The organism is Amycolatopsis sp. FDAARGOS 1241, assembly GCF_016889705.1.
GTDB lineage: Bacteria > Actinomycetota > Actinomycetes > Mycobacteriales > Pseudonocardiaceae > Amycolatopsis.
The window spans coordinates 1,801,199-2,027,272 of the sequence record NZ_CP069526.1; the positions used below are offsets into that span (position 1 = coordinate 1,801,199).

A 226,074-nucleotide genomic window follows, 5' to 3' on the forward strand; every position below is an offset into this window, starting at 1 on the left:
GGCCGGCGCCACCAGGGCGATCGGCCCGCTGATCACCGAACCGTTCGGCTTCCCGGCCAGCGACGCCAACTACAAACGCGCGTTCGTCGACTACACCGGCACCGTCGCGGACCTCAAGCGGTCCGTGCTGTCCCTGACCTAGGAGTAGCCCCACATGATCAGCCTGCACATCAGCGGCGACAATGGATTCAGCGGTGACGTGGAGGTGAAACCCCGCCACTTCCTGCTGTTCGAGCGCGCCACCGGCACGAAGTTCGCCGAGCTGGAGGAGGACGGCGCCTCGATGGAGCTGATCTACAAGCTCGGGCACTTCATGATGAAGCTGCAGCACCCGGACCAGACGCCGAAGAAGATGGCCGAGTTCGAGACGACGTTCGACGTGCTCCCGATCGCTGACGAGGAGCCGGCGGGCCCTACCCCCGCGGGAGCCTGAACCGGATGGTGATCGAGCTGTCGCTCGCCACCGGTATCGCGCCCCGCCACATCGCAGAGCTTGACCTACGGTCGATCGACACGATGGCCTACCTGATCGACCAGCACAACAAGGCCATGAAGAACGGCAAACCCTCGGGGACAGGGGAAGTCCCGAGCCGCTACGGCTCCGCCCAGCTATCCGGATGAGCGCGAGGGAGGTGCACCCCGGTGGAGAAAAAGAAGAGCCTCACCGTGAAGGTGCACATCGACGGTGTGCGCGAGGTGCTGCGCGCGCTGTCGGTGCTGCCGAAGGACGCGCAGAACGCGCTGCGGGACCACTCGTTGGCGCTGGCGCGGAAGCTGGCGCTGAAGGGCGCGGTGGACCTGTCGCTCAACGGCGGCCCGCAGGGGCCGCTGCTGGCCACCACGGTGAAGGCGGTGCGCGACCGGGTGCCGGTGGTCCAGGCAGGCGGCACGCGCCGCCTCGGCCGCCACGCGGCGCCGGCATACGGGATGCTGTTCGGCTCCATCTTCGGCATGAACGGCCGCTCCGGCTGGTACTCGGCGAGCCGCTACGCCGGCTCGGCCGGACGCCAGTACCGGCCGCACCAGGGGCGCGACGCGTACGCGTTCTTCCCGATCATCGAGGGCAGCGCCGAGACGATCTCGCGCGAGTGGCACGCCGCGGTCGATGACGTGGTCCGCAAGTTCGGGGGCGCGTGATGGCCGCCGAGCGCACCATCCGGATCAAGTTCGACGGCTCCAGCGAAGGCCTGGTCGCCGCGGCCGCCGCGGCGCGCGCCGAAATGAAGGCGCTCTCAGACGACGCGAAGAAGCGCAGCAAGGCGCTGAGCGACGTGGGCGCACGCATCGGCGGCATGGCTCGCGGGGTCCTCAGCCTGGCGCAGAATCTGTCGACCGTGGCGACCGCGGCGAACGTGCTGCCCGTGTTGGTCGCCGGGGTGTTCACGCTGGCCGGTGCGCTGCCGCTGGCGGTGGCCGGTGGGTTCGCGCTCGCCGGCGTCATGGCGACGATGAAGCTCGGCGCGGACGGCGCGAAACGCGCGTTCGACAAGCTCACGCCGACGCTGAACACGCTGAAGGCGAACGTCTCCTCAAGCTTCGAGAAGGCGCTGAACCCGGCGGTGCGCAACCTCCAGACGCTGCTGCCGAGGACGACGACGGGGTTCCAGTCGATCGCGACCGCGATCGGTGGCGTGGCCACGAAGGTGACTGCCTACCTCGCCACTGCCAAGGCCACGAGCCAGATCAACACCATCCTCGGCGGCACGTCGCGGGTGGTGCAGAACATCGGCGCGTTCCTCGCCCCGGTGATCGCCGCGTTCCTGCGCATCGGCGCCGTGGCTATGCCGATCCTGGTGCAGCTGACCAGCGGTATCGGCACCGTCGGTGAGAAATTCAACGCGTTCGTGCAGACCGCGGCGAACAACGGCAGCCTGCAGCAGTGGATCCAGGGCGCGCTCGCCGCGTTCCAGCAGATCTTCGGCGTGCTCACCGACCTCGGGTCGATCGTGTCGAGCGTGTTCGGCGCGATCCAGGACGCCGGCGGCAGCTCGTTCGGGTTCATCGGCCCGCTGATCTCGACCGTGCAGCAGTTCCTCGACTCCGCGCAGGGCCACGACACCCTCGTCGGGTTCTTCCAGTCGCTCAATAGCGTGGCCGGCTCGGTCTCGCAGGTGGTCGGTGCGCTGCTCGCCGCGATCGGCCCGGCGATCCCGCCGCTGGCGGCGTCGATCGCCAGCCTGGCGAACACGATCTCGGGCATCCTCGTGCCGGTCATCCAGTTCCTCGCGCCGGTGCTGCAGAACATCGCCAACTTCATCCAGCAGAACACGTCGTGGATCACGCCGCTGGTGATCGCGCTCGGGCTGTGGGCCGCGGCGCAGTGGGCGCTGAACATCGCGATGGACGCCAACCCCATCGGGTTGATCATCCTGGCGATCGGTGCGCTGATCGCGATCGTGGCCACGATCATCACGTATTGGACGCCGATCAAGGACTTCTTCCTCGGCATCTTCAACGCCATCAAGGATGCTGTCGTTGCTGCCGCGAAGTGGATCGGTGATCGTTTCAGCGACGCCTGGAACTTCATCGTGGGCGTCTGGAACGGCGTCATAGCGTGGTTCCAAGCCATCTGGACCGGCATCAAGGCCGGCGTGGGCCTCGCCGTGCAGTTCGTGCGCGACCGCTTCTCCGACGCCTGGAACTTCATCAAGAGCGTCTGGGGGAAGGTTAGTTCGTTCTTCTCCGGCATCTGGTCGGGCATCGGCGACGGGCTGAAGTCTGCGCTGAACGGCGCGATTCGTCTGCTGAACGGCGCGATTCACGGCATTAACAAGATCACCGGCGTGGTCGGCATCCCCGGCATCCCGGACATCCCATACCTGGCGAGGGGCGGCACGGCGCGCGGCGGCCGCCCGTACATCGTCGGCGAGCGCGGCCCCGAGCTGTTCGTGCCCGGCCAGACGGGGCGCGTCGTCTCGCACCAGCAGAGCTTCGGCGGCCCGCAGCAGATCGTGGTGCCCATCCAGATCGGGGACGAGGTCACGCGGGTCGTGCGGTTCGAGATCGACCGCAACACCGGGCAGGTGCGGCGCCTCGCCGGCGCCGGGACAGGGAGCATGAAATGAGCCCGCCCTACAGTTCGTACGCCGCGCTGGCGGCCGAGCAGACCGAAGGCGTCGACTACACCCGCACCGCGATCACCCCGACCGGTGTGTCGTGGGCGGCGATCGCCATCCACGGCGGCGGCATCGAGGCCGGCACGGGAGAGCTGGCCCGGGAGATCGCGGGCACCCGCATGGCGTTCTACGAGTTCGCGGGGATCAAGCCCACCGGCAACAACGACCTGCACATCACGAGCTCACTGTTCGACGAGCCGCAGGCGCTCGCGCTGGTCGGCGCGTCCAGCCGCACCGTCTCCTGCCACGGCATGGCCGGCACCGACGGCGTCGCCGAGACCTACATCGGCGGCCTGGACGGGCAGCTGCGTGACCTGATCCTGGCCAAGCTCACCGCGGCCGGATTCACCGTCACGGTCGCCTCCACCGAGCTCGCCGGATCCGACCCGACGAACATCTGCAACAAGAACAGCCGCAAGGCGGGCGTGCAGCTGGAGATGTCCAACACCCTGCGGGCGTCGTTCTTCCCGGGCGGGGACCTCTCGGCCGCCAACCGCGCCACCGGCGAGCGCACCGCCACGTTCTACGCCTACGCCGCCGCCGTGCAGGCCGCGGTCATCGAGGCGCTGACCTACGACGACACCATCTCCCGGGTGCGGCTGGCCGGCACCGTGCCCGGCGTCAAAGACGTGTTCGCCCGGACCGTGACCGGTGGGTGGGGTGAGTCGACTTCGGGGCACACCTGGACCACCAGCGGCGGCAGCACGGCCGACTTCACGGTGTCGGGCGGCTTCGGCCGGCACGCGCAGCCCTCGGCCAACGTGTCGCGCTGGTCGCTGATCGGCCCGCCGTGCACCGACACCGATTTTGTGATCAGCCTCAGCTCGAACCAGCTGAGCACGGGCGGTTCGCAGTTCCTGCACGTGGCCGCCCGCGCCGCGGACACCAGCAATTGCTACCTCGCGCGGGTCGAGCTCAACACCAGCAACGCGGTGCTGCTGACGCTGCGCAAGCGCGTCGCGGGCGTCGAGACGCTGCTCTCCTCGACGGTCAACACTGGCCTCACCCACACCGCGGGCGCGACCTACACCGTCCGCTTCCAGGTCACCGGCTCCACGCTGGCAGTGAAGCTCTGGACCACCGCCGAGCCGGACGCGTGGACGATCACGCTCACCGACAACTCGGTGACCGCGGCCGGGCAGATCGGGGTTCGGTCGCTGCTGTCGAGCGCGAACACCAACACCAGCCCGACTGCGTCGTATGCGGCGCTGACCTCGGTGGGTGCGGCGACCGTGGAGCGCTCCACCGACGCGATCACCTGGACCACCGTGCGGGGCGGGCTCGCGCTGCCGGGCAACGCGGGGCTGCCGGTGAACGTCGACGACTACGAGTTCGCCGCCGGTGTGGTCAACCACTACCGGGTGCGGGTGTACGCGCCGACCGGCGCGACGCTGTTCACCGAGTCGGACACGATCACACCGGTGCTGGACTCGGCGTGGATCAAGAACCCGCAACGCCCGTCGCTCAACCGCAAGGTCACCGTGGCCGGTATCTCCGACATCACCCGGCCGACGCGCTCGAGCGTCGTCGAGGTGGTCGGGCGGACGCTGCCGGTCGTGATCTCCGACGTGCAGGGCTCCCGCCGGCTCACCCTCACCGTGATGACGCGGACGCTGGCCGAGGCCGCGGACCTCGACCAGGTGTTCGCGTCCGGGCTGCCGGTGTTCCTCCAGGCACCCGAACTCGACGCCGTCGTGCCGACCATGTACGCCAGCGTCGGCGAGGTCACCCTGCGCCGCGGCCAGTCCGTGCGCGCGCCCCGCCGATTCTTCGACCTGCCGCTCACCGAGTGCGCCCCGCCCGCATCCACGGTGTACGGCGGGACCTACACGTGGGACGACGTGCTCGCCGACTACGCCACCTGGAACGACGTGCTGGCCAACGTCGCCACCTGGGACGACCTGGTCAACCAAGTGTCCGATAACGAGGTGGTCGTGCCATGAGGCCCGTTACGGATACGTTCCTCGCGTCGGTGCGCGGCTCGCACCGGATGATCGCCCGCGCCCGGCTCGTCGCGCCCGGCCAGACCGGCACCGAACCCACCGGGCTCGCGATCCCCGGTGTGTCCGACGAGGGTCTGCTGCCGATCAACGGCGGCGACGTGACCACCGACATGACCGCCGATGTGCAGTCCACGCTCGCGCTCACCACGCTCTACCCGTGGCCGGCCGATCCCTTCGCCGCGGGCACCCCGTACGGGCAGGAAATCTACGTCGAGCGCGGCATCGAGTACGGGCTCGGCACCCGCGAGTACGTGGGCCTCGGGTACTTCCGCATCGACTCGGTGAAGCAGGCCAACGCACCGTCGGGCACGATCGAGATCGCCGCGTCCGACCGCATGGCGCAGGTGCGCGACGCCCGCAACGTCTCGCCGCAGGTGTTCGGCGCCGGCAGCTCTGTCGGCGCGTGCATCGATGTCGTGGTGCAGCAGGCGCTGCCGGGCGCGGTCACCGACTACGGCGACTGGGACGCCTACGGCGAGCTGTTCGCGACCGATCACGTGATGGGTGACGACCGGCTGCCGTTCCTGCAGGACCTGCTCGCCGCCTACGGCAAGTACGGCTTCTTCGACTACCGCGGCGTGTACGCCGTGCGCCCGGTGCCGGACCTCACGAAGGTGGCTCCGGTGTGGACGATCGACGCCGGCCGCAACGGCGTGCTCGTCGAGATGCAGCGCACCATCTCCCGTGACGCCGTCTACAACGTCGTCGTAGCGCGCGGCGAGCCCGTCGGCGAGCTGCCGCCCGTGCAGGGCCTCGCCTACGACGCCGACCCGAGCTCACCCACCTACGCGCTCGGCCCGTTCGGCGCGATCCCGACCTACTACAGCTCGTCGTTCATGACCACCGTGGAGCAGTGCACGGCGGCCGCGCTGGCGCAGCTGTCCAAGGCGACCGGGCTGCCCTACTCGGTGTCGCTCGGCTCGGTCCCGAACCCGGCGCTGGAGGGCTGGGACGTGGTCACCGTGTACAACGGCGTCGACCGCTCCGAAACCCACGTGCTCGACCGCATCACCTACGGCCTCACCCCCGACTCGTCGATGGGCATGGACACCCGCAAGCAGACCCTGGCGGTGGCAGCATGATCGCCGGGACGGATGGCGCGCTGCTCGCCGCGCTCATCGCCGAGGCCGGCCAGGGCCCGTCCGGCGCCCGGGACCTGTCCAACTACACCGGGCAGATCGTGGCGTGGGACGAGATCTCCGGCACCAACGTCGTGCACGTCAACGGCGGCGACATCCCGAACATGCGCGTGGTCGCGTCCGGAATCGGGCTGGCCTACGAGGTCGGCGACGTTGTGAACATCACCGCCCGCGGCACGCAGTGGTTCATCAACGGCAAGGTCGGCGCGCCCGGCGCCGGAGCAGGAAACCAGATTGCCTCTGGAGACGTGCCGGCCGACCAGAGCACCTCGTCCACGACCTACACCGACCTGGCCACCTTCGGCCCACAAGTGACCGTCACCATCGGGTCATCGCGGCGAGCCCTGGTCCTGCTGTCGGCCTTCTTCCAACTCGTCTCCAATGACGTGAACTACGCGGGCGGATGGATGGGCTTCACCGTCACGGGCGCGAGCTCGATCGGCGTCAACCGAACCATTCAGGCCCAGATCGCCGCCGCCGGACTCGGCACCTTCGGGAGCCGCGCCATGTTGTTCACCGCTGCCGATGGCCTCAACGCTGGCGTCAACACGTTCACCTGCAAATACCGCGCCGACAACTCGACCTATCCGTGCACGTTCGGCAGCCGGAACATCACCGTCATTCCGTTCTGAGGAGGAACCCGAAATGCCCAACGCCACACCGATTTACGGGTTCCCGTACCCGACCGGCAACGAGCAGCCGAGCGGCCCGCTCGCCATCGAGAGCCTCGCCGAGGCCGTGGAGACGAAGTTCGCGCTGGAGGACCAGGCCGTCGACGGTGGCGAGTGGACCATCGGCGCGGACATGGTCATCAGCCGGCCGACGCTGATCAACAACTGGACGCCGTTCGCCGGATCGGCGCCGCAGGGGATCGCCCACTCGGCCGGAGTGTTCACCGTCACCAAGGGCGGCCCGTGGGCAATCAGCGCCGGGTTCCGCATCCTCACCGGCTCGTCGACCGACCTCTACATCTACATCACCGACGGGACAGGCGCGGTCACGTGGTTCAAGAACAGCACGATCACCTCGCTGAACGTCGGGGTGAGCGGCGTGAAGCGGCTGCCCGCGGGTGGCAGCTTCCGTGTCTACGCCTACGCCGGTGCCGACCGAACCATCCGCCACGAGACCGCGGGCGACCTCGTCACCGGCATCACCGCGTACCGCGTCGGCAACTGACCGTCCACTGTGCACGAAAGGTGAGCCCATGACGATCACCCTGCGCCGCAGCCGGTCGCCATTCCAGGTGGGCGTGCTGCTCGCGCTGTTCCTGCTCTCGGCCGTGTCGGCACTGCTGTTCGACCAGGTCGCCACCACCACCGCCCACGAGCTCGGCCCGCTGCTGGGCCGCAGCATGTACGCCGGTACCGCGCTCGGCGCCGGCGTCGCACTGTCCGGCGTGTGGCTCGACGGCGTGGTCGGGCTGCTGGTCGAACGCGTCGGACTGGTGTCGCTCGCGTTCTGGACCGCCGGCTACGCCGCCGCCGTGCTCGTCAACTTCGGCGTAGCCCGCGGCCTGCAGCTCGGCGGCTACTTCCTGGCGCTCGCGCTGATGTCCGCCGTGCGCGCCTGGCAGATCGGCCGGGAGGCGCGCGAGCTGGCGACGGTGCGGCACCTGACCGGCATCGAAAGACCCGAGGAGGAGGGGGAGCAGTGAAGGACTGGATTCCGCTGATCGTGGCGTTCCTCGGCGCCGGCGGAGTCGGCGCGTTGCTGGACCTGTTCCGCGCCCGCAAGAACGCCCGCAAGATCGCCGCCGAGACCGAGCTGACCGACGCCAACGCCGCAGACAAGCTCACTGGCGTGGCGCTGAAGCTCGTCGAGCCGCTGAACTCGCAGGTGACTGCGCTGCGCGACTCGCTGGAATCCGCGCAGGCCGAGGTTCAGCAGCTGCGGACGCAAGTCGAGCTGCTGACCAAGGAAGTCGCCGCCAAGCAGAACGAAATCGATCGACTGAAGGGGGTGGCGTGACGTGGCGCTCGGCATCGACATTTACCGCAAGTTCCAGACCGTCACGAGCTGGCCCGCCGTGAAGCGCGCCGGCGTGACGTTCGTGTACGTGAAGCTGTCCGACGGCGGCAGCACGCCCGGCGGCGGCCGCGGCGACGCCGAAGTGGCGGGCGCGCGCTCCGTCGGCATTCCCGTCGGCGGCTACCACTTCGTGCAGGCCAATCCCGGGCCGGCCGCGCAGGCGGACATCTTGCTGGGCGAGGTGCGCCGGCTCGACGCCACCGGGTGTGTGCCGATGCTCGACCTCGAGGACAACCCCGCGGGGTCGGGACTGCCGAACATCCCCGACAGCCAGAAAGCCGCGTTCGGCAAGGCGTTCTGCAACCGGGTGGCCGCGCAGGGTTTCCGTCCGGGCGTGTACCTGAACAACGCGCTCGCGAAGCTGCTGCGCCCGGACAACTGGGGAGTGCCCGGTCTCGTGATCTGGATCGCCCGGTACGGCGCCAATCCGGACGCGGCGGCCGGCCGATACGACATCCACCAGTACAGCTCGTCCGGCTCCATCCCCGGCATCACCGCGGCCGGGCTCGACCTGGACGAGAGCTACACCGCGGCGCACCTCGGCGCCCGCGCGACGACCCCCGTAACGGAGGAGGACGAGGACATGAGCAGTGACAGCGGAGAAGCGACCGCCGCCGGACAGTGGGGCAAGCTCCACATCCCAGTGAACGGCGGCCGGTACCTTCGGCTGGCCTCGAGCTACGACCAGCCCATCACGATCGACGGCATTTCGCTCGTGGGCGACACCCCCGGCAAGGCCGGTCGCGACGTGACGACCGTGCAGGCCGGCGGGAAGGTCGACGCGGACCGGCCCGGCCCGTGGGACCTCGCGGGTGCGAGCGCCGACTACGCGAACAAGTCGCACGTGGTCGTCCGCTACCAGTGCGCCGGTCCGGTCAAGGGCTGGGTGAACAACCGTGGCTGAGATCTGGCCGCGGCTCGCCGCGTGGGCGCGCACGGCGCCCACGCGGCTACCGCAAGGCGATCGCAGGGCTGTGGGGTTACCTCACTGTGCCTGCGGTGGTCTGGATCGCCAGCCTCGCGGGCTGGCACCTCGACGCCGACACCGCCGTGCTCGTCATCGGCATCGGCTCGACGCTGCTCGGCACGACCGCCGTCGTCCGCGCGAAGCCCAATGACCCGCAAAAAAGGTCATGAGAATCTCGCGTTTACGCCCTTGTGGCCCTGGCTATTGAAACGGGGCGGGCCCGGCGTCCCGAGGGGGAGGGTGGGCGCCGGGCCCGCGCTAACCACCGTAGGCCAGCCGTCAGCTGGCTACGCGTCCGAGAGTTCTTCCCGGCCACGTTCGGTGAGCGTGTAGCAGTGCGGACGAAGCGGGTCGGTCTTGGGCCATTCGTCGGTGATCCAGCCGCGCTGCCGCATCTTCTCGAGCAGGGGGTACAGGCGTGCGTTGTGCACGCCGACTGCGGCGCGCAGGTCCGCGGCCGAGAAGCGTGCGTCGTGGCCGCCGCTGAGGAATGCCGACGCCAGCTTGTCCATTTCCCGGGCTGTCCGCATGACCAGATGGTAACCGGTGCGTGCGCGCGCCGTCAGTCCTCGCCGTCCGGCGCCGGCGGGTCCGGACGCCACCGGAACCGGCTCGACCGGTAGCCGCCGCCCGGGCGCGTCGGCCCGGTCGGCTGCCGAGGCGGCCCACCGTCCAACGGGCCGAACACCCAGTTGCCTTCCCTGCCTCCGGTGAGGCAACTGCGCGGGTCGCGCGGCCGGTTCGATGGCTCGGTCACTTCTTCGGCCTGTCGTCCGGCGGCGGCGGCTGGATCGGCCGGGGCTGTGGGGTGCGGTTGTCTTCCGTCGGCCGGGTCGTCCGATTGTCCTTGCCGGATACCGGCCGGGTCGGTCCGATCCCGGCGGTGTTGCGTTCCCTCGCCATCTGCTGTCCTCTCTCGGTGTTGTCGACAAATGGGCAGGTGGAACCCGGCCACCGCGCCGGGTCGGGGCACAGCGCGGCGGCCGGAGATCGGGTGGTTCAGATGGGCGGCTGGGCGGTCACTCGTCGTCGTCGATCACGGCACCCGTGTCCGGGTCGGTGTCGACCTCGTCGCCGTCGTCGTTGATCCACCAGCCCATCAGCGACGCGCCCGGTACCAGCAGCCGACGCACCAGTCGGCGTCGGCGTAGCCGGACAGTTCGATGTCGATGCGCGCGTGGCGCTCGGGGTAGATCGGGTCGTACTGGCACCACGGGACCAGCAGGTCCACGGTGTCGTCGGCGAGCTCGCGCTTCGCGTACAGGTGCGAGGTGCGCCGGTTCGCGTCGGTCGGGTCGGCGTGCACCCGCAACGCGAAGTCCGCCGGCCGGAGGGCCAGTGCCGGCGTTGGTCTGTCGGTGATCCGCACTGCCATAGCCGGTCACTCCCGTCGTGTTCTGGCTGCTCAGAGCCATCCCGTAACCTCGTGGAGTGACGCTACGATCACCAGTGAGCAGGTAGAACGGACCGCGAGTACGGGTGCGGTGCGGCCGGAATCGTCCAGACCTGGAGCGAGCGTGAGCGGAACCGCGACAACGCTGACCGGCAGTCAGGGTTCCCGTTCAACGGGCATCGTGACCGGCTACGTCCTCAAGCTGGCACGCCAGTCCGCGGGGCTGACGCAAGAGCGGCTCGCCGAACGTCTCGCGGTGGACGGGAGCACCGTCCAAGGGTGGGAGTCCGGGCGCCGGCCGCTGTCCGCGATGCCAGCGGGGGACTTCGTCCGGCTGTCCGCGCGGCTGCCGCGGCTGGGCGCGCACCCGTCCACCGGCCGGCACCTGCGCGCCGCCGTCGAGGCCGATCTCGTCCTCTCGACCGGCATCGCCGCCGGCGACGCGTGGGTTGACCCTGACGTGCATCCGCTGGCCGCGAGCGTGCACCGCAAGACGCTCACGAACCTGATCACGTGGCCCTTCACCGGGCACCTGCCGCAGGAGCTAACGGTGTTCGCGCCGAAGGTGCCGCGACGGGGACCGGTCGCGCCTGGTCCCACGATGGGCGCCGCCGAGCGGACCCGGTTCTTCGACCACCTGATGACCGTCGCCGAACGCGGCGTGCACACCGACGCCGCGCTGCTGCGTCGACAAGCGGTGTACCTGCTCGGCTTCGACCAGCGCGACCAGGTGGTGGAGTGGCTGCGCGGCGAATGGGCAAGCGCCGGCCGTCGCCCGATCGCAGACGGCGACGTGACCAGCCTGCTCGAAGCCCGATCGGCGTCCGTCGCGCTCGCCTCCACCGGCGACAGCTCCCACCTGCACGACTTCGTCACGCGCACCACCGGGTCGCGCGCCGAGCTCGCGAACCTCAACTACTGGGCGCACTGGATCGGCGAACTGCCAGACGACCAGACCGACGACACCTTCATGGCCGCGGACGACACCAGGGCCTGGGCCGGCGTGCGTCTGTTCCACCACCTGGTGAGCCGCCTTGACCCGGCCTCGCCCCACCTGCCGCTCAATCTCCACACCGTGCACACGCTCGTGGCCAGCCGCCCCGCGCTGCTGACCGAACGCTCCGCTGCCCGCGACGCACTATCCGAGGCGCTGGAGGTGCTCACGTCCGCCGACGTGCTCACGCGCGACGGACGTGACCAGGTCGCCGGCCTTCACTACGCTCTGCGTCTCGCCGACCGATAGGGAGAACACCTCATGCCAGACGAGCCCACCGCTCTCGCCGCGTTCGGCTACGAGCTCGGGTTGCTCAAGCGCATCCGCCGCACGGGGTGGTGGCACGCCGGCGTCCGCGACCCCGAGTCGGTCGCGGAACACAGCATGCGCGCTGCACAGATCGCCGCGCTGCTCGCCGCCGAGGAAGGCGCGAACCCGGAGCGGGCCGCGTTCCTCGCGCTCTGGCACGACACGCAGGAGACCCGCACAGGGGACATCCCGCACACCGCGGCCAAGTACATGAGCAAGCCCAAACCCCGCGAGATCACCGCCGACCAGACAGCCGCCCTGCCGGACGCCTCCCGCACCATGGTCCGGACCGCGGTCGAGGAGTACGAGACCCGGGAGACCCTCGAGGCACAGTGCGCCAAGGACGCAGACAAGCTCGAAATGCTGCTCCAAGCCGTCGAGTACCGCGACATCGGCGTCGAGCGCGTCGCCGGCTGGATCGACTCCGCCCGCAAGGGCCTCACGACCGAGACCGCCCGCCGTATCGCCGAGGCCGCAGCCACCCTGTCCCCGCTGGCCTGGCGCGACCGCTGAGCGCAGTGCAGCGCACGCGAAAGAGCCCCGGCCACCGCGAGGGTGACCGGGGCTCCGTAGCGTTCGGGTGGCTACCGTTGGGGCGCGAACGACGGCGTCCACTGCGCGCCGTCCCACCACTGCATCTGTCCGGCCTGCTGAGGCGACGGGTACCAGCCCGGCGGCGGGGCAACCGGCGGCCCGGCGGGCATCGGCGCAACCTGCGAAGCCTGCTGGACAGCAGCCGCAGCTGCCGCCTGCTGGTAGCGCGTCTGCGCCCGCAACTCCTTCAGCGAGGCCTTCGCGACGCGCTGCTTCTTCGACGAGCCGCGGACGATGCCGCCGGTACTGATCATCAACGTCTTGCGGATGAGCCCCATTACGAACTGTGCCCTTCGTCAGCTGCAGTACAACAAGGCGTTGTCGCCGAAAACGATCGGCCCGTTACAGCCCTCACCGCGCCCACCGCCGCAGGCCGCTCGTGGCCGCGCGCTCGTACTCGGTACAGCCGTAACCCCGCGCCTCGAGGTACGGCCGGTAGAACTCCCACCCGGTCGCCACCGCCACGCAGTCGGCCACCGGCTCGAGCTCGGCGCCGTACGCCCGCTCGGCGCGCGCCATCGTGCCGTACTTCCGGGCCTGCCACACGTGCGCGAGCTCGTGCGCCACGACCGCGGGCAGGTACCGACACGGGATGCCGTCGGAGTACACCACCGCCGTCTCCGTGGCGTACGCGGCCGCACGCTCCGGGCCCTGCGCCTTCATCTGCGCGGGGGTCACGATGGTGAATGACGACGCCTGTTCGCCGAGCTTCGCCATCGTCGCCGCGACGACTGCCAGCCGGTCGCACGTCGGCGCGGCGGCCGGCTGCCCAGCGCTCGACACCGGTGCCGCGAACCCGACCAACGCAGCGAGTGTGAGCACGACCGCGAAGGCGACGGCCGGCCTCAGTGGCTTTGGTAGATTTTTGGAACGCAAGGGAACCTCTCGGAACTTGGTCGGTGCGTCCCACGTACGGCCCATGATCGGTGTTCCAGTGCTGGTCAGAGGCAAAAATGCGGCAGACTATATGTCTGCCGAACGCGCGGAGGGAGACGACGATGGACGAGGTCACGAAGGCCGTCGAGGAGTGCGCGCGGGCGGCCAAGCTGGCCGCGCCGTCGCTGGCCAGAGCCACCGAAGAGGCCGTGGACGCGGCGCTGGTTGGCATGGCGGAGCGGCTCGTCGAGCACCGGGACGAGGTGCTCGAGGCGAACCGTGCCGACGTCGCCAAGGCGCGAGAGGACGGGATGAGTGCCGGTCTGCTCGACCGGCTGACCATCACGCCCGAGCGGCTCGACGGCATGGCCGAGCAGCTGCGGCTGCTGGCCGGCGCGCCGCACCAGGAGCGGACCGTCGAGGTGTCCACGTTGGACGGCGGGCTGCGGCTGGTGGAACGCCGGCGGCCGGTGGGCGTCATCGGTGCGAACTACGAGGCGCGGCCCAACGTGACGGTCGACGTGGCGTCGCAGCTGGTGAAGTCGCGCAACGCCGGGGTGCTGCGCACCGGCTCGGCGGCGCTGGGTTCGGCGCAGCGGCTGCGGGACACGGTCATCGCGCCGGCGCTCGCGGCGGCCGGGATCGACCCGGACGTGGTGCAGCTGGTGCCGCGCGTCGAGCGGGAAGCGGCGTCGGCGCTGGTCCGGCTGCCCGGGCTCGTGCCGCTGGTGATCCTGCGTGGCAGCGGCGACAGCACGCGCGCGCTGGCCACGGAGGCGGCCGTGCACGGCGTGCGGACGCTGGCCCACGCGGACGGTGGCGGTGTGCTGTACGTCGACGCCGCGGCCGACGCGGGCAAGGTGCGCGACCTCGTGTACGCGAGCCTCGACCGGCTGGGCGTGTGCAACCGGCTCAACCTGCTGCTCATCCACGACGAGGTGCACGACACGGTGTGGCCGTCGATCAGCGCGGCGCTGGCCGAGCGGGGCGTCACGCCGTCGCTCGCGCCCCACGAGCACGCCATCGGCTACGAGTGGGCGCTGGACTCGGACCGCGAAGCGACCGTGACGGTCGAGCGTGTGACCGGGCTCGAGCAGGCCGTGGAGATCGCGAACGAGCGCACGTCCGGCCTCGCGGCGGGCATCGCCACCGAGGACGAGACGGCGGCGGGCGCGTTCTTCGACGGCTACACCGGCACGGGCGTGTTCTGGAACGCGCCGACGCGGCTGCTCGATGGCTTCAAGCTGCTCGCCGTACCTGAGACCGGGATCAACCTCGACCGTGTGCCGGGGCCGCGGGGGCCGGTGACGTACACCGACCTGTATGTGCGGCAGTACGCCGTTCAACCAGCATGAGCAGCCGCCCGCACGTCGTCCTCTCGGCGGCCCAGTCGCTCGACGGCTACCTGGACGACGCGAGCACCGCGCGGCTGCTCCTGTCCAATGAGGACGACTTCGCCGAGGTCGACCGGCTACGCGCCGTCGCCGACGCGATCCTCGTGGGCGCGAACACGGTGCGGGCGGACAACCCGCGGCTGCTCGTGCGCTCGCCGGAGCTGCGGGCCGAGCGCGTCGCGGCGGGCCGGCCAGAGCAGCCGACGAAGGTGACCGTGACGAGCAGCGGCAAGCTCGATCCGGCGTCGCGGTTCTTCACGGTCGGCGAAGCGCCGAAGCTCGTCTACGCGCCGCCGGTGGCGGTCGACGGCCTGCGGGAGGTCGCGACGATCGTCGACGCGGGCACGCCGCCGCGGCTCGAGCGCATCCTCGACGACCTCGGCGAACGCGGCATCCGCCGCCTGCTCGTGGAGGGCGGCGGTGCCGTACACACGCAGTTCCTCGACGCAGGCCTCGCCGACGAACTACGCCTCGCCATCGCGCCGGCGCTCGTCGGCGACCCGCGTGCGCCGCGCTTCCTGGGGCCGGGCGCGTTCCCGCGGCCACTGGAGCTGATGGAGGTGCGCCGCCTCGGCGACGTCGCGGTACTGCACTACCGGGCCGCGGCCGAGCCGACCTCGATCGATGTGCTGCGCTTGCGCCAGGCCATCGACCTGGCCGACGAGTGCCCGCCGAGCTCGACCTTCCGCGTCGGCGCCGTCATCGCCGCCCCCGATGGCACGGTGCTCGCCACCGGCTACTCGGGCGAGGGCGAGCCCCACAACCACGCAGAGGAAGCCGCCCTGGCGAAGCTCCGCGCGGACGACCCCCGCCTGGCCACCGCGACGATGTACAGCTCGCTGGAGCCGTGCAGCTCGCGCGCGTCGCACCCGAAGAGCTGCACGCAACTGATCCTCGAAACGACGATCCCGCGCGTCGTCATCGCCTGGCGCGAACCCTCCCTGTTCGTCGAGGCGGAGGGCGTCGAACTCCTCGCCGCGGCGGGCCGCAAGGTCATCGAGGTGCCGGCGCTGGCCTCCGAGGTCCGCCGCGCCAACACCCACCTGCCCGGCATCCGCCCCTGACCACCGTCGTTTCAGCGTGCCGCGAAATCCTGGCGCGGTGGTCCCCCTCGCGCGCTTACGAACGAGCGCCGACCGCACCTCGCGTGGGAGAATGGAATTCGGGGGTTCCCCCTGGGAAGGGATGAATGGTCCCTTCATGCGTTCGGCGAGAAGAAGGCCCGAGCTTCCACCTCGGATGGCATGGCTTCAGAAAGAAGCGGCGCGATTACGGGCGCCTGGCGCGGGTTGGTCTCGCGTTCGGCTCCGTCGTGGCAGGGTGGGCGGTCGGTACGGCGTGGTGAGTTCCGTGTTGCCGCCCGTGCGCGGGCGGTGCCGTGGGCTGCGTTGGTGTCGGCCCGTTGTCGTTTCGCCGGCCCAGCGAGGATTACTCGCCGGCGCGTGAGTACGGCCGATTCGGGGGTGGCAAGGCTTGGCGGGTGATGTGTGATACCGAGCCCGAGCCCCGCGAGACCTGAACGGTCTATTCATGCGTTCGCGCAACGGCTACGACCACGATCGTTTTCCTGAAGCCGACGCATCGGAAAGCCGGTCCCTTCGGCCGGACGCCGGACGGTCCACAGAGGACCGCCCGGCGTTGGGGACCGGAGGGGGCTGGGGTCAGCAGGCGCCGTTGCGTTCCTAAGGGATGTCAAGCCGCTTGGTGGGGTTTAGCGTGGGTGTTGGACGGGCCGGTCGATGGAGCGCTTGGCGACTTCTTGTTTCGCTGGCCCGTCCCCACTCCGGTTGTCCTGTGTGATCGGCGAATGTCTTCCGGAACGGTGTATCGCTGGGCGATGATGTCGCCGGCTTGGATCGCGGTGACGGGTGTGCCGTTGACGTCGCGCAGCTGGTAGGGCGTGTGGTTTTTCCAGCATGATGCGATGCGGGTCAGCAGGGTGGTTGCGATGTGGCAGAGCGCAGAGTTGTGGTGCTTGCCGGCTTCGACCATCAGCCGGTGATACTTCGCGGCCAAGGTGGGGTCGTGGCGGCGCGCCTGGCTGGCGGCCATGAACAATGCTTCGCGGAGCAGGGCGTCGCCGCGTTTGGTCGGGCCGCCGTGGCTGCCGGAGACGCCGGACGCGTTCAGCGACGGAATAAGGCCGCTGAAACCGCGGACTGCTGCCAAGGACGAGAACCGGTTGACGTTGCCGAGCCGTCCGAGAATGACTGCCCCGGTCACGGGTCCGACGCCGGGCGCGGAGGTGATGAGCCCTTCGGGGTCACGTTCGGCGACCAGGACGGCGATACGTTCGTCGACATCTTTGATTTCATCGGTGATCGCCAGCGCGAGGCGGGCTTCGACGGCGATGTCGTCGGCCAGCTCGGCAAAGGCCAGTTCCTCGCCCCACAATTCGGTGGTCGCGGCGGCTGCGGCCAGGACCCTGTCGGCTTCCGGGTCGCCCCAGGCGCCGCGGGAGTGCCGGTAGAAGAATCGGGCCAACCGCGCACGGCCGAGGCGACGGACGGCGTGTGGGTCGGCGTAGCCGGCGGCGAGGAACCGCAGCGGAGTCTTGTTCGCCAGATCGCCGCTGAGGGCGGCATGCCAGTCCGGTCCCAGGATCTCCAGCAGCGCATCGAGCCGGGCGAGGCCGGCGGTGCGGCGCTGGACCAGCGTGGAGTGCAGTTTCGTCGCGCGCCGCAGCGGATCGCCCGGCCCCGTGCCCCGCTCGGGATGGAGTCCTTCGGGGTGCAGCAACGGCAGCCGGGCCAGCAGGACCGAGTCCATCCGGTCGCTCTTGGTGTGTTTGGCGTAGTAGGCGCGCAGATCCGCCGACCGCTCTGCGGACACCAGCACCACCGTCGCGCCCCGTCGGCGAAACCACGCGGCCAACGGAACCCACGCGTTGCGGGTCGGCTCCATCACGACCGTCACCTCCGCAGCCGTGACGCCGTCGGGCAGCCGTGCCCACAACCGATCCAGTTCCTCGCTGCGGGTGCGGAAACGGTGCCCGGACCAGAGCACGCGTCCCTGCTCGTCGGCCATGCTGGCTTGGTGCTGCGCGCGGACCGCGAGGTCGATGCCCATCCGAACGATCAATGCCGGCTCCCTTGCTCGCGTGAATTCGGATCCGGCCGCCGCACCGCCGTGGGAGTCCGAGCCGCACCAGACATTCGCTAACAGGGATCCACATCCGCCTCGATCAGGACATGGTCACCGGGTTCCTAACAGGGCATCTCGAACTCCGGCAGTGGCCCCGCCCGCCAGCATGGTCAACAGGCAAGGAGTCGCGCAGCGCTCCACTCGGTCAAACAACGTTCACAGGCGGGTGCCGGACGACCCCGATCCCTCCCGCCGGCCGACGAGACAGGCTCAACGCCGCACACCCAGCTTGAATGTCGGTCCAGACGCTGTCGGAGCCGCCTGTGCCGGGTTCTTCGCCTTGGGTCCACCACTTCGCGGTGTACTTGTGGCCGTTGTGGGAGACGGAGTTGCCGCCGACGTAGACCGACGTCCTCTGCCACTCCGGGGCGGTGCAGGCGCCCGGCGGGTTGGTCGACGGGGTCGTGGGCTCGGACTGCGGCGGGGTGGCGCCGGCGAAGCGGGTGGTGAACTTGGTGAAGTCCCAGTCGTGCTGGGGGACGTTGGAGCACACCGCGTTGTCGGATGTCGTGGTGCACGCGCGGTCGCGGTTGACGGACCAGTACGTGAAGCGGCCGAGGTGGTGGCCGGTCGCGTAGTCGTAGACGGTCTGGAAGTCGTCGAGGGTGAAGACCTCGCCGTTGTCGGAGTGGCCGTTCATGCCGGAGAAGCCCTCGTGCGAGTACGCGGTGGTGCTGTCCCAGCCGAGGTGGCTCTCCAGCAGGCCGTGGAACGCCTCGAGCGCGGACACCTGCGCCGACGAACCGTTGAAGCCGCCGTCGAAGGGCATGATCGAGAAGTTGTTGGGGGTGAAGCCGATCGACTTCGCCTGGTCGAGCAGCTGCGTGCCGAACCAGCCCGTGCCGGCGGCGGTGCCCGGCATCGTCACGGACACGAACAGGCCCGGGTTGTCGGCCTGCAGCTTCTTCGCGGCGCCGAGTTCGTTCGCGACCGCGGCGGTGTTCTCGTACTCGGGCTCTTCGAGGTCGAAGTCGATGGCCTTGAGGCCGTACTTCGTGACCACCTGCTGGTAAGCGGCGGCCGTCGCGTCGACGGTGCCGCACGTCTGGCCGAGCTTCGTGCCGCCGTAGCCGCCGACGGACACCGAGACGTCGCCGCCGTTGCCGCGGATGCGGTTCACGACGCCGGCGACCGCGGTGTCGGACGAGACGGCCGACTTACCGTCCCACGTCGGGGCGCAGCCGCCGCCGTCGGGGGCGAGGATGAACGCCAGCTGGAACGCCTTCTGCCCGGTCGCGTTCATCACGGTCACCGGGTCGGGCGGGTTGTTGCTCTGCGGCATCAGGTACGGCGCCGACGCGTACCAGTTGTTCCCGAGCGCCGCCGCGGTGACGGGCCTGGCGTCGGCGGTGGCGGCGAGGGTCGCGGCAGCCCCGAGCACGGTGGCGGCGGCGATCCCGACGGCGGCCAGTCTGCTTCGTTGCATCTGTCCTCCAGCTGTCGAGCGGGTGCGCTACAGCATTGGACTAGACCATTTGGTGAGTCAACCGGCGACCCGGCGAACGGCGGGGTGTGACGGGTGAAATGCCGGGATTGCCGCGAGTCCTTCACCCTGGCGGCCCAACGGTGGCGCACCCGAACGGACGCAGACCGCGTGTCGCAGTTGTCCGTTGGCCGACTGGTATGGACCACTGGCCTCGCGGCGAGGCTGTGCTGGCAGTCGCCTCAGCGCAGCCCGTCGAACATCGGCGCCCGGCGGCGCCGACAGCCGTGCGCCGAGAGTTCCGGGTGGCCGAAGGCGATGCGTTCGGACGCGGCCTGATACTCGCGGGCGAGTGCCTCGATGATGGTGTCGCGACGACGCGCTGGTGTCGCGGAGTGCTGGCAAGGTCATGTAGCTGTCCCTGCGCGCGATCGTGTAGCGCCCGGCGCTTGCGGGCGTGGAGGGCTGGACTGGACCGATTCGGCTGTTCCTGCGACCGGGTCGCCGACAGCGTTTGCGTTTCCGGAGTGTTGCCGGACCGGCGTGGTTGTCTCGGCGATCGTGGTGCGCTGGCGGTGCCTGCGATCGGGGAGCGATGCCGGGGCCGCCCCGCGGCCCGCAACGCGTTGTGTCGGTGGTGTCTGCGGTTGCGGGGCAGCGGTCGGGCCGGCAACGGCTACCTCGGCGATCAGGTCGCGTCGGCGGCGTGTGCGCTCACCGCGCGCTGGAACTGACGCGGTCGTAGGGCAGACGGCAGCACGGGCCTCCCGCGGCTACTCGCTTTCCAGGTCGCCTTCCAGGGTCAGGTAGACGTCGCGCAGTTGGGCCATCAGGTCGGGGTCCGGCGATTCCCACAGTCCGCGGTCGGCGGCTTCGGTGAGGCGCTCGATGATCCCCCGCAGCGCCCACGGGTTGGCCTGGCGCAGGAAGTCCTGGTTCTCGGCGTCGAGGACGTAGGACTCGGAGAGCTTTTCGTACATCCAGTCTTCCACCACGCCGGCGGTGGCGTCGAAGCCGAACAGATAATCCACGGTCGCGGCGAGCTCGAAGGCGCCCTTGTAGCCGTGGCGGCGCATGGCGGCAAGCCAGCGCGGGTTGACGACGCGGGCGCGGAAGACCCGCGCGGTCTCTTCGCCCAGGGTGCGGGTGCGGACGGCGTCCGGGGTGGTGCTGTCGCCGATGTAGGAGGCGGGGGCGGAGCCGGTGAGGGCGCGAACGGTGGCGATCATGCCGCCGTGGTACTGGAAGTAGTCGTCGGAGTCGGCGATGTCGTGTTCGCGCGTGTCGGTGTTCTTGGCGGCCACCACGATGCGCCGGTAGGAGTTCTCCATGTCCTCGCGGGCCGGGCGGCCGTCGAGGTCGCGGCCGTAGGCGAAACCGCCCCAGACGGCGTAGACCTCGGCGAGGTCCTTGTCGTCGCGCCAGTTGCCGGAGTCCATCAGCGGTAGCAGGCCGGCGCCGTACGCGCCGGGTTTCGAGCCGAAGATGCGCGTGGTGGCTCGGCGAGAATCGCCGTGCGAGGCCAGATCCGCCGAGACGTGGGCGCGGACGAAGTTCTCCGAAGGCGGCTCGTCCAGCGAAGCCACCAAACGCACGGCGTCGTCCAGCAGCGTGATGACGTGCGGGAACGCGTCGCGGAAGAAGCCGCTGATGCGGACGGTCACGTCGATGCGCGGGCGGCCCAGTTCAGCCAGCGGGATGGCCTCCAGCCCCGTCACACGCCGCGACGCCTCGTCCCACACGGGCTGCACGCCCAGCAGCGCCAGCACTTCCGCCGCGTCGTCGCCGGACGTCCGCATCGCCGACGTGCCCCACACCGAAAGCCCCACCGACGTCGGCCACGAGCCGGTGTCCTCGCGATAGCGGCGCAGCAGCGAGTCGGCCAGCGACTGGCCCGTCTCCCACGCCAGGCGGCTCGGGATGGCCTTCGGGTCGACGGTGTAGAAGTTCCGGCCCGTCGGCAGCACGTTCACCAGGCCACGCAACGGCGAACCGCTCGGCCCGGCCGGAAGGTAGCCACCGTCCAGCGCGTGCAGCACCGCGGAGACCTCGTCGGAGGTCCCGGCCAGCCGCGGCACGATTTCGGTCGCGGCGAAGGTCAGCACCTGCGAAACCGCGGAGTCCGGCGCGTCCAGCACATCGGAAACCACCGCGGGCACCGCCGCGACCGCCCACTCGCGGGACTCCATCGCCTCCACGAGCGTTCGCGCCGTCGTCTCGATCGCGTCCACTTCGGACAACGGTGTGTCCGAATTCTCCTTCAGCCCCAGCGCCGATCGCAGCCCCGGCACCGCGCCCTGCTTGCCGCCCCACATCTGCTGCGCGCGCAGCATGGCCAGCACGAGGCTCACGCGCGCCTCGCCGATGGGCGCCTCGCCCAGGATGTGCAGGCCGTCGCGGATCTGCGCGTCCTTGACCTCGCACAGCCAGCCGTCGATATGGAGCAGGAAGTCGTCGAACTCTGCGTCGTGCGGTCGTTCGGCGACGCCCAGGTCGTGGTCGAGCTTCGCAGCCTGGATCAGCGTCCAGATCTGCGCCCGGATCGCCGGCAGCTTCGCCGGGTCCATCGCCGCGATGTTCGCGTGCTCGTCCATCAGCTGCTCGAGCCGCGCGAGGTCGCCGTAGGACTCGGCGCGCGCCATCGGCGGGATCAGGTGGTCGACGATCGTCGCGTGCGCCCGCCGTTTCGCCTGCGCGCCTTCGCCCGGGTCGTTGATCAGGAACGGGTAGATCAGCGGCAGGTTGCCCAGCACCGCGTCGGGCGCGCACGACGCCGACAGACCGGCTGTCTTGCCCGGCAGCCACTCCAGCGACCCGTGTTTGCCCAGGTGCACCACGGCGTGGGCGCCGAACTCCTCCTCCAGCCAGCGGTACGCGGCGAGGTAGTGGTGGCTCGGCGGCAGGTCGGGGTTGTGGTAGATCGCCACGGGGTTCTCGCCGAAGCCGCGCGGCGGCTGGATCATCAGCACGACGTTGCCCGCCTGCAGCGACGCCAGCACGATGTCGCCCTCAGGATTTGCCGATGTGTCGACATACAGCGACCCCGGCGCCGGCCCCCAGTGTTCTTCCATCGCCGACCGCAGGTCCTCGGGCAGCGCCGCGAACCACGAGGAGTAGCGCGCCGCCGGCACCCGGATCGGGTTGCCGGAGAGCTGCTCCTGCGTGAGCCACTCCGGATCCTGCCCCCCGGCGGCGATCAGCGCGTGGATGAGCGCGTCGCCGTCCGGCTGGTCGGTGCCGGTCGGGTCGACACCGGGGAACGCGTCCGGGCCCAGGTCGTAACCCTCCTCGCGCATGAGCCGCAGCAGCTTGATCGCCGACGCGGGCGTGTCCAGGCCCACGGCGTTGCCGACGCGCGAGTGCTTCGTCGGGTACGCCGAGAGCATCAGCGCGATCCGCCGCTGCGCCGGCGGGGTGTGGCGCAGCCGTGCGTGCGCGAGCGCGATCCCGGCGACCCGCGCCGCCCGCTCGGCGTCCGGCACGTACCGCGGCAGGCCGTCGTCGTCGAACTCCTTGAAGGAGAACGGGACCGTGATGAGGCGCCCGTCGAACTCCGGCACCGCCATCTGGTTGCCCGCGTCGAGCGGCGACAGGCCGTCGTCGCTTCCGGACCAGGTCGCGCGGTCGCTGGTGAGGCACAGCGCCTGCAGGATCGGGATGTCCAGCGCCGCCATCTCGGCGACGTCCCACGCCTCGTCGTCGCCGCCCGCGCCGACCTCCGACGGCCGGGTGCCGCCCGCCGCGAGCACGGTGACCAGCAGCGCGTCGGCCTTGCCGAGCTCCGCCATCAGCTCCGGCTCGCGGTTGCGCAGCGACGCGCAGTGGATCGCCAGCGCGCGCCCGCCCGTGGCCTCGATCGCGTCGGCCAGCGCGTGGACGAAGCCGGTGTTCCCGGACAGGTGGTGCGCGCGGTAGTAGAGGATCCCGACGACCGGTCCGTCCGAGGCAGCGGGAGCGGGCCGCTCCAGCACACCCCACGACGGCAGCTGCGCGGGCGGCTCGAACCCGTCGCCGGTCAGCCGGAGCGTGTCCGACAGGAACCGGTGCAGCTGCGTGAGGTTCTCGGGCCCGCCCTGTGCGAGGTACGCGTGAGCCTGCGCTGCGATGCCCGCCGGCACGGTCGAGAGCTTCATCAGCTCCGCGTCCGGTGTCTGCTCACCACCCAGCACCACCACGTGCGAACCCGACGCGCGCAGCGTGTCCAGACCCTCCTGCCACGTGCGCGGCGTGCCCAGGATGCGGACCACGACGATCGGCGCGTCCGCCAGCAGCGGGGGCAGGTCCGCGAGGTCGAGCCGGGCGGGGTTCGCGAGCCGGTAATCGGCCCCGCTCGCCCTGGCGCTGAGCAGATCGGTGTCCGAAGTGGACAGCAGCAGGATCACGGCGTTCCTCACTCGGGGTGTCCGCGCCCCGGGTCGTCGGTCGCGGCGGCGGGAGTTCCTGGCTCCCCGGATCAGCCCGGGTCACAGTGGCGGGACCGTCCCGGACTCTCACCGGGTTCCTCCGCTTGCCGACGCGTGGTTCGCTCTCACTCTCAACCGCGCGCGGGCCCGCGTCAAGGTGACGCTTCAGACCACCCGCACGGCGACGATCGGCCGCTCGGCCACGCAGTGCACCTGCTGGGCGGTGACGCTCCAGGCGTAGCCGGCGAAACCGCCCGTCTCCCGCGAAGCGTGGAACACCATGTGCCCGTAGCCGGCGCCCTGACCTGCGGGGGAGCGGCTGTCCGGGTATTCGGCCGAGGTGCCGTGCGGGTCGGCGGTGCAGTCGGCGATGGGCACGACGTACGGTTTGTCCCCGTTCGCCGGCCCCGCGGGCACCGGAACGCCACGCACCAGCGCGAGGTGGCCGGTGTTGGTCGGGCGCCGGTGCCCGTAGTCGACGACCACGAGGTCACCCGGCCGCAGGTCGGCGACGGTGTCGACGGGCGTGAAATGCGGCACGCGCCGCCGTTCGAAGACCCACCGGTACGTGCGCGAAGGCGGGCTCACCGAGCGGAAGTGCGTGGTGAAGAACTCGTCGTCGGCCCAGCCGTAGACGTGCTTGAGCAGCTGGGTCTGGAACGACGCGCACTGCGTGTGGTTGCGCCACGGCCGCGTCCAGCCGATCACATCCGGCTCGCCGGCGGCCTTGTACCGGTTGTCCTCCGGCCGCACGTGGTCGATGAGCTCTTCGGCGGCGCGCAAATGGGCGGTCACCTGTCCTTGATACCCGCTCTACGCCGAGCGGTCGCCGATCCGCGGGAAGGGCTCGGTGGAGAACAGCACCTCCACCGAGACTTCGAAGAACCGCGCGATCCGCAACGCGAGGTGCAGGCTGGGGCTGTACTCGCCGCGTTCGAGGTAACCGATCGTCTGGTAGTGCACGCCGAGCGCGTCGGCCAGCTGCCGACGCGAGATCCCGCGCTCGGCGCGCAGCACCGCGATGCGGTTGTAGACGTTCTCGCTCACCGCGGATCACACACGCTGCAGTGCCCTTTCCCGTCGTGCCGCCACCGACGAACCGGATTCCTTGCGCGCCATCCGCCGCAGCAGGACCGGGGCCAGCGCCAATCCGATCACGGCCCACACGACCAGCACGCCGAGGGTCCACCACGGCCGCCACGACTGCCCTACCTCCACCACCACGGCCGAGTCCGGCAGCAGCGCCGAGCGCATGCCGAGCCCGAGCCAGTACATCGGGAACACCTGCGCGATGTCCTGCACCCACACCGGCAGCGCCGTGATCGGGTAGAAGATCCCGGAGATGGCGGCGAGGCCCGTGACCGGGAGCATGACCAGGCCCATCGAGCGCGGTTCGCGGATCAGCGAGCCGATCCCCGCACCCAGCGGCAGGGTCGCGATCAGCCCGAGCGCCAGCACCCAGAGCAGCCGCAGCCATGCCGACAGGTGGCCGGTGGCCAGGCCGGGGAACAGGATCAACGACGGCACCAGCGTCACCAGCAGCGCGCTCACCTGCATGAGGGAGAGCGACACGACCTTGCCGATGAGGTAACCGAGCATGCCGTTGGGCGTGGCCTTGGCGCGCAGCAGCGTGCCGTCCTCGCGGTCGATGACCAGGTTGCCGGCCGCGCCGGAGATGCCGTTGAACACGATCCCGGCGCCGAGCACACTCGGCACGGTCGCCGTGCCGAGCGAGAACGACGTGGCCCGCCAGTCCTCGCCGCCACGCGCTGGGTCGGTGCCGAGCACCGCCACGTCGCCCGCCGAGCGCATCCGGAAGCCTTCGAGGATCTCGATCGTGGTCGTCTTGCCCGCGCCGTTCGGGCCGAGCAGACAGAGCACTTCGCCGCGGTAGGCGGCGAAGCCCACGTCGTGCAGCACGTCGTCGGTGCCGTAGCGCATGCGCAGGCCTTCGACCTCCAACACGACTTCGTCCGGATTTCTCAACCGACCCACCCCCATCGTCAACGTGCGACGAAATGTAGCACACCTACTATATTCGATCGCAAGTCTGCTGAATCCGGCGCCAGCTACAGTGAGCGGCATGTCCAGCCCTGCCCGCGTGCGCGCCGACGCCTGTCCCGGGGTCTTCGCGACGCACGACGCGGCGGACGGGCCGCTCGCGCGCGTCCGGCTGCCTGGTGGGGTCGTGCCGGCCGATCGTCTGCAGGTGCTCGCTTCGTGCGCTGAGGATTTCGGCGACGGCGACGTGCATCTCACCTCGCGCGGCAACGTCCAGCTGCGCGGCGTCACCCGGCCCGGTCTGGCGTCGCGGCTGACCGGCGCCGGGCTGCTGCCCTCGCCGACGCACGAACGCGTGCGCAACGTCCTCGCCTCGCCGCTGAGCGGGGTCCAGGGCGGAGTCGCGGACGTCCGCGGCCTGGCGGGGGAGCTGGACGTGGCCTTGTGCGCGGTGCCGGAGCTGGCCGGGCTGCCCGGCCGGTTCCTGTTCGCGTTCGACGACGGCCGGGGTGACGTCGCGGGTGAAGGCGCGGACGTGTGCTGGCGCGCGGTGACGCCGTCCGTGGGCACGGTGCTGCTCGCCGGCGCCGACACCGGCTGGTCGGTGTCGCGCGACGCCGCGGTGGCCGCGTTGCTCGACGTCGCCGCTGCGTTCGGCCGGCAGCGCGGCTCGGCGTGGCGGATCGCGGAGCTCTCCGATCCGCACGTGGTGCTGCCTGTCGCGCCGCGGACCAAGCCGGTTGAGCGGCCAGTACGCGTGGACGCGACGGTCGGCCGGCTGGGCGAGCACGGCGTGGGGATCGCGCCGCGGTTCGGGCAGCTCTCCGCCGTGCAGCTGCGGGTTCTCGCGGAGCTCGCGCCGTTCGCCGTGGTCACACCGTGGCGGTCGGTCGTGCTGCCCGAGGCCGGGCCGGACGCCGTGCCGCGGTTGCACGACGCGGGCCTGAGCACGGATCCCGCCGCGCTCGAGATCACGGCGTGCATCGGCCGGCCGGGCTGCGCGAAGTCGCTCGCGGACGTGCGGGCCGACGCCGCGGCATTGGCGCCGAGCGGGGTCCGCGCGCACGTCGCCGGGTGTACCCGGCGCTGCGGGCGGCCGGCGGGCGACCACCTCGACGTCGTCGCCGAAGAAGGCGGCTACCGTGTCGGCGGACGTCTCGTTCCGGCGTCCCGCTTGGCGGAGTCCTGGGTGAGGAAGGAAAACCCGTGATCGAGTACTTGGCCGACGGCGCCGAGATCTACCGGCACTCGTTCGCCACGATCCGCGAGGAAGCGGACCTGGCGATCCTGCCGGACGACGTCGCCGGCGTTGCGGTGCGGATGATCCACTCCTGCGGCATGGTCGACCTGGTCGAGGACCTGCGGTACTCCCTCGACGTCGTCGAGGCGGGCCGGGCGGCGCTCGAAGCGGGCGCGCCGGTCCTGTGCGACGCGAAGATGATCGCCAGCGGCATCACGCGCAAGCGGCTGCCCGCGGCCAACGACGTCGTCTGCACCCTCGACGATCCGAGCGTGCCGGGGCTCGCCGAGCGCAGGGGCACCACGCGCTCGGCCGCGGCGCTGGAGCTGTGGCGCGACCGGCTGCCGGGCTCGGTGGTGGCGATCGGCAACGCGCCCACCGCGTTGTTCCGCCTGCTGGAGCTGCTCGAGGAGGGCGTCGGGGCGCCGGCGGCGATCATCGGCGTGCCCGTCGGGTTCGTCGGCGCGGCCGAGTCCAAAGTGGAGCTCGTGAAGCGCTCGCCCGCGCCGTACCTCGTGGTCCAGGGCCGGCGGGGTGGCAGCGCGATGGCCGTGGCGGCCGTCAACGCGATCGCGAGCGCGGTCGAATGAGCGCGGGCAAGCTGTACGGCGTCGGGCTCGGTCCCGGCGACCCGGAACTGATGACGGTGAAAGCCGCGCGGCTGATCGGCGAAGCCGACGTGATTGCTTACCACAGCGCGCGCCACGGCCGCAGCATCGCGCGCTCGGTGGCGGCGCCGCACCTGCGTGAGGGCCAGGTGGAGGAACCGCTGGTCTACCCCGTGACCACGGAAACCACGGACCACCCCGGCGGCTACGAAGGTGCGATCGCCGACTTCTACGAGCTGAGCGCGAAAAAGCTAGCCGAACACCTCGACGCCGGCCGCGACGTGGTCGTGCTGTGCGAAGGCGATCCGTTCTTCTACGGCTCCTACATGTACATGCACGAGCGGCTCGCCGGCCGGTTCGAATCCGAGGTGGTGCCGGGCGTGACGTCGGTGAGCGCCGCGTCGTCCGTGCTCGGGCGGCCGCTGGTGCAGCGCGACGAGGTGCTCACGCTGTTGCCGGGCACGCTGCCCGCGCCGGAACTCGCCCGGCGGTTGGCCGACACGCAGGCGGCGGCCGTGCTGAAGCTGGGCCGGACCTTCGCTTCGGTGCGCGAGGCGTTCGCGGAGGCGGGCAAGCTGGACGACGCGTGGTACGTCGAGCGCGCCACCTGGGGTGAGCAGCGCATCGAGCCCCTGGCCGACGTGGATCCGTCGTCGGTGCCGTACTTTTCACTGGCTCTGCTGCCGAGCCCGGCGTATGCGTCCCGAGTGGACGGTGAGCCCGCGGTCGTGCAGCCCGCCGCGCCGGCTCCGGCCGAGGGGGGTGAGGTCGTGGTCGTCGGCCTCGGCCCGGCCGGCCCGGAGTGGCTGACGCCGGAGGCGTCGGCCGAGCTCGCGGCGGCGGAACACGTCGTGGGCTACGGCCCGTACGTCGCACGGGTGCCGCAACGCGCCGGCCAGCAGCGGCACGCGTCGGGAAACCGGGTGGAAGCCGACCGGGCCGCGGAGGCGCTCGAGCTGGCGGCGGCCGGCGCCCGCGTGGCCGTGGTGTCGTCGGGTGATCCCGGCGTGTTCGCGATGGCGTCGGCGGTGCTGGAGCAGGTCGCCGCCGGACGCGGGGCCGGGGTGCGCGTGCGGATCGTGCCCGGGGTGACGGCCGCGCAGGCAGCCGCGTCCCGCGTCGGTGCACCACTGGGGCACGACTACGCCGTGTTGTCGCTTTCGGATCGCCTGAAGCCGTGGGACATCATCGAACGCCGCCTCGACGCCGCCGGTTCGGCGGATCTCGTGCTGGCGCTGTACAACCCCGCATCACGTACCCGGACGTCCCAGCTCGCCACCGCGCGCGAAGTCCTGTTGCGTCACCGCGCGCCCGGCACGCCCGTGGTGGTGGCCCGGGACGTCGGCGGCCCGGAGGAGCTCATCACGGTGACCACGCTGGGCGAGCTTGAGCCGTCCACTGTGGATATGCGATGCCTGCTCATCGTGGGCTCGTCGAAGACAGTGGTGCAGCGGGGCCCGGGCGGCGCGTCGGTCGTCTGGACGCCGCGCAGCTACGCCTGAGCCTGCCAGCGCTCCACGGCGGTGCGCACGGCTTCCTCGTCTTCGGAGCCGTGCGCGCCGGACGCGCCGGCGGCGCCGACGATCACGCCGCCGTCCGTGACGAGCACACCGCCGGCGCGCGGGACGAAGTCGCCGCCGTACAGGTGCTGGATGGTGTCGACGACCTCGCCGGGCAGGGCGATTTCGCCGGAGGGCTTCAGCATGCGGAGCGCGGTACGGGCCTTGGCGACGGCGACCCGGCTGGTCGCGGGCATGCCGCCGTCGGCGCGGCGCAGCACGATCACCTCGCCGGTGACGTCGACGACGGCCACCGCGAGCGGCGGGAAGCCCCGCTCCTGGCCGACGGCCAGCGCCGTGCTCACCAGCTGGTCCGCATCGGCCAGAGTCAACGGGGGGAAGGCGCGCAGTATCAGACACACCTTCGAGCCTGGCCGCGGCCGGTTCCGCCCGTCCACTGTCCGAACTCGACGGTGTCAACTTGGTGCGCGCTCATCTCGGGTGCCCGGTCGTCCCGGTGCACGGCTCAGCGGGTCGGGTCCTTCCCGTTCGGCTGCGAAGGCCCGGGTCCCGGTGACCACCAGCCCCACACCGTCTTCGAGCCGTGGCGCACGGTCGGCGCGATGCCGTCGGTGTAGGGCTCGACCTGCAGCAGCTGACCCCACGACTGGGTGGGCTGGCCGAGCAGGTAGCTGGGCACCTCGGGCTCGTCCGCGAGCTCCTCGAGCCAGCCGATGGGGCCACCATTGGTGCTGGAGGCCCACTGGGCTTCGTCGGCCAGCGCGCCGGCAGTGATGCGGTAGTCGGGGACCTGCGAGATGCCGTCGTGGGAGGTGACGGGGTTGGCGCAGGGGTACACGAACGATGCGGGCCAGTCGATGTACACGGATTTGCCGGCGAGCTTGTCCGTCAGCGTCGTGAACGACGGGACGCGCGGCGCGGATGCGGCGATCCAGCCGTCCTCCGTGAGGTCGTTGTCGACGATGTCCACGCGCACCGACGTGGCCTGCGGTGGCAGGTCGCGCAAGTTGATGCGGGTGTCGTTCCAGCCGCCGGTGCCCGCGCCGGGCGCGAGGGCGAACTGGCTGCGCACCACACGCACGCCCTCGGGCGTCGTGACGCCGTAGTCGAGGCTGACCGAGGCCGGACGCCGTGGCTGGCCGGCCGTCGAGATCACGATCTGGCCGTCGGCGCGGTTGTCCGACAGCGAGTACCACTGGCTGCGCAGCCGGCCCGCGCGGTTCTGCTCGTAGAAGCTGCTCCACATCGGCACGGTGTCCGGCGTGAACCCGTGCGGCGGCTCGGCGAGCGGGTCGTTGTCGTCGACGGACCGCGTGTGGAAACCGGTCTGGACCTGACCGTTGCCCTGGTCCGCGTCGGGCAGCGGCGACTGCTCCTCCTTCTTCGCCGGCACGGTCCGCTGCTCGGCCTGCGGGTGCAACATGCTCTTGACCGCGTCGGTCTCCACCATCACGTGGTCGGAGAGGTTGCAGCTCTTGCCGAACAGGTGCCCGAAGTTCGCCGCGCCCAGGCTGTAGCTGCCCGACTGGTTGTGGATCGCCAGCGCCATCGTGTAGAACTCACCGGCCGCGGCGAGCCCGCAGACCACCACGAGCGAGAGCGAACCCAGCCGCAGCGACCGGCTCCGGCCCTCCTGCGGCGCGGCGGGTGCGCCGGGCCGGTGCGCGCGGATGTTCTCCACGAACGCGTAGATCCCGGCGATGGCCGCGGCCACCAGCAGGATCGTCGACAGCGGGAGCCCGGCGATCGAGGGCGCCAGCCCGGTCCACGGCACGCCCAGGCGCGAGACGAACCAGTACGTGTTGGGCCCCGTCGCGGCGAGCGCGCCGACCACGAGCAGCCCGGCCAGGAACGCGGCCCGGTTGCGATTCGACCGCAGCACCGTCGAACTCGTCGCCAGCGCGGTCAGCGCGGCCATCGACGCGCCGACGGCGGCGAACGCGCCGAAGTGGTGCGTCCACTTGGTCGGGGTCAGGGCCAGCAGGAGGAAGAACAACGCGGTGGTGCCGATCAGCCGCCGGCTCGGCCCGAGCGCGGCGCCCGGGATGCGGCCGCGCCGCAGCAGCACGACGAGGCACGTGACCGTGCACAGCAGCACGAGCAGCACCGGGAACCGCCGCGGCGCCGAACCGTCGGGCAGGTTCTCGAACAGCAGTTGGTAGCGCACGAGTTCCTGGAACCACGACAGGTTCGGGCCCACCAGCGTCCGGATGCGCGTGGCCTCCTGCACGGTCGCGAACGTCTGGTCCGCGAACACCACGATCAGCACGAGGAATCCGGACGCCGCGATCGGCGCCAGGATCGGCCACCACCCGTCGGCTGAGCGCTGGCGTACGAGCTTGAACAACGGCCGCGCGGCGACCAGGAACGGTGCCACCGCGATGAGGCCCGTCGGCGTCGCCGCGAGCGTGAACGCGGCCGCCGTGAGACCGAGGCACAGCGGCAGCAGCCGCCGCGTCACGAGCGCGCGTTCCACCGCGCAGATCGCGAGCAGCGAACCCAGCGCGGCCACGGGTTCCGGCCGCACGCCGTTGTTGTACGGCATCCACCACACCAGGAACACCGCCGCCGCGGCCCAGCCGGCCGCGCGGCTTCCGCGCACCTGCGTGCCCAGCCTCGGCATGACCTCGCGGGAGATCAGCAGCCAGCTGATCACGCCCAGCAGGTACGACGGCAGCCGGATCCACGGCGGGACCGTGCTGACGTGCGTCATCAGCTCGTACAGGTGGTAGAACCAGCCGAACGGCGCCTCGGCGACGCCGAACCACCGGTGGTAGTTGGTCAGGAACCCCGTGGACTCGGTGACTCTGGCCATCGTGAGGATGTAGCCGTCGTCCGACGTCACGGGCCCGATGAACACCCACGCGCCGAGCGCGAGGATCACCGTCGCGTCGCGGCCGGTCAAGCGCCACCAGCCGACCGGTGCCCAGCGCGGCGCGCGGCGCGCGAAGCCGGAGTCCATGCGCCACACGGCGATCAGGCAGCCGAGGAACGCGAGCGCGCCCAGGACACCGACGCCGAGCTTCAGCGCGGTCGGCGAGGTCTGGTAGCGGGTGTCCGGAACGACGGAGACGCGCAGGCCGGAAATCGGGTCCTTCGCGGAGCTGATCGACGAGTAGATGCCGACCACGCGCGGCCGCACGTCACCGGTCGTGTGGAAGACCGGCGTGCCCGCGACGGCGAGGGTCATCTGCGTCGTGTCCGACTTGAGCGTCACGGTACAGCCGGCCTGCGGCAGCGGCTGCTGCGCGATCTGCTGGCCCTGGCTCGACGCGAGCAGCACCCCGTTGTCCACGTGCAGCAGCAGGCCGACGCCGTTGCCCGCGCGCGGCCCTGTGCGCCCGTCCGGCACGGTACCGAGCAGCAGCGCGGGACCGTTCGTGCGTTCGTCGAGGGAACGGATGGCCGCGCACGGTACTTCGGCTTCGAGGTCCTGCGCCCAGTAACCGGTCAAGGGCGCGTTGACGGACCGGGTGTCGGAGCCGGTCGGCCACACGACCTCCGCGGTGTCCTGCACGACGGGCAGGAACGGATAGGCGAGGGCGCACAGAGCCGAAAGCAACCCCAGCGCTACGGCAATCGGACGCATCCGGGAAAGTTATCCGGTCGGCCGACGGGGCTACGCAGGCCCCTCGCTGCGCGGCGTGAACCGTTCGTGGTGCACGGCTTCGGCCAGCGGTGCGCGGCTGCGCCAGCCGTGCCGTTCGAGGTCGGGGACCTCGGCGAGTTGCGTGACCGGGCCGACGCACAACCACGCGACCGGCCGGATGCCGGCGGGAATGCCGAGCAGGCCGGCGAGGAACGGTTCGCGGTAGAAGCTCACCCAGCCCACCCCGAGGCCCTCGGCCGTCGCGGCGAGCCACAGGTTCTGGATCGCGAGGCACACGGAGTACAGCCCGGCGTCGGCGATCGCGTGCCGGCCCAGCACGGCGGGCGCTCCGCGTCCGGCGTCGTAGGTGACCACGACGCCCAGCGTCGATTCCCGGATGCCCTCGATCTTGATGCGGGAGAACGTGTCGGCGCGCTCGCCGGCGAGCGTGGCGGCGAAGACGTCCCGCTCGGCGCGAACGTGTTCGGCGAAGGCTTCGCGGGTGCCGCGGTCACGCACCAGCACGAAGTCCCACGGCTGGCTCAGGCCCACGCTCGGCGCGGCGTGCGCGGCCTCGAGCACACGCGTCAGCGCGGCGTCCTCGATCGGCTCGCCGGTGAACTCGCCACGCACGTCGCGGCGGCGGTGCAGGATCTCGTAGAACTCGTCGTTCATCGGTGCAGCACCCATTCCACGGCTCCCGCGACGTCGGCCGCTTCCGCGGTGACCGGCCGTGTGGGGCGCCGGACGACGACCACGGGCAGGCCCAGTTCGCGGGCGGCGGTGAGCTTCGCGGCGGTCATCGTGCCGCCGCTGTCCTTGGTGACGAGCACGTCGATGGCGTGCTCGGCCAGCAGCGCGCGCTCTCCGTCCACTTCGTACGGTCCGCGGCTGAGCAGCACCTCGTGGCGCGCCGGCAGTGGCGGCTCGGGCGGATCGACGCAGCGGATGAGGAACCACAGCGCGTCCAGCCCGGCGAAGGCGCCGAGCCCCTGACGGCCGCTGGTGAGCAAGACGCGTTCACCCAGGCCGGGCAGCAGCTCTGCGGCTTCGGTGAGGTCGGCGGCCCAGTGCCAGCGGTCGCCGTCCCCGGCCTGCCAGCCCGGCCGGGCCAGCCGCAGCAGCGGGACCCCGGCCTTTTCGGCGGCGGCGAACGCGTTGGTGCCGATGCGTTCCGCGAACGGGTGCGTCGCGTCGACCACCGCGCGCACGTCGTGCTCGCGCAGCCACGCGGTGAGGCCCTCGATGCCGCCGAAACCGCCAACGCGCACCTCACCGACGGGCAGCCGCGGCCGTGCGACCCGTCCCGCCAGCGACGAAACGACGGCAACGCCGCGGCCGTGCAGTTCGGCCGCGAGCGTCCGCGCCTCGGCGGTGCCGCCGAGGACCAGCACGGTCATCCGCCATAACCCACGGCCGCGCGCCAGCGGTCGAGCGTGCGCATGTTCGCGAGCGTCTCGGCCCAGGTCAGCTCCGGTGCCTGTCGTTGCGCGAGGTGCGTGGCCACGTGGTCGGCTTCGCGCGTGAACACGCTCTGCGTCGCCTCGATCTCGATCACCTCCGGCTCGCCGTTCTCCGGCGTCAGCACGATCTGCGACGCGGCGGGCTGGCGCATCTTCGGCAGCCACGCGGGTTTCGGCACCGACAGCTGCCCGGTGGTGCCGTAGACGCGGATGTGGTCGTCCTGCGTGAGCCGGAAGCCGCACGACAGCTGCGCGATGATGTCGCCGGGCAGCCGCAACAGGCCCATCGCGTACTCGTCGACGCCGCGCTCGCTCAGGCGCGCCATGCCCGTGACCGTGGTCGGCTCCACGACCTCGGTGCCGGTCGCCGCTTGCGCGACGAGCCGGGCGAGCGACGTGCAGTAGCAGCCGACGTCGAGGATCCCGCCGCCGCCGAGCGCCGGGTCGGCCAGGCGCGGGGCGTCGTTGGCGCCGGAGCTGTAGCTGAACGTGACGTCCACGGCCCGGATCTCGCCGATCGCGCCGCACTCGATCAGTTCGACGAGCCGCCGCGTCTGCGGGTGCAGGCGGTACATGAACGCCTCCATCAGGAAGACGTCGTGCCGGCGCGCCGCGTCGATCACCTTCTCCGCTTCGGGCGCGGTGACCGTGAGCGGTTTCTCGCACAGCACGTGCTTGCCCGCCTCCGCGGCCCGGATCGCCCACTCGGCGTGCATCGGGTGCGGGGTGGCGATGTAGACGGCGTCGACGTCCGGGTCGGCCAGGAGATCGGCGTAGGAGCCGTACGCCTTGGGGATGTCGAAGCGGGTGGCGAACTCGCGCGCCCGGTCGGCCGAGCGAGCGGCAACGGCCTCCAGCACGCCGTGCTTGCTGCGTTCGACGCCGGCCGCGAAGTCCGCGGCGATGCTTCCGGCGGCCACCAGGCCCCAGCGTAGTTGCGTCACAATGACTCCGGTTGGCTCGCGCGATCTCGGGTGCTCGAATACAGGAAACTGTCGGGGAATCCTTCGGCCGCCAGCACGCGGCCCACGAAGATGGTGGCCGCGCGCTTCATCCCCGCGGTGCGCGCCTGGGCGGCGATGTCCGCGAGCGTGCCGCGCACCACCGTTTCGCCGGGCTGGCTCGCGAGCGCCACCACTGCCGCCGGGCACTCGGCGCCGTAGGCCGGGATCAGCTCTTCGGTCACGCGCTCGATGTGGTTGATCGCCAGGTGCAGCGCGAGAGTGGTGCCGCTGCGGGCGAAGTTCGCGAGGGTCTCGCCTTCGGGCAGCGCCGTCGACCGGGCCTGCGCCCGCGTGATCACGAGGCTCTGGCCGATGCCCGGCACGGTCAGCTCGCGGCCGAGGACCGCGGCGGACGCGGCGAACGCGGGCACGCCGGGCACGACGTCGTACGGCACACCGGCGGCATCGAGGCGGCGCACGGTTTCCGCCACCGCGCTGTAGAGCGAAGGGTCACCGGAAACCAGGCGCGCGACCTCGTGACCGGCGCGGTGGGCCGCGACGAGGCGCTCGACGATCTCGTCGAGGCTGAGGTTCGCCGTGTCGATGCGCTGCGCGTCCGGCGGGCAGTACGCGAGCAGGTCCGTGGGCGTCATGCTGCCCGGGTAGAGGCACACCGCGCAGCGGGCGAGCAGGTCGCGGCCGCGGACCGTGATGAGGTCCGCCGCGCCCGGGCCGGCGCCGATGAAGTGAACGGTCATCTCGAACTCCAGGACGTGACGGTGCGCGACGGGGTCCACCCGGTGAACCCGCCGAGCGGCCGGGCGTGGTCGACGGCGATCCTCGTCAGCTCACCACCCCGGCTCGCGTAGGCGTTCGCCAGGATCTGTTCCGCTTCCAGGGTCACGCCGTGGGCCACCACGCGCGCGCCGGTGGCGAGGCACGCGTCGAGCAGACCGGAGGCGGTGAGGCCGCCGCCGATGAAGATCGCGTCGGGTTCCGGCAGTTCGGCGAGGACGTCGGGCGCCGGGCCCGTGACCACTCGCAGTTCGGGGACGCCGAGCGTGGCGGCGTTGCGCGTGATGCGCTCGGCGCGCGCCGGGTCGCGTTCGATCGCGACGGCGCGGTTGAGCGGGTGCGCGCGCGACCACTCGATGCCGACGCTGCCCGAGCCCGCCCCGACGTCCCACAGCAGCTCGCCGGGCGCGGGGGCGAGGTGGGCGAGCGCCGAGGCGCGGACGTCGCGTTTGGTGAGCTGGCCGTCGTGCTCGAACGCGTCGTCGGGCAAGCCGGTCAGCGGCAGGCCGGGACCGGCGCAGACCAGGGCGAACACGGTGAGCGGGCCGGGGTCGTGGGTCCAGCCGTCGGCGATGTGCTCATCGGGGGCGCCGAGGTTCTCCAGGCTCGTCAGGGCCGACTCGCCGTAGCCGCCGGCCCGCAGGAGCTCCCGCAGGTCGGCGGCGTGCGCGCCGAGCACGAGGACCTTGCGGTTCGGCGCCAGCACGCGGGCCACCCGGCTGATCGCGCGGCCGACGACGGTCACCACCTCGGTCTCCTCGAACGACCAGCGCAGCCGCGCGCGGGCCAGCGTCACCGACGACAACGCGGGCAAGACTTCGAGGTCGTAGCCGCGGTCGCGCAGCGTCGTGCCGAGGCCCGACAGCAGCGGATCGCCGCTGGCCAGGACACAGATCCGCCGTCCGGCGTGCGCTGCGAGGACGTCGTCGAGCGCGGGCAGCAGCGGGCTCGGCCACGGTTGCGCCCGCACACCCTCCGGCAGCGACGCGAGCTGTCGCGGCGCACCCAGCACGATGTCCGCGCCGAGCACGGCGGCACGGGACCGCTCGGCCAGGCCCGTCCAGCCGTCGGCCCCGATCCCGACCACCAGGAGGCGTGCTTTGCCCTCCGGGGGCACGGTCCCGGACCCCCCGCCGGCCGCGCGCTCGGCCGCACCGGGCGAGGCGTCCCGGGCGAGGGGGTGGGGTGATTTTTCGCGCACGTCCGCCCACGCTAGACGACGCGTTTCCTGTGCGATGATCGGCCGGACGCCGACCACGAGGAGAGCTCTTGAAGCCGTACCCGTTCACCGCCGTCGTCGGGATGCCGGACCTGCGCCTGGCGCTGCTCCTGTCCTCGATCTCACCCGCGGTCGGCGGCGTGCTGGTGCGTGGTGAGAAGGGCACGGCGAAGTCGACGATGGTGCGGGCGCTCGCGGGCCTGCTGCCCGAGCTCGACGTGGTGGACAGCTGCCGCTTCGCGTGTGACCCCGCCGCGCCGGATCCGGCGTGCCCGGACGGTCCGCACGCCGCGGGCGCGCCCGCGCACCGGCGGCCGGCGCGGCTGGTGGAGCTGCCCGTCGGGGCGGCCGAGGACCGGGTCGTCGGGTCGCTGAACCTGGAGAAGGCGCTGGCCGAGGGCGTCACGGACTACCAGCCGGGCCTGCTCGCCGCCGCGAACCGCGGGCTGCTCTACGTCGACGAGGTCAACCTGCTGCACGATCACCTCGTGGACACGCTGCTGGACGCCGCCGCGATGGGCCGCGCGACGGTGGAGCGCGAGGGCGTGTCCGTGTCGCACGCCGCGCGGTTCGTGCTGATCGGCACCATGAACCCCGAGGAAGGCGAGCTGCGGCCGCAGCTGCTGGACCGGTTCGGGCTGACCGTCGAGGTCGCCTCCAGCCGTGAACCCGAGCAGCGCGTCGAGGTCGTCCGGCGGCGGCTTGCCTACGAGGCGGATCCCGACGGGTTCGCGGCGACCTACGCGGCCGAAGACGCCCGGCTGGCCGCGGACATCGAAGCGGCGCAACGGCTTCTGCCCTCGGTGAAGCTGCCCGACGACGCGCTGCGCCAGATCGCCGAGGTGTGCGCGTCGTTCGAAGTCGACGGCATGCGGGCCGACATCGTCACGGCGCGCGCGGCCGTCGCGCACGCCGCGTGGGCCGGGCGTTCGGAAGTGATCACCGACGACGTCCGCGTGGCCGCGCGGCTCGCGTTGCCGCACCGGCGGCGGCGCAACCCCTTCGACGCACCGGGCATTTCCGAGGACCAGCTGGAACAGGCGTTGCAGGACGCGCAGCCACCCGAGGACCCGGACCCCGAGGACGACGGTCCCGGTTCGGGTTCGCAACCGCCCGCCGCCGAAGGCGAGCAGCCGCCGGCGGGCGACCAGCCGGGCACGCCCCAGCCGCGGCCGGGCGATGGAAGCGGTTCCGGGGAGCAGCACACCGTCGGCTCCGGGGACACGTTCCGGGCGCGGGTGTTCCGCGTCAAGGGCACCGGTGAAGGCGAACGCGGCCGCCGGTCGCGGGCCCGCACCGACACCGGCCGCACGATCGGCGTACAGCCGCCGAGCGTGCGCGAAGGCCGTCCGCACCTCGTCGCGACGATGCGTGCGGCCGCACCGCACCAGCGGTCCCGCGGCCGCAGCGGACCCGGGCTGCTCGTGCGGCCGCAGGACCTGCGGTTCGCGTTGCGCGAAGGCCGCGAAGGCAACCTCGTGCTGTTCTGCGTCGACGCGTCGGGCTCCATGGGCGCGCGGGCGCGGATGCGCGAGGTGAAGACGGCGGTGCTCTCGCTCCTGCTGGACGCCTACCAACGGCGCGACAAGGTCGGGCTCGTGACTTTCCGTGGTGACTCGGCGGAGCTCGCGCTGCCGCCGACCATCAGCGTCGAAGCCGCCGCCGCGCGGCTGGAGGGCCTGCCCACCGGCGGCCGCACGCCGCTCGCGGAAGGGCTGCTGGAAGCCGCGCGCGTGCTGCGCGTCGAGGCGATCCGCGATCCACGCCGCCGGCCGCTGCTGGTGCTCGTCACGGACGGACGCGCCACGAGCGGAGCGGATGCCGTCGCGCGATCGCACGCCGCGGCGGCCCTGCTGAGCGGCGTGACCACCGTTGTGATGGACTGCGAAAGCGGCCGGATGCGCCTGGGCCTGGCGGCGGAGCTGGCCGGACACCTCGGCGCGGACCACGTGCCGCTCGCCGAGGTCGCGGCCGAGACCCTCGCCGCCGCGGTTCGTGATCGCACCACCGGGAGGGCTGCCTGATGCCGCAGGGGAAACCGGCCGTCGTCCCGCAGGACGGGCTCACCACGCGCCAGCGCCGCAACCGCCCGCTGCTCGCCGTGCACACCGGTGAGATGAAGGGCAAGTCGACTGCCGCGTTCGGCATGGCCCTGCGCGCCTGGAACCAGGGCTGGTCGATCGGCGTGTTCCAGTTCGTGAAGTCGGCGAAGTGGCGCGTCGGCGAGGAAGCCGCTTTCCGCGCCCTCGGCGAACTGCACGACGAGACGGGCCAGGGCGGGCCTGTCGAGTGGCACAAGATGGGCGAGGGCTGGAGCTGGACGCGCAAGTCCGGTACCGAGGAGGACCACGCCGCCAACGCGCGCGAGGGCTGGGCCGAGATCAAACGCCGGCTCGCCGCCGAAACGCACGACTTCTACGTGCTCGACGAATTCTCCTACCTGCTCAAGTGGGGCTGGCTCGAGGTCGGCGACGTGGTGTCCACTCTGGTCTCCCGGCCGGGGCACCAGCACGTCGTGATCACCGGCCGGTATGCGCCGCCGGAGCTCGTCGAGGCCGCCGATCTGGTGGCCGAGATGACGAAGGTGAAGCACCCGATGGACGCGGGGCAGAAGGGGCAGCGGGGGATCGAGTGGTAGCGCGCGTGGTCATCGCCGCGCCCGGCTCGGGGCACGGCAAGACCACCATCGCCGCCGGACTCATGGCAGCGCTGCGCGCGGCCGGGCACACGGTGTCCGGGCACAAGGTCGGGCCCGACTTCATCGACCCGTCCTACCACGCGCTCGCGACCGGGCGACCCGCACGCAACCTCGACCCGTTCCTGCAGGGTGAGGACCGGCTCGTGCCCTTGCTGCGCCACGGTTGCGCAGGGGCCGACGTCGCCGTGATCGAAGGCGTGATGGGCCTGTTCGACGGTGCGCTCGGCACCGAGGGCTACGCGTCGACCGCGCACGTCGCCCGGGTGCTCGAGGCGCCGGTGGTGCTCGTCGTGGACGCTTCGGCCGCCTCGCGCAGCGTCGCGGCGACCGTGCTCGGGTTCGCGAACTACGACCCGCGCGTGCGGCTGGCGGGCGTGATAATCAACAAGCTGGGCTCGCAACGGCACGAGGACGAGATCGCGACGGCGCTGGAAGCCACGGGCGTGCCGCTGCTGGGAGCGTTGCGGCGCAACGAGAACGTGCACGCGCCGAGCCGGCACCTCGGGCTCGTGCCGGCCGCGGAGCGGGCCGCGGACTCGCAGCGGGTGCTGCCGGAGCTGGCGTCGTGGGTCGCCGGTGGGGTGGATCTGGAAGCGGTGGTGCGCGTCGCGCGGGCCGCGCCGCCGTTGTCGGGTCCGGTGTGGACACCCGACGGGACCTGGGAGGGGCCGCGGGCGGTCGTGGCCGCCGCGGCCGGGCCGGCGTTCACGTTCCGGTACACCGAGAACCTGGAGCTGCTGGCTTCGCACGGCGTGGACGTCGTGGACGTGGACCCGCTGCGCGACGAAGCGCTGCCCGAGGGCTGTGCCGGGCTGTACTTCGGCGGGGGGTTCCCCGAGGTGCACGCGGCGGAACTGGCGGCGAACGAGCCGTTGCTCGCGGCGGTGTCCGCGGCCGCGGGCCGGGGGATGCCCGTGAGCGCGGAGTGCGCCGGACTGCTGTACCTGTGCCGCGAGCTGGACGGGCAGCCGATGGCGGGGGTCGTCGACGCGACGGCGGTGATGACCAAACGCGGCAAACTCGGGTACCGCACGGCGGTTTCCTCGGCCGACAACGTGCTCGCGACCGCCGGCCGGCGCGTGACCGGGCACGAGTTCCACCGCACGGAGCTCACGCCCGCGGCCGGTCCGGCGCCCGCGTGGGGCTGGGACCGGACGGTGGACGGGTTCGCGTCGGCGTCGCTGCACGCGTCGTACTTGCACGTGCACTGGGCCGGGCACCCCGTGCTCGCCGAGCGGTTCGCGGCGCACGTGCGGGCCTTCGCGCCGCGCGGAAAGGGGGTCCGGCCCGCGGACGAGGTGGTGTCCCGTGGCTGACTACGACCTGCACCACCACGGCGACCGCGAGGTCGGGCCGGGGCTGGTCGACCTCGCCGTGAACGTCCGGCTCCCGCGCCCGCCCGAGTGGCTGCGGCGGGAGCTGGTGTCCGCTGTGGACAGTCTGGCCGCGTACCCGTCACCGGCCTCCGCGCAGTCGGCGGTCGCGGCGCGGCACGGCCGGCCGGTCGACGAGGTCCTGGTGACGGCCGGGGCGGCAGAGGCGTTCACGCTGCTGGCCTCGGCCCTGCGGCCGCGGCACGCGGTGGTCGTGCACCCGCAGTTCACCGAGCCCGAAGCCGCGCTGCGGGCGGCGGGGCACGAGGTGTCGCGTGTGGTGCTGTCCGATTCGGACGGTTTCGTGCTGGGTCCCGCGGTGGTTCCCGAGTCGGCCGATCTGGTGTTCGTGGGCAACCCGACCAACCCGACGTCGGTGCTGCACCCGGCCGCCGTGCTCCGCGGCCTGGTCCGGCCCGGCCGGCTGCTCGTGGTCGACGAGGCGTTCCTCGACGCCATTCCGGGCGAGGCGGAGAGCCTGGCCGGTGAGTCCCTGGACGGCGTGGTGGTGCTGCGCAGCCTCACCAAGACGTGGGGCCTCGCGGGCCTGCGCGCGGGCTACGTCCTCGGCCCGGCCGATGTCGTGGCCCGGCTGGCGGCCGTGCAGCCGCCCTGGTCGGTGTCGACGCTCGCCGGTGTCGCGACCGTGGCGTGCTGCCGTCCGGCGGCGCTGGAGGAGGCGGAAAAGCTGGCCGTCACCGCTGAAGCCGATCGGGAGTACCTGGTCTCCCGCCTGGCCGAGCTGGGCCTCCCGGCCCTCGGTGAGCCCCGGGGGCCGTTCGTCCTCGTCGAGGGCCCCGACGACGGGTTGCGCCGACGCCTGCGCGACGTCGGCTTCGCGGTCCGCCGCGGCGACACGTTCCCCGGCTTGGGGCCGCGGCACCTGCGGCTGGCGGTGCGGTCACGTGAAGTCACGGACGGGTTCGTGGCCGCGCTCGCCCGCGTTCTCCAGGTCTTGCCAGGAGCCGGCCGCCGTCGTCGTCGGTCAGGCTGAAGGCGGAATCGTCGTCTACGCCGTATTTGCGCTGGTGCTCGGCGTCTTCCTCACCCCTGCCCTTGCCGCCGAATCCGGACGCGCCGCGCGCCCGGGCCGCCCCTTTGCTCGCTAGTGGGCCGCGCGCGCTTTCTTCGAGGGCACCGCTGCCAGAGCCGATGCCGCTACCGAAACGTGCGCCGCTCGATCCGCCGCCGATCCCGCGGCCTGCTGAGCCACCAGCTCCCGCACCCAAGACCTCCCGGTCGGACAGCGGGCGGGACTTAGGCGGCCAGGGGCGCCATCGCCGCGATCTCGGCGAGAGCTCCTCGGAGCGACCTGTGCCGCCGAAGCGCTCGGCGACGCGCTCTCGAGGCGTTCTCCGCGAGCACGCGAGAATTCCGCGTCCTCGTCGGGCTTCGTCAAATACGTGGTGACGCGAAGGAATCCCGCGCAGACGCGCCGTGGCCGTCGAGACCCTGCTCGGTGGCCGCGAAGCGGGAGTTCGTCTGGTCTCTCCGGCTGGAAACGTAGCTGGTCGATCCTGGCCCACTGGTGCTCGTCAGCGGCTGTGGCACGCCCGGCGGGGTTCTGCCGGCGATCGATCTGCACAGGTGATTGAGATCGAGGGGTTCGGGATAGCGGCCCGGCCGTGGCTAGGCGGCGAGCACGAGCAGCGCCGCCGCCACCGCGACCTCGACGCCCGCACCCAGGACGTCACCGGTGATGCCGCCGAGCCGGCGCACACACCGCACGAGCAGCAGCGCGGCGGCGCCGTACCCCGCGACCACCGCCGCCACTCCTTGCCACCACGGCAAACCAGGGGCCAGCGCGGCCACGGCGGCCGCCACCACACCGACTCCGACGGCGACCGGCAGCGGCACCGAACCCGCGACCGTCGCGCCCAGCCCGTCCGGCCGCGCCGACGGCACTCCCCGTGCGCACGACATCGACAACGTGCACCGCCCGGTCAGCACGCCGGCGACGACCGCGACGACCCCGTGCCCGGCCGCCACCGCCCCGGCTGCCGCGCCGGCTTGCACGAGCAGCACGAACACGAGCGTTGCCACGCCGGTCGGCCCGGCATCGCCGCGGCGCATCACGTCGAGCGCCTTCGCCCGGTCGTAGGACGCACCCAGTCCGTCGGCGGTGTCGGCCAGCCCGTCGAGGTGCAGCCCGCGGCTGCCCAGCTCCACCGCGCCGAGCGCCAGCGCCGCGACGGCCAGCGCGGGCAGTCCGACCGCGCCGCCGCCCGCCACGATCAGGCCCGCCACCGCCGCCAACGGCACCGCCGCGACGGGTGCCAGCACCATGGCCGCGCCGGCCACCCCGCGATCGATCACGCGCGGCGCGGGCACCGGCACGGTGGTCAGGGTGCCGACCGCCAGCCGGATCGCATCACCGAGCTTCACGCGCGGCCGGCTTTCTGCCCGGCCAAACGGCCGCACCCGGCAGCCGCTGCCCGGCTCACCGCACCGCACTGCGCCCCGGCGGTCGGCCACTCGGGGTGGGCGAGCGGTGTTCCGGCGGTCGGCCGACCGGGGCGGCCGAGCCGTGTCATGCCGGCCGGCCTATCGGGGTGGCCGAGCCGTGTCCCGCCGGCATTGGGGCGGGCGAGCCGTGTTCCGGCGGTCGGCCTACCGGGGTGGGCCAGGTGCGTTGCGGCGGTCGGCCTACCGGGGTGGGCGAGCAGCGGGGCGGCGGTCGGCCGACCGGGGCGGCCGAGCCGTGTCATGGCGGCCGGCCAATCGGAATGGGCGTGGTGTGTTCCGGCGGTCGGCCTACCGGGGTGGGCGAGGCGTGTTCCGGCGGCCGGCCTACCGGGGTGGCGGAGCCGTGCTCCTGCGGCCTGCCTACTGGGGCCACCGAGCCGTGCTCCTGCAGCCGGCCAATCGGGGCCACCGAGCCGTGCCCCGTCAGCCACCGGACCGGTGTCGGCTGTCCTCACGCGAGGTCCGCCAGCAGGCCCATCTCGGCGATGATCGCCCGCGCCGCACGCAGGGTCGGGACCGCCTGGATCGCGCCGCTGCCCTCGCCCAGGCGCAGGCCCAGGTCGAGGATCGGCGTCAGGCCCAGGGCCTTGAGGGCGAACGCCTGCGATGGTTCCGTCGAACGGTGGCCCGCGAGCCACCACTGCTGGGCGCCCGGCGCGATGTCGCGGGCGACCAGGGCGGCGGCGCCGGAGAAGATGCCGTCGAGCAGCACCGGGATGCGGCGCACGGCGGCCTCGACCAGGAAACCCGCGGTCGCCGCGACGCAGGCGCTGCCCAAGGCCGTGAGGCGGTCGAACGGGTCCGTGACGCGGTCGCCGGCGCGCGCGAGGGCGGTCGCCACGACGGCGGTCTTGGTTTCCAAGGCGGCGCCGGACACGCCGGTCCCGGTGCCGACGACCTCGGCCGCGGGCAGGCCGAGAGTGGCGGCGACCAGCGCGGCGCACACGGTGGTGTTGCCGATGCCCATGTCGCCGGGGACCAGGAGGTCGGCGCCGGCCTCCTCGGCGGCGATGGCGCGGCCCGCTTCGAACGCGGCCACGGCTTCGCCGGGCTCGAGGGCGTCCTCGACGTCGATCGCGCCGGAGCCGCGGCGGATCTTGTGGGCGGTGACCTCGGCGGGGATGTCCGCAGCGTCCCAGTCGACCGCGAGGTCGGCCACGCGCACGCTGGCCCCCACCTGCGCGGCCAGCACCGTGACGCCGCTCTTGCCCGCGAGGAACACGCGCACCATCGCCGCCGTGACCTCGCGCGGGTACGCCGACTGCGCCGACACCCCGTGGTCACCGGCGAAGACGACCACGCGCACGTCGTCGAGCGGGCGCGGGGGCACCACGCCGTGGGCGGCGCTCAGCCACGCCGCCAGCTCCTCGAGCCTGCCCAGCGCGCCGAGCGGTTTCACCAGGCCGTCGAGGCGCTCCTGCGCTGCGGCGCGGGCGGCGGCGTCGGGCACGGGGATGTCGAATCGGGGCACGGCGAGCTCCTTACGGCAGTTCGAGCACCCGCCCCGCGACGACCAGCAGGCTCCGGTCTGACTCGGCGGACACCCGGTTGTTGAGTGCGCCCAGCACATCACGGAACAGCCGCCCGGACGACGTAGCGGGCACCACACCGCTGCCGACCTCGTTGCTCACGGCCACCACGGGCACCCGGGCCTGCGTCCACGCGGCCAGGAAGTCTTCGAGCCGGTCGTCGAGCCGTCTCTCCCAGCCCGGTTTGCCCGACCACGCGCCGACCTCGTCGAGCACGCGCGAGAGCCACGTGCCCAGGCAGTCGATGAGCAGCGGGCTGCTCGCGGTCCGCAGGACCGTCGCGAGGTCGGTGGTCTCGACGGTCTTCCAGTGCGCCGGACGCCGGGCCTGGTGCGCGGCGACGCGGGCGGCCCACTCGGGGTCGTCGTCGCCCGGCGGCAGGCCGGGCGCGAGGTACACGAGGTGGGAGTGGTGCGCGACGAGCCGCTCCGCGTGCCTCGACTTCCCGGAGCGGACGCCGCCGAGGACGAGCACCTTGCCATCGTCGCGTCCGTACCGGCGGAGGGTCCGCGCCAGGGCTTCGAGCTGCCCGGCGAGCCGGTGCGTCAGCTTGGTCATACCCGGCATTCTCGTGCACGCGCTACGGTTCGCCACGTGCCACTCCGACAAGCCGTCACCGCGGCCGGCCTGATCACCGGATACGTCGCCGACGCGGTGTTCGGCGACCCCCGCCGCGGGCACCCGGTCGCGCTGTTCGGCCGCGCGGCCGGCGCGCTGGAACGTCGCTGGTGGGCGGACTCGAAGCCGCGCGGAGCGGCGTACGCGGCCGTCTGCGCGGGCGCCGCGACGGGCCTGGGTGTGGCCACGCAGCTGGCCACCCGCCGGCGCCCCGTCGCCCGCTTCGCCTTCACCGCCGCCGCGACGTGGGCCGTGCTCGGCGGCCGCGGTCTCGCCGCCGAGGGCCGGGAGATGGCGCGCCTGCTGGACGCCGACGGAATACCCGCCGCGCGTGCCCGCCTTTCGCACCTGTGCGCGCGGGACGCGTCGGAGCTGGACCCGGCCGAGCTCGCGCGTGCGGCCACGGAGTCGATCGCGGAGAACACGTCCGACGCGGTCGTCGCGCCGCTGCTGTGGGGCGCCGTCGCCGGCCTCCCCGGGCTGCTCGGCTACCGCGCGCTGAACACGCTCGACGCGATGGTCGGCTACCGCTCGCCGCGCCACCGCAACTTCGGCTGGGCCGCGGCCCGCGCCGACGACGTCGTGAACCTCGTGCCGGCGCGGATCGGCGCCGTGCTGACGGCGCTGTCCGCGCCGCTGGCCGGCGGGCGGATCGGCCCGGCGCTGCGCGCGTGGCGGCGGTACGGCTCGCACCACCCGAGCCCGAACGCCGGCCAGGTCGAGGCCGCGTTCGCGGGCGCTCTCGGCGTGCGGCTCGGGGGCACCAACAGCTACGGCGGCGAGGTCGAGGTCCGTGGCACGCTCGGTGACGGCCGGGCGCCACAGCCCGTCGACCTGCGGCGCGCGGTGCGTTTGTCGCGGGTGGTCGGCGCGGTGTCGGCCGTGAGCGCGGCGGCGGTGGCCCGGGCGGTGGCGCGGTGAGGGGACTGCTGGTCGCGGGCACCACGTCCGACGCCGGGAAGAGCCTGGTCACGGCCGGGATCTGCCGGTGGCTCGCGCGCCGCGGCGTGCGCGTGGCGCCGTTCAAATCGCAGAACATGTCGAACAACTCGATGGTGTGCGCCGACGGCGCCGAGATCGGCCGCGCGCAGTGGTTGCAGGCCCGCGCCGCGCGCGCCGAACCCGAGGCGGCGATGAACCCCGTGCTGCTCAAACCCGGCAGCGACCGGCGCAGCCACGTGATCGCGCTCGGCAAACCGTTCGGCACGCTCGAAGCCGGCGAGTACGCGACCGGCCGCGCCGGCTTGGCCGAGTTCGCATTCGGGGCCTTCGAGGACCTGCGCTCGCGCTTCGACGTCGTCGTGTGCGAAGGAGCGGGCAGCCCCGCGGAGATCAACCTGCGCGGCGGCGACTACGTGAACCTCGGACTGGCCCGGCGGTTTTCCCTCCCGGTGGTCGTGGTCGGCGACATCGACCGCGGCGGGGTGCTGGCCGCGATGTTCGGCACGCTCGCGCTGCTCTCGCCCGAGGACCAGGCGCTCGTGGCCGGCTGGGTGGTCAACAAGTTCCGCGGCGACATCGGCTTGCTGCGTCCGGGCCTGAAGAGCCTCGAAGACGTGACGGGCCGGCCGGTGCTGGGGGTGCTGCCCTGGCTCGATCGTGTGTGGATCGACTCCGAAGACGCGCTCGCCGCAGCCGGCTGGCGACACGAGGCGCCACGCGGGGGCGGGCTGCGCGTGGCCGTCGTGCGCTTCCCGCGCGCCTCGAACGCCACCGATGTGGACGCTCTCGCCGCCGAGCCCGGCGTGACGGTGAGCCTCACCGCCGACCCGGACACGGTCGAGACCGCCGACCTCGTGGTGCTGCCCGGCTCCCGGGCCACTGTGGACGATCTGCGCTGGCTGCGCTCGCGCGGCCTCGCCGACGCCGTGACCGCGCGCGCCGCCGCGGGCCGGCCGGTGCTCGGCATCTGCGGCGGCTATCAGATGCTGGCACGGACCATCGACGACGACGTCGAGTCGCGTGCCGGCCTGGTCGACGGGCTCGGCCTGCTGCCCACCACCGTGACCTTCGCGGGGGACAAGGTGCTGGGCCGCCCGACGGGCTCGTGGCGGGGCCACCGCGTCGACGCGTACGAGATCCACCACGGCAGCGCCTCCGGCGCCGACGCGGAGTCCTTTCTGGACGGTTACCGCGCCGGCGCGGTGTGGGGCACGACGTGGCACGGCGCCTTCGAGAACGACGGCTTCCGCCGCGCGTGGCTCACCGAGATCGCCGCACAGGCGGGCGTCGACTGGTCGCCTGCCGCGGCCACCCCGGGCTTCGCGCAGCTGCGCGAGGACATGCTCGACCGCCTCGCCGACGCAGTCGAGTCCGAACTGGACACCACGAACCTCTTGCGGCTGCTGGAAGGCGGTGCGCCGGACGCGCTGCCGTTCGTCCCGCCCGGCGCACCGTGAGTCGGATGAGTCAGTGCACCACGGGGTTGCGCAACCCCCCGGACTCCGACTCCAGCGTGCACACGGCCGAGTGGTCGTCGCCGCGCCACGCCGCTTCGTGCGGGTAGTACACAGCCATGACCAGGTTCGTCGGCGGCGACGTGTTGACGAAGAACGCGTCCTGCTCACCGGTGCAGTAGTCGCGGCTCAACGCGGCCAGCGTTTCCTCGCCCGGGTAGGCGTCCCCGCCGGGGAGCGCGATGACGGCGTAGACCTCGTCCCCGTGCGGCTGGTCGCACGCGACCCTGGTGATCGTGGTGGAGCTCTCGGTGGTAAAGCAATCGCCCTTGTGCACGGCGAACACGCTGTCGCTGCCCGACAGCGTGACCGCGACGCTGACGGCGATCACCACGAGCCACGCGCCGCTCACCGAAAGCCCGGCGATCGCCAGGCCCTTTCCGGGCCGTCCGTCACGTCGGGTCTGGACCAGCGCCACGAAGCCGAAGACGATGCTGAGCATGAGACTCAGCGCCGGGATCGCCAGGATGAGCGACGCGATCGCGAAGCCGTTGGTCTTCGGCTGCGGTGGTGGTGGCGGTGCGTCCTGGTAGCTCGGGCCGGTCGGCTTGGGCGGCAGGATCGATTCGGGCACGGGTCCCCCTCTGTGGAATCCCCCGACCCGGGCAAGATCCTATCGGGGCAGATCCGGGACGCGCGATAACAATTCAGGCGAGCCCGGCATCGTGGACCAGGATGGCGACCTGCGTCCGGTTCGCGGCCTCCACTTTGGACATGATCCGCCCGAGGTGCACCTTCACCGTTGCCTCGCTGAGCCCGAGTTCCGCCGCGATCGCGGCGTTGCTCGCGCCCTCCGCGACGGCCACGGCGACCTCCCGTTCGCGAGCGGTCAACGGCGCCAGCCGGGCCCGAGCCTTGTCCTGCGCCCCGCCCGTGGCGAACGCGGTCAGCAGCCGCCTGGTGATGGCCGGCGACAACATCGCCTCCCCACGGCCGACCACGTGCACCGCGTTGACCAGCTCACGCGGCGGGGTGTCCTTCAGCAGGAACCCCGTGGCGCCGCGGCGCAGCGCGGTGTGCACGTACTCGTCGAGGTCGAACGTGGTCAGCACGACCACCGCCGGCGCGTCAGGCAGGGCCGTGACCAGGCGCGTCACCTCGAGGCCGTCGACGCCGGGCATCTGGATGTCGGTGAGCACCACGTCGGGCCGGTGCTCGTCGACGAGCTGCGCTACCCCCGCGCCGTCGCCGGCCTCGGCGACCACGCGGATGTCCGGGTCCGACTCGAGGATCATGCGGATCCCGCTGCGCACGAGCACCTCGTCGTCGAGGAGCACCACCTTGATCACCGTCGTACTCTCCACTGTGCTCTCACCCCGATCCGTTGAGCGGGAACGCGGCCCGCACCACGTAGTCCGTGCCGTCGGGGCCCGCGTGCAGCACGCCGCCGGCCAGCGTGACGCGTTCGCGCATGCCGATCACGCCGTACCCCGCGCCGGGCAGCCCGGCCGACGCGCCGAGCGCGTTGGCCACCTCGACCACGAGCTCACCGGCGTCACTCGCCAGCCGCACGCGGATCACGGCGCCCGGCGCGTGCTTCGCCGCGTTGGTCAGTGCCTCCTGCACGATCCGGTAAGCCGCGCGGCCCACCTGCTCCGGTACCTCGGGCAGCGGGTCCGGCAGGTCGGTTTCGACGCGCGCGCCGGCGTCGGTCAGCTCGCCGGCCAGCCGCGCGACACCGGCGAGCATCGGGGTGGGCAGCGAGCGCGGCTCGGTCCCGTCGTCGCGCAGCACGCGCAGGATGTCGCGCAGTTCGGTGAGCGCGGCGGCGCTCGACTCGCGGATCACCTCGGCCATCCGGCCGGTCTCCTCGTCGCGCGCCCGCACCGACAGCGCCCCCGCCTGCAGCGCGACGATGCTGACGCGGTGGGCCACCACGTCGTGCATCTCGCGGGCGATCCGCCGCCGCTCCTCGTCGACGGCGCGCTCGGCGAGCAGGTCACGCTCGCGTTCGGCGTGAGCGGCGCGGTCGCGCAACGCGTCGAGCAGCACCGCGCGCTGGTTCATCCACAGCCCGGCGACGAGCGGCAGCACCACGCTCAGGGCGACGACGAAACCGATGACCTCCCACGCCTGGACGTCGCCGGGCCGGTAGGTCACGACGACCAGCACCAGATTCGCGGCCACCGCCACCGCGGTGGGCCACTTCGGACCGCGTTGCGCCGCGACCGTGTAGAGCGAGAACAGCGCGGCGAACGACGCCGTCGGCTCGAACAGCCCCAGCGTCGTCATGGCCAGCATCGTGACCAGCGGGAACCGGCGGCGCAGGAGCAACAGCACCAGCACGGCCGCGATCGTGAGCTGCCACAGCGGTGGCCGGGTGACGCCGTTCGTGGCTTCGAGCACGAGCGCACCCGCGACCGCGATCGCCAGGCACGCGTCGAGCAGGAACAGTCGCACGGCGATCACCGTACGACTTTCCGGTTATGCCGATCGAGCTGCCCGGCTGATGTGCGCGCGGACACCCGCTCGCCAGGGTGGACGCATGGCGAAAACGATCGTGAAGACCGCGGCGGTCGCCGGGCTGGCCGCGGTGCTGGCCGCCGGCACCGCGACCGCCGCCGCGGCGGACCCCGCTTCCCCCGGCGCGCTCAGCGCGGGTGAGCGGCTCTTCCCCGGCCTTGGCAACGGCGGGTACGACGCCCGCGACTACGACGTCTCCTTCGACTACCGCCCCGGCGTGACCACGATGGACGCTTCGGTGACGATGCGCGCGGTCGCCACGCAATCGCTGTCGTCCTTCGGGCTCGACTCGGCGGTCGCGCAGCTCCGCTCGGTGGAGGTGGACGGGCAGGCCGCGCAGTTCACGGCGAAGGGCGAGAAGCTCGTCGTCACACCGGCGCGGCCGCTGCGCGCGGGGCACGCGTTCACCGTGCGGATCACCTACGTCGCGGACCGGGCCAAAAGTCCGCAGTCGCCCGCTTCGACACCGCTGCCGCCGGAGTTGGCCGAGGCAATCGGCGTCTGGCAGAACACCCCCGACGGCTTCGCGGTGATGGGCCAGACCGACCGCGAGCACGCGGTGTTCCCGTCCGATGACGTGCCGGGCGACCCGGCCACGTACACCCTGCGGATCACGACGCCGGCCGACGTGCAGGGCGTCGGCAGCGGCACGCTGGTCGGCAAGCACCGCAGCGGCGAGCGCGTGACCTCGGTGTTCCGGGTCGATCGGCCCACGGCGACCGACGTCGTGCAAGTCGCGGCGGGACACTTCACCGAGCTCGACCAGGTGGGCCCGCACGGGTTGCCGATCCGCAGCTACGTGACGAAGGCGGCGAAGCCGTCGGCACTCGACACCGCCCGCAAGACCCCTGAGCTGATCGCGTGGCTGGAGCAGCGCCTCGGCCGTCCGTACCCCTACGCGAGCGCCGGCACCCTCGGCGTCGATCGTCTCTACGGCGGCGGCCTCGCCCTGGAGACCGCGGCGATCCCGACCTACAGCGCCGGGCTTCTGGCGTATCCGCAGGAGGTGTCGACCATGGTGCACGAGCTCACGCACGAGTACTTCGGCGACGCCGTGCCGGTGCGCCATTGGGACGACATGTGGCTGAGCGAAGGCCACGCCACCTTCTACCAGGACCTCTACGACTCCGAGCACGGCGGAAAGCCGTTCGACGAGAAGGCAAAGTCCGGGTACGCCCAGAACAACGAGATCCTGAAGCAGAACGGCCCAGTCGCTCACCAGACCTACGCGGCGGGCGTCATGTCCGGCACCGACCTCGGTGGCAAGCTCACCCTGTACGCGCTGCGCAACCTGGTCGGGCAGCCGGTCTTCGACCGCATCGAACGGACCTTCTTCGACCGGTTCCGAGGCCGGCCCGCAGCCACTCAGGACTACGTAGACGTGGCCGAGCAGGTGTCCGGCCGCGACCTTTCGGGCTTCTTCCACGACTGGCTCTACGGCACGACGACCCCGGCGATGCCGGGCCACCCGGATTGGAGGGCCTGACATGACCGGCGACCTCGACTGGTGAGCTTCGTCCCCGGCGGAAGTCACGGGGATGTGAGGCCCGCGGTGTGACAATCGCCGTATGGCTGAATTGGTGGCGGCACTGGACGTGGGTGGCACGACCGTGAAGGCGGCCCTGCTCGACGCTGAACTCAACGCCCTCGCGACGACGCGCGTGCCCACGGCGAAGAGCGCCGACGGCACGGCGCTGGCCGAGCAGGTGGCCGATGTGGTCTCCGCGCTCGCCGAGCAGGCCGGGACGGGCGCGCCGGGGGCCGTCGGCGTGGTCGTGCCGGGGATCGTCGACGAACAGGCTCGCGTCGCGCGGTTCTCGGCGAACCTCGACTGGCGTGACGTCCCGTTCGGCGACCTGCTGGAGAACCGGCTGGGCCTGCCGGTGGCGTTCGGGCACGACGTGAGCGCAGGCGGCTTGGCCGAGTTCCGCGTCGGCGCCGGGAAGGGCTGCACGGACGCGGCGTTCATCGCCGTCGGCACCGGCATCGCGGCCGCCCTGCTGCTCGACGGGCGGCTCTACCGGGCCCACGGCCTGGCCGGGGAGGTCGGGCACATCGACGTGGGCCACCGCATCGTCTGCGGCTGCGGCGCCACGGGCTGTCTCGAGGCGATCTCGTCGGCGTCGGCCATCGCGCGCCGCTACACCGAACGCACCGGCCGGCCCGCCGACGGCGCGCAGCCCGTGGTCGACGCCGCGCGCCACGGCGACGAAGCCGCGGTCGCCGTGGTCTCCGACGCCCTCGACGGCCTCGGCCACGGCCTGAAGACGTTGCTCACGCTGCTCGCCCCGGAAGTCGTCGTTCTCGGCGGCGGCCTCTTCACCGCCGCCGACTATGTACTCGACCCGGTGCGCGACTGGCTCGCTTCGGCGCTGACCTTCCAGCGCATGCCGGAGCTGCGCCTGGCATCGCTGGGCGACGAAGCCGGTCGGCTCGGCGCGGGGCTGCTGGCGCTGGACTTGCTGCGCGGCAACTGAAACCGGGCCGGGTGGCCCTTCCCCGGTGCCGATGGCGGGTCGCCCGGCGTGGTTCAGGCCGGTCCGGTCCCATGCCGATCCGCGGCGCACCGAGGTACCGAAGTGGATCGCTCGCCTCTGCTCGGCGAAGAGGCGTCAAGTCGTGAGCCGGATGCCGAGCTGCGGCACCCACTGCCCCGAGACATCGTCGCCGGCACGGAAGCGCTGCGGTGTAAGCCACTTCGCGATCGGATCAAGAACTACTCGCGGGATCGGCGATGGGCGTTGATCCGCTCGTGGTTGGCCATCGCCCACTCGGCGAGCGCCATCACCAGCGGCACCGGACTCCCGCTCAACTCCGTCAGCTCGTACTCGACCCGAGGCGGCACCTCGGCGTAGGCGGTGCGCTCCACCAGACCGTCTTCGACGAAGTGCTTGAGCGTCAGCGTCAGCATCCGCTGCGAGATGTCGAGCCGTCCGTCTCGTGTGTGACGTTCGCCATACCCTGAGCCTCTTTCCTGGACGCATACCTCGATGTGCCTTATGTCGGCCGCTCCCTGCGCACAGACCGTCTGGTTACGCACAACTGGTAAAAATTGGGTATCGGTGAACATCGCACTGTGGATCGCCCAGGGTGTGCTCGCACTGGTCTACCTCGCCGCGGGCGGGCTCATGGTCGTCCGGCCGCGCGAGGAGCTGGTCGCGTCGGGCAACTTCGACTGGATGGAGGACTCGTCGGACGCCGGCGTGAAAGCGGTCGGCCTGGTCGTGGTGCAGATCGGCGCGCTCCGGGTGCACCTGGCCCGCGACGAACGCCGGCCGTTGCGGGCCAACGTGGTGCTGCTGCTCGCCGCCTTCGCCGCGGCCGCCCGCTTCCCGGGCTGACCGGTCGGTCCGGTCGAACAGCGCACCGGCCGGCGAAAAGTACGGCACCGCAAGAAAAATCCGGGGCCGGGCGGACACGGCGCCGTTGCCGCTACCACCCGGGTCCGGGAGTGAGACCACGAAGGTCCACGGAGGACAGAGCGGGCGCAGCAACGCTGGTGCGCCCGCCCTTGGCTGAGGGGAGCGTGGCGGGCGCAGCGTCGTTGGTGCGCCCGCCACGGGGTCACGCGATCGGCCGGTCCGTCGGCGCGATCGGGGCCGGGAGGACGCCCCGGCCGGTGAGGAAGGCGTCGACGCCGGCGGCGCAGGAGCGGCCCTCCGCGATGGCCCACACGATCAGCGACTGGCCGCGACCCATGTCGCCGGCCACGAAGACGTTGTCGACGCTCGTGTGGAAGTTCTTGTCCCGCACGACGTTGCCGCGCTGGTCGAGGTCGACGCCCAGGTCTTCGAGCAGCCCGGAGCGCTGCGGGCCCACGAAACCCATGGCCAGCAACACCAGCTGAGCCGGCAGCTCGCTTTCGGTGCCCTCGACGGGGACGAACTTGCCGCCCTCGTTGCGGACCTCCACGAGCTTCAGCGCGCGGACGCGGCCGTCGGCGTCGGCCAGGAACTCCTGCGTGTTCACGGAGTACAGGCGCTCGCCGCCCTCCTCGTGGGCCGAGGAAACCCGGTAGATCATCGGGTACGTCGGCCACGGGTGAGCGTCCGAACGGGACTCCGGCGGCCGCGGCATGATCTCCAGCTGCGTCACCGAACGAGCGCCCTGGCGGTGCGCCGTGCCGACGCAGTCCGCGCCCGTGTCACCGCCACCGATGACCACGACGTCGAGGCCCTCGGCCGAATACGGCACCTCGTCGAGCTCGCCCGCGGCGACGCGGTTGGCCGGCGGCAGGTACTCCATGGCCTGGAGGATCCCGTCGTGCTCGCGGCCGTCGATCGGCAGGTCACGCCACGCCGTCGCACCGCCGGCCAGCACCACGGCGTCGTGGTCGGCCCGCAGTTGCTCGACGGTGAGGTCCACGCCGACGTTGACGGACGTGCGGAACTCCGTGCCCTCGGCCCGCATCTGGTCGAGCCGGCGGTCGAGGCGGAACTTCTCCATCTTGAACTCGGGGATGCCGTAGCGCAGCAGGCCGCCGATCTTGTCGGCCCGCTCGTAGACCACCACGCTGTGGCCCGCTCGCGTGAGCTGCTGCGCCGCGGCCAGCCCCGACGGCCCGGAGCCGACGACGGCGACCTTCTTGCCCGTCTTCGCCACCGGCACCTGCGGCGTGACCCAGCCCTCTTCGAAGGCCCGGTCGACGATGGAGATCTCGACCCGCTTGATCGTCACCGGGTCGTCGTTGATGCCGAGCACGCACGCCGTCTCGCACGGTGCCGGGCACAGCGTGCCGGTGAACTCCGGGAAGTTGTTCGTGGCGTGCAGCCGCTCGATCGCTTCGCGCCAGTCTTCCCGCCACACCAGCGTGTTCCACTCCGGGATCAGGTTCCCGAGCGGACAGCCCTGGTGGCAGAACGGGATGCCGCAGTCCATGCAGCGCCCGGCCTGCTTCTCCAGCTTCGTGGAAGCGAAGTCCTCGTACACCTCGCGCCAGTCCATCAGCCGCAAATCGACCGGACGGCGTTTCGGTTCTTCGCGGGTGGTGGTCAGAAAGCCCTTGGGGTCAGCCATGAGCGGCCTCCATGATCGCCTCGTTCACGTCGCGCCCGTCGCGTTCCGCCTGTACCTGGGCGGCGAGCACTCGCTTGTAGTCCTTCGGCATGACCTTGCCGAACCGGTCGACGGCGGAGTCCCAGTCGGCGAGCAGCTCGCGCGCCACGGCGGACTCCGTTTCGTTGTAGTGCTTTTCCACGGTCTCGCGCAGGAAATCGGTGTCGTCGGTGTCCAGCGGGTCGATGTCGACCATCTCCGGGTTGACGCGGTGCACCGGCAGGTCGAGCACGTACGCGACGCCGCCCGACATGCCGGCCGCGAAGTTGCGCCCGATCCCGCCGAGGACGACCATGCGCCCGCCCGTCATGTATTCGCCACCGTGGTCGCCCACGCCCTCGACGACGGCCAGCGCGCCCGAGTTGCGCACGCAGAACCGCTCGCCGACCTTGCCGCGGATGAAGATCTCACCGCTCGTGGCGCCGTAGGCGATCACGTTGCCGGCGATGATGTGGTCCTCGGCCGGGAACTTCGCCGCCTTGTCGGGCCGCACGATGATCCGGCCGCCGGAGAGGCCCTTGCCGACGTAGTCGTTGCCGTCGCCGACGAGCCGCAGGGTGATGCCCTTCGGCACGAACGCGCCGAACGACTGGCCCGCGGTGCCGGTGAACGTCACGTCGATCGTGTCGTCCGGCAGGCCCTCGCCGCCCCACTTCTTCGTGAGCTCCGAACCCAGCATCGTGCCGACGGTGCGGTTCACGTTGCGTACCGGCAGCTCCAGCCGCACCTTGTCCCCGGCCGACAGCGCGCCCTCGGCGAGCTGGATCAGCGTGTTGTCCAGCGCCTTGTCCAGCCCGTGGTCCTGCTTCACGACCTGGTGGCGCGCCGCGCGCGGCGGCAGGTCCGGTACGTGGAAGATCGGCGACAGGTCCAGCCCGGCGGCCTTCCAGTGGTCCACGGCCTTGCGCTTGTCGAGCACCTCGGCGTGACCCACGGCTTCGGCGATGGAGCGGAACCCGAGCTCCGCCAGGTACTCGCGCACCTCTTGGGCGATGAACTCGAAGAAGTTCACCACGTACTCGGCCTTGCCGCTGAACTTCTCACGCAGCTTGGGGTTCTGCGTCGCGACGCCCACCGGGCAGGTGTCGAGGTGGCACACGCGCATCATGATGCAGCCGGACACCACCAGCGGTGCGGTGGCGAAGCCGAACTCCTCGGCGCCGAGCAGCGCGGCGATCACGACGTCGCGGCCGGTCTTGAGCTGCCCGTCGGTCTGCACCACGATGCGGTCGCGCAGCCGGTTGGCCAGCAGCGTCTGCTGCGTCTCGGCGAGGCCCAGCTCCCACGGGCCGCCCGCGTGCTTGATCGACGACAGCGGCGAAGCGCCCGTGCCGCCGTCGTGGCCCGAGATGAGCACGACGTCGGCGTGCGCCTTGGACACGCCCGCGGCGACCGTGCCGACGCCGACCTCGGACACGAGCTTCACGTGGATGCGCGCGGCCGGGTTGGCGTTCTTCAGGTCGTGGATCAGCTGGGCCAGGTCCTCGATCGAGTAGATGTCGTGGTGCGGCGGCGGGGAAATGAGCCCCACACCCGGCGTGGAGTACCGCGTCTTCGCGATCCACGGATACACCTTCGCGCCGGGCAGCTGCCCGCCTTCACCGGGCTTCGCGCCCTGCGCCATCTTGATCTGGATGTCGTCGGCGTTCACCAGGTACTCGCTCGTGACACCGAAGCGGCCCGAAGCGACCTGCTTCACCGCGGAGCGGCGCTCGGGGTCGTAGAGCCGGTCGGCGTCCTCGCCGCCCTCGCCGGTGTTGGACTTGCCGCCGAGGCGGTTCATCGCGATGGCGAGCGTCTGGTGCATCTCCTGCGAGATGGAGCCGTAGGAGATGGCACCGGTGGCGAACCGCTTCACGATCTCCGAGACCGGTTCGACCTCTTCGATCGGCACCGGCGTGCGCTCGCCGTACTTGAACTCGAACAGGCCGCGCAGCGTCTGCAGCTTCTCGGACTGGTTGTTGACGGCGTCGGTGTACTCCTTGAAGACGTCGTACTTCCCGCTGCGCGTGGAGTGCTGCAGCTTGAACACCGTCTGCGGGTTGAACAGGTGCGGCTCGCCTTCGCGCCGCCACTGGTAGTCCGCGCCGGTCTCGAGCTCGCGGTGGCTCGCGCGCACGCCGTCGGACGGGAACGCGCGGCGGTGGCGCTGCAGGACCTCGTCGGCGATCGTGTCGAACCCGACGCCGCCGAGGCGTGAAGTCGTCGCGGTGAAGCAGGTGTCGATCACCTCGGGGCCGAGGCCGACGGCTTCGAAGATCTGCGCACCGGTGTAGGACGCGACGGTGGAGACGCCCATCTTGGACATCGTCTTGCGCACGCCCTTGCCGAGCGCCTTGATGAGGTTCGCCGTCGCCTGCTTCGCGCTGACACCCGGGATGAGGCCCTGGTGGGCCATCTCCTCGACCGTCGCCATCGCGAGGTACGGGTTCACCGCGGCCGCGCCGTAGCCCACCAGCAGCGCGATGTGGTGCACCTCGCGCGCGTCGCCGGCCTCGACGATGAGGCCGACCTGCGTGCGGGTCTTCTCGCGTACCAGGTGGTGGTGCACGGCGCCGGTCAGCAGCAGTGACGGGATCGCCGCGTGGTCCTCGTCGACCCCGCGGTCGGACAGCACGATGAGCCGGGCACCGTCCTCGATGGCCTCGGACACCTCGCTGCGGATCTCGTCGAGCCGCTGCAGCAGCGCTTCGCCGCCACCGTGCACGTTGTAGCGGCCGAGCACGGTCACGGCCTGGAACTCGGGCAGGTTGCCGTCGTCGTTGACGTGCACCAGCTTCGCCAGCTGGTCGTTGTCCAGCACCGGGAAGGGCAGCACGATCCGCCGGCACGACGCGGCGTCGGCGAGCAGCAGGTTGGGCTCCGCGCCGACCTGTGTGCCGAGTGCCGTCACGAGCTCCTCGCGGATGGCGTCCAGCGGCGGGTTCGTCACCTGGGCGAAGAGCTGGATGAAGTAGTCGAACAGCGGCCGCGCGCGGGACGACAGGGGTGCGAGCGGGGAGTCGTTGCCCATCGAGCCGATCGGCTCCGCGCCGGTGCGGGCCATCGGCTCGAGGATGGCCTCGAGCTCCTCCTCGGTGTAGCCGAACGCCTGCTGGCGCCGAACGAGCGCGGCGTGCAGGGGTACTTCGCGGTCGCGCTCGGGGAGCTCTTCCAGCCGCAGCAGGCCGCCGTCGACCCACTCGTCGTACGGGTGCGCAGTGGCGAGCTCGCCCTTGATCTCCTCGTCCTCGATGATCCGGCCTTCGGCGGTGTCCACGAGGAACATGCGGCCCGGCTCCAGCCGGCCCTTGCGCACGATCGTCGCCGGGTCCAGCTCGAGCACGCCGACCTCACTGGCCAGCACGACGAGCCCGTCGTCGGTGACCCAGTAGCGGCCGGGGCGCAGGCCGTTGCGGTCGAGCACCGCGCCGATCTGCGAGCCGTCGGTGAACGCGACGAGCGCGGGGCCGTCCCACGGCTCCATGAGCGTGGAGTGGAACTCGTAGAACGCCCGCCGGGCGGGGTCCATCTCCTGGTGGTTCTCCCAGGCCTCCGGGATCATCATCAGCACCGAGTGCGGCAGCGAGCGCCCGCCCAGGTGCAGCAGCTCGAGCACCTCGTCGAAGGAGGCCGAGTCGCTCGCGCCGCGCGTGATGATCGGGTAGATCCGCTTGAGGTCGCCGGGGATGAGGTCCGTCTCCAGCAGCGCCTCGCGCGCGTCCATCCAGTTGCGGTTGCCCTTGAGGGTGTTGATCTCACCGTTGTGCGCCACGTACCGGTACGGGTGCGCGAGCGGCCACGACGGGAAGGTGTTGGTGGAGAAGCGTGAGTGCACGAGGCCGATGGCACTCGTCACGCGCTCGTCCTGCAGGTCCAGGAAGAACCGCTCGACCTGGTCCTCGGTCAGCATTCCTTTGTAGACGATGGTGCGCGAGGACAGTGACGGGAAGTACACGTCGTCCTCGGCGAGCTCGTGCTCGGCGCGCTTGCGCACGCAGAACGCGGAGCGCTCCAGCGCGAGGCCGTCGCGGTTGTGGCGGCGCCCGGCCAGGAACAGCTGCGTGAAGTGCGGCCGCGTCTCACCCGCGGTCGGCCCGCACTGCGCGGCGTCCACCGGCAGGTCGCGCCACCCCACCACGCGCATGTCCTCCTCGGCGGCGATCCGCTCGATGGTGGACATGGCGCGGCCGCGGCGCTTCTCGTCGCGCGGCAGGAACGCGGTGCCCACGGCGTAGGCGCCCGCTTCGGGCAGTTCGAAGTCCACGACCTCGCGGTAGAACGCGTCGGGCACCTGGATCAGGAGGCCGGCGCCGTCGCCGGTGTCGGGCTCGGCTCCGCGTGCCCCGCGGTGTTCCAGGTTCCGCAACGCGACCAGGGCTTTCGCCACGATCTGATGATCTCGGCGCCCGGCGAGATCGGCGACGAAGGCGACCCCGCACGCGTCGTGCTCGTATGCGGGGTCGTACAGACCTGTGGTGGCCGATGTGCTGGAACCGGCAGTGGAACGGTGGGTCACGGCTGGCCGCCTCCCAAGGCGTCGGCGCGACCGGACTCACTCCATCGGGTGGTTCGACACTGAACCGGTTAACGAAGTGGTCCGGAACCGCGATGGTCAGTCGAGAAAACTCAGTCGAGAAACGGTGAGACAGGGGGAACCGCCCGTGACACCGACCCGGTCTGCATCGACCGGGCAACGGCAGGGCGGTTCCAGGTGCAGCCGCACAGCTCTGGGCGGCCACTACGAGTATCGGTGCACGGTGTTGTCGGTGCCGTGCACGAGATCGTGGGTACAGCTGCGTAGGTACTGCTGCGCACGCGCTCTTCCGGTCGGCCTGTGTGGTGGGGGGCCGGCCGGGCGCGTGGTGTTGCCCCGGGTTCTCCGGGTCTTATGACGATAGTGTGAATTCGCTGTATTCGACATATGTCGTTGCGCGCGGGTGGGAAATGCCACGCTTACGTTGACGCGCCCGGGGGTACTCCCATATGTCGGGCTCCGTCTCCCGGCTCCTGGTCGGTCAGGTCGCTGACCAGCGCAAACGGCTGTGCGGGGTGCGCGTTGTGTCACTCCGTGAGCTGGTTGACTGGACGTATGAGGCGAACCGGCGATGGCTGATCGTTATCTCTCCGTGGCGAGCTCGGTACTGCACGAGATCGAGATCAAGCGCTCTCGGTTCCTGTGCGCCCTCGTCCCGGTGACCGCCGAGGCGGACGCGCGCGCCGCCATCGCGGCCCGCCGCAAGGCCGAACCCTCGGCCCGCCACCACTGTCATGCCTTCGTCCTGGGACCCGACGTCCGCACCCAGCGCTCCAGCGACGACGGCGAACCCGCGGGCACCGCCGGGGTGCCCATGCTGGAGGTCTTGCGCCGCCGCGAGATCACCGACACGGTCGCCGTGGTCTCCCGCCACTTCGGCGGGGTGCTGCTGGGCGCGGGAGGCCTGATCCGCGCGTACGGGCAGGCGGTTTCGGATGCACTGGACATCGCCGGCATCGCCGAATACCGGCGGCTGCACCTGTTCGACGTCGAGGTGGACTACACCCGCGCGGGTCGCCTGGAGAACGACCTGCGCTCGTCACCGTATGTGGTGCACGCCACGCACTTCGACGCCGCGGCGCACTTCGAGGTCGGCCTGGCCCCGGGTGAGGAAGCCGGGTTCGTCGCCTGGCTCGCGGATCTGACCGGCGGGGCGGCGGAAGCTGTCGAGCTGGGGGAGGAGTGGGTGCGTTCCTGACGCACCGACGTGGTCTTCGTCACTGACCCGGCATGCGTTGGTGTGCCGTCGATTCCGGCCGGCATCGTGTAGTACGCGTTTCAGCACCTGCGGGTGCTGACGGCTCAGGTGTCAGGCTGCCGTCATGGCGTTCGGTGGGCTGGATCCGTTGAGGGCCACCATCCCGGCCGCCGTCAGCACGGCGAGCACGCGGCCGCCACACGGCCCGTCGGTGGCCGGCTCGATGAGGCCGGCGCGCACGAGGCGGCGCGTGGTGGCCTGGTCGCAGCAGCTGAGGCCGTCGACGAACAAGTCCGGTTCGCAGCTGCAGCTGATCTCGGCGCGCCCCGACGCGACGGCTTTCAGGGTGGCCCGCTCACGGTGGTTCAGCTCGGTCGTCATGGCGGTGCCTCCTTCCCACGCTTGCTCCAGTAGAACCCGCACCACCGACAGTTTCGGTCCGCGGAAGTCCGATGTCGTGCATTTCACGTGTTCTCCGGGGTGGTGTCGCATCTTTTCCGGGGTCCCCCTGCACCGTCTCCGGGACGACGTGTCTTGAATGGAGGACGTGGAGATCCTGACGGACACCGGCACGCTCGCGCTCTACACCACCGACGCGTCCAACTACCGCCACGTGCCCCTCGGCGTGGTGCTGCCGCGGACGGTCGACGACGTGGTCGCCGCCGTCGCGGCGGCGCGGGAGCGCGGGGCGCCGGTCGTCGCGCGCGGCGGGGGCACGAGCGTCGCCGGCAACTCGTGCGGGCCCGGGATCGTCGTGGACACCTCGCGGTACGTACGGGGCGTCGACTGGCTCGATGCCGAAGCGCGGCTCGCGCGCGTCGCGCCCGGCACGGTGCTCGACGACCTGCAGGCGCTGGCCGCGCCGCACGGGCTGCGGTTCGGGCCCGACCCGTCGACGCACAGCCGCTGCACCCTCGGCGGCATGATCGGCAACAACGCGTGCGGTTCGCACTCCGTCGCGTGGGGCCGGACCGTCGACGTGGTGCGCGAGCTCGACGTGCTCCTCTACGACGGCACGCGTCTCACCGTCGGGCCGGCCACGCCGTCCGAAGTGGACGAGCGCGCCGCCAGGCCCGGCACGGAGGGTCGCGTCTTCACCGAACTGCGCTCGCTCGTCCGCGACAACCTGGCGCTGCTGCGCACGGAGCTGTCGAGCTTCTCCCGCCGCGTTTCCGGATACGGACTCGAACACCTGCTGCCCGAACACGGCTTCGACGTCGCCAAGGCGCTCGTCGGCAGCGAAGGGACGTGTGTGACGGTGCTGGGCGCGACCGTCGAGCTCGCCGAGCTGCCGAAGCACCGCGTGCTGGCCGTGCTGGGTTTCCCGTCCGATGTGGACGCCGCCGACGCCGTGCCGGCGATCCTGCCGTACTCGCCGTACACGGTCGAGGGCGTGGACGCCGAACTCGTCGCGATGCTCGAGCCCGGCCGGGCGCAAGGACTTCCACCCGGTGGCGCGTGGCTGTTCGTCGAGCTGGCCGGCGCCTCCCCGGCCGAAGCCGCCGCGCGCGCCCGGGAGCTGGCCAATTCACTCGGCGGCGCGCTCACCGGCGCTGTCGTCTTCGACGACCCCGCGGCCCAGCGCCGGCTCTGGCGCATCCGCGAGGAGGGCGCCGGTTTGGCGACTCGGCTCGCCGACGGCGCCGAGGCCTGGCCCGGCTGGGAAGACGCGGCCGTGCCGCCCGAACGGCTCGGCTCGTACCTGCGGGGCTTCAAGGAACTGATGCGCGAACACGGCCGCCGCAGTGTCGTCTACGGCCACTACGGCGAGGGCTGCCTGCACCTGCGGCTCGACTTCGACCTGCTCTCCGCACCGGGCAAGGCGCAGTTCCGGCGGTTCCTCGAACAGGCCGCCGACCTCGTCGCGGCACACGGCGGCTCGCTGTCGGGCGAGCACGGTGACGGCCAGGCCCGTTCGGAACTGCTCGGCCGCATGTACAGCTCCGAGATGATGGCGCTCTTCCGGCGCTTCAAGGGCATCTTCGACCCCGACGGCCGGATGAACCCCGGCATCATCGTCGACCCGCGCCCGGTCGACGCCGACCTGCGCGTGCGCCGCGCGCCGCTCGCGCTGGAAGATGTGACGGTGCTCGGCTACCCCGAGGACCGCGGCAGCTTCGGCCAGGCGATGCGCCGCTGCGTCGGCGTCGGGAAGTGCCGCAACACCAGCGGTGGCGGCGTGATGTGCCCGAGCTACCGCGCGACCCGCGAGGAGAAGCACTCCACGCGCGGGCGGGCGCACCTGCTCGCCGAGATGGTCAACGGTGAGGTCATCCGGGACGGCTGGCGCTCCGAAGAAGTCGCCGACGCCCTCGATTTGTGCCTGTCGTGCAAGGGGTGCCTGTCCGACTGCCCCGTCGACGTCGACATGGCCACCTACAAGGCCGAGTTCCTCCACCAGCACTACCGCGGCCGGCGGCGCCCGGCCTCGCACTACTCCATGGGCTGGCTGCCGATGTGGCTGCGTGCGGTGTCGCTCGCGCCGCGCGTCGCGAATTTCTTCGGCAAGCGCCGGTGGGCCGCATCGGCGTTGAAACGCTTCGGCGGCATCGCGCCGGAACGCGACCTGCCGGAATTCGCGGCCGTCCCCTTCACGCGGGCGCGCAAGGACCTGCGCCGCTGGGCGACGGGCGAACGGCGGATCGTGTTGTGGCCCGATTCGTTCAACAACTACCTCACGCCCGACGTCCTCGACGCGGCGACCGAGGTGCTGGAGGCGGCGGGCTACGACGTCGTCCTGCCCGACGGCGGAGTCTGCTGTGGACTGACGTGGGTGTCCACGGGCCAGCTCGACGTGGCCAAGCACGTGCTCAAGCGGACGCTGTCGGTGCTGCGCCCCTACCTCGAGGCCGGCTACGAGGTGGCCGGCCTGGAGCCGAGCTGCACGGCGCTCTTCCGCGGGGACCTGGCGGCGCTGCTGCCGGGCGACCCCGTGGCGAAGCTGCTCGCGCACCGCACGCGCACGTTCGCCGAACTGCTGGCCGACGCGCCACGGCCCCTCGAAGCGGCGCTGAACGTCCAAACCGTCACGCAGGTGCACTGCCATCAGCACGCCGTCCTCGGCTTCTCGGCCGACGAGGCGGCGCTGCAGGCGGCCGGCGTCCACAACACGACGCTCGACTCCGGCTGCTGCGGCCTCGCCGGCAACTTCGGCTTCGAGAAGGGCCACTACGACGTGTCGAAGGCCGTCGCCGAAGACCGGCTGCTGCCGGCGCTGCGCGAGACGCCGGAGTCCACTGTGGTCCTCTCCGACGGGTTCAGCTGCCGCACCCAGATCGCCCAGGAGTCCGGCCGCCGCGCCGAGCACCTGGCGCAGCTGCTCCGGCGCGCGTTGCGCTAGTCAGCGGCCGGCCAAGTACGGGCGAGCGCGTCGAGCGGCGGGCGGGAACGACGTCGGCCGGCCCGGCTATTCGCTGCGTTCCAGCAACGTCCGCACCGCCGGTTCCGTGAGGCGGACGACGTCCTCGGCCGACGCGCTCGCCAGCGGTTCCTTGCGGGTCACGGCGCGGACGAGGCCGATGCCCAGCAGCCAGGCCAACGCGAGATCGGCACGCAGGGCGGCGTCCGGCTCGTCGGTCAGCGACGCGAGGACGCGGCCGTACTCCTGTCCGAGCTGTTCGCGCAGCGCGGCACCGGCCCCGTCGCTGCCGGTGGAGCGCAGGTACGTCTCGAGGGAGCGGTCGCGGCGCTCGGAGGAGTCTTCGAGCAGGTTCCGCAGCGTCTCGCCGAACAGCCGCTCCGGTGGGGTCGCCTCCAGCTGCGCGAAGCCGCCGCGCGCCATCACCGCCTCGAACAACGCCTCCTTGCTGCCGAAGTACCGGAACAGCAGCGCCTGGTTCGCGCCCGCCCGGCTCGCGATGTCCCGCACGGTCGTGCGGTCGAACCCGCGCTCGGCGAAGAGTTCCTCGGCCGCGTCGAGCAGCGCCACCTTCGTCGCCGCGGCGTCGCGCCTGCGGGCCTGCGATTGTGCGGTCATGGCGACCGAGGTTAACCGCAGCACGCGCCGTGCGGGCGGAACTGCGTTCCGTCACGGGCGGACCGTGCACTCGATCCGGTAAGAACCGGCACCTCTTGTGGGCATGGACACAGCGTGGAGCAGCAACGTCCACAAGGCGGAAGTGCTCCGCAAGGGCGACGAGATCGGCACCTACCCCGATCGGAACCACCCGCTGCGGCAGAAGAACCCGAACAGCGGGCAGCCGGACCAGCTCGACACCTGGGACGAGGTCATCAAGCGGGCCGACGCGTACCCGAACAGCAAGGGGTTCGTGATCGTGCACCGCGACGACGGGTCGAGCCACGTCATGAACGTCATCAAGGACGGTGACGGGGTCGCGTTCGTCGACGGCCAGTTCGGGAAGCTGGGCAAGCTGGACGACAACCCGCGCAACCTCGAGTACTTCCGCTACGACCCGCCCGGCCGGCAGGCCGGGGGCATCTCGCTGAACGGCCCGGCGGTGCGGCGCCGGCACCGGCGCCGGTCCACCCGCCGCCACCGCCGGCCGCACCGGTACCCGCGGGCGGTGGCGCGGCAGACGACGTGCCGCAGGAGTACCGGGACTGGCTGACCTGGAACCAGCAGCTCACCAACGACTGACGGACGGAACCCCATGGAACGACAAGAAGCTCTCGCGGGCGCGACGCGTTTTCTCGGCGACTCGCCCGGCCCGGGTCTGGTGCACCCCGCCGCTGGGCCGGTACGGCTGCGCGAGGACCTCGTCGGCGAGCACGAACTGGCGTGGATCGTGCCGTTCAACAGCATCGCCTTCCTGGACCACGGCGACCGCGAGAAGATGTGCATCCCGAGCGTGATCGTGGTGCCCAAGGCCGGGACACCGGCGTTCTTCCCACCCACCTACCTGCCCGTGCGGGACTTTCTCGACGAGGTCCGCGAAAGCGGCGAGAGCCTCGCCGCGTGGGCGTCGGAACCGGCGCCCGCCGAGACCGTCGCGCCGAGCGTGCACGACACCGTGCTGCGCGGGCACCTCGACCCGGGCACGGGGAACTTCCTCGGCGGCCACACGCACGCGCCCGGGCAGGGTCAGCGGTAGCCGCACCCCGGGTCGGCGGCGGGGGCGCCGAGCGGTGCGCCGTGCGGCAGGACCGCGAGTCCGATGGTCACCGCCGGCTCGGTGCCGAGGTTGCGTCCCAAGTGGACTTCGTCCACGTGGTCGATGAAGGTTTCGCCCGGCCCGAAGACCTCCGTGTGCTCGCAGTCGGCCAGGTCGTGGGTGAGGGCGCCGCTGTGGACGACGGAGCAGATCGGGCCGGGGTGCGTGTGCCACGCGGTGCCGGCGCCCAGGGCGATCGTGCGCTGGAGCAGCACGTAGTCGGTGTCGTCGGCGGTCGTCCGGGAGAACGTCGTCTCGGTGACGCCGGGTGGCGTGTGGTCGCTCACGGCGTGGCCCCTTTCCGCTGTCTGCCGATCAAGGATGTGGCTTCTGTCTGACGGCCGTCAATGTGACGTCATACGGCTACGCGAAGACTTGTTGATCTCGCGCGCCCGGGTTGCTGACAAAGCGGGAGCAACCCGATACGGTGAGTTGTAAGCAAGCGCTTACAACGCGGACTTTCCGCGAGATTGGGAGTTCTCCGCATGACCACCACGCAGTCCGAGCCCCTCGCCTACCCGTTCAACGAGGACGCGGGGCTCGCGCTCAACGAGGCGTATGCCGCTGCCCGCGAGGCGGCGGGCATGATCCGCGTGCAGATGTCGCACGGTGAGCCGGCCTGGCTCGCGACGCGGTTCGCCGACGCCCGGTTCGTGCTGGGGGACCGGCGGTTCTCCCGGGCCATGTCGGAGCAGAAGGACGAGCCGAGGATGTCCGCACACCGGCGTTCAGGCGGCATCCTGACCATGGACCCGCCCGACCACACGCGGCTGCGCACGCTGGTCGCGAAGGCGTTCACCGTGCGGCGCGTCGAAACGCTGCGCCCGCGCGTCGCGGAGCTCGCCACCGGCCTGATCGAGGACATGAAGGCCGCCGGGCAGCCGGCCGACTTAGTCGACCTGTACGCGTTGCCGATCCCCGTCGCGGTGATCTGCGAGCTGCTCGGCGTGCCGACCGAGGACCGCCCGAAGTTCCGGGTGTGGAGCGACGCGGCACTGACCACGAGCGGGTTGACGGCCGAGGAATTCGAGCGCAACCGCGCCGAACTGCGCGAGTACATGGCCGGGCTGATCGCGCAGCACCGCGAGCAGCCGCAGGACGACCTGATGACCGCGCTCATCGAGGCCCGCGACGTGAAGGACCGGCTCACCGAGCTCGAGCTGGTGGACCTGTGCGTCGGCATCCTGATCGCCGGGCACGAGACCACGGCCAGCCAGATCCCCAACTTCGTCTACGCGCTGCTCGACCAGCCCGGGCAGTGGCAGCGCCTCGTCGACGACCCGTCGCTGATCCCGGCCGCGGTCGAGGAGCTGCTGCGCTTCGTGCCGCTGGGCGCCGGCGCCGGGTTCGCGCGTTACGCCACCGAAGACGTCCAGGTCGGCGACGTGCTCGTGCGCGAGGGCGAGCCGGTGCTCGTCGCGATCGGCGCGGCCAACCGCGACCGCCTGCAGTTCCGCGACCCCGAGACGATCACCTTCGACCGCGAGGACACCCACCACCTCGGCTTCGGCCACGGCGTGCACCACTGCCTCGGCGCGCCGCTCGCCCGGCTGGAGCTGCAGGAGGCGCTCAAGGCGCTCACGCGGGAACTGCCGGAGCTGCACCTGACGGGCGATATCGTGTGGAAAACGCAAATGCTGGTCCGCGGACCGCGTTCGATGCCGATCGGCTGGTGAGCATGACCTGGAAAGTGGAGATCGACGAGCACACCTGCATCGGCTCGGGCATGTGCGCCTCGCTCATGCCCGAGCTCTTCGAACTGGACGGCGCCGTCGCCCGCCCCCTCACCGACACCACCGAGCCCGATGAAACCGTCCTCGACGCCGCCGATTCCTGTCCGGCGATGGCGATCACGGTGACCGACGGCGCGGAGGTCGTGGGACCGCGTCCGTAGTTCCCCGTGCCTGGAGAAGGGCCTCTTCACCGGCGGTGGAGGGGCCCTTTTGGTGCGCCGCCGGCCGAAGATCGTGTTAACGCGGAGCGTGGTGAACCGTAACCCTGCGCAGTTCTGGTAACACAGCGGTGTTCCGGACGACATCACCCGGACTCGGGAACCCGGTGCACTGTGCGGCATGGATCTCCAGCTCGACGGCCGGCATCGGCCGGTGATCGTGGTCGGGGGCGGGCAGGCCGGGTTGTCGATGTCGCGCTGCCTGGCGGGTGCCGGGGTCGAGCACGTGGTGCTCGAGCGCGAGCGCGCCGGGCACGAGTGGTCGGCGCGGCGCTGGGACAGCTTCTGCCTCGTGACCCCCAATTGGCAGTGCCGGCTGCCCGGTTTCCCCTACCCGGGCGATGACCCGGACGGCTTCATGGTGCGCGACGAGATCGTCGAGTACCTGCAGCAGTACAAGAACTCCTTCGACGTCCCGCTCGTCGAGGGCGTCGCGGCGACGCGGCTGCGGCAGCTGCCCGGCGGCGGGTTCCGGCTGGCCACCACGCACGGTGAGCTCACCGCGGACCACGTCGTCGTCGCGACCGGGCCGTACCAGGTTCCCCTCAAGCCGCGGCTGGCGGAGAAGCTGCCCGAGCACGTCGTGCAGCTGCACAGCTCCGAATACCGCAACCCGCGGCAGCTGCCGGACGGGGAGGTACTCGTGGTCGGCACCGGCCAGTCGGGCTGCCAGATCGCCGAGGACCTGCACCTGGCCGGGCGGCGCGTGCACCTGGCGGTCGGGTCGGCGCCGAGGGTCGCGCGGCGCTACCGCGGGCGCGATGTCGTGGCGTGGCTCGAGGACATGGGTTACTACGCAAGGGGAATCGACGAATTCGCCGACGCCGACGCCGTCCGGTTCCGCGCCAACCACTACGTCACCGGTCGCGACGGTGGCCACGACATCGACCTGCGCGCCTTCGCCCGCGAAGGCATGCGCCTGCACGGCCGGCTCACCGGTGTCCACAACGGACAGCTGGTCTTCGCCGACGACCTGCGCCGCAACCTCGACGCGGCCGACGCCGTGTCCGAGGGCATCAAGGACTCGATCGACGCCCACATCACCGCGCGCGGCATCGCAGCGCCGAAGGAAGCGCGCTACGTGCCCGTGTGGCACCCGGCCGACGAAGCCGGGACGCTCGATCACACGACGATCTCCGCCGTCGTGTGGAGCACCGGCTTCGGCCGCGACCACCGCTGGATCGACGTCCCGGTGTTCGACGGCAAGGGCTACCCGACGCACCGCCGCGGCGTCACGAGCTGCCCCGGCCTGTTCTTCCTCGGCCTGCCGTGGCAGCACACGTGGGGCTCCGGCCGGTTCTGCGGCGTCGGCGCCGACGCCGAGTACCTCACGCAGTGCGTCCTCGCCGGGGAACGCGCGGCGGACGTCCGCTGGATCTCCGGTACGCCCGTGAACACCGCGCCGGACGACGACTGGATCGCGCCGAGGACGGTGGCCTGATGCGCTGGCTCGCCGACGCCCACCGCCACCTCGGGGTGCTGCCCGCGCACCCGTTCTACGGCGGCCCGCCCATCGCGCCCGCGATCGGCTCGCGCGCCACGATCGCCGAGCTGCTGTCCGATCTGGACCGTGAAGGCACCGAACGCGCCCTCGTGCTCCCGAACTACGGCGTGCCCGATCCGGCGATCGCTTTCTCCTTCAACGAACTCTGCGTCGAAGCCGCCGGCAAGGACGACCGGATCGCGGCCGCGCTGTGGGTGTCGCCGCGAGCCGAGGACGCCACCCGCACCGAAGCCGCGCTCAAGCTCGCCGGCGAACCGGGCGTGCGGGCGCTCAAGCTCAGCTTCCTCCTCGGCGGCCGCGCGAGCGATCCGGCATGTACTCCGCAGCTCGACCGGATCTTCGCCACCGCGCGGGAGCTCGACCTCGTCGTCCACGTGCACACCTCGCCCGGCGCCGCGTCCGATGTGGACGAAGTCGGCAAGCTCGTGGGCACCTACGCCGACGACGTGAAGGTGCACCTCGTGCACTTCGGCGGTGGCATGAGCGGGCACCTCAAGCTCGCCGGCGGCCGCTTCTTCGACTGGATCGCCGCGGGCAAGCAGGTCTACACCGACCTGTCGTGGGCGATCGGCTTCACCCCCCGCTGGCTCGCCGAGGAGATCTCCCGGCGCGGGATCGGGCACGACCGCGTGCTCTTCGCCTCGGACGAACCGTGGGGCGACCACGAAGGTGAGCTCGCGAAGCTGAGCGCCGCGGTCGGCGACGGCGAGCTGGCGGACCACGTTTTCCGGAGCACGTTCGAGGTGCTGTACGGACCGAAGAAAGGGAAATGACCGATGGCCGAGCTGACCGAACTCGAGAAGACCAGCCTCGACGAGATTCCGCACCCGTCGTTGCCGCAGGGTTCGACCCTCTACGGCTCCACCAAGATCTTCCCCGACTACCAGGCGGAGCTCGGTGAGTCCTACTTCACCCTGGTGCACGGCATCGCGCACGAGTCGTCGGTGAGCTTCGTGGCGATCCTGCAGGCGACGCGCGCGTTGCGGAAGGGGTTCGAGACGGCGCTCTACTTCTACGGCCCGGGCTCGCTCAACTGCCTGGCCACGCGCGGGTTCCCCACCACCGGCAACGCCGCGTTCCCGGGTGAGCTGAACATCAACGACCAGCTCAAGACGTTCATCGCCGAGGGCGGCAAGGTCTACTGCTGCCGCTTCGGCCTGTCGCTGCACGGCGCCCGCGAAGAGGACCTCATCGAAGGCGTGATCCCCGCGCACCCGCTCGACGTGCAGGACGCCTTGATCCACTACGCGCGCAAGGGCGCGATCATCAACTCCACCTACATGTTCTAGGAGGCTCGCGTGCGCGTTGGCACCACTGAGGACAGTCTGGACACCCGTGCGGACCTCGCTGTCCGCGGCGTGCGGATGACCGCACCCGTCCAGCGCAGCAAGGGCGCCGGACCGAGCGACGACGGCCACCTCGTCGTCGACGGTGCCAACGTCACGCTGCCCCTGAACGACGAAAGCCCGTACTCCGTGCGGAACGGGAAGATCTTCCGCGGCCCGCTCGACCTCGGCCTCTCCGTGGAACCGGTCGCCCGCCCGAAGTTCTACGACTTGTCCACAACGGACGGTGTACCGTACCGCAAGATCGCGCTGCTGCACGGGAAGGACGTGCTCGCCAGCACGGTCGTGCAGACCTGCATCCGCTACGCCGAAGACCAACGCTGCCGGTTCTGCACGATCGAGGAATCGCTGCACGCCGGCGCCACCATCGCCGCCAAGACCACGGCGCAGCTCGCCGAGGTCGCGGAAGCGGCGGTGCGGCTCGACGGCGTGCGGCAGCTGGTGCTCACCACCGGCACCACGGCGGGCCCGGACCGCGGTGCCCGCCACCTCGTGCGCTGCGTGCGCGCGGTGCTCGACGCCGTACCCGGCCTGCCGATCCAGGTGCAGATCGAGCCGCCCGGTGACCTCGGTGTGCTCACTGACCTGCACGAAGCCGGTACGACCTCGATCGGCATCCACGTGGAGTCGCTCGACGACGAGATCCGGCGGCGCTGGCTGCCGGGCAAGTCGAGCGTGCCGATGGCCGAGTACGAGGCTGCGTGGGACGAAGCGGTGCGCGTGTTCGGCCGCAACCGCGTCTCCACGTATCTGCTCATCGGCCTGGGTGAAGACCCGGACGAGCTCGTCGCGGGCGCGCGCCGGTTGATCGAACGGGGGGTGTATCCGTTCGTCGTGCCGATGCGGCCGATGCTCGGCACGCTGGCCCGCCGTGACGGCGCCGTGGCTCCGTCGGCGGCTCTGGTCCGCGACGTGACAGGGCGGGTCGCCGAGCTGCTGCGGGCCGCGGGTATGACCGGCGCCGACCAGGGCGCGGGCTGCGCGGCGTGCGGGGCGTGCAGTGTGCTGAGCGCGGCGGGAGGCTGAGGTGGACCAGGACATCCTGGCGTTGCTCGGCGACGAGCGCAGCGCCGCGGCACCTGCGCCGTTCCGGATCGAACCGGCCGGCCACAGTGGACTGACGGCCTACCGCGCCCTGCGGCACGAGACGTTCGTGGTGCGCCAAGGCCTGTTCGACCGCCACGACCTCGACGACCGCGACACCGACCCGCGCACGGTGGTGCTCGTCGCCCGTGCCGGCGACGGCGGGGTGCTCGGCGGTGTCCGCCTCGGGCCCACGCACGACGGCCCGGACCTCGGTTGGTGGACCGGCGGCCGGCTGGTGGTCGCACCGGGCAGCCCGCCCGGCGTCGGCCGCGCGCTGGTCCGCGCCGCGTGTGCGCGCGCCGAGCTCGAGGGCGCGCTGCGCTTCGACGCGACGGTGCAGGTCCGCAACGAGAAGATGTTCACCCGCCTCGGCTGGCACAGCGTCCGGCCGGTGGCGGTCGCGGGCACCGACCACGTGCTGATGCGCTGGCCGATCGGGCGCATCGCCGAACTGGCCGAAGCGACCAAGCGTCCACTCGGGACACTGCTGCGCGGGATCACGGGTGTGCCGGGGTTCCTGGGCGACGACGGGGTGCCCGTGCCGGGCAGCGACCTGGTGGCGGCGTGTGACGCGATCGTGCCGTCGATGGTCGAGCGCGACCCCGAGTGGGCCGGCTGGTGCTCAGTGCTGGTGAACCTCAACGACCTGGCCGCGATGGGTGCCGAACCCGTGGCGCTGCTCGACGCGCTCGGTGCGCGGGACGCGTCGTTCGCGGCCCGGGTGCTGGCCGGACTGCGCAGGGCCAGCACCGCCTACGGTGTGCCGGTGCTCGGCGGGCACACGCAGTTCGGCGTGGCCGCTTCGCTGTCGGTGACCGCGCTCGGCCGTACCGTCGAGCCGGTGCCCGGCGGCGGAGGCGTTGCGGGACAACGGGTCTGGCTCACCGCCGACCTGAGTGGACGCTGGCGGCCCGGCTACACGGGCCGGCAGTGGGATTCGACGAGCGGCCGCCGTACCCCGGAGCTGCGGGATATGCTCGGCGCCGTCGCCCGCGCCCGCCCGGCCGCCGCGAAGGACGTGTCGATGGCCGGGCTCGCCGGCACGCTCGGGATGCTCGCCGAGGCCTCGGGCTGCGGCGCGGTGCTCGATGTGGCCCGGGTGCCACGGCCGGCCGGAACGTCGGTGGGCGACTGGCTCACGTGCTTCCCGGGCTTCGCCGTGCTGACGGCGGGCGCGCCCGCTCCGGCGAGGGCGGCGGTCACGGCGGAGTGCGGCGAGCTCGTGGCGGGAGCCGGCGTCGCGCTGAGGTGGCCGGACGGAGCGCTGACGCCGGCGGTCGCCGGTGGTGTCACAGGACTGGGCAGAGCCGAGGAGAGGACATGAGCACGGTGCGGATGGCCGCGGTGGCGGCGCCGTTCGATCGCGACGTCGAGGGTGACTTCGCGCGGATCGAGAAGCTGGTCGCCGAAGCGCGAACCGAAGGTGTCGCCCTGCTCGCGCTGCCGGAAGCGGCGCTCGGCGGGTACCTCGCGAACCTCGACGGCGATGCGGAAGGCCCACCCGCGCTGGACCCGGCGGGCCCGGAGATCCGGCGGCTGGCCGCGATCGCGGGCGACCTCGTGCTGACCGCGGGCTACTGCGAACTCGACGGCGACCGGCGCTACAACTCGGCCGTGTGCGTGACCGGCGACGGCGTGCTGGGCCACCACCGCAAGGTCCACCAGCCGCTGTCGGAGGACGCGAGCTACGGCGCCGGCGAGTCGTTCACCGCGTTCGACACGCCGGTGGGCCGGCTGGGCATGCTGATCTGCTACGACAAGGCTTTCCCGGAGTCCGCGCGGACGCTCGCGCTCGACGGCGCCCAGGTCATCGTGTGCATGTCGGCCTGGCCGGGCAGCCGGACCAACCCGAGCGCGGACCTCGCCGAGGACCGCTGGAAACGCCGCTTCGACCTGTTCGACCGCGCCCGCGCGCTGGAGAACCAGGTGGTGTGGCTGTCGGCGAACCAGTCGGGCGGGTTCGGGGACCTGCGGTTCGTCGCGAGCGCCAAGATCGTGGACCCGGGCGGCGAGGTGCTGGCCGACACTGGCGTGGGCGAGGGGCTGGCGATCGCTTCGGTCGACGTCGAGCACGCGCTGGCGACCGCGCGCCGGTCGATGGCGCACCTGGCCGACCGGCGTCCGGCCGCGTACGCGTGACGGGGCCGGTGCGCATCGCCGCGGTGGCCGCGCACTTCGGGCGGGATCTCGACTTCGACCTCCGCCGCATCGCGACGCTGGTCGACCACGCCCGCCAGAGCGGCGCGGCCCTGCTGGTGCTGCCCGACGCGGCGCTCGGCGGCTACCTCGCCGATCTGCGCCACCCCGACCCGGACGCGCTGCCGCCCGCGCTCGAGCCGGGCTGCCCGGAGCTGAAGACGATCCAGGCGCTCGCGGCCGAGATGACCGTGTGCGTGGGCTACTGCGAGGCCGACGGTGCCCGCCGGTACAACGCGGCGGTGTGCGTGACGGGTGACGGCGTGCTGGGCCACCACCGCAAGGTGCACCAGCCGCCGGGCGAGCGCGCGGCCTACGACGCCGGTGCGTCCTTCGCCGCCTTCGACACGCCCGTCGGCCGGCTGGGCATGCTGATCGACTACGACAAGACGTTCCCCGAATCCGCGCGCTCGCTCGCGGTCGACGGTGCCGAGATCATCGCGTGCCTCTCGGCGTGGCCGACGAGCATCACGAACCGCGCGCCGCGGATGGCGCAGGACCGGCAGTCGCGGCTGTTCGACCTGTACGACCAGGCCCGCGCGGCGGAGAACCAGGTCGTGCTGGCGTCGGCCAACCAGACCGGCGCGATGGGTGGCATGCGCTTCCTGGGCCAGGCGAAGGTCGTCGGGCCGGGCGGCGAGATCCTCGCGCGCACCTGGTCGAAGGCGGGGCTGGCCGTGGCGGAGGTGGACGTGGCGCGCGAAGTCGCCAACGCGCGCCGGGTGCTGCACCACCTGGGGGAACGCAAACCCGCCGCGTACCGGGAGGCCTGACGTGCGCATCGCGTTGCTGAGCTACTCGACCAAACCCCGCGGGGGCGTCGTGCACACCCTCGCGCTCGCCGAGGCGCTCGCCGCTCGGGGCGAGGACGTCACGGTGTGGACCCTCGGCCGCGGCGGCGACAGCGGTTTCTTCCGGCCGGTGGACCCGCGGGTGCGCACGGAGGTGGTGCCGTTCCCGGACGTGCCGGGCGAGCCGGTGGGGGAGCGGATCCTGCGGTCGATTTCCGTGCTGCGCGGTGCTTTCCGGCCGGGCGCGTTCGACATCGTCCACGCGCAGGACTGCATCTCGGCGAACGCCGTGGACCGCTGCGTGCGGACGGTGCACCACCTGGACACGTTTTCGACACCCGAGCTGGCGGAGTGTCACGAGCGGGCTCTGGTCCGGCCCTACGCGCACGTCTGCGTTTCGGCTTCGGTTGCGGCGGAACTCTCGGCAGGCTGGGGGATTTCCGCGACGGTGATCCCGAACGGTGTCGATGCCGCGAGGTTCGCCTCGGCTCCGCCGGGAGACTGGCGCGCGCGGTTCGGCGCTTACGTCCTGGCGGTGGGTGGGATCGAGCCGCGCAAGGGTTCCCTGGATCTGCTGGAAGCCATGGCGTTGCTGCCTTCTCCGGCCCCACGCCTGGTGATCGCGGGCGGTGAAACGCTCTTCGACTACCGCGACTACCGAGCCCGCTGGGACGCGCGGGCGGCCGAGCTGGGTCTGTCGCCGGTGGTGCTGGGTCCAGTCGCGCACGAGGCGTTGCCGTCGCTGATGCGGTCGGCCGCGGTGTTCGCGTTTCCCTCCACCAAGGAGGGCTTCGGGCTGGCGGCGATGGAGGCGCTGGCCGCCGGGGTGCCCGTGGTGACCCGGGATCTCCCGGTGTTGCGCGAGGTCTTCGGCGGCGTGGCCCGGTTCGCGTCCACGCCGGCGTCGTTCGCCGCGGCGTTGACTGCCGCGTTGTCGGCCGCGTTGTCGGCCGGCCCGGACGACCGCGCGGCCGGCCTGGCCCTGGCACGGCGCCACACATGGGCGGCGGCCGCCGAGGCGCACGTCGCGCTGTACCGGTCGCTTGCGGATCGAGGAACTGCTTTGCCGTGCGGCGCCGCAGGCTGATCCGATGGGGCCGTGTTCGAACTGAAAGTGGTGTTCGAACCGAAGTGGGAACGAGAGTTGCACCAACGGCCCGGGTCCGACGGGTTGGCGGTCGCCGACGGTGACGTCCTGGTGCACGAGCGGTCCCCCCGCCTCGTCCGCCTCGCCGGGGCCATCGGCGCGCTGCGGTGGGACGTCCCGCTGGAAGCGTGGCCGCGCGTGGTGGTCGTCGACGCAGCCGACGTGTTCGCCCTGCCGCAGCTGCCCGGGTGGCGGTCCGGCTTGGTGTGGTCGCGGAGAAGTGCGGTGGAGCACCGACGTCGGCTGAACGACGGGGCACGTCGTGGCCTCGCCGGGTCGTGCTGGCGGGGCGTTGGCGCGGGTACACGCCGGTGCGCGGGTTGGACCGGGTGACCGGGGAACTGCGCTGGAGCCATCGCCGCGGGACGGTCGGGCCTATGGGCCGGGTGCTGCGGTTGCTCGCTTCGGTGAATGGATCGAGTGGCTCTGGGTGCATTGGCCTCGGCCGATGGTCGAATCCGACCTCGCGCCTCGCCGCGAGCCGGAGGTGGCCGCTCGACTTGTCCACAACTCGGGTCGGGTGTGGATACCGGGGCTGAGCAGCGGGTTTCGTCGGTGAGCGCCGGTAGAATGAATCATGGGCGGGCCCGGGAGGGTGGGTATTGCCGTCGCGCGGAGAGGCTGGCGCTCAGCAGGACGGAGTGCAGGACGCAGAGCGAAGCCGGGGCGCGGGAGGGTGCGCGGGGCGGAACCGGAGCGAGGCGTGGAGACGGGCCCGCGGCTCGTCCAGGCGCGGGTGGGCAGCCGGCGGCGGCGCTGTGCGAGCAGCTGTCCGCCCGAACCCGCCGACGAGCAGGACGACTTCGTGGCGTGCGCGCGGTCCATCAGCACGTCGCGCACGTGCGGGTAGGGCGCGTGCGGGTCGAGGTGCAGGTCGTCGCCGTCGTCCCGACCACGAACAGGCCCGCATCGGCCACCGGGGCGAACATCGCCGCGCGCGTGCCGACGACGACGCCCACGCCGCCGCGCAGCACGGCGAGCCAGCGCCGGTACCGCTCCGCCGGACCGAGACCCGCGATCAACGCGCCCACCGCGTCTTCGCCCAGCAACGCGACGACGGGCCGGTGCTCAGCAGCACCGCCGAGCGAGGCTGGGGCGCGGGACGGGTGCGCGGGGCGGAACCGAAGCGAGGCGTGGATACGGGCGGCGCGGTGCGAGCTGGGGCCCGGCGTGATCGTCGTGGCGGGTAAGGGGACCGTGGCGGTCTACGGCGTCGGCTGAGGGGTGCGGACGCCGTTTTCGGTGACGACCGCGGTGACGAGGGAAGCCGGGGTGACGTCGAAGGCGGGGTTGAAGACGTCGCTGCCGGCGGGGGCCGTCGGGATGCCGTGAAATTCGGTGAGTTCCGCGGCGGAGCGTTCCTCGATCACGATGTCCGCGCCGGTGGCGATGCTAGTGTCCACAGTGGACTCGGGCGCGACGACCACGAACGGCACACCGTGGTGGGCGGCGGCGATCGCGAGGCCGTAGGTGCCGATCTTGTTCGCCACATCGCCGTTGGCGGCGATGCGGTCGGCGCCGACGAGGACGCAGTCGACGAGGCCGCGGGCCATCGCGAAGGCCGCGGCGCCGTCGGCCTGCACGTGGTGGGGCACGCCGGCCTGGGCGAGCTCCCAGGCGGTGAGCCGGGCACCCTGCAGCAGCGGGCGCGTTTCGTCGACCAGCACGGACTCGACCAGGCCCCGCTCGTGCAGGTGCCAGACGACGCCGAGGGCGGTGCCCCACGCGACCGTCGCGAGGTGGCCCGTGTTGCAGTGCGTCAGCAGCCTCAAGGGCCGACGCGCGCACTCGCGCAGCACGACTTGCGCCGCGTGACCCGACGCGGTGCGGTTGAGCCGCTCGTCCTCGTCGAGCATGGCGCGGCCGAGCGCGAGCACCGCTTCGGGGCCGTCGTCGAGCGTGGCGAGCGCCCGCGTGACACCCCAGCGCAGGTTCACGGCCGTCGGCCGCGCGGCTGCGATCTTCTCGGCCGCACCCGGCACGTCACTCCCGGCGAACGCCGCCAGCGCGACGCCGAGCGCTCCCGCGGCCCCGAGCGCGGGCGCACCCCGCACCGCCAGCCGCCGGATGGCGTCGACGAGCTCGTCGACGGTGCGCAGCGTGCACGTCCGGTACTCCCGGGGCAGCGCCACCTGATCGATGATCACGACGGCCCCGTCGGCCCAGTCGACTGTCCTGCGCACGTGCCCTCCCGTGAAACCCGGTCGGTGACCATTGAACGGCACAACCGGCCCACCGCGCACCCGCCGGCTACCGGCTGCGGCTTTGGGGCCGCACAACTCACGTTCGCCGCCGCTTAGATGCGACGCGCTTCACCGGCGAGTGTCCGCTTCGGTCTGCGGAAATCCGGCGGTCGCATGCTTTGCGGCCGGCGACGCAAAGCGCCTTGCAGCTGGACGTCCGTTGGCGCTCGGCGTGACCGGCGGTCACTGTGCGCCGGCTGGCGGTCAAGCAACAGCGCTCTCCGGCGCACCCCGGAAGCTGGTATCGGTTGCTCCTCGCGCGTGGTCACCGGCTTCCAGCCGGTGACCACGCGGCGGCGGAGCGTTCCGGCGCGCCCGGACGCTGAAACCGGTGGTCAAAATTGTGGCGGTCCACCGCGATGCGGTCGGCAGCTGTGCTGGCGGCGGGGTGTTCTGGCGCGCCCCGGCTGTTGACGGTGGCTACGTGCGTGGCGGTCCACCGCGCTGCGGTCGGTGACTGCCAGCGGCGGAGCGCCCTGGTGCGCCCCGGATGCTGAATCGAGTGGCCATGTGCGCGACGGTCTACTGCGATGCGGCTGGTGATTGTGCAGCGGCGGAGTGTTCTGTTGCGCCCGGGATGCTGAAGCCGGTGGCTACGTGCGTGGCGGCCCACCGCGATGCCGCCGGTGACTGTGCTGGCGGCGGGGTGTTCTGGTGCACCCCGGATGCTGAAGCCGGTGGTCACTTGCGTGGCGGTCCGCCGCCGTGCGTCGGTGACTGCGCAGCGGGGGAGTTCTGGTGCAGCCCGGATGCTGTATCGAGTGGCCATGTGCGCGACGGTCTACTGCGATGCGGCTGGTGATTGTGCGGCGGCGGAGTGTTCTGGTGCGCCCGGGATGCTGAAGCCGGTGGTCACTTGCGTGGCGGTCCGCCGCGACGCGGTCGGTGGCTGTGCCTGCGGCGGGGTGTTCTGGTGCATCTTGGATGCTGAATCGAGCGGCCATGTCCATGGCGGTCTACTGCGATATGGCTGGTGATTGTGCGGCGGCGGAGTGCTCTGGTGCGCTCAGCGAATGCTGAAGCCGGTGGCTACCGGCGACGCGGTCCACCGTGCTGCGGTCGGCGGTTGTGCGGCGGCGGAGCGCCCTGGTGCAGCCCGGATGCTGGATCGAGTGGCCTGTTCGTGACGGTCTACTGCGATGTGGCTGGTGATTGTGCGGCGGCGGAGTGCCCTGGTGCGCCCCGGACGCTGACGATGGCTATTGGCGCGGCGGCCCACCGCGATGAAGCCCGTGACTGTCCATGGGCTGAGTGTCCCGGTGCGCATTGCACGCTGATACCGGTGGCGACTTGCGAGGCGGCCACCGGGCTGCGGCCGGTGACTGGCCAGCAGCCGAGCCCTCTTGCGCACCGGAGGCCGAAAATCGGTCGCCACCGGCGGGGCCGGTCCACCACGATGCGGCCGGTCGCCATCGAACGCCAGAACCCGCCCGGCCTGCACGCCACCCCCGGGTACCACCACGTGACGACCGTGTCCGCCCGCACCGCCGTGCACCTGGCCGGCCGGTGCCCGCTGGGTCTGGACGGCGCCGTCGTGGCCGGTGGTGTGCTCGAGCAGGTGGATCAGGTCGTCGCCAACACCGCGACGGCGCTGGACGCGGTCGGTGCCACTCCCGACGACGTGGCGCGCACCGTGATCTGCGTGGCGACGGCCGACCGGGCGGTGCTCTCGGCGGTGTGGGACCGGTTCACCGCGTCCGCGATCGGCGCGGCTTCAGCACGGCCGGCACCCTGGTGGGCGTGACTGCCTTGCCTACCCGGGTCAGCTCGTCGAACTGGACGTCACCGCCGCCATGTCATAGGCCCGCCATCAGGTCGGTCTCCGTGATGCCAGGGCCTTGGCCGGCGCGCATGAACCACTCGGTGCCGAACGCGCCGCGGAACCCCTCGTCGGGCATGGCGAGGAACCACGACTCGGCGCTGATCTGGCTCGCGTGCGCCCGCATGGCGGCGCGCTTCGCATCGAGGAACGGCGTGACGTCGACCGCCGCCGTGATGTCGGCTTCGGCCGTGCCGAACTGCTGCTGCTGTGCCTCGAAGTCCGGCAGCTGGTCCGCCGGGATCGCGCCCATCTCGACGGCCGCCTCGAGCCCGCGGCGCATGTGGTCGCGGTTCGCGGTGGCCTCGTAGACGCGCGGGGTGCCCGCCAGCTCTCCCGCCCGCGCCCCGACGCGGTGCACCTGGATGTGGTCGGGGTGGCCGTAGTTGCCGTGGTCGTCGTAGATGGTGAGGACCTCGGCGTTCTCCTCGCGCAGGATCGCCGCGAGCCGCCCGGCCGCCTCCTCGACGTCGGCCGTCCAGAACGTGCCCGGTCCGTCGTTCGTCGCCTCGCCCATCATGCCGGAATCGCGGTACCCCAGGAACTCGACGCGCTTGACCCCCAGCACCTCGGCCGCCGCGTGGGTCTCGCGCACGCGGCGCTCCCACAGCTGCTCGCCGTCGGCGAGGAACCCGTCGGGCACCTCGCCCAGCTCCCCGCGCGTCGCGACGACCAGCACCACGCGGTGCCCCTCGTCGGCGGCCTTGCGCATCACACCCCCGGTGACGATGCACTCGTCGTCCGGGTGGGCGTGGAACGTCACCAATGTCGCCATGTCACCGAACCTACCCGCGGCGGCCGACAAAAACGGCGTCCGTCCGGCCCAGCGCTCACGGCCAGGTCTCGCCGGGGTAGGGCGACCAGCGGTAACCCGGCGAGAACGCGCCGAACTCGCCCGGTTCGCCGCCGCGGCGCCACACCTCATCGCTGACGACGAGGCCCGGGAATCCGCGGAGGTCGTCGCCGCGCAGCTCGGCGAAGCTGCGGAACTCGTCGGTCTCGACGCCGGCGAGCGCGAAGCGGTAAAGCGGTGGCGCGGTGCGAAGCCGTTCGTAGAGCCGGTGCCGGCCGCGGACAGGGCCGCTGCATCCGCGCGCGAATTGGCGTCGGACCGGCTCGAGCCCGCCGGTACCACCTCGCACCACCAGCCGGTGCCGTCGTGGAAGATCCGGGGCGGCCAGTGCGCGAAGTGGGTCGCCAGCTGACGGGCGGCGCGTTCGGGCGGTCCGCATTCAGCGTTGAGGGCGCAGAGCCGAGCTACCGGTCACGGCCGCGAGATTCGGTTCGAGGTCAGGGCGGCAGCGTAGGGACTGCTCATCTCCGCAGTGACGTCTCCTCCGCCATGTGCGACAGCTTCTCCGGGTTCCGCACCGCGTAGATGCCGGTGATGAGCCCGTCGTCGATGCGCAGGGCCAGGACCGTGTCCAGAGCGCCGTCGAAGTGGACGGTGAGGGCGGGGTAGCCGTTGACCTGGGCGGGGGCGTGCGTGGCCGTCGCGAGGTTGGCGAGGCCGGCGGCCAGGAGGCGCGCCACCCGGTCCGCGCCGACGATCGGGTTGGGCACGGCCTGCTTGATGCCGCCGCCGTCGCCGAGGAGGACGACGTCCGGGGACAGGATGTCGAGCAGGCGTCGCAGGTCGCCGGTTTCGATGGCGTGCTGGAAGGCGGCGACGGCGTCGCGCGTTTCGGCGCGGGACACCGGCCCGCGGGGGCGCCGGGCGGCCACGTGCTCCCGCGCGCGGTGGGCGATCTGCCGCACGGCCGCCGGGCTCTTCCCGACGGCCTCGGCGATCTCGCCGTACGCCAAGTCGAACACCTCACGCAGCACGAACACGGCGCGTTCCGTCGGCGCGAGCGTCTCGAGCACGAGCAGCATGGCCATCGAGACGTTGTCCGCGAGCTCGACGTCCTCGGCCACGTCCGGCGCGGTCAGCAACGGCTCCGGCAGCCACGACCCGACGTAGGACTCCTTGCGGCGCCCGAGCGTCCGCAGCCGGCCGAGGGCCTGGCGCGTGGTGATGCGCACGAGGTACGCGCGGTGGTTCTGCACCTCGTCGAGGTCGACGTCGACCCAGCGCAGCCACGTCTCCTGCAGCACGTCCTCGGCGTCGGCGGCCGAGCCGAGCATCTCGTAGGCGATGGTGAACAGCAGGTTGCGGTGGGCGACGAAGACGTCGGTGCTGCGGTCGGCCATGCGCGGGTCCCCCTTCTGTCCGGACAGTGTCCCCCACCAGATGCCGGCGGCCGCCGTTTCGTGACATGTCACAGCGGCGGGGGCCGCGGCATCTGGTGGTCGACCGTCGGGAAAACCACGAGAGGACGATCGATGACCCGCATGAACCTGATGGAGAACGAGCTCGCCGCCAAGTTCGCCAAGCGCTTCGCCGGCGCGAGCCTGCTGCTGGACCGCTCGGCGCTCGCGCCGGCGACGCAGGAGCTCGTCAAGATCCGCGCCAGCCAGATCAACGGCTGCGGTTTCTGCCTCGACATGCACACCAAGGACGCCACGGCCGCCGGCGAAACGCCGCTGCGGCTCGCGCTCATCGCCGCCTGGCGCGAGACCACGGTGTTCACCGAGGCCGAACGCGCGGCCCTCGCGCTCACCGAGGAGGCCACCCGCCTCGCCGACACCGCCGGCATCTCGGACGACACGTGGGCCGCCGCCCGCAAGCACTTCGACGACGACGAGCTGGCCGCCCTCGTGTGCCTGGTCGCGATGATCAACGCGGCCAACCGCATGAACGTCATCGTGCGCCAGCAGGGTGGAGCGTACGAGCCGGGGATGTTCGCGGAGTTCGTGGCGAACTGACGCGTGGTCCGGCCCGGAGGGTGGGGTGCTCTGGGCCGGGCCGGTCACCAGATCCAGGCCTGCCCGGTCCCAGTGCGCAGGTGCGCGGCTTCCGGCCCTGGGCGTGACTCGGCGTCGAGGGGAATCGCGAAGCGGTGTTCGCCGGAATCGACGGCAAGATAGCGGTCCGGAAAGGGTGCGCACTCGTCGATGGTCTCGCCGATGAAGTAGCGCATGATGGTCGGCGAATTGCCGCGCGGGAGACGTCAGCTGACGCAGCCGTATCGACCCCACAGGTTGGTGAATGCACGCAGGCCGCTCCGTCGAAGTGCAGTTCGACGGAGTCGCGGGCGAAGCGCAGCGAGCTGATCTCGCGGCCGATCAGCGTCCGCAGCGGGGCAGCGGGATCTTCAGTCACCGCGCCGGGTTCGCAGAACGGGTGTGGCTCCTGCGCCCTGATTTCCCGGCCCTGTGCTCCTTCGCCGGGGTGGTCAGTTCGCCGAAACCGTCGCCTCCCAGGCGAAACCGTCCGGATCGGTGAACGACGCGGTGCCGCCCACGGTGAGGCGGTGGGAGCCGCTGCCTTCGGGCGCGACGTCGGCGTCCTTGGCCAGCGCGCGGCGCCGGTAGAGACCCAGCCGGACGGGGCTTTCGCCGGTGTCGAATTCGACGTACATGCGCCCGAAGCTCTTGCCGACGTCGAGGCCGTGCTCCACGTAGAAGCGTTTGCTGGCCGCGACGTCGCCGACGCCGAGCAGGAGGACGAGGCGGTCGAATGTGCGCGTCGCCGGGCCGATGTTCTTCTTCGCCGACGTCGCGACCTTCCAGATCGCGCCGTCCGGGGCCTGGACCACGCCGCCGTAACCCCACAGGGACTTGGCGGCCGGCTTGAGCGTCGTGGCGCCGGCGCGGGTGGCGGAGTCGATCAGTGCGTCGACGTCGGCGGGCTGCGCGACGGTGAGGGAGAGCGTGTAGCCGCGGAACCCGCTCGTGGGCTCCTGCGCGGCGCGGAACCGCAGGCGGTCCTGCAGCCCGAAGGCGTCGGTGTAGAAGCGTTCGGCCGCCGCGGGGTCGGCCACTTCGAGGGTGATGGTGTCGATGGAGGTCATGTCAGGAACAGTAAGTGCGCACGCCTGACCAGTGCTTCTCCATTCCTGCTCGGTCCGCACGCGGTCGATGCCGACGCCTGCCGGCCCGGCTTTCCCGTACCGTCGTGATCTCAGGGCGACGAAAGGTACACACCGCATGGAGTCCAGGCGAGCCCAGCTGCTGTCCCGAGCCGGCGAGTTCAGCGACGTGACCCTGCGCGCCGTCAAGCAGGAGTTCCCCCACGACATCCGCCGCACGATGCGGCATCCGGGGGACTTCCCGCACCGCCCCAGCGACGTGCACCCGGCCTTCTACGGCTGCCTCGACTGGCACTCCTGCGTGGAAATGCACTGGGTGCTCGTGCGGCTGCTGCGCACGGTCCCGGACGCGGTACCCGCCGGCGCCATCCGGGCCGCACTGGACGAGCACCTGACCGCGCGGGCGCTCGCGGTGGAGGCGGAGACGTTCCGGGCCGCGCCGGGGCGAGCGCGTCCGTACGGCTGGGGCTGGGCGCTCGCGCTGCACCACGAGATCGCGACCTGGGCCGACCCGGACGCCGAACGCTGGTCGGCGAACCTCGCCCCGCTGTCGGAGGCGGTCGCCGAAGCGTTTCTGCACTGGCTGCCGAAGCAGACCTACCCCGTGCGCGGCGGTCTGCACAACAACAGCGCCTTCGGCTTGTCCCGGGCCCTCCCGTACGCGCTCGCCCGGGGCGGTGCCCTGCTCACGGCGATCCGCGACGCGGCCGGCCGCTGGTACAGCACCGACGCCGACTACCCTGGCAGCTGGGAGCCCTCGGGCGCCGATTTCCTGTCTCCCGCACTCACCGAGGCGCAGCTGCAGGCGAGTTTGCTGGCGCCGACGGCCTTCGACAGCTGGTTCACCCGCTTCCTCCCCGCCATCGCCGACGCGCAACCCGCCGCCCTCTTCACCCCCGCCACCGTCTCCGACGACAGCGACGGCCAGATCGCCCACCTGCGCGGTCTGAACTTCAGCCGCGCGTATTGCTGGCTGCAGCTGGCCGACCGCCTCCCCGCCGGGGACCCCCGCGTCGAGGTGATGCGATCCGCCGCGCGGCAGCACGCGGAGCCCGAACTGGCCCACGTCGGCGGCGGGGAATACCTGGTCGAGCACTGGCTGGCCTGTTACGCGGTGCTTTACCTGACGTCGGGCGCCGAATGACCGATCCCGTGGTGGATCCGGGGTCAGTACTCGTTCTTGATGACGAAGTAGGAGCCGCGGATGGTTCCGGCCAGCTTCGACTTCTGGCGGGCGAACTTGAACGAGGCGAGCTCCGCGGGGACGTCCATCCCGTCGGAGAGCTTGAAGCCGACCGCCCGTTTCCCGGAGTCTTCGACGGTGTACATCACGTTGATCGACAGGCCGTTCTCGTAGAAGACGTAGGCCATCCGGATGTTCTCGACCTGGAACGCGGTCGCTTCGAGCGGGCGCGAGGAGATGACGATGCCGCGCTCTTCCTTGAGGATCCGGTGCACCCAGTCGATGGTCGACGTGGCGCTGCTCGCGGGCTCGACCGTGAAGACGTGGCCGTACTTGTTCTTGAAGTACCGGGCCTCGTTCGCCCGCAGTCCGGCGAGTGCGGCGGCGACCGGCGACGACTCCAGGCCGACCGTCGATACGGTGTCGAAGTCCACGGCGTAGGGCATGGCTGATTCCTCCGTGTGCGTGTCCGGTCGGTAGAGTCGGGCATCTTCCACCTGAAAGTAGGACTCAGCGTATGCGCTGGTGGCGAAGGCAGACGACTCGGACACTCGGGGTGGGGGCCGCACGCCGGCGTGCGCTTGCGGCCCGCCCCGTGGTGGGGCGGGCCGCAAGGGGTGAGGGGGTCAGCGGAGGCCGAAGGCGCGGACGATCGTCTGGGTGACGGAGTTGCCGGCGGAGTCGGTGGCCTTCACCCGGAGGGAGGCGAAGCGCGCCTTTTTCGGTGCATCCAGGTGGTAGGCGCCTCGATGATCGTCGGTGAGGCGGGTCCAGGTGGTGCCGTCGTCGTAGGAGACCTCGACGAGGGGCGAGCCGGCCGTGCCGCCGCCGGCGACCGACACCGGGGTCAGGCCCACTGAGACGGGGGCGCGTTGTTCGACGGTGACGCCGAACTTCGACTCGCGGGGCACGGATCCGGAGGCGTCCGGGTCGATGTCGTAGCGGATCTGCAGGAGCGGGAGCAGGTCCTGTTCACCGGGGGCCTTCGGGGCGGCGGAGGTGAACGCCCACGCTGTCGTGGTCGAGGACGAATACGGGCTGAGGGACGCGTCGCGCTGGTTCGCGACGACCAGGCGGTACTGCCGCGGCGCGGCGCTGGGGGCGGTCGGGTACATGATGAGTCCGTTGTCGGACATGGCCAGCTGGGTGTCGCCCTGGTAGAGGGTCACGGTCTGACTCGAGTGCTGCAAGTCCGAGATCGCGCCGACGTGGTCGGCGTTGCCGTACCCCGGCACGTCGATCCGCAGCTGGTTGCCCGTGCGCGTCGGCCCGAGGTAGTTGTTGTTGAGGTAAGGCCGCTGGATGGGCGTGAACCACTCGTCGCTCGACACCGTGCCGGGTTGGTACGTCCGGGCGACGCCCCACTCGCCCAACAGACCGTCGTTGACTTCGTGGCCCCACCGGTTCGCGCCGTCGGTGGTGACCCAGTCCGTGCGGCGGGCACTGGCGGCCATGGCGACGTAGTTCCCGATGCCCCACTCCGAATACGACGGGAAGTCGTACCGCCATTCCTGACCGCCGCCGCTGGGGACGGAGCCGGCGAACGTCTCGTCGACGCGCGCGAGGTTCTTGCCCGACGCGTGGACGACCATGTCCTGGGGCACCTCGTTGCGCCAGGTGTGCATGAGGTCGTACACGTAGGCCGGTGCTGGGTGCGACTCCGTGCGCAGCACGGCGTTGCGCTGCTGGGCCTGGGCGATGAGCTTGTCGCCCTCGTCCGGGCTGAGGAGCCCGACGTCGACGGGGCTCGGGTGCAGCGAGTCCGTGCCGAAGAACAGGCTCTGCCGCCCGGGTCGGTCGTTGGCCACCAGGAGCAGCTTGACGCCGGCGTCTGCCGCCGTCTCGGCGAGCGCGGCCGGGGTCGCCGACGCGGTGCGGCGGACGACCACCGCTTTGCCGCGCGCGCCGAGACCCGCGTAGTCCGCCGGCGCCCCGGCACCCGCGAAGACGAGTGGCAGGGTCCGGGTTCCGTCGGGCAGCGCGGTGACGCCCGTCTGCCGGAGGACGTCGGTGTAGTCGGTCCCGCGCGCGGACACCGTCAGCGCCGGCTGTTCTTTGCGCCACCGTGCACCGACGATGAAGTCGCCGTGCGTCACCTTGCCCTGCGGCTGGATCCACAGGCTGTCGAAGCCGGCGCCGGCCAGCTCGAAGTCGTGCCAGCGGCCGTTCTCGTTGAGCATCCGCGAGTACTCGAGCCGCAGGTAGCTGGGGACGCCGGGCTGCGGGGTGGTCTCGTCGACCGGCCGGACGTGGCCGGCGTCCAGTGTGATCGTGCGGTCGCCGTCGAACGTGAAGTCGGGATCGCCGAGCAGCGCCACCCCTTGTGACCGCGGGCCGTGGACGCCGGGCACGGTGAGGTACCCGAGCGCCGAGTACTGGTCGTCCGGCGTGTAGAAGCTCACCGTGCCGTCCACCGGGATCGGTATCGGGTTCGGATCGCCCGCCCGGAGCACCATGACGAGGGCGGAAGCGGGTTTTCCCGCGGCGTCCTTGACGTTGATGGTCATCAGGTGCGCCGGCGCGCCGAGTGAGACCGCGGTGTGCGCGGCGAGCGCGCCGTCCGCTCCGGTGGCCAGGATCTGCGCGCTGAAGCCGTCGGACGCGCCGGGCGCGGCGTGCGGATCGATGGTCACGGTGACCGTGGCGGTGCTGTGCGCGGGCACGGTGACCCGGTTCTCCGAGAGCGCGAACATCCCCGCGGGCGCGCCGGGCGCCGCGATCGACAGGGTGAGGTTCACCGGCGTGGCGCCGAGGTTGGTGTACGTCACCGGGCGGCGGACCGGCCCGGCCGCGTCCTGCGCGGCGTACGCGGTGGCGGAAGCGAAGATCCCGGCGCGGGCGGCGGCTGCCGCGTCCACGCGGCCGCTGCCGGCCTGGAACGCGGTGTAGCCGGGAGTCTGCTCGGCGGTGCTGGTCAGCAGGTCCTTCAGCTGGGCGCCGGTGAGTTCGGGGTGCTTCGCGGCGAGCAGCGCGGCGGCGCCGACCACGTGCGGCGTGGACATCGACGTACCGCTCAGCGTTTGGTAGAAACCTTCCCCTTCGGAGGCGTACTGCGACCGCGCGGCCAGGATGTCGACGCCGGGGGCGGTGATCTCCGGCTTGAGTGCGCCGTCGCCGACCCGGGGACCTTGGCTCGAGAACTCGGCGAGGTGGTCACCGCTGTCCACCGCGCCCACGGTGAGGGCCGCGTCGGCAGCACCGGGCGAGCTGACGGTACCGGGGCCGGAGGTGTTGCCCGCCGCGATCACGAACAGCGCACCGGTCTGCGCGCTGAGCCGGTTCACCGCCTGCGACATCGGATCCGTGCCGTCGGAAGGCGCCTGGGTGCCCAGGCTCATGTTGATGATCTTGGCGTGCTCGTCGACCGCCGCCCACTCCATGCCGGCGAGGATCTCGGAGTCGCTGCCGGAGCCGGAGTTCGCCAGCACCTTGCCGATGTGCAGGCGAGCGCCCGGGGCGACACCCTTCTCGGTGCCGCCGGACGCGGCGCCCGTGCCGGCGATGGTGGAGGCGACGTGGGTGCCGTGGCCGTGGAGGTCCTTGACGTCCTCGCCGGGGATGAAGCTGCGGGTGTCGGCGATGCGTCCTGCCAGATCGGGGTGGCCTTCGTCCACACCTGTGTCGAGGACCGCGACATCGACGCCCTGCCCGGTGTCGCCACCGGTCCAGACCTCGGGCGCGCCGATCTGCGCGACCGATTCGGCCAGGTCCGCGTAGACCTTGCCGTCGAGCCAGATCTGTTTGATGCCGTTGGCGAAACCCGGTGCTGCCGCACCCGACGCGAAGGACGACGGCGTCCCCGCCGTCACAGCGGCCCAGAAGTCCCGTGCCTGCGCGTGGTTCTCGGTGACGGCGGCGCCGTCGACACTCGCCAGAGGCCGGACCAGCGCCGATCCCGGCGGCGCGGTGTGCGCGCGGAAGCCCTGGTCGGCATAGGACACGATCAGCGGCAGGTCGCCGCGGTGAGCGTCGTCGTAGCCGTCGGCGATCAGGTCGGTGACGTCGAAGAGCCGCCGGTCGAGCACCCCTTTGGCGAGGTAGGACACCGCCGAGTACGGGAAGACGTACACGTCTCCCGCCGACTCCAGGATCCGCGCGTTGGCGGGTCCGCCGTCCGGTCCCTTGACCGAGATCGTCCCCCCGCTGTCACCGGCGTCACCGGTCGCGTTCACCGTGACGACATCGCCGGTGATCAGGGTGACGGTGTGGGTCTGCGGGGCCGTGCGCCCCGATGATCCGCCGGGAGCGGCCGACGCCGAACCGGCCACCACGATCGAGCTGAGCGACGACGCGAGGCACGCGGCCGCCGCAATGGCCCGACGCTTGCGTGAAGTTCTCAACGACGGGATTCCTTTCTGCGCAGGGGCAGACCGGTGGGCGCTACTGCCACACCGGAACGGCCGAACAGTGCCAGCCGCCACCACCCGCCACAAGATCTCCACGTGGCTGCTCACTGCCAGCTGGCACAATTTCGACAACTCGGGTAGGACTGCGCCATGGAGCTCGCGGTCCTGGGGTTGTCCGCCGACGAGGAGCAGGTCTACGAAGCGCTGGTCGCCCTTCCGGGGTCGACGGTCGCCGCGCTCGCCGACCACTTGTCGAGCCCGGCGGGCGCGTTGCAGCGGACCCTCGCGGCCCTCACCGCGAAGCACCTGGTGACCGGTAGCGGCAGCCCGGCGCGGTACCTGGCCGCTCCGCCGGACATCGCGATCAACCAGCTCGTGCAGCAGCGGGAGCGCGAACTGAGCGCGGCGCGCGCGAAAGTGCATTCGCTGTCGGAAATCCACCGCAGCGCGCACCGGACGAGCGCCGAACTCGTGATCGAGCAGCTGACCGACCGGGAAACGATCGCCGCGGCCGTCGCCCACCTGGAATCCGGGGCGCACCACCAGGTCCGCGTGTTCGACACGCCGCCCTACTACGAGCCGCCCGGGGGTGAAGGCGCCGCCAGGAACACCCAGGCGCAGATCGCCCGCCACCAGAACGACGGCGTGGCACACCGCGTGATCTACAGCCTGGACGCGGTGACCTGGCCCCGGAAACTGGAAACCGACATCCTGCCCGCCGTGCGCGGCGGCGAAGAAGCCCGGACGCGCCGGACCCTGCCCATCAAGCTGATCATCCGCGACGACCAGGACGCCCTCATCCCGTTCGACCTCAGCCGCAGCGGCCTGCAGGTCGCCTACCTCGTGCGGCGCTCCCCGCTGCTCACCGCCCTCGAAGCCCTGTTCGAGGGCGAATGGACCCAAGCCGCCCCGCTCGACGCGTCCGCGGTGACGCCCGGTGCCTGGGGCGGCATCTCCCGGCCGGACGAGGAAACCCGGGCCCTGCTCACGATGATGATGGCGGGCTTGACCGACACGGCCATCGCTCGCGTGAACGGCTGGAGCACCCGGACCACGTACCGCCGGCTCCAGCGCGTGATGACCGAACTCGGAGCTTCGACCCGCTTCCAAGCCGGCTGCCTAGCGCAACGCCGCGGCTGGCTGTGAGCGGGTGCTGCCGGACCGAAGCCGATCAGCGGGCCACCCGGCGCTCTCCGTCGGTTGCGGTGGAGTCTCCTGTTACAAGGCCGGCAATGTTTTCCGCAGGAATTCCGTCGTCCGCGCGCCGAGCATCGATGTGGGCGCGCGCCGGCACTCGGTAAGCAACCGGACTGCTACGTCTGGGAACACGGCGACATCCGAGCGCGGAATGAACTGGCCCCGGCCCCCGAGACGGAGTGCGTTTGTTTACGTATTGGGACTCGCGCGATGCGTTTGTTCAGAACACCTCGACACGGCCAATTTCCGCGGTGACGGCATCTTCGACGGGTTCTCGCCGCCGAAGAAGTCCGCGCTCCGCGGTACGGGAGTGCGATTGTGCTTGTATCACGTGCTCTCACCAGTGCGAGACAGACCAGCCTGGACTGCCGCGCGTGTGGAAGAGTGGTGTCATGCAATTGCCAGTCCCCACCGTCCGCCCCGACGAGGTGCAGCATTACGTCGCTCTGCTGGACGCTCAGGCGCTACCGTCCCAGGCATTGTGCTTCACCGCGGTGCGCGGGTTGTCGGTCGACGAGGCATTGCACCGCTTCGACGGGTTCGCCGCAAGTCGGGAAATCACCCTGGCAGCCGCCGGCCAGACCAGCGTCAATGCCTTCCCGGACGCACTCCCGCTCGTCGTTGCCGGTCACTGGGACGGCTGGACACTGCTGGCCGAAGACAACGGTTCCCACGGCTCCAAGCCAGATGCCGAGCGTGTACTGGAACGTCAACCTCGTCAGCCGAATCAGCCTCGCGCAAGACGGCCGGGTGCTGGCTGCTTTCGACTTCGTCACGGGCGGTGCTCCAGCGGGGGAGGAGCCGGACGCGATCGGCCGTTTCCTCGATGGTCTCGACTTCGATGACCCCTATCGGAAGTGCGCTGCGGCGCTCGCCTTTGTGGAGCGGGTGAGCGGCGTGCGCGTGACTGCGGACTGGTCCGGCCGAAGCCACCCCGCCTCGGTGATCGTCAATCCCGCTAGATTCGAGCTGCCCAGCTCCTGGCTCTCGATCAACGCGCCCGGTATCGCTGCGGCCATACCCGAGACGAACCGGCAGGAATTGCGGACGCTGGCCACCGTGGCGGCGACCCACGCCTGCGAAACGGCCGGCGTCGAGGATCCCGCCGTACTGGCCACCCTGGCCGACAACGCGGACGCCCTGCCGGAGCTGGAGCGCATCCAGCGCCGTGATCAGATCGCTGTCCGGGCGTACCAGGATTACCGACACGGCCTCGAGCTGCGCTGGAACCGCTGTCAACCGCCGGACACGAGGCTGGACGCCCGTGCAAGGCTCCGCGCCGCCGCCGGACGCCGAAACGCCGACACCTTTCCCGAGCGCGCCCTGTGCGCCCGCGCTCATGCACTCGCCGCCGTCTGCTCACATCTGGCAGACGACCCCGCCGACGCACTGGCAGCGGCCATGTTCAACGCCTGTCAGGCCAACCGGAGCAACTGGCCGGCCCTGCTCGGCGGGCTCACCACCCGCCTGCTCGCTGATGGAACTTGAGCTCACGTACCGTGGCCGGCCAGAAGCGAACGTCAACGACGATTCCCCGCCCTGAACGACTCCACCGGCACGTCCCGGCTGATCGGCATGAGCGGGGCGTGCTGTCGCCTTCAGGCAGGCAGCGTCCGCCTGAGAAACTCCACCGTCAGGTCCCACGCTCGCGCCGCCGCTTCGGGCCGGTAGAACATCGGCGCCACCCGGTTGTGGAACGCGTGCCCGGCATCTTCCTGCACGTGGATCTCCGCGCCGGGGTGAGATGCCACCGCCGCCTCCACCACGGCGACATCCGTGCGCGGAATGAACTGGTCCCGGCCCCCGAAATGGAACTGGATCGGGCACGAAACCGACGAAAGCAGTCCGATCTGCCCCGCCACCGTGGACCCGTAGAACGATACGGCGACAGACGGATCCCCGGCCGCCGCGGCGGTGAACGCCAGGGACCCGCCCAGGCAGAAGCCGAGCACGCCGGCCCGGGGGCCGACCTCCGGTAGGGAGCGCCGATGCGTCAGGGTGGCCAGCACGTCCGACAGCCCCGACGCCGGGTCGAACTGCGATGAAACCTCCATCGACCGTGCGACGCCGGCTGCGTCGTGGGACGAAGACCAGCCGGGGGCGAAGCGGTGGAACAACTCGGGCACCGCGACCACGTAACCCAGCGATGCCAGCGAAGCAGCCACTTCCGACAAATACGCGTCGAGCCCGAAGATCTCCTGGATCAGCACCAGGCCGGGACCGGAGCCGCCGGCGGGTAGCCACACGGGCAGCGACACGGCGCCGTCGGACAGGGAAAGGCGGTCAATGCGAGTGGGCAACTTTCCTCCCGGAAGATTCCACTGTGGACAAGCACAATCGGGACTGGCCACGGGCCGTGGCGAGATCTATGTTGAGGATTCCAGAACGCGAGGAGGCGTGATGGCGGAGCGGACGAAGTACATCCTTGACGAAGCCGATCTCCCGACGCGGTGGTACAACGTGGTGCCCGACTTGCCCGAGCCGCCGCCACCGCCGCTGCACCCGGGCACGCGCGAGCCCGTCGGGCCGGACGACCTGGCGCCCCTGTTCCCGCAGGCGCTCATCGCGCAGGAGGTGACGGCTGAGCGGTACGTGGACATCCCCGAGGAGGTCCGCGACGTCTACCGCCTGTGGCGTCCCTCGCCGCTGTACCGGGCGCGGCGCCTGGAGAAGGCGCTGGGCACACCAGCGCGCATCTACTACAAGTACGAGGGTGTGAGCCCGGTCGGGTCGCACAAGCCGAACACCGCGGTGCCACAGGCGTTCTACAACGCGGCGGAGGGCGTCACACGGCTGACCACCGAGACGGGCGCCGGCCAGTGGGGCAGCGCGCTCGCGTTCGCCTGCGCGCAGTACGGGCTCGAGTGCGAGGTGTGGCAGGTCCGCGCCTCCTACGACCAGAAGCCCTATCGCAAGCTCATGATGGAGACCTTCGGAGCGACGGTGCACCCGAGCCCGTCGGCGCTCACCGAGTCGGGCCGCAAGATCCTCGCGGACGACCCGGAATCCACCGGCAGCCTCGGCATCGCCATCAGCGAGGCCGTCGAGCAGGCCGCGGCGGACCTGAACGCCCGCTACGCGCTCGGCAGCGTGCTCAACCACGTGCTGATGCACCAGACCGTGATCGGCGAGGAGGCGCTCAAGCAGTTCGAGCTCGCCGGGGACACCCCGGACCTCCTCGTCGGCTGCACGGGCGGCGGCTCCAACTTCGGCGGCCTCGCCTTCCCGTTCCTGCGGGAGAAGCTCGCCGGCCGGATGAACCCGGTGATCCGCGCGGTCGAGCCCGCTGCCTGCCCGACGCTCACGCGCGGCACGTACGCGTACGACTTCGGCGACACCGCGGGCCTCACGCCGCTGCTCAAGATGCACACGCTCGGCCACGGCTTCATCCCCGACCCGATCCACGCGGGCGGCCTGCGCTACCACGGCATGTCGCCGCTCATCTCGCACATCTACGAGCTGGGCTTGATGGAGGCGCTCGCCGTCGGGCAGCAGGAGTGCTTCGCCGCGGGCGTCCGGTTCGCCCGCGCGGAGGGCATCATCCCGGCGCCCGAGCCGACGCACGCGCTCGCCGCTTGCATCCGGGAAGCGTTGCACTGCAAGGAAACGGGCGAGGAGAAGGTGATTCTCACGGCCCTGTGCGGCCACGCCCACCTCGACCTCCCCGCCTACGGTGCCTACCTGTCCGGCGAAATGGTGGACAACGACCTGGCCGAAGACGCGCTCGCCGACTCGCTGGCCGCGTTGCCCTGAGCACGACCGGGCCGCGGGTCACCCGACCCGCGGCCCGGGCTCAGCGTTCCTTCGACACCGTCGCCAGCAGTTCGGGGCCCTGGGCGACGAGCCGTTGCCGCGCGAGCCCGCCCCACCACCACGCGAGCACACCGCCGACGGCGATCCCGACGGGCACGCCGAGCCACTGCAGCACCGGCGAGCCCGTGACGGCACCGGCGATGCACAGCGCGAGCACCGGCAGCGCCCCGACCCCCATCAGCAGCATCGTCGCGAACATCAGCAGCAGCCGCGCACAGCCCGGGCGACCGCCGGACGACCACGGGCTCGAACTCTTGCGCTGATCGGGCAGCGGGAACGCGAGGAACACCGACTGCAACATCAGCACGCCGGCACCCGCACCCAGCAGCGCCGGCACCAAGCTGAACACCCACGGGTACGCGCCGGTCTCACCGACCGCGCCCGGCAGGACCGCGGCCAGCACCAGCGCCACCGGCGCGACGATCAGTGCCCACGCGAGCTGCCGCCCGCGGACGTCGGCTCGTTCGGCACCCGGCACACTGAGCGTGTGCCACAGGGCGCTGCCGTCGAAGCCGTACAAGTTGCCCGATTGCATGCACGCGAAGAACACCACCGCGACGCCCAGGTAGGGCACGATCGCCGGCCGCCCGCCGCCGGACAGCGCCGGGATGACCGTGACCACGACCCCAACGATCAGCGTCGACAGCAGCGCGACGCGGCGGCGCGCGTCGCGCCACCACGTGAACAGCTCCTTGCGCGCCACGGCACCCACGGGAGTCGGCGGCAGCAGGCCGCGGCGCGCGCGGGCGCCCCCGGCCCGGACCTTCGTGCGCGACGCGCCGCGGAACGACGGGCTCGTCACCTGCCGCACGAGCAGCGCGCCCCACGCGGCGATCAGCACGGCGATCAACGCGAGCATCGCGACGAGCAATCCGAGCGCGGTGCCCCATTCGCCGGCGCCCGCCGCGTGCACGGCGACCGTGCCCCAGCCCGACGGCAGCACGTGCATGACGTTCACGAAGCCGGGCACGTGCCCGTTGATGATCGCGGGGCCGAGCTTGTTGATCGCGAAGTTCACGCCGACACCGGACAGACCGGTCAGCGCCACCAGGATGATGCCGAGTTCCTTGCCCTTGCGCGACGTCAGCAGAGCACCGAGCGCGGCCATCACCACGCGGTAGAGCAGCACCACGAACGCCAGCTGCAGCACCGTGAACACGAGCCCGACCAGCGCCGCACCCGCGCCGAGCCGCAGGCCGTAGGCGAACAGGCCGAGGAACGCGATCAGGCTGACCACCGTGGTCACCCCGACGAAGCTCGCGGCCAGCAGGCCGACGGCCAGCTTGCGGCGCCCGATCGGCAGCAGCGCGAAGTGCTCCGGACGCAGCGTGTCGTCCCCGCCGCCGGTCGCGATGGGCGCGAGGACCCAACCGGCAGCCCACGCCGCGTACACCGCAGCCAGCAGGTCGACCGTGATCTCGCTGCCGCCGCGGATCGGGACGACCGCCAGCACGATCGTCAGCACCGCCGCGATCAGGCCGACAACGCCGCCGATGACCATGCCCGCGACCTGTCGGCCGCGCAGGGAGTTGCGCAGGACGCGCAGCTTCAGTCGGACGAGGACGCCAACCACGACAGTCCTTCCGCTCCGCCGGTCCGCCCGCCCACGATGTGCACGAAAGCGTCTTCCAGGCTGCCGCCGCCACGCACGTCCTCGACGGCGCCCGCGGCCATCACCCGGCCGCGCGTGATCACCGCGACGTGGCTGCACAGCTGCTCCACCAGCGCCATCACGTGACTCGACAGCACCACCGCACCGCCGGAGGCGACGAAGCGCTGCAGGATCGTCCGGATCGTCGACGCCGACACCGGGTCGACCGCCTCGAACGGCTCGTCCAGCACCAGCAGGCGCGGTCCGTGCAACAGCGCCATCGCCAGGCCGATCTTCTTGCGCATCCCGGCGGAGTAGTCGATCACGAGCGTCCGCTCGGCCTCGATCAGCTCGAGCACGCCCAGCAGCTCCTGGGCGCGCTCGGCGACGGTCGCCGGCGCCAGACCGCGCAGGAGCCCCATGTAGGTGAGCAGTTCGCGGCCGGTGAGCCGTTCCGGAATGGACAGTCCGTCGGGCAGCACGCCGATCAGGCCCTTCGCCCGCTCCGGCTCGCGCCAGACGTCGACGCCGAACACGTGCGCCTGCCCGGCGTCGGGGCGCAGGAGGCCGACGGCCATCGACAGCGACGTCGTCTTGCCGGCGCCGTTGGGCCCGACCAGGCCGAAGAACGAGCCGCGCGGGACTTCCAGCGTGACGTTGTCGACGGCGAGGGTGGTGCCGAATCGTTTGGTCAGCCCGTACAGGCCCATTGCGGCGTCATCGGCCACGAGTGCCCCCTTCTGTGGTCAGGCACGCGAGGTTACGCGGGTTGGGGAGGGTGTGCTCGGTGTTTGGGGAGGATCGTGGGGGGAGTTCTGCGTGGGCGGGTTTCAGGTGGTTGGTATTGGTGATGCGGGTCCTCGCGGGGCGGCTGCGGTTGGTCTGTGGGTTGATGCGGGGCCCTCGCTGGGCGTGTTGCGGGGTGTTGTGGTTGGGATGCGGGCCCTCGCGGGGCGTGTTGCGGTGCGTATGCACCCCGAAGCGCGAGTGTGACTACGGCCGCCGACCCCGTGTCAAGGCGGGAAAGGCGGACACTCTTTTGTTTACCCACATGTGACCTGCGGGGACCCCGGCCCAGCCGTCCCAACCCGTCCCGGCAGCGGGACACCTCACGCTCACGCTCTAGCTGCGAAAACATTGGTTGGGACGGGTAGGACACGTACCCCGCATCCTGTCCCAGCCGTCCTCGACAGCCGCTCGATCGCCGGTTTCGAGACGCGTCCGGTTGGCGTCACGCACGCTCAATCGCTTCGAGCTCGACGAGGTAATGGCCCCACCGCGAACGCACGGACACGCTCGACCGGCCTGGAAGAAGACTGATCATCGTTTCGTTGCGTATGCAAGCCGACGCGTCCACAGAGCACCGATAGTCCCAGCGGCGCCGTTCGGTGTCCCACACGTACACCGCCCCATCGAGTTCAAGGACGAACCCAGTGAGCCATTCGGCAGCCTGCACCGGCGTAGTCAGAACCTTGACAAGCTGACCTTGCAGACGTGCCGACTTCTCCGATCGAGGGTCGCAGGTGTCATCAGCCAGGTGGTACGCCCTCCAACGCGGACCCTGCTCGTGAACACCCGTCACCGCTGCCGCCGCCCACGCCTTGCCGCTGCGACGATCTTTCGAACGCTGGCGACGACACGCCCCAACGCCGCTACATGTTCGTTCAGCCGTTCCGCTCCCACGGCTGAGAGTCGCCACGACGAGCGTCGACCGTCTGTAGCCTGCCGCGCCTCAACATGGCCAGCCTTGCGCAGAGTCGCGAGCTGCTTCGACAACGCCGCCGGACTCAGCCCCAAAGACTCGCGCAGGGCACCGAACTCATGCCACTGCTGGTCGGCAAGCGTCGCGGCGATCAACAGTCGCACCGGCGGCACAAGGGCCGGATCGATCCCTTCCGTGGAACTCTCCACATGCACAAACCGGGCCATCATTCGCCCGCCTGTAGCTCAGTATCGGTCGGCAAATACCGCAGGCACGTCACACACGGCATCCCACTCAGCGGAGCCACAACCTCCAACTCAGCAGGCCCGAAGTCCGCGCCACAGCAGGCACTGAGCCGGGACGGTGACGCTTCTTCGGACGACACGGGAAACACGTGCACGACTCGACAAGTCTCGCCAACCGTTCCGCGCATGGGGCGGGCAAGGATCACGCGCACCGTCACTGCGCACCTCCGGCGGACACCCGCAGCGGCTGTGCGCGGCGGTAGCCACGCAATCGAGACCACAGCGACGCCTTGCCCGCCCGACTTCGCTGGCTCGACGGCAGTTCCGGCCGCGCGAACACAATCGCGTGGCACGCCGCGCACGGCCGCGCTGGCGGCAGAAACATCGACCCCACAACCACCACGTGCCCGCACACTGAGCCGTAGCGCCCCGCCGACTTCGCGCGCCGCCCCCTGGCAAACTCCTCATCGGTCACGGCGTGGTCCCGCCCGTCACAGGTACACGTCTGCCACGCCACGTACCTCCGCGCGGCCACGCGACCGCCCTCTTCACTGCACATGTCAGCCCCTTCGACGCCGGCGCTCGGCCAGCCCATCAACCTCCGATAGCTGAAATAAGCGTGACTTGTGAGATCATTTAGTCGGAAGGTCAAGCGAGGGCCATAGCGGGGACAGTCCTGGGCCAGGACCGCGAGGAGAGGGCATGCCAGGCAACGAACGAGTGCGACAGCCGCGAACCCTGCTTGAGCAGAAGATCTGGGAGCGCAAGCAGACACTGTCCGAGTTCGTCCGGTTCGCCGAAGAGTTCGCCCGCCAGTTCGGCGAGCGGGGGACATTGAGCGAACGCCATCTCAAACGCCTGGTCGCTGGTCGCGCGGCAACTGGAACTCAGATCGGCCGTCCGCGCCCCGCCACGGCAAGCCTGCTCGAACGCATCTTCGGCATCGACGTCGACGCACTTTTATCACCGGTCGTCGTCGCCGACGACGACGACAGCGACGCGCAAGAGTTGCGTACGACGCTGGACGCCGCCCGTCGAATCACCCCCTCCATAGTCGCTCTGCTCCAAGACCAGTTGGCGAGCGTGCGACGACTCGACCGACAGCTAGGCGCCGTGACCGCGCACGATGAAGTAGCAGTCAAGATCGACCAGGTAACTCGCCTGCTCAGCCACAGCCTCTCCGCAGGAGTGCGCGAACAACTCGCAGCACTCCGCGCCGAGCTGGGAACCCTCGCCGGCTGGCAGGCACTCGACTTGGGCCGGGTCTCCGAGGCATGGCACCACTACGAGCGGGCGAAGCAAGCTGCTAGCCAGTCCGGAATCCGCGCCTTCGAGATCCACACTTCCGCCGAACAGGCCTTCGTACTGCTGGACCTCGGCGAAACGACAGCCGCTGTTGAACTCCTCGCCACGATCGAAGCACTGGCGCACCGCAAAGCCGACCGTTTACTGCGCTCCTGGCTGGCTGCCGCACACGGAGAAGCGCTTGCCGCGAACGCCCAGCGCTCGGCTAGCCTGCGCGCGTTTGACCGAGCGGAAGCGCTGTTGCCGTCCCATCAGTCCGAGCAACACGGTCCTTACGTCGCTCTGGATGCCGTACACCTCGCGCGATGGAGAGGGCACGCCCTTGCTCGGATCGGCGAACCGGAGGCCGTGAACGTGCTCGAAGCAGCCCTGAACGACCTAGATCCGACATTTACGCGGGCCGAAGCTGCGCTGCGAGTCGACCTGGCCACAGCCTTCGTCGCACGAGGAGACCACGAGGCAGCATGTGCCCACATCACCAAGGCACGCTTGCTCGCAACGGAGGTCGGCTCAAGCCGTCAGCTACGCCGACTTAGCGCACCACAGCTTCGCAACCAATAACCATCAAGCGCCCCACGGAGACTCGCACGCTCCGGGCCGAAGTCTCACTCGCCTACGAACGAGCTTCTCGCGCGTCCTTCATTAGGCAACCTATCAGGAGTGCTTGCCCTCGCCCCTTCGACGTGGTCCACACCGATCGTCCCATGACGGCGAGCACCGCGCCTCGGTTGGCAGCGGGGCGACGTCCGACCATCGGACGTAGCGGCGAGGGCACCCTCAAGCACCTACGACATACCGTGACAATCCCGGAGCAGAAAGTGACCGGAGCGCCACGCGACTGCACAGACCAGCGGCAATACCGCGCAGACCGGCACTGTAAACCAAGACTTGGAGGGCACACTCCAACCCGGCATTAAGCGACAATCTCATAACGCCGCGACTATGAGAGTAACAAGATCGACGTACTAGACGCTAACACCCAGAAAGCAGACTGAAACCAAGGAGACCGATGGCAGTCGACAACGAACGTATCGCCGCATTTATCGGCGAGAGTCCGCTCCGCCAACAGGTCGCAAGCGTTCTGCAACGGGCCGGCTTCCTGATAGTGTGGGTCTTCGAGGAAGCGAACGGCTCCCGCTGGGGCCTGTACCTAAAGCTGCCACCAACACTGAAAGAACTATTCGGAACAGGACGCGAAGTACTGTTCTGGGTAGTCCAGTCGGCCGATTTTCAGGCGCGCACAATCACGCAGGCGGATAGTCATATCCGCAAAAATCGCCCGAGACTATGTGAAGATTTCGCGATCGTCGCAACACATGACAAAAGTACAGCAGAACATGCAGCTGAAACCGCATCAACGCTTAGCACCATATTCGTTGGATTTAACCTTGATCACTTCAAGGAATATGAGCCATGGGGACCACGCAGCTTTGTAAGGGAACTCCAGGCCCAGCTGTACTCTCATGATCTATATGATCTACCTGGCGCCGTTACGCGCTCAGAGGATTTTTTCGGTCGCAGAGAAATAGTAACCGAAATAGCCTCAAGGTTGCGTCAAGGAAGCCGCCATGTCGGGCTATTCGGATTGCGCAAGATTGGAAAGACGTCCCTACTTTACAGACTAAAATCCACACTACTCAATGTCGACAACGTTTATGTAACCCATATCGACATCGAGAGACTTGACGCGATCAATGCAACTGCGGAGTACTTAATATGGAGCCTGGGCGAATCGATCTACGACGCTCACAGGCACATGCGACGAATCACGGGACTCCTCCTATTCGGGAAATATCGAATATTCACAGAGGTCGACGACAAAGCCTCTGTATTTGAACTGTTTGATCACGACCTTCGAAAAGTTCTCTCGTCTACAAAGCGTCCAATTGTCGTGCTGCTAGACGAAATTGAATTGCTGTCACCTGATTTGCCCGGGTCAAAATGGGGTGGTGCATTTGTTCGAGTCTGGCGCCTTCTCAGGGGTATAGATCAGCAATTTCCAGGAAGAATCAGCTACTTCACAACGGGGACGAACGCAAGTATATTCGAATCAAATTTTGTCGGAGGGCAGGAAAACCCTGCGTACAACTACGTTTCAGTCGAGTACCTCAAACCGCTCCACCGAGAAGATGTCTCTAAACTCCTTGTAGGCCTCGGAAGTCGAATTGGGCTCACATGGGACGAAAAATCGACTTCTCGAGTCTTTGATGCAACCGGAGGACACCCCGCCCTTGTACGATCGTTGGCATCGTTAATTCATCGCACAAATCGAAGCTTCGAATCAGTGAAGACCATCACAAGCGACGATGTAGATCTAGCGATCAAGAACTTCCTCAACGAACGTAGCTCCCTACTCGGGCAAATTGTAACCGTGCTAGACGAACAATACCCCGACGAGTACCTACTTCTCGAGTTTCTAGCTACCGGCCGGGTCGCAGAATTTCGGCAGTACGCCGCCGAATTTCCATCAGACGTCGCTCACCTTCTCGGATATGGAATTTGCACAGATCCAAATTCCAGCCGTAGGCTTGAGATTGAACTTCTTCAAACTTTCATACAGCGCCGCGAGAGATCGAAAGCCCTTGCGGCTACCGGAACGGTGGGTTTGCCACCCGGAAGTATGATCGACGAGTACAAAATAGTTTCGTCCATCGGTCACGTTGGCGGCTACTCAACAGTGTACGCAGCAGACACTCCAATTGGTTCAACTGTTGCCGTTAAAGTATTCCGGAGTGGCCTACTGAGCATCTTGCAGAGAGAACTAGAGCCGCTGCAAGAAATATCCCACCCAAATGTTGTCAAGGTTCTAGATTATGGCAAGACCGCCGACGGCCTCGTCTACATGGTCACGGAGTACCTAGAAGGCGATAGTCTGCGCGCGTACTGTACACGTTCGACTCGTGCATCGGAGCGAGTTGTTGCGAGCTGGCTCGCACAGCTCCTATCCGCGATGGTGTCGTTTCACCCTAATGACGCGAAGGTTCAGAGACTAAGGTCTGCCGATGAGCTATCGGTCGACGATCTAGGAGACCTCGAAGAAGCGCGACACGGGTTTGTTCATCGAGACATTAAGCCAGAAAATATCATTGCCAGCAATCGCGGAGTAGTGCTCATTGATTTCAATATCTCCTCTCAAGCGTCCATGCCAGTTATCACCGAAAGCGGCACCCTTGGATACCAGCCGCCGGACGGCGCAGGCGTCCGGTGGACACCTGATGTCGATCTTTACCAACTTGGCATAACAATGTTGCAAGTATCGTTGGGTATCGAGTTCACAGGCGATAATGTCGAAGACATTCGGACGCTTGCAAACGAAGAATTGAGCTCTCAGCTTGGGAGAATTCTGCTAAAGATGACAGCGCCTAGTCGCGCACAACGATACGCCAATGCCGACGGTGCACTGGGTGCCGTCCGAGCTCTTCAGATGTAGGAGGCGGGAGACCCTAGTGTCAGACTATGACTTCCGCACCCTCTCGCCGCTCGACTTCGAGTTGCTCATTCGCGATCTTCTTAGTGCCGACCATGGATTGGCATACAGCTCCTATGGCGCTGGACCCGATGGTGGAATTGACTTGCTTGCTTATGATGAATCGTCACACGGCATGACAGTAGTTCAGTGCAAGCAACGCCCGGATTTGACTGGCTCACGTCTAGTACAATCGCTAAAAAAAGAGGCTATCGGTCGAAATTGGAGCGTCACACCAGACCGCTACCTGCTTGCCACGTCAGCCTCGATTTCACCACAGTCTGAAGCTAAGTCACGATCGGCTCTAGCCCCGCTTCCTGTACCAATTGACGGGATTCTTCATAGAGGAAGATTAAATGGTCTCCTCAGTGCGCATCCAGAAGTGGAGCGAAGACACTTCAAACTCTGGTTGGCCTCAGGAGCATCTCTTGACAGGATAAGTAACGCCGGCCAATGGGAGAGAAGCGAGGAGCTTCTACAGCGCGTGACAGACCGAGTCCGATTGTACGTCGACACAGCGGCATACGACGCGGCGTTGAGCACCATCGAAGCGCAAAACATTGTGACAATAACCGGACCTCCTGGCGTCGGTAAGAGTACGACAGCCGAGATGCTTCTCCTGTCAATGTGGCATTCCGGCTGGACTGTCATAGATGTGACTTCCAGCATCGAAGAAGCGTGGAGGTTGTTACGCCATCCAATTCCGAAGCAGGTCTTCTACTACGATGATTTCCTCGGCCAGACCAGTTCCGAAGAGCTAGCAAAAAACGAATCCGCAAGTATCGCAAATCTCATTGAGGCAGTCAGACGGGGCGACGGCGGACGACGGCTTGTAATGACCACGCGAGACCAGGTTCTTGCTCAAGCCCGTGTTGGAAGCGATGACCGACTGCGTCGCATGCCGATTGATTCCTCCAGGGTTCGGGTCCAAATATCAGAGATGACGAGAGTCCAACGAGCGCGTCTTCTATTCAACCACCTTCATTTTAGCTTGAATAAGCCTTCTGACCGGGAATACGCAGCGAACAACGTCGACCAAAATCTTGCCATAATTGATCACGAAAACTTCAGTCCGAGACTCATTGAGTCCGCCACCATGCGCACAACATTCGATAGCTGCGTTGACCTCTACGCCAGACTGACCAGCGCTCTAGAAAATCCGGAGGAGTTATGGGCCGGCAGCTACACCGGCTTATCTCTGCTCTCAACAGCCATACTGAACCAGCTGGTGACACTGCCAGGTGGAGACATCGACATCGATGCGTTACATTCTGCTGTCGGAAAGCCGGAAAGTCGTGCGTGGAGAGAATCCCTGCGAGTATTGGAAGGTTCATGGATTAGGATTACGGCACCAAACCGATGGCACCTTTCCGGCACTGCCAGCCTATTCGATGGAAGCAGGCGTGACTTCTTACTGGGACGCCTTGAAAATAGAACTGCTGCGGAGGAAGTGCTAGAGCAGACCTTCTGGATCGAGCAGGTTGACTACCTAACGAGACTGAGTGGTCTTAGCAACCATTTCGCGGTAACGCCACAGCCGGAGAAGGGATACCGAGCGACTCTTAGCAGCTTCAAGGACCAACTCGCTTATGCCGCGGTGAGGGTCGTTGACGCCGAGATCGATTCGTGGCACAGAGAAGACCAGCTCACGCCCGGCTCCAACCAACCTGCCTATCGAAGAAACTCGAACTCGAGATTTTCGAATGTGCTTACGTCCGCCGCAATTGTGTTGCGGTCTTGCGGGGCGTTACGCCGAACCGAATGGCTTTGCCGACGATTGGATGAGTTCTTGTCGAGCATTGATTCCACGAAGTATGTGGTGACGGCTTCCGACTTGTTGAGTTTAGCCGAAGAGTACACAGCATTTACTTCAATAGACTGGGACTCAAGGATGGAGGCAATACTGGCAGCGGCGACTGCAAGTCTAGAAACCGCGGACGAGCTTGACCGTTACGACGCAGCGATCGCTGGCCGACCGGAGCTGCGACCAAGCACCACGGTAGTCAGCCGAGTCATCGACGGGGAAATTGACGGAGCGCGCCAGCAAAGTGATCACGAAGTTGTAAGTCAATGGATCAACGATATTCGGGAACTCGGCGATAGATACGGATTAGATCCGGATCTGGAAGCTCTGTATGAGCTTGAGGAGAACCTAAAAAAGCGCAAGTCGACGCCACTGGAAAAAATTGACTCGTTGACTGGGCCAAATGAGCAGGCGGGAAGTGTTCGAAAAACTGAGGACAGCGAAATAGTTACCTTGTTTATGCGGTTGTCCGGTTCCGACGGTCCCAACTCATAGGCGTGATCCCACTCATCGAGGTCGAGGGTGCAGCCGAGGTTTAGAGCCGGGAGGTTTTCGAGCGAGCATCGCACGATTTTCTTGAAGCACACACCGTACTACGAGATCGTGGCGTTGGTTTAGCTGCGAACTGCGCTCATGGTGTTATCCAGGGTCGCAGTGATGTACTCCGCGCTGCCAGGGCCGCAGGTGATGATGTCGTCACCACTGGCGCCGTCCTGAATAAAGGTAAGAACTCGCCCGGTATCGGCCGTGTCTACAACGGTCAGAGGAAGGCTGGACGACCGCGTACTGTTGGCGCGCGCTGCCACATAGAACTGATGGACGGCGCCCCTCCGGGACGCCATTAGCGTGCGAAGTTGATCAGCTTCGCTAGGAAGGGTGTAGTCACTGGTCACGTCAAGCGAGTAGAACTCGCTGACCAGGTTTGCCGAGTACTCGGACCGAGCCACCGAGAACTCCCTAATGCCAGCCGGCCGACAGTCAGGTAGCGTGTCGACGACCGCTTGCAGCGCCCGACTCGCCGGAATTCGTTCCAAGGTGACTAGGTCATCGTTAACAGTGATCAGCAACCCGGACCGTGAGTTGTAGGTCGCCAACACCGCCGAAGGCTGGCCTTCACGAAAAGCCGAGAAGCAGTAGCATTCGGACTCCGCATTGGCGATGCCCAGCAGCAAGTCCCGAAACTCGCCGACAATCCGCTGACGGCGGAGATCGTAGAACCCCGGCTCCGCTAGCGCCTGTCGAATCAGGTCATCAACTTTGGCGGACACGTCGTCTTCGAACCACACGTCGACGATACCGAGCACGGGATGCGCTGGGCCGATCTGTTCCCATTCCCACGCTCTGGCAACTGCGAGGCGCGGCACCGTCACCGGTTCTTCGAGCAACATCACGAGCGCTATTTCCCGATGACGGGCGGCGTCGCCTTGCCGTCGTAGCCGAACAAGGCGTTTGGGTCAGGTTCAAGAAGGTAGGGGGCGGACTTCTTCTCCTTGTCCTCTTCCTTGCTGCCCTTGCCCGCTCCGGCGCCCATCGGCACACCGTTCGCGCCACGCGCACCCGTGGTGCCTGGACCGCCCTTCACAACCGGTTCTTCCACGGCGCCGAAACGGCCGGCGCCAGTCGATCGGCCAGGCCCGCCAAGAACGCCGGAGCGTGAGCCGGTCCCCGGCGTGTTTGCCCCGCTGCCAGCGCCTGGGACCGGCTCAACTGAACCCGGTGCGCCCCGCACGAACGCTCCGCCGAAGCCAGATCCAGTACCAGGCGTGGACGAGCTACCCGAGCCTATTGGGCCAAGCCTCACGGCATCCGTACCGCGCGAACCGCCGGTACCCGGTTCCGCTGGGGGCACGAATCCCGATGTGCCGGTGCTGTCGTCTGTGCTGGCGGCGGGTACCTCGATCTCGCCCGACGAACCGCCGAGACCACCCCCGGCTTGGTGCTGTCCTGGCGACGAACCTGCGGGAGCGTTTCCCGGCCCGGAGTGGGAGGTGAACGACGTTGGCCCGCTGTCCTGCCCGGACGATTGCGACCACGGTCCTGCGTCCGTGCCACTCGCTATGCCAGAATCCGGCCCGGTCGACGGCTGCTGTACCGCGAACGTGCCTTGAGGTGTGTCAGGCACCTGGCCGTAGTCTGTCGGCATCTTCTGCGCGTGGCCGTCACTGGTCGAGGTGAAGCTCTGATAAATCTGATTGTTCTGCTGTATCGCGGCGTTGCGCTGGTTGATCTGGTCCTCGGTGTCGGTGTCCCAGGGCGTCACCACGTCGACCACGCCACGTGACGGGGGATCGTCGGACACGTCCTGCATCGAATCGCGCGTCGACTGGAAGGCGTGGCTCTGGTCAGTCAGCGCGTTCTGGCTGTTGTTCAATGCCGTCGACGCGGATGCTGCCACGTCAGCCAAGGGCCGAAGGCCAGCCCTCGCGGCATCGCCGCTCTGGCCAGACCACGCAGCCTCCAGGCGGCCGACGGCCGCCATTGTGTCTGACTCAATGCTCTGCTGCTCCTGGGCCTGCAGCGCGCTCGCGTTTTGGGCTTCCCCGAGGCTCGCCGGCCCAGGCCCGGCCTTGACACGCCGGACCAGCTCGCCCGGCAGGATGATCTTGCCCTCCGCCTGCTGCTGTTGGAGGTAGAGCCTGAGTGTTTCTGCAGGGCCCGACGCCATCACGCACCGCCCTTCAAGGTGGTGATCGCCAAGTCGGCGACCTTGCGTGCGTCGTCGCATGGGTCGCCCTGCCCGACCACGGCGTTCGCCACCCGTACGTCGGCCTCGAAGGCGGCGTTGTTGGCGATACCGATCGCGACATTGCAGAAGCCCTTGGAGCGGTCATCCGACGGCCCGTAGGCGACGACCGGGTACCCCTGAACAGGCGCAAGCTCTTTGAAGAATCCACGGCCCTGTGTCGCGTACACAGTGCCAAGGCCGTCCTTCCAGGAGTACACGAGCTGGATGCCGATCTGCGAACCCCGGTCGACATCACTCCACGAGCACGACTTGGCAACGCCGGTGTCCTCGGCAGCGCCGCGCTGCGGAGGACGAGAGAACAAGGAATCAACCTGCGAGGAAGTCAGAACTGCGCACGGATCGCCCTGAATCAACGAGGCTGGTAGCGGGTTCGCGATCTCAGGGGCCGCTGAACCGGATTGCTGCCCGCCGGTCGTGGGCGACGGATTCCCGGTTGACATCGGGCTAGCGGTTCCGGACGTGCCCGAACACGCCGACACGGCGCAGATAACGGCGAGCCCGACGATCGCAATGCTGACGTGTCGTGCGCGAGCCATCAGAAGTGACTCCCGCTGCCCTGGGCATTGATTGCCTGCCTTGCCTGCTCGTCGTTGGCCTGGTGCATCCCGAGCGCACTCTCCATCTTCGCGATGATCACGCCGAGATACTCGCCTTGGCGTATGAGGTGATCGTGGTAGAGATTTCCAGAGTTGTTGCTGGCGACGGTGTTTCGCAGAGACGCGGGGTCCTGCCCCGGCGATTGGATCGACCACATCGGAAGCGCCTTGCGAACTTGGGATGTAATCCGATCCTGCAACTGCTTGAGGTTCGCGAGCTCTGCGGTCATCGCGTCGCGGCTGAGATAGAACCCTCCGCTGGCCGAAGTGCCCGAGGTGCTTCCGCCGGCACCGTCGGAGACCACGAAGGTCGTAGCGCCGAGGGCGCGTACCTGCTCAGCGCCTCGCGCAACCTGCTCCGCCACGTGCTTCCTCCCCTGACACCTGCCTCACACTGATAGTAGCCAATTGGCAACAATGTGTCCGACGAACAGCGCAGGTCACACTCCGCGGACACGATCAACGCGCTGACCTGGGCAAACGTTCGGCTGGTTGCCCGTGGCGAACGACGGCGCCGAGCATGCCCAACCAACCTCTCGCGGCCCGTAGGCTGCGAGGCGTGGCTGACGAGTACGGGTCTTGGAAGACGTTCGGTGAGCGGCTGGTCTACGACAACCGGTGGGTGAAGCTCGGGTTGACCGACGTGGAGGCGCCGAACGGTGAGCGCTGGGAGTACCACGTGGTGCACCTCGCGCGGATCGCTATAGCGCTGATCGTCAACGAGCGGGATGAAGCGCTGATGCTCTGGCGCTACCGGTTCGCCACGGAGCAGTGGGGATATGAGCTGCTCGGCGGCATGGTCGATGACGGTGACGACTCTGCCGGCACCGCGGCGAAGGAAGCGGCGGAAGAAAGCGGCTGGAAGCCGATCGGCGAGCCGGAGCACCTGGTGAGCTTCGAACCACTCCCAGGGCAGGTCACGGCGCCGATGGATGTCTACCTGTGGCGGGAGGCCGAGCACATCGGCGAGCCAACGGAGACCGAAGAGGTTGGCCGAGTGGAGTGGGTGCCGCTGTCGCGGGTCAACGAGCTGGCGCAGAAGCAGCAGTTGCTCGGTTCCGGGACGTTGGTGTCGCTGCTCTACTACCTCAACTCACGCCGAGCGTGAGTCACCCGGCAGCACGAGGCGTTCCAGGCGGCGACGGAGCCGCACGGAGCCGACCTGGGAGATGATCCGCCGGGCCTGCTGCGCATAGGCCCGTGCGGCGTCCCGGTCACCGCCCGCGCCGTGGGCAAGGGCCAAGTCGACGTACACGGCCGCGCTCGCACGGACGAAGGATGATTGCATCCCGCTGACCAGGCCTTCCAGGTGCTCGATCGCTTCGGGGGCGCCGAGGTGAACGAGGGCGTTGCCGCGCCAGCGGGCGAGGTGAGTGCCACCGAGGAACAAGAACGGCAGCTCCGGGTGGACCACCTCCGAGGGGAGCAGCGCGTCTGCCTGATCAAACGCCCGGAGTGCGGCATCCCGGTGCCCGGCGATGGCGTGCCCCTCTCCCTCGGCGGCCGCCAGCCATGCGCGCAGCAAAGACGGGGCTTTCTCGCCGACGGCGCGCGCCTCAGCGAACAGCATCAACGCGTCCTCCAAGTTGCCTGCGTCGATCAGCACGAAGGCTTGTTCGGCGGTGGCGTGTGCCAGCAACGCGTCCGATCCAGCTTCCAGAGCGGCTGTCTTGGCGCGTTCGTAGTGGGACCAGGCCTGTCGAAGCGAACCAATGTCCAGTGAGTTCCAGCCGGCCAGCGTGGACGCCTCGACCAGCACGGACGCGAGTGGGGCGCGATCGCGGCGCAGCAACGTGTATTGAAGCCGCTCTTCGACCTCGGTGATGTGAGAGCGAAGGCGTTCCAGGCGGGCCGCCGACCCGAACCGGCGGTCGGCGTGGCGGACGCCGTCGACCTCGCCCCGAAACATCGCGACCGTCTCCGGATCGACGCGGCCCGCGATGACCAGCCGCTCCGCCAGCTCCTCGCCGAACGCGCCGTCGCCGGGCGGGAACCCCAGCTCGGCGTCCGTGCGGCCGTAGATCTCGCGGAGAACCGCGCGCATGGGCGGTTCCGGCGTCACTCTGCCGTTCTCCCATCGGGAGATGTCTGTCTTGCGACTGGTGATCGGCCGGATGGCCAGACCATGGGCCACGGCGCGGGCGTTGATCGCTCGCGCGAGCTTTTCCTGACTCCAGCCAAGCGCCGTCCGCGCGGCTCGCAAAGCGCTTTCGTCTGTCACGAGGCGATCCCCCGATAACCCCTACGACCTGCGGAAATAACACGAGCTAACACGTCCTGTGTCAACCGCTGCCAGCTGTAGACGGCCGCGAAAATGCCGTTTCTTAGTGGCATGACGAAGAACGCGAACAGCACCCAGTCGGCAGCCGTGACCGACCGGGAAAAGGGATTCCCCTCAGGCGCCGGTGTTTCTGTCACGACGCTTCAGGTCGGCGAGGTGGTCGTTGAGTTCGGCGAGGTGGTCGGTGATCTCCGTCAGCCGCTGCTCGATCACGGCCAGCCGGGCGGACACCGGGTCGTCCATGTCCTCGCGAGGCTGGCCGGGGGCCGGCGGGATGCGGCCGTGCAGCACGGCCAACAGATGTTGCGGGTGCAGCCCGAGCGCCAGGGCCAGCGCCTCCAAGGTGCGATCGCTGCGCTTGCGCTCGACGGTGTGGTTCTGGATCTCGCGGACGATCGCCTGGGAGACCTGCGAGCGTTCGGCCAGTTCGCGCTGTTTCCACCCGAGCGCTTGAACGCGCTCGTTGATGGTCTTCGCGACCGCCGCCCAGTCTTCCGACACCCATTCCTCCGTGGTCCGCCTCAGCGCCGACATTAGCGCTCGACGGAATCCGGGGCGCAGAGATCGACATCGCGTCGCGCATTCGGAGTATTGCTGCGCCCTCGTACGACTAAATCAGCTCACAAATTCAGCTCAAATCATCTTTCGATCTTTAGGGACCAACCATGACGAAGAAAATGCCCAACGCCGGTGGCCCGGCGTTCTACACCCTCGCCGACGCCGCGTGGATTCTCGGCGTCGAGCACGACCAGCTCCACCACGCCATCCGGGTGGGCGTCTTGCCGGTTGTCCGGCGTCGCTCCCGCCTGGTGATCCCCGCCGACGCGCTTCGCCGCGTGCTCGAAGGCGGTGCCCGATGACCGAGCACGACTACGAAAAGACGGCTGCCCGCCTCGACCGATACGCCGAGGCACCCACAACCACACTCGCGGACCTCGTGACCAGGGAAGGACTTTGCTTCTGGGCGTTCACCCGCGACGACATACCCGAGCTGACCGGCGACAGCCCACCCGACCGGGAGCTTGCCGCGCGGCTCTGTGCGGGATGCCCGGTGGTCGATCAGTGCCTTGAACTCGATCTCCGCACTTATGGGCCGGGAACGCTCGGAGTGTGGGGCGCGTTGCCAGACACAGACCGGCGAGCCCTCCACCCCGTGTGGCGACGACGCCGGGCAGGTGAGGCGCGATGACACTCAGCCTCACCTCGACGCAGGTTCTCGCCGGTGCGGGCGTCCTGCTTGCGCTGTTCGTCGTGTGGCGGTTCGGCGCGCGGAAAGCGCGCCGGGCGGCCGAGGCGGCCCGTACCGGAATCGGTGTGGTCTCGCTGGCCGGCCGGGTCCTGTTCACCGGTGCCGCGTTCACTGGCGTTCAGTGGCTGGTGATCACGCACCCCGGCAATCCGACGCTCTTGCTCGTGGTGCTCGGCGTGCCGAATCTGATCACGGCGCACGTCCTGACGCGCGCCATGACGGTGACCTCCCTGGACAACCCACGCCGGGGAGGTGGCCGCCGATGAACAAGGATGAATCGAAACCTCGCCTCGCCACCGTGCTCCGGCTGCCCGCTCCGGGCTCACCGACTCCAGCACAGCGCCTCGCCGAGCAAGCCGCGCAAGCGGCAGACGTCAGGCGTTGGCAAAGCCACCCGGACGTGGTGGCCCTGCAAGTCGAACGCGTCCGGGTCCAAGTCGATCGGCTGTGCTGGGCCGGGATCATCCTCGGCTTGGCGTTCACCACGGCGAACGTGCAGTGGTTCGCGGCCGCCGGTGCCGTGCCCGGTTCGCTGCCGTGGCTGACAGCGTGGCTTCTAGACCCGACGGTGTCCTTGGTGTTGCTGGCGATCCTGCGCGCCGAGCAGGTCACCGCGCGGTACCAGGTGCGGACCGGCACGTGGGTCCGGGCGGCGAAGTGGCTGACGCTGGCGGCCACCTATGTCATGACGCTTCTATGTTTGTCAAGGCGTTCGTGTGCTGGTGGTGTGGGTGGTTCAGGCGAGTGTGGGCGTGGTGTTGAGAGTGCGGAAGAGTTCGCGGGCGACGTAGCGCTTGAGCATGCGCCGGATTTCGCGGTCGCTGTTGCCCTGGGCGCGGCGTCGAGCGATGTAGTCGTGGGTTCGGGTGCAGGCGCGCCAGCGAGTGAGAACGATCGCGTGCAGGGCGCAGTTGAGTGCTCGATCGCCGCCGCGGTTGAGCCGATGCCGGGCGGTGCGTCCGCTGCTGGCCTCCAGTGGGCTGGCTCCGGCCAAGGCGGCGAACGCGGCCTCGTTGCGGCAGCGTCCTCGATGCGACCAGGACACGATGGCCTGGGCTGCGGAGACGGGGCCGACGCCGAGCTTGGCGACCAGCGCGGGGGCCATCTCGGTGACGATCGTGGTCAGCTCCCTGGTGTTCGCGGCCAGGTCGGCGGTGGTGTCGCGGATGCGGGTGGCCAGGCGTGCAGCCTCGCTCCGGCGGACGGTCTGCTCACGGGTCTCGCCGGGAGCAGGGGCACGGTTGATGATCGCGTCGAGGTGCTTGCCGGCGAATTGTTTGGGCCGGTTGAGGGCGCGGTCGGTGTCGTCGCCGGTGATCAGCAGCGCGCGGAGTTGATTGATGCTCCGTCGGCGGGTGTCGCCCAGCTCCTGGCGGGCGGTGAGCAGGATGCGCAGCGCTTCGCGGTCCCCGTCGGCGCGCGGGGTGGGCAGCTTGTCAGTGTCCAGGCGCAGAGCGTGGATCGCGGCCAGGTGAGCGTCGATCGCGTCGGACTTGCCCCGGCGCCGCTCGTGGCCGCGTGGCTGCTCGATCTCCAGCACCAGGACACCGGCGGCGTTCAGGGCGCGGGCAAGGCCGACACCGTAGCTGCGGCTGCCCTCGACCGCGGCGGCGATCCGGGGACCGGGCGCGTTCTGGTTGATCCAGGCCAGGGCCTGGGCAGCGCCGGCATCGGTGTTGGCCACGGTCAGCGTCGAAAGAGTCACCCCAGTCGCCGTGGTGATCTCCAGCGTGTGGGTATCGCGGTGGGTGTCCGCGCCCACCACTGCGTCGATCACATCGGCCAGCTTCGTCATCGAACAGTCGGTTCCCTTCCACAATGGTCGGACTCGGGAAAGGCGCCGGCCTGGGTAACGACCACCGAGCGGCACTTCTGTGAGGAGTCACGCGGCCGCCGCCGCGGACAAGCTTCTGATCAAGCCAACAGGTGGCACAGGACAGCGCCGGTGAGCGGGAGGACATGTCATGACCAAGACACACGTCCTGCCGGACGCGGTCACAACACATGCGAGTCACTCCTGAACACCGGCACCGATCCTGCTAGCGGACCAGACCGGAACCGCCTATCGACACACTCACAGAACACCTGGTCGTCGTGGGCGGCGGGCTCGCCGGCCGGGGTGGTGCTGCACTCCGTACCGCCCATGGTCGTGTTCGTGGCAGCCGAGGCGGTGACCGATCTGCGGGACAAGCTCACGGCCGCTGTGAGCGTCGCGTTCATGAACGCCTCTGAACGGATCAGAGTTCATGAACCGCCCGCCCGCCGAGGCACATCCGTCCGACGCACGACGTTCGCGGACTATCTCGCGACGGCGCGCCAGGCCTGGACGCCGGACAAAGACATCACTCCGGCCTGGGTCCGGCAGGTCACCGGTTGCTCGCGTGGCTTGTCTTCGCGGCTGGCGGCGGCCCTGTCGTCCGAAGTGGCGGAGGGAGCGCGGCATGACCGGTGAGCACGGCGCCGAGTTGGCGCGCGCGGAGTCGCGAGACGTCGAACACGTAGGCCCGATCTTGGACGGAGAACTGATCGATGACACCTTGCCCCAACCCCGCGCCCGGAAGGTTCGACGTCGGTTCGTGAGGTGGTGGCTGCACTCTCCTCGGGTGCCGCTCTGGCTCAAGAGCAAGCCGCAGTCGATTCAAGCTTGCAAGGACGCGATTGCCTGCGTGGTCAAGGCGCCGTGGCGCTACGTCGGCGCTGTGGTGCGAGGCCTGGTCGTCGGTGCCCGATGGTGGCGGAACTGGGTCAAGGTACGCGACTACCGCACGGCGGCCGAAGAATCGGAGAAGCTGGCAGACAAGTTCACGGAGATTCGCGAACTCACCCAGTTCCGATGGAAGGTTACTGGTGCCGTACTCGCCGTCTCGGCGCTGGCGGTCGCCGTGACGGACCTCGTCTACGGTCCGGATCCACTGTGGATCGCAGGCGCAGTGCTGTCGGTCGCCCTGGCGATCCTCGGACGACGAAAAGACGGCAGCCCCGGCCGGAAGCCTGCGCTCGCCGGACCGCGAACGCTCACCTGGACCATGGACCCGCAGATACTCGTGGACGCGTTCCGGGACGCGAAGCTGATCGGAAAGGACGAGTCGCTCCGCCTGGTCGAACGAGCGACCCGCGTCGGCGACGGCTGGGCGATCACGGTCGACCTGCCCGCGACCCGCAATGCCGCCGACGTGGTGAAGAACCGGGACGCGCTCGCGTCGGCGCTGGCGGTCGATGAAGTGCAGCTCATCGCGGAACGGGTACGCGGCAACGGCGGGCACGCCGGACGGGTGTCGATGTGGGTCGCAGACGAAGACCCCTACGCGTCGCCCCCGCTGCGAACACCCCTGCTCGGAGTGACGAAGTGGGACGCCTGGCGGCCCGTACCGTTCGGCCGGGACGCGCGTGATCGGCGGATCGACCTCCCGCTTGTGTGGACGTCGCTGCTGGTCGGCGCGATCCCACGCCAGGGCAAAACGTTCGCGGCCCGGCTCGCCGCATCCGGGCTGATCCTGGACGCGTGGGTGCGGCTGTACGTAGCGGATTTCAAGGCGGGGAAGGACTGGGACGCCGCCGGCCACGTCGCCTACCGGTTCATGTCGGGTGACGAGTCCGAACACGTGCTCACGCTCGTGGATTGGCTGGTGGAGCTGGTCGGCGAGGTCCAAGGCCGCTACCGGCGCATGCGCGACCTGGACGACCTGACCTGCCCCGAGTCGAAGGTGACACCGGAGATGTCCAGGGACTCCGCCCTGAACATGCCGATCACGGCAGTGTTCATCGATGAGGTCCAAGTTCCATTGGAGGATCGGACTCCCGTCGCGGTGCAGGGAAGGAAGCTCACGGCGGGCGAGTACATCGGCGAACTGCTCACCTGGCTGGCGAAGAAGGGACCAGCTGCCGGGATCGTGCTGGTCCTGGCGACCCAGCGGCCGGACTCGAAGACCATCCCATCCGGCCTCCGGGCGGTACTGGGCTCACGCTTCGCGCTCCGGGTGATGGACTGGCGTGACTCGAACATTGTGCTGGGCGAACAGATGAACACGAGAGGGTACGACTCCAGCCGGCTGCTGCCGTCGCACAAGGGCGTCGGCATCCTCCGGCCGGATGGCGACACGGCCGCAGGTGCGGACCTGCTAGCGATGACCGTCCGCACGTACTACATGCCGAACGAGGATTGGCAGGCCATCTGCCAGCAAGGTCGGGCGCTCCGAGAAGCCGCCGGGACGCTCGCCGGTCACGCCACCGGGCAGGACACCGTGCCGAATCTCGACCACTCGGCCGTGGCGCGTGCGATCGGTGCAAGCGACTCGTTGGGAGGCGACACGACGCAGCCAGCCGAGCTCCCGGAACCGCTGGCATCGGTCGTGTGCTACCTGGGTGAGGACGTCGATAGCCGCACCTTCGTTCCGACAGCGGAGCTGGTCGAAGCACTCGAAGTCGAACCGACCGCGTTCGGCCGCCAGATGGGCGAACACGGGTGCAGCCCGACCCGCGAGCGCGTACCCGGCGCCGACGGCGAAGTGAGGCGAGTCCGGGGCTACCTGGTCGCCGACGTACGCGCCGCTGTCGAACGAGCGCTAACGGCTGCGGAGTCCCGCGACGAGAGGGACATCTATGACAGCTGACGAGGTCCCGGACACCGGGGATGCCGAGGTACCGCCCCAGCGCACCACGTCGCAGATCAGTGAGGAGTCCCGTGCCTACTGGCGCCCCATCGTTGCAGCGATGGAACCGATGACTGATGAGGACATCGCCGACGTCGCGGAGGTCATTCGGAGGAGTCGCGCGCGTAGGTTTCAGGAGGAGCAATCGTCGTGACACACGAGAGGTGCCCGGGAACCTCGTCCCGGGCACCTCTTACTTCTTGGTCTTGTACTTTCTAGGAGCGGTCGTTCCCCCTCTGCGCATGCCAAATCGCAACGACGTTGGCAAATTCCTCGGAGTCGTGCACCTGCAACCGCGTCCGGTCGAAAACTCGCCGACCGCTCAGGTCACCCGGCATCACGCACAGTTTGTCCAAACCCAACGCCTTGGTCAGCATTGCACGGCGCACCGCCACATCGCCGCCAAGCCATTCGGCTTCAAGCTCCGCTGAGGATTGCGCTTCTGTCGGACCTGCGGTGGCTCCAGCGGACAGCGTCTCGCGTTCGGCGTTCAGGCGGGCAAGATCCGCCGCAAGCGGCTCGTTCGCCACGTCGAAGGCATCAAGCGTGATCTTCCTCCGGCCCAGTCGTTCGGACAGGCTCCTTTGCAGGGTTTCAACTTCGCTGATCTCCTGTGCGATGGCCTTGAGCCGTTCGCCCTCCTGCTCCACCACACTCGCCAAGCGCGCCGCCTGACGTTCGTCGGAGAGCCGAGCAACTGTGAACGCGAGCAGTTCCGCGTCGACCCTCGCTCGATCGACAAAGATCTTCCCGCACCCACGTCGGTGGCGAGCGCAGATGTAGGCACTGCGCGGTGTTCCGTCGGCGTAGAAACGCTTCTGATCCTTGCGGCCAGTCAGCTTGGACCCGCACCTACCACAACGAAGGATCCCCGTGCCGATGTAGGACAGCCCAGGAACGCGCCCACGTTTCCGCCCTGCGAAGAAGGCTTGCAGCCGATCGTAAGTGCGCTTGTCGAGAATGGGCTCGCCTTCGAGCCTCCCGACGATCTTGCCGTCGTGAACCAGGTGACCACCGAGCGAAGCGCGCTTCAACGTTGCGACAACCGTCGCGGGGATCCACTCCAGTCCGTAGACAGAGTGGATACCCGCCGCGTTCCACTGGTCAGCCACCTTCTTGCCGGAACCGCCTTCGGACAGCAGCAGTGTTGCCGCGTCGCGGAGCGCTTGCCGCTCCCGTTCGACCAGCTCCGCGGAGACCTCCGGGCGGTCCGCCTTCGTCTCGCCTTCCGCAGGAACCCACGTCAGGTCTTTCCCGGGAAATCCGAACCGACGGGGACCACCCGTTTCCCGCCCCTGCGACCTGAACGTCTCAAACCGCCGCTTCAGCCGTCGCGACGTGTCGTCGCTCGACCGCGCTGCGTGCGCGACCTCGATCCGAAGGATGAACCGGTCATCCGGGTCGGCCAGATCACGCGCGCCGTGCGCAGAGAAGACCTTGTAACCGTTCTCAGCGAGGTCAATGAGCGCTTCCAGGTCGCGCGGCTGCCTGAACAGCCGGTCGGTGTGCCACACCACGCACCCGTCCGACTCCCCGGACTCGACCCTGGCGAGAAGGGTCTCCCAACCCTTCCGGCGAACGCCTCGCTTCCACGCCGACAGCCCGTCGGACAGCTCAAGCCCGAGCGTGCCGCCCACCCGACCGATCACCTTCCGATTGTCGGCATGCTGGGTTTCGATCTTCTCCAGCTCCCCGGTCTCCGGCACCTGCGACAGTCGCCCGTAGGAGTCCAGGACCAGCCGCCCAGGCTCCCCACCAGCGCTAACCTCGTCCTTGTTGACCATGCCCACCACGGTAGGTCAACAAAAGAAGGTCCGCCAAGCGTGCCTTGACACGGGGTCGGCGGCCGTGTTTTGGCTTCGGATCGAGGTGCCGGGCGGGGGCTGGGTGCATCCTTGTTGCGTAGTTTGGTGGCGGTTGCGTAGGTGGGGTGCGTCGCCGTTCGAGGTGGTGGGTGGGGCTTCGCGCATTTTCGTTGCATCGTTGGGCTGCGTAAGTGGGTTTGCGTCGCTTTGGGGTGTGGTTGGTGGTGGGAGCGGGGCGCTTTGCGTTGTCGGTCGGTGGTTGCGTAGTGGTGAGTCACGTGGCCGGTCGAGTGTCGAGGAACGCCGTTACGGCGGGGTCCGGTTCGGTGCTGCGGTGCAGGAGGTCGAAGTCGACGGTGAGGTCCGGGTCCGTCAGCGGCCGGTACTCGACGTCGGGGACGGCGGCGCGTTGCACGCCGGCCGGGACGATTGCGGCGCCGGCGGAGACGAGGGCGAGGACGGTCAGGGTGGTGTCCGCGCGGTGGCGGGCCGGGGTGGGCCGCAGTGTCAGCGCGGCTTGGGACAGCACTTCGGCCGCTGTGTTGTCCCGGTTGTCGCCGAGGGAGTATTCGATCAGCTCCTCGCCGAGGAGGTGGTCGGCGGTCAGCTTCCGGTGCCGGGTCAGGGCGTGCCCGGTGGGAAGGGCCACCGGGAACGACAGGGACCCGATGTGCGCCGAGGCCAGCCGGGGTTCGGTGGGTGGTGCGGGGAGGGCGCTGAAGCCGACGTCGAGCTCGCCGGCGAGGATCGTGCAGCGCTGGCGGGCCGGGCCGGCTTCCCGGAGGTCGAGCCGGACGCGGGGCCGGGCGGTGTGGAACGCGCGGAGCTGCCCGGCCAGCAGGTCGCCGAGCACCGTCGCGCCGGCGACACCGATCCGCACCCAGCCCGGTCTCGCCGGCCAGCGCCAGCCGGGCGGTGGTCTGGGCCTGGTCGGCCTGGGCCGGCACGCGGCGGGCTTCGACGAGGAACGCCCGACCGGCCGGCGTGAGGCTGGTCCGGCGCGCGCCGCGGTCGAACAGTGGCCCGCCGAGTTCGCGCTCCAGGTCGCGGACCTGCATGCTCAGCGTGGGCTGGACCACGTGCAGCCGGCTCGCCGCCCGGCTGAACCCGCCCTCCTCGGCGACGGCGACGAAGTACCTGAGGTACCGCAGCTCCATCGCGCCTCCTATCAGTGGCACTGATCCACGGATCAGAAGCAAGTGTTGGACTTTGTCGTCGCCCACACTCACCGTGGAGGGAGACCGCCAAGATCGAATCGAGGTGCCCGATGCGGATCGTCACGCTCGAAGAACACTGGTCCGACCAGGCGGTGTCCGCCGCGGCCTGGCCGAACTCGTCCCCGGGTACGAGGCCGTGTCCGGCGCGGGCACGGGGCTGCCCTACACCGAGCGGGCGGCCCTGATGCCGGACCTCGGCGCCGCCCGGATCGCCGACGTGGACCGCAACGGCATCACCACGCGGGTGCTCTCGTGCCTGAACACGTCCCTGCCGGCCGAGGTCGCGCCCGCGCTGACGCGGGCCGCCAACGACACCGCCGCCAAGGCGGTGCAAGCCCACCCCGGCCGGTTCGCGGCATTCGCCACGCTGCCCACGGCGGTGCCGGACGCGGCAGCCGACGAATTGCGCCGTTGCGTGTGCGAGCTCGGCTTCGTCGGCACGATGATCATGGGCCGCACCGACGGGCAGTTCCTCGACGAGCGTAGCTTCGACCCGATCCTGCGCGCGGCGAGCGAGCTGCCGGTGCCGATCCACCTGCACCCGGCCCCGCCGCCGATTGCGGTCAGCGAAGCCAACTATGCGAGCGACTTCGCCCCCGGCGTGTCCGCGGCGTTCCGGCCGGCGGCCCGGGGCCGGCACCAGGAGAGGCCGTGCACTTCCTGCACCTGGTTCTGTCCGGTGTCCTCGACCGCCACCCGGACCTGCAGTTCATCCTCGGGCACTGGGGCGAGTTCATCCCGTTCTACCTCGACCGGCTCGACGAGGCGCTGCCGGCGCGGCTGACCCGGCTCGACTGCACGTTCCGGGAGCACTTGCGGCACAACGTGTTCATCACGTCCAGCGGGATGTTCAGCCCGGCGCAGCTGCGCTACAGCGTGGACACCGTCGGCGCCGACCGCATCCTCTACTCGGCCGACTTCCCGTTGATCGGCAACGAAGGCGCCGCAGCGTTCCCGACCGAGGCGGAGCGGTCCGAAGAGGACAGGGCGAAGATCGCCCACGGCAATGCCGAGGAGCTCCTCGGCCTGAGCTAGGGCTCGCAGGTGATCTTCGGCTGCGGGTTGTAGCGCACCGTCCGGGTGTGGCGTGAGATCTCCCGGCCGGTCGACGCGTCCTTGAGCACCCGCGTGTCCGTGGTCGTGAAGCCGGGCGCGCCGTTGGATGCGTGACAGTTCTCGGCCGGGCCCGGTTTGGTCTCCGGCGGCGTCGGGTTGGTGTGCTCGCCCGGGATCGACTCGACGGTGTAGCGCTTGGTTCCCCACAGCTTCACCGTGATCGACGACGGCGTCCAGATCGTCTGGATCGCGATGCCGGTGCCGGAGTCGTTGGTGAATTTGAGATCGATGACGCTGGAACCGTCGGGGTTCTGGAAGACGGTGGCTTCGCGGGCCGCCGGGTAGCGGCTGATGTAGTAGCTGTGTTCCTTGTGCCCGGCGTCCTTCATGCCGGCGAAGTACGACGCGTTGTAGAGCGTGGTGGCGAACTGCGAGATGCCGCCGCCGACTTCGCGCGCCGGGGCACCGTTCTCGATCACGCCGGCCTCGACGTAACCCTGCGGTTTGCCGCGCGGCCCGGTGAACCCGTTGAGGCTGAAGGTTTCGCCCGGCTTCACGATGGCGCCGTTCACCTTCTGCGCCACCACGCGGATGTTCACACCCGAGTCGGCGGCGAACCCCTTCGTGGTGAACTCGCCGACGACCTCTTTCACGCCCAGCGCGTTGGCCTGCTCGGTGGTGACCTTCGCCGGGCTGTTCTTGTACACGGCCTTGAGCTCGCGCTGGTCCGCGCGCTTGAGCACGTCCGGCAGCGGCTTGAGGCTCGGTTCCCAGTCGACCGTCTTGCCATCGACGGACGGCTCGACAGCGGGCTTCCCGCCGCTGAACCCGATGGTCGCCTCCCGGCCCTGCTTCTCGGTGGACTTCAGCTGCGGCCCGGCGGCGTCGGCGAGCTTCTTCTGGTCCAGCTGCGGCGTGAGCCCGCCGCCGTCGGCCGGGGTGAACGTGAGCGCCGCCGCGATGTCGCGCGGCTGCAGCCTCGCGTCGGCGCCCTCGCCCTTGATCGTCACAGGCGCGGCGACCGCGGGCTTCGCGAACTGCTCCAGCGCCGCCTGCACGCCTTCAGGCGTCGTGCGCACCGGCGTCGGCACCACCGGCAGCGCGAGCTCCTCGCCCGACGCCCACTTGCCCAGCACGGCGGCCTTCGCGGCGGCGACGTCGAGCTTCTGCCCGGGCTGCGGCGGCACGGCGACGGGCGAGGTGCCGTCGAAACGCACCGTGCCCTCCACGGCGTCGCGATCGACCCGGCCGCGCAGGTCCTCCAGCGCCGGGTCGAGCAGGTCGCCCTCGGCGTGGGACACGACGCCGACCTCGCGAGTGGTGAAGAACGACGCGAGCCGGGTGAACGGGTTCAGCGGCTGGTCACCGGCCTGGTCCAGGGTGGCGGACCAGTCGAGGCGCAGGCCCGCGAGCGTCGGCGACAGCGTGGTGCGCGCCGCCCCGGCGGTGACGGTGAGCGGCCGCGTGAGCCGCGGTTCGATCGTGCCGCGCAGCTCGCGTTCGGCCACCGGCCGGTCGAGGCCGCCGACGTCGACACCCGCCACGGTGACCCCGCGCGGCACGCTGCCCTGGCTGGTCAGCAGGTCGATCAGGTACACGACGAGCAGGACCGCCAGCACGCCACCGGTGATCCACCCGGCCTTGCGCAGGCCCGGGCGCGGCTCGCGCTCGGCACCGGGCGGTTCGGTCCCGGCCGAAGGTGCGACAACCGGTAGGACTTCCGTTTGCTGGTCGTCGTCGGACTCCGGCCAGCGCGGTTCGTACGGCACCTGTTCGACCCTCCCGTTGCTGCGTCCCGCGCACAGGGTACGGGCTGAGCCGGACATGCCGGACTAGTGCCCCTTGGAGGAACAAACCGGTCAGCGGGCGTCGGGTTCCGGGTTGGCGCCCGCGCGGGCCAGGAAGTCGAAGTCACAGCCCTCGTCGGCTTGGGTGATGTGCTCGGCGTACAGGGCACCGTAACCGCGCTCGAACCGCGGCGCAGGCTGAGACCAATCGGCCCGCCGCTTCTCCAGCTCCTCGTCGTCGACCTCGAGCCGCAGCGTGCGGGCCGGCACGTCGAGCGTGATGAGGTCGCCGTCGCGCACCAGCGCGAGCGGGCCGCCGACGTGCGACTCAGGGGCCACGTGCAGCACGCACGCGCCATAGGACGTGCCGCTCATCCGGGCGTCGGAGATGCGCACCATGTCCCGCACGCCCTGTGCGAGCAAGTGGTCGGGGATCGGCAGCATGCCGTACTCGGGCATGCCGGGGCCGCCGAGCGGGCCGGAGCCGCGCAGCACGAGCACCGAATCGGCCGTGATGCCGAGTGCTGGGTCGTTGATCCGCTTCTTGAGGTCCGCGTAGTCGTCGAACACCACGGCGGGGCCGGCGTGTTCGAGCAGTTCCGGCGTCGCGGCGATGTGCTTGATCACCGCACCGGAGGGCGCGAGGTTGCCGCGCAGCACGGCGACCCCGCCCTCCGTCGCGACGGGGTTGTCGCGCGGCCGGATCACGTCGTCGTTGTGCACGCGGGCGCTCTCCAGCGTTTCGGCGAGCGTGCGGCCGGAGACGGTGACGCGGTCGGTGTGCAGCAGGTCCGTCAGCCGCGACAGCAGCCCGGGCAGGCCGCCGGCGTAGTAGAAGTCCTCCATCAGCCAGTCGCCGCCCGGGCGGATGTTGGCGAGCACGGGCACGCGGCGCGCGATCTCGTCGAAGTCGGCCAGGCTGAGCGACAGGCCGCTGCGCCCGGCCATCGCGATCAGGTGGATCACGGCGTTGGTCGAGCCGCCGAGCGCGAGCACGGTGGTGATGGCGTCGGCGTACGCGCGCTCGTCGAGCACCTTCGTGATGGTCAGGTCCTCCCACACCAGCCCGACGGCCCGGGCCCCGCTCGCGGCCGCCATCCGGTGGTGCGCCGAGTCGACGGCGGGGATCGACGCCGCGCCCGGCAGCGTGAGGCCGAGCACCTCGGCGGCCGACGTCATGGTCGACGCCGTGCCCATCGTCATGCAGTGGCCCGGGGAGCGGGCGAGACCGCGCTCCAGTTCGGACAGCTCGTGATCGCCGATCGTGCCCGCGCGGCGCTCGTCCCAGTACTTCCACATGTCGGTGCCGCTGCCGAGCACCTCGTCGCGCCAGTGGCCGCGCAGCATCGGCCCGGCCGGCACGAAGATCGCGGGCAGCCCGGCGCTCGCCGCGCCCATCAGCAGCGCGGGGGTGGTCTTGTCGCAGCCGCCCATCAGCACCGCGCCGTCGATCGGGTAGGAGCGCAGGGTCTCCTCGGTCTCCATCGCCAGCAGGTTGCGGTAGAGCATGGGCGTGGGCTTCTGGTAGGTCTCCGACAGCGTCGCCACCGGGAACTCCAGCGGGAACCCGCCCGCCTGCCACACGCCGCGCTTCACCTGTTCGGCTCGCTCGCGCAGGTGCAGGTGGCACGGGTTGATGTCACTCCACGTGTTGAGGATGCCGATCACCGGTTTGCCGAGGTGCTCCTGCGGCTCGTAACCGAGCTGCCGGGCCCGGGCGCGGTGGCTGAAATTCCGCAGCTCGTCGCCGCCGAACCAGCGGTGGCTGCGCAGGTCCTCCGGTGCTTTCATGGCCGGGCCGCCTTTCGTCGCTTCGGGCAGTATGGCATCTGATATATGATCACAGTTCGCCCTGCGGGGCGCGGGCACCGCCCGCGACCGCCTGGTTGAATGTTGGTCTGTTCGACTGGGCAGACCGTGCGAGCCTGGAGTGTCCGATGCCACCGACGTTCAGCCTGCCCGCCTCGCGCACCGAGGTGGTGCTGGAGGAGATCCGCCGCGGCATCCTGACCCGTGAGCTGCTCCCCGGCCAGCCGCTCGTGGAAGCTGAGCTGGCACAGCGTCTCGGCGTGTCCAAGACGCCGGTGCGCGAAGCGCTGAAGGTGCTGTCGAACTCGGGGCTCGTCACGTTCAGCCCGTACCGCGGCGCTTCGGTGTGCGTGGTCGACGCGGCGATGGCGCGCTCGGTGTACGACGTGCGGATGGTGCTCGAACCCGAGGCCCTGCGCCGCTCCGTGGCGGCCGGCGCGCCCGAGCTGTTCGAGGAAGCGGCTGAGGCGCTCAGGCAGGCGCAGGCGGCGCTGCCGGACAAGGACCACGCTTCGCTCAGCCTGCTCAACCGGCGTTTCCACCGCGCGCTCTACGCCGGCTGCGGCAATCCGCTGATGGTGTCGATGCTCGACGACCTCAAGGACCGCGCGGCGCTCATCAGCGTGGTCGGCTGGGAGGCGAACCCCAGCTGGCGCAAGGAGTGGAGCGAGCACAAGGCCGTGCTCACCGCAGCCAAGAAGGGCGACGCCGACGGCGCGGCCGAGCTGCTGCGCAAGCACATCGGCGCGTTCCTCCAGCGCGTCGTGGCCGCGATCGGCGAAGAGGAGGCGTAGGCCGTGCGGCTGCTGCTCCTCGCGGACACCCATCTGCCGAAGCGGGCCAAGGAACTGCCCGAGGAGGTCTGGGCCGAGGTGGAGCGCGCCGACGTCGTCGTGCACGCCGGCGACTGGGTCGACCTCGACGCGTTCGACCAGCTCGCGGTGGCGGCCAAACGGCTCGTCGGGGTGTACGGCAACAACGACGGGCCCGAGCTGCGCGCGTGGCTGCCCGAGATCGCGCGGGTAACCCTCGGTGGCGTGCGGCTGGCGGTGATCCACGAGACCGGTGCCGCGAAGGGCCGCGAACAACGCTGCGACGCGCAGTTCCCCGACGCCGACGTGCTCGTGTTCGGCCACAGCCACATCCCGTGGGACACGGTGACGCCCGGCGGCCTGCGTCTGCTCAACCCCGGCTCGCCCACCGACCGCCGGCGCCAGCCGTTCCGCACGTACCAAACGGCCGAGATCCGCGACGGCAAGCTCGAGAACGTCGAGCTCCACGAGCTGCCGCCGCGCTCCTGACCGGGTACAACGGAACCCATGGACCCCGCACGCGCGCTGCGCGACATCGCGTTCCAGCTCGAACGCGCGGCTGAACCGACCTACCGGGTGCGCGCCTTCCGGCAGGCGGCGGCGATCGTCGACCACCTGTCACAGGACGAGCTGGAGAGCCGCGTGCGCTCCGGCACACTGCAGGCGCTCAAGGGCATCGGCAAGGTCACCGCCGGGGTCATCGAGGACGCGTGGCTCGGCCGGGTGCCCGCGTACGCGGCCAAGATCGCCGAAGCCGACTTGCCGGACGGCGGCGACCTGCGCGCCGCGCTGCGCGGCGACTGCCACACCCACTCCGACTGGTCCGACGGCGGCAGCCCCATCCAGGAGATGGCCGAGGCCGCGCGCGACCTCGGCCACGAGTGGATCGTGCTCACCGACCACTCGCCGCGCCTGACCGTGGCCAACGGGTTGTCGGCCGAACGGCTGCGCAAGCAGATGGACGAAGTCGCGCGCGTCAACGCGGAGCTCGCACCGTTTCGCCTGCTGCACGGCATCGAGGTCGACATCCTCGACGACGGTTCCCTCGACCAGCGGGAGGACCTGCTGGAGCGGCTCGACTTCGTGGTGGCCAGCGTGCACTCCAAGCTGCGCATGCCGGCGCGGGAGCTGACGCCGCGGATGGTGGCGGCGGTGCAGAACCCGTACGTGCGCGTGCTCGGCCACTGCACGGGACGGCTGGTGAAGGGGCCGCGGGCGCGGCCGCCGTCGACGTTCGACGCGGAGCAGGTGTTCACCGCTTGCCGGGAGAACGGGGTTGCGGTGGAGATCAACTCGCGCCCGGAGCGGCTCGACCCGCCGATGCCGCTGCTGCGGCTGGCCGTGGAGCTGGGCTGCGACTTCGCCATCGACAGCGACGCACACGCACCCGGCCAGCTCGACTGGCAGGTCTACGGGTGCGCGCGCGCCGAAAAGGCCGGGCTGACCGTGGACCGGGTGCTCAACACACGGCCCGCGGGCGACCTTCTCTCTACTGTGGACTGATCCCGATGTTGATCACCGGGTGGTCGGCCGGGTCGAGCCAGCTCATCACGGCGTCGAGGGCCGCGGCCGGGATCGACACGCACCCCGCTGTCGGGCGGCCCGAGGAAACGTGCAGGAAGAACGCCGAACCCTGGCCCGGGACCGCCGGCCACCGGTTGTAGTCGATCACGGTGGCGTGGTCGTAGACGGGCCCGGCCTTGCCCAGGTCCTCGCCGGCCGACTCATCGAACGGGCACGTGCCCGGCGCGCACGAGTAGTGCGTGTTGTAGAAGGGCGACTTGACGTCGGAGACCCACCAGTCGGAGTCCGTGACCTGGCGGTACGGCAGCCGGGTGCCGTTGGTGGGTTTGATGCCGAACGCTTCGGTGAGCGTCCACACCCCGGCCGGCGTGTGCGAGGTGGCCTCGCTGGCCTGGCCGATGCCCTGCGTGCCGACGAACGCGGGGAACGGCCCGAGTACGCGGGTCCAGTGGGTCCCCTGGCGCTGCCACGCGATCAGCGTCGCCGTGGTCGACGCGCCGTCCGGCGCGGTCACGGTGACCATCTGGTCCGCCGAGCCGTGGTAGGGCAGGGCAGGCGGGGGCGGGGTGGCCGGTGCGTTCGCTGTTCCTGCTCCGAGCGTCCCCAGCGCGACGGAGAACAACGACGCGAGCACGGTTCTCATGGGCGGGAGCCTACGGGAAACTCGGGAGGCCGTTGGCGGAAATCGGTGAAACGGCCGCGGTGGAGGCGGGAAAACCCGGGCTGCCGTGCCGAAGCGGCGGCCCGGGTCTTCGCGGGCCGCGATCAGTCGATCTCGAAGGGCTCGCCGTAGACCTTCCACTTCAGCGGGGTGTGCAGGTCGAGGTTGCCCGCGTTGAGGAACACCAGCTGCTCGGTGTCGACGCGCGAGGTGTCGGCGTGGGCCTCCTCCTGCTTCATGATCACCTTGCGGGCGTCGAGGAACGCCTTGAGGTAGGTGATTTCGTTCCCGCCCTGCGCCGGGCTCTTCGCCTTCTTCATCGCGGTCTTGCGGATGCCGCCGAAGCTGTCGGAGCTGTCGCCGGGGCCGTGCATCACGATGGCGTCGTAGTAGATGAACTGGCCGAGCGCGCCGAGGCCGTCGGACTCGGCCTGGTTCACCGACGGGGTGAAGTACACGCGGTCGCGTTCGCTGTTCTGCGCGGCCTGGAACTGCGACGTCTTCGCGGCGGCCACCCACGCGTCCTCGAACGGCCGGCCGAGGCCGGCGTGGGAGTCGGTGCCGTTGACCTTCTTCAGCGCCGGCAGGTACTTCGCCAGCGGGTTGTCCGGCACGGAGTTCGTGTAGGCCTGCACGAGCTCGAGCATGTCGCCGGTGCCCGAGCAGAAGCCGATGATGCCGGCGGTGTAACCGCGGCCGTCGCCGATGTCCTCGATGTACTTGTACTGCGCCCTCCAGTCGAGGCTCGAGTTCTCCGCGCTGGAGACCAGCTGCATCGCGATTTCCTTCTTCTCCGGCGACGCGAGGTCGCCCCCGGAGGCGAAGGCCGCCGCCGCGGAAACCGGCGCGGGCGCCGGCGTGGCGGACGACAGGGTGGGCGTGGCGAGCGCGATGGAGAGGACCGACGCCACGGACAGGCCGGCAACGAGCGCGGGCCGCATCGTCTTGCGCATGGGGAGAATTCCTTTTCCGCAGGGTGCCAGGGCTGGGCCATGACAGGTGGGCAAGGCGGACGAAGCCGGGAATTGCCTGGCGTGCCGGGAAATTCGCGACTCCGGGTGCTGCTGCGGTGTAGCGCAACGATAACCGGGCGTGATCCTGGTGGGCAAGAGGCAAAGCGGGATTTCAGGAGTGTGAACGAACGCTCGTTGCAGGCATTTCGGTTTCGGGGTTTGTCAACCCCGGAAAGGCGGTTTCCCGCTCAGTGGGGCAGATTTCCGGTGATTCGGGTGGCGCAGGTGATCGTGCGAACCTCGTAATGTGCACGCCCAGGTGGCCGAAGAGGGGAGTCTCGCACAGTTCGATCCCTGCGGCGATTTCCGTCGCGGAGCCCGAGATCCGGATAGCTCGCCGGAACCGCGGGGCACGGTGTCAGTGGTCAGTCCTTTGTGGATGAAGGATTTCCCGCGAACAACCGGATCACCGCCGGCAGCACGTGGACCGGGATCGTCGGGTCGATGGCGCGCTGCACGCCCAGCCCGATGCCGAGGCTGAGCAGCGCCGTGGCCGCGTCGGCGGGGGACATGGGCAGGGTGAGGCCGAAGCGGTCGGCGTAGGCGGAGAGCAGGCCGGCGATGGTGTCGCGAATGGCTTCGTCCCGGATGGCCAGCTCGGCGCGGATGCGGGGGTCCCGGCGGGCGCCGGTGGCGAACTCGACTTCCAGCGCCGTCCAGGCTTGGTCGCCGATGCTGCGTTCGGCCCAGGCCTGGAAGGCGGCGAGCAACCCGTCGACGCCGTCGGCGGTGGCGAGGGTGGCGGACACGAGCGCGGCCTGCTCGGCGTGGATGCGCTCGAGCACGGCGAGACACAGCTCGTTCTTGCCGCGGAAGTTCGAGTACACCGCGCCCTTCGAGAAGCCGGCCTCTTCGGCCACCTTCTCCAGCGACGTCAGCGCGTACCCGTCGCGCAGGAACAGCTCCTTCGCCGTGCCGATGAGCAGCTCGCGCGTGCGCGCCTGGCTTTCCGCGCGGGTCATACGGGCCATGGCGCCACTCTAGTCAGCCGCCCGCCTCGTGGACCATCCTCAAAGGACACCCGTCACAGCCTGCGGAACGCCATCCCCGCCCGCGTGAGCCGCTCGATGAGCGCGTCGCCCATGGCTGTGGCGGTGGTGACCTGCCCGGCGGTCGGCGGCAGGTCGTCGAAGGCGAGGCACAGCGCCGATTCGGCGAGCATCTTCGCCGTCTCGTCGTACCCCGGGTCGCCGCCGGAGACCTCGGTGGTCACCTGCTCGCCGTCGCCGGTGCCGGTGAAGCGCACGGAGAACCACGACCGCGCCCGCCGCTGGGGGCTCGGGCCGCGGCCGGGCGCGAGCAGCTTCGACAGGCCTTCGCGCGCCGGCGCGAGCTGGGCGGCCGCGAACAGTGCGCCCATGCCCGCTGCGGCCCCGGCCAGCGACGGCAGGCTCTCGAACGCCGCGAAGTGCCGGTACCGGAAGTCCGGGCCGTATCGGGCGGACGCCCGCGCCGAGCGTCCCACGACCTGCGGGTCGATCGTCGGCAGCGGCACCGCCCACTGGCCGGTGCCGGGCACGCGGTGCGGGCCGCCGATCGGTGTGCGCACGGTCCGGCCGGCCGGAGCCGGGTCCGCCGCCGCGCGCTCCTTGGCCGCGCGGTTCGCCTCGATCTGCCGGGCGAACGCGTTGAGAGCCGTGTGGAAAGTGCCGCCCGAAGGCAGGGCGCCGACGCGCACGTAGCCGTCCACCTGCAGCGGAACGCCCTCGGGCAGCTGCCGCACGGTGAACCACGCGCCGAGGTCGTGGGGGATCGAGTCGAAGCCGCAGCAGTGCACGAGCCGCGCGCCGGTTTCGGCGGCCTTCGCGTGGTGGGCGAGGTACATGCGGTCCACGAACTCGGGCTCGCCGGTGAGGTCGACGTAGCCGGTGCCCTCGGCCGCGCACGCGGCCACGAGCGGCTCGCCGTAGTGCAGGTAGGGCCCGACCGTGGTCGCCACGACCTTGGCCGCCGCGGCCACCGCGCGCAGCGAGTGCGGGTCCGCGCTGTCGGCCGTGAGCAGCGGGAGCGTGCCGAGCCGCTCGTCGATCGCGGTCAGTTTGCCACGCAGGTGCTCGAGCTTGCCCCGGTTGCGGCCCGCCAGCGCCCAGCGGCAGCCGGGCGGGGCGTTACGCGCCAGGTACTCCGCGGTCAGGGTGCCGGTGAAGCCGGTGGCGCCGAAGAGCACCATGTCGTAATCGGCCATGCGTGCCTCCCGAAGGTCGCGTGTCCCGAGGTTACCGCCGGGTCACTTCCGTTCGCCCGGTCGGCCGGAATCCCCGTCCGGCCGGCGCGGTTGAGTGGGGTGTACGGCGTGAAGGAGCGGTGATGACGGACTTCGGACGGGACATCTCGACGGGCTACTTCCTGGTGCCGAACGCGGCCGACCCCCTGGTCGAGCACGCGCGCGAGCTCGAGCGGCTGGGCTTCGAGCACCTCGCGGTGCAGGACCACCCGTACCAGCGGCGCTATGTGGAGACCTTCTCGCTCATGGGTGTGCTGCTCGGCGCGACGACGAAGATCCGGGTGTTCCCGGACGTCGCCAACCTGCCGCTGCGCAACCCCGCCGTGCTGGCCAAGGCCGCCGCCAGCCTCGACCTGCTCTCCGGCGGCCGCTTCGACCTCGCCGTGGGCGCCGGCGCCTTCTGGGACGCGATCGTCGCCTACGGCGGCCCGCGCCGCAGCCCCGGCGACGCGCTCGCCGCCGAGGAAGAAGCGATCACCGTCATCCGCAAGATGTGGAGCGGCGACCGCAACCTCCGCTTCGACGGCCGCTTCCACTCGCTCGCCGGCGCGCACTCCGGCCCGGTGCCCACGCGGCCGATCGGCCTCTGGCTCGGCTCCTACGGCCCCCGCGCGCTGCGCCTGACGGGCCGCTTGGCCGACGGCTGGGTCGTGAGCCTGCGTGACGACCCGGCTTCCGTCGTCCGCCTGGCCTCCGCCGTGGACGCGGCGGCCGCCGACGCCGGCCGCGACCCGGGCTCGATCCGCCGGGTCCTCAACGTCGGCGCCACCCCGTCCGCCGCCGAACTCGCCGACTTCGCCCTCGGCAGCGGCTTCGACACTTTCGTCCTGTCCGGCGCCGACGAGCACGCTTCGCGGGTGTTCATCACCGAGACGATCCCGGACGTGCGCGAGCAGGTGGCCGCGGAGCGCTCCGCCTGACGGATTCGTCCGAGGCCGGCGGTCCAAGGCCCTGCGCGGGTGCGCGGCCGGGGCGAGCCACAGCCACGGCTGGTACGACTCCAGGCCCGCTGCGAATCCGTCCTGCGCCGGGAAGCGGCCGTCGCGGTCCGGCCAGAGCACCTGCAAGAACGGCACAGCAGGGCGCGTCGCGCGGTAGCAGCCCTGGGCCATGCCGAGGAACGCTTCGTGCCGGCCCTCGTGGATCTGCCGGACCGCAACGGTTGCGCCACTGCCGAGGAACCCGTCCAGCCGGTTGCCCGCGACGGCGCGCCGGCGGCCACCTACTCGCCGATCGCGTTGAGCAAAGCCATGCCGGGTCCGGGTCCCAGCCCGAACCCGGCGAGCTCCGGCCTCCGGAACGAGTGCCACCGGCCGACCGTGAACGTCCACCCCGCGCTGACCTCGTCCGCCGGGATCGCGAGCAGGCCCCAGCCGGGGTCGGCGACGTGGGCCACGCGGCCGGTGTCGACGGTGTCGAGGTGGTCGCGATCGCCATGGTCGAGGCAGCGGCACGCGGCGTCGGTGGGCATGGCCGGAACAGCATCGGGATCACGGTGCGGGCGCGGCCGGCTTCGGTGTCCACAATAGACCATCGGTCGACATTAAAGAGATGGTAAACTGGCCGGACGATGACTGCTGCCGCCGCCACCGCGCCACGGCACCGGTCCATCCTGAGCGTCCTGGTGGTGGCGCTGCTGGTCCTTGGCGTCGCCGTTCCCGGCCCGGCGCACCCCGCGCGGTCCGACGAGGACGCGAAGCCGGTGCTGGTTGCCCAGCAGTCGCCGCACTTCGTTGCAGCCCCACAAGTTCCGCCCGCGCTACCGCCGGACCGGCCCGCCCTCGCGCGGCCGGCCGAGCCGGGCATCGCCGTCGCCGACACCGCCATTCCGGCCGGCCACCGGCCGAGCACCGCGCGAGCCGCGCGAGCACCTCCCGCCGCCTGAGTACCAGCGCCCACCCGTACTCAGCTGTTGGAGGTTTCCCATGACCAACGGTCATGCCCTGCTGGCCGTCGGCGGTGCTTTCCTGTCGGCCGGCGTCGTCGCGCGGATCGGGGCCCGGATCGGGCTGCCGACGATCCCGTTGTTCATGCTGGCCGGCTTCGTGTTCGGCCCGCACACGCCCGGAGTGTCCCTTGTGGACGACCCCGGCGAGCTCGCGGTCCTGGCCGGGCTCGGGCTCGTCTTCCTGCTGTTCTACCTCGGCCTGGAGTTCTCCCTCGACGACCTCGCGCGCGGCGGCAGCCGCCTGGCCGCGGCGGGGCTCGGCTACCTGGTGCTCAACGTCGGCGGCGGGCTGGCGTTCGGCTTCATGCTAGGCCGGGGCCCGCGGGAAGCCCTGGTGATCGCGGGCGCGATCGGCATTTCATCGTCGGCCATCGTCACCAAGCTCCTGCTCGAAACCCGGCGCCTGAACAACCCCGAATCACGCCTGATCATGGGCGTGATCGTGCTCGAAGACCTGTTCCTGGCGCTCTACCTCGCCCTGCTGCAGCCCGTGCTCAGCGGTGCCGACGGCTTCGGCGCGGCCCTGGCCGACTTCGGCAAGGCGCTCGGGTTCCTGCTGGTGCTCGCCGCCCTGGCGCGCTGGGGCGGCCGCGCCGTCTCGCGGCTGTTCGGTTCGGCCGACGACGAGCTGCTCACCGTGTGCTTCGTCGGCGTCGCCGTGCTGGGCGCGGCCGTCGCCGAAGAGGTGGGGGTCTCCGACGCGATCGGCGCGTTCATGGTCGGCATGATGCTGGGCGGCTCGAAGGTCGCGCCGCGCGTGCACAAGCTGGTGCTGCCGCTGCGCGACGCGTTCGGGGCGCTGTTCTTCTTCATCTTCGGCCTGTCGATCGACCCCGGCGCCGTCGGGACGGTCGCGCTGCCCGTGCTCGCCGCGGTGGCGCTCACGCTGGTGCTCAACCTCGCCGCCGGTGCCTTCGCGGCCCGGCTGCACGGCTTCGACTGCCAGGCGGGCGTGAACATCGGCCTGACCGTGCTCACCCGCGGCGAGTTCTCGCTGGTCCTGGCGACGCTCGCGGTCGCGGCCGGCCTCGACACCCGCGTGGCGCCGTTCGTCGCCGGCTACGTGCTGCTCCTGGCCGTGATCGGGCCGCTCGCCGTCGTCCGCTCGGAGCGGCTCACCTGGCTGGTGCCCGCGCGGCTGACGCGCCGCAGGGAGCCGGCACCGAGCCCGTGACCGGGCCGCGGGAGACCCTGCGCATATTCGGGAGCCAGCCCGGTCACGCACCGCTATCCTCGATCCAAGTATGTCCACTCACTCTCCTCTCGAGGCGCTGCGCTCGCGGCTGCCGGAGCTGATGTCGCGCGACGAGCACCGGCTGCGGCGGCGCATCGACGGCGCGCGCAAGGCTCGCGACAAGCAGGCGGTCGCCGAGCGCATCGCCGCCGACGTGACCGCCGCCGAGCTGCGCGTGCAGCAGCGGCGCGCGAGCGTGCCGAAGATCGAGTACCCCGAAGAGCTCCCGGTCAGCCGGCTCAAGGACGACATCGCGAAGGCGATCGCCGGCAACCAGGTCGTGATCGTCGCGGGGGAGACCGGGTCGGGCAAGACCACGCAGCTGCCGAAGATCTGCCTCGAGCTCGGGCGCGGGATCCTCGGCCAGATCGGGCACACGCAGCCCCGGCGGCTGGCGGCGCGCACGGTCGCCGACCGCATCGCGAGCGAGCTGAAGACGGAGCTGGGCGAGACCGTCGGGTACAAGGTCCGCTTCACCGACCAGTCCGGCCAGGACACGCTCGTGAAGCTGATGACCGACGGCATCCTGCTCGCCGAGATCCAGACCGACCGGATGCTGCGGCAGTACGACACCCTCATCATCGACGAGGCCCACGAGCGCAGCCTCAACATCGACTTCATCCTCGGCTACGTCAAGCAGCTGCTGCCGCGCCGGCCCGACCTCAAGGTGATCATCACCTCCGCGACGATCGACCCCGAGCGGTTCTCGAAGCACTTCGACAACGCGCCGATCGTCGAGGTCTCGGGCCGCACGTACCCCGTGGAGGTCCGCTACCGGCCGCTCGTCGACCCCGAGGAGCCCGACGCCGACGCGGACCGCGACCAGACGCAGGCGATCCTCGACGCCGTCGCGGAGCTGAGCGCCGAAGGTCCCGGCGACATCCTCGTGTTCCTCTCGGGTGAACGCGAGATCCGCGACACGGCCGACGCACTGAACCGGCTGGACCTGCGCAACACCGAAGTGCTGCCGCTGTACGCGCGGCTGTCGTCGGCCGACCAGCACCGCGTGTTCCAGCGCCACACCGGGCGCCGGATCGTGCTGGCGACGAACGTGGCCGAGACGTCGCTGACCGTGCCCGGCATCAAGTACGTGATCGACCCCGGCACGGCGCGCATCTCGCGCTACAGCCACCGCACGAAGGTGCAGCGGCTGCCGATCGAACCCATCTCGCAGGCGTCGGCCAACCAGCGCAAGGGCCGCAGCGGCCGCACGTCCGACGGCATCTGCATCCGGCTGTACTCCGAAGAGGACTTCGAGTCGCGGCCGGAGTTCACCGACCCGGAGATCCTGCGCACGAACCTGGCGTCGGTGATCCTGCAGATGACCTCGCTCGGGCTGGGCGACATGGCGGCGTTCCCGTTCGTGGAGCCGCCGGACCGCCGTCAGGTCAACGACGGCGTGCAGCTGCTGCAGGAGCTCGGCGCGTTCGAGCCATCCGATACGTCGCGGCTCACGGAAGTCGGGCGCAAGCTCGCGCAGCTGCCGGTCGATCCGCGGATGGGCCGGATGGTGCTGGCGGCCGCGAGGGGCGGCTGCGTGCGCGAGGTGATGATCATCGCCGCCGCACTGTCCATCCAGGACCCGCGCGAGCGGCCGGCGGAGAAGCAGCAGGCGGCCGACCAGCAGCACGCGCGCTTCGCCGACCCGACGTCGGACTTCCTCGCGTACCTCAACCTGTGGGAGTACGTGAGCGAGCAGCAGCGGGCGCTCACGGGCAACCAGTTCCGCCGGCTGTGCCGCGCCGAGTACCTGAACTACCTGCGCATCCGCGAGTGGCAGGACATCTTCAGCCAGCTGCGCCAGCTCGCCAAGCCGTTGGGCATCTCGCTCAACACCACCCCGGCCGACCCGCAGCACGTGCACACGTCCCTGATCGCCGGGCTGCTGTCGCACATCGGGCTCAAGGACCCGGCCAGGGGTGATTACCTCGGCGCCCGCGGCGCACGGTTCGCGGTGTTCCCAGGCTCGGCGCTGTTCAAGAAGCAGCCGCGCTGGGTGATGTCGGCGGAACTGGTGGAGACGTCGCGGCTGTGGGGCCGGGTCAACGCGCGCATCGAGCCGGAGTGGGTCGAGCCGCTGGCCGCGCACGTGGTGAAGCGGTCCTATTCGGAGCCGCACTGGGAGCGCAAGCAGGGCGCGGTGATGGCGATCGAGAAGGTGACGCTCTACGGCGTGCCGCTCGTGGCCGACCGGCGCGTGAACTACGGGCGCATCGACCCCGACCTGTCGCGCGAGCTGTTCATCCGCCACGCGCTCGTGGAGGGCGACTGGCAGACGAACCACAAGTTCTTCGCGGAGAACCGCGCGCTGCTCGACGAGGTCGAGGACCTCGAGAACCGCGCCCGCCGCCGCGACATCCTCGTCGACGACCAGACCCTGTTCGACTTCTACGACCAGCGAGTGCCGGCCGACGTGGTGTCCGTGCGGCACTTCGACAGCTGGTGGAAGAAGGCCCGGCGCGCCGACCCGGACCTGCTGTCGTTCGAGAAGTCCATGCTCATCAACGAGACCGCGGGCGGCGTGCGCGAGTCGGACTACCCGGATTCGTGGACGCAGGGCAACCAGGTCTTCAAGCTCACCTACCAGTTCGAGCCGGGCGCGGACGCCGATGGGGTGACCGTCCACCTTCCGCTGCCGGTGCTGAACCAGGTGACGCCGGACGGGTTCGACTGGCAGGTGCCGGGGCTGCGCGAGGAGCTGGTCACGCAGCTGATCAAATCGCTACCGAAAGCGTTGCGGCGCAACTTCGTGCCGGCGCCCGACACCGCCGCGTATGTCCTTTCGCGAGTGTCGCCTTCGGACGGACCGCTGCTCGACGTGTTGTCCGACGAGCTCTTCGCGCTGCGCCGGGTCGACGTGCCGGCGTCGGCGTACGACCTGTCCTCGGTGCCGGAGCACCTGCGGATGACGTTCCGCGTGGTCGACGAGCGCGGCCGCAAGGTGGCCGAGGGCAAGGATCTGGAGGTGCTGAAGCTGCGGCTCGCGCCGAAGGTGCGAGAGACGATCTCGAAGGCGGCCAACAGCATCGAGAAGGCGGGGCTGACCAAGCCGTCGTTCGGTGAGCTGCCGAAGGTGTTCGCTTCGACGCAGCGGGGCCACGACGTGAAGGCGTACCCGGCGCTGGTCGACGAGGGCGCGTCGGTGGCCGTGCGGTTGCTGGACACCCCGGCCCAGCAGCGGCACGCCATGTGGGCCGGCACCCGGCGGATGCTGCGGCTCAACCTGAACTCGCCGATGAAGTTCATCACGCGGTCGCTGTCGAACTCCTCGAAGCTCGTGTTGAACCGCAACCCGCACGGCAGTGTCGCGGCCCTGCTGGAGGACTGCGTCGACTGCGCCGTGGACTCCCTGATGGCCGCGGCCGGCGGCCCGGTCTGGGACGAAGCCGGCTTCGCGGCCCTGCTGGAAAAAGTGCGCGCCGGCTTGAACGAAGCTGTGCTGGCGGTGCTGACCGACGTGGAACGCATCCTGCGCGCCGCCAACGACGTCGAAACCCGCCTGCCCGACACCCGCGGTCCGGCCGAGTCGCTGACGGACATCCGCACCCAGCTCGACGGCCTGGTCCACGCGGGTTTCGTGACGGAGACCGGCGCCGCCCGGCTCCCCGACGTCGTCCGCTACCTGCGTGGCATCGAGCGTCGCCTGGAGAAACTCCCTCTCGAGCCCACCCGCGACCTCCAGCGCACGGCCGACATCGCGTGGATCACGGCGGAATACCGCTCCGCCTTGGCTTCTCTGCCACCGGGCACGTCCTCGCCGGCGCTGTCGGAGGTGCGGTGGATGATCGAGGAACTGCGGGTGAGCTTCTTCGCGCAGACGTTGGGCACCGCGTATCCGGTGTCGCTCAAACGCATCACGAAGGCCCTCGACGACGCGCTGGCCTGAGGCGCTACTCGGTTGACGACCAGCGTCACGGCCGCCACGGTTGCGGCGAGTGCGGCCGGCCCGCCGAAGCTTGTGCGGATGGCCATTACGGCCGCGGAAGTCACTCGGCCAGCCCCGCCCGGAGCCGGGCTGAGTCCTGGCCGGGTGGGATGCCGAACTGGCGCCGGTATTCGCGGCTGAACTGGGAGGCGCTGTCGTAGCCCACGGCGTAGCCGATGGAGGCCACGTCGTCGTCGGTGCGGGCGAGCAGCAGCAGGCGGGCCTCCTGGAGGCGGATGTGCTTCTGGTACTGGATCGGCGTCATGGCGGTGACGGCGCGGAAGTGCCGGTGGAACGACGACTCGCTCATGGCCGCCAGGCGCGCGAGGTCGGCGACGCGCAGGGACTCGGCGTGGTGGTCGCGGATCCAGCGGATGGCGCGGCCGACGTGCGAGAGGCTGCTGTCGGCGAGCCCGATCTGGCGGATGGTCGCGCCCTGGGCGCCCGTGACGAGCCGCCAGAGGATCTCCTTCTCGATCAGCGGAGCGAGCACGCGGCGGTCGGCCGGGTGGTCGGTCAGCCGGAGCAGCCGGACGAAAGCGTCGAGCAGTTCGTCCGGCGCGTCGCTGACCGTGATGGCCGACGGCGTCGCCGGGGTGGCCGCGGTGGTGCCCGTTTCGAGCAGCAGCGCGGCGACGGCCTCTGGTTTGAGCACCAGCCCCGCGCCCAGGAACGGCTCGTCCGGGCTCGCCTCGGCGAAGTGGCCGGTCACCGGCATGTCCACGGTCACCACGAGGTACTGGCCGGCGCCGTAGTCGTAGGTGCGTTCGCCCGTCGCGACACGCTTGCGGCCCTGCGCGACGACGGCGAGCACCGGGCCGGTCAGCGTGGCAGCCGGGTCGGTGGGCGCGCGTTCGCACGACAGCACCAAGCCGCCCGGCAGGTCGGTGCGGCCTGCATACCGGGCGATCAGCGCGCGCAGCTCGGCGAGGGAGGACACCGGTCGATTCGACCACGCCCGGTCGCCGGCGGGCAACTGCCGATCGTGCCAGGATCAGGCAAGAGGCTACGACTTTCGGGCTCACCGGCTGGGCGCGGGTCCTGCTGGAATCGAGGGGTCACGAAATCCGTCTCGAACCGGGAGAATCCCTGTGAGCCTTGATTCCTACGTCCACCTCGGCCGCTCCGGTCTCGTCGTCAGCCCCTTCTGCCTCGGCGCGATGAACTTCGGCGAGGACACCGGCACCGGTTGCAGCGTCGAGGAGTCCGAGAGGATCCTGCAGACCTACCTCGACCGGGGTGGCAACTTCATCGACACCGCGAACTTCTACACCAACACCCACAGCGAGAAGATCGTCGGCGACTTCTTCGCCGCCCGCCCGGGCTTGCGCGACCGGGTGGTGCTGGCCACGAAGTTCTTCGTGAACGTGCACCCCGGCGATCCCAACGGCGGCGGCGCGAGCCGCAAGGCGATCCTGCACCAGCTGGACGATTCCCTGCGCCGGCTGGGCACCGACTACCTCGACCTGTACTACCTCCACAACTTCGACGCGCGGACACCCGTCGAGGAAACCCTGCGGACGCTCGACGACCTCGTGAGCGCGGGCAAGATCCGCTACGTCGGGTTCTCCGACACCCCCGCGTGGTTCACGGCCAAGGCGGCCACCGTCGCGCAGTTCCGCGGGTGGGCCCCGGTGGTGGGGTTGCAGATGGAGTACTCGCTGCTGGAGCGCACGATCGAGGGGGAGCTGCTGCCGCTGGCGCAGGACGCGGGGATGGCGATGCTGCCGTGGAGCCCCTTGAAGAGCGGCTTCCTGTCAGGAAAGTACACGCGCGACGGCGCCGCCCCCGGCACGCGTCGCGGCGCGGCTTTCGGCGTGGGGCCGACGGAGGCGCAGTTCCGGGTCATCGACGTGGTCGTGGGGATCGGCAAGGAACTCGGCGTGAGCCCGGCGGCGGTGGCGCTGGCCTGGGTGCGGAGCCGCCCGGGCATCACCTCGACGCTGATCGGGCCCCGGCGGGTGGAGCACCTGACGGAGAACCTGGCCGCGCTGGACCTGCGGTTGAGTGTTGAGCAGGCGGCGGCGCTCGACGAGGTTTCGGCGCCACGGCTCAATTTTCCGGCTGAGTTGAATCGGGATACGGCGCCGATGTTGCGGTACGCGGGTGCGACCGTGAACGGACGGGAACACGGCGTCTACCCACCGCTCCTGCAGGACTTGACGCGGTACTGAAGTTCAGCCGACAGTGCGGCAGTACAGCCGATGTCCGGTTGCTTTGCCTGCCGCACAGGGGTCGCGAGTTCGTCGACCACGGGCAGAACGGCCTCGAGACTGGGGTTGTAGACCTTCGCCTCTGCAGCCTCGTTCCAGTACTTCGCCAGTTCTCGGAGGCGTGAGCGCTCGGCGGCAGCGAGAGCATCGCGAACTTCGTCGCTGAGGGGCGCGATGAAGATGTCGGCGCCGTCGAGCTGGGCGATAGGTGCGTCCATCTCGAGTTGGTGGTCACTGTGTCGTAGCCGGCGCCGGTGCGGAAGGCTTCGGCCTGGCCGGTTGAACCGTCGGGTCGATGCCCGTCAACTCGATCACCGGGAAGTGATCGTCGAGGGAGTCCAGGCCTTGGGCGGCTGCTCCATCGGAGGCCGCGGCGAAGTAGTCGGAAACAACACCCATGCTGTTTCCTTTGCCGTGTGAAGGCTGCGTCTACCCACCGCTCCTGCAGAACCCGGCGCGGTACTGACGCTCAGAGGCACATGCGGCAGTACAGGCGTTCTCCCGCAGCCCTCGCCTCCCGCGCGAGGGCGGCGAGTTCCTCGACAGCCGGCAGGACGTCCGCGGGATCGCAGCCCTCGCCGAGTTCTTCCATCTGCGCCGAGAGTTCGGCCACCTGCCGGCGGTGTTCTTCGTCGGCACCGGCCAGGGCGTCGCGGAGTTCATCGGTGACCGTTGTCACGACAACGGAACCGTCGGGCTCGGCGATCAGGCGGTCTGCTCTGGGGTTCGCGGTCACGGTGTCCTGGTCGACACCGGTGAGGAGAGTTTCGGCGCTGTTCATCCCGAAAGTGGGGTCGAGGCCCTTCAGTCCGGCCACGGGAAAGAGCCCTTGGTGGACTCGAACGCGGTGACCGGCTGTTCGTCGGACTTCGCGGCGAGTTGGTCGTAGAGGATGCCCATGATGGGTGTCCCACTCGGAAGTCGGCGCAGTGCCGAAGCTCAGACGGAGACCCAGCAGTAGAGGTGCGCACCCGTCGGCTTGGCCTGCCTCGCGAGGGCGGCGAGTTCGTCCACGACCGGAAGCAGGTCCTCGGGACTTGCCTCGCCGGCGAGGTCTTCGGCGCGGGACCAGAAGTCCGCGAGTTCCCGGCGGCGAGCTTCGTCGGTGTCCGCGATCGCGTCGCGGAACTCATCCGTCAGTGTGACGACGGTGACGTCGCCCTCGCCGGCTTCTGCGACCAGCTTCATTGACCGGGGGTTGTCAGCGGCCGCCTCTTCGCCGGCGCCGGTCAGGAACGCCTCGGCTCGCGGCACCTGCATGGAGGGGTCGATGCGCTCGAAGGAGGCCGTGGGGAAGAGCGAGACCGGGCCGTCGGGCGATTCGAGCGACGTTGCGGCTTCTTCGTCCGAATTGGCCGTGAAGTAGGCATAGCGCATGAGGGAACTCAACCACAGGGCGGCCTCGCGGAAAAGTCAAGCGGTGTCAGGGTGCCCTGTAGGCCGAGGTCAGTCGCCCGAGAAGCCCCAGAAGTAGACCTCGGTGGGCGTTCCGTCGAGGTACAGCACGAGGCTGCGGCCGGTCCAGCGGCCGCCCAACCGGTCGGTGAGAGAGCGGGAGACGCGGTCGAAGTCGGAGGGTGAGGGGTGGTGGGTGCCGAACACGTCGGTGAGTTCGGCGGGGCTCAGCGGGCGGATGACGCCCATTCCGTCGTCCTCGGAGATTTCGTGGGTGTCGAGGATCGAGTGGGTGCCGCAGTCCCAGAAGAGGTCCGAGTCTTTCGCCGCGTTGAGCTCGGCCAGGGTGGTCGGACGGGGAATCGTCTCTGAGACGACGTCGGGGTCGAAGTCTTCCCAGGGCCACACGTAGTCGCCGGTGGAAAGGAGTTGTGCTTGGACGTACCTGTGTGTTGCTTTGACGCTGCCGACATAGGGCGCGCGGTAGTGCCAGCCTGAAGCTCCCACGGAGATCTCCTTCTTCGAAAAGTCATTTCGCGTCGGCGTAGGTGTCCACCGGTGTCGCCTGCATCGGGAAGTGGACCGGGCACGCGTCGCCGAACAGCAGCCGCGCGGATTCGGCGACCGTGGCCTCGATGAGGGACGAGACGGAGTCCGCGAGCTCGGCCGGTGTGTGGACGATGACCTCGTCGTGCTGGAAGAACACGAGGTGGGCCGGAGCCGGGAGGCGGTTGCGCAGGGTCGCGAGCAGCACCGCGGTCAGGTCGGCGGCCGACGCCTGCACGACGAAGTTGCGCGTGAACCGGCCCCAGCCGCGGGAAGCGCGGCGGGCGCGGGTCTCCGCGGCTTCGTCTTCGGCCAGTCCGCCGGTCAGCGCGCGCCACGCGGCGGACGGCGCGGGGGACGTGCGGCCCAGCCGCGAGCGCACGCGCTCACCGCGTTCGCCCGCGGCGGCGGCTTGCTCCACGTAGGACACGGCGTCGGGGAAACGCTGGCGCAACAAAGCCAGCAGCGGGCCTGCTTCGCCGGACGTGCCGCCGTACATCGCCGACAGCATGGCGATCTTGGCGCGGGAACGGTCGTCCGCGGCACCCGACCGAGGTGGCACGTAGCGCGCGCCGGAGAACAGCGCCTCGCCCAAGCGGGCGTAGAGGTCGGTCGCTCGGGAGACTTCGGCCAAGCGGCGGTCGCCGGACAGGGCCGTGAGCACGCGCGGTTCGAGTTGCGCGGCGTCGGCCACCACGAGTTTCCAGCCGGGGTCCGCGCGGACGCACGTGCGCAGGACCTTGGGAATCTGCAGCGCGCCGCCGCCGCGGGTGGCCCAGCGCCCCGACACCACGCCGCCGACCACGTAGTGGGGGCGGAACCGGCCGTCGGTGACCCATTCGTCGAGCCAAGCCCAGCCGTTGGCCGAGTGCAGCCGCGAAAGCTCCTTGTACTCGAGCAACGGCGGGACGGCCGGGTGGTCGATGTCGCGCAGCAGGTACTTCCGCGCCGCCGGCACCTCGATGCCCTCGCGCGCCAGCGCCCGGATCACGCTCGCCGACGAGTCGGGGTTCACCGAGCGCCCGCCGAACGCTCCGGAGATCTGCGCGGCCAGCGCCACCAGAGCCTTCGGCCGCTGTCCCGCCGGCACCCGGGCCCCGAGCCGCTCCTCGAGCAGCGCGCGGTGCAGGTCCGCCCGCCACGGCAGCCCGGCCGCGGACATCTCCGCCGCCGCCAGCGCGCTCGCGGATTCTGCCGCCAGCAGCAGCCGCATCCGGCCCGGCGCCGCCGTGGCGCCCGCGCGCTTCTCCTGCTCGGCCAGCACGCGCTGCGCCGCGTCGGCCACGGCCACGCCGTCGGGCAGCCCGGGTCCGCGCGGGGAGAACAGCGTGGGTTGCGCGACCTCGCCGAACGCCGGCCCGTCGTCGGGCGGCTCCTCGCCCCGGGCCCGCGCCCACGCCGCGCGCAGGCTCCGCGACTCGCCCGCACGCCCCTCGTACGCGAGCAGCAGGCCCTCGGCCAGCCCCAGGTCGTGGCAGCGCCCCAGCCGCACGCCGGCCTCGAGGAGCTTCGGGTACAGCGCGTCGACGGAGGGCAGCACCCAGCGCGGCGCCTCGGTCTCCTCCAGCCGCCGCACCGCGGCGATCCATTCGGCCGCCGACAGCCCGCGCGACGTGCCCGCGGGCGTCGAAATCGTGTAGCCGGAGTCCTCCTCCTGACCGGTGATCACCTGCACCCCGTCATTGTGCTCGGGAGGACCGACAATTCCGGTCACCGAACCCGGCCGCCGTGGTCTGGTGCACACGCGCCCCGCTTGGTCTACTGTCGAGTAGCCACCCATACCGGCGGTACGGCGGGTGGCTGTCTCCCGCAGCAGCAACGGAGGTGCCCGGATGAGGAACCCGGCCGGGGTGTTGGGTCTCGCCAGCCAGGTGACGGACAAGGTCACGGAGACCGTGCGCAGCATCGACGTGATGCGCCGCGCCGGGCTCGTGCCCTTCCCGAGGCTGGACGAGGGCGTGCGGTCGGTCATCGCCATCCGGAAGTACGGCCCGTTCGCCGGCGCCAACCACATCGCCGCGCGCCGCGACGCGTCGGCCGTCGGCATCGTCGACGACCTCGGCCCGCTCACGTTCAAACAGCTCGACGACCGGTCCAACGCACTGGCTCGCGCCTGGGCCGAGCGCGGCCTGCGCCCCGGCACCGTCATCGCCGCCCTGTGCCGCGACCACCGCGGTCTGGTCCTCACCATGGCCGCGGCCGGCAAGCTCGGCGCGCGCCTGCTGCTGATGAACACCGGCTTCGCGAAGCCGCAGCTCGCCGACGTCGCCCAGCGCGAAGGCGTCACCGCGCTCGTGTACGACCAGGAGTTCACCGACCTGCTGGACGCGATCCCCGGCGACGTCGACCGCTACCTCGCCTGGGTCGACGAGCCGGGTGACCACGCCGTGCCGGTGCTCGACGAGATCATCGCCAGCACCGACGACCGGCCGCTGCCCGCGCCCGCCAAGCCCGGCGGGTTCGTGCTGCTCACCAGCGGCACCACCGGGACGCCGAAGGGGGCACCGCGCCCGCACACGTCGCCGCTCGCGTCCGCGCAGTTCCTGGACCGGATTCCGCTTCGTGCGGGCGAAGCGACGTACATGGGCGCCCCGCTGTTCCACGGCACGGGGTTGTCGCAGTTCATCCTCAGCTTCGCGCTGGGCTGCAAGGTCGTGATGCGGCGGAAGTTCGACCCGGAGCTGACGCTCAAGGGCGTTGCCGAGCACCGGTGCACCGCGCTCGTACTGGTGCCGACGATGCTGCAGCGCATCGTCGACCTGCCGGCTTCGGTGCGGGCGAAGTACGACACCTCGTGCCTGCGGATCATCTTCGTCGCCGGGTCGGCGCTGTCGCCGGACCTGGGCAACCGGGCCAACGAGCAGTTCGGTGACGTCGTGCACAACCTGTACGGCTCCACGGAAGTCGCCGTCGCCACCGTCGCCACGCCCGAGGACTGGCGGCAGGCGCCCGGCACGGTCGGCCGCGCACCGGTGGGCTGCCGCGTCGCGCTGTACGACGAGCACGGCAAGCAGATCACCGAGCCGCACGTGACGGGCCGCGTGTTCGTCGGCAGCGGCCTCAGCTTCGGCGGCTACACCGACGGCCGCCACAAGGAGATCATCGACGGGCTGCTCTCCAGCGGCGACGTCGGCCACTTCGACGACGACGGCCTCCTGTTCATCGACGGCCGCGACGACGAGATGATCGTCTCCGGCGGCGAAAACGTCTTCCCCGTCGAGGTCGAAAACCTGCTCGTCGAACGCGACGACGTGATCGAAGCCGCCGTCATCGGCGTGGACGACGACCAGTTCGGCCAGCGCCTCAAGGCGTTCGTCGTGCGCAGCGAGAACTCCACCTTGGACGCCGACGGGGTGCGCGCCTACGTGAAGGCGAACCTGGCCCGCTACAAGGTCCCGCGGGACGTCGAGTTCCTCGCCGAACTGCCCCGCAACGCGACCGGGAAGGTGTTGCGCACCAAGCTCAGCTGAGTCATTCCCAGCTGATGCCGAAGATCCCCGGCCCGAAGTCCATGGCCACCGCGTGCACGCCGCCCGTCGAGTCGAGGCGCAGGCGGCGGCGCGAGGGGGTCGTGTCGCCGCCGCGGGAGTACTGCCAGCAGCGCGCCGGCACGGCATCCGGGGCGAAGTGGATCTCCAGCAGGTATTCGCGCACCGGGCGGCGGAATTCGCGGTAGTGGGTGGCGCGGCATTCGGGGTACGGCGGGCCGGCGTTCGTCAGCGAGTATTCGATCAGGTGCGTCTCGCCGCGGTCGATCGGGCGGTCGAAGAGCAGCTCGGCGACGAGGATGCCGTGGGTGTCGTCCGTTTCGGTGCGGCCGACGCGACAGTTGCGCACCGCGTGGACCTGCGGCACGGATGCGGCGTCGTCCTGGGCGTAAACGAGCAGCCAGCGGTCCTGGCCGTCGGCGCCGGCCTGGAAGACCGCACGGGAGGTGATCTTGCGCTGGCCGCCGTCGGCCGCGATTTCGCAGCGGTCGTGCAAGCCGACGAGCTTGAGCTGGTGCTGCTGATCCAGCGCGTCCGGCGCGCCGACGCGGTCGAGCAGTGGCTGCAGCGTCTCGCGCGTGAACGTCAGCGGCTCCTCGCCCTGGCGGTCGCGCCGCGTCGCGCCGCGGGGTCGCGGGGGCGGCAGCAAGCCGAGCAGCGAACCCGCGGGCACGTCGAGGATCTCCTCCAGCACGCGCACGGCCGAGAGCGAGCCAGGCCGTTCCGGCTGGCGTTTGCCCGACTGCCAGTAGCTCAGCGCCGTGACGCTCACGGTCGCGCCACGCGCCCGCAGTCGCGCCTGAATGCGGTCGAGGGACAGCCCGCTGCCGGTGATGGCCGCGCGCAGCGCGCTCGCGAAGGCGGTCCGGGCGCCCTCGGGCCCGGTGCCGTCCGCAGTTCCACCCGCCATGCCCGTCGACCGCCCTCGCCGGTGGTGAAAGACCCCACAGAAACACCCAGTGTCGAATTCGACACAGTGACCGTAGCAGCAGCCGACCAGGCACTCCGTGTCACCACTGGGGCGAACGGGCTAGTACTGGCAACTGTGAACCATTGCCCTGACCTGCGGGGTCACGTTTTCATGGCCTCCGTAGCCCGCGGCGGCGATCCCGCCGCGGCCCAGTGCTCCGGCCCCGGCTCGCGGTCCGCGCCCCGCGTACCGCCGGCGGCCGCACCCGGAACCGGTGGCCCGGCGACGCCCCCATCGCCGGGCCACCGGTCAGGCCCGCCACGAAACCCCAACCCCGCTGTTACCCACCCGGCCGGAAGCAGGCGGACACCCAGCCGGACGTTGCCGTGTGCGCCAACGGTTTCCGCCGTCACCGTGGTAGCGGCCAGTACACTACCGACCGGTAGGCTCCGGCCATGGTCCTGCGGAAGAACATTCTGATCACGGGCGCCAGCTCGGGGCTCGGCGAGGGCATGGCCCGCCAGTTCGCGGCCCGTGGCCGCAACCTCGCCCTCTGCGCGCGCCGCACCGATCGCCTCGATGAGCTCGCCCGTGAGCTCACGGCGGCCTACCCCGGGATCACCGTCGCGACGCGTCGGCTCGACGTGAACGACCACGACCGCGTGTTCACCGTCTTCGACGAGTTCCGCGGCGAGTTCGGCTCGCTCGACCGCGTGATCGTCAACGCGGGCCTCGGCAAGGGCCAGCCCGTCGGCAAGGGCCGGTTCGACGCGAACCGCCAGACGCTGGAGACCAACTTCGTCGCCGCCGCCGCGCAGGTCGAGGCCGCCGTCGGGATCTTCCGCGAGCAGCGCGCCGGCCACCTCGCCGTGGTCTCGTCGTTCAGCGCGATCCGCGGCCTGCCCCGGAACCTCACCGCGTACGCCGCTTCGAAAGCCGGCATTTCGGCGTTCGTGGCCGGCACGCGCGTCGAGCTGCGCCGCACGGACATCGCCGTCACGGAGATCCGGCCCGGCTACATCGAGTCCGAAATGTCCGCGCGCAGCGGGAGCACGCCGTTGCTCACCGGCGCCGAGGCGGGCGCCCGCGCACTGGCGAAGGCGATCGAAGCCGAGCCCAAGCTCGCGTATGTTCCTTCGTGGCCGTGGGTGCCGCTGAGTGCGGTGATGAAGGTGCTCCCGGCCGGTCTGCTGGCGAAGTTCTCCTGACCCGAAGGAGCCACGAGCGCATGGGCGCGATCTACCTCGTCCGCCACGGCCAGGCGTCGTTCGGCGCGGCCGACTACGACGCGCTGTCCGAGCGCGGGTTCGAACAGTCCACTGTGGTCGGTCGCGAGCTCGCGCGCCGCGGCGTCGAGTTCGCCCAGGTGCGGTCCGGCACGCTCGCCCGCCAGCGCGACACGGCGGCGACGGCGCTGAAGGCTTTGGGCGCCGACGGGCCCGTGGTGGAGGACCCGCGCTGGAACGAGTACGACCACGTCGACATCTCGCGCCACCACGCCGGCGGCGCGCCGCAGGAGGACTCGCGCGAGTACCAGGGTGTGCTCGACGCCGCCTTGGCCGCGTGGGTCGGTGCGGGCGCCGACGGGCCGTGCGCCGAGACATGGCCGGCCTTCCTCGACCGCTGCACGGCCGCGCTCACCGACCTCGTCGGGTCGCTGGGCAAGGGGGAGCACGCGCTCGTGTTCACCTCCGGCGGCGTGATCGGCGCGGTCGCGGGTGCGCTCATGGGCGTGCCCGAGGCCGGTCTGCTCAAGTTCAACCGCGTCACCGTGAACGCCGGGATCACGAAGCTGACCTCGGGCCGCGGTGGCGTGAACCTGCTGACGTTCAACGAGCACCCGCACTTCGAAGCGGAGGCGGCGCTGCTGCTCACCTACCGGTAGGAGGTCGTGATGCCATTCGGTGCCGTCACCGTGGTCCCGGTCAACGGCCACGGTCCGGAAGACGTGGTGGTCGACGCCGAAGGGCGCGTCTACACCGGGGTCGACGACGGGCGCATCCTGCGCGTGAGCCCGGACGGCTCGACGTGCTCGGCGACACCGGAGGCCGCCCCCTCGGCCTGGAGCTGTACGGCGACGACGAACTGCTGATCTGCGACGCCCGCGCGGGCCTGCTCACGATGCCGCTGGCCGGGGGAGCGGTGACGACGCTCGCCACGTCGGCGGCCGGGCTCGACCTCGTGTTCTGCAACAACGCCGCGGTCGCCGCCGATGGCACGGTCTACTTCACCGATTCATCCCGCCGCTTCGGCATCGACCGCTGGCGCGACGACCTCATCGAGCAGACGGCCGGTGGCCGGCTCCTGCGCCGCACCCCGGACGGGCAGTTCGACGTGATCGCCGACGGCCTGCAGTTCGCCAACGGCGTCGCCCTGCCGCCCGACGAGTCGTTCGTCGCCGTCGCCGAAACCGGCGAGTTCCGCGTCTCGCGCTTCTGGCTGCACGGCTCCCGCCAAGGCCGGCGCGACACCCTCGCCGAGGACCTGTCGGGCTTCCCCGACAACATCGCGACAGGCAGCGACGGGTTGATCTGGGTCACGCAGGCCTCCCCGCGTGTCCCTGCTCTCGATGCCGTCCGCAAGCTGCCCGCGCCGCTGCGCGCCGCCGTCCGCTCGCTGCCCACCGCGCTTCAGCCCGCGCCGAAACGCCAGGTCGGCGTGCTCGGCATCGCCGCCGACGGCACCGTCGAACACGAGCCGGCGGGCGAACTCCCGGATTTCCACATGCTCGTCGGCGTCCGGGAGCACCAGGGCCGCCTGTGGTTCGGCAGTCTGGAGGAGAACGCCATCGCCTACACCGACGTGCCCCGCGTGTGATCAGATGTCCGGGCGCGGGTTTCGCCGCGTCCCCCGGACTTCTGGAGGCACTGCCTTGTCGGACTTGGCCCAGCACCTGCGCACCGCCGTCCAAGGCGGCCCGACCGTCACCCCCGCCGAGATCGGCGGCCTGGCCGAGGCCTACTCGATCGCCCGCGCCACCCGCACCCTCGCCCTGGCCAACGGCGAAACCCTGGCCGGCTACAAGGTCGGCCTGACGTCGCCGTCGTCCCGCGCGGTGTACCAGGCGACCGAACCGGCCTCCGGCTACGTGCTCACCTCCACCGTCCTCAAAGACGGCGAACCCCTTCAGACAGCGGGTTTGTCCGCCCCGAGGGCCGAGGTCGAAATCGCCTTCCTCCTCGCCGAGCCCCTCACCGGCCCCGGCATCACCCCCGCCGACGTCCTGGCCGCGACCGCCTCCATCGCCCCCGCCTTCGAACTGGTGGCGTCCCGCTGGACCGGCGGCCCGAAGACCCTGGAAATGCTCGTCGCCGACAACACCAACGCCTCCCACGTCTTGCTCGGCGAGCCGTCCCCGGTCCCCGCCGACCTGTCGACGATCACCTGCACCCTCACCATCGGCGACCACACCGTGGAAGGCAACGCCACCGCCGTCATGAACGGCAACCCCGCCGCCTCCGTCGCCTGGCTCGCCAACCACCTCGCGGAATCGGGCGACCACCTGCAAGCCGGCCACCTCATCCTCACCGGCACCCTCTGCCCCCCAACCCCGTTCACGGCAGGCGACACCCTCAAAGCGGAAATACCGGGCCTCGGCTCCTTGACCCTCACCACGAAATAGCACCCGAGCCACAAGCCCGGCCCCACCTCACCACGAAGAAAACCGCCACCCGACAGCCCAACCCGACACGCACCCAGCCCCCGCCTTCTCCGCGGTCTGGACCACGTGTCAAGGTACGCTGTCCGGCCTTGACGCGTGGTCCAGACCGTGGTGACACTGAAAAATCGGGGTGCCCTCGGCACCACTCCGTGCGCAACGTCGCGCGCCAGCGCGACGAGCCGCTACGTCCTCACCCGGCCATCAACGGCCGGTCCACTTCGGACTCCTCCCGGCACTCCAAGCCGCATAAAACTCCTTGTGATCCTTCGCCGTCATCAACAACGCCTGCGTAATCGCCTCAAGCTCGATCGACGACCCCAGATCCGAATCCAGCTCCCGCGTCAACAACACTTTCGTCGTCGAGTACGCCAGCGCCGGCCCATCAGCAAGCCGGCGCGCCAACGCCCCCACCGTTTCACTCAACGCATCATCGGCAACAACCTGCGTGGCCAGCCCGATCGCCTCAGCCCGCTCCGCCCCCAGCTTGTCCCCGAGCATCAACAACTCGGTTGCCCGCCCCAGCCCCACCAACCGGGGCAACAGGTACGCCGACCCCATATCCGCCCCGGCCAGCCCCACCTTGGTGAACAGAAACGCGAACTTCGCCGACTCGGCCAACACCCGGAAATCCGACGCCAGCGCGATTACCGAACCAGCCCCGGCGGCAACGCCGTTCACCGCCGCGATCACCGGGATCGGCGTCTCCCGCAATGCCTTCACCACCGCCCCGGTCATCCGCGTGAACTCGAGCAGCTGCGCGGTCTCCATCTTCTGCAGCTCACCGATGATCTCTTCGACGTCGCCGCCCGAGCAGAACCCGCGGCCCTGCCCGGTGATCACCAGCACCTTCACATCGCCGCGATGCGGCAGCTCCAGCACGAGGTCCCGCAGATCCGCGTACACGTCGAACGTCAAAGCGTTCAGCTTGTCGGGCCGGGTGAACGCGAGGGTCGCCACGCCGTCGTCGACGGAGAACTCGAAGTGCTCCCACTCCTTCGTCAGCGGGGGCGTCGCGCGGAACGGGCTCATTTCTGAATTCCTCCACCATCGAGTACGAGAGTCTGTCCATTGATCGCGGCCGCTTCCTCGGCCGCGAAAAAGCCCACCGCGTAAGCGACTTCCGAAGGTTCCAGCAGCCGCCCGAGCGGCGCCGCCGCAGCCAGCGCGGCCTCGGCATCGGCTTCGTCGCGGCCGGTGCGTTCCCGGATCCGGGCCACTGACTCGGCGGTCATGTCCGTGCGCACGAACGCCGGGCACACCGCGTTCGCGGTGACGCCGGTCCCGGTGAGCTCGGCCGCCACCGCGCGCATCAGCCCCACCGCCGCGTGCTTGGACGCCGTGTACCCGGTCGTGTAGCGGTAGCCGACGTGCCCGGCCGTCGACGCGACCGTGACGATCCGCCCACGGTCGCGCGACCGCATCCCCGGCAGTACCTCGCGCGTGCACAGGAACGCCCCGGTCGCGTTGACCTCGAACTGGGTGCGCCAGTCGTCGAGCGTGGTCTTCGCCGTGGGCGCGCTGGACGAGACGCCGGCGTTGTTGACCAGCACGTCCACCGGACCGAGGCCCGCGAAGTACGAGCGCACGGCCCGTTCGTCGGTCACGTCGCATTCGCGTCTGCCGGGCGCGTGCACCTCGTCGCCGGCCTTCGCGAAGTGCTCGGCGATCGCGGCGCCGATGCCGCGCGTGCCGCCGGTGACCACCACCAGCCGTTTCATGCCGCCTCCTCGCCGCGGAGAAACCCGCTTGCTCGAAAGCTACACCGCAGCGGGCTGGGGTGTATAGAGTTGGTCCCGTGCCCGAACCCACGACCGCCGGCCCGCAGGAGCTGGTGATGACGCTGCTCGGCAGCTACGTGCAGCCGCGCGAGAGCCGCCGTGTGTGGTCCGGCGGGCTCGTGACACTGCTCACCGAGCTGGGGTTCTCCGACGGCGCCGCCCGCATCGCGCTCACCCGGCTGGTGCGCCGCGACCTGCTGGCCCGTCACCGCGCGGGCCGGCTCGTGCACTACTCGCTCACGAAGCGCACCGTCGCCGTGCTCGCCGACGGCGACCGGCGCATCTTCAGCCTCGGCCGCCGCGCAGGGCCCGCCGGCACGTGGACGGTGCTGTGGCAGAGCATTCCCGAAACCCGCAGGCAGGCGCGCGAGACGCTCGTGCGGCGGCTGCGTTTCCTCGGATTCGGCCCGGTGCAGGACGGCACGTGGATCGCGCCGCACGACCGCGAGGCGGAAGTACTGGCGCTGCTCGACGACCTGGGCGTGACCGAGCACGCCGGCCTGATGCTCGGCAGCCCGTCCGCGGCGCTCGACGTGCGCAGGTTCGCCGGACGCGCGTGGGACCTCGACGAACTGGCCGCGCGCTACGACGCGTTCGTCTCGGACTTCTCCGGATTCGCTGGCAGCGCACGGGATCTGCCCGACGGGGAAGCGTTCGCCGTGCGGACGCGCCTGGTGCACGAGTTCCGCGTGTTCCCGACGCTCGACCCCGAGCTGCCCGGCGAGCTGATCCCCGCGCCCGGCCGGCGCGCGGCGGCCGTGGAGCTCTTCCATGACCTGTACGCCGCGCTCGCGCCCGCCGCGCAACGGCACTTCGACCGCGCCGTCCGGACCACTGATTTCGACGAGGTGAGGAAACCGTGAACCAGACCAACGACCCGCAGGCCGCGCTGAGCTACACGTCGTACCTCGCGCTCGACGACGTGCTCGAGGCGCAGCACCCGCGTTCGGACGAGCACGACGAACTGCTCTTCATCGTGATCCACCAGGTCTACGAGCTGTGGTTCAAGCAGATCCTGCACGAAGCCGAGTTCCTGCAGCGCAACCTCGAAGCCGGCAACACCGCGCACGCCATCCGCACGCTGCGCCGGATCCTCACGGTGCTGAAGGTCGTCGTCGCGCAGATCGACGTGCTGGAGACGATGACGCCGAGCCAGTTCACCAGCTTCCGCGCGCGGCTGGACGCGTCGAGCGGGTTCCAGTCGGCGCAGTTCCGCGAGCTGGAGGCCGTGCTGGGGCGGCGCGACGAACGCGTGTTCGCGCACTATCCCGAGGACGGCGAGCAGCGCGCCCGCATCGCCGCCGCGATGCAGCGGCCGTCGCTGTTCGACTCGTTCCTCACGTACCTGACGACCCACGGCTACGACGTCGCCCGGGACCGGGACGTCACCCGGCCGCTGGCACCGTCGCCGGAGCTGCAGGCGGTACTGCTGAAGGTCTACCAGGACGACGGCGGCCCCTCGGTGGTCGCGGAGGCTCTCGTCGACCTCGACGAAGGGATGCAGGAGTGGCGGTACCGGCACGTGAAGATGGTCGAGCGGACCATCGGCGACAAGACCGGGACGGGCGGCTCGTCCGGCGCGACGTACTTGCGGACCACCCTCTTCCACCCGATGTTCCCGGACCTGTGGGCAGTGCGGAGCAAGCTGTGACGACACTCGAATCCCTGCGCGCCGATGAAAACGCGCTCGCGCCGCACTACTCGCGCTTCGGGGTGGCCGACCGGCTGCTGCTCTCGGCGCACTCGCACCAGGCGTGGCCGGACGTCGCGGAGGAAGGGCTGCTGGAAGCGTTCGCCGACGCGGCCCGCGACATCGACGACAAGTGGGAACGCGCGTTCGCGAAGGCCGACGAGCTGCGCGCCGGGTTCCGCGCGCTGCTTTCGGATCCACACGGCGACTACGCCCTGGGCGTCAACACCCACGAGCTCGTGATCCGGTTCCTGTCGGCGATCGGGCTGCGCTCGCGCCCGCGGCTCGTGACCACCGGCGGCGAGTTCCACACCCTGCGCCGCCAGCTCGCGCGACTCGAGGAGGAGGGTGTCGAGGTCGTGCGGGTTCCGGTGGATCCGGTGCCGACGCTCGCCGAACGCGTCGCGGCGGAGGCCGGCTCGAACACCGCCGCCGTGCTCGTGTCGGCGGTGCTGTTCGAGACGGCGCAGCTCGTTCCCGGGCTCACGCACCTCGCCGAGGCCTGTCGCGGCCGCTCGGTCGAGCTGCTGGTGGACGCCTACCACGCGCTGGGTGCCGTGCCGTTCTCGCTGCACGAACTGGGGCTCACCAACGCGTGGGTGGTCGGCGGTGGCTACAAGTACCTCCAGCTCGGCGAGGGCAACTGCTTCCTGCGGCTGCCCGCCCACGCGCAGGAGCTGCGACCCGTGGTCACCGGCTGGTACGCCGAGTTCGGCGCGCTGGCCGACCGGCAGCGCCCGGATCGCGTCGCCTACGCCACGGGCGGAGACCGGTTCGCAGGCGCGACCTACGACCCGTCCAGCCACTACCGCGGTGTGCGCGTGCAGCGGTTCTTCGTCGAGCACGGGTTGACGCCGGAGTTCCTTCGGTCCGTTTCCCAGCACCAGGTGGGGTTGCTGGCGCAGCGCTTCGACGACCTCGGCCTGCCCGCCGACGTCATCAGCCGGGACCGGGAGACGCCGCTCGAGCTGGTCGGCGGGTTCCTGTCGCTGCGCAGCCCGTCGGCCGGTGACCTGCGGCGGCGGCTGGCTGAGCGGGGTGTGCGAACCGACAGCCGGGGCTCCTACCTGCGGTTCGGCCCTGCTCCCTACCTGTCGGACGCCCAGCTCGAGGTCGCGATGACAACGCTTTCGAAGGTCGTTTCGGGCTGACCGGCGAGCTGCGGTGGTCGCCGCGGGCCGATGGCTCTAGGTTGGCGGTGTGCGGTGAACGCCGGGCGGACGACCTCCGCGGGCGCCGGCCGCACACCATCTTCCGGAGCACGCGGCCACGAACCGCGGGCGGTAAGACGAGGGAGTCACCACCGTGACCGAAGGAGTGTTCGGCCGGCACAGCGGCCATGAACAAGTCGTGTACTGCCACGACGAGGCCAGTGGCCTGAAGGCCATCATCGGCATCTACTCCACGGCGCTGGGGCCCGCGCTCGGCGGCACCCGCTTCTACCCCTACGCCACCGAGGACGACGCGCTCGACGACGTGCTCGCGCTCTCCAAGGGGATGGCGTACAAGAACGCGCTGGCCGGGCTCGACCTCGGCGGCGGCAAGGCCGTGATCATCGGCGACCCGAACACGCTGAAATCCGAAGCGCTGCTGCGCGCCTACGGCCGCTTCGTGCAGTCGCTGGGCGGCCGCTACGTGACCGCGTGCGACATGGGGACGTACGTGCACGACATGGACGTGGTGGCCCGCGAGACGAAGTTCGTCACCGGCCGCTCGCCCGAGGACGGCGGCGCCGGTGATTCGTCGGTGCTCACCGCGTACGGCGTGTACCAGGGCATGCGCGCTTCGGCCGATCACGTGTGGGGCGTGCCCGAGCTGGCGGGCCGCCGCGTCGGCGTCGCCGGCGTCGGCAAGGTCGGCCACCTCCTGGTGGGCCACCTCGTGGAGGCAGGCGCGCAGGTCGTGATCTCCGACGTGTTCGCGCCCGCGCTGGAACGGACTCGCGCCGCGTACCCCGGAGTCGAGACCGTGTCCGATGTGGACACCCTCATCGGGGCTGACCTCGATGTGTTCGCCCCGTGTGCGATGGGCGGCGTGCTCACCGACGAGACGGTGGCGGCGTTGCAAGCCCGCATCGTCTGCGGTGCCGCGAACAACCAGCTCGCCCACCCGGGCGTCGACAAGCTCCTCGCCGATCGCGGCATCCTCTTCGCCCCCGACTACCTCGTCAACGCCGGCGGCGTCATCCAGGTCGACGACGAACGCCACGGCTTCGACTTCGCGCGCGCTCAGCGCAAGACCACGGCCATCTTCGACACCACGAAGGCGGTGTACGCGCTGGCTCAGGCTGATGGGGTCCCCCCGGCCGCCGCCGCGGACCGCCTGGCCGAACGCCGCATGGCCGACGTCGGCCGCCTGCGGTCCATCCTGCTTTGATGCTCTGACCGCTGCTCCCCGACACGACGGAGGCCCCTTCGCCTCGCCGAGGTGAAGGGGCCTCCGTCGTGTCCGGGGCTCAGCCGCTCTTGCGGCGGAACGTGCGCTTGTTCGCGGCGGGTCCGTGGGCGTGCTGGTTCTTGCCGCCGCCCGTTTCGTGGGAGGAGCCGGAGCGGGCGTGGGCCTGCTTGCGTTCCAGCGCTTCGCGGAACTTGCGCTTGACGTCGTCCTCCTCGGCGCTCGGTGACGGGTTCGGCTCACTCATGCTTACCTCCGAAGTGACGACGGTGACCAGATCAGCCTGGCACCCGGCAAACCGCCGCGCGAGTCGATTTCGCGTACGCCACAAAACCCGCCGTGCCGGTCGTCCGAAAAAAGGGTGTGGCGAAAAACCGGTACCCCGTCCGGGAACGGCCAACGGTCTGGCGTTGGCCGCTCCGGACCGGGGTACCGGCGGGCCGATCAGGCGGAGGCTGCGTGATCGGCCCGCCGCTGCTCGGCGGCCCGTGGCGAGGGGACGGACGCCACGAGCCGGTGCGGCAGGAGAGGACCGCGGTGGCGGGCGCGGACCGCCGTGGTCACGAGTCGAGCCAGGACACCGGCGGCGAGCACCGCGCCGAGCACGAGGGCGGCGCGGCCGCTCGCGGCGTCGAACACGAGGTGGCCTTCGCGGCCGAACACGAAACCGGCGTCGATCCCCCAGGCCACCGCGGCGACTCCCGCCGCCGCGGCCGGGGTCGTGGTCGCAGCGGCGGCGAGGACGACGAGGGCCAGCGGCACGAGCGCGTGCAGCGGGTGCGAGGTGGCACCCGCGGCGTCCGCGCCGAACGCGACGGCCACCGCGGCCACGCAGCCGAGGGGGAAGCCGAAGCCGCCCGTGACGGGCGTTGTGGTGCTCATGGCGCCAGTCCAGCGCGCCCGCGCCCCAACGCGAAGTGGCCCGGACGCCTTCCCTACGTCCGTGGCCGCTTTGTTGACGCCTTCTTAACCGCGGACCGCCGCCCGCAGGATCGCGCCCACGATCTGCGGCCACAGCGGTTCCGGGAGGTCGTGCCCCATCCCCGGCAGGATCACGAGCTCGGCACCGGGGATCGCCGCCGCCGTGGCCTTGCCGCCACTCACGTCGACCATCGGATCGGAGTCGCCGTGCACGACCACGGCCGGCAGGCGCACCGAACGCAGCGCTTCCGTGCGGTCACCCGACGCGAGGATCGCCGCGCCCTGCCGCAGCGTGCCCACCGGGTGCTGGGCCCGGTCGTAGCCGCGGATCGCCTTCGCGCGCAACTGCTCTTCGGTCAGGGGGTAGCCGGGCGAGCCCGTGATCCGGTAGCCCTCGACGCTCTGCGCGATCGCCTCCTCGCGCGTCGGTGCGGGCGGGCGCGTGAGAGACGCCAGCGCGGCGCCGGAGGTGTGCCCGACGGTCGGATCACCGGTCGTGGACATGATCGACGTGAGGCTCAGCAGGCGGTCGGGGTGGTCGATCGCGAGCTGCTGCACGACCATCCCGCCCATCGACGCGCCCACCACGTGCGCCTTCGCGAACCCGAGCGCGTCGAACAGGCCGACGGTGTCGGCCGCGAGGTCCGAGAGCAGGTACGGCGGCGACGCCTGGCCCGCCGCGATCTCGGCGAGGTCGGGCGCGCCGAGGTCGTCGAGGTAGGTCGACAGGCCGATGTCGCGGTTGTCGAAGCGCACCACGTGGAAACCGTGTCTCGCGATCACCTCGCAGAACCCGGTTTCCCAGGTCACCATCTGGGCGCCGAGGCCCATCACCAGCACGAGCGGCGGGTGCGCCGGGTCGCCGAAGGTGTCGTACTCGAGTTCGAGGCCGTTGGCCAGGGCACGGGGCATGCCCTGAATCCTGCCCTAGACCGCCGGATCCTGGCACGGGCCGCCACGATCCGGATACGGTACATCGCATGCCGTCTTCGTCCTCGCGCGCCGGGAACCGTCCTCGTTCGCGCGCGGCCGCGGGGCTGCCGGCCGTCACGGCCGAGAAAGTGGTCGACGCGGCCGTCGCGCTGACCGCCGAGCGCGGCCTCGACAACTGGACGCTGCGCCAGCTCGCCGCGGCCGTCGACGCCTACCCGGCGGTGATCTACCACCACGTCGGCGACCGGGACGCGGTCGTGTCCGCGGTGCTCGATCGCGTCGTGGGTCTCCTGACGCTGCCCGACGACGACCTGCCGTGGCAGGACTGGTTCGCCGAGCTCCTGACGGAGCTGCGCACGGTTCTGCGCTCACACCCCGGCACGGCCCGCCGGCTCGTGCTGTTCGGCCCGTCGGTCGACGCCGCCGCCCGCACCGTCGACCGCGGCATCGGCGTGCTGCTCGACGCCGGTTTCGGCGAGGAGAGCGTGCTGGCCTACAACTTGCTCGTCGCCACCGCCTGCCAGTTCGTCGCGATGGAAGACGACCGCGACGGCACCCTCGCGCTGCGCCTCGACAACACCGAGGAGTACGCCGGGTACCGCGACCGCACCGACCTGCCCGGCATGGCGGCCCACGGGCGCGCGATGCACGCGCTGATCAACGACCCGGACCTCGCGGCGCGCTGGTACACGCGCCTGTACGACTACGCCGTGCAGCGCTGCTTGGACGGCCTGACGCACCGGTTGGCGGAACTCGGGGCCGAGCCGCCCGCCTGACCTGGGCTGCTCCGTCAGGACGCGGCGCGGCGCCCTTCCTGCGGCCGAACGTGTGACAAGGCGGTCGAATCTGACACCGAACCCACGCCGACCAGGCGTAACGTGGAAAGGAGCCGGGGGTCGCAAGGCCCCTGGCCGGGGCCCCCGGCACTTTCCTCCCCCCTCGTGGTGCCGGGGGTTCCGTCATTCCGCGGCCGCGTCGCCCGGGTTCTGGATGAGCGGTAAGACCTCACCGACGAGCGTGACCAGCGATTTGCTCAGCAGGGTGTGCACCTGGGCGCGGTTGAGCGAACCCCGCACGAGCCATTCGCGACCGGCCGCCTTCACCATGCCGGCGAACGCGCGCACCGCCGCGTTCAGCTCCTCCCCGTGCGCGCTGTCGCGGGAGAGCCCGACGGCTTCCAGCACCCGGTCGGCCGACTCGCGGTCGGCCTCCTCGAGGATGCGGTCGACCTCCGGGTCGCGGCCGATGCCCTCCGGCGCGATCGCGGCGAGCCACGTCTTCTCCTGCGAGCGCACCATGTCGAGGAACCAGTTGATGGCGACGTCCGCGCGCAGCTCGAGCGGACCGTCGGGCAGGATCTCCACGGCCAGCCGCGGAACGGTGAGCGCGCGGCGCACGATTTCCAGGTACAGCTCGCGTTTCGTGCCGAAGTAGTGGTTGATCAGCCCCCGCGCGACGCCCGCGGCCGCGGCGATGTCCGAAGTGGACACCTCCGAGTACGGCCGCTCACCGAACAGCTGCGCGGCGCAGGTGTAGATCTGCTCCTTGCGCTCGTCCGGTTCCAGTCTCCGCCACTTGGGCGCCGGCTCGGTGCTCATGCGCCACATTTTCGCATGATCGGTTCAGCGGGGCTGATTAATCGTGGCAGGTGTCGCGCGGGCGGAACACCATTGGTCGACTACCGCCGGGTACGGGTTGACTCCCGCGCCGGCCCGACAGCCCGATCAGGAAGCTCAGACCCGAAGCTCAGTCGCGCAGCTCGATCGGCGCGAGGCCGTCGAACAGGTCGCCCGGGCCGGGCTTCGCCGGGTCCGAAGCGCCGCCGAAGTGCCGCTGCACACCCCACACGGCATTGAGCGCCGTCTGCACCGCACCCTCGGCCCAGCCCGCGGTCCACGACACGTCGTCACCCGCGAGGAACAACCCGCGGAACCGCGCCGGCAACCGGTCCTGCACGAAGTGCGTGAACAGCCGGTGCTGGTAGCGGTAGTGCCCGGGCAGGTTCGCCTTGAACGCGCCCATGAAGTGCTGTTCCGCCTCCCACGACACGGTCACCGGGTCGCCCACGAGGTGGCGCCGCACGTCGACGCCCGGGTAGACCTCGCGCAGCGACTGCAGCATCACCTCCACGCACTCGGACACGCTCAGCGGCAGCCACTTCAGCGAATCGCCTTCCCACGTGTAGGACAGGCAGATCACGGCCGGCTTGTCCGGGGCGTCGCCCAGCAGGTACGTGCCGCGCGGCATGCGGTCGGTGAGCGTCATGCTCATCGCGTCGCGCCCGGTCTCGGGGTCGCGGTCGAGCCAGAACGGCCGGCCCACCGGCACGAAGACCTTCGACGACGCCATGTAGTGCGTGCGTTCGATCGCCGTCCAGTGGTCGATGGGGAACAGCGCTTCGTCGCAGTCGACCTTGGACAGCAGCAACCAGCTCTGCGCGGTGAACACCGCGGCGCGGAAGGTGCGGATGTGGCCTGAGGCGTCGGTGACCGTCACGTTGTTCGGCGCCGTGCGATGCAGCCGCGTGACGCCGGGGCGCGGGCGGCCGTCCTCGTGCAGTGCCGCGAGGTTCGTGCCGGCCGGCCAGTGGGCGAGCTGCTCGGGTGCGTGCTCCCACAGCCGCAGCGGGAGCCGGCGGCTGCCGCCGGTGATGCTGCGGTGCTCGTCGTCCGCGCCGGTGTAGACGACGCGCATGATCTCGAGGATCGTGTTCGGGAAATCGGTGTCCCAGCCGCCCGTGCCGAAGCCGACCTGGCCGAAGATCTCGCGGTGGCGGAACGACGCGAACACCGGCGAATCGCACAGGAAACCGTGGAACGTCTGGTTGTCCAGGCGCGGCACGAGCTCGTTCCAGATCCGCTTGATCGTCTTCGCGTCGCGGTCGCGGATCGCCGTCTGCATCTCGGCGAACGCCGCGAGCTCGTCGAGCGTGCGCTGCCACGCCTGCGCGACCTCCGTGTACACCGGCGGCAGGTCTTCGGGCGTGCGCGCGTAGTGGCTGTGCCCCCTTGAGGTCCACGACGGTGCTCGGCGTCACGGGCGCGAGCGGGTTCGGGAACGGCGTGGTCTCCAGGCCCATCTTGTCGATGTAGTGGAACAGGGTCGTCGACGCCGGCGGGAAGCGCATGGCGCCCATTTCGGCGACGACGTCGCCGGGCAGCCCGGGGAAGTGGTGCGTGCGCAGCCGCCCGCCCAGCTCCGCGATCTCGTACACCACCGGCCGCGGCCCGAGTTTCATCAGCTCGTAGGCCGTGACGATCCCGGAGAGCCCGCCGCCGATCACCTCGACCTCGGTGCCGTGGTGCTCCGGCGGCACCGTGCCGAGGCCGGCGGGGTGGGCGAAGCAGTCGTCGTAGGCGAACGGGAAGTCGGGGCCGAACATGGTGATCGGGCGCCCGGCCGGCTCGTCCGTGGGGATCGCGGTCGGGACGGCGGAGGTCATGTCTGGGGTCCGTCCGTCAGGCAGCGGTACAGCTCCGGCCGGCGGTCGGCCAGGTACGTGTTCGCCGGCCGCGTGAGCACGCCGGGGTCGACGCCGGCGAAGATCAGTTCGGGTCCGGCGCCGGCCTTGGCGACGGTCTCGTCGGGTGACGCGATGGTCGAGTGACCGCAGTAGGTCAGCTCGCCTTCGGTGTCGCAGCGATTCGCGTACACGACGTAGAGCTGGCTCTCGTGCGCGCGGATGGGCACCAGCGCGTCGGCCACCCGCTCGTACGGGCGCATCAGCGCCGTCGGCACGAGCAGCAGCTGCGTGCCGGCGAGGGCGTGCGCGCGCACGGGCTCGGGGAACTCCACGTCGTAACAGATCAGCAGGCCCACGCGCACCTCGTCGAGGTCGGCCTGCACGACGAGTTCGCCGCCGGGGGAGAACTGGCCGCGGTCGATTTCGCCGTAGAGGTGCGTCTTGCGGTAGTTCGCGAGCCGTTCCCCTTGTGCGGAAAGGAGTTGTGCCGAGTTGTACACGGTTTCGCCGGCACGCTCGGGGTAACCGTAGACGAGCGCGACGCCGTGTTCCCGGGCGAGCGCTCCGAGCTCCCGGGCACGCGGACCGTCGGCCGGTTCGGCGAGCTCGGCGACCGCTGCCGGCCCGATCGCGTACCCCGTGGAGCCCATCTCGGCGGTCACCACGAGCGAAGCGCCCCGCGCGGAGGCGGTCGCCATCGCCTCGGGCAGCTGTGAGAATGGACCCTGGTGGACGGCGACGATCATTTGGCCACCGCCAGTCGCGAGCGCCGGATGCCGTAGGCGAAGTACAGCACCAGCCCGAGCACCAGCCAGCCGCCGAACACGAGCCACGTGGCGACGTCGAGGCTGAACATCATGCAGGCGCAGCACAGCACCCCGAGCATCGGCGTGACGGGGGAGAACGGCACGCGGAACGTCCGCCGGTCGCCGGGCCGACGGTTGCGCAGCACGAGCACGGCGACGTTGACCAGGACGAACGCGAAGAGGGTACCGATGCTCGTGGCGTCGGCGAGCTTGCCGAGCGGCACGAACGCCGCCAGCACGGCGACGAACCGCGACACCACCAGGGTGTTCGTGCGCGGCACACCGGTCTTCGGGTGCACTGTGGACAGTGCCTTCGGCACGAGCCCGTCACGCGACATGGCGAACAGGATGCGCGTCTGTCCGTAGAGGACGGTCAGCACGACGCTCGAGATCGCCACGATCGCGCCGACGGCCAGCACCCCGGCCCAGAACGGGTTGTCCAGCACCGTCGTGAGCACGTGCGAAAGCCCCGCCTGCTGGTCGCCGAACTGCTGCCACGGTAACGCGCCCACGGCCGCGACGGCCACCAGGCAGTACAGCACCGTGACGATGCCCAGCGACAGCACGATCGCGCGCGGCAGGTCGTGTTGCGGTTCGCGCGCCTCTTCGCCGGCGGTCGACGCGGCGTCGAACCCGCTGTAGGAGAAGAACAGCTTCGCGCCACCCGCGCTCATGCCGGCGAGGCCGAGCGGTGGAACGGCGTGTAGTTCTCGGCCCGCACGGCGCTGAAGGCGATGGGGCAGAACAGCACGAGCGTCGCGATCTTCACCGCGACCAGCACCGCGTTGGCCCGCGCGCTCTCCTTGGCCCCGCCCAGCAGCAGGACCATCGCGAGCAGCACGACGACGATCGCGGGCACGTCGACGAGCCCGCCGTCTCCCGGCGGGGCGCTGAGCGAATCCGGCAGCGTGAGCTCGAACGCCAGCTGCAGCAGCTCGTTCACGTACTGGCCCCAGCCGACGGCCACCGACGTGACGGAAACGCTGTACTCCAGCACCAGGAACCAGCCGCAGACCCACGCGACGAGCTCGCCGAGCGTCGCGTACGCGTAGGAGTACGAGGAGCCCGACAGCGGGATCATGCCGGCGAGCTCGGCGTAGGACAGCGCGGAGAACAGCGCCGTGATCCCGGCGAGCACGAACGACACCACCACGGCGGGCCCGGCCACCGGCACCGCTTCGCCGAGGACGACGAAGATGCCGCTGCCGAGCGTCGCGCCGATGGACAGCGTCGTCAGCTGGCCGAGGCCGAGGGTCCGCTTGAGCGGGCCGTGCCCGGCTTCGGCCACGCGGTCCGCGACCGGTTTGCGGCGCCACAGGGCGGTGCCGAGCCCGGTGCGGGGCGGGGCGGGTGGGGTGGACGTCACCAGGCTGCTCCTCGTCGTCGCGTGGTCGAAGTGCGAGGCGTTGGCATACGGGGCGGGGTGGATCTGCGCTGGGCGGGTCTGCGCGGTGACCACCGAGCCCGCGTAACGGTATCGATCGGGATGCGCCCCGAAAACCGGGAAAACGTTGTGCAAAAGCGGTGATTTTCAGCGGTTGATCTGTTCACTCCGCCTCAGGTGACCCCGGGTCTTCGGCCGGGGGCAGGAGCAGGGTGAACGTCGGCGGGTGGGGGCTCGACAGCCGCAGCCGCCCGCCCTCCGCCTCGGCCAGGCTGCGGGCGAGCCGCAACCCGATGCCGTGCCCGAGCGGAGCCGTGCGGCCGCGGGCGAACGGGTCCGTGTCGCCGAGGTCCGGGCCGTCGTCGGCGACGTCGATCGCGAGCGCGCCACCCGCGTCGCGCGCGAGGACAATGACCGGTCCCCGACCGTGGGTAATGGCGTTGTCCAGCAACACCGCGAGCACCTGCCGCACGGCCGCGACCGAGGCCCGCGCGGCGGGCGGGTCCTGCACCTCGACCCGCAGGCCGCGGCCGTTGAGCAGGGCGCCACCGGAGCGGCGCAGCTCGTCGAGCACGGCGGCGAGGTCGAGCTTCGCGCGCGGCGCCCGGCGTTCGCTGGACAGCGCGAGCAGGTCTTCGATCGTGCGCTCGAGCCGGTCGGCCGAGCCGATGCCGGCGCGGATCGCCTCGTACGGGTCGGCGCCGGGTGTCTCGAGCGCGGCCTCCAGCTGCAGCCGCAACCCGGCGAGTGGCGTGCGCAGCTGGTGCGACGCCTCGGCGGAGAACGCGCGCTCGCGGTCGAGCGAGTCGCCGATCCGTGCCGCGGTCACGTCGAGGGCCGTGCCGACCTGGTCGATCTCGGCGACGCCCGCTCGGGGTACGCGGGCCGTGAAGTCGCCTTCGCCGAGCCGGGTCGCGGCGGCCGCGAGCGCCTCCAGCGGCTGCGACAGCCGGGCGGCGAGGCGCCGCGCGATGAGCCAGCTCGCGGCGACGGCGGCGACCCCGAACCCGGCCATCGCGAGCCAGGTCAGCCCGACGCGCTGCAGCAGCACGGTGTGCGGCATCGCCGCGCGGACCACGCCCGCGAGCTGCGCACCGTCCATGACGGGAACGGCCAGCACGTCCGCGTCGTCCACCGGCCCGGACGCCACGTCGACATCCGCCGCGGACACGCGGAGCACCACGGAGTCGGCGGTGTCCGGGCCCCGGCCGGACACCAGGCGCCCGGCCCGGTCGTAGATCCCGACGGTCGCGGCGCCCTGCACCGGCTGGCTCGGCACACGCCCGGCGGCGAGCGCGTCGGACACCTCCAGCGCCGTGCCGTCGGCGGCCCGTTCGAGCTCGGAGCTGGTGTCCTCGCGGAAGTACCACAGCGCGGCAACGGCGAGCGGGAGCCCGAACAGCACGGTGGCCACCACCGCGGCGAGCACCGTCAGCGTGACGATCCGGCGGCGCACCGTCAGTCCGCTTCCAGCCGGTACCCGTGGCCGCGCAGGGTCGCGATGCGCGGCACGTCCTCGGGCACCGGCGCGGCGGCCGTGAGTTTGCGCCGCAGAGCGGCGATGTGCACATCGAGCGTCTTCGTGGAGCCGTGCCCGTGGGCGTCCCACACGTCGGCCATCAGCTTCTCGCGGCTCACGGCAGCGCCGGGTTGCTCGGCGAGGCGGGCCAGCAAGTCGAATTCCCGCGCCCGCAGGTCCACCTCCCGGCCGCCGACGACGGCGCGCCGGCTCGCGGCGTCGACCACGAGCGAGCCGACGGTGGTCACGGGCGCCGCGGGGTTCGCCGGCGCGCCGCGACGCAGATGGGCGCGCACGCGGGCGAGCAGCTCGCCGAGGCGGATGGGCTTGGTCAGGTAGTCGTCGGCGCCCGCGTCGAGACCCACGACCACGTCCATCTCGTCGGCCCGCGCGGTGAGGATCACGACGACGGCGCCCGGCATGCTCGTGCGCAGCCGGCGGCACACGTCGAGACCGTCGAGGTCGGGCAGGCCCAGGTCGAGCAGCACGAGTTCGGCGTGCTGCTCGTGCAGCGCGCTGCGCCCGTCGCGGCACCAGCGCACATCGTGGCCGTGGCGGGTCAGCGACGACTCCAGGACGCCACCGATCGTCGCGTCGTCCTCCACCACCAGCACCTTGGCCACGCGGGCAGCCTAACCAACCGGGTGGCGGCGGGCCGACGGGGAAACCCGCGGAGTGCCGTTTTCGTCCACAGTGGACGCCTCAGCGGCGCGGCCGCGCCGTCGTCTCGCGCAGCACCACCTCGGCGCCCAGCCGGATCGTGCGCGTCCGCGCGCCGGAGCCCTTGAGCGCCAGGTCCATGGCGCGTTCGCCGAGCTGTTCCAGGGGCAGGGCGACGGTCGTGAGCGCCGGCGTGAGGTCGCGCACCACGGGGATGTCGTCGAACCCCGCGACCGACATCTCGCGCGGCACCGAGACCCCGGCTTCGCGCAGCGCGGCGAGCGCGCCCATCGCCATCACGTCCGTGACGGCGAACACACAGGTCGGCCGCTGCCGCTTCGGACGGTCGAGCAGCCGCTTCGCCGCGTCGTAGCCGCCTTCGCGGCAGAACGCCGTTTCCAGCACGTCCTCCCCGGCCAGCGTGACGCCGTGGGCGGCGAGTTCCCCGGCGAAGCCGTCGAGGCGGTCGCACACCGTGGTGAGGCGCGCCGGACCCGCCAGCACCGCGAACCGCCGGTGCCCCAGCCCCACGAGCTCCTTGGCAAGCGCGGCCGCACCGCCGCGGTTGTCCGGCTGCACGGTGTCCACTTTGAGCCCGCGGTGCCGGCTCACGGCCGCCACCTGGCCGCCGCCGCGCCGGTACGGTTCGAGCTCGGCCGCCATCGCGCGCTCCCACGAGCGATCTTCGAACGACGACCCGATGAGCACGATCGCCGACGCCCGCTGGGCCCGCAGCGCCGAGACGTACGCCACTTCCCGGTCGGGGTCGCGAAAGGTGTCGGCCAGCATCACGAGCAGGCCGCCCGCGTTCGCGACCTTCATCACCCCGGCCGCGATCGTCGCGAAGTACGGGTCGGACACGTCGTGGCAGATCACCCCGACTGTCCGATGTGTCCCTCCGGCGAGTGCTTGCGCGTGCGCGTTCGGTGCATACGCGAGCTCGGCGGCGGCCGTCAGCACCCGGTCGCGCAGATCCATGCGCACCGACGCGGTGCCGTTGAGCACCCGCGAAGCCGTCGCGAGTGACACATCCGCGCTGCTTGCCACGTCTGCCAGCGTCACGTGCGGCCCGGCCTTCATCGCTCCTCCACGGTGGTTCCTCGGGCATAGTGGCCCCATGCTCGGTCTGTACCCGGAAATCGAACCCTACGACCACGGGACGCTGCCGGTCGGCGACGGGAACGTAATCTACTGGGAGGAGTGCGGGAACCCCGCGGGCAAACCCGTGGTGTTCCTGCACGGTGGTCCCGGCGGCGGCAGTTCGCCGCGCCACCGACGCCTGTTCGACCCCGAGCGCTACCGGATCGTGCTGTTCGACCAGCGCGGCTGCGGGCGCAGCACCCCGCACTGCAGCACGCCCGAGGCCGACTTGTCGGTGAACACGACCTGGCACCTCGTCGCCGACCTGGAGCGGTTGCGCGAAGACCGCGGCATCTGCCGCTGGCAGCTGTTCGGGGGGTCCTGGGGCAGCGTGCTCGCCCTCGCGTACGCCGAGAACTACCCGCACCGCGTGAGCGAGCTGGTGCTGCGCGGCGTGGCGACTTTGCGCGTCAAGGAGATCAACTGGCTCTTCGGCGGCGGCGCCGGGTGCCTGTTCCCCGAGGCGTGGTCGCGGTTCCTCGCGCCCGTGCCATACGCGCGCCGCAGCGAGAACCTGCTCGAGGTCTACCACGGGCTGCTGCACCACCCGGATCCCGAGGTGCACCGCCCGGCGGCCGTCGCGTGGAGCCGCTGGGAGGGCGAGACGGTGAAGTTCACGCCGCAGGAGGAGGTCGTGTCGGCGTTCACCGAACCGGAGTTCGCGCTCGCGATCGCGCGGATCGAGAACCACTACTTCCGCCACGGCGGTTGGCTGGCCGAGGACCAGCTGATCCGCGAGGCCGGGAAGCTCGCGGGCGTCCCGTGCGTTCTCGTCCAGGGAAGGTACGACGTGGTCACCCCCGCCACCACCGCGTGGGAGCTCGCGCAAGTGCTGCCGGGGGCGGAGCTGAAGCTGATCCCCGACGCGGGACACGCCTTCGACGAGCCCCGCACGTTGCACGAGCTGATCAGCACGACCGACCGGTTCGCGGCAGGGTGGGACGAGACCACGGCACCACTGACGAATCGAAAGGGAGCACGGATGCTTTACGGTGACGAGCACGTCCGCCGCTACGAGGAGACCGACGGCGAGGTCGGCCACGACTGGCAGCCGGGTGTGCCGACACTGGTCCTCACCACCAAGGGCCGCAAGAGTGGCGAGGACCGCAAGTTCGCATTGATCTACCAGGAGGTGGACGGCAACCCGGTGATCGTCGCGTCCAAGGGCGGTGCCCCGAAACACCCGGGCTGGTACCTCAACCTGCAGGCCGACCCCGAGGTCCGCGTGCAGGTGAAGGCGGACAAGTTCACCGCCCGCGCCCGCACCGTCGAGGGCGATGAGCGCGCGCGGCTGTGGGCGAAGCTCGCCGAGGTGTGGCCGGACTACAACGAGTACGCGAAGAAGACCGACCGGGAGATCCCCGTGGTGGTGCTCGAGCGGGTGTGATCCGCACCGCGTCCGGTGCCCGGGCGCACCGAGCCGGGCCGTGATCGGCTACGAATGACGCTCATGGCCCTGCGAAACCGGACGCGTGACCGCTGGACCCCCCTCGACGCCGTGTCGCCCGAGGGGGAGCTGCTCACCTTTCGCCAGATGCAAGCCTACGGCCGGCGCTTCGCCCGCGCCGGCCGTGGCGCCTGGTACAGCGTCGCGATCGAGGTGGTCTGGCAGTTCCTGGTGCTGTTCAGCCGCTTCCGCGTACGGGGCTCGCGGCACCTTCCGGCCACGGGCGGGGTGCTCGTCGCGTCGAACCACCTGTCCTTCGCCGACCCGACCACGCTCACCGCGTTCTGCCTCGCAGCGGGCCGGGTGCCGCGCTACCTGGCGAAGTCGAGCCTGTGGGACCTGCCGGTGGTCGGCTCCGTGATGCGCTCCGGCAAGCACATCCCGGTGTACCGGGGCGCGCCCACGGCTTCCGGTGCGTACCGCGACGCCGTGAAGGCCGTGGCCGCGGGTGAGTGCGTGACGATCTTCCCGGAGGCCACGTTCTCCTCCGATCCCGGCGGCTGGCCGATGAAGGGCAAGACCGGGGTGGCGCGCATCGCGCTCGAGACGGGTGTACCGGTGGTGCCCGTCGCGAACTGGGGCACCCACCACCTGCTGCCCGCCGGAGCCTGGTTCCCGCACGGGATTCCGCGCAAGACCGTCGAGCTCGTCGCCGGCCCGCCGGTGGACTTGTCGGACCTGCGCGACGTCGAGCCGACGCGGGAAGTACTCGAAGAAGCGACCGCCCGGATCATGCGCGCGGTGACCGATCTGCTGGCCGGTGTGCGCGGCGAAGCGCCTCCCGCTGACCGTCCGTGAGGCGAGGACCGTCACCCCGCCCGGCCCGGCGGATCAGGGTAATTTGGACGGTATGAGTGCACACTATGACGTCGTGGTCCTGGGGGCCGGAGTCGGCGGTTACGTGGCCGCGATCCGTGCCACCCAGCTCGGCCTGAGCGCGGCGGTCGTCGAGGAGAAGTACTGGGGCGGGGTGTGCCTCAACGTCGGGTGCATCCCGTCGAAGGCGCTGCTGCGCAACGCCGAGCTGGCCCACACCGTCAAGGAGGAGGCCAAGACCTACGGCATCTCCTCCGACGGAGAGATCCGCTTCGACTACTCGGCCGCCTACGAGCGCAGCCGCAAGGTCGCGGACGGCCGCGTCAAAGGCGTGCACTTCCTGATGAAGAAGAACAAGATCACGGAGTACGACGGCCACGGCACGTTCGTCGACCCGCACACGCTCGAGGTCAACGGCGAGCGGATCACGTTCGACAACTGCATCATCGCCACCGGCGCGACGGCGAAGCTGCTGCCGGGCACTCAGCGCAGTGAACGGGTGGTCAGCTACGAGCAGCAGATCCTCGAGAGCGAGGTGCCCGGCAGCATCGTCATCGCGGGCGCCGGCGCGATCGGCGTGGAGTTCGCGTACGTGCTGCGCAACTACGGCGTGGACGTGACCATCGTCGAGTTCCTCGACCGGATGGTGCCGCTCGAGGACGCCGAGGTTTCGGCGGAGCTGGCCAAGCGCTACCGCAAGCTCGGCATCAAGGTCCTGACGGGCACGAAGGTCGAGGCCATCGACGACTCCGGCCCGAAGGTCCGCGTCACGGTGTCCAAGGACGGCAAGCAGGACGTGCTCGAGGCCGACAAGGTCCTGCAGGCCATCGGCTTCCAGCCCAACGTGTCCGGCTACGGCCTGGAGAACACCGGCGTCGAGCTCACCGAGCGCGGCGCCATCGCGGTCGACGGCCGGGGGCGCACGAACGTGCCGCACCTGTTCGCGATCGGCGACGTGACCGCGAAGCTCATGCTGGCCCACGCGTCGGAGTCCATGGGCGTCGTCGCGGCCGAGACGATCGCCGGCGCGGAGACCATGGAGCTCGACTTCGTGATGATCCCGCGCGCGACCTACTGCCAGCCCCAGATCGCCAGCTTCGGCTGGACGGAGGAGCAGGCTCGCGAAAAGGGTTACGACGTGCAGGTCGCGAAGTTCCCGTTCACGGCCAACGGCAAGGCCCAGGGCCTTGGCGACGCCGGCGGCTTCGTCAAGATCCTCAGCGACGCCAAGTACGGCGAGCTGCTCGGCGCCCACCTGATCGGCCCGGACGTCACGGAGCTGCTGCCCGAGCTGACGCTCGCCCAGCAGTGGGATCTGACGGTGCACGAGGTCGCCCGCAACGTCCACGCCCACCCGACGCTGGGCGAAGCGGTGAAGGAAGCGATCCACGGCCTGGCCGGCCACATGATCAACTTCTGAAGCTTCGGCTCCACGAGCGCCGGATCGTCCACCATGGACGGTCCGGCGCTGTCGTGTGCAGAGGGTGAACGCCGGCTCGGGCCGGTCCCTCGGTGCCCGCGGCGCGCGGTGTCGATCCCCTGGGGCTCGTCAGCCGTCCACGTACTGGACAGCGGGGACGATTCAAACTTTTGTCGGTGTACCCGGCGGTCGATCACTCCCTAGATTCTCCTGACTACCGCCGGTGGGGCGGCCGAGGCAGGGAGAGAACCGATGGAGAGATTCAGCCGGGTCGCCACGAAGTCGGCGGCGTTGGCGGCGGGGTTGGCGCTGCTCGGCGCGGGGGTGGCGAGTGCGCAGCCGTCCGCGGCTGATGCGGCGGCGCAGCGCACTGAGGCCGGGATCGGCGCGCTGCAGAGCATCAAGAAGTCGCTGACGCCCGCGGAGCGCAAGCAAGCCGGCCAGCTCGTGGTCGAGAAGCGGTTGCGCGCGGACCGGGCGCTCGCGGCTCTGCTGCCCGACTACCGCACCGGCCTGGCCGTGACGAAGGCCGGCGCGGTGTCCGTCGACATCCAGGGCGGCAAGGGCGTGGCGCGGGCCGTGCGCGCGGCGGGCGGCACCGTGCGTTACGCCTCGCCCGACGGCGCGGTACGCGCGGACCTGCCGCTCGCCGCCGTGGACCGGATCGCGGCGCGCGCGGACGTCACCAGCGTGCAGCCCGCCGGACAGGCCATGACGTGGCGCGAGCACGACCCGCGCGCAGAGCTCGCCGCGAAGGCCGTCGCCGCGACGCAGGTGTCCGAAGGGGACAAGGCGCACGGCGCCGACACCGCCCGCACGCAATACGGCGTCACCGGCACCGGTGTGAAGGTCTGCGTGCTGTCCGACGGCGTGAACTCGCTGGCGAAGTCGCAGTCCGCGGGTGAGCTGCCGGCCGTCGACGTGCTGCCGGGCCAGGCCGGCAGCGGCGACGAGGGCACCGCGATGCTCGAGATCATCCACGACCTCGCCCCCGGCGCCACGCTCGGCTTCGCGACGGCGTTCACCAGCGAAGCGAGCTTCGCCGCGAACATCCGCGCGCTGCGCACCACCGGCAACTGCACCGTGATCGTCGACGATGTCGCCTACTTCGACGAGTCGCCGTTCCAGGACACGCAGGTCGCGCAGGCCGTCAACGACGTCACCGCCGCCGGTGCGCTCTACTTCTCCTCCGCCGGCAACTCGGGCAACCTCACCGACGGCACGAGCGGCTACTACGAGGGCGACTTCCGCTCGTCCGGCGCGACGCTGCCGCGGGTCAGCGGCACCGCGCACGACTTCGACCCCGGTCCCGCGACCCAGACGACCGACCCGCTGTCCGCGGGCTCGCTCGGCAAACCGGTCACGCTGTTCTGGTCGGACCCCTGGGGCAAGTCGGCCAACGACTACGACCTGTACGTGCTCAATTCCTCCGGCCGCGTCGTGTCCTCCAGCGACAACCCGCAGACCGGTTCGCAGAACCCGTACGAGATCGCCTCGGTGCCGACCAACGGTTCGGGCTACCGCGTCGCCGTGGTCAAGTACAGCGGCGCCGACCGGTTCCTCGCGCTCAACGTGATCCGCGGCCGGTTCGTGGCGCAGGGTTCGCTGCCGGCGTTCAGCTCGGCTGGGGTGACCTCGGGCCACTCGGCGGCGGCCGCGGCGTTCAGCGTGGCGGCGGCCCCGGCGGCGACGGCGTTCGGCCGCCCGCTCGAGACGGGTGACCCGGCCAACCCGGCCGGTCCGTACCCGGGGCAGTTCAGCTCTTCGAGCAAGTGGGAGCGCTTCACCTCCGACGGGCCGCGCCACCTGTTCTACAACCCCGACGGCACCGCGATCACGCCCGGCAACGTCTCCTCGACGGGCGGCGCCACTCGCGCCAAGCCGGACCTCACCGCGGCCGACGGCGTCGCCACCTCCGTGGCCGGTTTCCAGCCTTTCTACGGCACCTCGGCGGCCGCTCCGCACGCGGCGGCCATCGCGGCGCTGCTCCTGCAGGGCAAGCCCACCGCGACGCCCGCGCAGATCCGTGCGGCCCTCGTCTCGAGCGCGATCGACCTGGGCGCGCCGGGCTACGACCCCGTGACGGGCGCCGGCGTGATCATGGCGGGTCCGGCACTGGCCGCGCTGGGCGTGCCGCAGCGGTAACCGCTTGCTCGCGTGAACCGGCTGAGCCCGGCGGCCCAGCCGGGGCCGCCGGGCTCACCTGTTCGCGACCAGCAGGTGTGCGGCCCGGGTGCTCTCGCCGACCCGTTCGTGGCGGCGCAGGATCAGCCCCGCCTCGCCGAGGGCCGTTTCGATCTCCGCGACCGGACGCAGGTGGTAGTCGTGGTCGGTGACCTGCGCGGCGGCCATCGCGTCGGGGTCGCCGATGCCGAGCACGAAGCGGCCGCCGGGGGCGAGCACGCGGGTGACTTCGGCGAACGCGCCGTCCAGGTCGGCCACGAAGTACACCGTGTTGATCGTGATGGCGGCGGCCATCGACGCGTCTTCCAGCGGCAGCGCGGAGATGCTGCCGCGGTGCAGCCGGAGCCGCCCGGCCGCGATGTTCTGGGGGAACGCCGCGCGGGCCTTCGCGATCACGGTGTCGGAGACGTCGACGCCGTGCACCGTGCCGCCCGCCGCGGCGCGCAGCAGCAGGTCGAGGACAAGGCCGCCGCCGAAGCCGATGGCGAGCGCGGTCTCCCCGGGTTGCAGTTCGAGCGCCGCGACGGCCGCTGTCACGGTGCCGCGGTTGCGCCGGTTGAGGATCCGGCCGACGGCGCGGCCGGCGATCCCGCTGGGGTGGCCGAGCTGCCGCGCCAGCCCGGCGAGCAGAGTGTCTCGTGGTCCCATTCGCCAAGTCTGCCCCCGGGCGCGCGCGGCGTCCACGACGTGGATTGTGGTGGGCCGGATGGTGTGGCAGGTTGCGGTGACGGACGAGGAGGACGTGGGGATGGGTGCGAAGACCGCGGTGGTCACCGGGGCGGGGTCCGGCATCGGCCGGCGGATCACGCGGGCGCTGCTCGACGCCGGCTACCGCGTCGCACTGGCCGGGCGGCGCGAGGACGCGCTCGAGGACACGGCCGGCGCGGCGCCCGACGCGCTCGTGGTCCCGACCGATGTCGCCTCGCCCGAATCCGTCGCGGGGCTCTTCGCCGCCGTCCGCGACCAGTGGGGCCGGCTCGACCTGCTGGTGAACAACGCGGGGGTGTCCGCGGGCGGGACCGTGGCGGACCTGTCGGTGGAGCGCTGGCGGCGGGTGGTCGACACCAATCTGACCGGCATGTTCCTGTGCGCGCAGCAGGCCGTGCAGCTGATGAAGGACCAGGAACCGAGGGGCGGGCGGATCATCAACAACGGCTCGATCTCCGCGCACGCCCCGCGCCCCGCGAGCGTCGCCTACACCGCCACCAAACACGCCGTCACCGGACTCACCAAGTCGATCTCCCTGGACGGCCGCGCCTGGAACGTCGCGTGTGGACAGATCGACATCGGCAACGCCGCCACGGAGATGACCGAGCGCATGTCCGCCGGCATCCCCCAGGCCGACGGACGCGTCGCCGCCGAGCCCACCTTCGACGTCCAGCACGTGGCCGACGCGGTGCTCTACATGGCTTCCCTGCCGCTGGACACCAACGTGCAGTTCCTGACGATCACCGCCACCACCATGCCGTTCATCGGCCGGGGATGACCTCGTCTCGGCGAAGGTCACCGGGACTCCTGCCCTGGAGTTTCAGACTTTCGCATGCTGCGCAAGCACTTCCACGAACGCGGTGGTCAGCGGATCCGGCCCCGGCCGGCTGTAGGCGGCCAGCACCCGCCGCACCGGCTTTGCCGGGCGCAGCACCCGGCCGTCGAAGTTCGGGGGCAGCACGTTGGCCGGCACGAGCGCCGGGCCGAGACCGGCGGCGGCGAGGATCGGGGCGGTGGCCGTCTGTTCGGTACGCACGGCTGGGCGGGGCCGGAAGTCACCGCGCCGCCGTTGCCGATGTCGCTCACCACCGTGATGGCGGACAAGGGACCGCTGTGGTCCGCGATGGCCGCCGAGCACGGCCTGAAACCGGGCTACGACCAGGTTTCCGCGTGGCCCTTCGGTGACTTCGTGTTTTCGCGGGACTACGACGTGTTCGCCGACACGTCCAAGTCCCGGCGCGCGGGGTTCCACCCCTATGTGGACACCGAGCGGATGTTCTACCGGCTGTTCGACGAGTTCCGGCGAGACGAGATCATCCCCTGAACGCCGGCGTCCGATGACTCAAGCGGAGATCCCGGCCAGGTTGATCCCGGAGAACGGCGCCGCCGTGACGTCGTGCAGGCGGGGGGACCAGACGGCGTGCCCGTGGCCCGTCCACAGTGGAGCCACCGGCAGGTCGCGCAGCAGCTGGTTCTCGGCCACGCGATAGAGCTGCCCGGCTTCGGCCGGCGTGGCGGCGGACTCCGCGGCGCTCAGGTCCTGGCGGAAGCCGTCGTCGGTGTAACCGGCCGCCGAAGCGAGCGCGGTCAGCAGGTCGGCCGGGCTCGCCGTCGCCAGCTTCAAGTCCACGGTGGACGGACCGGCGGGTCCGTCCACCGGCCGGGGGGCGGCGGTGACCGGGACACCCAGGGCGCTGCTCGCCCCGTCGGCCAGCGGGCGCGTCCAGACCCCGGCGCCGGGGTCGTAGTAGATCGTGGTCGGACCGGTGAAGCCGGACTGGCCGAGGAGGGATTTCGCCGCCGCCGCGTCGAAGGTGCAAGGACGGCAGGTGCCGGTGCGCTCCCCGGGGGCGTCGGCGGGCGGGAGGAGTGCGCGGGCGGGGTCGACCTGGTGCGCGAGCGGCCCCACTTCGAGCGCGCCGCGATCGACGGCGAGGGCGAAGGCGTGCCGGACGGTCGCGTCGGCGAAGCGCGGATCAGCGCTCGGGAAAACGAGGTACCCGGCCTCCGGCAGCGGCCACGTCGTGTGCCGGTCGGCGAAGTCGGTGTGCATCGCCTCGTGGCGGTCGCCCGAGACGGAGGTGACGAGGTCGAGCGAGCCGTCGCGCACGGCGTCGTACTGCTCGGCCGGGTCGCCCACGCGCAGGTCGATCTCCTGCGCTTTGCCGTCGGCGGGGGTGACGCGCAGGAGCTTGCCGCCGGTGCCGGGCTGCCAGCTGTCGGCGAGGCGGAACGGGCCGTCGCCGAGGGGGTGGCGGGCGAAGGCGTTCCAGTCTCGCGAAGCGAGCACCGACGCGGGCATGGGCACGAGGCCCGGGGCCGAGAGCCACGCCGGGACCTGGCTGCTGGGCCGGTCGAGGACGATCTTGATCGTCGCCGCGTCCACCGCCGTGATCGCTCTGGCGCGCAACGACTTCGTCAGCACGGGCGTCGCCGCCCAGTTCTCGCCGGCGATCGCCTGCCAAGTATCCACATAGGACGCGGCGGTGACGGCGGTGCCGTCGTGGAACTTCAGGCCCGGCCGCAGACGCACGGTCCACGTCACGCGGTCACCGCTGGTGATCGACGACGCGGCGCGCGGCGTCAGCTTCCCGCTCGCCGGGTCGTAGTCGGCGAGCGGTTCCCACAGCGCGCCCGTGACGAGCCGGCCGGCCTGGTCGTCGACGTCCGCGGGTAGCAGCGTGCCCGGCTCCTGCAGCCCGACCGTCACCACGCCCGGCGGTGGCGGGTCTTCGGACGAGCACCCGGCGAGCAGGGCCAGGGTGGCGAACAGGGCAGCCAGACGCGAGCGCATGGGTGTCTTATTACCAGTTGGATAGCTACTAAAGACGCTTGTGTCCGGTTGGTCACCGTCCTATGGTCGGACGGTCACGCTGGGCGTTCTGGGAGGTTCGTGTGGGCCGTTGGTGGGTTCGATCATGCCTGGCCGTCACCACTGTTGCCGCGACACTCGTCGCGACCGGGCTGCCGGCCGCCGCGTGTGGCGAAGACGACAAGCCCGCCGCACAGGCGAAACACACCGCCGGCGACCCGGGCGCGATCAAGGGCGTGCACGCCGTCGGCAACCTGCCCGACGCGGCGGGCGCCATCTCGGCCAACTTCCTGCAATACGGCCACCGCGACGTGATGGTCGTGTCCGGGGAGTTCGGTCTGAAGGTCTACGACCTCACGAAGAACCCCGCCGCGCCCAAGGCGATCGGCGAGCTCAGCCTGCCCGGTCTGTGGGAAACCGAGGACACCGAGGTCGACGCGCAGCGCAAGCTGGTCTTCCTCTCGCGCGACCCGCGGGCGTTCGCGGGCAACACGCACACCGGCGAGTCGGGCATCTACGTCGTCGACGTGTCCCGCCCGGAGAAGCCGGCGATCCTGAGCTACGTGCGCGTGCCGGCGGGCCACACCACCAGCTGCGTCGACGGTTGCCGGTACCTGTGGACCGGCGGTCCCGCGAAGGCCGACGACCAGCCCGCCGACTGGGGTGGCCGGCCGATCTGGGTCACCGACGTGCGTGATCCGCGGCACCCGAAGGTGCATCCGGACCCCCTCGAGCTGGCGCGCAACGACGGCAAGACCGACTACGTGCACGACGTCCAGGTGGATTCCGCCGGCGTCGCCTGGGTGTCCGGCCGCGGCGGTATCCGCGGCTACTGGACCAGTGGTCTGCACCGTGACCCCGTGGCGGGTGGTGTCCACCGCGCGACGGCGCTCGAGCCGATCCCGTACGCAGGCGGCGGTGTGGACGAGACCGCGGCGCCCTCGAAGTTCCTGCACAACAGCTTCCACCCGGCCGGCCCGCGTGACGCCGGCGCCTGGCGTGGCCACGACATCGTCTACGCCACCGAGGAGAGCTTCCTCGACGGCTGCGCGGGCGACGGCGTGCTCACCATCTCGTCGCTGCAGGGTTCGTACCAGGGGGAAGGCTGGCGCTCGACCGTGTCGGACCCGTTCCGGCTGCAGAGCGTCGGCACCTGGAGCGTGGCCGGCCAGGAAGGCAGCGACCCCGCCTCGGACGACTGCTCGGCCCACTACTTCGACGTCCGCGGCGACGTGCTGGTCCAGTCGTTCTACTCGCAGGGCACGCGGTTCCTCGACGTCAGCGACCCGACCAACCCGCGCCAGATCGCGTACTACCGCCCCGCTGACGCGGCTTCGTGGGCCCCGTATTGGCACGACGGGTATGCGTACGTCGCCGACAACACGCGCGGGGTGGACATCCTCAAGCTGACGGCTTGAGGAGCGTCTCCGAACTCAGCCGGCGAGTACTTGTTCGCGCAGGATGTCGGCGTGCCCGCAATGGTGGGCCAGTTCCCGCAGAACTTGCAAGTACACCCAGCGCAGCGTGCGCGGCCCGGTCCGGTGGCCGGTCACGACGGCATCCAGTGACAGGCCTGCGACCGCCGCTCGGGCCGTGGCGCAGGCTTTCCGGTGAGCCGCTGTGACCGAGGCGATGGTGTCGCCGGCGGCGAGCCGGAACGATTCGTCCGGGCTCTGCACCAGGCCGAGCTCCCGGCGGGACGTGCCGCCGACGCACTCCTCGAACCACACCCGCTGCATCCACGTGACGTGCTTGAGCAGCCCGAGCAACGTCGTCGCCGACGAGACGAGCCGGTGGCGCACCTGGTCCTCGGTGAGACCGTCGAGCGTCGCCTCGAGCGCGCCGCGGTACTCTTCGACGAAGGCATCGAGCTGGGTGCGTTCGTCGTCGAGCGGCACCTCGAACGAACCCATCACAGTCTCCTGTCACGCTGCGGGCCGGGGGCCACCACCACGAGTTCTAAGACGGACCAGGGCTTAAGCGCGCACGAAGGTCAGGTCGAAATCCTTGCGCCAGGACTTCCCCTGGTCTTGCGACATCTCCCACCGTCCCCGGATCCGGTTCGCCTCGACGTCGGCGACGAACCGCTGGTGGAAGTCCGGGTCTTCGCGCAGCATGAGCCAGCGCCGGCCGTCGAAGGTCATCCCGAACGTGCGGCACACGCCACGCTGGTCCTCGTACAGCACGACGTACGCGTCGTTCGCGTCGCTGCGGCCGATCACGAAGTTGACGGTGGAGCGCTCGGTGCCGTCGTGCAGCTCCGTCCGCATCACCAGCAGCGACTCGCCGAGCCGCTCGACGGTGGTGCTGCCGGGCACCTCGACGCCGGCCGGTTCGAGGAACCAGGCGTCCGACAGCGTCGTCGTCCATTCGCCGACGAGTCCGTCCAGCTTCGCGAGCTCGGTGTTGCGCATCGATCGCTCCCCTCGGTGGCCCCTGACCGCGACGATAACAGGCAGCACCACGCGAAAGGCCCTTGGAGATCAATTCAGGATGAGTATGCGCAGGCAGATGACCGAGCAGGCCAGGCTGATGATGGCTTGGTGGACATCGGCCCGGAGTTCGGTGCGGATGCGTCGTCGGCGGAAGCCTTTGAGCCACGCGGCGGTGCGTACGACTGGCCAGCTGATGGTGCGCAGGCCGGAGCCGTGCTCGGCGCCGCGGCGGGCGGTCATCGGGATGATGCCGTGGTCGCGGACCAGGTGTCGGTATTTGTCGTGGTCGTAGCCGCGATCAACGTGGAGTCGCAGCGGTCGTCGCCGTGGTTTGCCGACTGTGCCGCGCATCGGTGGGATGGCCTCGATCAGCGGGATCAACTGTGTGACGTCGTTGTGGTGTCTGCCGGCGATCGTGACCGTGAGCGGAGTGCCGTGCGCGTCGGTGATCAGATGATGCGTGCAGCCGAGCTTGCGGCGATCGACCGGACTTGGCCCCGTGTTCCCCCCTTGAACGCTCAGCGGCGTGGCATCCACCGCAGCTGCCGACAGGTCGAGCAGGCCGGCGGCGCGAACCTCGACGAGCAGCTGTTCATGCAGTTGCTGCCACACCCCGGCCTCGCGCCACTCGGTCAACCAGCGCCAGCACGTAGCGCCGGAAGCACCGAACAGGGCTTTGGGTAATCGGTTCCAGCCGATCCCGGTACGCACGACGTGCAGGACTCCTTCCCGGGCGGCACGATCATCCGCGTGCTTGCGGTCTGGATAACGGAAACGCCGATCAGGAACCGGAATCAGCGGCTCAAGCCGAGCCCACACCCCGCCGGTCGCGATCTCCTCACGCACCCTGACGATCTTGCGTGACCCGCCGCCGCCCACGACACAGACACACCGACCTCATGTGAACCGAACCCTTGGTGGAAAGGAGCCCTGCCCTGGCGGACCCAGCCGCCAGGACAGAGCCGGGCGACTCCCTAACGTCGCAGCCACACCGCCGTGTCCGTGGGCAGCAGGCCATCCTCGAGGGGCCCGCTCGCGAGCAGCACCTCGGAATGCGGCGGCAGCGAAACCGCCTCCGCCGAGAAATTCAGGGCGAACACGAACCCCGGCTCGCGGGTGAACGCCAGCACCTCCGGGCCGGCGTCGAGCCACGCCAGCGAGGCCGAGCCCAGTGAAGGCCGCAGCTGCAGCCCCCGCCGGTACAGCGACAGCATCGACGCCGGGTCCGCCGCCTCCGCCGAAGCCGTGAAAGCGGCCCACGAATCGGGCTGCGGCAGCCACGGTGTGCCCGTCCCGAAGCCGAACGGCGGCGCGGAACCCGACCACGGCAGCGGCACCCGGCACCCGTCCCGCCCGGGGTCGGCCCCGGCCGTGCGTGCCCACACCGGGTCCTGGCGCAGTGCGGAAGGGATGTCCTCCACCTCCCACAACCCGAGCTCTTCGCCCTGGTACACGTAGACCCCGCCCGGCAACGAAAGGGTCAGCAACGCTGCCGCACGGGCTCGGCGGGTGCCGAGCTCCAGTGAGACCGGCGTGCCGTGCAGCCGGTCGGCGAAGGAGAACCCCGTGTCGCCGGCGCGGCCGTAGCGCGTCACGTGCCGGGTGACGTCGTGGTTCGACAGCACCCACGCGGCCGGCGCACCGACGTCGTCGTGGGCCCGCAGCGTGCGGGTGACGACGTCGCGCAAGCGCGAAACGTCCCACGGGCACACCAGGAAGTCGAAGTTGAACGCCGAATGCAGCTCGTCGCGGCGCAGGTAGCGCGCGGCCCGTGACATGTCCGGCAGCCACATCTCGCCGACGAGCACGCGTTCGCCCGTGTAGGAGTCGGCGATCTTGCGCCACGACCGGTAGATCTCGTGGAGGCCCTCCTGGTCGGAGAACGGCGTCTCGTCCCCGTCGGCGACGTCGGGCAGCGCCGGGTCCTTCACGAGGCCGTCGGCGACGTCGATGCGGAAGCCGTCGACGCCGCGGTCGAACCAGAACCGCAGCACGTCCTCGAACTCGGCGCGGATGTCGGCGTTGTCCCAGTTGAAGTCCGGCTGCCGGGAGCTGTAGAGGTGCAGGTACCACTCGCCGTCGGGGACACGCGTCCAGGCGGAGCCGCCGAAGCGGGACTTCCAGTTGTTCGGCGGCTCGGCGCCGTCGGGGCCGCGTCCGGGCCGGAACCAGAACCGTTGCCGCTCAACCGATCCCGGGCCGGCTTCGAGCGCGGCCCGGAACCACGGGTGCTCGTCGGAGCAGTGGTTGGGCACGATGTCGATGATCACGCGGATGCCGCGTTCGTGCGCCTGGGCGATGAGTCCTTCTGCTTCGGCGAGCGTGCCGAAGAGCGGTTCGATGTCGCGGAAGTCGGCGACGTCGTAGCCGCCGTCGTCCATCGGCGACGGGTACCACGGGGTGAACCAGATGGCGTCGATGCCCAGGTCGGCCAGGTGGTCCAGGCGGGACCGAACGCCGGCGAGGTCGCCGACTCCGTCGCCGTTGCCGTCCGCGAAGCTGCGGATGTACACCTGGTAGATCGCCGCGCTGCGCCACCAGGTCGAGCCGTCGGTGGTGGACAGTTGCCCCGAAGCGGTCACTCTGTAACCCTCCCATGTGGCTTGAAGAACTCAGTGGACACGCGCGTGCTCAGCCCTTGATCGAACCGGCGGTGAGCCCGGCGAGGATCTGCCGCTGGAACACGAGGAACAGCACGATCATCGGCACGCTCGCCAGCACCATGCCCGCCACGAGCAGGTTGAGCGGCATGTCGATGGCGACGCGCTGCAGCATCACGCTCAGCGTCTGCTTGCCCGTGTCCGGGAACACCAGCAGCGGCCAGATGAAGTCCTTCCACGCGGCCACGACGGTGAGGATCGAGACCACGGCGAGGATCGGCCGCGAGATCGGCAGGATGATCTTCCACAGCGTGCGCACCGGACCGGCGCCGTCGAGGCGCGCGGCTTCGATGAGCTCGTCGGGGATCTGGTCGAAGAACCGTTTGAGCAGGTAGATGTTGAACGCGTTCGCGGCGGCGGGCAGCCAGATCGCGGTCGGTGAGTTGATCAGGTTCAGGTGCAGCAGCGGCAGGTCCGTCACGGTCACATACGTCGGCACCAGCAGCGCCGCTGCCGGCAGCATGAGCGTGACGAGCATCAGCCCGAGCACCACATTGCCGAACTTGGGCCGCAGCTTCGACAGCGCGAACGCCGCCGGCACGTCGACGGCGAGCTGCACCAGCCACGCACCGCCCGCCACGACGACGGTGTTCAGGAAGTACTTCCCAAGGTCCATCTGGTCCCAGGCTTCGGTGAACGATTCCGGGTGCCACTCGCGCGGCACGATCGTCGCGGGCGTCTGCGCGAGCTCGGCCGGCGACTTCATGGCGCCGGTCACGGCCCAGTACAGCGGGAACAGGAACGCCAGCGTGAACAAAACGAACGTGCCCGCGAACACCACCACGTACACGGTCTTCCCGCCGGGGGTGCGCAGCTGCGACGGCGAGACGAGCGTGCGCCCGGCGGGCTGAGCCGCACGTTTTTCCTTGCGTGGCAAGCTGATCGTCATCCGCTCCTCCTAGTCCTCGACGCGCCGGGTCAGCCGCACGTACATCGCCGAGAAGACACCCAGCGCGACGAACAGCAGCAGGCTCATGGCACTGGCCGAGCCGAAGTCGTTGTACACGAAGGCGTAGCGGTAGAGCAGGAGCAGCACGGTCACCGTCGAATCGTCCGGACCGCCGCCCGTCATCACGTACGGCTCGGTGAACACCTGCATCGTCGCGACGATCTGCAGCAGCAGGAGCACCAGCAGCACGAACCGCGTCTGGGGGAACGTGACGTGCCGCAGCCGCCGCCACATGCCCGCGCCGTCGAGCTCCGCGGCTTCGTAGAGCTCGCCCGGGATGGTCTGCAGCGCCGCCAGGTAGATCAGCGTGGTGCTGCCCATGTTGGCCCACGTGGACACGAACACCAGCGACAGCATCGCCGTCGTCGACGAGTCGAGCCACTGCGGCCCGGGCAGGCCGGCGGCGGTCAAGGCCGAGTTGAACAGGCCGGGACCCGGGTCGTAGAACCACTTCCACATCAGCGCCGTGACCACCGGCGGCAGCATCACCGGCAGGTACACCGCGAGGCGGAAGTACGCCCGGGCGTGGCGCAGCTCGTTGAGCAGCACCGCAGTCGAAAATGGTACGGCGAAGCCGAAGACGAGCGCGAATCCGGTGAACAGCACCGTGTTGCGCCACGCGACTCCGAACAGGGGGTCTTCGAAGAGCCGCACGAAGTTGTCGAATCCGACCCACGTCGGCGGATTCACGAAGTCGACCTGCTGGAAGCTCAGCAGCACCCCGCGCACGATCGGATACCAGGAGAACAGCGCGAACACCACGAGCGCGGCGCACAATATGCCGTACGCGGTGAGGTTCTCGCGCAGCCGCCGCTTGAGCCGCGCGCGGCGCCGGTCGGCGGGCGAGGCGATCGGCCGACCGGCCCGCGGGGTGACCGCGGGCCAGTCGAGCACGTTACCTGACCTGGGCGAGGACACTGTTGACCTTCGACTCGGCCGACGAGAGCAGCTGGTCGGCGTTGGCGTTGCGGTCGGTGAGCACCGCCTGCATCACGCTGTCGAGCGCGGCGTAGATCTGCTGCGCGTTCGGCGGCTCGATGCTGCCCTTGATCCGGCTCGCGGTGTCCACGTAGGACTGGTAGTTCTCCGCGGGCACGTTCGCGTACTTCTGCTTCACGGCCAGCTGCTCCTCGCGCACGGCGCCGGTCCAGACGTCCGGCGTCGGCTCGGTCGGCAGCCCTACCGGCTGCTTACCGTCGGCGTACTGCTTCACGTGCTTTTCGAAGCGGTCCGGGTTGAGGTATTTCCACTGGATCCACTCGAGGCCGGCCTTGACCTTCGCGGGCGAAGCCTTCGGGTTGATCATGTAACCTTCGCCGCCGAGCAAGGTGCCCTGCGTCCCGGGCATGCCGGCGATGCCGTAGTCCTCGTAGTGGCCGTTGAACTGCTTGACCAGCACGGGCACGTTGTCCGGCGCGGCCATGTACATGCCGAGCTGGCCCGCACCCATCATGCGCTGGACGTCGACGTCCTGCAGCAGCTGCTTGCTGCCCATGGAGTTGTCGTCCCACCGCATCGCGTGCAGGTAGTTCAGGGCGGCGCGGCCCTTGTCGTTGTTGAAGTCCGCGACCCACTTGCCGCCGTCCTGGCGGGCGACGTCACCGCCCATCGAGTACAGCCAGCCCGTCAGGTGCCAGCCGCCCTGGTTGTTCTTGCTGTAGTCCGCGTAGCCGACGATCCCGTTGCCCAGCGCGGAGATCTTCTTCGCGTCGGCGCGGACCTCGGCCCACGTGGCCGGCGGCTTGTCGGGGTCGAGCCCGGCCTGCTGGAAGAGCTTGCGGTTGTAGACGAGCCCCATCGTGTAGTTGTTCGTCGGCAGCCCGTAGAGCTTGCCCTTGGCGTCGCGGAAGTTGTTCAGGAGTTGTGGCTGGATGTCGTTGATGTGCGGCATGCTCTTCGCCGCTTCCGTGATGTCCGCGGCCTGGTGCCGGGCGATGATCTGCGCGGGGTCCGTGAAGTAGACGTAGTAGACGTCTTCGAGCTGGCCGCCGGCGAGCTTCGCCGAGAACGTCTTGGGGTCCATGAACCCCTCGTGGGGCACGATGTCGATGTCCGGGTGCGCCGCCTCGAACTCCTTGACGTCGTCGTCGAACACCTTGCGCTCGAACGGCTGCGTGGTCGGCGGCTGCCCGGTGACGGTGATCTGGACCTTGCCCCCGGCGTCGGCGCTGTCCGAGCCGTCGCCACACGCGGCGAGGCTCAGGGCCAGGCCACCCGCGGTGAGCAGGGCGAGCACGGTACGGGGAGTGCGGCTGGACCTCGCTGATCGGGACCAGGGACTGCTCATCTCAAGCCTCTTCTCGCGGTCGCGACGGCTGTGTCGTGATGGCGGTCACTCTAAAGTGCGAGACCAGAACGCCGCAAGAACCCAACGAGAATGCGCAAGTTACGAACAGGCAGTGATCACCCGCGGTGCCGCGCGGTCGACCCCCTCACCACGAGTTCGGGCGCGAACAGCAGCTCCTCCGGCGCGACTTCGCCGCCGTTGATCCGCTTCACCAGCAGTTCGACCACGGCGCGGCCCATCGCCTCGATCGGCTGGCGGGTGGTCGTGAGCGGCGGATCGGTGCAGTTCATGAGGGCGGAGTCGTCGTAGCCGACCACCGACACGTCGTCGGGCACCGACAGTCCGGCGCGTCGCGCGGCGCGGATCGCGCCGAGGGCCAGCAGGTCGCTGGCGCACAGCACGGCGGTGGCCCCGCGCGGGTAGAGGCGTGCGGCCGCGGCGTGCCCGCCCTCGATGGAGAACATGCCGTGCTCCACCAGTTCGTCGAGCACGGGCAGGCCGAGTTTGGCGGCGTACGAACGGAAGGCAGCGAGCTTGCGCTGAGACGGCACGTGGTCGGCCGGGCCCAGGACCAGGCCGATCTTCTCGTGGCCGAGCGAGCTCAGGTGGCCCACGGCCTGCTCGACGGCCACCGCGTCGTCGCAGGACACCTGCGGCAGCCCGAGGTGGTCGACGGCGGCGTTGATCAGCACCGTCGGCAGCTTGCGCTCCACGAGGTGGTGGTAGTGGGTGTGCACCGCGGCGGCCTGGGCGAACAGCCCGCCGGCGAACACCACCCCGGACACCTGCTGCTGAAGGAGCAATTCCACGTACTCGGCTTCGGACACCCCGCCGGCGGTGCGCGTGCACAGCACGGGCGTGAACCCCTGCTGGGCCAGCGCGTTGCCCATGATCTCGGCGAGCGCGGGGAAGATCGGGTTCTGCAGTTCGGGCAGCACCAGCCCGACCAGGCGGGCGCGTTCGCCGCGCAGCTGCGTGGGGCGCTCGTACCCCATCACGTCCAGCGCGGTGAGAACGGCGGCCCGGGTGCTCGCGGAAACCCCCGGCCGGCCGTTGAGCACCCGGCTGACCGTGGCTTCGCTGACTCCCACCTGGCGGGCCACTTCGGCAAGTCGACGCGTCATGGCTGAAACTCTACTGCAAAGCCTTGCAAAATCACGACTCCGTGGTGCGAGTTGATTGCCACCCTCCGCACTCGTCAGAGTTTGCGACCCAGCTGCTCCGCTTGCTCACGCAGGATCGGCAGGAACTCCTCGCGCAACTGCGTCATCGAGATCCGCCCGGCCGTCGCGCTCACCGACATCGCGGCGACGACGCGGCCGCGCGAGTCGGCCACCGGGACCGCCAGCGAGCGCAGCCCGAACTCCAGCTCCTCGTCCGTGAACGCCGCGTGTTCCTGCCGGGCCTGGTCGACCCGGCGCCGGATCTCCTCGGCCGAAACAGGTGTTTTCGGTGTCCTGGATCGGGGCGCGCAGCGCGCGAGGTAGTCCGTCAAGTCCTCGGGGGACAGTGCCGACAGCAGCACGTGCCCCGTCGCCGATGCGTACGCCGGCACGCTCGCCCCGAGGCGGACGCCGGTGTTCACGATCCGCTTCACCTCGCTGCGTGCGATGAACAGCGACTCGTCGTTCTGCAGCACGGCCAGCGACGCCGACTCCTGCACCTGCTCGCGCACCGCCGCGAGGTGGGGCTTCGCCAGCTGCGGCAGTGCGGTCGACTCCACGTACGCGTCGCCCAGGCGCAGCAGGCGGGGCGTGGGCAGGAAGTGCTTGCCGTCGTGGGTCAGGTAACCGAGGTCCACGAGCGTCAGCAGGCAGCGCCGGGCGACGGCGCGGTTCAACCCGGTGAGGTGCGCCGCGTCGCTGATCGTGAGCTTCGGCGTGGCCTCCCCGAACAGTTCCAGGATCGACAATCCCTTGGCCAGTCCGGCCATTCCCTCGGCTGCGGGCACGGTCCTCCCCGGGAGCAGGTCTTGACGGCGGGCGCCGCACTGCCTTCAATGTGTTCGGCAAGTGAAACTACGTTCGATATTCGAACAATAGCAGAGGGCGCCACGGTTTGTCGAGCGGCGCCCGCGAGGAGGGACCGACGATGGATCGCCTCACGGGGACGACCGCGGGCAGCGCGCCGGATCGCAGCTGGCCGCGGTCGCTGACCCGGGTGCCGTACTGGGCGTTTCAGGACGAGGACGTCTACCGCGCCGAGCAGGACCGGATCTTCCACGGCCCGTACTGGAGCTACCTGTGCCTCGAGGCCGAGCTGGCCGAGCCCGGTGACTTCTGCGCGACGTTCATCGGCGAGCAGCCCGTGCTGGTGACCCGCGACGTCGACGGCGAGGTGTACGCCTTCGAGAACCGGTGTGCCCACCGCGGCGCGCTCATCGCGATGGCCGACCACGGCAAGGCGCGCGATTTCACGTGCGTCTACCACGCCTGGACCTACAATCTGCAGGGCGATCTGACCGCCGTCGCGTTCGCCGAGGGCGTCAAGGGCAAGGGCGGGATGCCGCCGGACTTCTGCCTGTCCGACCACGGCCCGCGCAAGCTGCGCATCGCCGTGGTCCACGGCCTGGTGTTCGGCACGCTGTCCAACGACCTGCCCGACATCGAGGAATACCTGGGCGAGGAGATCCTCGACCGCATCGACCGCGTGCTCGGCGGCCGCAAGCCCGTGGTGCTGGGCCGGTTCGCGCAGCGGCTGCCCAACAACTGGAAGCTGTACGCGGAGAACGTCCGCGACTCCTACCACGCCAGCATCCTGCACCTGTTCTTCACGACCTTCGGCATCAACCGGCTTTCGCAGCGCGGCGCGATCATCGTCGACGAGTCCGGCGGCCACCACGTGAGCTACTCGGCGATCGACCGCACCGCCGCGGCGACCACCGAGTACGCCGACCAGAACATCCGTTCCGAATCCGAGTACCAGCTCGCGGACCCGTCGCTGCTCGAAGGGTTCAGCGAGGTCGGCGACGACGTCACGCTGCAGATCCTGTCCGTCTACCCGGGATTCGTGCTGCAGCAGATCCAGAACTCGGTGGCCGTGCGGCAAATTCTCCCGCGTGCGACCGACGACACGCTGCTGAACTGGACCTACCTCGGCTTCGAGTCCGACACCGACGAGCAGCGGCTGGTCCGGATGAAACAGTCCAACCTGGTCGGTCCCGCCGGGTACGTGTCCATGGAGGACGGTGGCATCGGCGGCTTCGTACAGCGCGGCATCGCCGGCGCGTCCAGCGAATACGCGACCCTGCAGATGGGTGGCGACACCGCCGAATCGAGCGAGAGCCGGGTCACCGAAGCTTCGGTGCGCGGCTTCTGGCAGGCCTACCGCGACGCCATGGGTTTCGTCCCCGACGACGAGGCACCGCTGAAGGAAATCGGCAAGCACGAGCGCGCCCGCGTCACCCGCGAGGTGGGTGCCTGATGGACAACCAGGTCGCCATCGCCCGTGCCCAGGCCCGCTACGCGCGCTGCATCGACGACGGTCCGCTCGAGGACTGGCCCACGTACTTCACCGAGGACTGCCACTACCGCGTCACCACGGCCGACAACTACGCCCGCGGCCTGCCCGCCGGCCTGATCTGGGCCGACACCCGCGGCATGCTGCACGACCGCGTGTCCGCGCTGAAGGAAGCCAACATCTACGAGCCGCACGTGTACCGGCACATGCTCGGCCAGCCCGCGATCCTCACCGAATCCGGCGGCGACGTGGAGAGCGAGACGCCGTTCTTCGTGCTGCGCGTGACCGGCGGTGGCCCGACCGACCTGTTCGCCAGCGGTCGTTATGTCGATCGCTACCGCGTCGACGGCGAGCAGGCGCTGCTGCGTGAGCGCGTCGTCGTGTGCGACAGCAAGGAGATCGACACGCTCCTGGCGCTGCCGCTGTGAGCCGCGTGCTGCTGGCCATCGGCGACCCGAACGGCATCGGCCCCGAGATCGCGGTCGCGGCCGCCGCTCGCGTCGAGGATCCGCCCGTGCTCGTCGGCGACCGCCACGTGCTCGCGGAGTCGGCCGCTGCCAACGGGTTCCGGCTGCGGACCCACACGACCGGCCTGCCGCCCGAGGACGGGGTGCTCGACCTCGTGGACGTCGAGCACCTGCCCCCGGACGAGTTCCGGCCCGGCGTGCTCAGCGCGGAAGCCGGCGCGGCGACCATCCGCTACGTCAGCACCGCCGTCACGCTCGCCCTCGACGGCGGCTACCGCGGTGTCGTCGCGTGCCCGCACTCGGAGACGGCCGTGCACGCCGCGGGCATCCCGTTCCGCGGCTACCCGCCGCTGATCGCGCAGCTCACCGGCGTGCCGGAGGACCACGTGTTCCTCCTGCTCTCGGGCGGTGGCCTGCACATCGTGCACGCCACGCTCCACGAACGCCTCGCCGACGCCCTCGCCCGGCTCACCCCCGCGCTCGTCACGGCCGCGGGGCAGGCCCTCCACGATGCCCTGCGGACGTTCGGCGTCGAAGCGCCGCGCATCGGCGTCTTCGGCATCAATCCGCACGCGGGCGAAGGTGGCTTGTTCGGCAGCGACGACGAGCGCGTCACCGCCCCCGCCGTCGCGGCCCTGCTCGCACGGGGCGTCAACGCCTCCGGACCGACCGGCGCCGACGTGCTGCTCACCACGCCCGGCCACGACGGGTTCGTGGCGCAGTACCACGACCAGGGCCACATCCCGGTCAAGCTGCTCGCCGGGCGCACCGCGACGGCGCTGACAGTGGGCGCGGGCGTGCCGTTCTGCAGCGTCGGCCACGGCACGGCGTTCGACATCGCCGGCCGCGGGCTCGCCGACCCGACGGCCGTGGTCCGTGCGCTGGGCCTGTTCGGACGAACGAAGGAGACCTCCGCATGACGACCCCGATCACCGTGGCGGACACGGACATCGAGATCCCGTGCGCCGACGGGCAGACGGTGCTCGAAGCCGCCGAACAGGCCGGCTGGGCGATCCCGTACTCGTGCCGCAAGGGCGTCTGCACGTCGTGCGTCGGCACGCTGGTCGCGGGTTCGGTCGTCGTCCGCGGCCGCGGTGAGCTGACCGGACCGGCCGAGGGCGTGCTGCTGTGCCGCGCCGAACCGCGCGGCCCGGTCGTCATCCGGCCGCGGCGCATCGAACCGAGTGAGCCGCCGCGGCGCAAGAAGCTGACGACGGTGGTGCACCGCATCCGCCGGCCCGCGCCGCGCGTCACGGTGCTGGACCTGCGGTTCGCGATCGGCCGGCGCGCGCCCTTCCGCGCGGGACAGTTCCTGGAGGTGCAGCTGCCCGGTGACGAACCGCGGCCGTACTCCCTGGCCAACCCGCCGCACCACAACGACGCGGTCCAGCTGCACGTGCGCACCGAACCCGGCGGCCGGTTCTCGGAGCAGCTCGTCGGCTCGCTGCACCCCGGTGACACGCTCGACGTCGAGACGCCGTTCGGCGAGTTCGTCCTCGACGACGGCGACGGTCCCGTACTCCTGCTCGCCACTGGCACGGGCTTCGCGCCGATCCAGTCGATCGTGCTCGACCTGATCGCCCGCCGCCGCACCCGGCCCGTGCACCTCTACTGGGGCGCACGCACCGAGGACGACCTCTACTTCGCCGACTTGCCGCGCCGGTGGGCCACTCGCCACAGCTGGTTCCGGTTCACGCCGGTGCTTTCGCGTCCGGCTGACGGCTGGACCGGCGCCACCGGCTACGTCCAGGACGCGGCGCTCGCCGACCACCCCGACCTGACCGCCCACCACGCGTACGCGTGCGGCAGTGAAGCGATGACCGCCGCCGCGCACACCCTGCTCACCACCCGCGGCGGCCTGCCGGCCGAAGCCTTCCTGGCCGACTCGTTCGTGGCCGCCGCCGACCCGCGCGTTCCCGCCTGACCCCGTCCCCACCGCGATTCAAAGGAGAATCAGATGGACTACGTGCTCGTCCACGGCGCCTTTTACGGCGGGTGGAGCTGGCAGCCGGTCGCCGATGCCCTGCGGGCGCTGGGCCACGACGTGCACGTCGTGGCCCAGCTGCCCAGCGGGGGAGCGGATCCGGCGAGGCTCGGCGACCTGGCCGCGGACGTCGCGCACGTGCGTGCGCTCGTCGACGGCGTCGGCCGCGAGGTCGTGCTGACCGGCCACTCCTACGGCGGCATGGTCGTCGCCGAGCTGGCGGACCACCCGCGGGTGCGCCACAGCGTGTTCCTCGCAGCGTTCCGCCCGAAGCGCGGGCAGACGCTCCTCGACATCCGCTCGCCGCACCCCGTCGAGTGGGTCGAATCGCGCGAAGACGGGACGCTGCATGTGACCGCCGACGAGTCGATCGCCCGCGAGGTGCTCGCCGCCGACCTCGACGAACCGGTTTTCGCCGCCGTGCACGGGCGAGGGGGTGCCCAGGCCGCGGTCTCCTACACCCGGCCGAGTTCGGGACCTGAGCACACGCACCCGGTCATCTACGTGGTGTGCGAGCGCGACAAGGCGATTTTCCCGGCCGACCAAGAGAAGATGGCCGACGGCGCCGACCACGTCGTGCGTCTCGACGCGCCGCACCTGGTGCCGCTGACGCACCCGCGTGAGGTCGCCGAGCTGCTGGCGGGTGTGCGGTGAGCGCGGGCGTGAACCTCACCGGGTTCGTCGACGGCAAGAAGATCAGCCCGTTCCAGTACGGCACCGTGCTGCTGTGCGGGCTCGTGATGTTCTTCGACGGCTTCGACACGCAGGCGATCAACTACCTCGCCCCGCACATCGCGAAGGACTGGGGACTCAAGGTCGCCGTGCTCGGCCCGATCTTCTCCTCGGCGCTGGTCGGCCTCATGATCGGGTACCTGCTGCTGTCCCCGCTGTCCGACCGCTTCGGGCACCGGCGGCTCGTGATCGCGGGCACGGCGTTGTTCGCGGTGGCGAGCCTGGTGTCCGTGTGGGTCGGCGGTGTCACGGAGCTCGTGGTGCTGCGGCTCGTCACGGGCATCGGCCTCGGCGCGGCGGCCCCGAGTGCGGTCGCGCTCACCGCCGAGTACAGCCCGAAACGCGTGCGCGCGAGCTTCGTCCTGGCGATCTACTGCGGCTTCTCGCTCGGCTTCGTCGTGGCCGGAATGGTGTCGGGCTGGCTCGTGCCCTCGCACGGCTGGCGGTCGGTGTTCCTCGTCGGCGCGCTGGCTCCGCTGGTGATCATCCCGCTGATGCTGAAGTTCCTGCCGGAGTCGCTCGTGTTCCTCCTCGGCCGAGGCGCCGACCCCGCGCGCGCGTACCAGCTCTGCCGTCGCATCGACGCGGCGCTGCCGGCGGAAACGCAGCCGGTGACGGTGGAGGCGGCGGAAGCCGGCGGGCGCGTGAAGCTGCGCGCGCTGCTGGCCAACGGCGGGGTGCTGAGCACGGTGCTGCTGTGGATCGTGTTCGCCGTGAACCTCGGCGAGTTCTACGCGTTGCAGAGCTGGCTGCCGACGATGCTCACCCGCCTCGGATTCGCGAACGGCACGGTCGTCACGGCGACGAGCCTCACGACCGTGGGCGGCATCGCGATCGCGCTCGTCATCGGCCCGGCGATGGACCGGCTGGGCGCGTTCGGTTCGCTGGGCACGCTGTTCGTGGTCGGCGCGGTGTTCCTCGCCGTCACCGGACCCGTGTTCCACGGTCCGTTGTGGATCCTGCTGGCGGCGATGTTCCTCGTCGGCTGCGGCGTGAGCGGCGGCCAGAAGGCGCTGATCGCGCTGGCCGCCGTCGTCTACCCGGTGAACATGCGCTCGACGGGGGTCGGCTGGGCCCTGGGCATCGGGCGGCTCGGCGGCATCCTCGGACCGCTGGTGGTCGGCGCGGCCGTGACCGCGTCCTGGTCGCCGTCCGCGGTGTTCCTCGCGCTGGCGGGGCCGATGCTAGTGTGCGCCGTGCTGATCTTCTACCTCGGCCGCCGCGCCCGGCGGACCGCGGAGGTTGCCGAACGCGAACCAGCGCCCGCTGTGTGAGAGGAGGGGCTCCCCGCCGCCGACCGGGGAGCCCCCTCCCGTTCGTCAGGCCGCGGCCACCTCCAGTTCGGACGCCTGCCCGGCCGGCCAGCCGGTGTTCCCGGTGAACGTCACGCGCACGAAACGCTGTGTCGTGGCGGCGAAGCTCGCCGACGCGGTGTTCCCGGACGAAGGGCTGAAGTTCCAGCCGCGCGAGGCGACCAGGGTCGTCCACGAACCGCCGTCGGTGCTGCCCTGCACGGTGAGCGTCTGCGTGCGCGCGCCCCAGTCGTTCGACGGCGGCAGCTTGAGCGTGACCTTGTTGATCGCCGACGCCTCACCGAGGTCGACGGTCAGCGCCTGCGGGAACGCGTTGTTCACGCTCTCCCAGTAGGTGCTCGCGTTGCCGTCCACCGCGTTGCCCGGCGGGAACCCGCCCTGCGAACCGCTCGCCGTGATCGCCTTGCCGCGCGCGATGTTGGTGCCGGACTGCGGCGGCTGCGGCGGGCCGGAGTTCGGCGCCGGCCAGCTCGAGCAGTCGCTCCACGTGCCGGTCCAGCCGCTGTTGCCCGAGCCGGTGAACGTCATCTTCGGAATCGACGACGGGTACGGGCAGTTGTACGTGCCGACCACCCCGACACCGGAGGCGGTGAGGTTGCTGATCGACACCGTGCCCTGCGTCTGCGACTGAGCCACGAACGTCCCGGTGCCGCGCACCGTCACGCCGTCGATCGTGATGCCGGTGATCTGCTTGCCCGCGCCGTTGCCGTCGATGAACTGGATGGCCTCGTACGGGCTGTCGAGCGCGGTGAAGCCGGTGACGCGGATGTTCACGCCGGAGATGGCCTGGTCCCGCGCGTCGAACCACAGTGCACCGACGCCGAACTGCCAGTTGGGGTCGAGCGCCCCGGCCCGCAGCGCGGTGTTGTCCGACACCGTGACCGTGCCCGAAAGCGGCACCGAGTTGAAGCGGTTGGCCACGAGGTAACCGCCGCCGAGCGCGTTGGTGTCCTGCACGAGGTTGCCGCTCACGGTGTTGTTCGAGCCGCCGTAGAGCGCGATGCCGTTGGCCAGGTTCGGCTGCACCACGGTGTTGTTCGCGATCGTGATGCCGGAGTCGGCCTGGCCGTTGGACCACAGCGCCAGCGCGTCGTCACCGTTGTTGCGCAGGTAGTTGTTGCGGATCGCGGAGTTCGTGACGGCGCCGTCGAAGTTCACTCCGTCGGCCTGCGTGTCGAGGATGCGGTTGTTCTCGATCGTCAGGTTCGACGAAGCCCCGTTCATGAGCCACAGGCCGCACTTGGTGTCCTGGATCCACAGTCCCGACACGACGGACCCGTTGCCCAGCACGCCGTGGAATGCGTTGTCCGGGCTGGAGTCGTTGCGCTCGGACACCGAGCCGAACACGGCGAAGTCGTAGAGCTTGATGTTGCCGGACGCGCTGCCGTTGTTGAAGATGTTGTTGCCGTGCAGCACGGTGTACCACTGGCCGGCGCCGCGCACGGTGGTCTGGTCGATCTGCAGCGCTGACCCGATTTCGAACCGGCCCGCCGGCACCCACACTTCCTTGCCCTGCTGGCGGGCGGCTTGCAACGCGTTGCGGAAGGCTTGTGAGTCGTCGGAGGAGTCGTTGGCGGTGGCGCCGTAGCCGGTGACCGACAGCGATCCCGCGGGTTGTGCGCCGGCGTCACCGACCTGTTCGAAGTCGGCGAGGTCGATCGTCGCCTGGCCGACGTCACCGGAGTCGAGCTGCACCTTCACCTTCGCGCCCGCGGCGGCGTTCTGGCCCAGCAGCAGCCTTGTGTCGTCGAAGAAGTGGTGGGTCTTCGCGCCCGGGATGCCCGGCGTGTCGGTGTAGGTGTACTGCGAAGTCACGGAAAGCCCGCTGCCGAGCTTGGTGCCGTTGACGTACACCGACATCCGGCCGGAGCTGCCGTCGAGCAGGTTGTAGTGGACGTTGATCGAGTTGGCCGCGGCCGGCAGCGTGAACTCCACGTACTGGCCCTGCCCGAGCCGCACGGCCTGGCGACCGGATGCTTCGGAGGCCACAGTGGACTGGGTCTGATCCGGGCCGACTGCCGAGCCGTTGGTGGCACTGCACTCGGCCTCGACCGTCCGGAACGGCACCGAGGCGCCGCCGGAAGCTGTGGCTGGGCAGGTCGCGCCCGCCGCGGGCGTGGCCGAGCCGGCCGCGAACACGGTCAGCCCGGACGACACCAGCGCCGCGGCCAGCAAGGCCGCCCTGGGTCGTGCTGAGGTGGGGGACATCTTCGGCACACTCACCTTTCTTGGGGATTTCCGGGGAGGGTCAGGACGCGTAGGCCTCGAGTTCGGACAATTGCCCGGCGGGCCAGCCGGTGTTGCCGGTGAAGTTCAGCCGCAGGTACCGCGTGTTCGCGGCCGCGAACGGGACGGTGGCGTTGTTCCCGCTCGCCGGATCGAAGCGGTAGCCGGCGGCGGCCTTGAGGGTGGTGAACGTCGACCCGTCGGTGCTGCCCTGCACGGTGACGGTCTGCGTGCGCGCGCCCCAGTCGTTCGACGGCGGCAGCCTGAGCACGAGCCGCCCGACGGACGTGCTGCTGCCGAGGTCGACGGTGAGGGTCTGCGGGAACGCGTTGTTGGTGCTTTCCCAGTAGGTGCTCGCGTTGCCGTCCACGGCGTTGGCCGGTGGGAAGCCGCCTTGTGAGCCGCTGGCGGTGACTCCCTTGTGCAGAGCCAGGTTGCCGGACGGCGGCGGGGTCGTGGGTGGGGTCGTCGGGGTGGTCGTGCCCCCGTTGTCGCCGTTGTACACGGGTGTGGGCCACGAGCCGCAGTACGTGGTGTTCCAGCCGGAGTTGCCGCCTTGGTCGGCCAGTCCGGTCAGCGCGTCAGGGCCCAGGCAGTTGTAGACGCCGGCGCGGCCGACGTTCGTCGCGACGACGTCCTTGACCGTACCGTTCGGTTTGGACTGCAGCTGCCAGGCGAACGTACCGGTGCCGCTGATGCGCAGACCGTCGAAGTGGACGTCGCTGGTGGCGCCGTCGATGAACTGCACACCTTCGTAGTTGTTGTCCACGAGGTCGTTGTCCACCACGTCGATGCGGCCGGTGATGGCCGAGTCGCGCCCATCGAACCACAGCGCGCCGACGCCGAACTGCCAGTTGGAGTCGAGCACCCCGGTGCGGGTCGCGGTGTTGCGCGTGATCGTGGTGGTGCCCGAGATCGGCACGGCGCTGAACCGGTTGGCGACGTGGATGCCGCCGCCCTGGTCCTGGTTGTCGGCCACCACGTTGTCGGAGACCGTGTTGTCGTGGCCGCCGTAGATCGCGATGTTGTTCGCCAGGATCGGCAGCAACACGGTGTTGAACGAGAACGTGTTGTGGTGGTCGGCGTCGTGCTCGGCCCACATCGCGAGGCCGTCGTCGCCGGTGTTGCGCAGGAAGTTGTTCGTCACCAGCGTGTTGCTGATGCCCTGGTGCAGGTTGAGCCCGTCGGCGGTCTGGTCGAGGATGCGGTTGCCGCGCACGGTGAGCCCGTCGAACGGCCCGTCGAGCCACAGCCCGACCTTCGTGTGCTGGAGCCACAGGTTCTGCACGACCGACCCGCCGCCCAGCGCACCGCCGATGCCGTTGGCCTGGTCGCAGTCCACGCGGGCGGTGACCTCGCCGATGATCGCGAAGTCGTAGAGCCCGACGCCGGTGCTGGCGCCGGGTACCGCGGCGTTGCCGGGGTACGTCGGGGTGCTGCAGCTGGCGGGTTCACCCTTGCCGAAGATGCCCGCGCGGGCGCCGCGCAGCTCGGAGTACCAGGGCCCGGCGCCGCGGATCGTCACCTGGTCCACGGTGATGTGGTGGTTCAGGGTGAACGAGCCGGCCGGCAGCCAAACCTGTTTTCCCTGGCTCTTCGCGGCGGCGACGGCGGCGTCGAACGCGGGTGCGTCGTCACTCGTGTCGCCTGCGGTGGCGCCGTAGTCGGTGACGGACACGGAGTTCGCCGGGCGGGCAGCCGGCGGCGCGACCTGTTCGAAGTCGGCGAGGTCGACGGTCACCGGGGTGACGTCCCCTGCGTCGACCTGAAGCTTGATCTTCGTACCGGCGGGGTAACTGGTGCCGAACAGCGTGCGCACCTCGTCGTAGAAGTGGTGCGCCTTGCCCTGTCCGGGGTCGTTGCTGAACGGGTAGCCCCCGTAGTACCAGCCGTAGCGGGAGGTGAGGGTGAGCTCGCGGTTGTGCGTTCCGTTGACGTACACCGAGATCGGGCCGGTGATCCCGGTGCCCTGGGCGTTGTCGGGGAGGCTGTAGCGGAAGTCGAGCGAGTTGGCCCCGGCGGAAAGGGTGAACTCGACGTACTGGCCCTGCCGCGACAGCGTCACCGCCTTGCGGCCGGACGCCTCGCCGGCGAGCGTGCCCGCCGTGCGGTCGGGGCCGATCACCGTGCCGGTGGTGGCGGCGTTCTCGGCTTCCTGCTCGGCGAACGGGACGGTCGCTCCGCGTCCGGCCACCGCGGGTGCGGCGCCGGTCGTGGCCGTGGCGGGAGCCGCGACCACGGTGAGGGTGGTGAGCCCGCCCGCTGCCAGCAGGGCCGCGGCGAGGGCGGCGATCCGGCGTTTTCCGGGCGTTTTTCGCTGGGGAGGGCGGTTTTCGGGCGCGCTGAAGACACCTGGGGGAGACACGGAGCAGCACTCGCCTTTCGTCGGGGTCGGGTGCACTGGCGGGGACCTGTGTGAGCTGGATCATACGAATTCCCGACAGGAAATCGCAAGAGTTTGACGTACTTACGCAAATTTTCGACAAGTGGCGTCAGGCCCGTCGATGGGTGGCTGACACGCTGGTGATTCCCGCCACCTGGCGGAGGCGGCGGGGCAGCCCGGCGGGCCAGGATGATCGGGCGAGAGCCACGACGTCCTGGGAGGTACTTTCGATGACCGCGACTCGTCCGCAGGTGGGCCCGCCACTGCCGTTCGACCCCGAGCTCGCCGTGGTGCTCGCCCAGCTGCGGGAAGAACGGCCGCAGCTGGACTCGGCCGCCGCGATCCCCGCGCTGCGCGAAGAGCGCGCCTCGCGTGACCTGTCGCTCGACGAGGTCACCGCCGACGGTGCCGTCATCCTGTCCGAAGTGGACGCCGACGGTGTACCGCTGATCATCGGCCGCCCGGCCGGTGTCGACACGGACGTCCCGGTGCTCTACTGGCTGCACGGCGGCGGCATGATCCTCGGCGGGCACCGTGGCCGGGACCTGCTGGTGCTCAGGGAGTACGCCTTGGAGCTCGGTGTCGGGTTCGTCTCCGTCGACTACCGCCTCGCGCCGGAGCACCCGCACCCCGCACCGGTCGAGGACTGCTACACGGGTCTCAAGTGGACGGTCGAGCACGCCGCCGACTTCGGTTTCGACCCCGCGCGCGTGATCATCGGCGGCGCGAGCGCGGGCGGCGGCCTGGCGGCGGCCACGGCCCTCCTCGCCCGAGACCGCGGCGGCCCGGCCTTGATCGGCCAGCTGCTGCTGTACCCGATGCTGGACGACCGCAACGACACGCCGTCGGCGTTCCAGATGCAGGGCCTCGGCGTGTGGGACCAAACCGCCAACGACATCGGCTGGACCGCCCTGCTCGGCCCCGCCCGCGGCACCCCCGGCGTCTCGCCCTACGCCGCCCCCGCCCGCGCCGACGACCTCTCGGCCCTCCCCCCGGCCTTCCTGGACGTCGGCACAGCCGAAACCTTCCGCGACGAAGTCCTCACCTACGCGACCCGCCTACTGCAAGCCGGCGTCCAAACCGAACTCCACGTCTGGCCCGGCGCCTACCACGGCTTCGACGGCTCCGCCCCGGACGCAGCGTTGTCCCGCCAGGCCCGGGCGGTACGGGTGCCGTGGTTGCGGCGGGTGCTTGGCTGATCGGTGCCGTGGTTGGTGGGGGAGGGTGATGGCTCGACTCTGGCACGAAGCGGTAAGCGTTGGATCGCAAGCATTTTCCGCATCGCAGTTAGGTGAGGGATCACAAGCCAGCCCAGTCCAGGCAAGCCGACCACACAACCTTCCCCCACGCCACCCAACCGCCGGATATCTACGGGATTCGAAGTGCGCCCGGGCCTGGCCCCGCACCTCGATCCCCGCCTTCTCCGCGGTCTGGATCACGTGTCAAGGTACTCCTTTCCCGCCTTGAACACGTGGTCCAGACCGCGGTGACTCTCAAAGATCGGGGTGCCTCTCGCGACCTACGCCTGGCGATGTTGCGCGCCAGCGCAACGAGCCGTGGGCGTCGTCTTGTGGATGGCGGCTCACGCAATCGTCATCCGGCTCGTCGCGCTAGCGCGCGACTTTGCGCCGGGATCGCCTCCACCCCGGATCCGATTATCCTGACCGCGTGGAGGCGGCGGAGCGAGATGCAGGCCGGGGTCTGGGTGCAGGTCCGCTGCTGCCGCTGCCGGGCGGAGGTTGGTCCGTGGGTGCGGGGGGCTTTGCAAATCCGAGGTTTCGTTGCCGAGCCTGGACACCGAAATGCCCCGAGGCGATATCCCCGGGGCATTTCGATTTCCACCGATCAGGAAGTCAACAGCGGCAACAACGGCTTCCTCACCGCCGTCGCCACCCCATCCGAAGCCACCGCGGCCGCAATCCGCTCCTCCGACGGCGTCCCGTAATCCGTCGTCCGTTGCCTCAACGGCCGGCCCAGTGGCTCGACCATCGCCCGCATGTCAGTGATCGTCTTGTACGACCCGTTCGCGGCACCGGCCATGCGGCTGATCGTTTCCTCCATCAACGTCCCGCCGATGTCGTTGACCCCACCTTGCAAGACCGCGCGGCTGCCTTCCTCGCCGAGCTTCACCCACGAGCTCTGGATGTTGTCGATCGTGCCGTGCAGCAGCAATCGGGCCAGGGCGTGGACCGCGCGGTTCTCGCGCAGGGTCGTGCCCGGACGCGCGAGCCCCGCCAGGTAGATCGGTGCGCTCTGGTGGATGAAGGGCAGCAGCACGAACTCCGTGAATCCGCGCCGCCCGTTGCGTTCCATGCCTGCGCGCTGCAGGCGGGCCAGGAGCTTGAGGTGGGCGACCCAGTGGCTGGGGTTGTCGACGTGGCCGTACATCATCGTCGACGTGGTCGGCAGGCCGATCTCGTGCGCGGTGGTCACGACTTCGATCCACGCGGACGTCGGCAGCTTGCCCTTGGTGAGCACCCACCGCACGTCGTCGTCGAGGATTTCGGCCGCGGTGCCCGGCAGGGAGTCCACACCGGACTCCTTGGCGCGCACCAGCCAGTCGCGCAGCGACAGGTTCGTGCGCGACGCGCCGTTCACGACCTCCATCGGGCTGTAGGAGTGCAGGTGGATGCCCGGCTGCCGCCGCTTCACCTCGGCCGCGAGGTCGAAGTACGCGGTGCCCGGCAGGTCCGGGTGGATGCCGCCCTGCATGCAGATCTCGGTGGCGCCCGCGGCCCACGCCTCGTCCACGCGGTCGCCCACCTGCTCCAGCGACAGCGTGTACGCGTCGGCGTCCGTGCGCCTCTGGGCGAACGCGCAGAAGCGGCAGCCGGTGTAGCAGACGTTGGTGAAGTTGATGTTGCGCGTCACCACGAACGTGATGTCGTCGCCGACGGTGTCGCGGCGCAGGTCGTCGGCCAGCTTCGCCAGCGCGTCGAGCTCCAGGCCGTCGGCGTGCAGCAGCGCGAGTGCGGCGTCGTCCGACAAGCCCGCCGGGTCCTTTTCCGCGCTGCGCAAGGCTTCCAGGATGTCGGTGTCGAACTTCTGCGGGCCCGGCTTGATCTTGCCCGCCAGTTCCTTCCAATCGCCGTACACGGAGTCGAAGTCGCTGCGCCGGTCTTCGGTGCGGCCCTCGGTGTCGATCTCGGTGTGCAGCTCCGTGCGGCCCGACTGCTGCCAGCCGCCGTCCGGTTCCTGCCACGGGACGCCGACGGGCATCGCGTCCTCGCGCGCCAGTCCCGTCGCGGGGTCGACGAGCGCGGCGACGTGCCGGCTCACGCGCGGGTCGAGCCACGGCTCGCCGAGGTTCACGTACTCGGGGTAGATGGTCAGCCGCTCGCGCAGCTCGAACCCGGCCTTCTCGGTGCGCCGCGCGAGCTCGTCGATCTGCGGCCACGCCCGTTCGGGGTTCACGTGGTCCGGCGTGAGCGGTGAAACGCCGCCCCAGTCGTCGATGCCGGCGCGGACCATCAGGTCGTACTGGTTGCCGATGAGGTTCGGCGGCGCCTGGATGCGCATCTTCGGCCCGAGCACCAGCCGCGCCACGGCGATGTTCGCCGCGAGCTCCTCGAGATCGGCGTCGGGCGTCGCGCGCATCTTCGTGTCCGGCTTCGCGCGGAAGTTCTGGACGATGACTTCCTGGATGCCGCCGTACTCGCGCGCGGTCTTGCGGATGGCGAACAGGGCTTCGGCCCGTTCTTCGTGGGTCTCGCCGATGCCGATCAGCACGCCGGTCGTGAACGGCACGGAGCTGCGGCCGGCGTCTTCGAGCACGCGCAACCGGACTTCGGGGTCCTTGTCGGGCGAACCGTAGTGTGGGCCGCCCTTCTCGCTCCACAGGCGCCGCGCGGTGGTCTCGAGCATCATGCCCATCGACGGCGCCACCGGCTTCAGCCGCTGGAAGTCCTGCCAGGTCAGTACACCGGGGTTGAGGTGCGGCAGCAGGCCCGTCTCCTCGAGCACACGGATCGCCATCGCGCGGACGTAGGAAAGCGTGTCGTCGTAGCCGTGCGCGTCGAGCCACTCGCGGGCGGCCTTCCACCGTGACTCAGGCCGGTCGCCGAGCGTGAAAAGGGCTTCCTTGCAGCCCATCTCCGCGCCCTTGCGCGCGATCTCCAGCACCTCGTCGGGTGAGAGGAACGGCGACTCGAGCCGGCCGGGCACAGTCACGAACGTGCAGTACCCGCAGCGGTCGCGGCACAGGCGGGTCAGGGGGATGAAGACCTTGCGGCTGTAGGTGATGACGCCCGCCCGGCCGGCGGCTTCGAGGCCGGCGTCGCGGATGCGGGACGCGTGCTCGGACAGCGTCTTCAGGTCGTCGCCGCGGGCGTGCAGCAGCACGGTCGCCTCGGCGACGTCGAGCGTCTTCCCGTCCCTGGCCCGGGCGAGCGCACGGCGCATCGCCGACGGGGTGGGGGCGGCCAACTCGGGTTCGGGTGCCATTCCCGTCACGCTAGGACGCGTGTTCGGCGGCAGGCCAGTGCGTCGTCGGCCACGTGCTCACCCGGTCGGCGAGCGAGATCATCTCTGCTGGTCAGCGCCTTGCGGAGGTTGTCGATCACCGGTTCGGCGTGTATTACCTAAAGTGTGGCATCGGTGATCGGGAAGCGGATCGGCGGCCGGACGTACTACTACCTGGCCGAGTCCGCGCGCATCGACGGCGCGCCGCGCGTGGTGACCCAGCGCTACCTCGGCACGGCCGAAGACATCGCCGCCGCGGTCCCCGGCGGCGCCGAACCGGGCGGCGCGCGGCACCGGACGTTCGGCGACGTGGCGGCGGTCTGGGGCACGCTGCAGCGGCTCGACCTCGTCCGGCGCGTCGACGCCGTGGTCGGCCCGCAGCGGGCGAAGACGACGCTCGGGTACCACCTCGCGCTGGCTGTACTGCACCGCGCGACGGGCGGGGGAACGTCGTTCGAGGACTGGTGGGCGGGGTGCGCCGCGCGGGACCTCGTGCGCCCGAGACCTGCGAAGGCCGCGATGACGACGGCAGCGCACTGGCGCGTCCTGCAGCGCCTGACACCGGAACGCATCGCGGCGGTGGAGGCCGCCATCGCCGAAGCTGTGCTCGACCTGCTCGGCGACGACGGCACGTCCGCACTGGCCGTCGACGTTCCGCAGCTCGCCCCCTTCAGTGCGGCGGACTGCACGATCCCGTCGACGTGCCAGGACGCGCTCGCCGGCCTCGGGCTCGTGGTGACCCGCGATGGCGCCATCCCGCTCGCGTCCCGTGTGTACCGCCGGGAAGGCGGCGCCGCACCCACGTTCGGCGCGCTCGCCGGCGAACTGGGCGAGCGGTACCCGGCCACGGACGTCACGCTCGTCTTCCACGCCGGGCAGGCCGGGCAGCTCGACCTCGGCGCGCGGCGGGGTTTCGTCGGCTCCCTTCCGCCGGCCGACCACCCGGAGCTGCTCACACAGCCCGCCTCGGCCCGTCGCCGGGTCGACCCCGAACGCTTCGCGGGCCTGACGGCGATCGACACGCGCGCCACCGTCGACGGCGTGCGGCGGCGGGTGATCCTCACGCACTCGGCCACGCTCCACACCGCGCAGCGCCGAGCGTTCACCGACGAACTGGGCACCGCGATCCGCGAGCTCGACGGCCTCGCCGCGGCGCTGGAAGCGGGCACCCACCGCGGCGACCGCAGCCAGGTGCACGCCGAGATCTCCCGCGTCACGCGCGGCCGCCGCGTCGAGCGCGTGCTCACCCCGACGCTGAGCGGCACGAAACCCGGCGAGATCCGCCTGACGTGGCGGGTCGACGAAGCCGCCGTCGCGCGCCTGGTCGACGAATTCTTCGGCAAGCAGATCCTCGTGACCGACCGCGACTGGCCCGTCGCGGAGATCGTCACGGCCTACCGCGCGCGGACCTACCTCGAGTCCACGTTCCGCTGGCTCACCGGCCCCACGGCGGTCGGCCCGACACCGCGGTGGGAGTGGACGCCGCACCGCATCGCCGTGCACACGCTGGTGTCGGTGCTCGCCGCGACCGTCACCCACCTCATGCGGCGCGAGGCCGACCGCGCCGGGATGAACCTGTCCGTCGGGGAACTGCTCGACCAGCTGTGCGGCATCGGCGAGGCGGTGCTGCGCTACCCGTCCACCGGCGGCCGCCCGCGCAGCCGCCGCATCCTCACCGACCGCGACCCGGCCCAGCAGGCGCTCTACGACCTGTTCGGGCTGGAGCGGTTCGCGCCCTAGCCTTCGCGGTGGATGTTCAGCGCGGAGAAGCTCTGCACGACGGGCATGATCTCGATGACGTTGACGTTCACGTGCGGCGGCTGGGCAGCCGCCCAGAACACGGATTCGGCGATGTCGTCGGCGGTCAGCGGCGTGGTGCCGGCGTAGACGCCGGCCGCCTTTTCGTCGTCGCCGAAGCGGACGTTGGAGAACTCGGTGCCACCGACCATGCCGGGTTCGATGTTGGTGACGCGGACGCCGGTGCCGCGCAGGTCGCTGCGCAGGTTGAGGCTGAACTGGTGGACGAAGGCCTTCGTCGCGCCGTAGACGTTGCCGCCGGGGTAGGGGTAGGTGCCGGCGATGGAGCCGATGTTGATCACGTGGCCGGCGCGGCGGTCGACCATGCCGGGCAGCAGGGCGCGGGTGAGGTGGACGAGCCCGGTGACGTTGGTTTCGATCATCTGGTCCCAGTCCTCGAGCCTGGCCTCGTGGGCCGGCTCAAGGCCCTTGGCCAGGCCGGCGTTGTTCACGAGCACGTCGACCTGGCCCCAGTCGCCCGGCAAGGCGCCGACCGCGGAGGTGATCGCGTCGCGGTCGCGCACGTCGAGCACGACGGGGAGCACGGACTCGCCGAGCTCCGCCGCCAGTGCGGCCAGCCGGTCGGCGCTGCGGGCCGCGGCGACGACCCGCGAGCCCTCCGCGACGAACCGGCGCGTGATCGCGGCACCGAAGCCGGCACTGGCGCCGGTCACGAAAACGGTCTTCATGGGGTGGGTCACCGTTCTTCCACGAGGTGGTCCGGCCGGGGCCGGAGCGAGAGCAGGAACCGGCCGAACACGTCGTTGAACTCGGCCACGCACTCCAGATTAGGCAGGTGACCCGCGCCTTCGACCACGGCCAGCTCCGATCGGGGGACGAGCCGGTGCATCAGCTCGGCGTCGGCGACGGTGGTGAACTCGTCTTCGGAGCCGGTGAGCACGAGAGTGGGGACCCGTACGTCTTCGAGAGCCCGCCGGTAGTCGGGTCGCAGCGCGCGGGCTCGCAGAGCGGCCGCGGCGCCGTGGGGCGGCGCGGTACGCATCATCGTCCGGACGTGGGCGGTGACCTGGGGATTCCGCGTCCGGGTGCGGGCGGAGACCATCTTCGGGAGAAGTTCCTCGGCGTAGGCGGCCATGCCTTCGGTCTCGATGCGGGTGGCGGCGGCGCGTCTGCCCCGCCGGCCTTCGGGGGTCTCGGCGGCGGGGAAGGTGTCGGCGAGCAGGAGCGCCTCTACGCGACCGGGGTGCTCGGCGACCGTCTGCATCGCGATCTGGCCGCCCATGGAGAGGCCGCCGAGCACGAACGTCCCCAGGTCGAGGTGGTCGGCGAGTGCGATGAGGTCGGCGGTGTAGTCGACGAGGGCGGCGACGGGTTCACCGGTGCTCTGCCCGTAGCCGCGGAGGTCGGGGACGACGACGCGGAAGCCCCGGTCGGCGAAGTGCTCGGTCTGGGGGCGCCACATGGAGCGGTCGAACGGGTGGCCGTGGACGAGGAGGAGGGCCCGGTCGCCCGTTCCCCGGTCGTCGTAGCCGAGGACGGTGTCGTTCAGGTGGAGGGTCGGCATGCGGCCGACGCTAATCAGAGCTAGGCATCGGAGCAATACGGCGCAATGTAGTCGGAGCAATGTTCTCCGGCCCGCCCGGCGCCGCGGCTGAGTGGGGTGTCCGGGGCCGCGCGGGTTCGACGGGGCTCTACGCCGGGTTGACCAGGGAAAATGATGTTAAGGGACCCCCCTGTTTTCGGGGGTTTTCAGCCGTGTAATGTTCTCCAGGTCGCCAGGGAAACCGAGCGGCCACCGGGACACGAACCAAGCTCTCGCTTCGCGCGATTGAGTGGGTGTCCCAAAACCAAAAGGCTTGAAACAACGCCGATGGTCGATGCGCACGAGAGTGCGGATCTACCTGCGGTGTGTTGCTTGAGAACTCAACAGTGTGCTAGTGAACTAAGCCAGTAGAGCTTATATGAAACCCCCTCGTCGGGGTTTCCTTTGAGATTGATTGATGTAGTCATCGATCGGACTGTTCATTGTTGGAGAGTTTGATCCTGGCTCAGGACGAACGCTGGCGGCGTGCTTAACACATGCAAGTCGAACGCTGAAGCTACTTCGGTGGTGGATGAGTGGCGAACGGGTGAGTAACACGTGGGTAATCTGCCCTGCACTCTGGGATAAGCCTTGGAAACGGGGTCTAATACCGGATATCACTTCATCAGGCATCTGGTGGGGTTGAAAGTTCTGGCGGTGCAGGATGAACCCGCGGCCTATCAGCTTGTTGGTGGGGTAATGGCCTACCAAGGCGACGACGGGTAGCCGGCCTGAGAGGGTGACCGGCCACACTGGGACTGAGACACGGCCCAGACTCCTACGGGAGGCAGCAGTGGGGAATATTGCACAATGGGCGCAAGCCTGATGCAGCGACGCCGCGTGAGGGATGACGGCCTTCGGGTTGTAAACCTCTTTCGCCAGGGACGAAGCGCAAGTGACGGTACCTGGATAAGAAGCACCGGCTAACTACGTGCCAGCAGCCGCGGTAATACGTAGGGTGCGAGCGTTGTCCGGAATTATTGGGCGTAAAGAGCTCGTAGGCGGTTTGTCGCGTCGGCCGTGAAATCTCCACGCTTAACGTGGAGCGTGCGGTCGATACGGGCAGACTTGAGTTCGGTAGGGGAGACTGGAATTCCTGGTGTAGCGGTGAAATGCGCAGATATCAGGAGGAACACCGGTGGCGAAGGCGGGTCTCTGGGCCGATACTGACGCTGAGGAGCGAAAGCGTGGGGAGCGAACAGGATTAGATACCCTGGTAGTCCACGCTGTAAACGTTGGGCGCTAGGTGTGGGCGACATTCCACGTTGTCCGTGCCGTAGCTAACGCATTAAGCGCCCCGCCTGGGGAGTACGGCCGCAAGGCTAAAACTCAAAGGAATTGACGGGGGCCCGCACAAGCGGCGGAGCATGTGGATTAATTCGATGCAACGCGAAGAACCTTACCTGGGCTTGACATGCGCCAGACATCCCCAGAGATGGGGCTTCCCTTGTGGTTGGTGTACAGGTGGTGCATGGCTGTCGTCAGCTCGTGTCGTGAGATGTTGGGTTAAGTCCCGCAACGAGCGCAACCCTTATCCTACGTTGCCAGCGCGTGATGGCGGGGACTCGTGGGAGACTGCCGGGGTCAACTCGGAGGAAGGTGGGGATGACGTCAAGTCATCATGCCCCTTATGTCCAGGGCTTCACACATGCTACAATGGCTGGTACAGAGGGCTGCGATACCGCGAGGTGGAGCGAATCCCTTAAAGCCGGTCTCAGTTCGGATCGCAGTCTGCAACTCGACTGCGTGAAGTCGGAGTCGCTAGTAATCGCAGATCAGCAACGCTGCGGTGAATACGTTCCCGGGCCTTGTACACACCGCCCGTCACGTCATGAAAGTCGGTAACACCCGAAGCCCATGGCCCAACCCGTGAGGGAGGGAGTGGTCGAAGGTGGGACTGGCGATTGGGACGAAGTCGTAACAAGGTAGCCGTACCGGAAGGTGCGGCTGGATCACCTCCTTTCTAAGGAGCACAACACATCCCAGCTCGCAGTGGTTGGGAGTGGCTCAGGTCTAGAAGCCGACTGTGTTTCTGCCTGGGTTGCTCAAGGAATTGTGGAACTACTGGTTAAGGCTTGTTCTGGTAGGCAATGCCTGCGTGAGTACTGATCGCCTGGCGATCGTGGAAACCGTGGCCGGTGTCTGGAGGGCGGGTTGTTGGCTGGCACGCTGTTGGGTCCTGAGGCAACACGCCGAGGGGCTGAGCGCCTTGGGAACGTGTGTGTTTCTGGTGTGGTGTTTGAGAACTGTAGAGTGGATGCGAGCATCTTTGTGGTCAAGTTGTTAAGGGCACATGGTGGATGTCTTGGCTTCAGGAGCCGATGAAGGACGTGGGAGGCTGCGATATGCCTCGGGGAGCTGTCAACCGAGCTGTGATCCGAGGATTTCCGAATGGGGAAACCCAGCACCAGTGATGTGGTGTTACCTGCCGGTGAATATATAGCCGGTGTGGAGGGAACGCGGGGAAGTGAAACATCTCAGTACCCGTAGGAAGAGAAAACAACCGTGATTCCGTGAGTAGTGGCGAGCGAAAGCGGATGAGGCTAAACCGTGCGTATGTCAAGCTGTCAGGCGTTGTGCGTGCGGTGTTGTGGGACCCACCTTGAAGAGACTGACATTTCTTCGGATGTACGCAGTGGTTAGTGGAACGTCTTGGGATGGGCGACCGGAGTGGGTGAGAGTCCCGTACGCGAAAACTGCTGTTGTAGGTCTTGGTGGTGTTCCCGAGTAGCAGCGAGCTCGTGGAATTTGCTGTGAATCTGCCGGGACCACCCGGTAAGCCTAAATACTTCCTGGAGACCGATAGCGGACGAGTACCGTGAGGGAAAGATGAAAAGTACCCCGGGAGGGGAGTGAAAGAGTACCTGAAACCGTGTGCCTACAAGCCGTCAGAGCCTTTGGGTGATGGCGTGCCTTTTGAAGAATGAGCCTGCGAGTTAGTGCTGCGTGGCGAGGTTAACCCGTGTGGGGTAGCCGTAGCGAAAGCGAGTCTGAATAGGGCGTCGTAGTCGCGTGGTCTAGACCCGAAGCGGAGTGATCTACCCATGGCCAGGGTGAAGCGTCGGTAAGACGTCGTGGAGGCCCGAACCCACCAGGGTTGAAAACCTGGGGGATGAGCTGTGGGTAGGGGTGAAAGGCCAATCAAACTCCGTGATAGCTGGTTCTCCCCGAAATGCATTTAGGTGCAGCGTCACGTGTTTCTCTGCGGGGGTAGAGCTACTGGATGGTCTAGGGGCCTTACCGGGTTACCGAAATCAACCAAACTCCGAATACCGTAGTGTGAGAGCGTGGCAGTGAGACGGCGGGGGATAAGCTTCGTCGTCGAGAGGGAAACAGCCCAGAACACCAGCTAAGGCCCCTAAGTGTGTGCTCAGTGGGAAAGGATGTGGGATTGCCCAGACAACCAGGAGGTTGGCTTAGAAGCAGCCACCCTTGAAAGAGTGCGTAATAGCTCACTGGTCAAGTGGTCCTGCGCCGACAATGTAGCGGGGCTTAAGCACACCGCCGAAGCTGTGTCATTCACACAATACATCCGCTTTCTCCTTCGGGGGATTGTGTAGTGGTGTGGATGGGTAGGGGAGCGTCCTGCATCCAGGGAAGCGGCCGTGTGAGCGAGTCGTGGAGGGTGTGGGAGTGAGAATGCAGGCATGAGTAGCGAATGCAGAGTGAGAAACTCTGCCGCCGGATGACCAAGGGTTCCTGGGCCAGGCTAATCCGCCCAGGGTAAGTCGGGACCTAAGGCGAGGCCGACAGGCGTAGTCGATGGACAACGGGTTGATATTCCCGTACCCGAGCATGTGCGCCCATGACGAGGCAGTTGATACTAACCACCCGAAGCCGGCGTGGAAGTCTTCGGACGGATATGTCGTGTGGAGCGTGGGATCTGATGTTGTAGTAGTCAAGCGATGGGGTGACGCAGGAAGGTAGCTCCGCCAGGCGATGGTTGTCCTGGTGTAAGCGTGTAGGCCGTCATGTAGGTAAATCCGCATGGCAATGGGCTGAGACGTGATGCGTAGCCGTTTGAGGCGAAGAGGGTGATCCTATGCTGCCGAGAAAAGCCTCTAGTGAGTGCATGCACGGCCCGTACCCCAAACCAACACAGGTGGTCAGGTAGAGAATACTGAGGCGATCGGGTGAACTGTGGTTAAGGAACTCGGCAAAATGCCCCCGTAACTTCGGGAGAAGGGGGGCCAAACACCTTGAAGTCCTTCGCGGGCTAGGGGTGGGTGGCCGCAGAGACCAGCGGAAAGCGACTGTTTACTAAAAACACAGGTCCATGCGAAGTCGCAAGACGATGTATATGGACTGACGCCTGCCCGGTGCTGGAACGTTAAGAGGACCGGTTAGCGCTTCGGCGCGAAGCTGAGAATTTAAGCGCCAGTAAACGGCGGTGGTAACTATAACCATCCTAAGGTAGCGAAATTCCTTGTCGGGTAAGTTCCGACCTGCACGAATGGCGTAACGACTTTCCGGCTGTCTCAACCACAGGCCCGGCGAAATTGCACTACGAGTAAAGATGCTCGTTACGCGCGGCAGGACGGAAAGACCCCGGGACCTTTACTATAGTTTGGTATTGGTTTTCGGTTCGGTTTGTGTAGGATAGGTGGGAGACTGTGAAGCGGTGACGCTAGTTGCTGTGGAGTCGTTGTTGAAATACCACTCTGGTCGAATTGGGAATCTGAACCTCGGGCCATGATCTGGTTCAGGGACAGTGCCTGATGGGTAGTTTAACTGGGGCGGTTGCCTCCTAAAGGGTAACGGAGGCGCCCAAAGGTTCCCTCAGCCTGGTTGGCAATCAGGTGTTGAGTGCAAGTGCACAAGGGAGCTTGACTGTGAGACAGACATGTCGAGCAGGGACGAAAGTCGGGACTAGTGATCCGGCACCTCCTGGTGGAAGGGGTGTCGCTCAACGGATAAAAGGTACCCCGGGGATAACAGGCTGATCTTGCCCAAGAGTCCATATCGACGGCATGGTTTGGCACCTCGATGTCGGCTCGTCGCATCCTGGGGCCGGAGTAGGTCCCAAGGGTTGGGCTGTTCGCCCATTAAAGCGGCACGCGAGCTGGGTTTAGAACGTCGTGAGACAGTTCGGTCCCTATCCGCCGCGCGCGTAGGATACTTGAGGAAGGCTGTCCCTAGTACGAGAGGACCGGGACGGACGAACCTCTGGTGTGCCAGTTGTTCCGCCAGGGGCATGGCTGGTTGGCCACGTTCGGAAGGGATAACCGCTGAAGGCATCTAAGCGGGAAGCCTGTTCCAAGATGAGGTATCCCACCCCGTTGTGGGTTAAGGCCCCCAAGAGACGATTGGGTTGATAGGCCAGAGATGGAAGCACAGTAATGTGTTGTTGAGTTGACTGGTACTAATAGGCCGAGGACTTGCCCACGAAGATGTTACGCATCCACTCTACAGCTCTGAAACACCACACCGTGTGGAAACAAACATGGTGTGTGTTGTTTCGTAGTGTTTCGGTGGTTATAGCGCCAGGGAAACGCCCGGTCCCATTCCGAACCCGGAAGCTAAGCCTGGTAGCGCCGATGGTACTGCAACCGAAGGGTTGTGGGAGAGTAGGACGCCGCCGAACGTTACCTCGAGTCGGGCCCCGGTCGAGAACCGTATGGTTCTCCCGGGGCCTTTCTCCATTCCCGCACCCCGTCCCCCGCAGCCGCTATCTCCACACCCCTTTCCTCCGGCCGGCCGTTCAGCTCTCGGCTTCGCCCGTGCCCCGCCAGGGCCCTCGCCGAGCATCGACCGGTGGTTATCCCCACCCGATCGGGTTGTGGACAGCCACCCCACCCCGCCGCCGTCGACCCGTTTCTGTCGGGGGTGGCCAATAGAATGGATTCGGGGACGCCCCCCTCGGGAGGGCGGGGGTTTGTTCCGGCACAGTTCGTGTGGTCCTGGTTGTAGAGCGGGTACGGTCTTTGTTGATCACGTGAGTGTCTGGGCCCCATGGTCGTGTGAGCCGCGCCCGCTGCGTCACCGTGCCTGATTCCTGTGGTGCTTGAGCGTCTGACCCCGCTGATGGCGGTGGATGGTGCGCCTGGATAGGCGTGTGAGAGGTGCAAGTATTTGGAGTGCCGGGTCCGCGGCGCCGGCGGGGTGTGCTACCGGCGCCCCTGGTCGAGGCGATCACGATGGACGGGAAATCGCTGCGCGGCACCGTGGCCCGCACTGGCGGCGCCGTCACCGAAAACCGCGGACATGGGCGCACCGAACGACGCACCACCCACCTCGCACCACTCGGCGAGTTCCTGGGCTATCCCGCGATCGACTTCCCTCACGCCACGTACGCGTTCGTCATCGAGCGCCACACCACCCACCACACCAGCGCACGACACGTCGCCCACACACGGCATCACCAACTTCACCGGCGCCTGGACCCATTCCGGACACATCGGCCATGATTCCGCGGCCAGGCACATCGAAAACAAGCTCCACCGGGTTCGCGATGTCACCTGCACCGACGACGCCGCACGCACTGGCACCGCAGCCCGCGTCATGGCCAGCCTCCGCAAGCCCGCCACCAGCCCACTGCGCCACACCGGCTGGACCACCACGGCCGCCCCACTACGGCATACGACCCCCAACCCCACCCGGACAGTCACGCTGCTCGGCATCCACTCCTCAACACCACCACGACTGCGCCGGCACCCGTCGAGGAAGGGCGACAGACTGTCCACCGGCACCCGGCAGGCTCAACGCTGTCGGGGGCCGGTGAGCGGCCGTGGTTGTTCCGTGCGTCGACGCGAGCCCGGCCGGTCACTGCGGCAGATGGTCGCGCAACGAACGAACCGTTGGAGAGCAGGGCAAGGTCACCGCGGCCGGCGGAGCAGGTAGGTGTCCATGATCCAGCCGTGCTTCTCGCGCGCCTCCGCGCGAACCGCCCGGATCCGGGCGGCCAGACCGGCGTCCAGCGGACCCGACAGCAGGATCTCGTCCGGCGTCCCCACGTACGCGCCCCAGTAGATCAGCAGGCCCTGGTCGGTGAACTGGTCGAAGGTGGTGTGCGCGTCGAGCAGGACGAAGACGTCGTCGGTGTCCGCGGGCCAGCCGGTGGCCAGGCGGCGGCCCGTGGTGAGCTGCACGGCGCGGCCGATCTGGTTCATCGTGGTGCGGTGGCGGGCGACGAGGGCGGAGATGCTGCTCACGCCGGGCACGACCTCGTAGTCGAAGGCCACGGTGCCCCGCGCCAGCACCGCCTCGATCAGGGCGATGGTGCTGTCGTACAGCGACGGGTCGCCCCACACGAGGAAGGCGCCGGTCTGGCCGTCGGCCAGTTCGTCGCGGATGAGGTGCTCGTAGACGTCCGTGCGGAGAGCGTGCCAGTCGGCAACGGCGGCGCGGTAGTCGGCCGGCGTGCGGTCGCGCGCGGGGTCCTCGGCGGTGACCACGCGATACCCCGGTCGCGTCACGAAGCGCGCCAGGATCTCCTCCCGCAGCCGCACCAGGTCGGCCTTGGCGGAGCCCTTGTCGAGGACGAAGAAGACGTCGACGCGGTTCAGCCGGTCCACGGCCTGAACCGTCAGGTGCTCCGGGTCGCCCGCCCCGATGCCGATGGCGTAGATCTTCCGCATGAGCGCAGTCTGCCGGGGTGGGTAACCGGCCCCACAAGCGGCCCGTGCGCCGAACCCCTACCCCCAAGGGGTATAAAGGGATGAGGAGTGCCACACAAGAGCGAGGAGCCGGCAATGACCGAAGCCACCTACACCGTCGAGGGCATGACCTGCGCGCACTGCGTCGGCGCGGTGCGCGAAGAGGTCAGCGAGCTCTCCGGCGTCCGCGCGGTCGACGTCGACCTCGCGTCCGGCGCGGTGAAGGTCGTGAGCGAGCAGCCCCTGGCCGTCGACGCCGTGGCGGCCGCCGTCACCGAGGCCGGCTACCGGCTCGTCGCGTAAGACGCGTAACACATGAGCACCACGGCACACGCGACTCCGCAGACGGTCGAGCTCGTCATCGGCGGGATGACGTGCGCGTCGTGCGCCGCCCGCGTCGAGCGCAAGCTCAACAAGGTCGAAGGCGTGACGGCGAACGTCAACTACGCGACCGAGAAGGCCCACGTCGAGTTCCCGAGCACAGTTTCCGTCGACGACCTCGTCGGCGTCGTCGAGGCCACCGGCTACACCGCCCAGTGCCCCGAGCCCGAAAAGCCCGAACCGGCCGAGGACCACGACGAGACGCGCCCCCTGCGCGATCGCCTGCTGTACTCGGCGCTGCTCACGGTGCCGGTGGTCCTGCTCGCGATGGTCCCCGCCCTCCAGTTCGACAACTGGCAGTGGCTGTCCCTGACCCTCGCCGCGCCCGTCGTGGTGTGGGGCGCCTGGCCGTTCCACCGCGCCGCGTGGACGAACCTACGCCATGGCGCCACGACGATGGACACCCTCATCTCCCTCGGTGTCGCCGCGGCCACGCTCTGGTCGCTGTACGCCCTGTTCTTCGGTACCGCTGGTGAACCCGGCCTGCGCGACAGCTTCGAGCTCACCGTCATGCCGGGCGCCGGCACCGGCACCATCTACCTCGAGGTCGCCGCCGGCGTCACCACGTTCATCCTCGCCGGCCGCTACTTCGAGGCCCGCTCCAAGCGCCGCTCCGGCGCTGCACTCCGGGCGCTGCTCGAACTCGGTGCCAAGGACGTCGCGGTCCTGCGCGAGGGCCGCGAAGCCCGGGTCGCCGTCGACGACCTGCACGTCGGCGATACCTTCGTGGTGCGCCCCGGCGAGAAGATCGCGACTGACGGCGTGGTCACCGAAGGCGGCTCCGCCGTCGACGTCAGCACGATCACCGGCGAATCCGTGCCGGTCGAGGTCGCCGTGGGTGACGCCGTCACCGGTGCGACCGTGAACGTCGGCGGCCGCGTCGTCGTCCGGGCCACCCGCGTCGGCGCGGACACCCGGCTCGCGCAGATGGCGCGGCTGGTCGAGGACGCGCAGAACGGCAAGGCTGCCGTGCAGCGCCTGGCCGACCGCGTGGCGGCGGTGTTCGTGCCCGTTGTCCTCGTGCTCGCGCTCGGCACCCTCGTCGCGTGGCTGGCGACCGGTGGCGACGCGGCCGAGGCGTTCACCGCGGCCGTCGCGGTGCTGATCATCGCCTGCCCGTGCGCGCTCGGTCTCGCCACGCCGACGGCACTGCTCGTCGGGACCGGCCGTGGCGCCCAGCTGGGTATCCTCATCAAGGGTCCCGAAGTGCTCGAGTCCACCCGCCGCGTCGACACGGTCGTGCTCGACAAAACCGGCACCGTCACCACCGGCCGCATGAGCCTCGTCGAGGTCCACCCGGTCGGCGGCGTCACCGAGGCCGAGGTGCTGCGCTACGTGGGAGCGGTCGAGCACTCGTCCCAGCACCCGATCGCGAAGGCCGTCGTCGCGGGCGCCAGCGACCGCGTGGGCGAGCTGCCCGCCCCCACCGGCTTCCGCTCGACCGAAGGACTCGGCGTCACCGCCATGGTCGAGGGCACGGCCGTGCTCGCCGGCCGCTCGGCGTTCCTGGCCGACTTGGGCATCCCCGTCGACGGCGCGCTCGCCGAAGCCGGGGCCGCGGCCGAGGAACGCGGCGCCACCGCGGTCTTCGTCGCGTGGGACGGCGTCGCCCGAGCTGTGCTGGTGGTCGCCGACACGATCAAACCGACGTCCGCCCAGGCCGTCGCGGAGCTGCGCGGCCTGGGCCTGAAGCCGGTGCTCCTGACCGGTGACAACGCGGGCGCCGCCCGGGTGATCGCCGACGCGGCCGGTATCGACGAGGTCGTGGCCGAGGTGCTGCCCGAGGAAAAGGTGGCCGTCGTCAAGCGGCTGCAGTCCGAGGGCCGCGTGGTCGCGGTGGTGGGCGACGGCGTGAACGACGCGGCCGCCCTCACCCAGGCCGACCTCGGGCTTGCCATGGGTACCGGCACCGACGCGGCGATCGAGGCGGGTGACCTCACCCTCGTGCGCGGTGACCTGCGCGCGGTCGTCGACGCCATCCGGCTCTCGCGCCGCACGCTCGCCACGATCAAGGGGAACCTGTTCTGGGCGTTCGCCTACAACGTCGCCGCGTTGCCGCTCGCGGCGTTGGGGCTGCTCAACCCGATGATCGCGGGCGCGGCAATGGCGTTCTCGTCGGTTTTCGTGGTCTCGAACAGCCTGCGCCTGCGCAGCTTCCGCGCGGCGCGCTGAAACCGCTCGGTGAAAAGAGGGCGCCCCGGTTGCGGGGCGCCCTCGTTTTTCACCGCTTCACGAACGGACCAACCGCGCGATCGCGTCGGAAGCTTCGCGGACCTTCAGGTCGGCCTCTTCGCCGCCGTTCGCGGCTGCCTGCACGACGCAGGTGGCCAGGTGCTCGTCGAGCAGCTCCAGCGAAAACGACTGCAGCGCCTTCGTCGCCGCCGAAACCTGCGTGAGGATGTCGATGCAGTACTTGTCCTCCTCGACCATGCGCTGCAGGCCGCGGATCTGTCCCTCGATGCGGCGCAGACGCTTCAGATAGGCATCCCGCTCGCTGCCGTAGCCCGTCATCGCACCGTTCCCCTTCGTCAACACCCGTACGAGTTCAGTATACCCACCCCACGTATCCGATACGGGGTATGTGTATTTCAGCTCTGCACGGCGACCGCGACGACCAGCCCGCCGACGTTCGTGGTGAAGTGCACGAGCACCGACGCCAGGACACCGCGGCCGAAGTGGCGCCACGCGTGGAGGAACACCCCGGCCGCGGTGGCCGCGACCATCGCGAGCACCTGCAGCACCGGCGCCGGGATCCCGCCCAGCGCGGCGTGCACGGCCGCGTTGCGCCCAACCGCCGGTGCCGGCAGGAAGTGCCACAACCCGAAGAACGCCGACGCACCGAGGATCGGACCCCACCGCCAGCGGTCGTCGCGTGCGCCGAGCAACGCCGGCAGCACGCTCCGGAACGCGATCTCCTCGACGACCACCGTGCCGAATGTGATCCGTCCCAGTGTGAGCCAGGCGAGCTGCGGCAGGTCGGGTGTGCCGACGCGCCCGTCGTGGTAGACGGTCCGCAACGTGGGCACCGCGGCGGCGATGCCGAAGAGCAGCAGGAAGAACGCGGCCCCGAGCAGGCCGGTGCGCGCCGCGCGCCCCAGCGTCGCCCGGCTGACGCCGAGGTCGGCCGACGTGTAGCCGGCGCCGAACGCCAGCGTGAGCAGCACCGCAACCGTCACCGCTCCGCACACCGGATACGCCCACCCGGGCAGCACGCGGTTCGCGAGCGTCGTCGCGGTCGCCAGCACCGCCACGCACACCACGACGAGCAGCAGCCGGGTCGACGTCCGCGGCTCGGTGGTGGTCACCGGTCCAGCGTAGAGGCGCTGATCACCGCACGCGGTCAGCGCAGGTCAGCAAACGCCAGCGTGGTCAGCCCGGTGCCGGTGCTTCGGTGAGGGTTGGTTTGCGGCGTTGGACCGGCACGGGCGTGTCGGCGTCTTCGTCAGTGGGGTCGAGGGCGGCCGACGCGCGGGCGAGGATCTCCCGGCAGCCGGACAACGCGGTTTTCAGGCGGTGGTGCTCGGCGGTCAGCTCGGCGACGCGGTCGTCGGCATCCGTGACGACGCGGGTCGCGTAGTCCGTGGCACGGCGCACGCGGGTCTCGGCTTCGGCGGTCGCATCGCGGACGAGGGCGGCAGCATGCGCTTTGGCGTCGCGGACGCGGTTTTCGGCTTCCGCAGTCGAGGTGCGGACCAGTGTGTCCGCTTTGTCCTCCGCGGTCCGGAGCAGCTTTTCAGCGTCGGCCCTGGCGGTGCGCACCAGTGTTTCAGCGTTCGCGATGGCGTTGCGGACCAGGGCCTCGGCCTCGGCCTCGGCAGCCGAGGTCAGCTCGTCGAGCGCGGCCATGGTCGTGACGCGGCGCTCGTCCAGTTCGGCGATCGTGTCGGTGCGGCGTTTGTTCAACGCCCGCGTGAGATCCTCTTCCAGCAGGCGACGGCGCTGTGCGGCGACCCCGTCGGCCTGCGCGCGTTCGGCGGCGGCCCGGCGCATGAACTCTTCGTACTCCGCGCGCCGGCGGCGGCGATCTTCCTCGGTCGCGGCGACGAGCGCGCGTTCCTTCTCGGTGAGGCGCACCGCTTCGGCCTCGGCGTCGAGGCGCGTTTGCTCGGCTTTTTCCTTCGCCTGCGCGATGATTTCCGAAGCTTCCTCGCGAGTCAGCTCGATCATGCGGCGTGATCGTTCCTGCAGTGCGTCGGGCCGGATGGGGGTTCGGCTGATGCGATCGATCGTCGCGGACAGGTCGCGGTTCTGTTCGGCCAGGTGGGCCACGCGCCGCATCGCCGCGTCGCGTTGGGCCGCCATCCGCCGGAGCTCGTCCTGGGCCCAGACCACGAATTCCTTGACCTGGCCTCGGTGAAAGCCGCGCCAGGCCGGTTCGAAGCGGGGCTCGACGGACGTCAGGTCCTCGCCGCCTCCGGGGGCCATAGCCTCACCTCCGATTTGGATGGTTTCTCCTCGAGCGCGACGTTTTCGTTACGCCACCGAGGTTTCCGTGTGCCATCCAGTGTGCCCGAAGTCGGGCCGGAAGTGGGGGCGGGGCCCGCGATCAATCTTCGAGTGGATCTTCGGTGCCGGTCGCAGTGCTGCGAACACCGGGCAGTTCCGCGAGATCCGCCGTCAAATCGGTGAGCTCCCCACGGCCCTGCAACCGCAGTGTGACGACCGCGATCCGTTGCCCTTCCTCGGAAACCGTCTCCCGGTCGACCGCCACCCGGTGGACGACCCACCCGCGGTCGGTGCAACTTTCGAGGACGTTCCGCAACACGCCGTGCCCATCGGAGTAGCTCAGCCGCAGCACGGGTGGTTCGCGCCGATGCCGCGCCACGAAGCCGGAAAGCCGCGGGAAGCCGCGCGTGATCACGATCAGCCCGGCCGTGGTCGCGACCGCGAGCACGGGCAGCCCCGCGCCGCACGCGACGCCGACCGCCGCGGCGAGCCACACCGTTGCTGCCGTCGTCAGCCCGCGTACGGCGTCGCGGCGCACGAAGATCAGCCCGCCGCCCACGAATCCGATGCCGGACACGATCTGGGCCGCGATCCGCGACGGATCGAGCGCCACGTGGTCGAGGCCGAGCAGATCGGAAAACCCGTACTTCGACACGAGCATGAACACCGCGGACCCTACGCCCACCAGTGTGTGCGTCCGCAGGCCGGCCTGTTTGTTGCCGACCTCGCGCTCCAGGCCGATCACCGTGCTCAGGACCAGCGCGAGCGCGACGGGCAGCAGCAGCAACCACTGCCGGTCGGTGGACCACAGAGCGTTCACCCCGTCACTGTGCCCGCTAGGGGCTGCGCGCGCCGCCCGGCCCCCGCGGTGGATCACCCTTAAGCTCCCCGCATGGCCCGGTACTTCGACGTGCACCCGCAGAACCCGCAGCGGCGCTCGCTGGGACAGGTCGTGGACCTGCTCCGTGAAGACGGGCTCATCGCGTACCCCACCGACTCGTGCTTCGCACTCGGCTGCCAGCTCGGCAACCAGACGGGCGTGGAGCGCATCCGGGCGATCCGCAAGCTCGACCACCGGCACCACTTCACGCTGGTCTGCCAGGATTTCGCCCAGCTCGGGCAGTTCGTGATCGTGGACAACGCGGTGTTCCGCGCGATCAAGGCCACCACGCCCGGCCCGTACACGTTCATCCTTCCCGCGACGAAGGAAGTGCCGCGGCGGCTGATGCACCCGAAGAAGAAGACCGTCGGCGTGCGCATCCCGGATCACGTGGTCACGCAGGCGTTGCTCGCGGAGCTGGGGGAGCCGCTGCTGTCGAGCACGCTCCTGCTGCCCGACTCCGGCGAGCCCCTCACGCAGGGCTGGGAGATCAAGGAGGAGCTCGACCACCAGCTCGACGCCGTCCTGGACTCGGGCGACTGCGGCGTCGAGCCGACCACCGTGGTCGACTTCTCCTCCGGCGAAGCCGAGGTCGTCCGCTACGGCGCCGGAGACGCTTCGCGGTTCGAGTGAGCCGCGTCAGCTGCCGGTGAGGTAGCGCTGCAGCGTCGGGCCGAGCCAGCGCACGGCTTCGTCCCCGGTCAGGTCGGCGACCGGCGGCAGCTTCAGCACGAACCGGCACAGCGCCAGTCCGAGCACTTGCGTCGAGATCAGCCCTGCCCGCAGCGGGGCCTCCGCCGGGTCCGGGCACACCTTCGCCACCTGCGGGCCGAGCTGCGCGGCGAAGATCGTGCGCATCCGCTCGGCGGCGGCCGGGTTGGTGACGCCCGCGCGCAGCAACGCGAACAGGGTCTCGTCGTCGGACCAGCGGTTGAGCACGTGGCGGACCAGCAGCTCGCCGGCGTGCTCGCGCCGCAGCTCGGCGAAGTCGGGCAGCCGCAGGTCGAAGTCGGCCGCGGCCGCGAACAGCTTCTCTTTGGAGCCGTAGTAGCGCATGACCATCGACGGGTCGATGGCGGCGTCGGCGGCGATGGCGCGGATCGTCGCGCGCTCGTAGCCGTCCGCGGCGAAGCGCTCACGGGCGGCGTCGAGGATCGCGGCGCGGGTCGCCGACGAGCGGCGAGGGCGGTCCGGAGTCATGCCAACAACTGTAGGCCAACAAGTGTTGACATCGCCAGGGTGGAGGCGCTCTGTTGGACGCCAACAGGTGTTGGCAAACAAGCGTTGACCTAGGGGTCGAGATGGCAGCGGATGTGCTGGTCGTCGGAGCCGGACCGGTCGGGCTGCTGCTGGCGGGGGACCTCGCCGAAGCCGGCGTCGCCGTGACGGTGCTCGAACGGCGGACGACGGGATCGAACCTGACCAGGGCGTTCGGCGTGCACGCTCGCACGCTGGAGCACCTCGACGTGCGCGGCGTCGCCGACGAACTGATCGCCACCGGCATGCCGCTGCGCGAACTGCGGTTGTTCGACCGGGTGGCGCTCGACCTCGCGAAGCTGCCCTCGCGCTACGGCTACCTGCTGGTCACGCCCCAGACCCACACCGAGGACGTGCTGCGCGCGCGGGCCGAACGGCTCGGCGCGAAGTTCGGCTGGGGCGCCGACGTGCGGGCGCTCACCCAGGACGACAGCGGCGTCGACGTCACCACCGCCGACGGACAGCGCTACCACTCGCGCTACCTCGTCGGCGCCGACGGTGTGCGCAGCGTCGTCCGCGACCAGGTCGGCCTGTCGTTCCCCGGCCGGTCCGTGCTGAAGTCGATCATGCTCGCCGATGTCCGCCTCGCCGAACCGCCCGAAGACCTCCTCGTCGTCAACGGTGTGGGAGACGGGTTCGCCTTCGTCGCGCCCTTCGGCGACGGCTTCTACCGCGTGTTCGCGTGGGACCGCCGTCACCAGGTCCCCGACGACGCGCCGCTGGAACTCGAAGAGGTACGCGACATCACCCGCCGGTCGCTCGGCACCGACCTCGGGATGCGCGAGGCCCGCTGGATGTCCCGCTTCCACAGCGACGAGCGGCAGGCGCCGCACTACCGCGTCGGGCGCGTGTTCCTCGCCGGCGACGCCGCGCACGTCCACTCGCCGGCAGGCGGTCAGGGCATGAACACGGGCCTGCAGGACGCGGCCAACCTGAGCTGGAAGCTGGCCGAGGTCCTCGCCGGCCGGCTGCCCGAGAGCCTGCTCGACACGTACGAGACCGAGCGCCACCCGATCGGCCGCCTCGTCCTGCGCAGCAGCGGGGCGATCATCCGCCTGGCGATGATCAAGCCGTTGCTGCTGCGTGAGGCCCGCAACCGGGTGCTCGGCGCGGCCGTGTCGGTGCCCCCGCTCGGACGGCGGGCGTCCGGGATGATCTCGGGCGTCGGCCTCCGCTACGCGCCGCCGGCCGGCGCCGACCGGCTCGTCGGTGCGCGTGCTGCCGACCGGCCCCTGCCCGGTGGCCGGCTGTACGAGCTGCTGCGCGGCGGCCGTTTCGTCTACATCGGACCCCGCCGGCCGGCGACGCTGCCGGACCACGTGGTGTTCGCCCGTGGTTCCGGTGAGGTACTGGTGCGCCCGGACGCGCACGTCGGGTGGGTCGGCGATCCGGCTGGGTACTTCGCCCGCTGACGGCCGACGGGGTGGGCGTACCCCCGGTGAACGCCCACCCCGCCACGGTCACGCGCCGACCGCCGGCTGGCCGAGGACCTGCGCGTATGCGTCGGCCAGGTCGACGGCCGACGCCGAGTGCCACGCCACGATCGCGTCGGGCCGCAGGAGCAGCGCGCCCCCGGCTTCTAGCTCGAGGCCAACCACGCCGGGTTCTCGACGGTGACCGTGCGCAGCCCCAGCCGCCGGGCGTCCGCGGTCCAACGAGTCTCGCCCGGCGAGGTGAGCAGCACGAACCCGGTGACGTCCACAGTGGACACCCCCGGAGAGACCCAGGTGTGCGGCACTCGCGTGCCCGGCCGGCCACCTGGGGCGTAGTGATCCTCCGGCGCCGGGCCGCGGCCGTCGGCGACGAAGGCGCCCTCGGCGTACTGCACCCCGAACAGGCCGACGAGCGGATCGACGGGCGGAGTGTTTCCGCTGGTCACGGTCGCGATCATCGTGCCGAGGTGGCCGCTGACCCGGCTCGAGAACTCGGCCGTCGCGTAGCCGACGGGGTGGCGTTCGGCGTGGTAACTGCCGAGCAGTTCCGGCGCCGCCGACCCGCAGAGCACGGCCGCGAGCTTCCACGTGAGGTTGTGGACGTCGCCGATCGCGGTGTTCGCACCGGCCGCGGCCAGCGGCGGCATCCCATGCGCGGCATCGCCCGCCAGGAACACGCGGCCCTGTGCGTAGCGGTCGGCCACGTACATCCCGGACTCCCACGGCATCAGGCTCAGCACCTCGACGTCGAGGCCGGGCACGCCGACGACCGCGCGCAGCAGGTCGCGCCAGCTCTCGTCGCCGAAAGTGGCCGAGCCGGGGAAGTCGGCCGTCGAGAACAGCCACCGGTCGGTGCCGTTGACCGACACGAAGGCGCCCGACGCCGCCGGGCTCTCGATCCGGCACAGGTTGAACCGCTTGTCCCGGACGAGCTCGGTGAGGTCGGCGCGGAACACGATGTCGAGGTTGTCGGCCAAGCGGCCGTACCCGCTGCGCGGGATGCCCAGTGCCTCGCGGCCGAGCGTCGCGCCCAGCTCCAGGCAGGTTTCCGACGTCGACGCCGCCGAACCCGCCCGCGCCGGCGCCGCCGAACCCACGACCATCCCGGTGCCCAGCGCGACGAGCGGTCCGTCGCCGAAGGCCACGATCGCCAGCCCCGCCGACGCCGGCAGCAGGCCCGCGGCGCGGCCCGCCACCGCGACGAGCGCGAACCCGCCAACGCCCAGCGCCAGACCCGCGGTGATCGCGAACCGCGGACTGACCCGGCGGGTGAGCGCCGGAGTCAGCACACAGCCGAGCGCGATCGCCAGGCCCATCGGCGCGTACCAGATCGCGGCCGCGAGCGCCGACAACCCCAGCACAAGCTGGAACCACTGGCCCACGAGCATGCCCGTGCCCGCCATGAACAGGCCCGTGAGCAGCATCGTCGCGAGGATCATCCCGACCTGCGAACGGCGGAACAGCGAGAGGTCCAGCAACGGTGTGGCGAGCCGCCGCCGGCGGCGGACGAACGCGACGTCGAATCCGCGGCCGGCCAGGACCGCCAGTGCCGCCGTGGTCCCGCCGCCCGTGGCCAGCTTTTTGATCCCCCGCACCGCGGGCAGCACAGCGGCCGGCGACAGCGCGACGCTCACCGGGTCGAGCTTCGCGTCGCCCGTGCCGCGGTGCTCGGGCAGCGCGCCCCGGTCGAACACGAGCAGCAGGAGCATCACCGGCGCGCCGAGCAGGAACACCGAACCCCACCAGAAGTGCGCGAGCAGCACCCCGTGGAGCGCGGGCCCGAGCGCGGCTCCGCTGGACTGGCACTGCGCCCACAGCGAGATCGCCGTGCCGCGCTGCTTCGCGTCGGGAACAGGCTGCTGATCATTGCGAGCGTCGAAGGCATCAGCGTCGCACCGGCGACGCCGAGCAGGGCGCGCGTGACGATCAACGTCCCGGCGTCCGGCGCGAACGCGGCGACGACCGACAGCACCCCGAACGCCGCGGCGCCGATGAGCAGCAGCTTCCGGCGGCCGATGCGGTCGCCGAGAGTGCCCATGGTGATGAGGAACCCGGCGATGAGGAAGCCGTAGCTGTCCGTGAGCCACAACTGCTGCACGCCCCTCGCGCCCAGGTCGACGGCGATCGCGGGCAGGGCCAGGAGAACCACGCCGATGTCGAGCGCGACGAGCAGCGTGGACGGCATGAGCACGACCGGGCCGAGCCAGGCGCGATGGGGTGGCAGGCAGCTCCGGGTTCCTTCCTCGGGTGGTTTCGCGAGGGGTCGCAGCCGCGGTGAGCTTCCGGACACACGCGCGTCCGCTAGGTTGAGGCGGAATCCGGTTACCTGGGGAGGGCGACATGAAGTTCCTGCTGATCATGCACATGAACCCCGAGGTCTGGGAGGGCCTGTCGGAGGAGACCAAGGACTCGGTGATGACCGGCCACGCCGACTTCATCACGAAGATCCGCGCGTCCGGCGAGCTGGTCAACACCCAGGCGCTCGGTACGCCCGCGGAGAGCGCGGTGGTGCGCGTGCGCGGGGGCGTCCCGGCTGTCACGGACGGGCCGTTCATCGAGTCGAAGGAGTTCCTCGCGGGCTTCTACCTGGTGGAGTGTGAGAGCCGCGAGCGCGCGCTCGAAGTCGCCGCGATGATCCCCGACGCCGGGATCGAAGGGCTCGGCATCGAAGTCCGCCCGATCGCCTTCTTCGCCGACGCGGAGAGCGAGACCGAGCTCGGCTGATGGACCCCGAACTGCTCCGGCCGCTCGTGCCGCAGGTGCTCGGAGTGCTCGTGCGCCGGTACGGGCAGTTCGAGGCGTGCGAGGACGCGGTGCAGGAGGCGTTGCTCGCCGCCGTCGAGCAGTGGGCCGACGGGCCGCTGCCGGACAACCCGCGGGCGTGGCTGCTGGCCGTAGCGACCCGCCGGCTCACCGACCTGTGGCGCAGCGAGAGCGCGCGCCGGCGGCGTGAGGAGGCGGTGGCCGGCCAGGAAGTCACGCAGCCGGCGCCCGGCCCGGGTGAAGACCGGCCGCCGGAGCACGACGACACGCTGACGCTGCTGTTCCTCTGCTGCCACCCGGCGGTGACGCCGAGCTCGCAGGTCGCCCTGACGCTGCGCGCGGTCGGCGGCCTGACGACGGCGGAGATCGCGAGTGCGTTCCTCGTGCCCGAAGCCACGATGACCCGCCGCATCACGCGCGCGAAGGAGAGCATCGTGGCCGCGGGGTCGACGTTCGCCGAACCGTCGGCGGAGGACTGGCAGGCGCGGCTGCACGTCGTGCTGCACGTGCTGTACCTGATCTTCAACGAGGGCTACACGGCGTCGTCGGGGGAGCAGCTGCACCGCGTGGAGCTGACGGCCGAGGCGATCCGCCTGACCCGGGCAGTGCGCGGCCTGCTGCCCGACGATGGTGAGGTCGCGGGCCTGCTCGCTCTCATGCTGCTCACCGACGCGCGCCGCCCCGCCCGCACGCGCGAGGGCGCACTGCTGCCGCTGGCCGACCAGGACCGTCGCTTGTGGACGGTGTCGCTGATCGTCGAGGGTGTGGAGCTGGTGAGCCGGACGCTCGGACGGGGCCCGGTCGGGCCCTACCAGGTGCAGGCCGCGATCGCCGCGCTGCACGACCGCGCGGCGAGCACAGAAGACACCGACTGGCCGCAGATCCTCGAGCTCTACGGCGTGCTGGAGGAACTCGCACCCAGCCCGGTGGTGACGCTGAACCGCGCGATCGCCGTCGCGATGGTCGACGGCCCGGCCGCCGGGCTCGCGCTGCTCACCACCATCGAGAACGACAACCGGATCAAACAGGGACACCGCCTCGACGCGGTGCGCGCCCACCTGTACGAGCTGTCCGGTGACCCCGCCGCGGCCCACGAGCACTACCTGCGCGCGGCCAAACGGACGTCGAGCCTGCCCGAGCGCCGCTACCTGCACTCGCGGGCGGAAAAATTTCTCCGCGCGCGGCGATGAGTTCCGCCACCGGCGCCGGTACATCCCTGCGACACTCCGACGCGGAAGGGATCACCACCATGACCACCACCACGCCCGCCGAGATCCAGGACCTGCTCCACCGCCTCTACGCCGCCTGGGCCGACCACGACGCCGACGCCTTCGCCGCGCTCTACACGCCGGACGCGACCGTCGTCATGCCCGGCGTGTTCCACCAGGGCCGCGCCACCGTGCGCGACTACCTGGCGGCCGCGTTCGAGGGCCCGCTCAAGGGGTCCCGCGGCCTCGACGAGCCCCAGGACGTGCGGGTCCAAGGCGACACCGCGATCGTCGTGAGCCGCGCCGGGATCCTGTTCGCCGGCGAGGAAGCGCTGCCGGCCGAGCGCGAGCGCGTCGCCACCTGGGTCCTGACCCGCGGCGACGGAGCCTGGTCCGTGGCCGCTTACAGCAACGCACCGGCCCACTGACGTGCCCGACTTCGCGACGAGCACCGCTCCGCACCGGGCCGAGCTGGTGGTGCACTGCTACCGCCTGCTCGGCTCGGTGCACGAGGCCGAGGACCTCGTGCAGGAAACGATGCTGCGCGCGTGGCGGGCGTGGGACCGCTATGACAGCGCACGGGCGTCCGTGCGCACGTGGCTCTACCGCATCGCGACGAACACGTGCCTCACCGCGCTCGAAGGCCGCGCTCGCCGGCCGCTGCCGACCGGCCTCGGCGGCCCGGGCGACGACCCGATGATCCCGCTCGTCCCGGCGTTCGACGTGCCGTGGCTGCAGCCGTTCCCCGACGACCCGGCTGCGGTCGCCTCGGCCCGCTCGGGTATCCGGCTCGCCTTCGTGGCCGCGATGCAGGCGCTCCCGGCGCGCCAGCGGGCCGTGCTGGTGCTGCGCGACGTCCTGGACTTCAGCGCCGCGGAGGTCGCCGACCTGCTCGACACGACAACGGCTTCGGTGAACAGCGCGCTGCAACGCGCGCGAGCCGGCGTCGCGGGGATCTCGGCCGACGAGCTGTCGGAGTCCGGTGAAGAGGTGATCGACCACTACGTCCGGGCGTTCGAGGCCGCGGACGTCGACGCCCTCGTGGCTTTGCTGACCGACGACGTCGTGATGGAGATGCCGCCCGTCCCGCTGTGGTTCCGCGGCCGCGCCGACTACGGCCGGTTCCTGGCCCGCGTCTTCGCCATGCGCGGCTCGCGGTGGCAACTGGTGCGCACCACCGCGAACGCCCAGCCAGCCTTCGCTGCCTACTGCTGGGACGGCGCCGACTACCGGCTGCACACGCTGCAGGTCTTCAGCGTCCACGGTGGGCTGGTTGCCCACAACGCCGTCTTCCAGG

Annotated in this window: 200 protein-coding genes, 3 rRNA genes, 11 pseudogenes and 1 riboswitch (2 of these 215 only partly in view); of the genes and pseudogenes, 107 read left to right on the top strand and 107 right to left on the bottom strand. The window is 70.2% G+C overall.

Annotated features, from left to right (window positions below):
* From I6J71_RS09010 to I6J71_RS09070, 13 genes are all read left to right on the top strand, one after another.
* Window positions 1-142, top strand: the 3' portion of a protein-coding gene (locus I6J71_RS09010) for a hypothetical protein (RefSeq protein ID WP_204094299.1). It extends 212 nt beyond the left edge of the window; 142 of the gene's 354 nt are visible here — the last part of the coding sequence; the start codon falls outside the window, past its left edge; it ends in the stop codon at window positions 140-142.
* A gap of 12 nt (window positions 143-154) precedes the next feature.
* Window positions 155-433 carry a hypothetical protein gene (locus I6J71_RS09015; RefSeq protein WP_204094300.1) on the top strand — a complete coding sequence of 93 codons (279 nt, stop codon included), beginning with the start codon at window positions 155-157 and terminating at the stop codon, window positions 431-433.
* A gap of 5 nt (window positions 434-438) precedes the next feature.
* On the top strand, window positions 439-621 hold the full coding sequence (locus tag I6J71_RS09020) for a hypothetical protein (protein WP_204094301.1): 183 nt from the start codon (window positions 439-441) through the stop codon (window positions 619-621).
* 21 nt (window positions 622-642) lie between these two features.
* Entirely contained in the window at window positions 643-1,137 is a 495-nt protein-coding gene (locus I6J71_RS09025; protein WP_204094302.1) for a hypothetical protein, read from the top strand.
* Window positions 1,137-3,065, top strand: a complete 1,929-nt coding sequence (locus tag I6J71_RS09030; protein ID WP_204094303.1) for a hypothetical protein — start codon at window positions 1,137-1,139, stop codon at window positions 3,063-3,065. Before I6J71_RS09025 ends, I6J71_RS09030 begins: the two co-directional genes overlap by 1 nt.
* Window positions 3,062-5,059 carry a poly-gamma-glutamate hydrolase family protein gene (locus I6J71_RS09035; protein WP_204094304.1) on the top strand — a complete coding sequence of 666 codons (1,998 nt, stop codon included), beginning with the start codon at window positions 3,062-3,064 and terminating at the stop codon, window positions 5,057-5,059. Before I6J71_RS09030 ends, I6J71_RS09035 begins: the two co-directional genes overlap by 4 nt.
* Complete coding sequence (locus tag I6J71_RS09040; protein ID WP_204094305.1) at window positions 5,056-6,201, top strand: DUF5047 domain-containing protein; 1,146 nt, start codon at window positions 5,056-5,058, stop codon at window positions 6,199-6,201. Before I6J71_RS09035 ends, I6J71_RS09040 begins: the two co-directional genes overlap by 4 nt.
* Window positions 6,198-6,890: a hypothetical protein gene (locus I6J71_RS09045; RefSeq protein ID WP_204094306.1), complete on the top strand. Its 693-nt coding sequence runs from the start codon at window positions 6,198-6,200 to the stop codon at window positions 6,888-6,890. Before I6J71_RS09040 ends, I6J71_RS09045 begins: the two co-directional genes overlap by 4 nt.
* A gap of 13 nt (window positions 6,891-6,903) precedes the next feature.
* The gene (locus I6J71_RS09050) at window positions 6,904-7,434 is read left to right on the top strand and encodes a hypothetical protein (protein ID WP_204094307.1); all 531 of its coding nucleotides are present in this window, start codon (window positions 6,904-6,906) and stop codon (window positions 7,432-7,434) included.
* Window positions 7,435-7,462: 28 nt separating this feature from the next.
* Window positions 7,463-7,912 carry a hypothetical protein gene (locus tag I6J71_RS09055; protein WP_204094308.1) on the top strand — a complete coding sequence of 150 codons (450 nt, stop codon included), beginning with the start codon at window positions 7,463-7,465 and terminating at the stop codon, window positions 7,910-7,912.
* Entirely contained in the window at window positions 7,909-8,226 is a 318-nt protein-coding gene (locus I6J71_RS09060) for a hypothetical protein (protein ID WP_204094309.1), read from the top strand. The genes I6J71_RS09055 and I6J71_RS09060 overlap by 4 nt, the downstream gene beginning before the upstream one ends.
* A gap of 1 nt (window position 8,227) precedes the next feature.
* Window positions 8,228-9,190: a glycoside hydrolase family 25 protein gene (locus I6J71_RS09065; RefSeq protein ID WP_239154568.1), complete on the top strand. Its 963-nt coding sequence runs from the start codon at window positions 8,228-8,230 to the stop codon at window positions 9,188-9,190.
* 95 nt (window positions 9,191-9,285) lie between these two features.
* A complete protein-coding gene (locus tag I6J71_RS09070; RefSeq protein WP_204094310.1) occupies window positions 9,286-9,423 on the top strand; it encodes a hypothetical protein in 138 nt (45 codons plus the stop codon).
* Between the two features lie 117 nt (window positions 9,424-9,540).
* Here I6J71_RS09070 and I6J71_RS09075 read toward each other — a convergent pair whose 3' ends face one another.
* Window positions 9,541-9,783, bottom strand: coding sequence for a PadR family transcriptional regulator (locus I6J71_RS09075; protein WP_204094311.1), 243 nt, complete (start codon window positions 9,781-9,783; stop codon window positions 9,541-9,543).
* 569 nt (window positions 9,784-10,352) lie between these two features.
* Window positions 10,353-10,628, bottom strand: a complete 276-nt coding sequence (locus I6J71_RS09080; protein ID WP_204094312.1) for a hypothetical protein — start codon at window positions 10,626-10,628, stop codon at window positions 10,353-10,355.
* Between the two features lie 142 nt (window positions 10,629-10,770).
* Here I6J71_RS09080 and I6J71_RS09085 point away from each other — a divergent pair, with 142 nt between their 5' ends.
* Together I6J71_RS09085 and I6J71_RS09090 are read left to right on the top strand one after the other, a co-directional pair.
* The gene (locus I6J71_RS09085) at window positions 10,771-11,889 is read left to right on the top strand and encodes a helix-turn-helix transcriptional regulator (protein ID WP_204094313.1); all 1,119 of its coding nucleotides are present in this window, start codon (window positions 10,771-10,773) and stop codon (window positions 11,887-11,889) included.
* A gap of 12 nt (window positions 11,890-11,901) precedes the next feature.
* A complete protein-coding gene (locus I6J71_RS09090; protein ID WP_204094314.1) occupies window positions 11,902-12,462 on the top strand; it encodes an HD family hydrolase in 561 nt (186 codons plus the stop codon).
* A 71-nt stretch (window positions 12,463-12,533) separates the two neighbouring features.
* Here the strand turns inward: I6J71_RS09090 and I6J71_RS09095 are convergent, their stop codons facing one another.
* Both I6J71_RS09095 and I6J71_RS09100 read right to left on the bottom strand, forming a co-directional pair.
* Complete coding sequence (locus tag I6J71_RS09095) at window positions 12,534-12,821, bottom strand: DUF2510 domain-containing protein (protein WP_204094315.1); 288 nt, start codon at window positions 12,819-12,821, stop codon at window positions 12,534-12,536.
* A 73-nt stretch (window positions 12,822-12,894) separates the two neighbouring features.
* Window positions 12,895-13,365: a hypothetical protein gene (locus I6J71_RS09100; protein WP_204094316.1), complete on the bottom strand. Its 471-nt coding sequence runs from the start codon at window positions 13,363-13,365 to the stop codon at window positions 12,895-12,897.
* Window positions 13,366-13,541: 176 nt separating this feature from the next.
* Here I6J71_RS09100 and I6J71_RS09105 point away from each other — a divergent pair, with 176 nt between their 5' ends.
* Entirely contained in the window at window positions 13,542-14,774 is a 1,233-nt protein-coding gene (locus I6J71_RS09105; protein WP_204094317.1) for an aldehyde dehydrogenase family protein, read from the top strand.
* Window positions 14,771-15,877, top strand: a complete 1,107-nt coding sequence (locus I6J71_RS09110; protein ID WP_204094318.1) for a dihydrofolate reductase family protein — start codon at window positions 14,771-14,773, stop codon at window positions 15,875-15,877. Before I6J71_RS09105 ends, I6J71_RS09110 begins: the two co-directional genes overlap by 4 nt.
* 628 nt (window positions 15,878-16,505) lie before the next feature.
* On the opposite strand, the gene I6J71_RS09115 is transcribed toward I6J71_RS09110, so the two are convergent.
* From I6J71_RS09115 to I6J71_RS09140, 6 genes are all read right to left on the bottom strand, one after another.
* A complete protein-coding gene (locus I6J71_RS09115) occupies window positions 16,506-17,882 on the bottom strand; it encodes an IS110 family transposase (protein ID WP_204090148.1) in 1,377 nt (458 codons plus the stop codon).
* Window positions 17,883-18,102: 220 nt separating this feature from the next.
* Window positions 18,103-19,383 carry a chitinase gene (locus tag I6J71_RS09120; RefSeq protein ID WP_204094319.1) on the bottom strand — a complete coding sequence of 427 codons (1,281 nt, stop codon included), beginning with the start codon at window positions 19,381-19,383 and terminating at the stop codon, window positions 18,103-18,105.
* Window positions 19,384-20,153: 770 nt separating this feature from the next.
* Window positions 20,154-23,762 (bottom strand): cobaltochelatase subunit CobN, encoded by a 3,609-nt coding sequence (cobN, locus tag I6J71_RS09125; protein ID WP_204096949.1) that lies wholly within the window; start codon window positions 23,760-23,762, stop codon window positions 20,154-20,156.
* Window positions 23,763-23,814: 52 nt separating this feature from the next.
* Window positions 23,815-23,884: riboswitch (cobalamin riboswitch) on the bottom strand.
* A 64-nt stretch (window positions 23,885-23,948) separates the two neighbouring features.
* Entirely contained in the window at window positions 23,949-24,578 is a 630-nt protein-coding gene (locus tag I6J71_RS09130) for a hypothetical protein (RefSeq protein ID WP_204094320.1), read from the bottom strand.
* An 18-nt stretch (window positions 24,579-24,596) separates the two neighbouring features.
* Window positions 24,597-24,830 (bottom strand): helix-turn-helix transcriptional regulator, encoded by a 234-nt coding sequence (locus tag I6J71_RS09135; protein WP_204094321.1) that lies wholly within the window; start codon window positions 24,828-24,830, stop codon window positions 24,597-24,599.
* A gap of 6 nt (window positions 24,831-24,836) precedes the next feature.
* Window positions 24,837-25,724 carry an ABC transporter permease gene (locus I6J71_RS09140; protein WP_239155294.1) on the bottom strand — a complete coding sequence of 296 codons (888 nt, stop codon included), beginning with the start codon at window positions 25,722-25,724 and terminating at the stop codon, window positions 24,837-24,839.
* A 142-nt stretch (window positions 25,725-25,866) separates the two neighbouring features.
* On the opposite strand from I6J71_RS09140, the gene I6J71_RS09145 reads away from it, so the two are divergent.
* From I6J71_RS09145 to I6J71_RS09155, 3 genes are read left to right on the top strand one after another with little or no spacing between them, the layout of a single operon-like run.
* On the top strand, window positions 25,867-26,994 hold the full coding sequence (locus I6J71_RS09145; protein ID WP_204094322.1) for a precorrin-3B synthase: 1,128 nt from the start codon (window positions 25,867-25,869) through the stop codon (window positions 26,992-26,994).
* A complete protein-coding gene (locus tag I6J71_RS09150; protein ID WP_204094323.1) occupies window positions 26,991-27,614 on the top strand; it encodes a precorrin-8X methylmutase in 624 nt (207 codons plus the stop codon). The genes I6J71_RS09145 and I6J71_RS09150 overlap by 4 nt, the downstream gene beginning before the upstream one ends.
* Entirely contained in the window at window positions 27,611-29,134 is a 1,524-nt protein-coding gene (locus I6J71_RS09155; protein ID WP_204094324.1) for a precorrin-2 C(20)-methyltransferase, read from the top strand. The genes I6J71_RS09150 and I6J71_RS09155 overlap by 4 nt, the downstream gene beginning before the upstream one ends.
* Here the strand turns inward: I6J71_RS09155 and I6J71_RS09160 are convergent.
* From I6J71_RS09160 to cbiE, 7 genes are all read right to left on the bottom strand, one after another.
* Window positions 29,125-29,523, bottom strand: a complete 399-nt coding sequence (locus I6J71_RS09160) for a heme-binding protein (protein ID WP_239154570.1) — start codon at window positions 29,521-29,523, stop codon at window positions 29,125-29,127. The genes I6J71_RS09155 and I6J71_RS09160 overlap by 10 nt on opposite strands.
* A gap of 134 nt (window positions 29,524-29,657) precedes the next feature.
* Window positions 29,658-32,741, bottom strand: coding sequence for an arabinosyltransferase domain-containing protein (locus I6J71_RS09165; RefSeq protein WP_204094325.1), 3,084 nt, complete (start codon window positions 32,739-32,741; stop codon window positions 29,658-29,660).
* 30 nt (window positions 32,742-32,771) lie between these two features.
* Complete coding sequence (bluB, locus tag I6J71_RS09170) at window positions 32,772-33,416, bottom strand: 5,6-dimethylbenzimidazole synthase (RefSeq protein WP_204096952.1); 645 nt, start codon at window positions 33,414-33,416, stop codon at window positions 32,772-32,774.
* A complete protein-coding gene (locus tag I6J71_RS09175) occupies window positions 33,413-34,141 on the bottom strand; it encodes a cobalt-precorrin-6A reductase (protein WP_204094326.1) in 729 nt (242 codons plus the stop codon). The genes bluB and I6J71_RS09175 overlap by 4 nt, the downstream gene beginning before the upstream one ends.
* Window positions 34,138-35,148, bottom strand: coding sequence for a Gfo/Idh/MocA family protein (locus I6J71_RS09180; RefSeq protein WP_204094327.1), 1,011 nt, complete (start codon window positions 35,146-35,148; stop codon window positions 34,138-34,140). The genes I6J71_RS09175 and I6J71_RS09180 overlap by 4 nt, the downstream gene beginning before the upstream one ends.
* Window positions 35,145-35,906, bottom strand: coding sequence for a precorrin-4 C(11)-methyltransferase (gene cobM / locus I6J71_RS09185; RefSeq protein WP_204094328.1), 762 nt, complete (start codon window positions 35,904-35,906; stop codon window positions 35,145-35,147). Before cobM ends, I6J71_RS09180 begins: the two co-directional genes overlap by 4 nt.
* Window positions 35,903-37,060: a precorrin-6y C5,15-methyltransferase (decarboxylating) subunit CbiE gene (cbiE, locus tag I6J71_RS09190; protein WP_239155296.1), complete on the bottom strand. Its 1,158-nt coding sequence runs from the start codon at window positions 37,058-37,060 to the stop codon at window positions 35,903-35,905. Before cbiE ends, cobM begins: the two co-directional genes overlap by 4 nt.
* 152 nt (window positions 37,061-37,212) lie before the next feature.
* Between cbiE and I6J71_RS09195 the strand changes: the two genes are divergently transcribed.
* The 4 genes from I6J71_RS09195 to cobC are packed head-to-tail and all read left to right on the top strand — an operon-like array spanning window position 37,213 to window position 42,227.
* On the top strand, window positions 37,213-39,186 hold the full coding sequence (locus I6J71_RS09195) for a putative cobaltochelatase (protein WP_204094330.1): 1,974 nt from the start codon (window positions 37,213-37,215) through the stop codon (window positions 39,184-39,186).
* Entirely contained in the window at window positions 39,186-39,800 is a 615-nt protein-coding gene (gene cobO, locus I6J71_RS09200) for a cob(I)yrinic acid a,c-diamide adenosyltransferase (RefSeq protein WP_204094331.1), read from the top strand. The genes I6J71_RS09195 and cobO overlap by 1 nt, the downstream gene beginning before the upstream one ends.
* Window positions 39,794-41,176, top strand: a complete 1,383-nt coding sequence (locus tag I6J71_RS09205; protein WP_204094332.1) for a cobyrinate a,c-diamide synthase — start codon at window positions 39,794-39,796, stop codon at window positions 41,174-41,176. The genes cobO and I6J71_RS09205 overlap by 7 nt, the downstream gene beginning before the upstream one ends.
* Complete coding sequence (gene cobC / locus I6J71_RS09210; RefSeq protein WP_204094333.1) at window positions 41,169-42,227, top strand: Rv2231c family pyridoxal phosphate-dependent protein CobC; 1,059 nt, start codon at window positions 41,169-41,171, stop codon at window positions 42,225-42,227. Before I6J71_RS09205 ends, cobC begins: the two co-directional genes overlap by 8 nt.
* 635 nt (window positions 42,228-42,862) lie before the next feature.
* Here the strand turns inward: cobC and I6J71_RS09215 are convergent.
* The 3 genes from I6J71_RS09215 to I6J71_RS09225 form a co-directional block, all read right to left on the bottom strand.
* Window positions 42,863-43,618 carry an adenosylcobinamide-GDP ribazoletransferase gene (locus I6J71_RS09215; protein ID WP_239154572.1) on the bottom strand — a complete coding sequence of 252 codons (756 nt, stop codon included), beginning with the start codon at window positions 43,616-43,618 and terminating at the stop codon, window positions 42,863-42,865.
* Window positions 43,619-44,150: 532 nt separating this feature from the next.
* On the bottom strand, window positions 44,151-45,170 hold the full coding sequence (cobT, locus tag I6J71_RS09220) for a nicotinate-nucleotide--dimethylbenzimidazole phosphoribosyltransferase (protein ID WP_204094334.1): 1,020 nt from the start codon (window positions 45,168-45,170) through the stop codon (window positions 44,151-44,153).
* Between the two features lie 10 nt (window positions 45,171-45,180).
* Entirely contained in the window at window positions 45,181-45,786 is a 606-nt protein-coding gene (locus tag I6J71_RS09225; RefSeq protein ID WP_204094335.1) for a bifunctional adenosylcobinamide kinase/adenosylcobinamide-phosphate guanylyltransferase, read from the bottom strand.
* A gap of 36 nt (window positions 45,787-45,822) precedes the next feature.
* Here I6J71_RS09225 and I6J71_RS09230 point away from each other — a divergent pair, with 36 nt between their 5' ends.
* Window positions 45,823-46,767 (top strand): cobalamin biosynthesis protein, encoded by a 945-nt coding sequence (locus I6J71_RS09230; protein WP_204094336.1) that lies wholly within the window; start codon window positions 45,823-45,825, stop codon window positions 46,765-46,767.
* Window positions 46,764-48,245, top strand: coding sequence for a cobyric acid synthase (locus tag I6J71_RS09235; RefSeq protein ID WP_204094337.1), 1,482 nt, complete (start codon window positions 46,764-46,766; stop codon window positions 48,243-48,245). Before I6J71_RS09230 ends, I6J71_RS09235 begins: the two co-directional genes overlap by 4 nt.
* 10 nt (window positions 48,246-48,255) lie before the next feature.
* Here I6J71_RS09235 and I6J71_RS09240 read toward each other — a convergent pair whose 3' ends face one another.
* The 3 genes from I6J71_RS09240 to I6J71_RS09250 form a co-directional block, all read right to left on the bottom strand.
* On the bottom strand, window positions 48,256-48,876 hold the full coding sequence (locus I6J71_RS09240; RefSeq protein WP_204094338.1) for a DUF4190 domain-containing protein: 621 nt from the start codon (window positions 48,874-48,876) through the stop codon (window positions 48,256-48,258).
* Between the two features lie 73 nt (window positions 48,877-48,949).
* A complete protein-coding gene (locus tag I6J71_RS09245; RefSeq protein WP_239155297.1) occupies window positions 48,950-49,537 on the bottom strand; it encodes a response regulator transcription factor in 588 nt (195 codons plus the stop codon).
* 76 nt (window positions 49,538-49,613) lie between these two features.
* Window positions 49,614-50,711, bottom strand: a complete 1,098-nt coding sequence (locus I6J71_RS09250) for a sensor histidine kinase (RefSeq protein WP_204094339.1) — start codon at window positions 50,709-50,711, stop codon at window positions 49,614-49,616.
* Window positions 50,712-50,787: 76 nt separating this feature from the next.
* Between I6J71_RS09250 and I6J71_RS09255 the strand changes: the two genes are divergently transcribed.
* Complete coding sequence (locus I6J71_RS09255; RefSeq protein ID WP_204094340.1) at window positions 50,788-52,251, top strand: M1 family metallopeptidase; 1,464 nt, start codon at window positions 50,788-50,790, stop codon at window positions 52,249-52,251.
* 82 nt (window positions 52,252-52,333) lie between these two features.
* Window positions 52,334-53,242: an ROK family protein gene (locus tag I6J71_RS09260; RefSeq protein ID WP_204094341.1), complete on the top strand. Its 909-nt coding sequence runs from the start codon at window positions 52,334-52,336 to the stop codon at window positions 53,240-53,242.
* Window positions 53,243-53,481: 239 nt separating this feature from the next.
* On the opposite strand, the gene I6J71_RS47865 is transcribed toward I6J71_RS09260, so the two are convergent.
* A complete protein-coding gene (locus I6J71_RS47865) occupies window positions 53,482-53,676 on the bottom strand; it encodes a helix-turn-helix domain-containing protein (protein WP_239154574.1) in 195 nt (64 codons plus the stop codon).
* 151 nt (window positions 53,677-53,827) lie between these two features.
* On the opposite strand from I6J71_RS47865, the gene I6J71_RS09270 reads away from it, so the two are divergent.
* Window positions 53,828-54,106, top strand: coding sequence for a DoxX family protein (locus I6J71_RS09270; protein WP_204094343.1), 279 nt, complete (start codon window positions 53,828-53,830; stop codon window positions 54,104-54,106).
* A 223-nt stretch (window positions 54,107-54,329) separates the two neighbouring features.
* On the opposite strand, the gene I6J71_RS09275 is transcribed toward I6J71_RS09270, so the two are convergent.
* Both I6J71_RS09275 and gltB read right to left on the bottom strand, forming a co-directional pair.
* Entirely contained in the window at window positions 54,330-55,781 is a 1,452-nt protein-coding gene (locus tag I6J71_RS09275; RefSeq protein WP_204094344.1) for a glutamate synthase subunit beta, read from the bottom strand.
* Window positions 55,774-60,318, bottom strand: coding sequence for a glutamate synthase large subunit (gene gltB, locus I6J71_RS09280; protein WP_204094345.1), 4,545 nt, complete (start codon window positions 60,316-60,318; stop codon window positions 55,774-55,776). Before gltB ends, I6J71_RS09275 begins: the two co-directional genes overlap by 8 nt.
* Before the next feature lie 589 nt (window positions 60,319-60,907).
* On the opposite strand from gltB, the gene I6J71_RS09285 reads away from it, so the two are divergent.
* The gene (locus I6J71_RS09285) at window positions 60,908-61,534 is read left to right on the top strand and encodes a YigZ family protein (RefSeq protein ID WP_204094346.1); all 627 of its coding nucleotides are present in this window, start codon (window positions 60,908-60,910) and stop codon (window positions 61,532-61,534) included.
* A 111-nt stretch (window positions 61,535-61,645) separates the two neighbouring features.
* On the opposite strand, the gene I6J71_RS09290 is transcribed toward I6J71_RS09285, so the two are convergent.
* A complete protein-coding gene (locus tag I6J71_RS09290) occupies window positions 61,646-61,915 on the bottom strand; it encodes a hypothetical protein (protein WP_204094347.1) in 270 nt (89 codons plus the stop codon).
* 166 nt (window positions 61,916-62,081) lie between these two features.
* Here I6J71_RS09290 and I6J71_RS09295 point away from each other — a divergent pair, with 166 nt between their 5' ends.
* Window positions 62,082-64,874, top strand: coding sequence for an FAD-binding and (Fe-S)-binding domain-containing protein (locus tag I6J71_RS09295; RefSeq protein ID WP_204096955.1), 2,793 nt, complete (start codon window positions 62,082-62,084; stop codon window positions 64,872-64,874).
* A gap of 66 nt (window positions 64,875-64,940) precedes the next feature.
* Here I6J71_RS09295 and I6J71_RS09300 read toward each other — a convergent pair whose 3' ends face one another.
* Window positions 64,941-65,510: a TetR/AcrR family transcriptional regulator gene (locus tag I6J71_RS09300; RefSeq protein ID WP_204094348.1), complete on the bottom strand. Its 570-nt coding sequence runs from the start codon at window positions 65,508-65,510 to the stop codon at window positions 64,941-64,943.
* Window positions 65,511-65,613: 103 nt separating this feature from the next.
* Here I6J71_RS09300 and I6J71_RS09305 point away from each other — a divergent pair, with 103 nt between their 5' ends.
* Window positions 65,614-66,102 carry a toxin glutamine deamidase domain-containing protein gene (locus tag I6J71_RS09305; protein ID WP_204094349.1) on the top strand — a complete coding sequence of 163 codons (489 nt, stop codon included), beginning with the start codon at window positions 65,614-65,616 and terminating at the stop codon, window positions 66,100-66,102.
* 42 nt (window positions 66,103-66,144) lie between these two features.
* Entirely contained in the window at window positions 66,145-66,585 is a 441-nt protein-coding gene (locus I6J71_RS09310; RefSeq protein WP_204094350.1) for a YrhB domain-containing protein, read from the top strand.
* On the opposite strand, the gene I6J71_RS09315 is transcribed toward I6J71_RS09310, so the two are convergent.
* Window positions 66,576-66,932 carry a cupin gene (locus tag I6J71_RS09315; RefSeq protein WP_204094351.1) on the bottom strand — a complete coding sequence of 119 codons (357 nt, stop codon included), beginning with the start codon at window positions 66,930-66,932 and terminating at the stop codon, window positions 66,576-66,578. The two genes, I6J71_RS09310 and I6J71_RS09315, sit on opposite strands and share 10 nt — an antisense overlap.
* A gap of 198 nt (window positions 66,933-67,130) precedes the next feature.
* Here I6J71_RS09315 and I6J71_RS09320 point away from each other — a divergent pair, with 198 nt between their 5' ends.
* The 11 genes from I6J71_RS09320 (at window position 67,131) to I6J71_RS09370 (ending at window position 76,999) form a co-directional block, all read left to right on the top strand.
* On the top strand, window positions 67,131-68,321 hold the full coding sequence (locus tag I6J71_RS09320; RefSeq protein ID WP_204094352.1) for a cytochrome P450: 1,191 nt from the start codon (window positions 67,131-67,133) through the stop codon (window positions 68,319-68,321).
* Window positions 68,322-68,323: 2 nt separating this feature from the next.
* Window positions 68,324-68,539 carry a ferredoxin gene (locus I6J71_RS09325; protein WP_204094353.1) on the top strand — a complete coding sequence of 72 codons (216 nt, stop codon included), beginning with the start codon at window positions 68,324-68,326 and terminating at the stop codon, window positions 68,537-68,539.
* A 178-nt stretch (window positions 68,540-68,717) separates the two neighbouring features.
* Window positions 68,718-70,037, top strand: coding sequence for an MSMEG_0569 family flavin-dependent oxidoreductase (locus tag I6J71_RS09330; RefSeq protein WP_204094354.1), 1,320 nt, complete (start codon window positions 68,718-68,720; stop codon window positions 70,035-70,037).
* Window positions 70,037-70,873, top strand: a complete 837-nt coding sequence (locus I6J71_RS09335; RefSeq protein ID WP_204094355.1) for an amidohydrolase family protein — start codon at window positions 70,037-70,039, stop codon at window positions 70,871-70,873. Before I6J71_RS09330 ends, I6J71_RS09335 begins: the two co-directional genes overlap by 1 nt.
* A gap of 3 nt (window positions 70,874-70,876) precedes the next feature.
* On the top strand, window positions 70,877-71,389 hold the full coding sequence (locus I6J71_RS09340) for an MSMEG_0572/Sll0783 family nitrogen starvation response protein (RefSeq protein ID WP_204094356.1): 513 nt from the start codon (window positions 70,877-70,879) through the stop codon (window positions 71,387-71,389).
* A 9-nt stretch (window positions 71,390-71,398) separates the two neighbouring features.
* Complete coding sequence (locus tag I6J71_RS09345; protein ID WP_204094357.1) at window positions 71,399-72,472, top strand: MSMEG_0568 family radical SAM protein; 1,074 nt, start codon at window positions 71,399-71,401, stop codon at window positions 72,470-72,472.
* Between the two features lies 1 nt (window position 72,473).
* Window positions 72,474-73,856: an MSMEG_0567/sll0787 family protein gene (locus I6J71_RS09350; RefSeq protein WP_204094358.1), complete on the top strand. Its 1,383-nt coding sequence runs from the start codon at window positions 72,474-72,476 to the stop codon at window positions 73,854-73,856.
* Entirely contained in the window at window positions 73,853-74,671 is an 819-nt protein-coding gene (locus tag I6J71_RS09355) for a carbon-nitrogen hydrolase family protein (RefSeq protein WP_204094359.1), read from the top strand. Before I6J71_RS09350 ends, I6J71_RS09355 begins: the two co-directional genes overlap by 4 nt.
* A complete protein-coding gene (locus I6J71_RS09360) occupies window positions 74,668-75,501 on the top strand; it encodes a carbon-nitrogen hydrolase family protein (protein WP_239154576.1) in 834 nt (277 codons plus the stop codon). Before I6J71_RS09355 ends, I6J71_RS09360 begins: the two co-directional genes overlap by 4 nt.
* A 1-nt stretch (window position 75,502) precedes the next feature.
* Window positions 75,503-76,606 (top strand): MSMEG_0565 family glycosyltransferase, encoded by a 1,104-nt coding sequence (locus tag I6J71_RS09365; protein WP_204094360.1) that lies wholly within the window; start codon window positions 75,503-75,505, stop codon window positions 76,604-76,606.
* Window positions 76,607-76,618: 12 nt separating this feature from the next.
* Entirely contained in the window at window positions 76,619-76,999 is a 381-nt protein-coding gene (locus I6J71_RS09370) for a hypothetical protein (protein WP_204094361.1), read from the top strand.
* Between the two features lie 433 nt (window positions 77,000-77,432).
* On the opposite strand, the pseudogene I6J71_RS09375 reads toward I6J71_RS09370, so the two are convergent.
* Window positions 77,433-77,718, bottom strand: a pseudogene (locus tag I6J71_RS09375) (primosome assembly protein PriA); the annotation flags it as partial.
* Between the two features lie 153 nt (window positions 77,719-77,871).
* A complete protein-coding gene (mtnA, locus tag I6J71_RS09380) occupies window positions 77,872-78,849 on the bottom strand; it encodes an S-methyl-5-thioribose-1-phosphate isomerase (protein WP_204094362.1) in 978 nt (325 codons plus the stop codon).
* A gap of 1,456 nt (window positions 78,850-80,305) precedes the next feature.
* Between mtnA and I6J71_RS09385 the strand changes: the two genes are divergently transcribed.
* Window positions 80,306-80,653: a RidA family protein gene (locus tag I6J71_RS09385; RefSeq protein ID WP_239154578.1), complete on the top strand. Its 348-nt coding sequence runs from the start codon at window positions 80,306-80,308 to the stop codon at window positions 80,651-80,653.
* A 52-nt stretch (window positions 80,654-80,705) separates the two neighbouring features.
* Here the strand turns inward: I6J71_RS09385 and I6J71_RS09390 are convergent, their stop codons facing one another.
* The 3 genes from I6J71_RS09390 to I6J71_RS09400 form a co-directional block, all read right to left on the bottom strand.
* Window positions 80,706-81,503 (bottom strand): PIG-L family deacetylase, encoded by a 798-nt coding sequence (locus I6J71_RS09390; protein ID WP_204094363.1) that lies wholly within the window; start codon window positions 81,501-81,503, stop codon window positions 80,706-80,708.
* A 55-nt stretch (window positions 81,504-81,558) separates the two neighbouring features.
* Complete coding sequence (locus tag I6J71_RS09395; protein ID WP_239154581.1) at window positions 81,559-81,870, bottom strand: hypothetical protein; 312 nt, start codon at window positions 81,868-81,870, stop codon at window positions 81,559-81,561.
* A 172-nt stretch (window positions 81,871-82,042) separates the two neighbouring features.
* Window positions 82,043-82,921 (bottom strand): RNA polymerase sigma-70 factor, encoded by an 879-nt coding sequence (locus tag I6J71_RS09400; protein WP_204094364.1) that lies wholly within the window; start codon window positions 82,919-82,921, stop codon window positions 82,043-82,045.
* A 132-nt stretch (window positions 82,922-83,053) separates the two neighbouring features.
* On the opposite strand from I6J71_RS09400, the gene I6J71_RS09405 reads away from it, so the two are divergent.
* Window positions 83,054-83,536, top strand: a complete 483-nt coding sequence (locus I6J71_RS09405; RefSeq protein WP_204094365.1) for a carboxymuconolactone decarboxylase family protein — start codon at window positions 83,054-83,056, stop codon at window positions 83,534-83,536.
* Window positions 83,537-83,580: 44 nt separating this feature from the next.
* Here I6J71_RS09405 and I6J71_RS09410 read toward each other — a convergent pair whose 3' ends face one another.
* Together I6J71_RS09410 and I6J71_RS09415 are read right to left on the bottom strand one after the other, a co-directional pair.
* Window positions 83,581-83,751 (bottom strand): hypothetical protein, encoded by a 171-nt coding sequence (locus I6J71_RS09410; RefSeq protein ID WP_204094366.1) that lies wholly within the window; start codon window positions 83,749-83,751, stop codon window positions 83,581-83,583.
* Between the two features lie 255 nt (window positions 83,752-84,006).
* Window positions 84,007-84,624, bottom strand: coding sequence for a glyoxalase (locus I6J71_RS09415; protein WP_204094367.1), 618 nt, complete (start codon window positions 84,622-84,624; stop codon window positions 84,007-84,009).
* A gap of 136 nt (window positions 84,625-84,760) precedes the next feature.
* Here I6J71_RS09415 and I6J71_RS09420 point away from each other — a divergent pair, with 136 nt between their 5' ends.
* Entirely contained in the window at window positions 84,761-85,786 is a 1,026-nt protein-coding gene (locus I6J71_RS09420; RefSeq protein WP_204094368.1) for a DUF2891 domain-containing protein, read from the top strand.
* Window positions 85,787-85,809: 23 nt separating this feature from the next.
* Here the strand turns inward: I6J71_RS09420 and I6J71_RS09425 are convergent, their stop codons facing one another.
* Window positions 85,810-86,271, bottom strand: coding sequence for a phage tail protein (locus I6J71_RS09425; RefSeq protein ID WP_204094369.1), 462 nt, complete (start codon window positions 86,269-86,271; stop codon window positions 85,810-85,812).
* Between the two features lie 180 nt (window positions 86,272-86,451).
* The gene (locus tag I6J71_RS09430; protein ID WP_204094370.1) at window positions 86,452-90,165 is read right to left on the bottom strand and encodes a S8 family serine peptidase; all 3,714 of its coding nucleotides are present in this window, start codon (window positions 90,163-90,165) and stop codon (window positions 86,452-86,454) included.
* Between the two features lie 156 nt (window positions 90,166-90,321).
* Between I6J71_RS09430 and I6J71_RS09435 the strand changes: the two genes are divergently transcribed.
* Window positions 90,322-91,317, top strand: a complete 996-nt coding sequence (locus I6J71_RS09435; RefSeq protein WP_204094371.1) for a helix-turn-helix domain-containing protein — start codon at window positions 90,322-90,324, stop codon at window positions 91,315-91,317.
* Between the two features lie 747 nt (window positions 91,318-92,064).
* Window positions 92,065-92,856, top strand: coding sequence for a hypothetical protein (locus tag I6J71_RS09440; RefSeq protein ID WP_204094372.1), 792 nt, complete (start codon window positions 92,065-92,067; stop codon window positions 92,854-92,856).
* Between the two features lie 110 nt (window positions 92,857-92,966).
* Here the strand turns inward: I6J71_RS09440 and I6J71_RS09445 are convergent, their stop codons facing one another.
* Window positions 92,967-93,656 (bottom strand): dienelactone hydrolase family protein, encoded by a 690-nt coding sequence (locus I6J71_RS09445; RefSeq protein ID WP_204096957.1) that lies wholly within the window; start codon window positions 93,654-93,656, stop codon window positions 92,967-92,969.
* Between the two features lie 112 nt (window positions 93,657-93,768).
* Between I6J71_RS09445 and I6J71_RS09450 the strand changes: the two genes are divergently transcribed.
* Complete coding sequence (locus tag I6J71_RS09450; RefSeq protein ID WP_204094373.1) at window positions 93,769-95,121, top strand: TrpB-like pyridoxal phosphate-dependent enzyme; 1,353 nt, start codon at window positions 93,769-93,771, stop codon at window positions 95,119-95,121.
* Window positions 95,122-95,161: 40 nt separating this feature from the next.
* On the opposite strand, the gene I6J71_RS09455 is transcribed toward I6J71_RS09450, so the two are convergent.
* The 3 genes from I6J71_RS09455 to I6J71_RS09465 all read right to left on the bottom strand — a co-directional run bounded on the left by I6J71_RS09455 (window position 95,162) and on the right by I6J71_RS09465 (window position 98,704).
* Window positions 95,162-96,754: a hypothetical protein gene (locus I6J71_RS09455; protein WP_204094374.1), complete on the bottom strand. Its 1,593-nt coding sequence runs from the start codon at window positions 96,752-96,754 to the stop codon at window positions 95,162-95,164.
* Window positions 96,730-97,500 (bottom strand): ABC transporter ATP-binding protein, encoded by a 771-nt coding sequence (locus tag I6J71_RS09460; protein WP_370542104.1) that lies wholly within the window; start codon window positions 97,498-97,500, stop codon window positions 96,730-96,732. Before I6J71_RS09460 ends, I6J71_RS09455 begins: the two co-directional genes overlap by 25 nt.
* Window positions 97,501-98,350: 850 nt before the next feature.
* Window positions 98,351-98,704 (bottom strand): transcriptional regulator, encoded by a 354-nt coding sequence (locus I6J71_RS09465; RefSeq protein ID WP_204094375.1) that lies wholly within the window; start codon window positions 98,702-98,704, stop codon window positions 98,351-98,353.
* Window positions 98,705-99,421: 717 nt separating this feature from the next.
* Between I6J71_RS09465 and I6J71_RS09470 the strand changes: the two genes are divergently transcribed.
* The 4 genes and pseudogenes from I6J71_RS09470 to I6J71_RS09480 all read left to right on the top strand — a co-directional run bounded on the left by I6J71_RS09470 (window position 99,422) and on the right by I6J71_RS09480 (window position 105,789).
* On the top strand, window positions 99,422-100,585 hold the full coding sequence (locus I6J71_RS09470; RefSeq protein ID WP_204094376.1) for a hypothetical protein: 1,164 nt from the start codon (window positions 99,422-99,424) through the stop codon (window positions 100,583-100,585).
* Window positions 100,586-101,033: 448 nt separating this feature from the next.
* Window positions 101,034-103,454 carry a serine/threonine-protein kinase gene (locus I6J71_RS09475; RefSeq protein ID WP_204094377.1) on the top strand — a complete coding sequence of 807 codons (2,421 nt, stop codon included), beginning with the start codon at window positions 101,034-101,036 and terminating at the stop codon, window positions 103,452-103,454.
* Window positions 103,411-103,725 (top strand): annotated as a pseudogene (locus tag I6J71_RS50470) (restriction endonuclease); the annotation flags it as partial. The gene I6J71_RS09475 and the pseudogene I6J71_RS50470, both read left to right, overlap by 44 nt.
* 300 nt (window positions 103,726-104,025) lie before the next feature.
* On the top strand, window positions 104,026-105,789 hold the full coding sequence (locus I6J71_RS09480; protein ID WP_239154587.1) for a hypothetical protein: 1,764 nt from the start codon (window positions 104,026-104,028) through the stop codon (window positions 105,787-105,789).
* Window positions 105,790-105,908: 119 nt separating this feature from the next.
* Here the strand turns inward: I6J71_RS09480 and I6J71_RS09485 are convergent, their stop codons facing one another.
* Genes I6J71_RS09485 through I6J71_RS09500 form a run of 4 tightly spaced genes read right to left on the bottom strand, consistent with a single transcriptional unit; the run spans window position 105,909 to window position 109,001 of the window.
* Entirely contained in the window at window positions 105,909-106,682 is a 774-nt protein-coding gene (locus tag I6J71_RS09485) for an ESX secretion-associated protein EspG (protein ID WP_204094379.1), read from the bottom strand.
* 8 nt (window positions 106,683-106,690) lie between these two features.
* A complete protein-coding gene (locus I6J71_RS09490) occupies window positions 106,691-107,962 on the bottom strand; it encodes a WXG100 family type VII secretion target (RefSeq protein ID WP_204094380.1) in 1,272 nt (423 codons plus the stop codon).
* Window positions 107,959-108,576 carry a DUF3558 domain-containing protein gene (locus I6J71_RS09495; RefSeq protein ID WP_204094381.1) on the bottom strand — a complete coding sequence of 206 codons (618 nt, stop codon included), beginning with the start codon at window positions 108,574-108,576 and terminating at the stop codon, window positions 107,959-107,961. The genes I6J71_RS09490 and I6J71_RS09495 overlap by 4 nt, the downstream gene beginning before the upstream one ends.
* A complete protein-coding gene (locus I6J71_RS09500; protein ID WP_204094382.1) occupies window positions 108,576-109,001 on the bottom strand; it encodes a hypothetical protein in 426 nt (141 codons plus the stop codon). The genes I6J71_RS09495 and I6J71_RS09500 overlap by 1 nt, the downstream gene beginning before the upstream one ends.
* A 194-nt stretch (window positions 109,002-109,195) precedes the next feature.
* On the opposite strand from I6J71_RS09500, the gene I6J71_RS09505 reads away from it, so the two are divergent.
* Window positions 109,196-109,744: an NUDIX hydrolase gene (locus I6J71_RS09505; RefSeq protein ID WP_204094383.1), complete on the top strand. Its 549-nt coding sequence runs from the start codon at window positions 109,196-109,198 to the stop codon at window positions 109,742-109,744.
* Here the strand turns inward: I6J71_RS09505 and I6J71_RS09510 are convergent.
* The gene (locus I6J71_RS09510; RefSeq protein ID WP_370542199.1) at window positions 109,730-110,680 is read right to left on the bottom strand and encodes a tetratricopeptide repeat protein; all 951 of its coding nucleotides are present in this window, start codon (window positions 110,678-110,680) and stop codon (window positions 109,730-109,732) included. The two genes, I6J71_RS09505 and I6J71_RS09510, sit on opposite strands and share 15 nt — an antisense overlap.
* A 351-nt stretch (window positions 110,681-111,031) precedes the next feature.
* The gene (locus I6J71_RS09515) at window positions 111,032-111,418 is read right to left on the bottom strand and encodes a helix-turn-helix domain-containing protein (protein WP_204094384.1); all 387 of its coding nucleotides are present in this window, start codon (window positions 111,416-111,418) and stop codon (window positions 111,032-111,034) included.
* 164 nt (window positions 111,419-111,582) lie between these two features.
* Here I6J71_RS09515 and I6J71_RS09520 point away from each other — a divergent pair, with 164 nt between their 5' ends.
* The 4 genes and pseudogenes from I6J71_RS09520 to I6J71_RS47875 all read left to right on the top strand — a co-directional run.
* Entirely contained in the window at window positions 111,583-111,777 is a 195-nt protein-coding gene (locus I6J71_RS09520) for a helix-turn-helix domain-containing protein (protein WP_204094385.1), read from the top strand.
* Window positions 111,774-112,106, top strand: coding sequence for a WhiB family transcriptional regulator (locus I6J71_RS09525; protein ID WP_204094386.1), 333 nt, complete (start codon window positions 111,774-111,776; stop codon window positions 112,104-112,106). The genes I6J71_RS09520 and I6J71_RS09525 overlap by 4 nt, the downstream gene beginning before the upstream one ends.
* On the top strand, window positions 112,103-112,432 hold the full coding sequence (locus tag I6J71_RS09530) for a hypothetical protein (RefSeq protein ID WP_204094387.1): 330 nt from the start codon (window positions 112,103-112,105) through the stop codon (window positions 112,430-112,432). Before I6J71_RS09525 ends, I6J71_RS09530 begins: the two co-directional genes overlap by 4 nt.
* Window positions 112,429-112,854 (top strand): annotated as a pseudogene (locus I6J71_RS47875) (hypothetical protein); the annotation flags it as partial. The gene I6J71_RS09530 and the pseudogene I6J71_RS47875, both read left to right, overlap by 4 nt.
* Before the next feature lie 48 nt (window positions 112,855-112,902).
* Here I6J71_RS47875 and I6J71_RS09535 read toward each other — a convergent pair.
* Complete coding sequence (locus I6J71_RS09535; RefSeq protein WP_204089418.1) at window positions 112,903-113,961, bottom strand: transposase; 1,059 nt, start codon at window positions 113,959-113,961, stop codon at window positions 112,903-112,905.
* A 270-nt stretch (window positions 113,962-114,231) separates the two neighbouring features.
* Here I6J71_RS09535 and I6J71_RS09540 point away from each other — a divergent pair.
* A pseudogene (locus I6J71_RS09540) lies at window positions 114,232-114,618 on the top strand (hypothetical protein); the annotation flags it as partial.
* On the top strand, window positions 114,608-116,776 hold the full coding sequence (locus I6J71_RS09545) for a cell division protein FtsK (RefSeq protein ID WP_204094388.1): 2,169 nt from the start codon (window positions 114,608-114,610) through the stop codon (window positions 116,774-116,776). The pseudogene I6J71_RS09540 and the gene I6J71_RS09545, both read left to right, overlap by 11 nt.
* A gap of 254 nt (window positions 116,777-117,030) precedes the next feature.
* Here the strand turns inward: I6J71_RS09545 and I6J71_RS09550 are convergent, their stop codons facing one another.
* The 3 genes and pseudogenes from I6J71_RS09550 to I6J71_RS50475 form a co-directional block, all read right to left on the bottom strand.
* Complete coding sequence (locus I6J71_RS09550) at window positions 117,031-118,599, bottom strand: recombinase family protein (protein ID WP_204094389.1); 1,569 nt, start codon at window positions 118,597-118,599, stop codon at window positions 117,031-117,033.
* 295 nt (window positions 118,600-118,894) lie between these two features.
* Window positions 118,895-119,500 carry a LysR family substrate-binding domain-containing protein gene (locus I6J71_RS09555; protein ID WP_204094390.1) on the bottom strand — a complete coding sequence of 202 codons (606 nt, stop codon included), beginning with the start codon at window positions 119,498-119,500 and terminating at the stop codon, window positions 118,895-118,897.
* A 151-nt stretch (window positions 119,501-119,651) separates the two neighbouring features.
* Window positions 119,652-119,777 (bottom strand): annotated as a pseudogene (locus I6J71_RS50475) (LysR family transcriptional regulator); the annotation flags it as partial.
* Between the two features lie 103 nt (window positions 119,778-119,880).
* On the opposite strand from I6J71_RS50475, the gene I6J71_RS49710 reads away from it, so the two are divergent.
* Both I6J71_RS49710 and I6J71_RS49715 read left to right on the top strand, forming a co-directional pair.
* Window positions 119,881-120,621: an amidohydrolase family protein gene (locus tag I6J71_RS49710; protein ID WP_255570810.1), complete on the top strand. Its 741-nt coding sequence runs from the start codon at window positions 119,881-119,883 to the stop codon at window positions 120,619-120,621.
* A complete protein-coding gene (locus tag I6J71_RS49715; protein WP_370542200.1) occupies window positions 120,540-120,872 on the top strand; it encodes an amidohydrolase family protein in 333 nt (110 codons plus the stop codon). The genes I6J71_RS49710 and I6J71_RS49715 overlap by 82 nt, the downstream gene beginning before the upstream one ends.
* Here I6J71_RS49715 and I6J71_RS09565 read toward each other — a convergent pair.
* Window positions 120,869-122,662 carry a VanW family protein gene (locus tag I6J71_RS09565; protein ID WP_204094391.1) on the bottom strand — a complete coding sequence of 598 codons (1,794 nt, stop codon included), beginning with the start codon at window positions 122,660-122,662 and terminating at the stop codon, window positions 120,869-120,871. The two genes, I6J71_RS49715 and I6J71_RS09565, sit on opposite strands and share 4 nt — an antisense overlap.
* Before the next feature lie 90 nt (window positions 122,663-122,752).
* On the bottom strand, window positions 122,753-124,471 hold the full coding sequence (araD, locus tag I6J71_RS09570; protein WP_204094392.1) for an L-arabinonate dehydratase: 1,719 nt from the start codon (window positions 124,469-124,471) through the stop codon (window positions 122,753-122,755).
* A gap of 146 nt (window positions 124,472-124,617) precedes the next feature.
* On the opposite strand from araD, the gene I6J71_RS09575 reads away from it, so the two are divergent.
* Genes I6J71_RS09575 through I6J71_RS09585 form a run of 3 tightly spaced genes read left to right on the top strand, consistent with a single transcriptional unit; the run spans window position 124,618 to window position 126,804 of the window.
* Window positions 124,618-125,283, top strand: coding sequence for a GntR family transcriptional regulator (locus tag I6J71_RS09575; RefSeq protein ID WP_204094393.1), 666 nt, complete (start codon window positions 124,618-124,620; stop codon window positions 125,281-125,283).
* Between the two features lie 3 nt (window positions 125,284-125,286).
* Window positions 125,287-125,790, top strand: a complete 504-nt coding sequence (locus I6J71_RS09580) for a metallophosphoesterase (RefSeq protein ID WP_204094394.1) — start codon at window positions 125,287-125,289, stop codon at window positions 125,788-125,790.
* Between the two features lie 18 nt (window positions 125,791-125,808).
* Window positions 125,809-126,804: a PHP domain-containing protein gene (locus I6J71_RS09585; RefSeq protein ID WP_204094395.1), complete on the top strand. Its 996-nt coding sequence runs from the start codon at window positions 125,809-125,811 to the stop codon at window positions 126,802-126,804.
* Here the strand turns inward: I6J71_RS09585 and I6J71_RS09590 are convergent.
* The 4 genes from I6J71_RS09590 to I6J71_RS09605 form a co-directional block, all read right to left on the bottom strand.
* Window positions 126,791-127,468 carry a L,D-transpeptidase gene (locus I6J71_RS09590; RefSeq protein WP_204094396.1) on the bottom strand — a complete coding sequence of 226 codons (678 nt, stop codon included), beginning with the start codon at window positions 127,466-127,468 and terminating at the stop codon, window positions 126,791-126,793. The genes I6J71_RS09585 and I6J71_RS09590 overlap by 14 nt on opposite strands.
* 122 nt (window positions 127,469-127,590) lie before the next feature.
* Entirely contained in the window at window positions 127,591-128,439 is an 849-nt protein-coding gene (locus tag I6J71_RS09595; RefSeq protein ID WP_204094397.1) for a chitosanase, read from the bottom strand.
* Window positions 128,440-128,864: 425 nt separating this feature from the next.
* A complete protein-coding gene (locus tag I6J71_RS09600; RefSeq protein WP_204094398.1) occupies window positions 128,865-129,470 on the bottom strand; it encodes a TetR/AcrR family transcriptional regulator in 606 nt (201 codons plus the stop codon).
* A 53-nt stretch (window positions 129,471-129,523) separates the two neighbouring features.
* On the bottom strand, window positions 129,524-130,684 hold the full coding sequence (locus tag I6J71_RS09605) for a trans-acting enoyl reductase family protein (RefSeq protein ID WP_204094399.1): 1,161 nt from the start codon (window positions 130,682-130,684) through the stop codon (window positions 129,524-129,526).
* Between the two features lie 122 nt (window positions 130,685-130,806).
* Here I6J71_RS09605 and I6J71_RS09610 point away from each other — a divergent pair, with 122 nt between their 5' ends.
* Window positions 130,807-131,643 (top strand): LLM class flavin-dependent oxidoreductase, encoded by an 837-nt coding sequence (locus I6J71_RS09610; RefSeq protein ID WP_204094400.1) that lies wholly within the window; start codon window positions 130,807-130,809, stop codon window positions 131,641-131,643.
* 153 nt (window positions 131,644-131,796) lie between these two features.
* On the opposite strand, the pseudogene I6J71_RS50480 reads toward I6J71_RS09610, so the two are convergent.
* Together I6J71_RS50480 and I6J71_RS09620 are read right to left on the bottom strand one after the other, a co-directional pair.
* A pseudogene (locus I6J71_RS50480) lies at window positions 131,797-132,054 on the bottom strand (hypothetical protein); the annotation flags it as partial.
* Window positions 131,946-132,194, bottom strand: a complete 249-nt coding sequence (locus I6J71_RS09620; RefSeq protein WP_204094401.1) for a DUF4262 domain-containing protein — start codon at window positions 132,192-132,194, stop codon at window positions 131,946-131,948. The gene I6J71_RS09620 and the pseudogene I6J71_RS50480, both read right to left, overlap by 109 nt.
* Before the next feature lie 99 nt (window positions 132,195-132,293).
* Here I6J71_RS09620 and I6J71_RS09625 point away from each other — a divergent pair, with 99 nt between their 5' ends.
* From I6J71_RS09625 to hrpA, 3 genes are all read left to right on the top strand, one after another.
* The gene (locus I6J71_RS09625) at window positions 132,294-132,608 is read left to right on the top strand and encodes a hypothetical protein (RefSeq protein ID WP_204094402.1); all 315 of its coding nucleotides are present in this window, start codon (window positions 132,294-132,296) and stop codon (window positions 132,606-132,608) included.
* Window positions 132,609-132,648: 40 nt separating this feature from the next.
* Complete coding sequence (locus tag I6J71_RS09630) at window positions 132,649-133,845, top strand: cation:proton antiporter (RefSeq protein WP_204094403.1); 1,197 nt, start codon at window positions 132,649-132,651, stop codon at window positions 133,843-133,845.
* A gap of 70 nt (window positions 133,846-133,915) precedes the next feature.
* On the top strand, window positions 133,916-137,791 hold the full coding sequence (gene hrpA / locus I6J71_RS09635; protein ID WP_204094404.1) for an ATP-dependent RNA helicase HrpA: 3,876 nt from the start codon (window positions 133,916-133,918) through the stop codon (window positions 137,789-137,791).
* A 100-nt stretch (window positions 137,792-137,891) separates the two neighbouring features.
* Here hrpA and I6J71_RS09640 read toward each other — a convergent pair whose 3' ends face one another.
* Window positions 137,892-138,770, bottom strand: coding sequence for an AraC family transcriptional regulator (locus tag I6J71_RS09640; RefSeq protein ID WP_204094405.1), 879 nt, complete (start codon window positions 138,768-138,770; stop codon window positions 137,892-137,894).
* 151 nt (window positions 138,771-138,921) lie between these two features.
* Here I6J71_RS09640 and I6J71_RS09645 point away from each other — a divergent pair, with 151 nt between their 5' ends.
* Window positions 138,922-140,004 carry an aldo/keto reductase gene (locus I6J71_RS09645; RefSeq protein ID WP_204094406.1) on the top strand — a complete coding sequence of 361 codons (1,083 nt, stop codon included), beginning with the start codon at window positions 138,922-138,924 and terminating at the stop codon, window positions 140,002-140,004.
* Here I6J71_RS09645 and I6J71_RS09650 read toward each other — a convergent pair.
* The 6 genes from I6J71_RS09650 to I6J71_RS09675 form a co-directional block, all read right to left on the bottom strand.
* Window positions 139,968-140,261 carry a hypothetical protein gene (locus tag I6J71_RS09650; RefSeq protein ID WP_204094407.1) on the bottom strand — a complete coding sequence of 98 codons (294 nt, stop codon included), beginning with the start codon at window positions 140,259-140,261 and terminating at the stop codon, window positions 139,968-139,970. The two genes, I6J71_RS09645 and I6J71_RS09650, sit on opposite strands and share 37 nt — an antisense overlap.
* A gap of 13 nt (window positions 140,262-140,274) precedes the next feature.
* Window positions 140,275-140,442 (bottom strand): hypothetical protein, encoded by a 168-nt coding sequence (locus tag I6J71_RS09655; protein ID WP_204094408.1) that lies wholly within the window; start codon window positions 140,440-140,442, stop codon window positions 140,275-140,277.
* A gap of 70 nt (window positions 140,443-140,512) precedes the next feature.
* Window positions 140,513-140,860 (bottom strand): hypothetical protein, encoded by a 348-nt coding sequence (locus I6J71_RS09660; protein ID WP_204094409.1) that lies wholly within the window; start codon window positions 140,858-140,860, stop codon window positions 140,513-140,515.
* A gap of 122 nt (window positions 140,861-140,982) precedes the next feature.
* Window positions 140,983-141,420 (bottom strand): hypothetical protein, encoded by a 438-nt coding sequence (locus tag I6J71_RS09665; protein ID WP_204094410.1) that lies wholly within the window; start codon window positions 141,418-141,420, stop codon window positions 140,983-140,985.
* Between the two features lie 69 nt (window positions 141,421-141,489).
* Window positions 141,490-141,945: a hypothetical protein gene (locus I6J71_RS09670; RefSeq protein ID WP_204094411.1), complete on the bottom strand. Its 456-nt coding sequence runs from the start codon at window positions 141,943-141,945 to the stop codon at window positions 141,490-141,492.
* Between the two features lie 22 nt (window positions 141,946-141,967).
* Window positions 141,968-143,659, bottom strand: a complete 1,692-nt coding sequence (locus I6J71_RS09675; RefSeq protein ID WP_204094412.1) for a bifunctional 3'-5' exonuclease/DNA polymerase — start codon at window positions 143,657-143,659, stop codon at window positions 141,968-141,970.
* Between the two features lie 157 nt (window positions 143,660-143,816).
* Here I6J71_RS09675 and I6J71_RS09680 point away from each other — a divergent pair, with 157 nt between their 5' ends.
* Entirely contained in the window at window positions 143,817-145,454 is a 1,638-nt protein-coding gene (locus I6J71_RS09680; RefSeq protein WP_204094413.1) for an acyl-CoA synthetase, read from the top strand.
* 1 nt (window position 145,455) lies between these two features.
* Here the strand turns inward: I6J71_RS09680 and I6J71_RS09685 are convergent, their stop codons facing one another.
* Window positions 145,456-146,382: a hypothetical protein gene (locus tag I6J71_RS09685; RefSeq protein ID WP_204094414.1), complete on the bottom strand. Its 927-nt coding sequence runs from the start codon at window positions 146,380-146,382 to the stop codon at window positions 145,456-145,458.
* Window positions 146,383-146,837: 455 nt separating this feature from the next.
* Between I6J71_RS09685 and I6J71_RS09690 the strand changes: the two genes are divergently transcribed.
* The 4 genes and pseudogenes from I6J71_RS09690 to I6J71_RS09705 all read left to right on the top strand — a co-directional run bounded on the left by I6J71_RS09690 (window position 146,838) and on the right by I6J71_RS09705 (window position 150,004).
* Window positions 146,838-147,590 carry an SDR family oxidoreductase gene (locus I6J71_RS09690; protein ID WP_204094415.1) on the top strand — a complete coding sequence of 251 codons (753 nt, stop codon included), beginning with the start codon at window positions 146,838-146,840 and terminating at the stop codon, window positions 147,588-147,590.
* Window positions 147,591-147,610: 20 nt separating this feature from the next.
* Entirely contained in the window at window positions 147,611-148,267 is a 657-nt protein-coding gene (locus I6J71_RS09695; protein WP_204094416.1) for a histidine phosphatase family protein, read from the top strand.
* Between the two features lie 9 nt (window positions 148,268-148,276).
* A pseudogene (locus I6J71_RS09700) lies at window positions 148,277-149,199 on the top strand (SMP-30/gluconolactonase/LRE family protein).
* Between the two features lie 55 nt (window positions 149,200-149,254).
* Window positions 149,255-150,004, top strand: coding sequence for a 2-keto-4-pentenoate hydratase (locus tag I6J71_RS09705; RefSeq protein WP_204094417.1), 750 nt, complete (start codon window positions 149,255-149,257; stop codon window positions 150,002-150,004).
* A gap of 240 nt (window positions 150,005-150,244) precedes the next feature.
* Here I6J71_RS09705 and I6J71_RS09710 read toward each other — a convergent pair whose 3' ends face one another.
* Together I6J71_RS09710 and I6J71_RS09715 are read right to left on the bottom strand one after the other, a co-directional pair.
* Window positions 150,245-151,072 (bottom strand): enoyl-CoA hydratase family protein, encoded by an 828-nt coding sequence (locus I6J71_RS09710; protein ID WP_204094418.1) that lies wholly within the window; start codon window positions 151,070-151,072, stop codon window positions 150,245-150,247.
* Entirely contained in the window at window positions 151,069-151,761 is a 693-nt protein-coding gene (locus I6J71_RS09715; RefSeq protein WP_204094419.1) for an SDR family NAD(P)-dependent oxidoreductase, read from the bottom strand. The genes I6J71_RS09710 and I6J71_RS09715 overlap by 4 nt, the downstream gene beginning before the upstream one ends.
* Window positions 151,762-151,877: 116 nt before the next feature.
* Here I6J71_RS09715 and I6J71_RS09720 point away from each other — a divergent pair, with 116 nt between their 5' ends.
* The 4 genes from I6J71_RS09720 (at window position 151,878) to I6J71_RS09735 (ending at window position 155,887) form a co-directional block, all read left to right on the top strand.
* Window positions 151,878-152,684: a PaaX family transcriptional regulator C-terminal domain-containing protein gene (locus tag I6J71_RS09720; protein WP_204096960.1), complete on the top strand. Its 807-nt coding sequence runs from the start codon at window positions 151,878-151,880 to the stop codon at window positions 152,682-152,684.
* Window positions 152,681-153,472 (top strand): tryptophan 2,3-dioxygenase, encoded by a 792-nt coding sequence (locus I6J71_RS09725; protein WP_204094420.1) that lies wholly within the window; start codon window positions 152,681-152,683, stop codon window positions 153,470-153,472. The genes I6J71_RS09720 and I6J71_RS09725 overlap by 4 nt, the downstream gene beginning before the upstream one ends.
* Entirely contained in the window at window positions 153,469-154,662 is a 1,194-nt protein-coding gene (locus I6J71_RS09730) for a kynureninase (protein WP_204094421.1), read from the top strand. The genes I6J71_RS09725 and I6J71_RS09730 overlap by 4 nt, the downstream gene beginning before the upstream one ends.
* A gap of 154 nt (window positions 154,663-154,816) precedes the next feature.
* Window positions 154,817-155,887 (top strand): Glu/Leu/Phe/Val dehydrogenase, encoded by a 1,071-nt coding sequence (locus I6J71_RS09735; RefSeq protein WP_204094422.1) that lies wholly within the window; start codon window positions 154,817-154,819, stop codon window positions 155,885-155,887.
* A 79-nt stretch (window positions 155,888-155,966) separates the two neighbouring features.
* On the opposite strand, the gene I6J71_RS09740 is transcribed toward I6J71_RS09735, so the two are convergent.
* The 3 genes from I6J71_RS09740 to I6J71_RS09750 all read right to left on the bottom strand — a co-directional run bounded on the left by I6J71_RS09740 (window position 155,967) and on the right by I6J71_RS09750 (window position 157,738).
* On the bottom strand, window positions 155,967-156,152 hold the full coding sequence (locus I6J71_RS09740; RefSeq protein ID WP_204094423.1) for a DUF5302 domain-containing protein: 186 nt from the start codon (window positions 156,150-156,152) through the stop codon (window positions 155,967-155,969).
* A 197-nt stretch (window positions 156,153-156,349) separates the two neighbouring features.
* Complete coding sequence (locus I6J71_RS09745; protein WP_204094424.1) at window positions 156,350-156,787, bottom strand: hypothetical protein; 438 nt, start codon at window positions 156,785-156,787, stop codon at window positions 156,350-156,352.
* Window positions 156,788-156,871: 84 nt separating this feature from the next.
* Window positions 156,872-157,738 (bottom strand): alpha/beta fold hydrolase, encoded by an 867-nt coding sequence (locus I6J71_RS09750; protein WP_204094425.1) that lies wholly within the window; start codon window positions 157,736-157,738, stop codon window positions 156,872-156,874.
* A gap of 68 nt (window positions 157,739-157,806) precedes the next feature.
* On the opposite strand from I6J71_RS09750, the gene I6J71_RS09755 reads away from it, so the two are divergent.
* On the top strand, window positions 157,807-158,535 hold the full coding sequence (locus I6J71_RS09755; protein WP_204094426.1) for a TetR/AcrR family transcriptional regulator: 729 nt from the start codon (window positions 157,807-157,809) through the stop codon (window positions 158,533-158,535).
* 183 nt (window positions 158,536-158,718) lie between these two features.
* Here the strand turns inward: I6J71_RS09755 and I6J71_RS09760 are convergent, their stop codons facing one another.
* The 7 genes and pseudogenes from I6J71_RS09760 to I6J71_RS09790 all read right to left on the bottom strand — a co-directional run bounded on the left by I6J71_RS09760 (window position 158,719) and on the right by I6J71_RS09790 (window position 166,671).
* Window positions 158,719-159,357, bottom strand: a complete 639-nt coding sequence (locus tag I6J71_RS09760; protein WP_204094427.1) for a TetR/AcrR family transcriptional regulator — start codon at window positions 159,355-159,357, stop codon at window positions 158,719-158,721.
* Window positions 159,358-159,505: 148 nt separating this feature from the next.
* Window positions 159,506-161,201, bottom strand: a pseudogene (locus I6J71_RS09765) (flavin monoamine oxidase family protein).
* On the bottom strand, window positions 161,198-161,968 hold the full coding sequence (locus tag I6J71_RS09770) for a carbon-nitrogen hydrolase family protein (protein WP_204094428.1): 771 nt from the start codon (window positions 161,966-161,968) through the stop codon (window positions 161,198-161,200). Before I6J71_RS09770 ends, I6J71_RS09765 begins: the two are co-directional and overlap by 4 nt.
* Window positions 161,965-163,394 (bottom strand): annotated as a pseudogene (locus tag I6J71_RS09775) (amino acid permease). Before I6J71_RS09775 ends, I6J71_RS09770 begins: the two are co-directional and overlap by 4 nt.
* A gap of 181 nt (window positions 163,395-163,575) precedes the next feature.
* A complete protein-coding gene (locus I6J71_RS09780) occupies window positions 163,576-164,868 on the bottom strand; it encodes a HAMP domain-containing sensor histidine kinase (protein ID WP_204094429.1) in 1,293 nt (430 codons plus the stop codon).
* A 2-nt stretch (window positions 164,869-164,870) separates the two neighbouring features.
* Window positions 164,871-165,554 carry a response regulator transcription factor gene (locus I6J71_RS09785; RefSeq protein ID WP_204094430.1) on the bottom strand — a complete coding sequence of 228 codons (684 nt, stop codon included), beginning with the start codon at window positions 165,552-165,554 and terminating at the stop codon, window positions 164,871-164,873.
* 79 nt (window positions 165,555-165,633) lie between these two features.
* Window positions 165,634-166,671, bottom strand: coding sequence for a LacI family DNA-binding transcriptional regulator (locus I6J71_RS09790; RefSeq protein WP_204094431.1), 1,038 nt, complete (start codon window positions 166,669-166,671; stop codon window positions 165,634-165,636).
* Window positions 166,672-166,708: 37 nt separating this feature from the next.
* Between I6J71_RS09790 and pip the strand changes: the two genes are divergently transcribed.
* The 4 genes from pip (at window position 166,709) to I6J71_RS09810 (ending at window position 172,559) form a co-directional block, all read left to right on the top strand.
* A complete protein-coding gene (gene pip, locus I6J71_RS09795) occupies window positions 166,709-168,118 on the top strand; it encodes a prolyl aminopeptidase (RefSeq protein WP_204094432.1) in 1,410 nt (469 codons plus the stop codon).
* A gap of 54 nt (window positions 168,119-168,172) precedes the next feature.
* Complete coding sequence (locus tag I6J71_RS09800) at window positions 168,173-168,976, top strand: lysophospholipid acyltransferase family protein (protein ID WP_370542105.1); 804 nt, start codon at window positions 168,173-168,175, stop codon at window positions 168,974-168,976.
* A 52-nt stretch (window positions 168,977-169,028) separates the two neighbouring features.
* Complete coding sequence (gene lpdA, locus I6J71_RS09805; protein ID WP_204094434.1) at window positions 169,029-170,414, top strand: dihydrolipoyl dehydrogenase; 1,386 nt, start codon at window positions 169,029-169,031, stop codon at window positions 170,412-170,414.
* A gap of 252 nt (window positions 170,415-170,666) precedes the next feature.
* Entirely contained in the window at window positions 170,667-172,559 is a 1,893-nt protein-coding gene (locus I6J71_RS09810; RefSeq protein ID WP_204094435.1) for a S8 family serine peptidase, read from the top strand.
* Window positions 172,560-172,613: 54 nt separating this feature from the next.
* Here the strand turns inward: I6J71_RS09810 and I6J71_RS09815 are convergent, their stop codons facing one another.
* Entirely contained in the window at window positions 172,614-173,246 is a 633-nt protein-coding gene (locus I6J71_RS09815; RefSeq protein WP_204094436.1) for a class I SAM-dependent methyltransferase, read from the bottom strand.
* Between the two features lie 100 nt (window positions 173,247-173,346).
* On the opposite strand from I6J71_RS09815, the gene I6J71_RS09820 reads away from it, so the two are divergent.
* The gene (locus tag I6J71_RS09820) at window positions 173,347-174,084 is read left to right on the top strand and encodes an SDR family oxidoreductase (RefSeq protein ID WP_204096961.1); all 738 of its coding nucleotides are present in this window, start codon (window positions 173,347-173,349) and stop codon (window positions 174,082-174,084) included.
* A gap of 42 nt (window positions 174,085-174,126) precedes the next feature.
* Here I6J71_RS09820 and I6J71_RS09825 read toward each other — a convergent pair.
* Window positions 174,127-174,360 (bottom strand): annotated as a pseudogene (locus I6J71_RS09825) (LysR substrate-binding domain-containing protein); the annotation flags it as partial.
* Between the two features lie 6 nt (window positions 174,361-174,366).
* Here I6J71_RS09825 and I6J71_RS09830 point away from each other — a divergent pair.
* Window positions 174,367-174,630: pseudogene (locus I6J71_RS09830) on the top strand (NAD-dependent dehydratase); the annotation flags it as partial.
* A gap of 18 nt (window positions 174,631-174,648) precedes the next feature.
* On the opposite strand, the gene I6J71_RS09835 reads toward I6J71_RS09830, so the two are convergent.
* Complete coding sequence (locus I6J71_RS09835; RefSeq protein WP_204094437.1) at window positions 174,649-176,100, bottom strand: ABC transporter substrate-binding protein; 1,452 nt, start codon at window positions 176,098-176,100, stop codon at window positions 174,649-174,651.
* Between the two features lie 101 nt (window positions 176,101-176,201).
* On the opposite strand from I6J71_RS09835, the gene I6J71_RS09840 reads away from it, so the two are divergent.
* Window positions 176,202-177,536, top strand: a complete 1,335-nt coding sequence (locus I6J71_RS09840) for an LVIVD repeat-containing protein (protein WP_239154592.1) — start codon at window positions 176,202-176,204, stop codon at window positions 177,534-177,536.
* A gap of 15 nt (window positions 177,537-177,551) precedes the next feature.
* Here I6J71_RS09840 and I6J71_RS09845 read toward each other — a convergent pair whose 3' ends face one another.
* From I6J71_RS09845 to I6J71_RS09885, 9 genes are all read right to left on the bottom strand, one after another.
* Complete coding sequence (locus I6J71_RS09845) at window positions 177,552-178,031, bottom strand: DinB family protein (RefSeq protein ID WP_204094439.1); 480 nt, start codon at window positions 178,029-178,031, stop codon at window positions 177,552-177,554.
* A 63-nt stretch (window positions 178,032-178,094) separates the two neighbouring features.
* Window positions 178,095-178,532 carry a hypothetical protein gene (locus I6J71_RS09850; RefSeq protein WP_204094440.1) on the bottom strand — a complete coding sequence of 146 codons (438 nt, stop codon included), beginning with the start codon at window positions 178,530-178,532 and terminating at the stop codon, window positions 178,095-178,097.
* A gap of 69 nt (window positions 178,533-178,601) precedes the next feature.
* Entirely contained in the window at window positions 178,602-179,408 is an 807-nt protein-coding gene (locus I6J71_RS09855; RefSeq protein ID WP_370542201.1) for an IS5 family transposase, read from the bottom strand.
* A 119-nt stretch (window positions 179,409-179,527) separates the two neighbouring features.
* Window positions 179,528-181,135, bottom strand: coding sequence for a glycoside hydrolase family 13 protein (locus I6J71_RS09860; protein ID WP_204094442.1), 1,608 nt, complete (start codon window positions 181,133-181,135; stop codon window positions 179,528-179,530).
* Between the two features lie 49 nt (window positions 181,136-181,184).
* Entirely contained in the window at window positions 181,185-182,102 is a 918-nt protein-coding gene (locus I6J71_RS09865) for a carbohydrate ABC transporter permease (protein ID WP_204094443.1), read from the bottom strand.
* Window positions 182,103-182,111: 9 nt separating this feature from the next.
* Window positions 182,112-183,080: a carbohydrate ABC transporter permease gene (locus I6J71_RS09870; protein ID WP_204094444.1), complete on the bottom strand. Its 969-nt coding sequence runs from the start codon at window positions 183,078-183,080 to the stop codon at window positions 182,112-182,114.
* Complete coding sequence (locus I6J71_RS09875; protein ID WP_204094445.1) at window positions 183,058-184,449, bottom strand: ABC transporter substrate-binding protein; 1,392 nt, start codon at window positions 184,447-184,449, stop codon at window positions 183,058-183,060. Before I6J71_RS09875 ends, I6J71_RS09870 begins: the two co-directional genes overlap by 23 nt.
* Before the next feature lie 116 nt (window positions 184,450-184,565).
* Window positions 184,566-185,573, bottom strand: a complete 1,008-nt coding sequence (locus tag I6J71_RS09880) for a LacI family DNA-binding transcriptional regulator (RefSeq protein WP_204094446.1) — start codon at window positions 185,571-185,573, stop codon at window positions 184,566-184,568.
* A 74-nt stretch (window positions 185,574-185,647) separates the two neighbouring features.
* Window positions 185,648-186,400 carry an IclR family transcriptional regulator C-terminal domain-containing protein gene (locus I6J71_RS09885; RefSeq protein ID WP_204094447.1) on the bottom strand — a complete coding sequence of 251 codons (753 nt, stop codon included), beginning with the start codon at window positions 186,398-186,400 and terminating at the stop codon, window positions 185,648-185,650.
* A gap of 140 nt (window positions 186,401-186,540) precedes the next feature.
* Between I6J71_RS09885 and I6J71_RS09890 the strand changes: the two genes are divergently transcribed.
* Genes I6J71_RS09890 through I6J71_RS09915 form a run of 6 tightly spaced genes read left to right on the top strand, consistent with a single transcriptional unit; the run spans window position 186,541 to window position 192,365 of the window.
* A complete protein-coding gene (locus I6J71_RS09890; RefSeq protein ID WP_204094448.1) occupies window positions 186,541-187,872 on the top strand; it encodes an aromatic ring-hydroxylating dioxygenase subunit alpha in 1,332 nt (443 codons plus the stop codon).
* Window positions 187,872-188,336: an aromatic-ring-hydroxylating dioxygenase subunit beta gene (locus tag I6J71_RS09895; RefSeq protein WP_204094449.1), complete on the top strand. Its 465-nt coding sequence runs from the start codon at window positions 187,872-187,874 to the stop codon at window positions 188,334-188,336. The genes I6J71_RS09890 and I6J71_RS09895 overlap by 1 nt, the downstream gene beginning before the upstream one ends.
* Window positions 188,333-189,295 carry a PdxA family protein gene (locus I6J71_RS09900; RefSeq protein ID WP_204094450.1) on the top strand — a complete coding sequence of 321 codons (963 nt, stop codon included), beginning with the start codon at window positions 188,333-188,335 and terminating at the stop codon, window positions 189,293-189,295. Before I6J71_RS09895 ends, I6J71_RS09900 begins: the two co-directional genes overlap by 4 nt.
* Window positions 189,292-190,299, top strand: coding sequence for a 2Fe-2S iron-sulfur cluster-binding protein (locus I6J71_RS09905; RefSeq protein ID WP_204094451.1), 1,008 nt, complete (start codon window positions 189,292-189,294; stop codon window positions 190,297-190,299). Before I6J71_RS09900 ends, I6J71_RS09905 begins: the two co-directional genes overlap by 4 nt.
* A gap of 33 nt (window positions 190,300-190,332) precedes the next feature.
* Window positions 190,333-191,013, top strand: a complete 681-nt coding sequence (locus I6J71_RS09910) for an alpha/beta fold hydrolase (RefSeq protein WP_204094452.1) — start codon at window positions 190,333-190,335, stop codon at window positions 191,011-191,013.
* Window positions 191,010-192,365 (top strand): MFS transporter, encoded by a 1,356-nt coding sequence (locus tag I6J71_RS09915; RefSeq protein ID WP_204094453.1) that lies wholly within the window; start codon window positions 191,010-191,012, stop codon window positions 192,363-192,365. The genes I6J71_RS09910 and I6J71_RS09915 overlap by 4 nt, the downstream gene beginning before the upstream one ends.
* A gap of 45 nt (window positions 192,366-192,410) precedes the next feature.
* Here the strand turns inward: I6J71_RS09915 and I6J71_RS09920 are convergent, their stop codons facing one another.
* Window positions 192,411-194,612, bottom strand: a complete 2,202-nt coding sequence (locus tag I6J71_RS09920; RefSeq protein ID WP_204094454.1) for a discoidin domain-containing protein — start codon at window positions 194,610-194,612, stop codon at window positions 192,411-192,413.
* 40 nt (window positions 194,613-194,652) lie between these two features.
* A complete protein-coding gene (locus I6J71_RS09925) occupies window positions 194,653-196,995 on the bottom strand; it encodes a discoidin domain-containing protein (protein WP_370542106.1) in 2,343 nt (780 codons plus the stop codon).
* A gap of 248 nt (window positions 196,996-197,243) precedes the next feature.
* Between I6J71_RS09925 and I6J71_RS09930 the strand changes: the two genes are divergently transcribed.
* A complete protein-coding gene (locus I6J71_RS09930) occupies window positions 197,244-198,212 on the top strand; it encodes an alpha/beta hydrolase (RefSeq protein ID WP_204094455.1) in 969 nt (322 codons plus the stop codon).
* Window positions 198,213-198,858: 646 nt separating this feature from the next.
* Here the strand turns inward: I6J71_RS09930 and I6J71_RS09935 are convergent.
* Window positions 198,859-201,414, bottom strand: a complete 2,556-nt coding sequence (locus tag I6J71_RS09935; protein ID WP_239155301.1) for a bifunctional FO biosynthesis protein CofGH — start codon at window positions 201,412-201,414, stop codon at window positions 198,859-198,861.
* 195 nt (window positions 201,415-201,609) lie between these two features.
* Between I6J71_RS09935 and I6J71_RS09940 the strand changes: the two genes are divergently transcribed.
* Window positions 201,610-203,214, top strand: coding sequence for a transposase (locus tag I6J71_RS09940; protein ID WP_204094457.1), 1,605 nt, complete (start codon window positions 201,610-201,612; stop codon window positions 203,212-203,214).
* Here the strand turns inward: I6J71_RS09940 and I6J71_RS09945 are convergent.
* Together I6J71_RS09945 and I6J71_RS09950 are read right to left on the bottom strand one after the other, a co-directional pair.
* Window positions 203,211-203,960 (bottom strand): SDR family oxidoreductase, encoded by a 750-nt coding sequence (locus I6J71_RS09945; protein ID WP_204094458.1) that lies wholly within the window; start codon window positions 203,958-203,960, stop codon window positions 203,211-203,213. The two genes, I6J71_RS09940 and I6J71_RS09945, sit on opposite strands and share 4 nt — an antisense overlap.
* A gap of 8 nt (window positions 203,961-203,968) precedes the next feature.
* A complete protein-coding gene (locus I6J71_RS09950) occupies window positions 203,969-204,796 on the bottom strand; it encodes an alpha/beta fold hydrolase (protein ID WP_204094459.1) in 828 nt (275 codons plus the stop codon).
* Between the two features lie 461 nt (window positions 204,797-205,257).
* Between I6J71_RS09950 and I6J71_RS09955 the strand changes: the two genes are divergently transcribed.
* The 3 genes from I6J71_RS09955 (at window position 205,258) to rrf (ending at window position 210,398) form a co-directional block, all read left to right on the top strand.
* Window positions 205,258-206,777: ribosomal RNA gene (locus I6J71_RS09955) — 16S ribosomal RNA — on the top strand.
* Between the two features lie 310 nt (window positions 206,778-207,087).
* A 23S ribosomal RNA gene (locus I6J71_RS09960) occupies window positions 207,088-210,200 on the top strand.
* Window positions 210,201-210,281: 81 nt separating this feature from the next.
* Window positions 210,282-210,398 (top strand): 5S ribosomal RNA (gene rrf, locus I6J71_RS09965).
* The 16S, 23S and 5S rRNA genes sit together here, the layout of an rRNA operon.
* A gap of 523 nt (window positions 210,399-210,921) precedes the next feature.
* Here rrf and I6J71_RS09970 read toward each other — a convergent pair.
* Window positions 210,922-211,317, bottom strand: coding sequence for a hypothetical protein (locus tag I6J71_RS09970; protein WP_204094460.1), 396 nt, complete (start codon window positions 211,315-211,317; stop codon window positions 210,922-210,924).
* Between the two features lie 312 nt (window positions 211,318-211,629).
* Entirely contained in the window at window positions 211,630-212,391 is a 762-nt protein-coding gene (gene cobF, locus I6J71_RS09975; RefSeq protein WP_204094461.1) for a precorrin-6A synthase (deacetylating), read from the bottom strand.
* A gap of 114 nt (window positions 212,392-212,505) precedes the next feature.
* On the opposite strand from cobF, the gene I6J71_RS09980 reads away from it, so the two are divergent.
* Both I6J71_RS09980 and I6J71_RS09985 read left to right on the top strand, forming a co-directional pair.
* A complete protein-coding gene (locus I6J71_RS09980; protein ID WP_204094462.1) occupies window positions 212,506-212,712 on the top strand; it encodes a heavy-metal-associated domain-containing protein in 207 nt (68 codons plus the stop codon).
* 12 nt (window positions 212,713-212,724) lie between these two features.
* Window positions 212,725-214,962, top strand: coding sequence for a cation-translocating P-type ATPase (locus I6J71_RS09985; protein WP_204094463.1), 2,238 nt, complete (start codon window positions 212,725-212,727; stop codon window positions 214,960-214,962).
* A gap of 57 nt (window positions 214,963-215,019) precedes the next feature.
* Here the strand turns inward: I6J71_RS09985 and I6J71_RS09990 are convergent, their stop codons facing one another.
* The 4 genes from I6J71_RS09990 to I6J71_RS10005 form a co-directional block, all read right to left on the bottom strand.
* Window positions 215,020-215,301 (bottom strand): metal-sensitive transcriptional regulator, encoded by a 282-nt coding sequence (locus tag I6J71_RS09990; RefSeq protein ID WP_204094464.1) that lies wholly within the window; start codon window positions 215,299-215,301, stop codon window positions 215,020-215,022.
* A 77-nt stretch (window positions 215,302-215,378) separates the two neighbouring features.
* Window positions 215,379-216,095, bottom strand: a complete 717-nt coding sequence (locus I6J71_RS09995; RefSeq protein WP_370542107.1) for a CPBP family intramembrane glutamic endopeptidase — start codon at window positions 216,093-216,095, stop codon at window positions 215,379-215,381.
* Between the two features lie 64 nt (window positions 216,096-216,159).
* A complete protein-coding gene (locus tag I6J71_RS10000) occupies window positions 216,160-217,215 on the bottom strand; it encodes a M protein (protein WP_204094465.1) in 1,056 nt (351 codons plus the stop codon).
* 121 nt (window positions 217,216-217,336) lie between these two features.
* Window positions 217,337-218,056, bottom strand: coding sequence for an MgtC/SapB family protein (locus I6J71_RS10005; protein WP_204094466.1), 720 nt, complete (start codon window positions 218,054-218,056; stop codon window positions 217,337-217,339).
* Between the two features lie 72 nt (window positions 218,057-218,128).
* On the opposite strand from I6J71_RS10005, the gene I6J71_RS10010 reads away from it, so the two are divergent.
* Window positions 218,129-218,749: an L-threonylcarbamoyladenylate synthase gene (locus I6J71_RS10010; RefSeq protein ID WP_204094467.1), complete on the top strand. Its 621-nt coding sequence runs from the start codon at window positions 218,129-218,131 to the stop codon at window positions 218,747-218,749.
* A 6-nt stretch (window positions 218,750-218,755) separates the two neighbouring features.
* Here the strand turns inward: I6J71_RS10010 and I6J71_RS10015 are convergent, their stop codons facing one another.
* Window positions 218,756-219,316, bottom strand: coding sequence for a TetR/AcrR family transcriptional regulator (locus I6J71_RS10015; protein WP_204094468.1), 561 nt, complete (start codon window positions 219,314-219,316; stop codon window positions 218,756-218,758).
* A 101-nt stretch (window positions 219,317-219,417) separates the two neighbouring features.
* Here I6J71_RS10015 and I6J71_RS10020 point away from each other — a divergent pair, with 101 nt between their 5' ends.
* The gene (locus tag I6J71_RS10020) at window positions 219,418-220,785 is read left to right on the top strand and encodes an FAD-dependent monooxygenase (protein WP_204094469.1); all 1,368 of its coding nucleotides are present in this window, start codon (window positions 219,418-219,420) and stop codon (window positions 220,783-220,785) included.
* Window positions 220,786-220,833: 48 nt separating this feature from the next.
* On the opposite strand, the gene I6J71_RS47880 is transcribed toward I6J71_RS10020, so the two are convergent.
* The 3 genes from I6J71_RS47880 to I6J71_RS10030 are packed head-to-tail and all read right to left on the bottom strand — an operon-like array spanning window position 220,834 to window position 222,991.
* Window positions 220,834-220,971, bottom strand: coding sequence for a hypothetical protein (locus I6J71_RS47880; protein ID WP_239154594.1), 138 nt, complete (start codon window positions 220,969-220,971; stop codon window positions 220,834-220,836).
* Window positions 220,953-222,629, bottom strand: coding sequence for an MFS transporter (locus I6J71_RS47885; RefSeq protein ID WP_239155303.1), 1,677 nt, complete (start codon window positions 222,627-222,629; stop codon window positions 220,953-220,955). The genes I6J71_RS47880 and I6J71_RS47885 overlap by 19 nt, the downstream gene beginning before the upstream one ends.
* Window positions 222,515-222,991: an MFS transporter gene (locus tag I6J71_RS10030; protein WP_239155305.1), complete on the bottom strand. Its 477-nt coding sequence runs from the start codon at window positions 222,989-222,991 to the stop codon at window positions 222,515-222,517. Before I6J71_RS10030 ends, I6J71_RS47885 begins: the two co-directional genes overlap by 115 nt.
* 155 nt (window positions 222,992-223,146) lie before the next feature.
* Here I6J71_RS10030 and I6J71_RS10035 point away from each other — a divergent pair, with 155 nt between their 5' ends.
* The 4 genes in view from I6J71_RS10035 to I6J71_RS10050 are tightly spaced (at most 59 nt apart) and all read left to right on the top strand, a layout consistent with a single transcriptional unit that may run on beyond the window.
* The gene (locus I6J71_RS10035; protein ID WP_204094471.1) at window positions 223,147-223,530 is read left to right on the top strand and encodes a YciI family protein; all 384 of its coding nucleotides are present in this window, start codon (window positions 223,147-223,149) and stop codon (window positions 223,528-223,530) included.
* Window positions 223,530-224,759 (top strand): RNA polymerase sigma factor, encoded by a 1,230-nt coding sequence (locus I6J71_RS10040; protein ID WP_204094472.1) that lies wholly within the window; start codon window positions 223,530-223,532, stop codon window positions 224,757-224,759. The genes I6J71_RS10035 and I6J71_RS10040 overlap by 1 nt, the downstream gene beginning before the upstream one ends.
* A gap of 59 nt (window positions 224,760-224,818) precedes the next feature.
* Window positions 224,819-225,205 carry an SgcJ/EcaC family oxidoreductase gene (locus I6J71_RS10045; protein ID WP_204094473.1) on the top strand — a complete coding sequence of 129 codons (387 nt, stop codon included), beginning with the start codon at window positions 224,819-224,821 and terminating at the stop codon, window positions 225,203-225,205.
* Window position 225,206: 1 nt separating this feature from the next.
* Window positions 225,207-226,074, top strand: partial view of a sigma-70 family RNA polymerase sigma factor gene (locus I6J71_RS10050; RefSeq protein WP_204094474.1) — the 5' portion only. It continues 47 nt past the right edge of the window; 868 of the gene's 915 nt are visible here — the first part of the coding sequence; its start codon is at window positions 225,207-225,209; its stop codon lies off the right edge, out of view.

What these genes read in the sequence shown, in the direction of transcription:
- I6J71_RS09475 (WP_204094377.1), top strand. Translation starts at nt 101,034, where the DNA reads ATGGCAGTCGACAACGAACGTATCGCCGCATTTATCGGCGAGAGTCCG.
- I6J71_RS09605 (WP_204094399.1), bottom strand. Translation starts at nt 130,684, where the DNA reads ATGGCCGATTACGACATGGTGCTCTTCGGCGCCACCGGCTTCACCGGC.
- I6J71_RS09690 (WP_204094415.1), top strand. Translation starts at nt 146,838, where the DNA reads ATGGTCCTGCGGAAGAACATTCTGATCACGGGCGCCAGCTCGGGGCTC.
- I6J71_RS09485 (WP_204094379.1), bottom strand. Translation starts at nt 106,682, where the DNA reads ATGTTGCTCGAAGAACCGGTGACGGTGCCGCGCCTCGCAGTTGCCAGA.
- cobM (WP_204094328.1), bottom strand. Translation starts at nt 35,906, where the DNA reads ATGACCGTTCACTTCATCGGCGCCGGCCCGGGCGCGGCGGACCTCATC.
- I6J71_RS09055 (WP_204094308.1), top strand. Translation starts at nt 7,463, where the DNA reads ATGACGATCACCCTGCGCCGCAGCCGGTCGCCATTCCAGGTGGGCGTG.
- I6J71_RS09970 (WP_204094460.1), bottom strand. Translation starts at nt 211,317, where the DNA reads ATGACGCGGGCTGCGGTGCCAGTGCGTGCGGCGTCGTCGGTGCAGGTG.
- I6J71_RS09750 (WP_204094425.1), bottom strand. Translation starts at nt 157,738, where the DNA reads ATGCCCCGTGCCCTGGCCAACGGCCTCGAACTCGAGTACGACACCTTC.
- bluB (WP_204096952.1), bottom strand. Translation starts at nt 33,416, where the DNA reads ATGAACGACGAGTTCTACGAGATCCTGCACCGCCGCCGCGACGTGCGT.
- I6J71_RS09820 (WP_204096961.1), top strand. Translation starts at nt 173,347, where the DNA reads ATGGGTGCGAAGACCGCGGTGGTCACCGGGGCGGGGTCCGGCATCGGC.
- I6J71_RS09865 (WP_204094443.1), bottom strand. Translation starts at nt 182,102, where the DNA reads ATGACGATCAGCTTGCCACGCAAGGAAAAACGTGCGGCTCAGCCCGCC.
- I6J71_RS09595 (WP_204094397.1), bottom strand. Translation starts at nt 128,439, where the DNA reads ATGCGCAAGACGATGCGGCCCGCGCTCGTTGCCGGCCTGTCCGTGGCG.
- I6J71_RS09510 (WP_370542199.1), bottom strand. Translation starts at nt 110,680, where the DNA reads ATGCGCGCGGTTCTCCGCGAGATCTACGGCCGCACGGACGCCGAGCTG.
- I6J71_RS09905 (WP_204094451.1), top strand. Translation starts at nt 189,292, where the DNA reads ATGACGACCCCGATCACCGTGGCGGACACGGACATCGAGATCCCGTGC.
- I6J71_RS09105 (WP_204094317.1), top strand. Translation starts at nt 13,542, where the DNA reads ATGGACGAGGTCACGAAGGCCGTCGAGGAGTGCGCGCGGGCGGCCAAG.
- I6J71_RS09790 (WP_204094431.1), bottom strand. Translation starts at nt 166,671, where the DNA reads ATGAAGGCCGGGCCGCACGTGACGCTGGCAGACGTGGCAAGCAGCGCG.
- I6J71_RS09355 (WP_204094359.1), top strand. Translation starts at nt 73,853, where the DNA reads ATGAGCACGGTGCGGATGGCCGCGGTGGCGGCGCCGTTCGATCGCGAC.
- I6J71_RS09435 (WP_204094371.1), top strand. Translation starts at nt 90,322, where the DNA reads ATGGAGCTCGCGGTCCTGGGGTTGTCCGCCGACGAGGAGCAGGTCTAC.
- I6J71_RS09290 (WP_204094347.1), bottom strand. Translation starts at nt 61,915, where the DNA reads ATGACGACCGAGCTGAACCACCGTGAGCGGGCCACCCTGAAAGCCGTC.
- I6J71_RS09110 (WP_204094318.1), top strand. Translation starts at nt 14,771, where the DNA reads ATGAGCAGCCGCCCGCACGTCGTCCTCTCGGCGGCCCAGTCGCTCGAC.
- I6J71_RS09520 (WP_204094385.1), top strand. Translation starts at nt 111,583, where the DNA reads ATGACGAAGAAAATGCCCAACGCCGGTGGCCCGGCGTTCTACACCCTC.
- I6J71_RS09550 (WP_204094389.1), bottom strand. Translation starts at nt 118,599, where the DNA reads ATGGTCAACAAGGACGAGGTTAGCGCTGGTGGGGAGCCTGGGCGGCTG.
- I6J71_RS09740 (WP_204094423.1), bottom strand. Translation starts at nt 156,152, where the DNA reads ATGAGTGAGCCGAACCCGTCACCGAGCGCCGAGGAGGACGACGTCAAG.
- I6J71_RS09035 (WP_204094304.1), top strand. Translation starts at nt 3,062, where the DNA reads ATGAGCCCGCCCTACAGTTCGTACGCCGCGCTGGCGGCCGAGCAGACC.
- I6J71_RS09895 (WP_204094449.1), top strand. Translation starts at nt 187,872, where the DNA reads ATGGACAACCAGGTCGCCATCGCCCGTGCCCAGGCCCGCTACGCGCGC.
- I6J71_RS09400 (WP_204094364.1), bottom strand. Translation starts at nt 82,921, where the DNA reads ATGGCCGACCGCAGCACCGACGTCTTCGTCGCCCACCGCAACCTGCTG.
- I6J71_RS09680 (WP_204094413.1), top strand. Translation starts at nt 143,817, where the DNA reads ATGAGGAACCCGGCCGGGGTGTTGGGTCTCGCCAGCCAGGTGACGGAC.
- I6J71_RS09275 (WP_204094344.1), bottom strand. Translation starts at nt 55,781, where the DNA reads ATGGCTGACCCCAAGGGCTTTCTGACCACCACCCGCGAAGAACCGAAA.
- I6J71_RS09950 (WP_204094459.1), bottom strand. Translation starts at nt 204,796, where the DNA reads ATGCCGACCCTCCACCTGAACGACACCGTCCTCGGCTACGACGACCGG.
- I6J71_RS09590 (WP_204094396.1), bottom strand. Translation starts at nt 127,468, where the DNA reads ATGAGAACCGTGCTCGCGTCGTTGTTCTCCGTCGCGCTGGGGACGCTC.
- I6J71_RS09120 (WP_204094319.1), bottom strand. Translation starts at nt 19,383, where the DNA reads ATGCAACGAAGCAGACTGGCCGCCGTCGGGATCGCCGCCGCCACCGTG.
- I6J71_RS09045 (WP_204094306.1), top strand. Translation starts at nt 6,198, where the DNA reads ATGATCGCCGGGACGGATGGCGCGCTGCTCGCCGCGCTCATCGCCGAG.
- I6J71_RS09575 (WP_204094393.1), top strand. Translation starts at nt 124,618, where the DNA reads ATGCCACCGACGTTCAGCCTGCCCGCCTCGCGCACCGAGGTGGTGCTG.
- I6J71_RS09415 (WP_204094367.1), bottom strand. Translation starts at nt 84,624, where the DNA reads ATGACCTCCATCGACACCATCACCCTCGAAGTGGCCGACCCCGCGGCG.
- cobO (WP_204094331.1), top strand. Translation starts at nt 39,186, where the DNA reads ATGCCGCAGGGGAAACCGGCCGTCGTCCCGCAGGACGGGCTCACCACG.
- I6J71_RS09745 (WP_204094424.1), bottom strand. Translation starts at nt 156,787, where the DNA reads ATGAGCACCACAACGCCCGTCACGGGCGGCTTCGGCTTCCCCCTCGGC.
- I6J71_RS09650 (WP_204094407.1), bottom strand. Translation starts at nt 140,261, where the DNA reads ATGGACGCACCTATCGCCCAGCTCGACGGCGCCGACATCTTCATCGCG.
- I6J71_RS09090 (WP_204094314.1), top strand. Translation starts at nt 11,902, where the DNA reads ATGCCAGACGAGCCCACCGCTCTCGCCGCGTTCGGCTACGAGCTCGGG.
- I6J71_RS09115 (WP_204090148.1), bottom strand. Translation starts at nt 17,882, where the DNA reads ATGGGCATCGACCTCGCGGTCCGCGCGCAGCACCAAGCCAGCATGGCC.
- I6J71_RS09495 (WP_204094381.1), bottom strand. Translation starts at nt 108,576, where the DNA reads ATGGCTCGCGCACGACACGTCAGCATTGCGATCGTCGGGCTCGCCGTT.
- I6J71_RS09600 (WP_204094398.1), bottom strand. Translation starts at nt 129,470, where the DNA reads ATGGCCCGTATGACCCGCGCGGAAAGCCAGGCGCGCACGCGCGAGCTG.
- I6J71_RS09330 (WP_204094354.1), top strand. Translation starts at nt 68,718, where the DNA reads ATGGATCTCCAGCTCGACGGCCGGCATCGGCCGGTGATCGTGGTCGGG.
- I6J71_RS09665 (WP_204094410.1), bottom strand. Translation starts at nt 141,420, where the DNA reads ATGCGCTATGCCTACTTCACGGCCAATTCGGACGAAGAAGCCGCAACG.
- I6J71_RS09710 (WP_204094418.1), bottom strand. Translation starts at nt 151,072, where the DNA reads ATGAGCCCGTTCCGCGCGACGCCCCCGCTGACGAAGGAGTGGGAGCAC.
- I6J71_RS09890 (WP_204094448.1), top strand. Translation starts at nt 186,541, where the DNA reads ATGGATCGCCTCACGGGGACGACCGCGGGCAGCGCGCCGGATCGCAGC.
- I6J71_RS10040 (WP_204094472.1), top strand. Translation starts at nt 223,530, where the DNA reads ATGGACCCCGAACTGCTCCGGCCGCTCGTGCCGCAGGTGCTCGGAGTG.
- I6J71_RS09910 (WP_204094452.1), top strand. Translation starts at nt 190,333, where the DNA reads ATGGACTACGTGCTCGTCCACGGCGCCTTTTACGGCGGGTGGAGCTGG.
- I6J71_RS09620 (WP_204094401.1), bottom strand. Translation starts at nt 132,194, where the DNA reads ATGCCCACCGACGCCGCGTGCCGCTGCCTCGACCATGGCGATCGCGAC.
- I6J71_RS09050 (WP_204094307.1), top strand. Translation starts at nt 6,904, where the DNA reads ATGCCCAACGCCACACCGATTTACGGGTTCCCGTACCCGACCGGCAAC.
- I6J71_RS09155 (WP_204094324.1), top strand. Translation starts at nt 27,611, where the DNA reads ATGAGCGCGGGCAAGCTGTACGGCGTCGGGCTCGGTCCCGGCGACCCG.
- I6J71_RS09410 (WP_204094366.1), bottom strand. Translation starts at nt 83,751, where the DNA reads ATGCGCTACTTCATCGGCGAGACCATCGACGAGTGCGCACCCTTTCCG.
- I6J71_RS09450 (WP_204094373.1), top strand. Translation starts at nt 93,769, where the DNA reads ATGGCGGAGCGGACGAAGTACATCCTTGACGAAGCCGATCTCCCGACG.
- I6J71_RS09535 (WP_204089418.1), bottom strand. Translation starts at nt 113,961, where the DNA reads ATGACGAAGCTGGCCGATGTGATCGACGCAGTGGTGGGCGCGGACACC.
- I6J71_RS09075 (WP_204094311.1), bottom strand. Translation starts at nt 9,783, where the DNA reads ATGCGGACAGCCCGGGAAATGGACAAGCTGGCGTCGGCATTCCTCAGC.
- I6J71_RS09530 (WP_204094387.1), top strand. Translation starts at nt 112,103, where the DNA reads ATGACACTCAGCCTCACCTCGACGCAGGTTCTCGCCGGTGCGGGCGTC.
- I6J71_RS09815 (WP_204094436.1), bottom strand. Translation starts at nt 173,246, where the DNA reads ATGGGACCACGAGACACTCTGCTCGCCGGGCTGGCGCGGCAGCTCGGC.
- I6J71_RS09390 (WP_204094363.1), bottom strand. Translation starts at nt 81,503, where the DNA reads ATGGCGACATTGGTGACGTTCCACGCCCACCCGGACGACGAGTGCATC.
- I6J71_RS09655 (WP_204094408.1), bottom strand. Translation starts at nt 140,442, where the DNA reads ATGGGTGTTGTTTCCGACTACTTCGCCGCGGCCTCCGATGGAGCAGCC.
- I6J71_RS09175 (WP_204094326.1), bottom strand. Translation starts at nt 34,141, where the DNA reads ATGACCGTGCTGGTCCTCGGCGGCACCGCCGAGGCGCGGACGCTCGCG.
- I6J71_RS10030 (WP_239155305.1), bottom strand. Translation starts at nt 222,991, where the DNA reads ATGCCGTCCACGCTGCTCGTCGCGCTCGACATCGGCGTGGTTCTCCTG.
- I6J71_RS09385 (WP_239154578.1), top strand. Translation starts at nt 80,306, where the DNA reads ATGCGGCCGGTCGCCATCGAACGCCAGAACCCGCCCGGCCTGCACGCC.
- I6J71_RS09145 (WP_204094322.1), top strand. Translation starts at nt 25,867, where the DNA reads ATGTCCAGCCCTGCCCGCGTGCGCGCCGACGCCTGTCCCGGGGTCTTC.
- I6J71_RS09610 (WP_204094400.1), top strand. Translation starts at nt 130,807, where the DNA reads ATGACGGACTTCGGACGGGACATCTCGACGGGCTACTTCCTGGTGCCG.
- I6J71_RS10035 (WP_204094471.1), top strand. Translation starts at nt 223,147, where the DNA reads ATGAAGTTCCTGCTGATCATGCACATGAACCCCGAGGTCTGGGAGGGC.
- I6J71_RS09755 (WP_204094426.1), top strand. Translation starts at nt 157,807, where the DNA reads ATGCCGTCTTCGTCCTCGCGCGCCGGGAACCGTCCTCGTTCGCGCGCG.
- I6J71_RS10000 (WP_204094465.1), bottom strand. Translation starts at nt 217,215, where the DNA reads ATGGCCCCCGGAGGCGGCGAGGACCTGACGTCCGTCGAGCCCCGCTTC.
- I6J71_RS09990 (WP_204094464.1), bottom strand. Translation starts at nt 215,301, where the DNA reads ATGACGGGCTACGGCAGCGAGCGGGATGCCTATCTGAAGCGTCTGCGC.
- I6J71_RS09585 (WP_204094395.1), top strand. Translation starts at nt 125,809, where the DNA reads ATGGACCCCGCACGCGCGCTGCGCGACATCGCGTTCCAGCTCGAACGC.
- I6J71_RS09225 (WP_204094335.1), bottom strand. Translation starts at nt 45,786, where the DNA reads ATGACCAAGCTGACGCACCGGCTCGCCGGGCAGCTCGAAGCCCTGGCG.
- I6J71_RS09245 (WP_239155297.1), bottom strand. Translation starts at nt 49,537, where the DNA reads ATGATCCTCGAGTCGGACCCGGACATCCGCGTGGTCGCCGAGGCCGGC.
- I6J71_RS09685 (WP_204094414.1), bottom strand. Translation starts at nt 146,382, where the DNA reads ATGGCGGGTGGAACTGCGGACGGCACCGGGCCCGAGGGCGCCCGGACC.
- I6J71_RS09770 (WP_204094428.1), bottom strand. Translation starts at nt 161,968, where the DNA reads ATGATCGTCGCCGTCCACCAGGGTCCATTCTCACAGCTGCCCGAGGCG.
- I6J71_RS09525 (WP_204094386.1), top strand. Translation starts at nt 111,774, where the DNA reads ATGACCGAGCACGACTACGAAAAGACGGCTGCCCGCCTCGACCGATAC.
- I6J71_RS09095 (WP_204094315.1), bottom strand. Translation starts at nt 12,821, where the DNA reads ATGGGGCTCATCCGCAAGACGTTGATGATCAGTACCGGCGGCATCGTC.
- I6J71_RS10045 (WP_204094473.1), top strand. Translation starts at nt 224,819, where the DNA reads ATGACCACCACCACGCCCGCCGAGATCCAGGACCTGCTCCACCGCCTC.
- lpdA (WP_204094434.1), top strand. Translation starts at nt 169,029, where the DNA reads ATGAGTGCACACTATGACGTCGTGGTCCTGGGGGCCGGAGTCGGCGGT.
- I6J71_RS10015 (WP_204094468.1), bottom strand. Translation starts at nt 219,316, where the DNA reads ATGACTCCGGACCGCCCTCGCCGCTCGTCGGCGACCCGCGCCGCGATC.
- I6J71_RS09715 (WP_204094419.1), bottom strand. Translation starts at nt 151,761, where the DNA reads ATGAAACGGCTGGTGGTGGTCACCGGCGGCACGCGCGGCATCGGCGCC.
- I6J71_RS09810 (WP_204094435.1), top strand. Translation starts at nt 170,667, where the DNA reads ATGGAGAGATTCAGCCGGGTCGCCACGAAGTCGGCGGCGTTGGCGGCG.
- I6J71_RS09545 (WP_204094388.1), top strand. Translation starts at nt 114,608, where the DNA reads ATGACCGGTGAGCACGGCGCCGAGTTGGCGCGCGCGGAGTCGCGAGAC.
- I6J71_RS09285 (WP_204094346.1), top strand. Translation starts at nt 60,908, where the DNA reads ATGGCTGATCGTTATCTCTCCGTGGCGAGCTCGGTACTGCACGAGATC.
- I6J71_RS09260 (WP_204094341.1), top strand. Translation starts at nt 52,334, where the DNA reads ATGGCTGAATTGGTGGCGGCACTGGACGTGGGTGGCACGACCGTGAAG.
- I6J71_RS09845 (WP_204094439.1), bottom strand. Translation starts at nt 178,031, where the DNA reads ATGGGTTCGTTCGAGGTGCCGCTCGACGACGAACGCACCCAGCTCGAT.
- I6J71_RS09015 (WP_204094300.1), top strand. Translation starts at nt 155, where the DNA reads ATGATCAGCCTGCACATCAGCGGCGACAATGGATTCAGCGGTGACGTG.
- I6J71_RS09040 (WP_204094305.1), top strand. Translation starts at nt 5,056, where the DNA reads ATGAGGCCCGTTACGGATACGTTCCTCGCGTCGGTGCGCGGCTCGCAC.
- araD (WP_204094392.1), bottom strand. Translation starts at nt 124,471, where the DNA reads ATGAAAGCACCGGAGGACCTGCGCAGCCACCGCTGGTTCGGCGGCGAC.
- I6J71_RS09425 (WP_204094369.1), bottom strand. Translation starts at nt 86,271, where the DNA reads ATGCCCTACGCCGTGGACTTCGACACCGTATCGACGGTCGGCCTGGAG.
- I6J71_RS09985 (WP_204094463.1), top strand. Translation starts at nt 212,725, where the DNA reads ATGAGCACCACGGCACACGCGACTCCGCAGACGGTCGAGCTCGTCATC.
- I6J71_RS09300 (WP_204094348.1), bottom strand. Translation starts at nt 65,510, where the DNA reads ATGACCGCACAATCGCAGGCCCGCAGGCGCGACGCCGCGGCGACGAAG.
- I6J71_RS09935 (WP_239155301.1), bottom strand. Translation starts at nt 201,414, where the DNA reads ATGCGCCGTGCGCTCGCCCGGGCCAGGGACGGGAAGACGCTCGACGTC.
- I6J71_RS09320 (WP_204094352.1), top strand. Translation starts at nt 67,131, where the DNA reads ATGACCACCACGCAGTCCGAGCCCCTCGCCTACCCGTTCAACGAGGAC.
- I6J71_RS09800 (WP_370542105.1), top strand. Translation starts at nt 168,173, where the DNA reads ATGACGCTCATGGCCCTGCGAAACCGGACGCGTGACCGCTGGACCCCC.
- I6J71_RS09305 (WP_204094349.1), top strand. Translation starts at nt 65,614, where the DNA reads ATGGACACAGCGTGGAGCAGCAACGTCCACAAGGCGGAAGTGCTCCGC.
- I6J71_RS09930 (WP_204094455.1), top strand. Translation starts at nt 197,244, where the DNA reads ATGACCGCGACTCGTCCGCAGGTGGGCCCGCCACTGCCGTTCGACCCC.
- I6J71_RS10020 (WP_204094469.1), top strand. Translation starts at nt 219,418, where the DNA reads ATGGCAGCGGATGTGCTGGTCGTCGGAGCCGGACCGGTCGGGCTGCTG.
- I6J71_RS09835 (WP_204094437.1), bottom strand. Translation starts at nt 176,100, where the DNA reads ATGCGCTCGCGTCTGGCTGCCCTGTTCGCCACCCTGGCCCTGCTCGCC.
- I6J71_RS09945 (WP_204094458.1), bottom strand. Translation starts at nt 203,960, where the DNA reads ATGAAGACCGTTTTCGTGACCGGCGCCAGTGCCGGCTTCGGTGCCGCG.
- I6J71_RS09470 (WP_204094376.1), top strand. Translation starts at nt 99,422, where the DNA reads ATGCCAGGCAACGAACGAGTGCGACAGCCGCGAACCCTGCTTGAGCAG.
- I6J71_RS09465 (WP_204094375.1), bottom strand. Translation starts at nt 98,704, where the DNA reads ATGATGGCCCGGTTTGTGCATGTGGAGAGTTCCACGGAAGGGATCGAT.
- I6J71_RS09335 (WP_204094355.1), top strand. Translation starts at nt 70,037, where the DNA reads ATGCGCTGGCTCGCCGACGCCCACCGCCACCTCGGGGTGCTGCCCGCG.
- I6J71_RS09140 (WP_239155294.1), bottom strand. Translation starts at nt 25,724, where the DNA reads ATGCGCTACGGCACCGACGACGTGCTGCACGACGTGGGCTTCGCCGCC.
- I6J71_RS09880 (WP_204094446.1), bottom strand. Translation starts at nt 185,573, where the DNA reads ATGACGCGTCGACTTGCCGAAGTGGCCCGCCAGGTGGGAGTCAGCGAA.
- I6J71_RS09420 (WP_204094368.1), top strand. Translation starts at nt 84,761, where the DNA reads ATGGAGTCCAGGCGAGCCCAGCTGCTGTCCCGAGCCGGCGAGTTCAGC.
- I6J71_RS09875 (WP_204094445.1), bottom strand. Translation starts at nt 184,449, where the DNA reads ATGAGCAGTCCCTGGTCCCGATCAGCGAGGTCCAGCCGCACTCCCCGT.
- I6J71_RS10010 (WP_204094467.1), top strand. Translation starts at nt 218,129, where the DNA reads ATGGCCCGGTACTTCGACGTGCACCCGCAGAACCCGCAGCGGCGCTCG.
- I6J71_RS09405 (WP_204094365.1), top strand. Translation starts at nt 83,054, where the DNA reads ATGACCCGCATGAACCTGATGGAGAACGAGCTCGCCGCCAAGTTCGCC.
- I6J71_RS09255 (WP_204094340.1), top strand. Translation starts at nt 50,788, where the DNA reads ATGGCGAAAACGATCGTGAAGACCGCGGCGGTCGCCGGGCTGGCCGCG.
- I6J71_RS09165 (WP_204094325.1), bottom strand. Translation starts at nt 32,741, where the DNA reads ATGCGTCCGATTGCCGTAGCGCTGGGGTTGCTTTCGGCTCTGTGCGCC.
- I6J71_RS47865 (WP_239154574.1), bottom strand. Translation starts at nt 53,676, where the DNA reads ATGCTGACGCTGACGCTCAAGCACTTCGTCGAAGACGGTCTGGTGGAG.
- hrpA (WP_204094404.1), top strand. Translation starts at nt 133,916, where the DNA reads ATGTCCACTCACTCTCCTCTCGAGGCGCTGCGCTCGCGGCTGCCGGAG.
- I6J71_RS09020 (WP_204094301.1), top strand. Translation starts at nt 439, where the DNA reads ATGGTGATCGAGCTGTCGCTCGCCACCGGTATCGCGCCCCGCCACATC.
- I6J71_RS09980 (WP_204094462.1), top strand. Translation starts at nt 212,506, where the DNA reads ATGACCGAAGCCACCTACACCGTCGAGGGCATGACCTGCGCGCACTGC.
- cobF (WP_204094461.1), bottom strand. Translation starts at nt 212,391, where the DNA reads ATGCGGAAGATCTACGCCATCGGCATCGGGGCGGGCGACCCGGAGCAC.
- I6J71_RS09625 (WP_204094402.1), top strand. Translation starts at nt 132,294, where the DNA reads ATGACTGCTGCCGCCGCCACCGCGCCACGGCACCGGTCCATCCTGAGC.
- I6J71_RS09695 (WP_204094416.1), top strand. Translation starts at nt 147,611, where the DNA reads ATGGGCGCGATCTACCTCGTCCGCCACGGCCAGGCGTCGTTCGGCGCG.
- I6J71_RS09325 (WP_204094353.1), top strand. Translation starts at nt 68,324, where the DNA reads ATGACCTGGAAAGTGGAGATCGACGAGCACACCTGCATCGGCTCGGGC.
- pip (WP_204094432.1), top strand. Translation starts at nt 166,709, where the DNA reads ATGCTCGGTCTGTACCCGGAAATCGAACCCTACGACCACGGGACGCTG.
- I6J71_RS09850 (WP_204094440.1), bottom strand. Translation starts at nt 178,532, where the DNA reads ATGCGCAACACCGAGCTCGCGAAGCTGGACGGACTCGTCGGCGAATGG.
- I6J71_RS09310 (WP_204094350.1), top strand. Translation starts at nt 66,145, where the DNA reads ATGGAACGACAAGAAGCTCTCGCGGGCGCGACGCGTTTTCTCGGCGAC.
- I6J71_RS09920 (WP_204094454.1), bottom strand. Translation starts at nt 194,612, where the DNA reads ATGTCCCCCACCTCAGCACGACCCAGGGCGGCCTTGCTGGCCGCGGCG.
- I6J71_RS09340 (WP_204094356.1), top strand. Translation starts at nt 70,877, where the DNA reads ATGGCCGAGCTGACCGAACTCGAGAAGACCAGCCTCGACGAGATTCCG.
- I6J71_RS09630 (WP_204094403.1), top strand. Translation starts at nt 132,649, where the DNA reads ATGACCAACGGTCATGCCCTGCTGGCCGTCGGCGGTGCTTTCCTGTCG.
- I6J71_RS09720 (WP_204096960.1), top strand. Translation starts at nt 151,878, where the DNA reads ATGACGCTGCTCGGCAGCTACGTGCAGCCGCGCGAGAGCCGCCGTGTG.
- I6J71_RS09760 (WP_204094427.1), bottom strand. Translation starts at nt 159,357, where the DNA reads ATGAGCACCGAGCCGGCGCCCAAGTGGCGGAGACTGGAACCGGACGAG.
- I6J71_RS09030 (WP_204094303.1), top strand. Translation starts at nt 1,137, where the DNA reads ATGGCCGCCGAGCGCACCATCCGGATCAAGTTCGACGGCTCCAGCGAA.
- I6J71_RS09080 (WP_204094312.1), bottom strand. Translation starts at nt 10,628, where the DNA reads ATGGCAGTGCGGATCACCGACAGACCAACGCCGGCACTGGCCCTCCGG.